Source organism: Dactylosporangium sp. CA-139066, assembly GCF_050936175.1.
GTDB lineage: Bacteria > Actinomycetota > Actinomycetes > Mycobacteriales > Micromonosporaceae > Dactylosporangium.
In genome coordinates this window covers 1,865,791-2,092,282 of sequence record NZ_JBNJNH010000001.1, presented here as the reverse complement: position 1 = coordinate 2,092,282, position 226,492 = coordinate 1,865,791, and the positions used below count along the sequence as shown (strand labels likewise).

Here is a 226,492-nt window from a genome sequence, read left to right as displayed (position 1 = left end):
AAGTATGGTTCTTTGCAAAGTACTTTGCAAGGAGGACGCCGATGACCGTGCTGCCCATCCGCCTGTTCGGGGATCCCGTGCTCACCACGCCGGCCGAGGAGGTGACGGCGTTCGACGCGGAGCTGCGCGGGCTGGTGCGCGATCTGACCGACACGCTGCGCGACCAGCAGGGCGCCGGGCTGGCCGCGCCGCAGCTCGGGGTCGGGCTGCGGGCGTTCGTGTTCCACGTCGACGGCGTCGAGGGCCACCTGGTCAACCCGGTGCTGAGCTTCCCGGACGAGCAGCTGCAGGACGGGCCGGAGGGCTGCCTGTCGATGCCCGGGCTCTACTTCGACACGGTCCGCCGCCGGCACGTGGTCGCGAAGGGCTACACGGACCGCGGCGACCCGGTGCAGGTGGTCGGCGACGGGGAGCTGTCCCGCTGCCTGCAGCACGAGACCGACCACCTCGACGGCGTGCTGTTCATCGACCGCATGGACGCCGAGCGCCGCCGCGCCGCGATGCGCACGATCCGCACCGCCACCTGGTTCACGGGCATCGCGGCGAAGGTGAAGGTGAGCCCGCACCCGCTCTTTCGCCGGTGACCTCAGACGAGGCGGACCGGGGTGTGGCGTAGCCAGAGGTCCAGGCTCAGGGCCTGCTCGATCGCGCGGCGGGAGACGCCGAAGCCGTCGTGCTCGTACGGGGACTGGACGAGCTCCGAGACACGCCGCGGGTCCAGCAGCGGGGCGGCCGGGGAGTCGGCGGCCACGCGGGCCAGGGTGTCGCGCAGCACCCGTTCGTAGAGCGGGTCCTGCGTCGCCGGATACGGGCTCTTGGTCCGGGCCAGGACCGACTCGGGCAGGACGTCGGCGACGGCCGCGCGCAGCAGGCTCTTCTCCCGGCCGTCGAAGGTCTTCATCGCCCAGGGCGTGTTGTAGACGTACTGCACCAGCCGGTCGTCGCAGAACGGCACCCGCACCTCGAGGCCGTGGGCCATGCTCATGCGGTCCTTGCGGTCGAGCAGGATGCGCACGAAGCGGGTCAGGTGCAGGTAGCTGATCTCGCGCATGCGCCGGTTGTCCGGGTCCGGGTCGTCGCCGTGGTCGACCTCGGCCAGCGCCGCGCGGTAGGCGTCGGCCTGGTAGTCGCGCAGGCGCAGCGACTCGCGCAGGCCGGGGTCCAGGGCGCTGTCGCCGGGTGCGACGGTGACCAGCCACGGGAACTGCTCGGCCCGCACGACCTCGGGCTGGTGGAACCACAGGTAGCCGCCGAACACCTCGTCGGCCGCCTCGCCGGACAGCGCCACCGTCGAGTGCCCGCGCACGGCCCGGAAGAGCAGGTACAGCGACGTGTAGATGTCGCCGCCGAACGTCGGCTGGTCGGCCGCGGCCACCACCGCGGAGCGGGCGAGCGGGTCGATCAGCGACGCGGCGTCGAGCACGATGTCCTCGTGGTCGACGCCGACGTGCTTGACGACGTCGTGCACGAACGGGGTGTCGGGGGTGCCGCGCAGCGCGTCGGGGCGGAAGTGCTCGGTCTGGCCGACGAAGTCGACGGCGAACGAGCGCAGCGGGCCCTCGTGGCGGCGATGCATCGCGGTGTACGACAGCGCGGTGATCGCCGAGGAGTCCAGGCCCCCGGACAGCAGCGCGCACATCGGCACGTCGGCGACGGTCTGCCGGTCCACGATGTCGTCGAGCAGCTCGCGCACGGTGCGCACGGTGGTCTGGACGTCGTCGGTGTGCTCGACGTACTCGGGGCGCCAGTACCGCCGCCGGTGCAGCCCGTCGCGGTCGAAGCGGACCAGCTCGCCCGGGACGACCTCGTGCAGGTCGCGGTACACGCCGTGGCCGGGCGTCTTGACCAGCGCCAGCAGCTCGCGCAGGCCGTCGAGGTCGACGACGGCCTCGGCCAGCGGATGGGCGAAGATCGCCTTGGGCTCGGAGCCGAAGAGCACCGCGCCGGGGATGCCGGTGTAGTGGAACAGCGGCTTGACCCCCATCCGGTCGCGCACCAGCAGCAGCTGTTCGCGGCGCACGTCCCAGATCCCGAAGGCGTACATCCCGTTCAGCCGGTCGACGAAGTCCTCGCCCCACTCGACGTACGCCCGCAGCACGACCTCCGTGTCGCTGAACGTGCGGAACCGGTGCCCCTGCGCGACGAGCTCGGCGCGCAGCTCGCGGTAGTTGTAGACCTCCCCGCTGTAGGTCAGCGCGGCGATCTCCCGGCCGTCCTCCTCGGCGACCATCGGCTGCTCGCCGCCCTCGATGTCGATGATCGCGAGCCGGCGGTGGCCGAACGCCACGTGCTCGCGCACCCACAGGCCTTCAGCGTCCGGGCCCCGCAGCACCATCGTCCCCGTCATCGCCCGCGCCGCGGCCCGCTCCTCGCGCAGGTCCCGGCCGAAGTCCGCCCAACCGGCGATTCCGCACATGTGACCCACCTCCAGCCGCAGCCCTTCCCAGATGTCGGACGGGTAACCGGCCCGCGTCCTGCGTAACACGGCCGAAACTTGCCCGAACCTCGGGCGAAATCGCCACCCGGCACGCTGACCTCCGCCTATAGAGGGGGTACCGCATGCCGGAGGGCTTCAGCGCCGGGGACACCGCGTGGCTGCTCGTCAGCGCCGCACTGGTCCTGCTGATGGTGCCCGGCCTCGCGCTGTTCTACGGCGGCATGGTCCGCGTGAAGAGCGCCCTCAACATGCTCATGATGTCGTTCGCCTGCCTGGCCGTGGTCACGGTGGTGTGGGTCGTCGCCGGGTACTCCCTCGCGTTCGGCCCGGACGCCGGCCTCGGCCTCATCGGCGACCTGAGCCACGCGGGCATGGCCGGCGTCGGCGTACACGACCTGACCGGCTCGGTGCCCACCGCCGCGTTCGCCTCGTTCCAGCTCATGTTCGCGATCATCACCGCGGCGCTGCTCAGCGGCGCGATCGCCGACCGGGCCCGGTTCGGCGCGTGGATCGGCTTCGTGGTCGTGTGGGTGCTCGCCGTGTACGTGCCGATCGCCCACTGGGTCTTCGGCGGCGGCTGGATCGCCAGCCACCTGCACATCCTCGACCTCGCCGGCGGCACCGTCGTCGAGATCAACTCGGGCGCCTCGGGCCTGGCCCTCGCGCTCGTGCTCGGCCCGCGCCTGGGCTTCCGCGCCGACCCGATGCGCCCGCACAGCCTGCCGCTGGTGGTGCTCGGCGCCGGCCTGCTGTGGTTCGGCTGGTTCGGCTTCAACGCCGGCTCCGCGCTCACCGCCGGCGGCGCCGCCTCCGTGGCGTTCCTCAACACCCAGGCCGCCGGGGCGGCCGCGGTCTGCGGCTGGCTGCTCGTCGAGCGCTTCCGCGACGGGCACCCGACGACCCTCGGCGCCGCGTCGGGTGCGGTGGCCGGCCTGGTCGCGATCACGCCGGCGTGCGGGTCGGTGAGCCCGCTCGGCGCGCTCGTGGTCGGGGCCGTGGCCGGCGTGGCGTGCGCCTACGCGGTCGGGCTGAAGTACCGGCTGGGCTACGACGACTCGCTCGACGTGGCCGGCGTGCACGGCGTCGGCGGGCTCATCGGCACGCTGCTCATCGGCCTGCTCGCCACCCGGGCGGTCACCGGCGGCGACCGCGGGCTGTTCCTCGGCGGCGGCCTCGACCTGCTGGGCCGCCAGGCCCTCGCGGCCGTGGTCGTCGGCGTCTACGCCTTCGGCGTCACCTGGCTGCTGGCCAAGACCGTGGACCGGGCGGTCGGTTTCCGGGTGAAGCCCGAGGACGAACGGGCCGGCCTCGACCTGGTCGTGCACGCCGAGAGCGCCTACGAGCTGCACGTGACGGGCGGCCGGGTCAGCCACCTGACCGGCGTGACCGCGAAGGAGCCGGCCGCCGACGCGCCGGCGAAGGAACCCGTCGCCGACTGAGGTGCCCCGCCGGTCGGGGCCGCGTGGAGTTCGGTCCCGACCGGCGAGGACGCGCCAAGCGTACCCACGTCTCAGCCGGCCTCGCGCCAGGCGCGGCGGACGGTCAGCCGGACGCGGTCCACGGCCAGCAGCGGGCCGGCCGCGGCGCGGGCGCGGCGCCGGGCGTCCGCGGGCAGGTTGACCGGCGAGCCGGGCGCGAGCGGCAGCACGTGCAGGGTCACGTCGTCACCGGGCGCGTAGCCGGCGTCGCGCAGGCTCACGACCCAGCGCGAGCCGTCCCAGAAGCGGTCGGTGACGGCCCGGCCCCCGATCCGCAGCTCGGCGACGTCGCCGGCCCAGTCGATCCACAGCAGCGCGTCGGCCTCCACCGCCGGGAGGTCGAGCGCGTAGACGGCGGCGAGCTCGTCGAACACGGCCGGCGACGGGGCCGACGGCCGCCCGGCGAACGACCCGTACCCGGCGGGAATGTCCGCGGCGGCCGGCTGCCGCAGCCGCACGGCGACGTCGACCGGCTTCGCGGGCTCGACGGGGCCCTCCAGGGCGAGGGCCCGGAAGGCGCGCCGCGAGGGGTCGTACACCTGAACGTCCGGCCCGGTGGCGACGACCCGGCCGTCGGCGCCCCACCGCAGGTCGGCGCCGGACAGTAGCAGCCGCCGGTCGCCGGTCACCCAGGCGGTCGCGGCGTCGGACGGTGGCAGCACGAGCACGTCGAGGCGGCCGTCCAGCCGCACCGGGGACCGCCCGGGCTCGACGGCGCGGACCGCTCCCCCGGCGGCGATCTCCACCGGGATGCCCTCCTCGGCGCAGAGCACGAGCGTCGGGCCGGGCAGGACGGTGAGCGCGGAGGCGGTCGCCCAGTCCACGCGCACCCCGTGCACGTCCAGCCCGACCGGCCACGCGGCCAGGGTGCCCGGCGGGATGTCGAGCGGGCGCGACGGCAGCACGGCGTCGTCGACGCGGAACCGGGCGCCACGGTACGCCGGCAGCCCCACGTGCGGCTGATGCCAGGCGATGAACAGGAAGGGGCCGCGCACCGCCCAGCGCAGGGTCTCGCCGTCGCCGACTCCGGCCGGCAGCGCGTCGGGCCGGCCGGCCGGCTCGCGGGCGAGGTCCGCGCCGAACGCGGCCAGGAACGCGTGCTGGCGGCGCAGCTCGGCGTGCGCCGGCGCGAGCACGCCGGCCTCGCCGATCGGGGCGTGGAAGTCGTACCCGAGCCGGGGCACGTCGTTGGGGTAGCCGGTGGCGTGCGACTCCTGCGTGCCGCCGGGGCCCGGCGGGTTGGTGCCCCCGCAGTACATGTAGAACCCCTGCCAGACCGATCCGCTGCCGATCTTGCACAGGGCGACCGCGGCGACGTCCCGGCCGCTCGGGCGCGGCCGGCGGTGGTACGCGGTGGCCATCCCGCCGCCGAGCTCGCACGTGGCCGGCGGGAACGGGCCCGGCCGCGGCGGTCGGCGGGGCGGGTCCCAGGCGTCGGAGAAGAAGAAGTGGGCCCGGAACGCGGGGTCCCAGGGCGCGTCGGCGTCGGTCCAGAAGCCGTCGGCGTAGCCGCTGTACACCGGCATGACCGCGCCGGGCGGCAGCCGGGCCCCGTCCCACGCGGTCGCCGTCCACAGCGGCGCCGCCAGCCCGCTCGCGCGGGCCAGCCCCTTGAGCGTCACGAGGTGCCCGGGCGCGTCGAGCAGCTCGTTCTCCAGCTGGATGGCGAGCAGCTCGCGCCCGCCGACGGCGGCGCCGATCCGTGCGAACCAGGCGCGGACGAGCTCGACGTACGCCGGGTCGTCCGTCCGATGCCGCACCGGCGCCCGTTGCACCCAGTCGGGAAAGCCGCCGTTGCGCAGCTCGCCGTGCACCCACGGCCCGATGCGCAGCACCACCTCGAGCCCCGCGTCCCGCCCGGCGTCGATGAACGCGCCGACGTCGAGCCCGCCGTCGAAGCGCACCTCGCCCCGCCGCGGCTCGTGGTGGTTCCACGGGACGTACGTCGACACGACCGTCACCCCGCCGGCGCGCATGAGCTCGAGCCGCTCGCGCCAGCGCCCGCGCGGCACCCGGCTGTAATGCAGCTCCCCCGACACCGGGATCCACGGCCGCCCGTCGCGCAGCAGATGCCGGTCGGTCAGCGCGAGCCCGGCCCGGGCCTCCTGCGCCTCCGGCATCGGCGCCGCGACCGCCGGCCCCGGCCAGCCGCGCCGCCGCACGCGAAGCATGAACGGCTCCCCCTGAAGAAGTTCGCATCCCTACCGGAAGATCACACGCTACCCGTCCGTCAGAACCAACCATGAGCACGCCGCCGGCCGACCTCGGGATGTCGCACCTCGATCGCTACTCGCAGACAGGAAACCGCGCGGACCTCGACGCCGCCATCGAATACCTCATCGCGGCGCACGCCGCGGATCCCGGCCATCCCGACGCCGCGGACTGGCAGGTAACCCTGGGTCGGCTCTACGCCCACCGCGCCGACGACCTGCCGCCCGGCCACGCCCGCCGCGACTGGGTCGTCGACCTCATGGACGACGCGTGGAGCCGCTCCTGGATGTTTCGCTACAACCGTCCCGAGCCCGACGAGGAGGCGCGGGCCGACGCCGAGCGGCTCGTCACGACCCTCGAGGCATTTCACCTCAACGGCCTCTACCCGCCGGCCCAGGCATATGCGCGGCTGCTCACCGGCGCGGCCCACTTCGAGGCCTACACCTACGACCACGCGGCCCGCGCCCACCTCGACGCCGGCCTGGCCGCCGCCGGTCCGGCCCTGACCGAGCTGCTGGCCATCCGCGACGCCAGCCCGGCGATCGTCGACGAGCTGGCCCCGGACAGCCGGCTGGCGCTGCTGGCCGGGATGGTCTCGTTCGGCTTCGAACAGCGCGGCGGCCCCGATGACCTCGACCGGGCCGTCTGGGCCGCGCAGACGGCCGAGAGCCTGTACCGCGCCGCCGAGCCGGACGCGCCACTGCCCGACATCCTGCTGGAGTACCTCGCCGAGGCCCACCGGACCCGCTGTCTCGCCGGCGCCGACCCCGGCGATCTCGATGCGGCGATCGCGGCCCGGACCCAGCTGCTGGACCGCGGATGGGACCCGTGGTGCGCCGTCCTGCTGGGGGAGTTGCTGGCCGTGCGGGCCGACGAGCGCCGAAGCGCGCCGGACGCCCGGCGCGCGATCGAGCTGCTCGGCCGGCTGGCGCGGGAGAGCACCGACCCCGACCCGTGGCCGGAACTCCAGGCACTGGCCCGCGTCGAGGCGCTCGCCGCCGAGCTCGAGGGCGACCAGGCCACCCTGCGCGCGGCGGCCGGTCACCTCGACGCCGCCCTCGCCTGTGACATCCCGGACCACGACGAGCTGCTGCAGATCATGGTGCAGCGCATCGCGGTGCAGGCCGCGTTCGGCCACGACACCGCGCGGGCCGAGGTCGCCGCGCAGTACCGGGAGCTGGTCGAGCGCGCCCATGGCGTCCTGCGTGGCGCGGTCCGGGCCGACGCCCAGCAGCGGGCGGCCTTCTGCGGCGTCCTCGGCTACGTCGAGATGACGATCGCCGCCCACGGCCTCGAGCCGGCCGACAGCGAGCGGATCCGGGGGCTGTTCGCCGTCGCCGCCACGGCGCGGGACCTGGGCCCGGAATGGGAGTCGTATGTGGCCGTGGGGCTGGGGGCGCTCGAGTACCTCGAATACGGGGCCGATCCGCGGGCATCGTCGGACGCCGGGCTGAACCGTCTGGCCCAGGCGGCCGCCGTGAGCACCACGGAGCTCGTCGGCGCCATGCTGCGAATCGTCGTGGATGTCCGCAGCGGCTGGACCGGGTTCCGGCGGGCCGGCGCGTCGCCCTCGGCACCGTCGATCGACGCGTCGCTCGACGCCTATCACGAATTCATTGAGCTGAACGCACGGGGCGACCGCGACGGCCTGCGGCAGCTGGCCGACCGGTATGCCCCGATCCTGGCCGGGGAGCGGGCGCCGGACGCGAGCTACGTCTACGTCGGGCGGCTGCTGGAGATGGCGGATCGCTTCGCCGATCCGGCCGCGGCGCCGCTCGTCGAGCTGCGCCCGCTACAGCTCCCGGCCGACGTAGCCGGGGACGCGGAGCTGGCCCACGATCTCGCCCTGTGCAGCGTGCTGTTCGAGCAGGGCCGGGCCCGCCGCGACGCGGACATCGTGCGGCGGGCGGCCGAGTATGCGGAGAAGGCGCTGACGTTCATTCGTCCCGGACACCCGCAGCTGACGCTGGCCGCCCGCCTCGCCGCCGGGGCCGCGCGGCTGGAGCTCGCGCACCTGGGCGAGGGCGCCGGTCAGGCCCGGCTCGCCGAGGGTCACTATGCCGAGGCGATGCGGGTCGCCGGCGATCATGAGCACCCGATGTGGTGGTCGCTCGCCCTCCGGCGGGCGGAGGCGGTCCGGATGGGCGGCGGTCCCGCGGCGGCGTCGCGGGAGCTCGGGCTGTCGGCGCTGCGCGGCTTCGCCTGGCAGGTGGCGGCGAAGGCCGGCACCGAGTACGCGATCGTCTCGGCCCGCGACGCCGGAGCCGCCGCCCGGGTCGTGGCGGGCTGGTGCCTGGCCGACCGGGACCGCGGGGAGGACGTGGACGAGCAGCTCATCGCCGCCCTCGACGCCGGGCGGGCGCTGGTGCTGCAGGCGGCGTCGAGCGCGCGGCAGATCCCCGGACGACTCGAACGCGCCGGCCAGGCCGCCCTCGCCAGGATCTGGGAGGCAACGGACGGCGAGGGCGAGCACCCGGCGACCGACGAGCTGCCGCTGCGAGCGCTGCGCACGCTCACCGGCGACGGCTCGGCGGTCGCCGGGTTCGAAGCGGTCACGACCGCCGAGATCAGGGCGGCGCTGGCCACGCTCGGCGCGGACGCGCTCGTGTATCTGCGGGCGGGCGGGGAGGACGAAGCGGGCGCCGCCGTCATCGTGCCGGCGCGCGGCCCGGCCACGGTGCTGCCGATGCCCGGCCTCCACCCGCCGGTCCCGGCCCATTCCCGGTGGCCGATGACGGCGCGAGAGGTCGTCGCCCGGACGGACGTGGGCGACGGGCTCGACGAGGTGTGCGCGTGGGCCTGGCGGGCCGCGATCGGCGGACTGCTCGACGAGGTCGGCGCCTGGGGGCTGGGGCGCCCGGCCCGGCTCGTGCTCGTGCCCCTGGGGGTGCTCGGGGCCGTGCCGTGGCACGCCGCGCGCGGCCCGCGCCACGCCGTGGAGGCGGCGGTGTTCTCGTACACACCGTCGGCGCGCCACCTGTGCGCGAGCGCGGCCGCCGGACCGGCAGCCGGGGTCGGCGCCGCGCTCGTCGTCGGGGACCCCGGCGGCGACCTGCCGTTCGCGGGGGCCGAGGCCGCCGCGATCCATCGGGAGTTCTACCCGGGCGGCACGTACCTCGGCGGCGGGGCCGGGTCGGCCCAGGCGGTGCTCGGCTGGATCGACGCGGCGCCGGCCGGGCCGCTGATGCTGCACTTCGCGTGCCACGGGGCGATCGACCCCGAGCGGCCGGCCGACGCGCACCTCGTGCTGGCCGGCGGGGCGCCGCTGCCGGCCGACGTACTGCTGGAGCGGGCCCGCCGCAAGGCGCTCGACCTGGGGGAGGTCTTCCTCGCCGCCTGCACGACCGGGGTCACCGGCGAGGATCACGACGAGGTGCTCAGCCTCGCGACGTCGTTTCTCGCGGCGGGGGCGCGCACGGTGTTCGGGTCGATGTGGCCGGTGCCCGACGGCGACACGTCCGTGCTGATGTACATGGTGCATCACTTCCTGCGCGTGGAAGGGCTCCCGGCCGCCGACGCGCTGCACCGGGCGCAGCGGTGGATGCTCGATCCCGCGCGGGTGGTGCCGGAGCGGATGCCGGCCGAGCTGCGGCGGCACTGCGCCGCGGGGACGGTCTTCGGCCCGGCGTCGTGGGCCGGCTTCACGCACGTAGGCCGGTGACCGCCTCGGCGTTGCGGCGGGCGCCCGCCACCAGCATCAGGCGCCACACGACCAGCTGCACGACCGAGGCGTCGTGGGCCGGCTTCACGCACGTAGGCCGGTGACCGCCTCGGCGTTGCGGCGGGCGCCCGCCACCAGCATCAGGCGCCACACGACCAGCTGCACGACCGACAGGACCAGGGCGAAGGGCATGAGCGTCCAGATGCCGACGTGCTGGGCGAGCCAGCCGGCCAGCCACGGCAGGCCCGCGCCGCCGACGACCGAGACGCCGTTCATGACCCCCATCGCGGTGGCGACCAGGCGCGGCTCGACGACGTCCGGGACGACCGCGATCGCGGTCGGGAACAGCGGGGCGAGGAAGAAGCCCAGCAGCACGAAGCCCGCGGTGGCCACGGCGGCGGCCGGCGAGGCCCAGATGAGCGCCGCGCCGCCGGTGACGCCGGCCAGGCACGCGGTGGCCATCGCGGCCGCCGACATCCCGGCGCGGGTGGCGGCGGGGCTGATGAGGAACCGGCCCAGGGTCAGGCCGAGCCAATAACCGCTGATGGTGTACCCCGCGACGAGCGACGGTTCGCCGTGCTCCTGCACCAGGTAGGTGAAGCCCCAGTTGCCGACGCCGATCTCGAGGCCGACGTAGACGGTCAGGAAGATCGACGCCAGCAGGATCGCGGGCCGGCGCAGCGCCTCGCCGAAGCGCGGGGGCGGGGCGGCGGACTCCTCGGCCGGCGGGCCCGTGCGGGGGTACGCGAGCAGGAAACCGGCGGCCAGCGGCACCGCGACGGCGCCGAGCACGAGCCAGACGGCGGTCCACGGCAGGTACTGCAGCAGCCACGCCGCCAGCAGCGGCCCGAGCAGCGCGCCGACGCCGAAGAACGCGTGCAGCCGGTTGAGCAGCGTGGTCGCCCGCGGCAGCCCGGCAAGGTACACGTTGAGGACCGACTCGAGGATGCCGGTGCCGTAGCCGGCGAGCAGCTGCACGGCGACGAGCGCCCAGAACGGCGGCCGGGCGGCCATCGCGAACGCGGCGAAGATGTAGGCCAGAGCGCCGATGGTCAGCGCGACGCGCACGCTGACCCGGTGCAGCAGCGCCCCGGAGGTGGCCCCGGCGACCAGGAACCCGGCCGAGGACGTGAAGAACGTGATGCCGATGGTGGCCTCGTCGACGCCGTAGTCGGCGATCTGGGCCGGGATCAGGATGCCGCCGACGCCGGCGCCGAGGCCGACGAGTACGAATGCGGCGTACGACAGCAAAACCGGCGCCCGGTCCGGGCGGCGCGTAAGGCTCACCGCCCGATAGTAAGGGGCGGTAAGCCTCACGGGCCGTTTCGAAAGTCAGTTCTTCGGCACGGCGCCGATCATCGCCCCGGCGAAGGCGACCATGTTGGTGCGCATGGTGTCGGCGTTCCACGGCTCGTTGCCGCCGGCGTTGAAGCGCACCTCGACGTACAGGTTCGCCTCCGAGCAGACCAGCAGCGCCTCGATGCGCTTGTCGCCGTAGCTCAGGCGCTTGGCGAAGAAGGCCTGGGCGCCGCAGCCGGAGACCTTGTCGCCGCTGAAGCCGGCGATCCCGGGATACAGGTCGGAGGCCTGCTTGAAGCGCGCGGCGGTCTTGTCGTCGGCCACGGCGAACGCCTTGACCTCCTGGGCGCCGTCCGCGGCGGCGAGGTAGTAGTCGCAGCCGGGCAGCGGCAGGTCGCCCTTCTCCTCGGTCGGCTCGCCCTTGCCGTCGCCGGTGCGCGGGCCGAGCAGCTTCAGGTCGCCCAGCGCGCACGGGTCGCCGGGCTGCTTGTACTTCGCGGCGGCGCCCGCCGCGGGAGCGGTCGTGGCCCCCGCGCCGGCGGCCGTGGCCGGGGCGTGGGGCGTCTTGTCGGACTGGACGGACAGGGCCGCGACGAACCCGCCGGCGCAGCAGAGGACGAGCACCCCGCCCACGATGCCGAGGATCAGGCCGAGGCGGGACTTCTTCTTCGGTACCGAACTATTGGGAACGCCCGCGAAGGGCGGATAGGGCGTGGTCATGGTCGCCCAGTCTCGTCGTGCGGGGCCGCTCGCGCCGTCGGCGTTGCGACCCATTCAAGTCGCCGCCGCGACTGTCGTGTTCACGATCGGGCCGGCCGACGAGGCGATGCAGCACCTCGTGGGTCGTCATCAGCCGTCGGCGGTGGTGACCGGGCCGATGTGGGCCAGGCCGACGCCCTTGGCCGAGCAGACCTGGCGCTGCGCGGCGACGAACACGGCGCCGGTCTCGTCCGGCGGGTACACCCGCAGGCCGGCGATGTCCTTCGGCGCGCAGGTGTCGGGGAAGTCCATCGGCTGCGGCGACTGCAGCGTCGCGTGCGCCGAACCGCCCGCCTTGAGCGTCACCCGGGCCGGGGCGTTGCCGCTCATCCGCTGCGCCGGGTCGTTCACCTGCTGCCCGTCGGCGCCGGTCACCCACGAGACGCCCGGGAAGCCGTGCATCGTGCACGTCCGTTGCGACCCGTTGGTGAACACCAGCCACTCGTAGACGCTGCCGGCCGCACCCCCGCCCGGCGCCGCCTTGACGCTCACCTGCAGCTCACCCGTGTGGCACCGGCCGGACGTGTCGCTGTTCGTCTCGCTCGGCGCGAGGGAAGCACGGGAAGCGGAAGGCTCCGGTGACGCCGCGGTGACCGTGGAATCCATGCTGTCGCAGCCGCCCATCAGCAGCACCAGCGTGAGTATCGCCCTGTTCGCGTTCATGAAAAGCACCCCCGCATCGGGTTACCCCGGCCCCGGGAGCCCGGAACATCTGCCCGGCTCAGAGGGCGTCGAAGAACGCGGCGATCGCGGCCCGCACGCCCGGGCTCGTCCAGGCGGCGAGGACCGACTCGTCGTCGGCCCGCCCGTCGTCCATCCGGGCGACGGCGTCGCGGCGCAGCTGCCGCTTGGTGAGCGCGAACGTGCCTGACGGGATGCGCGCGAGCCGCTCGGCCTCCGCCAGCGCCCGCTCCAGCAGCTCGTCGGGCGCCACGACCGCGTCGACGAGCCCGAGGCGCCGCGCCTCCTGCGGCGGCATGGTGCGGGCCGACAGGGCGAGGTCGGCCGCGGCCGGCCCGGCGGCGGACCGGAGGACCTGCATGGGCGCCGACGGATACGGCACGCCGACCGCGAGCTCGGTCACCCCGATCGTCCCGCCGGCCATGAACCGCCGGTCGGCGGCGAGGGCGAGGATGCACCCGCCGGCGATGGCGTGGCCGTTGACGGCGGCGACGACCGGGCGCGGATGCTCGAACACGGCCCGGCAGGCGGCGTTGAGCGCCGGCAGGAACGCGGCGGCGTAGTCGGGCCCGCCGTCCAGGACGCGGCGCAGGTCGACGCCGGCGCTGAAGCAGCGCCCGGCGCCGGTGAGCACGACGGCGGCGGCGGGCCTCGTCGCGAAGGCGTCGCGCAGCGCCAGCAGCAGCTCCAGGTCGAGCGCGTTGACCTTGCCGTGGGCCATCCGCACGACGTGCACGGCGCCGTGCTCATCGACCTCAATCATCCCCCGACGGTACGCGACCGCGCGAGCCGGCATTGCCGCTACGCTTCTTCCGCCTTCCCGGCGTCGGCGTGGACGGGGGATGTTCGACGGGTCGCGAGGGAGGGGCGTATGGCCAGACGTGCGGGAGCGACGGTGCAGGACCGCATCGTCGAGCTGATCCACGACCGTGAGCTGCCGCCGGGCGCGCCGATGCCGACCGAGCCGCAGCTGATGGACGCCCTCGGGGCCAGCCGCAACAGCGTCCGCGAGGCGATCCGGGCGCTGCAGGCGCTGGGCATCGTGGAGATCCGCCACGGCCACGGCACGTTCGTCGGCCGCGCCTCGATCGACGTGCTGACCCCCTCGCTGACGTTCCGGGTGCGCACGGACGGCGGGATCCGCGCGCTGCGCGACCTCGTCGAGGTGCGCGAGCTGCTGGAGACCGGGCTCATCGGCAGCGTCGTCGGCACCGTGAGCGACGCCCGCTTCGCCGCCCTCGACGCGCTGGTCAACGGCATCGCGCACGACGCGGGCGCGGACCGGGCGTTCCACGCACTGCTGTACGAGGGCTGCGGCAACGAGCTGGTCCTGCAGCTCATCGCCGTGTTCTGGGACGTGTACCACGAGGTCGGCGACCGGCTGCCCCCGCCGGACCACCAGGCGGCGCAGACGGTCGCGAACCACCGCCGCATCGTCGACGCGCTGCGGGCCCGCGACCCCGAAGCCGCCCGCGAGGCGATGCGCCGCCACTTCGGCGAGGTGAAGGAGCGCATCGCCCGCGAGCTGTCCTAGCGGTCCTTGCTCACCCGGAACATCGCCGCCCCGTGCGCCGGCACCTCGGCCGAGACCGTGCCGCCCGTGGCGGTCGTCGTTCCCGTCCAGAGATCCTTCATGGTGTACGTCCCGTGCCCCACGCTCGTCGAGATCCGCGCCGCGGCGCCGGTCTCGTTGAACAGCACCACGGCCACGTCGCCGTTCGCGAGCGGCCGCCGCAGCACGTCCAGCCCGCCGGCCGCGGACACGAGCCCGGCCGGCCGCCCGAGCGGGTCCTGGTCGACGGCGACGACGTCCCGGTTGGCGAGGTCGGCGATGGTCCGCGGGCTCGCCTTCGACGAGCCGGTCGGCCGCCGCCCGTATCACGTCCTCGGTGACGTCGAGCCCGTAGGCGTTGTAGTCGTTCCACCCCATCGGCGGCGTGCGGGCCAGCCCGTTGCCGAGGCGGGGCTGCGGCTCCTGCGCTCCCGCGAGGAGCCCCAGCACGGCCAGGAGCACCAGTACGACCCGCATGTCTGCGGACCGTACCGGCGCACCCTGGCAGTTCCCTGCCTGCCCCCTGTGCCCTTGACCCTCGCGCTACGGTGTTTCCGGGTTTCAGCCGGCTGCGGCGTATGCGGCGAACTGGTCCACGAGCCCCTGCGGCGCGTCGTCCCGGAAGCACAGCTCAAGGTTGGCCGCGGCCTCGGCCGCGGCTCGCTCGCTGCGCACGAACATGGCGTCCTCGTACTCCCGCAGCGCCCCCTCGACGTCCCCCGGGTGCGCCACAATCGACTTGCCGAGCTCGGCCCCGTCGTACATCGCGAGGTTGGCCCCCTCCCCCGCGAACGGCGACATGAGATGCGCCGCGTCCCCGACCAGCGTCACGCCCGGCACCCGGTCCCACCGGAGCCCGACCGGCAGCACGTTGATCGCCCGCGGCACGAGCGCCCCGTCGGCCTCGAGAATCAGCCGGACGAGCTCCGGCGCCCACCCGGAGAACCGCTCGGCCAGGGTGGCCTTCGCGTCGCCGACCGCGTCGTCGAGCGCCCCTTCGGCGGCCCGCAGCGCGACGTACACGTGGAGGCTCCCATCGGTCTCCCGGTGCGCCAGGAACCCCTGGCCGGGCCCGAGCGCGAACAGCATCCCTTCCCCCACCACGGCCGCCGCCTCCGGATGCCGCCGATCGGCGTCGTGGAGGTCGACCTCGAAGAAGGTGATCCCCGCGTACGCCGGCTTCGCCTCGCTCACCAGCCCACGCACCCGCGACCAGGCCCCGTCGGCCCCCACCACCAGTCCGGCGCCGACGACCTCCCCGCCCCCGAGCGTGATCTCATGACGCCCACCCCCGACGGCCCGCACGCCGGACACCTTGGCCCCCCACCGGATCGTCCCGTCGGGCAGCGAGTCGAGCAGCATGCGCCGCAGATGCCCCCGGTCGACCTCGGGCCGCCCACCGGTGCCGTCGTCGCGCTCCTCCATGAGCACGTTCCCGTGCCGGTCGAGCACGCGCATGGCTTCCCCACCGGGATGCACGATGCGCCGGAACTCTTCGTACAGCCCGGCATCGCGCAGCGCGACCTGCCCGTTGTAGTCATGGATGTCGAGCATGCCGCCCTGCTGCCGGCTCTCGGCGGACGCATCAAGTTCGTACACGGTCGCCGCAATACCGTGGACGTGCAGCACCCGGGCGAGCGTGAGCCCACCAAGCCCCCCACCCACGATCGCAATCTCACTCTGGTTCTTCATTGGCGTGTCGCTCCTTTCATGAATGATCTTCAGCTTAACGAACTCGTTCGTAACGAACGCGTTCTTCAATCGCGCACTGCACCCCCTTGGCCGGCGCCGCCACCCCCTCTACCCCGTCGCACCGCGCCTTCGGCCGACCTCTACCCGTCGCACCGCGAACACCGCGCCCGCCCTATCTACCGGCCGCGCCATCTCCCGGGCGCCATCCACCGGTGGCTCACCGCGCCATCTCCCCGGGCGCCATCCACTGGTGCCTCACCGCGCCATCTCCCGGGCGCCATCCACCCGGGGCCTTATCCCTCGGGCGTCATCCGCCCAGGCGTCGCAATGGCGCCAATGCCTTCGATGATCGCGGCGAACGCCCACCGCATCCGCTGCTCCCCCACCCCGGAAAACAGCTCATGTCGCACCCGCCCGATGTACGGATAGTCCGCCGGATCCGCCATCTGAACGGCGACGGCCTGCAACTGCGGCCCATGCTCGGGATCGACCTCCTCCCCCCGGGTCCCCTGCTCGGCCGCGATAGCGGTCGCATGCTGCAGCAGAAGATCGACCCCCCAGGCGGCTTGACGCTCGCGCACTCCCCCAGAAAGCAGCAGCTCAAGCATGATGTCGATCAGCCGCAGGTAGTTGCCCCCGGAGGGCCGCAGCGTCAACACGGACCGAGCCAGACTCGGATACCGCAACAGCAGCGTCGTGTAACTTTCGAGCAACTCCCCAAGCGACTCCCGCCACCGCACGGCCGGCACCGGGGCAGGCAGCTCAAGCCCGGACAGCAACTGATCAAGCAACGCCCCGTGCAGCTCAGCAGTGTTACGGATGTACACATAGAGCGAGGCCGGCCCGGTATCCAACTCATTGGCCAGCCGCCGCATGGTGACCCGCTCAAGCCCTTCTTCCTGCATGATCGCAAACGCCACCGCAACGAGCCCTTCCCTGCTCAGCGGCGGTTTAGCCGGCCGATCACGCCGACTCACAGGTACCCGACGACCACTCATGAACACGATCGTAACGAACGCGTTCGTTAACGCCTACCCCTCACCCACTGTGTCCACGATCGCATTCGTCACGAACGCGTTCGTCACGACCACGTTCGTAAGCGCCAGGCCCGCGCAAGCCGCCACACCTCACGGCATCTCCGAGCACGTTCGTCACGAACGCGTTCTCCCAACCCCGGCGCCGCACCCAACCCCACGCCCCGCCGACCGCACGGGCCACGTTCGTCACGAACACGTTCGCCCGACCCGCGCGCGGCACCAACGCCACGCCGACGCCGAGCACGCCGGCCACGTTTGTCACGAACGCGTTCGTCACGACCAAGTTCGCCCAAGCCGACGCGCGCCCCCGGCACAACCCGCGCGCCGCACCCACGCCCCGCCGAGCGCACATGCCCCGTTCGTCACGAACGCGTTCGTCACGACCAAGTTCGCCCAAGCCGACGCGCGCCCCCGGCACAACCCGCGCGCCGCACCCACGCCCCGCCGAGCGCACATGCCCCGTTCGTCACGAACGCGTTCGTCACGACCAAGTTCGCCCAAGCCGGCGCGCGCCCCCGGCACAACCCGCGCGCCGCACCCACGCCCCGCCGAGCGCACATGCCCCGTTCGTCACGAACGCGTTCGTCACGACCAAGTTCGCCGGTCGCGCATTCCCCCCCGGCCACGTTCGTCACGAACGCGTTCGCCCGAACCGCGCGGGGCAACATGCCGGCGCCGAGTGCGGGCCGCGTTCGTCACGAACGCGTTCGTCACGGCCAAATTCGGCCAAGCCGCCGCGCACCATGGCATTACCTCAACCGCGTTCGTCACGAACACGTTCGCCCAACCCTCGGCGTCGGCGGCACCCACGCGCCGCGGAGCACGCAGGCCGCGTTCGTCGCGAACATGTTCGCCCAACCCTCGGCGTCGGCGGCACCCACGCGCCACGGAGCACGCAGGCCGCGTTCGTCGCGAACATGTTCGCCCAACCCTCGGCGTCGGCGGCACCCACGCGCCGCGGAGCACGCAGGCCGCGTTCGTCGCGAACATGTTCGCCCCGGTCCGAGGCCACGCCGGGCGACCGTCGCGCGCGCGGCGTCAGGCGGCGGGGGCGCGGCGCAGCAGCGAGCGGGAGATGCCGCGAGCGGCGGCCACGACGGCGGGGATCAGCGTCGCCGGCTGCGGGCCATCGACCGGGACGATCACCGACAACGCCGCCGTCACGCGGCCCTCGGCGTCGCGGACGGGGGCGGCCACCGACACCGCATCCATCTGCACCTGCCGGTCGCTCACCGCATGGCCGGCGCGGCGAACCTTGTCCAGCGTCGCCCGCAGAAGTGCCGGCTCGGCGATGGTGAGCGGGGTGAAGGCGACCAGCGGCCGCGACAGGTACTGCTCGAGCACGTCCGGCGCGCAGTGGGCCAGCAGCACGAGACCCACGCCGGTCGTGTGGGCCGGCAGGCGCCCGCCCACGCGGCTGCGGACGACCAGGGCGCCGCGGGCCGAGAGCCGCTCGACGTACACGACGTCGACGCCGTCCAGGACCGCGAGCTGCACGTGCTGGTGGGTCGCCTCGTAGAGGTCCTCAAGGTACGGGATCGCGGCCTCGCGCAGGCCCAGGCCGCGCGGGGCGAGCGCGGCGACCTCCCACAGGTGCAGGCCGATCTGGTACCGGCCGGCGGCGTCGCGCTCCAGTGCGCCCCACGCGGCGAGCTCGCCGACGAGGCGGTGTGCGGTGGCGAGGGGCATGCCGGTGCGGCGGCTGATCTGCGAGAGGGTCAGATGGCGGTGCTCGCCGTTGAATGCGTCGAGGACGCTGAGCACCCGGCTGGTTACGGTCCGGGCGGCGTTTCCGGTGGTCATGGCGGCGTCCCCCCGACCGTTTCCCCAACGTTAGGCACGCCCGCGCGAGAGCGTCAAGAGCCATGGACGCGCGGCGATGGCAACGGAAGAAGCGCGACGTCCCTACCCTGGTCGGCATGACCACTCCCCCGCAGCCGGGCCTCGCGTGCGTCACCAGCCTGCGCGCGCTGTACGAGTCGGACCTGCGCGACCTCGCCGCCGCCGTGCTGTACATCGGGTGCGCCGGGACGTTTCAGCGCTCGCCGTCGCTGTTGTCGGTGGATCAGGTGTACCGCCAGATCTCGCAGGGCATTCCCGAGCTGCAGCGGGTGTCGATGCTGCAGGCGTCGCCGCACGCCGCGCCGGTGCGCGAGATCCTCTACGAGGCGGTCCAGGTGCTCGAACACAACCGGCTGGTGCTGTGGCGGTACGCCGGAGCCGAGCACGTGCGCGAGGAGATCACGCTGACCCGGCGCGGGCGGGCGGCGCTGATGAGCCCGGACAGTCGCGCCTACCTGACCCGGTGAGGGCCGCGCGGAGCCGTCGCCCGTCCCGTGGCCGGCGAGATCATGCCGGGCTGCAGGCCCCGGGCGCGCAGCGCGGCGACGATTCGCGGGACGGCCTCCAGCGTCGCGGCGTAGCCGTCGTGCATCAGCAGGATCTGGCCGTCCTGCAACGCCTCCGCCGCGGCGACGATGTCGTCCGGGCCGGCGCCGGCCCAGTCGCGGGTGTCCACGTCCCACAGCACCTCCGTCAGGCCCAGGCGCCTCGCCAGCGCCCGGACCGCGGGGTTCGTGTCGCCGTACGGCGGGCGGAACAGGCGCGGCGCGGCGCCGGTGATCCGGCGTAGCACCCGGGCCGTGCGGCGCAGCTCGTCCTCGGCCTCCTGCTCCGGCAGCGCGGTGAGGTGCGGGTGGCTCCAGCTGTGGTTGCCCAGCCACATGCCGGCGGCCCGCTGGGCGAGGACCAGGCCGGGCTCGTCCCGCGCGTTGCGGCCGATGTTGAACAGCGTCGCCCGCGCGCCGCAGGAGCGCAGCGCGTCGAGCAGCGCGAGCGTGTGCGCGGGCGTCGGGCCGTCGTCGAACGTCAGCGCCACGTGGCCGGGCGTCACGGCGCCGCCGCGAGCTCGGCGCAGGTCTCGGCGGGCAGGTCGCCGTCGGCGACGATGACGGCGTAGCGCAACCGGAGCTCCTCGTCGGGGCCCAAACGGTACACCTGCCGCGCAAACGGTGCCGGGCACACCACCGCGTAGACCTCGCTGCGCACGAACCAGCTCGTCGGGTAGCCGGCGTTGGCCGGGTCGTCGACGAACAGGATCGTCGAGGCGCTGCCGTCGCCGTCGTGGCGGCCGACGAACGCCAGCCACGGGGCGCGGGCGTTGTTCAGGTCGTCGGCACCGGTGGTGCCGGGGATGCGCACCGTGCCGCCGCTGAAGCTGCGCGGGCCGCGCCAGAACAGTCCACTGTAGGCGGCGCCCTCGCGGCCCTCGGTCTGCGGGCTGCCGAACTCGACCGGGTCGCCGCCACGGTTGCGCAGCTCGGTCGCGAAGTCCAGGCGCCAGGCGGAGCGGTGCGGCAGCATCGTCACCGTCATCGACCGGCGCTCCGTGAACGCCTCGCGGCCGTCCTGGGCGTCCCAGCGCAGGCGCTGCACGCATCGCAGCGAGCGGTCGCCGGCGTTGAGCACCTCGAAGCGCTCGTGCCGCTGGGAGCCGTTGTTGGGCAGCTGCGCGTACCCGCCGAGCGAGCGCAGGTAGGTCGGGCCGCCCCAGAAGTTGTCCGGGCCGGCGTTGCTCAGGGCCAGCGAGAGGCCCTTGTGCCACACGTGGTCGTGCGGGCGGTAAATGGTCACCAGGCGCCCGCCGATGGTGCGGACCGGGTGGAGGTACGGCCGGGGAGACTCCACCTGGGACTCCCGCGGGCGGTAGACGTAGCGGAACAGCTCGCGGCCCCGCCAGGTCACGCGCAGCGAGGAGTCCTGCTGCAGCGCGAAGTCGAGGCCGGCGGGCGCGGTGACGGGCGCGTTGGTCATGCCATCTCCCAAGGCGGGCCGGAGCCCTGCATGCTGTGATAGAACGGCCCGAGGTCCCCCGGGCCGACCGGGCGGCCGGTGAACGCCGAGGCGTAGATCCCGGCGACGAGTGCGAGGGTGCGGCGGGCCTCGGCGACCTCGACGGGCGGCGGGGCGCCGCGGGCGACGGCGGCGAGGACCTCGTCGAACTGGGCGCGGTGGCCGCTCGACACGCCGGACGCGCCCGACTTCCAGGCCAGGGCCACGCGCTCCTCGTGGCCCGGGGCGGGGGCGATGCGCCAGTTGTCGTCGCTGTACCCGTACAAATGCGTCACCTCGACCGTCGCGTGCTCGAAGTCGAAGCGCAGCCGGCTCTCCTCACGCGGCGAGACGACGCTGTTCACGACCGTGGCCACGGCGCCGCTGTCGAAGACGACGTGGGCCAGCGAGACGTCCTCGGTGTCGACGCGGCGGGCCTGCCGGCGGGCGACCGCGCACACCTCGGTCCAGTCGCCGAGCACGGCCAGCAGCAGGTCCATCTGGTGGATGCCGTGTCCCATCGTGGGACCGCCGCCCTCCGTCTCCCAGCGGCCGCGCCACGGCACGTCGTAGTACTCCTGCGGGCGGTACCAGCTGGTCTCGCACACGGCCAGCAGCGGGCGGCCGAGCACCCCGGCGTCGAGCAGCGACCGCAGGCGGCGGGCGCCGGAGCCGAAGCGGTGCTGGAACACGGTGCCGAACGGGCCGGCGGCGGCGAGGGCGTCGAACTCGGCCAGGCTCAGCGCCGGCGGCTTCTCGACGAGGACCTGCGCGCCGGCCGCGAGGGCCACCCGGGCCGGGCCCGCGTGCGCGCCCGGCGGGGTGCACACGTGGACCAGGTCCGGCTGCGTCTCGGCGATCGCGCGCGCCAGGTCGGTGCCGGCGTGCGCGATGCCGTGGCGGCTGGCGAACGACCGGGCGCGGTCTCCGTCGATGTCGACGGCCGCCACGACCAGCGCCCGGTCGTTCAGCTCGCGCAGCGCCTCGAGGTGGATGCGGGCGATACCGCCGGTGCCGACGATCGCCACCCGGACCGGACCGCTCACTTGACACCGAGCTTCTGCAGCTGCTCGGTGAAGTCCTTGCGGACGGTCTCGCCACCCTGAGCGCGCCAGTTCTTGATGATCTCGTCCAGATAGGACAGTGGCTGGCGGCCGGCGATGATGTCGTTCTGGCCGTTGCTGACCAGCGCGCCCAGCACCGGCTGCTTGCGCGACCACTCGTCGGAGAACAGCCCGTTGGCCACGACCGGGTCGGGCACCGACGTGCCGATAATGTCCTTCTGGTAGTTGTACGACAGCTTCGTCGCGTCCGGCTTGCCGGGGATGAAGATGGCGTCGGGGGCGTCCACGATGTACCGGATGCCGAGCGCGGTCTGCGCCGCGCCCGCCTGCGTGTACACGGGGCCGCCGTTCTGCATCGTGTAGTGCTGGCCGGGCAGGCCGTAGCGGCGGAACAGCCACTCGGCCGTGCCGAAGGGGGCCGCCAGGTAGTTGCACAGCGTCAGCAGCTGCTTGATGCGGGCCTTGTCGGCCTTCTTGAAGACGGTGAAGTTGTTGATGGCGCCCGCGTTGGACTGCCACGTCGCCGCGAACCCGCCGCCGTCGTACTTGGGCGGGCGTATCCCGCTGATCGCAAACGCGGCCCCGGCGACGTTCTCGGCGAAGTACTGGGGCCAGGCCGTGTAGCGATCGGCGGTCAGCACCGCCTCGCCGGCGTTGAACCAGCGCTTCACCGGCGCGTTGCTGGCGAAGCTGTCCGGGTGCACGACGCCGTCCTTGTACATGGCGACCACATCGGACAGTGCCTTGCGGAACTCGTCGGTCTCGACCTGGTTGACGAGCTTGTTGCCGTCCCAGCGCCAGCCGTTGGGGGCGCCGAGCATCTGCTGCACGAAGAACATCAGCCCGCCGGCGTTGACGATGGCCCAGCGGTTCGCCTTCGCGTCGGTCACCTTGCGGCACAGGTCGCGGAACTCGGCGAAGCTCTTCGGGTTCGGGTCGACGCCCAGCTGCGTGAGGAGGTCGTCGCGGCGGAACATGAGCGTGCCCGCGACGCCGCGGGGCACCGGGACGCCATAGATGCCGCCGTTGTACACGCACTGCTTCCACGCCGCCGAGGAGATCGCGGCCAGGTTGGGGTACTCCTTGACGGCATCCCCGCCGAGGAACTCGGTCAGGTCGGTGCACTTGGTGGCCATCCACTGTGGAAGGTTCCCGATCCCGGCCGGCACCCCGTTGGGCAGGTACAGCGCGGGCACGATGAGGTCCGGCAGGTCGTCGCCGGCGATGAGGCTCGAGAACTTCGTGGCCATCTCGGCGCTGGGCGTGATGGTGAGCTTCAGCTCGCAGCCGAGCAGCTTGTCCAGCTCCTGCCAGAACGGGTTGTTGTCCTTGGGCGGCGGCACCGGCGAGCCGGTGAGCACGAACGCCGACACGGTGCCGCCGGCCATCGGCGGGGCGGTGAACTGCTGCACCGGCGGGTCGGGGTAGGACAGGAACGCGTCCAGCAGCCCGTCGGCGTTGCCGGGCAGGTCGGCCTTGACCACTGTGGACGGCACGTAGGCGGGCAGCTTGACGCCCTGGTTGCGCTCGGTCGAGTTGTCGTTCCTGCCGGCGCCGCCGTCGCCGCAGGCGGCCAGCATGGAACCGCCCGCGGCGGTGAGCGCCGCGGCGAGAAACGTGCGACGGGTGAGCATGAAAATCCTCCGTGGGGTTCAGCCCTTGACGGCGCCCGCGAGGACGCCCTTGGTGAAGTGGCGTTGCACGAACGGGTACACGAGCAGGATCGGCACGATGGAGATGACGAGGATCGCCATCTGCAGCGCCTCCTGCGGGGGCAGGTCGCCCGAGCCGATCTGGTCGACCCCGAGCTGCTGCTGGTTGACGACGTAGGTGCGCAGGACGAGCTGGATCGGCCACTTGGCCGTGTCGTTGAGGTACAGCAGCGCCGTGAAGAACGCGTTCCAGTAACCGACGGCGTAGAACAGCCCGATCACCGACAGCACCGCCCGGGACAGCGGCAGGACGATGCGGACGAGGATCTGCCCGTCGCCGGCGCCGTCCATGCGGGCGCTCTCAATCAGCTCCGCCGGGATCTCCATGAAGAACGCGCGCAGGATGACGACGTTGAACGCGCTGATCGCCACGGGCAGGATCAGCGCCCAGTAGGAGTCGAGCAGGCCGAGGGCGTCGACGGTGAGGTACCCCGGAATGATGCCCGGCGTGAAGAGCAGCGCCCCGACGACGAGCAGCAGGATCGGGCGGTGCCCGAACGATCGGGGCCGGCTCAGTCCGTAGGCGAGCAACGCCGTCGTGGTGAGGCTGAGCGCGGTGCCGGCGGCGGTGATGAGCACGCTCACCCCGACCGCGCGGGGCACGACGCCGCCGGTGAACAGGGCGCGGTACGCGGCGAACGTGACCCCGTCGGGAATCAGCACGAACCCGCCGTTGCGCACGATGTCCTCGCGGGTGGCGAGGCTGGTCGAGACGATGCCGACGAACGGCACGACCACCAGCGCGCAGCAGAGCGTGAGCAGCACGGCCTTCAGGAACTTCACGCCGGCCCCCGCTGGTACAGGCCGGGCTCGCCGAACGCGTGCGCCAGCCGGTTCGCGCCGAGCACGAGCACCACGCCGACGAGGCCCTTCACGAGCCCGACGGCGGCGCTCACGCCCCAGGAGCCCATGACGACCCCGTGGTTGTACACGTACGTGTCCAGCACCTCGCTGGCGTCCACGCCCACGGCCTGCTGCTGCAGCAGGATCTGCTCGAAGCCCACGGTGAGCGCGTCGCCCAGGCGCAGGATGAGCAGCAGCACGATCACGCTGCGCAGGCCCGGCAGGGTCACGTGCCACAGCTGGCGGACCCGGCCGGCGCCGTCCACCGCCGCCGCCTCGTACAGCTCCTGGTCGATGCGCGACAGCGCGGCCAGGAACAGGATCATCGCCCAGCCGGCCTCCTTCCACAGCACCTGGCCGGTGACGAGCTCCTTGAACACCTCGGCATTGCCGACGACGTCGATCGTGCCGAGGTCGTGGCGGCGCAGGAACGTGTTGAGCGGGCCGCTGCCGCCGAGCAGCTCGTTGAAGATCGACACGACGATGACCCAGGACAGGAAGTGCGGCAGGTACAGCACCGTCTGCACGAGCCGCTTGAGCCGCTCGGAGATCATGCCGTCCAGCAGCAGCGCCAGGCCGATCGGCACCGTGAACACGATCCCGATCTGCAGCAGCATCACGACCAGGGTGTTGCGCAGCGCGGTGACGAACTGCGGGTCGGCGCCGGTGAGGATCGAGAAGTTCGCGAAGCCGGTCCACGGGCTGTCGGCCAGGCCGAGGTACGGCTGATAGTCCTTGAACGCGATCACGTTGCCCAGCAGCGGCAGGTAGTGGAACGTCAGCAGCAGCGCCACCCCGGGCAGCGCGACGAGCAGCAGGAATCGGTCGCGGGCGAGCCGCTGCCGGCGGCCGGCGCGGCGGGCGGCGGCCGCGCTCGCGGGCGGCGGGCGGCGAGTCTGCGTCTGCGTCATGGCACTCCTCGAGGTCTGGCGGAGACCGTTCGGGCATGCGGCAATGTTTCGAAACTTTCCGGATCGGCCCGGAAATGTTTCCTCACGCTACGAGCGCCACCGAAGTTCGTCAATGCCCGATCGGCAAGGCGGTCGATGGCCGTTCGACGATCGTTGCCGCCGCGCGGATCTGCCTAGAATGCGCTGGTGACCGATGCGAAACCGGAGGAGAAGCCGGGCCGGCGACCCCGCGGGACCATGACGGTGGCGGCCATCGCGCAGCTCGCCGGGGTGTCGCCGCCGACCGTCTCGAAAGTTCTGAACGGCCGGTCCGGCATCGCGGTCGACACGCGCGAGCGGGTCGAGGCGCTGCTGCGCGAGCACGGGTACCGCCGCACCGACGCGACCAGCGCCATGCCGATCGTCGAGGTCGCGTTCTCCGGCCTGGAGAGCCACCTCGCGATCGAGATCATGCGCGGGGTCGAGGAGGTCGTGCGCGACCGCGGCCTGACCGTCGGCTTCACCGACCTGCAGGGCCGCGCGCCGCGGGCCGGGCGGCGCACCGCCGACCTGCTGCTCAGCCGCCGCCCGACCGGCGTGATCGCGGTCCACTCCGCCTACCGGGGCACGTACTACCAGCAGCTCACGGCCAGCGGCGTACCCCTCGTCGTGCTCGACCCGACCGGTGAGCCCGTGCACGACACCCCGTCGGTCGGCACCACCAACTGGAGCGGCGGGATCGCCGCCGCCCGCCACCTGCTCGAGCTCGGCCACCGCCGGATCGGCATCATCACCGGACCGGCCGGCTACATGTGCGCCCGCGCCCGCCTGGAGGCGGCCCGCGCGGCCCTCGAGACCGCGGGCCTGGCCCTCGACCCGGAGCTGGTGCGCAGCGGCGCGTTCGTCTTCGAGGACGGCCTTGAGCTGGGCGGGCAGCTCCTCGCGCGGCCGCGGCGCCCGACCGCCGTGCTGTGCGGCGACGACCTGCAGGCCCTCGGCGTGTACGAGGCCGCGCGCCGGGCCGGCCTGCGCATCCCCGACGACCTCAGCGTCGTCGGCTTCGACGACATCGAGCTCGCGCGCTGGTGCGGGCCGCCGCTGACCACGGTGCGCCAGCCGTTCGCCGGCATGGGCAACGCCGCGGCCGAGATGGTGCTCGCCCTGGCCGCGGGCCAGACCGTGGACCCGGCCCGGGTCGAGCTGGCCACGTCGCTCGTCATCCGGGAGAGCACCGCGCCGCCGCCGGCGTGAAAGTTCCACGCTTGGAATTGTTTTCGGTGCATCGACCGAAACATTTGTCACGGGTACCGTGTCGGCATCCACGGCGGGGCGGGAGGTGACCCATGGCCGGCGTCGCCTCCGTTGGCGCCAAGCGGGGTGAGAACTACGGCGGGCAGTCCCGGCAGGAGCGCGCGGCCGGCCGCCGGGACCGCCTGGTCGCCGCGGCCGTGCAGCTCTTCGCCGCCCGCAGCTACGACGACGTCACCGTGTCCGACGTGTGCGCGCTGGCCCGGGTCTCGAAGCGGTACTTCTACGACCACTTCACCGACCGCGAGGCCCTGCTGCTGTCGGTGCACCGCGAGGTCAACGACTGGCTCCTCGCGGGCCTCGCCGCCGCCGCGCCCCGCGACCCCGCCGGCGTCGAGGAACTGCTGCGCCCGATGCTCGGCGCGCTGGTCCGGCTGCTCGCCGAGCACCCGCAGCGGGCGCGGGTCATCTACATCAACGCCCCGCGGATGGAGCTGCGCCGCCGCGGCGTGCTGCGCCACGACGCGGACGTGGTGGCGCGGCTCGTCGGGCCGGTGGTGGGCCCCCCGCGCGACCCGGTGCGCTACGAGCGGACGCTGCTGACCCTGGTCGCCGGCATCACGCAGGTGGTCATCGACTGGGTCTGGCGCGACATGACCGACCCGCCGGAGCCGCTCGTGGACCACCTGACCACGCTCGCCACGGCGATCCTGCTGAGCCTCGGCCCCGCGGACGGTGCGCCCCCCGAACGTTAGCCGCCCCAACGGCCGCCGCCGTCAGGTTGCCGAACGTTCGGCATCCGTACGGTCGGGCGGGCGGACGATGGCGGCCTCGAAGGCGTAGCGGTCCCCGCGGTACACCGAGATCGCACGCTCGACGGCCCGGTCGCGCTGGTCGAACGCCGTGCGCTCCACCAGCAGGGCCGGGCTGAACGCGGGCGCCTCCAGCAGCGCCGCGGCCTCCCGGTCGAGCACCGTGGCCCGGATGGACTGCTCCGCCCGCATCATCCGGATGTGGTACCGCAGGTGCAGCGCCTCGTACAGCGACCCGTCCAACGCCCCGTCGAGCAGCCCCGGCACTGCCGCGGCCGGCAGGAAGACGTCCTCCAGGCACATCGGGACCCCATCCGCGGTGCGCACCCGCGCGACGTGAAACACCTCGTCCCCTGGGCTCAGCCCGAGCGCGAACCCGACCTCGGCCCCGGCCGCCACCGCCTCGGCCGCCCGCAGCCGCGACCCGGGCCGCAGCCCGCGCCGGCGCATGTCCTCGCTGAACGAGGTGAGCTCGATCCCTTTGGTGATCGCCGGCCGGGCGACGAAGGTGCCGGCGCCGCGCACCCGGTACACCCGCCGCTCCCGCTCGAGCCGGTCCAGCGCCTGCCGGACGGTCATCCGGCTCACGCCGAACTGCAGCGCGAGGTCCCGCTCGGCCGGCAGCCGCTCGTGCGGCCCGAGCTCGGCGTCGATGAGCCCCTCGAGGTGCGCGCGCAGCATCTCGTGCTTCGTGGCGGTCATGGTGTCAACGGGCTCCTGCCGTGGTCCGGACCGCTCGATGCTAGCGCCGACCAACCGGGCAGGCTACGCTGCCGGGGTCGATAATTGGACTAGACCAATTGCGGGCGGAGGCTGAGCGTGGGATCGGTTGTGGAGGCGACGGCGGGCGGGCTCGTGGTGTCGTGCCAGGCCCCCGAGGGCCACCCGCTGCGCTCGCCGGCGCTCATCGCGCGGCTCGCCGAGTGCGCCGCGCTCGGCGGTGCCGTCGCGGTGCGGGTCAACTCCCCCGAGGACGTGCGCGCGGCCAAGGACGCGGTGGACGTGCCGGTCATCGGGCTGCACAAGGTGCGCGCCGCCGACCGGTACCTCATCACGCCGTCCTGGGACCTGGCCGCCGCCCTGGCCGAGGCGGGTGCCGACGTCATCGCCGCCGAGGCCACCGGCCGCGGCGAGCTTCCGATCGCCGAGCTCGCCCGCCGCGTGCGCGAGGAGCTCGGCCTGCCGCTGATGGCCGACGTCGCGACGTTCGAGCAGGGCCGCGCGGCGTGGGCGGCGGGAGCCGAGCTGGTGGCCACGACCCTGTCGGGATACACGGTGGACAGTCCACAGGGGACCGAACCGGACCTGGACCTGGTGGCCCGCCTGGCCGCCGCCGGCGTGCGCACGGTCGCCGAGGGACGGCTGGCCACGGCGGAGCACGTGCGGGGCGCGTTCGCGGCGGGCGCCCATGCCGTCGTGGTCGGCACGGCCATCACCGACCCCCTCGCCCTGACCCGGCGCCTCACCGCCGCCACCCCGGCCGCCGCCCGATGACCACCACCACGATCGGTGTCGACATCGGCGGCACGAAGATCGCCGCCGCGCTCGTCGGCGCCGGCGGCGAGCTGCGCGGGCCGGTTCTGCGCGCCCCGACACCGGCCGCCGAAGGCCCGGTCGCGGTCCTGCACGCCGCCGCCGACCTGGCCCGGCGCGCGGCCGCGGCCGGCCGGGACGACCGCGGCGAGGCGCCCGTCGCCTGCGGCGTGGGCACCGCGGGCGCGGTCGACGCCGACGGCCGGATCACCCACGCCACCGGATCGCTGCCCGGCTGGCGGGGCACCGACGTCCGCACGGCGCTCGAGGCCGCGCTCGGCCTGCCGGTCACCGTCCACAACGACGTGCACGCGATGGCGGTCGCCGAGGCCCGCCGCGGCGCCGCCGCAACGGCCCGGGACGCGCTCGTCGTCGCCGCCGGCACCGGCATCGGCGGCGCCGTGATCACGTCCGGCGCCCTCGTCCGCGGCCGCCACGGCCTGGCCGGCAGCATCGGGCACCTGCCGGCGACGGTGCGCACCGGGCGGCCCTGCGGATGCGGCGGCACCGACCATGTCGAGTCCTACGCCGCCGGTCCCGCGATCGCGGCGCTGTATGCGCAACGGGCGGGGCTCGCGGCCGTACCGGCGCTGGAGGAGGTGGCCGCCGCGGACCGCCCGGAAGCCTCGGAGGCGATCGCGCTCGCCGCCCGGGTGCTCGGCGCGGGCCTGGCCGCGGCCGCGACGCTGCTCGACCCGGACGTCGTCGTCCTCGGCGGCGGCGTGCTCGGCCTCGGCGAGCCGTTCGTCGCGGCGGTCGCCGAGGCGATGCGCGCCGCGGCGGCCCTGCCGGGACCGGCCGGCGTGCCGCTGCGGGTCGCCGCCTTCGGCCCGGCCGCCGTGCTGACCGGCGCCGCCCTCCTCGCCACCTGACCCCCCGGCCGCCACGTGCCCACTCAGGCGCGCGACGGCGGCGGACGAGCCGGGCGGGCCGCCGGCTACCGGGGCCGCGGCGGACGGGTCGCCGCCGCAGCCGGCGAGCAGCTTCGGCCGACGCGGATCCCAGGCGCCGCAGCGGCCACCCTAGACTCCGCCGCCGGAACCCCCGCAGGCGGCGCGATGACGGCGATCGCGGCGCAGAGTGCGCCGGGGGCGGCGGCTCATGGGGCCTTCCTCCAGTTCCGGCCGTCGTCGGAGAGGTACCAGACGGCCTTGGTGGTCACCAGCGCGAACGCGCCGCCGTGGCCGTCGGCGGTCACCTGCGGCGGTCCGCAGGCGCCGGGCCGGCAGCCGGTGAGGCCGGGCAGGACGGCGAGGGTCCAGCTCGCCCCGGCGTCGGTGCTGCGGGCCACTGCCGGGCGCCCGGTGGCGTCGCCGTGACGCTGGGCGGGTCGGCCGGCGGCCGGGGCGCCGGGCCGGGGCGCGACGCGGCGAGCGCGACGCCGGCCGCGGCCAGCACGGCCAGGGCGGCCGCGGCGGATCGCGCGAGCACCGTGCGGCGGTGGCGGCGCCCGGCGTCGAACAGCGCATCGGCGCCGAGCCCGGCCGGCGGCGCGGAGGCCTCGGCCAGTTCGGCGAGAAGATCATCGAGGTCGCTCACGCAGCACTCCCCCCCAGGGCCGGCTCGGTCAGCTGTTCGCGAAGGGCGGCGAGGCCACGGGCGGTCTGGCTCTTGACCGTGCCCTCGGAGCAGCCGAGGGCGGCGGCCGTCTCCAGGACGTCGAGGCCCTGGTGGTACCGCAGCACGATGACCGCCCGCTGGCGCGAGCCGAGCCGGGCCAGCGCCGCGGCCAGCGTGAGCCGGCGGGCGACCGCCTCGGCGTCGTCGCCGCCATCGGGGCCGTCGGGCGGGTCGGCGTAGGCGCGCGCTCGGCGCGACGATGGCCGTGCGGCACCTCGTCTCCCTCGGCCACCGCCGGGTCGGCGCGGCGCTCGCCGAGCACAGCCCGACCCGCCCGCACGTGCACCGCGGCTGGCTCGAGGCGGTCGCCGAGTGCGGGCTGGACCCCGCCGCCACGCTCGACGTCCGGGTCCCCGGCGCGCGCTCCCCGAGGGCAACGCCGCGCTCGACGCCGGGCTCGAGCGGTGCCTGGCCGCCGGGACCACGCCGCTGCTCGTGCACGCCGACGCCGAGGCGATCGCCCTGGTGCAGCGCTGCCAGGAGCGCTGCCTGCCCGTGCCCGGCGACCTGTCGTGGCCGCCTACGACGACGAGGTCGCGGGGCTGTTCAGCCCGGCCCTGCGGGTGCGGGGGTCGTCGGCGGCGCCGCGCGGTTGACGACCCATCGTCGTCCGCCTATGTTAACGGGCACGAAACATCGGGGTGATCGGGACTGCCCATGACGCGGCGGCTGTTCGGCGTGCAGCGGCACGAGCGCGTGCTGAGCGAGCTGCGCCGCTCCGGCTCGGTGCGGGTCCGGGACCTCGCCCGCGAGCTGGGCGTGAGCGAGCTGACCATCCGCCGCGACATCGCCGCCCTCGCGGAGCGCAACCTCGTCACCCGCGTGCACGGCGGCGCCACGCTGCCCACCCAGGGCGCGCCGCCGCGGCGGCCGGCGACGCGGCTCACGATCGGCATCGTCGTGCCGTCGCTGGACTTCTACTGGCCGCCGATCGTCGCCGGCGCCCGGGCCGCCGCGGCCGCGCTCGGCGTCGCGCTGCAGCTGCGCGGCTCCTCCTACGACCCCGACGAGGACCGCCGCCAGATCGGCCGGCTCGTCGAGGCCAACCAGGTCCAGGGCCTGCTGCTGGCGCCGAACCTCGACGGCGAGCGGGGCGCCGAGATGATCGACTGGATCGGCCGGCTGCCGGTGCCGACGATCCTCGTGGAGCGCCAGCCGCCGCGGTGGACCGCCGCGCCGCGGCCGATCGAGTGGGTGCGCAGCGACCACGCGCTCGGCTGCGAGATCGCCGTGCACCACCTGCACCAGCAGGGCCACCGGCGCATCGGGCTGGTGCTCTCCCACGGCAGCCCGACCTCGGCCCACCTGCTGCAGGGCTGGCGCGCAGCCTGCGCCGAGCTGGACATCCCCGATGCGACCGTGGTGCGCGAGTCGGTCGCCCTGGAGGCCCGCGGGCACCGCCGGATCATGCGCGACGTCCTCGCCGAGTGCCGCCGCTCGGCGATCACCGCGCTCATCGTGCACAGCGACCCCGACGCGATGTCGGTCGCCCAGTTCTGCGCCGAGCACGGCGTTTCGGTCCCCGACGACCTGGCCCTGGTCTCCTACGACGACGAGGTCGCCCACCTCGCCGAGCCGGCGCTGACCGCGGTGCGCCCGCCGAAGCACCACGTCGGCCGGCTCGCGGTCGAGCTCATGGTCTCCCGGCTGATCGACGGCGACCGCCGCCCGTCGCAGCGGGTCCTCGTCGCCCCCGAGCTGATCGTGCGCCGCTCGTCGATGTCACTGGTCCGCCGCCCGGGGATGTTCGAGTCTGTACGTTTCTGAACTTCTCGGTTCGCATCGTGGCGGCCCCGGCGGCCCGTCGTCTGCCATTGGGGGGCAAGCCAGCCGTACAGAAAGGGCGAACCCTATGCTCAGACCACGCCGCACGCTCACCGCCACCCTGGCTGCGGCCCTGCTCACCGCCGGCCTGGCGCCGCTGTCCACGCCCGCCCACGCGGCCACGAGCGGCTTCCGCGGGGTCAACTGGGCCGACCAGCGCGACAACTTCGTCGACGACACGCTGGTGCTCGGCGGACTGTCCACGTCGGACAGCTACGCCACCACGCAGGCCAAGGCCGACCGCATCCTGTCGGGCTTCCAGACCAACCTCGAGGCCAACACCGTGCGCCTGCCGGTGAACTACCCAACGGTCTCGGGCTCGTACTGGAACTCGTACACGGCCGTCATCGACACCGCCGCGAGCAAGGGGATGAAGGTCATCCTCAGCTACTGGGAGGCCAACAGCTCCCGGGACGGGCTCATCGACAACACGAGCCAGTTCTGGTCCATGTGGGGCACGATCGTGGCCAAGTACCAGGGCAACGCCAACGTGTACTTCGAGCCGATGAACGAGCCGCACGGGTACAGCGACACCGACTGGAAGAACGTCGCCGCCCAGTGGCTGTCGAACTACCCCGGCGTGCCCCGCGGCCGGATCATCGTCAGCGGCGCCGGGTACAACCAGCGCATCACCACCATCGGCGACGACAGCCGCTTCGCCGGCACGCTCATCTCCCGCCACATCTACCAGTTCTTCGACACGTCCCGGCTCACCGAGGACTCCTGGCGCGAGGGCCTGCGCACGAGCATCGGCGCCTACGCCGGCCGCACGCTGATCACCGAGTTCGGCGCGCCGATGACCGACGGGCGCAACTACGATGCACCGTCCACTTCGGACAGCTTCGTGGCGTTCATCCGCGGCGTGTCGGCCGAGGCGCGCGCCGAGGGCCTCGGCACCGTGTACTGGCCGGGGGTGCGGGTGGCGGACCCGTACCGCCTCCAGGAGATCTCCGGCAGCGGCACCAACCTGAGCCTGTCCACGACCAGCGCCTCGGGCCGCGACCGGCTGCGGTACTCGTGGGGCCTGTCCGGCGGCGCCAACGCCACGCTCACCCACTACCGGGTGACGAACCGCAACAGCGGCCGCGTGATGGACGTCGTGGGCTCGTCGATCGCCAGTACACCTGCAACGGCGGCACCAACCAGCAATGGTCGCGGGCCGCCGCCTGAGCTCTTGACAGCGTCGATGTGAGCGATAACATCGCTCACATCGACGCTCCCGACCCGCCAGTTGTGAGCGATAACAATCCCCGAGGTGACCTCTCTTGAAGCGTCGCACTCTCCTGTCCGCGGTCGGCGCGGCCGGCGTGGGGGCCGCGCTGATCCGGCCCGGATCGGCCGCCGCCGCCACCTACGCCGGCTACGCGATGGCGTACTTCACCGAGTCCCCGACCATGACCGCCGCCAACTACGGCCTCCACCTCGCCGTCAGCGCCGACGGGCTGAACTGGACCCCGCTCAACCAGAACAACCCGGTCGCCACGCCCACGCTGGGCAGCAAGGGCCTGCGCGACCCGTTCATCCTGCGCAAGCAGTCCGGCGGCTTCGTCGTCCTGGCCACCGACCTCAACGGCACGGACTGGTCGTACCAGAGCCAGTACATCCACGTCTGGGACTCCGCGGACCTGCGCACGTTCACGGGGTACCGCCTGCTGAAGGTCCACTCCCTGGCGACGCACGCGTGGGCCCCGGAGGCCTACTGGGACGCCTCCCGCGGCCAGTACGCGGTCGTCTACTCGGCCGTCACCGGCGGCCACAACGTCCTGATGGTGAACTACACCAGCGACTTCGTGACCGCCTCGGCCCCGTCGGTGTTCTTCGACCCCGGCTACGACGCCATCGACGGCGACTTCGTCAGCGTCAACGGCGTCAACTACATGTACTTCAAGAACAACACCAACAGCACCCTGCTCGGCACCCGGTCGAGCACGCTGAACCCCGGCAGCTTCGCGATCTACACCTCGGCGATCGGCCCCGGCCGCGGCGCCGAGGCACCGCAGATCGTCAAGGCCAACGCGGCCGGCACGTGGTACATGTGGGGCGACACCTGGAGCCCGAACGGCCGCTTCTTCTGCTGGCAGACCGCGGACGTCGCCGCCGGCTCGTGGACGCTGCTGAACGACCGCGCCTACACGCAGCCGCTCAACTCGAAGCACCCCGGCATCACCCCGATCACGTCGGCGGAGCAGTCGGCCCTGACGTCGGCGTGGGGCGCCCCGAAGTGGAACCGCGTGAAGTCGTACAACTTCCCGGACCGCTACGTGCGCCACTCCGACAACGTCGGCCGCATCGACGTGTACCCGTTCGACCCCTACCAGGACCAGCTGTGGACGCTGGTCCCCGGCCTGGCAGACGCGACGGGCGTGTCGTTCCGCTCGGTGAACTACCCGGACCGCTACCTGCGCCATTCGAACTACGCCCTGGTCCTGAACGCCAACGACGGCACGAGCACCTTCGCCGCGGACGCCACGTTCTACAAGACGGCCGGCTTCGCCGACTCGACGTGGACGTCCTTCCGCTCGTACAACTACCCGACCCGCTACCTGCGCCACTACAACTACGTGCTGCGCATCGACCCGATCACGAGCACGTCGTCGACCACGGACAAGCAGGACGCCACATTCCGCATCGGCTACTGAAGCCCATGGTCCCGGATGACCAACGGCCGTCCGGGACCAGCGAGGTGGTGTTGCGGTCAGGGGGCCCATATCGCGCGGACCGCGGCGGCCATGGCCTCGCCCTGGCGCAGCCCCGCGTCGACCGCGATCCCGCGCCGCGACGGGTCCAGCACGTTCGGGCCGATCGCCTCGGCGGCGGCCTCGTCCGGCTCGATCAGCAGGCTGCGGGTCGCGCCGGTGGCGGCGATCTCGCGTTCGATCAGCGGGCGGGCCAGCGCGCCCATCGGGGCGATCACCAGAATCGCCGTGGCGCCGGTGGCGAGGTTGGCGTTGGTGCCGGAGCGCACGCCGCCGTCCATGAACCGGCGGCCGTCGATGGTCACCGGCGGGAAGACGCACGGCACGGCGCAGCTCGCGGCGACGGCCAGTGGCAGCGGCACGCCGTCGGCGCGCGAGAACACCGCCGGGGCGCCGTCCGCTGTGTCGACGGCGGTGATGCGCAGATCGCCGTCCGGCCACTCGGTGACCGGCAGCTGGGCGGCGATCCGGTCGACGTGGGTCTGCTCGTCGAGCGTCTCGGCGGCCAGGGCCATCTTCCCGATGCGGGCCATCGCCTCGGAACGGGTGATCGAGCGGTCGGCCAGCAGCGCGAACGCGGGCAGGGCCGGGGTCACGTCGACCGCGGGGCCGGCGGCGATGGCGACCACCCGCTGGTAGGCGACCGCCTCGACGAGGTCGTGGCCGGCGGCAAGGACCGTGCCGACCACCGAGCCGGCCGAGGTGCCGACGATCGTGTCGGCGTCGGCCACCGTCACACCGGCCCGCGCCAGGCCGCCAAGAATCCCGAACTCCCAGGCAATGCCGGTCATCCCGCCACCGCCGAGCACCAACGCTCGCGTCATCACTGGAAAGTAGCCCATGCCCGCGGCCAAGGTCACCCGGGGCGGGCCAGGCGGGGCGCTCCGGGCCCGGGCACCGTGGAGGCATGCCGAGGCGTCGGACCGTCGGCGCGCTCGCCCTGATCGCGGCCGCCCTGGTCGCCGGGGCGCTGGCCCTGCACCACGGCCAGGAGAACGACCACGGGCGGCGCTGCAACGTCAGCGGGGCGACGGACCTGGGCGGGCAGACGGTGACCGCGATCGACCTCGACGGCAAGCCGATGCGCTGCGTCAACCTCGAGCGGTCCACAGTGGACGGTCCGGTCGGCGCGGCCAACCTCAGCGGGGCCAACCTGCACCGGGCCGTCCTGCGCGACTCGGCGCTGACCGACGTCGACCTCAGCGGCGCCGATCTCACCCTGACGACCGCCCACGAGGCGGAGTTCACCGGGGTGAAGCTGGTGCGGGCCGATCTCGGCGGGGCCGACCTGCGCGGCAGCACGCTCACCGACGTCGGGCTGCAGCAGGCCCGGCTCAGGGACACCAACCTGCACGCGGTGTCGTTCGTGCGGGCCGATCTGCACGGCGCCGACGCGCGCGGCGCGGACCTGTCGAACGCCACGCTGACCGACTCCAACCTGCGCGGGGCCCGGCTCAAGGACGCCAACCTGAGCGGGACCAGCTGGGTCAACGTCGTGTGCCCGGACGGGGTGAAGTCCACGGCCGGCTCTTGTGTCGGACATGTGTGACACAAGGCTTGAATCCGTACAGGAGCCCCGGGTAGCGTCACAGCCCGTGAGCGTCCTCGAACGCAACAACGTCCGGTTGCTCGGGCCCGAGCGGGCCCCCGCCATGATGTTCGCGCACGGCTTCGGGTGCGACCAGAACATGTGGCGGTTCGTGGCGCCCCGCTTCGCGCAGACCCACCGCGTCGTGCTCTTCGACCATGTCGGGGCCGGTGGGTCCGATCTTTCGGCGTACTCGTCGCAGCGCCACGGCTCGCTCGGGGGCTACGCCGACGACGCCCTGGAGATCCTCCGCGAGCTCGACCTGCGCGACGTGACCTTCGTGGGACACTCGGTGTCGTCCATGATCGGCGTGCTGGCCGCGATCGCCGAGCCCGGCCGCGTGTCGCGGCTCGTGCTGGTCGGGCCCTCGCCGCGGTACATCGACGACGACGGCTACCGCGGCGGCTTCAGCCGGTCCGAGATCGACGAGCTGCTCGAGTCGCTGGACAGCAACTACCTGGGCTGGTCCGGCGCGATCAGCCCGGTGATCATGGGCAACGCGCAGCGGCCGGAGCTCGCCGACGAGCTCACCAACAGCTTCTCCCGCACCGACCCGGCCATCGCCCGGCAGTTCGCGGCCGTGACCTTCCGCTCGGACAACCGCGCCGACCTGGGCCACGTCGGCGTACCGACGCTGATTCTGCAGTGCTCCGAGGACGTGATCGCGCCGTACGAGGTCGGCGAGTACGTCCGCGACCACATCCCCGGCAGCGAGCTCGTCCTGCTCAAGGCGACCGGCCACTGCCCCAACCTCAGCGCCCCGGACGAGACGTTCGAGGCCATCAGCCGCTTCCTGCGGGACGGCTGATGGCGCAGGAACCCGAGGAGAGCGCGGAGGACCTCTACGACAGCGCGCCGTGCGGGTACCTCACGCTGCGGCCCGACGGCACGATCGTGCGGGTCAACCGGACGTTCCTGGACTGGATGGGGTACGGCCGCGAGGAGCTCACCGGCCGGCGGGTGCAGGAGATCTACGCCGCCGGGAGCCGGATCTTCCACGAGACCCACCTGGCGCCGCTGCTGCACATCCAGGGCGAGGTCCGCGAGATCGCCGCCGAGTTCCGCCGCGCCGACGGCACCCGGCTCGACGCGCTCGTCAACGCGCTGCTGCGGGAGGGCCCGGCGGGCGGCCCGGCGACGGTGCGCATGACGGTGTTCGACGCGACGACCCGCCGCACGTACGAGCGGGAGCTGCTGGCCGAGCGGCGCCTCGCCGAGCGCAACGCCACCCGGGTCCGGCTGCTGCAGGAGCTGGTGGTGCGGTGCGCGGCGATCGAGCGGGCCGAGCAGATCGCCGGGCCGATCGTGCAGATCGGCGCCGAGGCGTTCACCGCCGACCGGACGCGGGTGTGGCTGCTGGACCCGGCCGAGGCGGCGCTGCGCCCGATCGGCGACGGGCCGCTGGTGTCGCTCGACGATCCCGGGCCGGAGGCGCGGGCGGCGGCGCAGCTCGACATCGCGCGGCACACGGACGTGGACGGCACGCGGATCATCGCGCCGCTGCTCGCGGACCTGCGGGTACTGGGGGTCGTGTCGTTCATGTTCGCCGCGCCCGAGCCGGCCTTCGACGACGAAGCGGTCGAGCTGATGCGCACCATCGGCCGGCAGGCCGGCCAGGCCCTCGACCGCATCCGGCTGCTGGAGGAGACCACCCGGCGGGCGTGGCAGTCCGGCTTCCTGGCCCGGCTGAGCCGCGACCTCGACGAGACCGTCGGCTGCACGGGGCGGGCGCGGCGGCTCGTGGAGCTGCTGGTGCCCGACGTCGCGGAGTACGCCCAGATCGACCTCGCCCCGGCCGACGAGCCCGCCTGGCGGGCCGCCGCGCCCGAGGACGGCCGGGACGCGGCCGGCTGGACGATCCCCAACGACGTCCTCGCCGCCGTGCACGCCGCCGGCCGCGGCGGGGTGATGGCCGCCGTGCCGCTGATCTCCACCGACGGGCGCCGGGCCCTGGTGCTGCCGCTGCGGGCCCGCAACACCGTGCACGGCACGCTGCTGCTGGCCGTCGGCGACGTGGCCGCCGCCGGCCACGTCGGGCCCGAGTTCCTCGCCGACCTCGCCGACCGGGCCGGGCTGTCGCTGGACAACGCGCGGCTGGCCGAGCGCGACCGCGAGGTGGCGCACACCCTGCAGCGCAGCCTGCTCGCCGGCGAGTGGCCGAAGGACGCGCGCTACCGGGTGGTCACCGCCTACCGCCCGGCGGTGCACACGCTGGAGGTGGGCGGGGACTGGTACGACGTCTTCGCCACCTCGGCCGAGAGCATCGGCATCGTCGTCGGCGACGTCGTGGGCCGGGGCCTGCGCGCCGCGAGCGCCATGGGCCAGCTGCGCAGCGCGGTGCGCGCCCTCGCCACCGCCAACGACGGGCCGGCCGACGTCCTGCGGCACATGGACGACTTCGTCGCGTCGTTCTCGGCCGGGCAGATGACGACGCTCGCGTACGCCGAGCTGGCCCTCGACAGCGGCCGGCTGCGCTACGCGTGCGCCGGCCACCCGCCGCCGCTGCTGGTGGAGCCCGGCGGCGTGCCCAGCTTCCTGTGGGGTGCGCGCTCCGGCCCGCTCGGCGCTATGGCCGCCGGGCGCGCGCGCAGCGAGGCCGCGCTGACCGTGCCCCGCGGTTCGAGACTGGTGCTGTACACCGACGGCCTGGTCGAGCGCCGCGGCGAGCCCACGCGGCAGCGCCTCGACCGCCTCGCCGGCCTGGCCGCCGCGCACTGGCAGGAGCCGCTGAGCACGCTGGCCGGCCGGCTCAGCGACGGCATGCTGCCCGGCGAGGGCGGCCACGACGACATGTGCCTGCTCGCCCTCGACTACACCGACGCGCCCCCGTTCCGCGCCGAGGTGCCGGCCCGCATGTCGGAGCTGGCCGGGATGCGCGCCGCGCTGGACCGCTGGCTCGGCGCGCAGGGCATCGGCGACTACGACCGGTTCGGCATCGTGCTGGCCACCGCCGAGGCGGTCGCCAACGCGATCGAGCACGGCTACGCCCTCGACGCGAGCCGGAAGGTGAGCGTGCTGGCCCAGGTCGACGGCGACGTCGTGGCGATCCGCGTCGCCGACGCCGGCCAGTGGCGCCCGCCCCGCTCGGCGCTGCAGCGCGGCCGCGGCCTGGCCCTGATCGGCCGCCTGATGGAGGACCTGGTGATCGATCGCGGCTCGGGCACCACGGTGCTCATGCGCCGCCGGGCCGGCGACCCGTCCAGGAGGCGGTTGACATGAACGGCGAGCGTCAGATCCGGGTGTACTCCACCGGCGGCTGCGAGATCGTGCAGCTCCTCGGCGACATCGACCACGCCACCGCGTCCCTCGTCGAGCGCGACGTGCTCGTCAGCGTGCGCGCGACGACCGGCGTCGTCGTCGACCTCACCGAGACCACGTTCCTGGACAGCGCCGGGCTGCTGTGCCTCGACCGGGTGGTGACCGCGTTCAGCGACCGCGGGGCCCCCGTGCGGGTCGCCGCCCCGCCGGACGGCATGGTGCGGTACACCCTCGATCTCATCGGTTTTCTGCCCGACCTGCTGGCCGAGGACGTCGACTCGGCGGTGGCCGCGATGGCGTTCTGAGGGATCAGCCGACCCGCCACGAGACGCCGCCGCGCATCTCGTGGGTGGAGTAGTAGATCTCGCCGCCGCGGGCGTCGCGGCCGAAGAACACCGTGCCGCTGACCTTGTCGCCGGTGGCCAGCGTGCGGTTCGGCAGGGAGCTGCCGCAGTCCTCGCCGAGCGGGCCGACGGCGGCGCTCATGCTGTGCGACGCGCCGTCGCGCGGGCCGTCGTACATGAAGTCGTCGGCCGACACCGGCCACGCCCCCATCACCACCTCGACGCTGACGTCGGCGACGAGGTACACCTTCGCGGGCGCCGGCCGGACGTGGTCGCACCCGGTGCGGCGGGCGGTCGCCGCGCGCAGCGTCACCCGCGCGAAGCCGGTATTGGTGCGCACCGCCGCGGTCGTGCCCAGCGCCAGCGGCGCATCCGGCGGCGCCTCCGGGCGGTTGGCCACCGCGTAGGCGGCGGCGCCGGCGAGCAGCACCACCACGGCCGTCGATACGATCACCATCAGACGCCGGGGCACCGGCGCATTCTAAGCCAATCCGGCCGGGCGGATCGGCCCTCCGTGGTCCGCGGGCGCGGCCGTACGATCGTCGGGTGGCGATGCGGGGCGGCCCGGTCGCCGTCTTGGAGGACGCGTGAACCGCACCGCCCGATTCCACGCCGCCGGGGACGTCCGGCTGGCCGACGAACCCGCGCCCGAGCCGGCCGCGGGCGAGAGCCTCGTCGAGGTGACCGCGGTCGGCCTCTGCGGATCCGACCTGCACTGGTACGCCGAGGGCGGCATCGGCGACGCCCGCATCGACCGCCCGATCGTCGGCGGCCACGAGATGGCCGGCATCGTGCGCGGCGGCGCCCTCGACGGCGTGCGCGTCGCCATCGACCCGGCGATCCCCTGCCACGCCTGCGACCTGTGCCGCGCCGGCCACCCGAACCTGTGCCGCGACATCGTCTTCGCCGGCCACGGCCTTCGCGACGGCGGCCTGCAGCGCTACCTGGCGTGGCCCACCGATCGCCTGTTCCCGCTGCCCGAGGCCCTCAGCGACGCCGACGGCGCGATGCTCGAGCCGCTCGGCGTCGCCGTCCACGCCGTCGACCTCGGCCACGTGCCGCTCGGCGCCGACGTCGCGGTCCTCGGCGCCGGCCCGATCGGCCTGCTGCTCATCCAGGTCGCGCGGGCCGCCGGCGCCGCCCGCGTGCTGGCCGCCGACCCGCTGGCGCACCGCCGCGCGGCCGCCGCGGGCTACGGCGCCGACGCGGTCCTGGACCCCGCCGACCCCGGCTACGCCGCCGCGCTGGCCCGGTTCACCGGCGGGCGCGGCGTCGACGTGGCGTTCGAGATCGCCGGCACCGACGCGGCGATCGAGGCCGCCTGCGTCGCCGCCCGCCCCGGCGGCCGCGTGGTCCTGGGCGGCATCCCCAGCACCGGCACCTCCGCGTTCCCCGCCGCGACGGCCCGGCGCAAGGGGCTGACGTTCGCGATGGTGCGGCGGATGAAGGACGTGTACCCCAGGGCCTGCGCCCTCGTCACCACCGGCCGGGCCGACGTCCGCTCGCTCGTGAGCCACGCCTACCCGCTCGAGGACGTCCGCACCGCCTTCGAGACCGCCGTCGCCCGCACCGGGCTGAAGGTGGTCGTCAACCCCTGATCTGCGCCCGCGCGGCGGGCGGCGCCGGGCCGGGCTGCGGCGCCGGGAGGGACGGCAGGAGCATCGGCGCGAGGACGATCAGCACGCCGGCGACCGCGATGGCGCCGCGCAGGCCCGTGACGCCGGCGAGGAGGCCGCCGAGCGCGGTGCAGGCCGCGACGGCCAGGCCGCTGCCGATGGACCAGGCCGACAGGGTGCGGGCGACGCGCTCCGGCGGGGTCTGTTCCAGCCGGTAGGTGGCGAGCACCGGGGTGTACAGACTCATGCTGGTGATGATCGCGAGCTCGACGGCGATGACCGTCGCCAGGCCGATGAGGCCGGGGCGGACGAGGACCAGGCCGATCAGCCAGGCGCCGCGCAGCGGGCCGAGCGTGCGCAGCACCCGGATGGCGCCGAAGCGGGCGACGACGCGGCGGGCCAGGCGCGAGCCGATCAGGCCGCCGAGGCAGGGCGCGGCGAAGGCGAGGCCGTACTGCCACGGGGGAAACCCGAGCCGGCGCAGCAGGAGCACGGCCAGCAGCGGCTCGGTGGCCATGATGAGGCCGGAGACGAGCAGGTTGTTGAGGTACAGGGTGCGCAGGCCGGGATGGCCGAAGATGTGCCGCCAGCCGTCGAGCAGCTCGGCCGGGCGCAGGGCGGGGCCGCCGGCCCGCCGGGGGCGCTCCTCGCGGCCGCCGATCGAGACGATCCCGAGCGCCGACAGCAGGTAGCTGGCGGCGTCGGCGATCACGGTGGTGACCGGCCCGAAGAACCCGATCGCCGCCCCGCCCAGCGGCGGGCCGACCGCGATGGAGCTCCACAGCGTCGACTCGAACCGGGCGTTCGCCGCGAGCAGCTCGCCGGGGCCGGCGACCGCCTTCAGGTAGGCCCCGCTCGCCGCGTTGAACGCGATCTTCGCGGCCGCGATGACCGCCGACACGACCAGGAGCTGGACGAAGGTGAGGCGGCCGATGGCGTACGCCACCGGAACCGTCATCATCGCGGCGAACCGGGCCAGGTCCATGCCGATCATCACCGGCCGCTTGCGCCGGAACTCCACCCACGGCCCGAGCGGCACCGCGATCAGCGCCCCGACGGCCGGCCCGACCGCGGACAGCACCGCCACCTGATCCGCTCCGGCGTGCAGCACGAGCACGGCGATGAGCGGGAACGCGCCGAAGCCGAGGCCGGAGCCGTAGGCACTGATCGCGTACGACGCCCACAGCCGGCCGATTTCCCGTTTCACGCCCGCAGATACAAGCAGCGCGACGCTTCGCGGGCAAACAACGCCGCCGGCGGCGCGCCACAACCGCCGGTTGTGGCGCTAGGGTGCGCTACGTGGACCTCGACGCCGTGCGCACCTTCGTCGCCGTCGCCGAGACCGGCCAGTTCCAGCAGGCCGCCGCCGCGCTGGCCGTGACGCAGCAGGCGGTCTCCAAGCGCATCGCCGCGCTGGAGAAGGGCCTCGCCGTGCGCCTGTTCACGCGCACACCCCGCGGCGCCCAGCTCACCATCGACGGCCAGGCGTTCCTGCCGCACGCCCGCGAGCTGCTGCGCGTCGCCGAGCGCGCCGACGCCTCGGTGCGCCCGGGCCGGCGCGCCCTGCGCGTGGACGTGCTCAGCCGGCGCGTCGCCCCGGCGGTACTGCTGCAGGACTTCTATCGCGCGCACCCGGGCGTCGACCTGGACGTGGTCACGTACGTCGCCGACGTCGACGGCGCGATCGCTGCGATCGAGGCCGGCTCCATCGACGCGACCTTCCACGCCGTGCCGGCGCCGGCCCGGCGCCTGCCGGACGCGCTGCGGGCGGCCCCGGTCATCGACGAGCGGCACGAGCTGCTCGTCGGCCCCCGCCACCCGCTGGCCGGCGCGGCGTCGGTCACGCCCGCCCAGCTCGCCGGCCACCGCATCTGGATGCCCGGCGTGGTCCCCGGCACCGAGTGGTCCGACTACTACATCGAGCTGGCCGCCGCGTTCGGCCTGACGATCGACGTGCTCGGCCCGGTCTTCGGCTACGAGGCCCAGCTGGCCGAGCTCGCCGGCTCCGCCGAGCTGGCGACGCTGGTGGGCGAGCGGTCGCGGTACCTGTGGCCGGACAGCTACGACCTGCGCCGCATCCCGGTGCGCGACCCGGCCCCGATCTATCCGATGTCCATCATCTGGCGCGCCGACAACCCGCACCCGGAGCTGGCCCGCCTCCTCGCCTACCTGCAGGCGCGCCGCACCCCGCCGCCCGCGGCCGGCATCTGGCTTCCGGCCTGGGCCTCAGCCGGTGATGAACCGGCGCTCGTGGTAGATCAGGTGGCCGTCCGGCGGGGCGACCGTGGCCCCGGTCACCTCGGCGACGATGACCGTTGAGGCGCCGACCGGCACGCGGTGCAGCGGGACGCAGCGCAGGGCCGCCTGGGCCGTGTCCAGCACCGGCTCGCCCGTCGGCAGGATCGTCCAGCCCTGCTCCGGCGTGAACCGCGGCGCCCCGGGCCGGGCGAAGTCGCGGGCCAGGTCGGCGTGCGAGGCGCCGAGGAGGTTCACCACGAGGCGGTCGGCGCCGGCGATCAGGCGCGCCGACGGGGAGTCCATCACCGAGAACGACAGCGCGGGCGGGGCGAGCGACACCGAGGCCACGCTGGAGGCGGTCAGCCCGGCCGGACCCTCGGGCCCCATCACCGTGATGATCGCCACTCCGGTCGGGTACCCCCGGAAGGCGGCCTTGAACTGCTCCACCACGAAGGTGCCGATCTCCACGCTCACCGCCTGAACGGTAGAACCTCAACCTGGGTTGAGGTCAAGGGGGTCAGTCCGGTGTGAAAAGTCCCTGCAGCCCGACCAGGATCGCGATGATCCCGAAGACGGCCAGCAGCAGCGCCGCCCCGGCCGGCGCGTCCGTCCCCTCGGCCGCGGGCACCCGCCGCCCGGTGAGCCGCTCCCACAGCAGCGCCACGCCGACCCCGATGCCGACGATTTCGAAGTGGTACACCCGGCCGCTGGACAGCAGGTGCATGAGCAGGTACGCCCCGCCCGCGGCCAGCGCGACGATGCCGACGATCCACCCGAACGGCGCGGCCCGCTCGGCGAAGCGCCCCAGGTCGTCCCCGACCCGGGGCAGCCGCCGCAGCAGGGCGATCGCGAGCAGGAACCCGCCGGCGATGTTGGCCAGGTCGAGCAGCAGCGCCAGGATCACGGTCGGCAGCGTAGCCGAGCCCGCTCGGGCCCGCCTCTCGGCGTGAAATTTACGCGGCCTCATGGCCCTGCAGCGTGCACCGCCGCCGCGCCGCGCGGCGCTATGCTTGGACCGACCTTGCCGTCGTCGATGGCTCGCGTGCGCCGACAAGCACGCCCCTCGTGAACGAGCACTCCCACGCGGTCAGCCCGGCCATCCGGGTCCGGACCCGCCGTGAGCTGAAGACCGCCCGCCGTCCCCGCCGGCATCGATGCTGGGGGCATCTCATCGCCGCGCCGCTGTGGCCGCTGCACGGCGCCAACCTCGGAACGCTGCTGCGCACCTGCGACGCCGTCGGGGCGTGCCTCGCGGCGCCGCCGTTCCCGTGGGTCGACGAGGCCCTCGCCCGGGGCAACACGCTGCGCCGGCCCGCCTGCGTGCACCGCACCGGCGACCCGCTGCGGTGGCTGGCGGCCGAGCGCGCCGCCGGGGCGCGGGTCCTCGGGGTGGAGCTGGCCGACGAGGCCGTGCGCCTCGCCGACCTTCCCGCCGCCCGCCGCCGCACCGTCGTCGTCCTCGGCCACGAGCAGACCGGCATCCCGCCCGAGGCGCTCGACCTGCTCGACGGCGCCGTCGAGATCCCCATGGTCGGCACCGGGATGAGCCTCAACGTGGCGGTGGCGGGCTCGCTGGTGCTGTACAAGCTGGCGGGGCTGCTGTGACGTGCGGGGCGAGCGCGTCCAGGAACTCCCGGGCGTCGAACATCGCGCCGGCCGACGCCACACCGGCGGTCTTCGTGCGGCCGGCGAGGATCCGGTCGACGGCCTCGACGGCGAGGGGCGCGCTGACCGCATAGATGTCGCGGCCGTACGCCACCTGCTGCCGCCGCTCGGCTCCCCGATGGACGACGACGTGGACGGCCCACGCCTGGGCCGAGCGCCCGCGCCCGTCGGCCGGGGCCGGCGGCGGCGTCTCCGGCGAGGCCAGGTCCGCGGCCGCCTCGACCGTCATGTGCGAGCGCACCTCGGCGACCTCCAGGTGGCTCGGCAGGGTCACGATGTCGGCCATCGAGAACTCGGCGATGACGTCGCGCCCGCCGATCGGGGCCGGGAAGTCCCACCGGCGGCGGGGCGGGGCGTCGTCGCGGTACTCCAGGCGGCCGTCGACGAAGCGGACCCGGCGCCCGTCCCGGCGCTCGCGGGAGACCCGCCCGGCGGCGCGGGTGCCGGCCGTCGGGTGCCAGCTGTCGAGCCCGTACGCCACGTCGACCCGATCGGCGCCGGCCCAGTCGCCCATCGCCGCGGTCGCCAGCAGGTCCGCGAGCCCGCCGAAGAACGCCATCGCCGGTACCACCACGGCCCCTTCGGCCCGGGCCCGCTCGCCGTAGCGGCGGAACGTGTCGGCGTTCGCCTCGATCTCGGCGGCCAGGTCCACGTAGGGGATCCCGGCGCGCAGCGCGGCCTCGATGACCGGCCCCGCCGTCGTGGCGAAGGGCCCGGCGCAGTTGATGACGGCGGCGGACCCCTCGAGCGCCCGGTCCAGCGCCGCCGGGTCGTCGACCGACGCCGCCCGCCCGTCCCCGCCGAGCTTCCCGGGGTCCCGCCCGGCGCGCACGGCCGTGTACCCGCGCTCGAGAAGCTCCGCCACGACGAACCGCCCCGTGTGCCCGTACGCCCCGTAGACCGTCACCTGTTCGCTCACGCACTCATCGTGGCCGCGGCCGCTTGTTCGGGTAAGGGTCGGAAACGACAGGCTCCGTACAATTTCGGACGTGAGCACAGTGGCGGTGGCCGTCGCCGACGGGATCCTCAACTTCGAGCTGGCGCTGGCCTACGAGCTGTTCAGCTCCGCGCCGCCGGCCCCGGTCGCCGACTGGTACGACGTCGTCGTCTGCGGCGCCGGCCCGGTCCGCGCCGACGGACGCTTCCTGCTCGAGCCCGACTGCGGCCTCGACCGCCTGGCGACGGCCGGCACGGTCATCGTCCCCGGCTGGGCCGACGTCGATGCCGACCCGCCGCCCGGCCTGGTCGCCGCGGTGCGCGCCGCCCACGAGGCCGGCGCGCGGGTGGCGTCGCTGTGCACGGGCGCGTTCGTGCTCGCCGCCGCCGGTCTGCTGGACGGCCGCCGCGCCACCACGCACTGGCTGCACGCCGAGGCCCTGGCCGCCCGCTACCCGTCGGTCGAGGTCGACCCGGACGTGCTCTACGTCGACAACGGCAGCGTGCTCACCTCGGCCGGCAAGGCGGCGGCGCTCGACCTGTGCCTGCACCTGGTCCGCCGCGACCACGGCTCGGCGGTCGCCAACGCGGTCGCCCGCCGCCTCGTCGTGCCGCCGCACCGCGCCGGCGGCCAGGCCCAGTTCGTCGCCACGCCGGTCGCCGAGCCGCGCGAGCGCCCGCTGAGCGAGATCCTGGCCTGGGCGGCCGCCCGCCTGGACCGGCCGCTGACGGTCGAGGACCTGGCCCGCCGCGCGAACGTGAGCTCCCGCCACCTGACCCGGCAGTTCCGCGCGGCGATGGGCACGACCCCGCTGCAGTGGCTGCTGACCCAGCGCATCCGGCGGGCCCAGGAGCTCCTCGAGAGCACGGACGAGCCCGTCGACGCCATCGCCGCGGCCACGGGCATGGGCACGGCGACAACGCTGCGCCGCCACTTCGGCCGCACGGTAGGCGTCTCCCCCGCCGAGTACCGCCGCACGTTCCGCATCGCCCGCCCGGACGGCGCATAACCGATAAATCCGACATGTCCGTCACGAAGTGGCGGACATGTCGGCTCACATCACGGCGGCACACGGCACATACCTGCTCGCGCTTCACACCGCGGCGGCACACGACGCGGGGCCGCCCTCCGCGACGCGGCTCAGCCTGCATCACGACGCGGCGGCGTGCGACACGGACCGGCCCGCTACGACGCGGCGGACATACCGCATCACGACGGGGCGGTGTGCGGCGCGACGAAGGGGGCGCACATCGTGCGCCCCCTTCTCTGACGATCCGATCAGCCCGCCGGCGGGTAACCCTGCGGCGCGGGCGGGGCGTAACCGGGCTGGACCGGCGGGGCGTAACCCTGCTGCGGAGCCGGCGGCGCCGACTGCGGCGCGGGGTAGCCACCCTGGGCGGGCGGCGCCGACTGCGGCGCGGGGTAACCGCCCTGGGCCGGCGGCGCGTACCCGGCCGGCGAGCCCGGGTAGGCCGGCTGCGCCGGCGCACCGTAACCCGGCGCCGGGTAACCACCCTGCGGCTGCGGCGCATAACCGGGTTGAGCCTGCGGAGCCGGGTAGCCACCCTGCATCGGCGGCGCGGACTGCGGGGCCGGGTAACCACCCTGCGCGGCCGGTGCGGGGTAGCCGCCCTGCACGGGCGGCGCGGACTGCGGCGCCGGGTAACCACCCTGCGCAGGCTGCGCCGGGTAACCACCCTGCGCGGGCTGCGCCGGGTAACCGCCCTGCGGCGCGGGCGGGAAGCCCTGAGGCGGCGGCGGGAACCCCTGCTGCCCGAACGCCGCCTGCCCCGGAGCGCCCGCGCCCTGGAACTGCGGCTGCGTGGAGTCATTGCGCTTCTTCACCGCGTCGCGAATGCCGCGGATGATGAGCAGCACCGGCATGGCGAGGATCTTGAAGCTGATGATGATCCAGCCGCCGAACATGAGCACGTACGCGGCCCAGACGGTCATGACGGCGCCGGCGATGATGCTGAAGATTCGCCAGCCCTTCGAGCTGCCGGGCAGCAGGCCGCTGCCTATGGTGGCGAGGCCGCCTACTATGTAGAATAGGAGTACTACATCGCCGCCCGTGCCGTTGAGATTCACGCCGCTCTTCCTCCCCTGGGGTTCCTGCGACGTGACAGCGTACGCGGTCAGGCCGCTTCTGGCTGTCCCGATACCGGGGCGATTCCCATCGACCGGCGGGCCGACCTGACGACCGGGACGGCCGACGCGACCAGCAGGGCGGCCACGCCCAGCGTCGACAGGAAGCGCACGCCGTAGAAGAGGTAGTCGCCCCACAGCGCCGGCGGGGTGATCGTGTCCGGGAGCGCCAGCGGGGCGTAGAGCAGGCTGCCCGTGGTCAGGATCGTGCCGGGCAGCCCAGCCAGGCGCCGAGCGCGGCCAGCAGCGGCGCCACCGTGAGGGCGCCGACGATCCGAGCGAACAGCGCCATCGGCGGCCTCCCCCGAAGCAGCGGCCGGCACCGGAGCCCGGTGCCGGCCGCGGATCATCGATGGGTCAGGAGCTTAGCCGGAAGTAGTCGAGGTTGAAGCCCCCGGTTTCGCAGTACACCGTGACGAGCTGGTCGCCGGCCGGCAGCGTCACCGTGGCGTGCACCGACTGGTACGCGCCCCAGCCGCCCGTGTCCGGCACCGACGCCGTGGCCAGGACCTGGCCCGACGGGTCGCGCAGCGAGACCGCGTTCGCCGCGACCGCGCCCGTGCCGTTGGCCACCCGCAGCTCCAGGTCGTAGGTGCCGGCCTGGGCCACGTCGAGGCGGTACTGCAGCCAGTTCCCCGCCGCCGTCCAGCCCACATTCCTGCCGCCGCTGGCCGCCGGGTTGTTCTCGATGAAGTTCGCGCCGCCGTCGGTCCAGCCGTGCTCGGCGACGTACGCCTCCGCCTCCACCTTCTCACCGACCGGCGCCCCGTGCGGGTTGACGGTGACGTGCACGGAGACCTCGTCGCTCGCCGCGCCGTCGGTCACCCGGAACTTGAGGTCCAGGTTGCCGGGGACCGTCGGGTGCAGGCTGACCTGGCCGGTCGCCGCGTCGACGGTCACGCCGTCGGGCAGATCCACGGCGTAGTACGCGAGCGCGTCGCGGTCCCGGTCGATCGCCGAGAGCTGGAACGTCGTCGTCGTGTACTGGTCCGCGGTCACGGCCGGCACCGCGGCCAGCTTCGGCGCGTGGTTGCGGTGGTCGCGCGGCAGGTCGGCGTGCCAGCGCAGCGTCGCGTACGCGCCGGCCGGAATGCTCTGCACGAACTGCCGGCCGGCCAGCACGACCCGCACCTTCTTCGCGGTCGCGTTGGCGTTGCCGACCACGGCGACGAAGTCGTCGCCGTCGCGGAACACCACGTTGCTCACCCCGCCCGACGTCGCGCTGGACTCGACGCGGGTGTGGCGCGGCGTGAGGTACTTCGCGAACTGCCCCATCGGGTAGAGCTCGTCGCGCACCGAGAAGGTGCGGGCGTTGGTGTCCACCTTGACGAGCCGGTCGGGCCACTTGGTGGTGGCCGCGATCTGGTCCCAGTCGACGTTGTTGTCCCGCAGCGGCGTCCAGTGCAGGGTGCCGCCGTCCTGGTCGGTGGTCTGCGCCCACATGACGTACGAGGACGCGTCCAGGCGGAAGTACGACAGGATCGTGGCCGGCGACAGGTCGCTGGTCTCGGTCATGTGCACGGGCTTGCCGTACTGCTCGTAGGCGTCCCGCATGACCGTGGGGTCGCCCCAGTACGGGTGGAACGCGATCGCGTCGGCCGCCTTGTTCGCCGCCGGGTCGTTCAGGATGCGGTAGTAGTTCTTCGTCGCCGTGCTGTTCGGGTCCCTCCAGTCCCAGAAGTTGAAGTCGTGGACGTAGACGTCGACGTCGCGCGGCAGGTAGCGGGCCATGGCGACGGCGAGCTTCTGCTGCTGCTCGACGCTGATGTCCATGGCCGGGTACACCACGTCCATGCCCGGCTCGTTGAGCAGCGTCAGCGCGTCGACGCGGATCCCCTTGCGGGCGTACGCCTCGACGTACTTGGCGTAGTAGCGGGCGAAGACGTCGATGCAGTCGTCGCGCAGCTTGCCGACCTGGTAGTAGTCGGTGCTGCTGCCGGGCTTCAGGGCGACCTCGCCGAGGAACTTGTTGTTCGTCTTCATCCACGCCGGCGCGCTCCAGGCGGAAGCGAAGAACGTGGCGTTCGGGTTGTACTTCTGGATCAGCTTGATGGTGTCGACGATGTGCAGGTCGATGTCGCGCTGGATGGAGAAGTACTTCAGCCCGAAGTCGTCGGCCACGCCGGGCGGCAGGTCGTCCTCGGACCAGAACGGCAGGTGCTCGATGAGGTCGGGGCTGCCGATGGTGAGCCGGAAGCGGCTCAGCCCGGCCCCCGTGCGCGGGTCGACGAGCCGCCGGATCGCGTCCTCGCGCTGCTGGGGCGTGAGCTTCCACAGATTCGACACGCTGGTCTCGTCCAGCGAGAAGCCGATCCCGGAGTACCGCTGCCGGGCCTGGCTCGGGTCGACGACCACGGTGGCGTCGGCCGCGGACCCGGGGTTGTCACCGACCCGGACCGACGGCAGCGGCTGCCAGGCCGCCGCCGCGCCGGTCGAGTAGGTGCCCGTGACGACCTCGCCGCGGTGGTGCTCCGGCGCCGCGGTGGCCTGGTCCAAACCAACAGGCGAAACAGAACCGACCACAAGGGACAGTGCCGCGGTCGATGCGATGGTCATGATGCGTCGCATGTTCCCTCCCCCGGTCACGGGCCGCTGACCAGGTACTCGACCTGGTGGCCGCTGTTGACGGCCGCGCCCGTGTTGTTGATGACGTGCGAGATGGTGCCGGTGCCGCCGAGCGAGACGGTCACCATGTCGTGGAACTTGACGCCGGACTTCACCGGCACCTCGAAGGCGTGCGCGTTGACGACCGACGAGTTGACGTTGAAGTAGCAGTAGCTGCCCAGGCCCCAGGCCTCGTGGCTGGTGACCGAGTCGGCGACCTTGTAGGCGGCCCAGCCCTGCGTGGAGCCGTTCATGTAGGCGGCCTGGTTCGGCGGGTCGTAGGGCATCTCGTTCTGGTAGAAGTACGTGCGCCCGTTGTTGCCGTTCCAGATGGTCTGGTACTGCTGGAAGTGCTCGACGAACAGGCCGTAGAACGTCACGTTGCCGCCGTTGACGATGAGCCCGTTCTGCGCGGTGTTCGTGGTCCAGCCGACGCCGGAGCCGTGGTCGGCCCGCCAGATCCACGAGTGGTCGCCGATGACGTCGTTGCTGTTGATCCGCAGGCTCACGGTGGCCTTGCCGACGCCGGCGCCGCCGATGCGGAAGAACACGTCGGACAGCGAGGTCGGGTTGCCGGCGTGGCTGGCGCTCGAGCCCGACGGCCCGATCTCGGCCAGGACCGCCGAGTTGGTGGTGCCGGCGTCGAACAGCAGGCCGGCGATCTTGATCCCGTCGACGTCGGCGGTCGTGAGCGCGGTGATGCCGCCGTCGGGCACCAGGGTGGCCAGGCCGAGGCCGAGCACCACGGTGTCGGCGCGGGTCACGTTCAGCGTCTGGTTGAGGTGGTACACCCCGGGCGTGACGAGCAGGTTCTTGCCCGCGGCCAGGGCGGCGTTCATCGTCGCGGCGGTGTCGCCGGGCTTGATGACCGCGAACTGGCTGATCGGCAGGCTCGTGCCGGCCGGCGAGCCGCTCGCCCAGCTGGTGCCGGACGAGTTGGTCCGCAGCGCCGGGACGAAGACCTGGTAGGCGCCGGCGGAGTCGACGTAGAGGAACGGCTTCTCGCGCACGACGGGCGAGGCGCCGACGGTGGTGTACGGCGGCGACGGGAAGCTGTTGCCCGGGGCGCCGGTGTCGCCGACGAAGACCTGGTTCCAGTTCGAGCCGGTCCAGCTGCCCATGGCCGAGTTGCGGGTGAGCCACTGCTGCTGGGTGCCCGACTGGATCTGCCCGTCGATCTTGCTGTCGGCGATGAAGCCGCCGGAGGACCAGCCGCCGTCGGACAGCGCCAGGTTGCCGCGCACGTGCATGCGGCGGTACGGCGCGGCCTGCGACACCGCCCACCTGTCGGTGCCGCCGCTCGGGGTGACCGACAGATTTTCCGCTGAGCGCCAGAAGTTCTGGGTCGCGTTCTGCGTGCCGTCCGGCCACCAGTCGGCCTCGGCGTGCACGGCACCGTTGATGACGACCGCGTCCGGGGTCAGGCCGAGCCCGGCGACCTGGGTGTAGAAGCCGACGTTGGCGTCGACGTTGTACGTGCCCGGCTTGAACAGCAGCGCGTAGCGCTGGCTGCCGAACTGGTTGCTCACCTGGCCGTTGAAGACGGAGTTGAGCTTGTTCTGGATGGTGGCCTGCGACATCGACGGGTCGAAGACCGTCACGTTCGGGCCGAGGTCGGGGTTGTTCGGGTTGTTCGGCACGCCGGTGGCGGTCGCGGTGGGCTGGCTGGTCGCGCCGCTGAAGTTCCACTTCTGGTTGGCGGTGCCGGCGCAGGTCCAGATCTGCAGCTTGGCGCCGTCGGCGAGGTTGTTGTCCTTGATGTCCAGGCACTTGCCGGACTTGGTGTTGACCAGGTCGTGGCTGGCGTTGAGCGTCCACTTCTGACTGGCGACCGAGTCGTAGCAGGTCCACAGGTGCACGACCGCGCCGTCGTTGGTGGCGCCGTTGACGACGTCGAGGCACTTGCCGAGGCCCTGCACCGACCCGTTGTCGGCCAGCGTCCACGTCTGGTTGGCGCTGCCGGCGTAGCAGGTCCACATCTGCGGCTGGTTGCCGTCGGCGGTGGAGCCGTTGGTGACGTCGAGGCACTTGTTGTTGGCGAAGCTCGTGATCTGGCCGCTGCTCGCGGCCGAGGCGGCGTGCATCGCGACGACGCCCACCGTGCCCACGACGGCGGCCGTGACCGCGGTCGAGAGCAGGGCGAAGCGCCGGACGCGTCGTCCGGTTCTGGGCATTGGGATCCTGTCCGGTTCCACTGGCGGGTGGTGGGGGTACCGCCAGAAAACACGCCACGGACCCGGCATGTCAATGAATCGCTGTAACTTTCTTCAACTCTTGGCCGAAGTGTTTATGAAACACGCGTCAAGCCGGCCCCGTCGATCCGCGAATCACCAGCTCGGTGGCCAGCTCGACGTGCAGGGCGTCCAGCTCGTGCCCGGTGAGCATCCGCTGCAGCAGGCTCACCGCCATCCGCCCCATCTCCCCCAGCGGCTGGCGCACGGTGGTCAGCTGCGGATGCGTCGCCCGGCTCACGTCGATGTCGTCGAAGCCGGCCACCGACAGGTCCTCGGGCACCCGCAGCCCCCGCTCGGCCGCGGCCTGCAGCGCGCCGACGGCCATCTTGTCGTTGAACGCGACCAGCGCGGTCGGGCGCTCGGCCAGGTCGAGCAGCTCGCCCGCGGTGGCCCGGCCGGCCTCCACCGTCGGGTCGGTGACCGTGCGCAGCAGCTCCGGCGCCGGGTACACCCCCACGGCGACCAGCGGCGCGGTGTACCCGGCCATGCGGTCGCTCATCGCCGTCCAGTCCGGCGGCCCGCCCAGCACCCCGACGCGGCGGTGCCCGAGCTCGACCAGGTGCGCCATGAGCCGCCGGGCGCCGGCGAAGTTGGCCGCCGACACGGCCGCGATGTTGCGCGGCGGCGCGGTGCGCGGGTCGACCACGACGAACGGGAACCCCTGGTCGCGCAGCCGCTCCAGGTCGGCCTCGGGCTCCGGGGGCAGGATGAGGATCGCGCCGGTGACCTGCGGCCAGCCGGTGAGCGTCGGCAGCACCTCGGTGCGCCGCCAGGCCGACTCGCCGGCGTCGACGACCGCGTGCATGCCGTGCAGGTCCAGGGACTCGGTGATCGCCGAGACGATGAGCCCGAAGTAGTCGGTGAGGACATACGGGCAGCGCACGTACACCCCGTTGTCCGCCTTCGGCACCCCGGCCCCGCGGCGGCGGGGCGCGCGCCGGCCGAGCCCGCCCATCGCCTGCAGGACCCGGTCGCGGGTCTCCGGCGCGACGTTGGCCCGCCCGTTGAGCACCCTCGACACGGTGGCGATCGACAACCCCGTCTGGGCGGCCACGTCCCGGATGGTGACCCGCGCGTCCTGCTCTGTTTCACTCCCCTGTTTCATCGCCTGACAGCCTAACCCGCGCATGCCGTTGAACCGTTCCGCCGTTTTGGCAGTACATAGGGGTGTGACCGCGACACACGCCGAGGCCGTCCGCCGCTACTACGACCGCAACACCGCCGCGTTCGACCGGCTGGGCCAGGGCGGGGCGTCGATCCACCGGGCCGTGTGGGGCCCGGGCGTGACGACCCGCGCCGAGGCGTTCCACCACGTCGACGAGCTGATCCTGGCCGCGCTGCCCAAGGGCGTGCCGGACCCGACCGTCGTCGACCTGGGCTGCGGGCTGGGGGCCAGCCTGATGTACCTGGCCGGGCGGGCGCCGATCCGGGGCGAGGGGCTCACGATCAGCCCCCGCCAGGCCGAGGGCGCGACGCGGCTGCTCGCCGGCGCCGGGCTCGCCGGCCGGGTCCGCTGCCGGGAAGGCAACTACCTGGCGGTCCCCGGCGACCTCGCCGCCGTCGCCGACGTGACCTTCTCGATCGAGGCGTTCCTGCACAGCCCGGACGCCGGCGGGTACTTCCGCGAGGCCGCCCGCACGCTGCGCCCCGGCGGCCGGCTGCTGGTCTGCGACGACTTCCTCACCCCGGCGGCCGCCGCCCCCGGCCTCGCGCCGCGGCGGGCCCGCCGCCTGGCCGAGTTCCGCGACGGCTGGCGGGTCGGCTCGCTGCTGAGCGTCGAGCAGGTCGCCGCGGCCGCGGCCGAGCACGGCCTGGTGCTCGAGGACGACCTCGACCTCACCCCGCATCTGGAGCTGCGCCGCCCGCGGGACCGGTTCATCGCCGCCCTCGTCGCCGCCGGCCGCCCGCTGCCGCTGCGCGGGGAGTACTGGCGGATGCTGTCCGGCGGCGACGCCCTGCAGTGGTGCCTGCTCAACGGCCTGCTCAACTACCGGGTGCTGCGGTTCAGGACGCGGTCGTGATCCGGCGCGGCGACCCGCGTCCGGTCCGCACCGCCTGACCGATCGGGTGGCCCCCCGATCGAGCCACGGGTAGGCGTACGGGCACCCACCGTGTCGTCTCGGCCGATAGCACACCGGCTACGGCGGGAATACGGTGCGTGAGACCCCGACGAGGGAGGGCCGCGATGCGCCCGCTCAACGCGACCGACCCGCAGTACATCGCCGACCACCGCCTGCTGCGCCGCCTCGACCCGGGCGAGACCTTCCTCGCCCAGGCCCCCGGCGGCTCGATCGTCGTCGTCAGGGCCGCCCGCGTGGCCGAGGCGGCGGCCCGGGTCCGCGGCCGGTACGTCGCCCAGATCCGCGGCCAGGACCCGCACGCCTCCCCGCCGTGGCTGGCCACCGACTACCACCCCGGCCCGGCGCTGCTGCACGCCGTCGCCGGCACCGGCCCGCTGCCGCCGGCGTCGGTCCTCGCGCTGGCCGCCGGACTGTGCCACGCCCTGCTGGCGATCCACCGCGCCGGCCTCGCGCACGGCGACCTCAACCCGGCCAACGTGCTGCTGCTCGCCGACGGCCCGCGGGTGACCGGCTACGGCTTCGCCGGCAGCCCCGCGGCCGACGTGCACGACCTCGGCGCCGTGCTGTACTTCGCCCTCACCGGCGCCGCCCCGGGCACCGCGGTCGACGCCGCCGCGCTGGCCCACGTCCCGGAGCCGCTGCGCGGGATCGTGCTGGCCTGCACCGACGCCGACCCGGACCGGCGGCCGTCGCCGGAGGGCCTGCTCGAGGTGCTGCTGCCGCACGGCCGCCCGGTGCAGAGCGTTTACGGCCCGGGATGGCTGCCGGCCGACGTGCTCGCCGGGATCGCGTTCGGCACGGCCGAGCTGACCCGCCTGGCCGCCGACCCGGCCCCGCACGTGCTGCTCCCGCCGCCCCTGCCGCCCCCGCCGCCGCCGGTGCGCATCCCCTCGCTGAGCCCGGCCGGCCGGATCGCCCTGGTGGTGTCGGTGATCGCCGCCGTGGTCGCCGTCGGCACGGTCGCCGCGCTCGGCGACACGTTCTCGTCCCGGCCGGCCGCCACGGCAACCGCCGGCCCCGCCCGCCCCGCGGCGGCCCGGTCCGTGACGCCGGCGGCCGACACCCCCGGCGCCGACACCCCGGGCGCCCTCGCCACCGGCCCCGGCGACGGTGTCGTGGGGCACGACCGCGACCAGGCCCCGTGCGCGTGGACCGATCGGCCGGCCGGCAAGCGGGGGCTGCCGTACCGCTGCCCGCTGCTCTGGGACGCCCCGCGCACCGCCGGCCTGGACCAGATCCCGGTGTTCGCGACGTTCACCTCGCAGGGGCTGACGCCCGACGCCGCCGTGAACCACCTCTACCGCTCGGCCGGCGCGCAGTACTTCAGGTGCCACGTCCAGGGGGCCGGCTACGACTTCGTCCCGCAGTACAACTGGCCGCGGGCTCATCATGTGTGGTGGGCGCTCACCCAGGGCGACGAGCACCCCGGCGGGTGGGGTTTCGTGCCCGAGGTGTACTTCCTGGGCGGACCCGATGACGAACCGGACCCCGGTCTGACCGTGTGCAGCGACGCGGACCTTGCTCTCGCGATATAGAGAAGGCATGCGACTTTCGATCTGGCCCGGCGCGGTGCAGCCCTACGACGACATCCTCGAGGTGGCCCGGCACGCGGAGGCGACCGGGTGGGACGGCGTCTACGTCGCCGACCACTTCATGCCCAACGCCACCCCCGGCCGCGACCCGTCCGGCCCGATGCTCGAGTGCGGCACCCTCATCGCCGCGCTCGGCGCCGCCGTGCCCCGGGTGCGCTTCGGCACGCTGGTGTACGGCAACACGTACCGCCACCCGGCGGTGCTGGCCAACATGGCGGCGACCGCCGACCACGTGACCGGCGGCCGGTTCACCCTCGGCATCGGCGCCGGCTGGCAGGTCAACGAGCACGAGCAGTACGGCATCGAGCTGCCCCCGGTGAAGCAGCGCCTGGACCGCTTCGTCGAGGCCCTCGAGGTGCTGCACGGCCTGCTGCGCCGCCCGACCACGACGTTCGACGGCGAGTACTACCGCCTGACCGGCGCCTGGTGCGAGCCCAAGCCGGTGCAGGACCCCCTGCCGATCCTCATCGGCGGCGGGGGCGAGCGGCGCATGCTCGGCATCGTCGCCCGCTACGCCGACGCGTGGAACACCTGGGGCCACCCGGACCTCATCGCCCGCAAGTCGGCGATCCTCGACGACTTCTGCGCCGCACAGGGCCGCGACCCGAAGGCGATCGCCCGCACCGCCCAGTCCCTGGTCGTCGTCGACGGCCCGCTGCCGCAGGACGCCCCCATGCCGGTCATCGGCGGCTCGCCGGAGCGGCTGGCCGACACGATCGCGCAGTACCGCGAGATCGGCCTCGACGAGCTCATCGTCCCCGACCGCCTGCTCGGCCGCGGCGCCGACCGCCTCAAGGCCATGGACACCGTCCGGTCGCTGGTCTCCGGCTAGTGCTGTGACCACTGACGTTCGCCGGGTGGGGCGGATGTTGGTGGTTCCTCGCCGCGTGGTTGCGGTCGAGCGACTCCCCATCGTGGTGGTGGGGCGGGCCTCAGCCGGCCATCCGACCCTCCACCGCCCACGCCAGCCTTCATCCCCGCCGTGGTTGGTGGGGGTGGTGGTTGGTGTGGTCGGCGTGGGTCACGCCGGGACGGTCCGGCACCGGGCAGGTGCCGTCCCGCTCGACGGTGCGTGACCACACACGGCAGCACCGCCGCCGTCATGGTGTTCCCGCCAGCCGCCCCGTGCGGGGTGCGGGTGGCGATGGTGGCCGCCGCGAACAGGTCACGGTGCCCGACAATCCGGCATGCGGTGCAGGTCATCGTGCGGCCCGCCGGTTTGCCGATCCGCCGCCGGCAGACCGGGCAGGTTGACGACGTGCCCCGCTCGTCGACCAGGTGCAGGGTGATCCCGGCGAGTTCGGCCTTGTCCCGCAGCACTGCGATGGCCCGGCCGAGCTGCCATTGCCGCAGTCGTAGGTTGTGCCGCCGCCCGGCCTGCACGGCGAGGACGCCGCGTGGGTCGCCGACGGTGAGGGGTACCGATGCGGTGCTGGACCGCCCAGGCGATCACGGTCTTCGCGGCTTCGTGCTGGGCTTGACGGATGCGGCGGCGGTGCCGGCCCTCCACCAGCCGGGCCCGGCGCCGGCACTTGCGCCAACGCCGGGAGCCGCGCTGCCCCGGCTTCGGCGCGTGCGCGGCGACGGCCCGGCGACGGGCTTTGGTGTCGGCCAGGTGCATGCGATGTTCGGCGCGGACCGCCCGTGCGGACACCAACAGCCCGTGTCCGTCCGGGCCGGCGACCGCGTACGGGTGGATGACGCCGACATCCACGCCGGCGGCCCGGTCGGGGTCCGGGCCGGTCCCGCCGGGATAGACGGTGACCGGCACTTCGGCGGTGACCTCGACCCACAACCGGCCACCCTCGGCCAGCAGCGTCACCGACCGCACCTGACCGGCCGGATACGGCACCGACCGGTCCAGACGCAGCCACAACGGCGGCGCACCGGCCGCGGTCGGGAGCCGTAGCCGCCGCTGGTCCAGCGCGAAGGTGCCGTGATACCAGCGCACCGGCACCAGCGCACGCCGCCGCCGCGGGAACCGGGCCGTGGTCTCGCCGGCCTTGCGGCGTTTCGCCGCCGCGAACCACGCATCCGCGTAGCGGCGCAGCACCGACCGGGCCCCGGTGGTGTCCAGATCGCCGAAGGTGCCGGGACCGGACGCGGCCAATTCGCGGCACAACGCCTGGTACGACACCAGCGGGCTGTCCCGCCGCTGCCGCCGCCACGCATTGATCTCCAGCACACACGACCACACATCCCCGGCCGAACGCAGCAACCCGAAACAGCGGCCCCGCTGGGCCCGGGTCAGGCGCAGCCCGACCCGGGCGGTGCGATGCACCACCCGCGGCGCATCCGGGTCACGACGGCGAGGCACACCGATGGTTTAGCACACAGGTACGACAACAATCTGCCCCAACGCCGACCCGGCGAACGTTAGGGGTCACCGCGCTAGTGGCTCAGCGGGTCAGAAGGTGTAGCGGTTCTGCGAGTACGGGTCCTTGCCGAAGGCGTAGACCACGCGCGGGGCCACGCGGTACACGTCCGCGCGGCCCCCGTGGTGGTGGAACGCCCCGTCGCGGACCTCGAACCGCCACGCCTCGCCGTACTTGCCCAGCCACGCCGCGGCCGCCCGGGCCAGCGCCTCCTCGTCGCGCACGACGACCGCGTCGCCCTCCACGACGAGGTCGATGCCCCGGTCGAGCGCGTCGTTGCCGGTCGTCAGCGCGACGGCCGGATGGGCGGCGAGGTTGCGCGCCTTCTGCTCGCCCGCGCCGGTGCAGAACCACATCGCGTCGTCGAGCCAGACCCCGATGAGCGGCGTCACGTGCGGCCGGTTGTCCGCCCGCACGGTCGTGAGCCAGTAGACCCCGGCCCGCTCGAGCCCTTCCGCGACCACGCCCCAGGGGACGGCTTCGGCGGCGGGGTCGCTGTACCGTGGGTCGAGCACGCTGTCCGGCACGAGGGCCTCCTCAAAGGTGGTGTACGCCCGATGCTCGCACGTTCGCCCCGAATCCTCTCGATATCGTGGGGCACGATCGAGGTCGAAGCCCTGGGCGAGATGAAGGACGCGAAGTGCTGGCCCGGCGGCGCCCGCGAGTGGGACTGGTCCGAGACCGGCACCCGCCACTCCCCCGGCATCCAGCCCGCCGACGTCGAGGAGCTGCTGGACGCCGGCGCCACGACGCTGGTGCTCTCGCGCGGCATGGAGGAGCGCCTCGGCGTGGCCGAGGAGACCCTCGCGATGCTGCGCGAGCGCGGCATCGAGGTCCACACCGCCGAGACCGGGGAGGCCATGGACCTCTACAACGAGCTGGCGGCCACCACCCCGGTCGGCGGCCTGTTCCACTCCACCTGCTGACCGCAGCCGGTCCTTCCCCGGGCCCCCGGGCGGCGCTCAGCCGGGCTTGCCGCCGCCGACGATCGTCCGGGCCAGGTCGGCGATGGCCGCCTCCCGCTCGGTCCGGCCGGTGATCTCGTTCAGCAGCAGCCGGGCGGAGAGAATCCGCGACAGCTCGAACGGCTCGGCGAAGTACGCCTGCAGGCGCGCGGACGTGCTCTCCTGCGCGCTCACGAACGTCCGCCCGATGTATGCGGCCAGCACGCTGCCGGTGATCCCGAGTGAGCCGGCGGCGATGGCACCGGTCGTCGAGTGGGTGAACACGGCGGCGACGGTGGCGATACAGAGGACCGCGAATCCGGCGGCCGTCGCCATCTGCGCGTTTCTGAAGCTGACCCGCGCCTGGTCGGTGGCGATCTGGTGGTAGCGCTCGATGCGCGTCTGGGTGCTCCGGTAGAGCTGACGCAGCTCGTACGTCACCGGCAGCTGCTCGGCCTCAGTCTTGATCGACTTCTGCCGCGGCACCCGCACCGGGCCGTCGCCGCCGCGCGGCGCGCTCCCGCCGTCGCCCGCGCCCGGCGCGCTCGCGCCGGCGCGGTGGGCCGCACCGTCCGGCGCGGCCGCGGGCGGGCGCTGCCCGTCGATGAACCGGCAGAAGAACAGGCGGCGCCGGCCCCGGGCCACCCGGGTCATGAGCCAGCCGGTCGCCAGGGCGAGCACACCGACGGACCACACCACCAGGGCGCGGCCCATGCCCGGGGTGATCGTCAGCTCGGAGGTCACCCGCACCGGCGTCAGCGACACGCTGACCCAGACGAGGGCGGACACCAGCGCGGCGAGATTGATCACGACCGAGACGACGATCCAGCCGATCAGCCGGGTGCGCTCACGCGACGAGTGCCAGGCGAGCTCCTCGCGGATCCGATCGCGGATCGGCAGCCCGTCCGCGACGGCGGAGGGGTCGTACAGCGGCGGCGTCCATCCGCCCGATGCGCCGCCGGCGGGATCGGCGTAGGGGTCGGCGTACGGGCTGGCGTAGCCGTAGGGCGGCCCATACGGGTCGGCGTACGCCGCCGGCGAGGGCTGGTATCCCCCGGGCGGATACGGCGCCCCCGGCGGACCCTCCCCGGTGATCAGTTCACCGTCCTCGATCAGTTGGGCATCGCCCGGATCCGCGCCACCGACCGGCTCGTGTTCGCGGCTCGTCGATATGCCTTCGCCGGATGCTCCGACACTCACGTGCGCTCCCGAATCCGATCGATCGGCGGCGCGTTCCGCGCTGTCACATATTCACGGACGCGCCTGGCTCCGCCGGCATTCCTACCACACGGCGTCCGGGTCGGCGGGCGCAACCGCGGTCTCCAGGACGTCGAGCAGGCGGCGCTCCTCAAACCGGAAGTGCGACTCCATGATCGCCGCGATGCCGTCCAGGTGCCGCGCCAGGTGCTCGGGCGGCGCCGCCGGCAGCTCGGCGAGCAGGCGCGCGATCATCGCGTGGTCCTCGCGCAGGGCGCGCAGCGTGTCGCGCAGCTCCGGGTGGCGCTCGGCGATGCGCGGGAACACGTCGCGGTCCTCGCCCTCGTGATGCTCGCTCAGCGCGGCGCAGAACCCGTGACAGAACAGCCGGAGGTCGTCGGCGGACGACCGCCCCTGCCGGGCTTCGGTCAATGCCTGGCGCAGGCGCTGGTGCACGCCGCGCAGTTCTCTGGTCCAGGCCGCGAGCCTGGCCCGCTCGCCCTCACCCACGGGTGACGGGCGAAGGGACGACGATCATCATCGTCGCGCTCCCCTCGGTCCGGCGCCTCCATGCCTGACACGACCTGCCACCGGCACGCGACGCTGGCGCCCACCCTACCGCCTCCGCGGCGAAGGCCCCCGGACCCGCGGTCCGAGGGCCTTGCGCGTCAGTTGCCGAGGGCCCGGTACCGGCGGGCGGCGAGCGGCAGGAAGACGACCGTGAGCACGGCGGGCCAGATCAGGGCGAGCATGATCGAGTGCTGTCCGGCCCAGTCGCCGGCGTTCCAGCCCGGGTTGCCGAACAGCTCCCGGATCGCGGCGGCCGTGGCCGAGAGCGGGTTCCAGGTGCCGATGGCGTCGAGCCAGCCGGGCATGGTGTCGGGTGACACGAACGCGCTCGAGAGGAACCCGACCGGCCAGACCACGACCTGGACAGCGACCGCCGACTCCGGTGTCCTCAGCAGGAGCCCGAGGTAGATGCCGACCCAGGTGAAGGCGAACCGCAGCCACAGGAGCAGCCCGACGGCGGCCAGGGCCGGGGCGGGCCCGCGGTTGGGCGCCCAGCCGACCAGCAGGCCGGTGGCAACCATGATCGCCAGGCCGGCCACGCCGTTGAGCATGTCGGCGCCGCTGCGCCCGGCGAGCACGGGCGCGGTGCCGATCGGCATGGAGCGAATGCGTTCGGTGATGCCCTTGGCGGTGTCGTTCGTGACCGACACGACCAGGGATTCGAGGCCGAACAGCATGGTCATGGCGAGCATGCCCGGGATGAGGTAGTCCATGTACTCGCCGCCCGGCAGGGCCATCGCCCCGCCGAAGAGGTAGCCGAACATCAGCACCATGAGGACCGGGAAGAGCAAGCCGAGCAGGATCGACACGGGGCGTTGCCGCCAGTGCGTCAGGATGCGGCCCGCCAGCGTGGCGGCGTCCCGCAGGGCGATGGTCGCGCTCATGCCGCGGGCTCCTTGCGTTGGGTGGTCGTGGTGGTCGCGCGGTGCCCGGTGAGGGAGAGGAACACCTCGTCGAGGGTGGGTTTGCGCACGACGGTCTCGATCCGGTCGGGACCCACTCGCGCCTTCAGCTCGTCCGGGGTCCCCTCGGCGACGACGCGGCCGGCGTCGATGAGGGCGATGTGATCGGCCAGCTGGTCGGCCTCCTCCAGGTACTGGGTGGTGAGCAGCGCGGTGGTGCCGGTTGCCACGACCGCCTTGATCATGGCCCAGACCTCGCTGCGAGCCCTCGGGTCCAGCCCGGTGGTCGGCTCGTCCAGGAAGAGCACCGGCGGCGAGAGGATGAGACTGGCGGCGAGGTCGAGCCGGCGCCGCATTCCGCCGGAGTAGCCGGCCACCGGCCGGTTCGCGGCCTCCGTCAGCTCGAACCGTTCGAGCAGCCGGTCGGCCCGCCGCCGCGAGTCCGCGGCCGTCAGGTGGTAGAGCTTCCCGAGCATGACCAGGTTCTGCCGCCCGGTGAGGACCTCGTCCACCGAGGTGTTCTGACCGACCAGCCCGATCCGGTAGCGCGCCCGGCGGGGATCGGCGCGGACATCGCATCCGCCGACCCGGACCGCACCGGCGTCGGGCCGCAGCAGGGTGGTGAGGATGCGCACGGCCGTGGTCTTGCCCGCCCCGTTGGGCCCGAGGAGCCCGCACACCGTGCCCGCGCGGACGCGCAGGCCGAAGTCGTCCAGCGCCGTCTTCTCGCCGAAGCGCTTCCGGACACCGGCCGCCTCGATCGCCCAGCCGTCCGGCGGCGACACCGCCCTCGATTCTCCGTATGCCATACGGAGAAAGATAGCACAACATCGTACGCCGTACGGAGCGGATGGTAGGCTCCGGTCATGGCCCCGGCCGAGGACAAGGGGGCGGCGGACCCCGCCCGGACAATCGCCGCCCTTTGGGGCACCCAGCCGCCACCGCGGCGCGGTCCCCGGCACACCCTGACCACCGCGCAGGTCGTCGCGGCCGCGATCGAGATCGCCGACCGCGACCAGGACCTCGACTCGCTGTCGATGCGACGCGTCGCCGAGGCGCTCGGGGTGGGCACGATGTCGCTGTACACCTACATCGCGTCCCGCGACGAACTGCTCGAGGTCATGCTCGACGCCGTCTACGCCGAGGCGGTGAACGAGCTGCGGACCCGCCCGGACGCCGAGGACTGGCAGGACGGCCTGCGCCGCGTGGCGCGGGTGAACTGGGAGCTTGTGCTGCGCCATCCCTGGATGCTGCAGGTCTTCACCGGCCGGCCCCCGCTGGGGCCCAACACCGTCGCGAAGTACGACCTCGAGCTCAGCGTCATCGACGGCATCGGCCTCGGCGACGTCGAGATGGACGCGGTGATCACGCTGGTGCAGACCCACGTCGAGGGGCTCGCGCGCCGGCGGGTCGAGGCGGACCGGACCGTGCGGCGCACCGGCCTCACCGACGAGCAGTGGTGGGAGCTCGCCGCGCCGCCGCTCTCCGAGGTCCTCGATCCTTCCCGGTTCCCGATCGGCGCACGGGTCGGCCAGGCCGCCGGGGAGGCCCACCAATCCGCACACAACCCCGAGCACGCCTACGCGTTCGGGCTCGAGCGACTGATCGCCGGCATCGCCGTGCTCGTCGCCGGCCGCGGCCGGGCGACCGCGTAGAGCGTCCTGGCCCCCGCTAGGCGGAGGCGCGCAGGACCAGCTCCGGGTTGAAGATGACCGAGCGGGGCGAGCGCCCGGGCTCGCGGATGCGGGTCAGCAGCAGTTCGGCCATCTCGCCGGCCATCTCCTCGACCGGCTGGCGGACCGTCGACAGCGGCGGGTGGCACTCCAGCGCCGCCGTGCTGTCGTCGAAGCCGATCACCGCGATGTCGTCCGGCACGCGCCGGCCCGCCTCCTGCAGCACGCGCAGGGCGCCGTCGGCCATGAGGTCGTTGGCGACGAAGACGCCGTCGACTTCGGGGAGCTCGGTGAGCAGGCGGGCCGCCGCGCGCTCGCCGCCGTTGCGGGTGAAGTCGCCCTCCACATGGGACGGGGTCAGGCCGTGGGCGCGGGCGGCCTCCTCGAAGGCGGCCAGGCGGTCCTGGGCGGCCGGCATGTCGAGCGGGCCGGTGATGGTGGCGATGGACCGGCGGCCCAGGGCGGCCAGGCGGTCGACGGCCAGGCGCACGCCGGCGCGCTGGTCGACGTCAACGTAGCTGATCGTGACCGGGTGGCCGGGGCGGCAGGACAGCACGACCGGCACGCCCAGCTCGACGAGCTGCGCCGGGAGCGGGTCGTCGACGTGCGAGGAGATCAGCAGGGCGCCGTCGACGTGGCCCTGCCTGAGGTACCGCAGCAGATGCGGCCGCGCGGGCGGGTCGGCCAGGAAGATGACCAGGTGGATGCCGAGCGGGCGGAGGACCTCCTGCGCGCCGGCGGTCACGCGGCCCAGGAACGGGTCGGTGAACATGCGGGTCAGGAACGGCGTGGAGTAGCCGCGGTTCTCCGGCTCCGACACCACGAGCGCGATCGAGTCGGTGCGCCGCGTGACCAGGGAGCGGGCGGCCAGGTTCGGCACGTATCCGGTCGCGGCGATGGCGCGCTCCACCGTGCGGCGGAGCTCCGGATCCACGGTCTGCACGCCGTTGATGACCCTGGAGACCGTGGCCCGGGACACCCCGGCGTAGTTGGCGACCTGCTCGAGGGTGGGCGGTCGCGAGTCGCTGCCCGTCATGGATGCCACGGTAGATCGTGCCCCGATGCGATGAGGAGCCGCGGGTGGACGGAATCGGCGTGTCACGTCCACCCGCGGCTGGATCAGAGGGTTTTTCCGGCTACTTGCTACTTGCAGACCCGGATTACTTGTAGACCCGGACGTAGTCGACGTACATCCGCGACGGGAACGGCGTGGAGGCGTCGATCGGGCCGGGGAAGTCACCGCCCACGGCCAGGTTGAGGATGATGTAGAACTGGTGGTCGTACACCCACGGGCCCCTGGTCGTCTCCACGGTGTCCTTGTTGGCCACGAGGATCACCTGGTTGTCGACGCGGAACGTCATGTGCTTGCTGTCCCACTCGACCGAGTACACGTGGTAGTCCTGCGACAGGTCGACGGTCGTGAGCTTCTGGCCGTAGCCGCCGCCGCCGTTGTACGCGGGGGCGTGCAGCGTGGAGTACACATCCGTCGTGCTCTTGCCGAGGATCTCCATGATGTCGATCTCGCCGTTGTACGGCCACGGGCGGCCCTGCAGGAAGTCGGCGCCCATCATCCAGAACGCGGGCCAGAGGCCGTTGCCCTTGGGCACCTTGATCCGGGCCTCGACCCGGCCGTACTGCGTGGTGAAGCTCGTGCTGGTGTTGATGCGGCCCGAGGTGTAGTCGCGGCCGCCGGCCGTCTCCTTGCGGGCCTCGATGACCAGCGAGCCACCCTGGATGCTGGTGTTGGCGAGGTTGCTGTAGTACTGGATCTCGCCGTTCTGGCCCGTGCCCGGGTCGACGTGCCACTTGGACGTGTCGACGTTGGTGCCGGTGTTGAACTCGTCGCTCCAGACCAGGTTGGTGGCCGGGAAGATCGGGTCGGCCGGCGGGGCCGGGGGCTGCACCGGGTTGCCGCCGGTGCCGTACACCTTGAACTCCCACAGCGAGTAGCCGTAGCCGTTGGAGCGCTGGGTGCCGTACATCCGCACGTAGCGGCCGTTGCCGTTGACGTTCAGGGTCTCCTTGAAGCCCTTGCCCGTCGTGGTCGAGTAGATGCTCGTCCAGTTGGTGGCGTCGTTGGAGGTCTGGATCTGGTACGCCACGGCGTAGGCCGGGTCCCACTGCAGGATCACCTGGGTGATGTGGGCCTGGGCGCCGAGGTCGACGTAGATCCAGCCCGGGTCGACCCAGCCGTTGGTCGGGCTGGTCGCCCAGCGGCTGGCCGGGTCGTTGTCGAAGGCCTTGTCCGCCGTGCACGGGTTGCAGTTCGAGTCGTTCTGGAACGTCGAGGCGACGGCCGGCTTGTTGTACGACAGCAGCACCGCGTTGCCGGGGTTGGACGGCGACTGGCTCGGGCTGCTCGGGGTGTCGTTGGTGGTCGACGGCACGCCGGTGACGCGGACCTGGAACTCCCACAGCGAGTAGCCCCACTGCGTGGCCCGGGCGGTGCCGTTCATCCGCACGTAGCGGCCGTTGCCGGTCACGTTGAGGTTCTGCGTGCCGCCGGTGCCGGCGGCCGTCGTGTAGATCGTCGCCCAGTTGGTGCCGTCGGTCGACGTCTGGATCGAGAAGGCCGTCGCGTAGGCGGCCTCCCAGTTCAGCGTCACGCCGCAGATGGTCTGCACCGACTGCAGGTCGACCTGCAGCCACTGCGGGTCACTGGCCGCGCTGGACCAGCGGGTGCCGTTGTTGCCGTCGAACGCCGAGGACGCCGGGGTGCCCGCGTTCTCGGTCGAGGAGGCGCTGGCCGGCTTGCCCTGGGCGGCGTTGGCGGTGCCGCAGCTGCCGGGCGTGGTCGGGCTGCCGCCGAAGACCTGGAACTCCCACAGCGAGATGCCGTACTGCGTGGCCTTCGCCGTGGCGTTGAGCCGCACGTAACGGCCGTTGCCGGTGACGCTGAGGCTGACGTTGCCGCCCGCGCCCGACGTCGTGGAGTAGATGCTGGTCCAGTTGGCGGCGTCGTTGGACGTCTGGATGGTGAAGGCGGTCGCGTACGCGGCCTCCCAGTTCAGCGCGACCCGGGAGATCTGCTGGGCGGAGCCGAGGTCGACCTGCAGCCACTGCGGCACCGCGAAGGCGCTCGACCAGCGGGTGCCGGTGTTGCCGTCCGTGGCGCTCGAGGCGGGGGTGGCCGCGCTCTCGGCCGACGAGGCGGTCGTCGGTTTGCCCTGCGACAGCAGGGTCTCGGCGGCGTTGGCGCGGGTCACGACCGTGACGATGTACGCCAGCAGCATGGCGGCCACCGCGAGCGCGATGATGCCGTAGCGGAAGGTGCGGCGACTCGTCAGGGATCTGGTGGATCGATGGCCGGGGGCGGAGACCGACCAGTCCATTGGATGACTCCTTCGTGGCGGGGGTGTTACGGCGGTGTGAGAGAGCGCTCTCTCAGAAAGCCACAATGAGCCCTTGGTCAGACCCTGTCAATGCCAGTCAACAAATTGGAGAGCGCTCTCCAAGGCTGGGGAGCGCTCTCCGTCACGAGTTACGAGCAGCTGAGCGACGGCACCGGGTTGGATCCGGAGTACGTCGCCTGGAAGCCGAACGTCGTCGATCCACCCGGCGGGATGGTGCCGTTGTACGACAGGTTCTTCGCGGTGACGCCGGTGCCCGACTGGGTCACGGCGGCGCTCCACGAGTTCGTGATGTGCTGGTTACCGGAGAAGTTCCACGCGACCGTCCACGCGCTCAGCGCCGACGAGCCGGTGTTGGTGACCTTCACGTCGGCGGTGAAGCCGTTGCCCCAGTCGTTCTTGGTGTACGTGACGCTGCACTTGCCGACGCCCCCGCCACCGGGAGTCGACGGGCTCGTGGAGACCGGGGGCGTCGAGACGGGCGGCTGCCCGCCGGTGGTGACGCTGAAGTTGTTGACGGCCAGGCCCTGACCGCCGGTCCAGGGCTCGAAGCCGGCCTGGATGCTGGTGAGGTACCAACTCGTCTGCGCGTAACCGCGGGACACCGCGTCGTTGAAGAACGACGCCGGCGCGAAGCTCACCGAGCTCGTGCCCGGGTTGCGCACGTAGGAGATGACGTTCCAGCCGATGTTGCCCTCCCACACGTCCCAGGTACCGCCGGCGATGTTCGCCGTGCCGACCTTGGACCCGACCGGCTGGGGCGCGCCGGCGTGGTTGACCCACACCATGATCTCCGCGCCGGTGTTCTGCCCGTCGGTGCGGGCCGTGGGGTCGAACCAGATGTCGTACGCCGCGTCCCACTGCCCCGAGCCCGGGAAGCTCATGCTGACCGAGGTCTGGATCCCGGCGAACCGCGAGTCGCTGACCCGCAGCGGCAGGATGCTGCCGGTGCTGCAGTTGGCGTAGTGGCAGCCGTAGTACACCGCCGGGTACGACGCCGGCGCCCCGTTGGTCGGCACGTTGTGGTTGGCCTGCGAGATGCTGAATCCGGTGCTCGTGACGTTGATGCACTGCGGCTGGTCGGTGCCCCAGACGTTGTTCATCACGACGTACCGTCCACCCTGGATGGTCGTCGACCCGTACTTCTCGCAGATCTGGGTGTCGGCGTGCGCCGAACCCGTGGTGAGCACGATGGCGGCACCGGTCGCCACCATCAGCCCGGCGGCGGCCAGCGCGGCCCTGACTCTTCCTCGCATAGGTTGTCTCCCTTCCATCGAGCACCATGAGCGCCGATGGCAGGGATGGCGCGGGACGCCGCCGATTTGGAGGGTTTTGTACGGTAAGAACCCGGAAACTTACAGCGATGGATACACTGCGCGCACGCCCGTCGACGCAGCACAGGTGCGGATCGAGGCGGCCCTGGCCCGGGTCCTGCCCGCGTCCCTGGAGCGCCTGGCGCCCCCGGCCGGCGCGGCCGCCGTCGAGGCGCCGGCGTTGCACCCCCTCGAGGTGGCCGCGGTCGCGGCCCCGGAAGGGGGTCAACATCTCGCACAGACGCGAGGCGGCGCTATGGCGCGGCCGGTGGGCGGCTGGAGAGCGCCAGCTGGAGCGCCACCTCGCGGCTGTCGGCCGCCGGGGCCGGGACGTCCGGGCGGACGCCGGTGCCTTCCCAGTTGTCGCCGGAGAGGTGGCTGACGCCGCGGGCGACCGGGATGGTCGCTTCCAGGTTCGGGTGGACCCGGAAGCCTTCGCGGGGGTGAGCGCCGCCGCCGGTGCGCTCGCCGACGATCGTGGCCCGCCCCAGCTGCTGCAGCGCATAGCTCAGGGATTCGCCGCCGGAGAATGTGGCCGGGCCGGTCAGCACGTACAGCGGCTTGTCCGGGCCGAAGCGCGGGCCGGGCACGTACGGGAGGGTCCAGTACTGGCGGACGTCGCCGTCGCGGGTGACGAAGTCCTCGACGTGGACCGGCTCGTCGCCCAGCAGGTAGGTGCACACCAGCATCACCATGTCCGGCGCGCCGCCGCGGCACTCGCGCAGGTCGATGATCAGGGTGTCCGCGTCGGCGACGAGGCGCAGGGCGGCGACCATCGCGTCGCCGGCGATCTGGGGCGGGTACAGCAGCGGGCGCACACACAGCAGCGCAACGTTGCCGGGCAGGCGCTCGACCCGCGCGATGCCGGACCCGTTCGCGATCGCGTCCCGGGCGAACCGGGCCAGCTGCGCCTCATCGGTGTCGGCGGGCACGTCGTCGGCGCTGTACAGCAGCCGCAGGTGCCTGTCCCCGTTGGCTGACTGGAGATCCTCGGTCACCAGCGCGGCCAGCGCCGGAGCCTCGTCCGCGCGGTCGTAGCGGCCGTCAGCGGCCCGCCCGGCCAGCAACCGGGCCAGGTCGGCGCCGACCTCGGCGAAGACGTAGTGCTCGGCGACGAGCCGCCCGACGTGCGCGACGATCGAGCGTGCGGTGGCGGGATCCATGGCGGCCAGTAGATCAGCGGGTGGACAAAGCGTCAAGCATCCTTGACGCTTGACTGGTGTCCGTACCCGACGCACCGCCCCCCGACGAGGTCATGCGAGTCGCCACGCCCGAGCAGTTCAAGGCGATGGCCCATCCGCTGCGCCAGCGGCTGCTGTTCGCGCTGATCCACCCCGCGACCATCAGTCAGCTCGCGACGGCCGTCGGCAGCCGGAAGGGCAACATCGCCCATCACTTGAAGGTGTTGCGCGAGGCGGGCATGGTGCGGGTGGTGGCGACCCGGACGGTCCGGGGCGGCACCGAGCAGTACTACCAGCGCACCGTGCACCGCTACGAACTCGGCGGGGAGCAGGCCACGGCCCATACGCCGCTGCTCGTGCGGGCGGTCGCCGACGAACTGGCGGACGCGGCACCCGAGCCGTTTCTGGTGCTGCGCAACGTCCGGTTGACCGCCGACCAGGTCGCGCGCCTGACCGACGAGCTCACCAGGCTCAGCACGGAGCTGACCGACGCCGGACCCGGCGAGCACCGCTACGGGCTCCTGCTCACCCTCTACCGGCCCGCTCAGCCCGAACCTAGCTCTGCTGGTAGTTGACCGCCGCGAAACCGCACGGCGCGTGCAGGTGGATGTAGTAGGCGCCCTCGCCGTACTCGTCGAGGTCGGCGCCGCCGATCAGCCCGACGTAGTCCATCGCCCGCCCGCACTCCGGGCAGTCGGGGTGCTCGGCGTCCTGGATCCAGTCGGGATGCCCGCCGAGCGTGGAGCCGCCCGTGCCCCAGGCGCTGGCCTGGTACGGCCCGGGCCGCCTCGGCCCCGCAACGGCGACACGGTTCGGCGGCTCCTCGGCCTCGCCGTCACCGAGATAATCCGGCCGCGCGTTCCCGTCCCACCAGGCCGCCCCGCCGTCGGGCTGCACGCGGCTGTACAGCGTGGTGTAGCACGAGCAGAACGCGCAGGTCTCGACCGTGAGCCGCCCGCTCCACCCGGTGTGGCGCAGTGCGTCGGTCTCCCCGGCGTCGAGCTCGGCCGCGCGCCACAGCGGCGACCGGCACCACGGGCAGCCCGGCCGGTCGGCCCGCGGCGCGGCATCGCGGATCAGCCACTCGTACGCCACGCCGGCACACAGCTCCCGCCGCCGCCCGTCGGCGTCCACGCTCCACCCGCCTTCGCGCGCGTACGCGAGCGGCCCGACGTGCAGCGCCTCGAACCCGGGCGCCGGCGCCTCGGCCCACCGCCGCAGCGCCCCCTCGGCCAGCGGGTGCCCGCTGTGCGCGAGGACGAGCAGCAGATGGTTGAGCCGCCCGAGCTCCTGCCCCGCCTCGACCTGCGCGATGACGTCGCTGACGACGCCTTCGCCGGCCCCGCGGTACAGCTTGCCCGGCCAGAGCACGTCGAGCTGGAGCATTCTTGCGTGGTACTGCCCCAGCCGCCCCGGCTCGGAGTCCGCAATCGCGACGAGCTCCTCGATCGCGTCCTCGTCGTCCCCGCCCGCCCGCTCGACCAGCCCCTCAATCACGGCCGCGATGATACTGGCCCGCAATCGGTACATCTGCATCAATGGGATGGACCTGGTTCGCGATCACGAGCCCGTCCTTACGCCGGGGGCTGGGCGAGCCGGCGCAGGACCTGTTCGGTGGCGTTGCGCAGGGCCCGGCGCCCGGCGATGACCAGCAGGACCGACACCAGGCGCCCGCGCAGCGTCGCCGGGCGGCGGTCGACCGTCACGCGGATGCGGCTGCCGGTGCCGGCCGGTTCCACGCGGTACAGCCACGAGCTCCCCGGCCGCCACGTGTTGGAGTCCGTGGTCTCGACGCGGACCGTGCCCGGCGTCGACCAGTCGTAGCGGTTGCGCTCCCACACGCCGCCGGCGAACGACGAGCCCTCGGTGACGTCCGCCCAGTCCGGGCCGGCGTCGTGGACCTTCAGGTGCTGCTCGTCCACGTTGGGCCAGACCTCGGCGCGCGACGGGGAGAAGTCGGTCAGGGCCTCGACGAACCGGGCCGGGGGCACCGACGTTGTGAGATCGAACTCGATTCGCGGCATGACCGATCGTGCGCGCCGGCACGGCCCGCGCGCAAGAATGGCAATGTGAGCGATTGGAATGACAAGATCATCGAAGAGTTCCGCGCCAACGAGGGCAAGGTCGGCGGGCCGTTCGAGGGGGCGCCGCTGCTCCTGCTGCACACCGTCGGCGCCCGCAGCGGGCAGAACCGCGTCAACCCGATGATGTACCAGGCGGTCGAGGGCGGCTACGCCGTGTTCGCCTCCAAGGGCGGCGCGCCGACCAACCCCGACTGGTACCACAACCTGCTGGCCAACCCGCGGGCCCGCGCCGAGATCGGGACCGGCGAGGTCGACGTCGTCGCGCGGGTGGCCGAGGGCGACGAGCGGGAGCGGATCTGGAGCGCGCAGAAGGCGGCCTACCCGGGCTTCGCCGACTACGAGAGCAAGACGACCCGCCAGATTCCGGTCGTCATCCTGCAGCCGGCCTAGCGAGGACGCACGGGGTGCCGGCGCCGATCCCGTCGCCGGCCCGCGTGCGCGGTTGCCTCCCGCGGCTACTGTGACGCCGACGGCGGGAGGTTGCCCGTGATGCGGATTGCCCGCAACTGGTGGAGCCGGCTGCGTGGATGGTGGCTCCTGACCGTTGCCGCCGGTGGGATGGCCGCTCTCGCGGCGGCGGGCCGCATTTACACCGGGACGGTGGCGGTGGTCGGACCGGGAGCTCGAGCGGGCCGGCCGGCTCGCGCACGACATCCGCATCGCGCACGCTCTGCGCAGCGCCGACACCCACGGCCTGGCCGAGGTCATGGCGGCCGGGCCGCAGCTGCTGACCGATTGGCAGGACGCCTTCTCGGCCGGCCCCCGCACGCCCGGCCCGGACCGGCGAGGTCCGGGCCGGACGGCGAGGGCTACAGCAGGCCGCCCATCAGGGGGTCGCTGATCGAGGGCGATCCGTCCTCGAGGTGGCCGGCGTACTCCACGGCGAAGCGGTCGTCGCCCGCAAGGGTGAGCGTCACGCCGTACCATCCATGGCTCTTGGCAAGCGGGAAGCCCACCGGGTGCGTCTGCCCCGGGCGCAGGGCGACGTGCGAAGTGCGGCCGGAGTAGCGGTCGGCGATCGTGAGCTCGGCGCGGGCCCGGCCGCGGTTGGTGAGCTCCAGCGTCAGCGACGCATGGTCGTAGCCGGCGTGCACGATCACGCCCGGGTCGGCGGGGCCGGCGGCGAAGCGGCGGTAGAAGCCGTTCGGGCCGTGCACGGACAGGTCGTAGCCCTGGTCGGCCGGCCACACGTCGGTGACCTGCTTCGCCGGCTCGACCGTGTAGGAGCGCGGGGGCTGGGCGGGGTCGGCCGAGCGGACGTGGAAGACGCCCGTCGCCGCGCCGGAGTTGCGCAGGTCCAGGGCCAGGGCGCCGGCCGACGGGCGGGCGTCGGTGTGCAAGGTGTACGGCAGCGCGCGGGCCGGGCGCACCCCGCGCTCCTGGACGGGAAGCCGGCCCTCGGCCGGCGGGACGGGGACCTGGTCCGGCTGCCGGGTGAGATCGGCCGGTTTGAGGTCGCCGGTGCCGGGCAGGTCGACGCGGCGGGAGGCGTTCGGGGTCTTGAAGTCGAACGCCGAGGTCAGGTCGCCGACGACGGCGCGGCGCCACGGGGTGATGTTCGACTCGACGAGGTCGGCGCGGCCGTGGGCGAAGCGGCGCTCGAGGAAGCGGATGAGCGAGGTGTGGTCGAACAGCTCCGAGTTGACCCAGCCGCCGCGGGTCCACGGGGACACGATGATCATCGGTACGCGGACGCCCAGGCCGTAGGGGCCGGCGGGGTGGTCGGCGGAGCCGGGGTAGATCTCGTTCGTCACCGGGACCGTCGACAGGCCCTCGGCCCGGGTCGCGGGCGGGGTCGGCGGCACGAGGTGGTCGAAGAAGCCGCCCTCCTCGTCGTACGTGACGAACAACGCCATCCTGCTCCACACCTGCGGGTTGGCGGCGAGGATGTCGATGACCTGGGACACGTACCAGGTGCCGTAGTCGGGCTCCCAGTTCGGGTGCTCGGTGTAGGCCTCGGGGGCGACGATCCACGACACCTGCGGCAGGCGGCCGGCGCGCACGTCGGCGCGGAAGTCGGCGAGCAGCCGGTCGGGGCTGCGGTCCTGCTTGTTGATCTCGGTGCCGAGCTTCGCCTTCGCCAGCGGCGAACCGGCGGCGGCGTTCTGGTACTGGTGGAAGTACAGCAGCGAATTGTCGCCGTAGTTGCCGATGAACGGGTCCGCGGTCCAGCCCCAGTAGCCCTCGGCGGTGAGGCCGAGGCCCACGTCCTGGTACACCTTCCAGGAGATCCCGGCCCGCTCGAGCCGCTCCGGGTAGGTCGACCAGTCGTAGCCCGCCTCGGCGTTGGTGATCACCGGGCCGCCCGCCCGGCCGTCGTTGCCGACCCATCCGGTCCACATGTGGTACCGGTTGGGGTCCGTCGGCCCGAGCAGCGAACAGTGGTAGTTGTCGCAGACCGTGAACGCGTCGGCGAGGGCGTGCTGGTAGGGCAGGTCGGCCCGGGTGTGGTGGGTCATCGTGGTGACGCCCTTGTTCGGCACCCAGCCGTCGTAGCGCCCGCCGTTCCAGGCCGCGTGGGTGTCGTTCCAGCCGTGCGGCGGGTCGGGCAGAAACGTCTTGCCCATGTCGCGCACCTCGGGCCGGAACGGCATGACCTCGCCGGCGCCGCCGGGCTGGTGGAACACGCTCTTGCCGGACGGCAGCCGCACCGGGTGCGGGTCGGCGTAGCCGCGCACGCCGCGCATGGTCCCGAAGTAGTGGTCGAAGGAGCGGTTCTCCTGCATCAGGAAGATGACGTGCTCGACGTCCTCGATCGACCCGTGCTTGTCGTGTGCGGGAATCGACAGCGCCTGCTCGAAGGAGAGGGGGACGGCGGCGGCCGCCGCCATCTGCAGAAATGTACGACGATCGACGTTGGCCATGCCCCGGGACGCTAGGGGCGCAAGGTGTACAGAGGGCGCCCACCCGGGGCGCCCTTGTCATGCGATGCGAAAACTGTGAGGTGTGCTACCGCCCGATGGAACGGCGCCCCCAGAAGCCCGCGACGGCCCACACGCCGACCGCGGCGAGCACCACCTGGATGAGCAGCTGGAGCCAGCTGAAACCGGAAGTGGACACACCGACCGCGCGGGCGATCGCGGTGCCGATGAGGGCCGCGATGATACCGATCACGATGGTGAGCCAGATGGGGATGTGCTGCTTGCCGGGCACGACGAGCCGTCCGAGCGCGCCGATGATGAGCCCGACCACGATCGCGGAGATGATGCCACCGACGGTCACCTTGGACCTCCTGCGGATGAGAACGTGGGGACACCCCGCCACTGCCCAGATCGGCGCAGCTCAAAACCCGCAGCCGTCACCTGGATGACGCCACCCGGCCATCGCGCGCGGCAGGCTGCGCAGATGGATCGCCGTCGACTGCTGATCAGCGCCGCCCGGGCCGGCGCCGCGGCCGGGATCGCCGGTGGGGCCGTCGTGCTCGACGCCGCCGGCGCGGGCGACCGGGCGTGGTCCCGCCTGGTACCGCGGCGACATGCACCTGCACACCGTGCAGGCCGACGGCCGCCGCGAGCCGGCCGGGCTCGCCGCCGCCGCGCGCGCCGCGAAGCTCGGCTTCATCGTCTCCACCGAGCACAACACGTCCAGTGCGGCCGGCGTCCGGGGCCGGTTCGCCGGTCCGGACCTGCTCATGGCGCTACCGCGCGGTCGACGGCGCCCTGGCCCGGTTGCTAGGCGCCTTCCCACTCGCTGCGCAGGAGCGCGGCCGCGCCGTAGATGTCGGCGTCGGCGCCGAGCTCGCCGACCAGCACGGTGGCCGTCGCCGACATCGCGGGGCTGGCGTGGCGCTCGATGGTCTCGGCGAGGCCGTGCACGATGTGCGCGCCCGCCGGGCCGACCGAGCCGTCGAGCACCACGGCGTCGGGGTTGAGCATCGTGCACAGGTCGGCCAGGGGCCGCCCGGCGATCCGCCCCACGTCGGTGAGCAGGCGCTGCAGCCCGATGTCGCCGGCCGCGGCCAGCCGCAGGACGGTGGCGAACGTGAGCCGCTCGTCGTAGGCGGGCTGGGCCAGCTCGAGCAGCTCGGTGGAGATGGTGTGCCGCAGGCAGCCGCGGCCGCCGCACGAGCAGATCGGGCCGTCGGGGCGGACCTGGACGTGGGCGAGCTCGCCGGCCAGGCCGGTGCTGCCGCGCACGAGCCGGCCGCCGAGGATCAGGCCGGCGCCGAGGGCCTGCTGGCCGAGCTTGAGGTACACGACGTCGGTGCGCCCGCGGGCGGCGCCGAAGCGGTGCTCGCCGAGGGCGGCGAGGTTGGCGTCGTTCTCCACGAACGTGTCCACGCCGGTGCGCTCGCGCACGGCGGTGGCGAGGCCGCCGTCGAGCCAGGCCGGGATCCAGTCCCAGCGGCGGGCGGCGGCCGGTGGGAGCGCGCCGGCGGGCGGGACGGGCGCGCCGACGCCGAGGACGAGCGCCGCCAGGCCGCGCCCGCCCGCCGCCCGCTCGACGAGCCGCCCGGCGACGTCGACGGCCTCGCCCGGCTCGGCCGTGGGTGCGAGGGGCGCGTCGGCGTCGGCGAGCACCTCGCCGCCGAGCGTGGCGACGCGGGCCCGCAGCCGCCCGCCGGCGGCGGTGAGCACGCCCATGGCGGCCGCCGGCCCCTCGAGCGCGACGACCCGGGCCGGGCGGCCGGCGCCCTGCTCGCCGGTGCGGCGCGGCGCTCGCTCGACGACGAGGCCGAGGTCGGCGAGCCCGGTGACGAGCCCCGCCGCGGTGGCCTTGGGCAGCCCGAGCGCGGCGGCGAGCTCCGCGCGGCTGCTCTCCCCCGCGCGGCCCAGATAGGCGAGCACGCGCCGCTGTGCCGGTTTCAGCATGCCCCCACGCTATCAATTCGATCGAATCGAGCCAAATAAAGGGTCTGCTATCGTCATCCCCCGTGGCAAGTACCGTTAATTCGATCGGATCCGCTCAAAAGCCGGACGGCAACCGGCTCGTCCGGGCGTTCGAGTCGCTGCGCGATCCGCGGTACCGCTGGTGGTTCTTCGCCCAGGTCTTCTCCGCCTCCGGCACGATGACGTCCGGGGTCGCCCAGGCCTGGCTGGTGCTGAGGATGACCGGCAGCGCGATCGACATCGCCCTCATCACGGCCCTGATGTTCCTGCCGACCCTGCTCGGCGGCGCGTGGGCGGGCTCCCTGGTCGACCGGATCGACGTGCGGCGGCTCCTGATCGCCACCAACGCCGCGTTCGCCGTGCTGGCCGGCGCCCAGGCCGCGCTCATCGGGGCCGGCGGCATCCGGCTCTGGATGCTGTTCGCCTTCGCCGCGCTCAACGGCGCCGTCTTCGCCATCGACCAGCCGGCGCGGCAGGTGTACGTCTTCGAGCTCGTCGGCCCGGCCCGGCTGACCAGCGCCGTCGGCCTGTACGAGGTCATCCTCAACGCCTCGCGGGCGCTCGGCCCGGCGGTCGGCGGGGTGCTGCTGGCCACCACCGGCATCGCGTCCTGCCTGGTGTTCAACGGGCTCACGTACCTGCCGACCATCGCGCTGCTGCTGCGGCTGCGCCCGGTGGCCGCCGCGCCGCCGGCCCCGCCCGCCCGCGCGCCGGGCCGCATCCGCGCCGGCCTGGCGGTCGTGCGCCGCGACCCGGTGATCGTGTCGTGCGTCGCGCTGGCCGCCGTGAGCGGCATGGTGTTCAACCTGGCCACCACCACGCCGCTGTTCGCCACGCGGGTGCTGCACCTGGGCGGCGGCGGGTACGGCGCGCTCACCGCCTGCTTCGGCGTCGGCGCCCTGCCGGGCGCGTTCATGGCCGCGAGCACCCACGGCGCTCCCGGCCCGCGCCTGGTCCGCAACCTGGCCCTGGCGACGTCGCTGTCGGTCCTGGCGACGTGCCTGACGCCGATCGCCGCGGGCGCGTTCGCCGGCCTGGTCGCCGTCGGCTTCTGCTCGATCTGGCTGGTCGCGACCGCGAACACCCTCGTCCAGCTGGCCGCCCCCGCGGGCATGCGCGGCCTGATCATGGGCATCTGGGCGATGGCGCTGCCCGGCTCCAACCCGGTGACGGGCCTGCTGGCGGGCGCCGCGGCCGAGCTCTCGCCGCGGGCCGGCGTCGGCCTGAGCGGCGCGCTGATGCTCGTGGTGGTCGCCGCGACCTGGCCTGCGCTCAGCCGGCGACCAGCCGCAGCGGCGGCCGCGGCGGCGCCGTGAGCCGGGCCAGGGCGTCCTCGGTGGCCGCGTCGGCCGGGAGGTACACGACGAGGCGCTGGTCGTCGTCGGCCGGCAGGTCCAGGGTCTCGTAGGCCAGCCGCAGCCCGCCCGCGCCCGGGTGGGCCAGGCGCAGCACGCCGGAGGCGCGGGGCAGCCCCGGCACCGCCTCGACGCGGCGGGTGAAGTCCGGCCCGGCGATTACGGTCAGCTCGTCGGCGAGCGCGGCGACCTGCGGGTCGGCGCGGAACGGCCCGTGCTTGAGCGCCGCGACCTGCTCGTCGGCGACGTGGTCCCAGTCGGGGAACGCCTCCCGCGCGCGGGCGTCGGCCAGGACGAACCGCAGCAGGTTGGGCCGCGCCGCGTCGAGCAGCCCGAGCGGCCGGACGAGCACCTCGAACGCGGCCGTGGCCGCGACGACGTCGCCGAGGCGGTTGAGGACCGCGGCCGGGGTCGCCCCGAGCCGGTCGAGCAGCGCGCGCACCGTCGGCCGGACCGTGCGCGGCACCTCGGCGCCCGGCCCGCGGCAGGTGAAGCCGGGGTCGGCGCCCTTGGCCAGGCGGTACAGGTACACCCGCTGCGACGTCGTCAGGCGCAGCGCGTCGGCGAGGGCGGACAGCACCTGCGCCGACGGGTGCCGGTCGCGCCCCTGCTCGAGCCGGGTCACGTACTCGATGCTCACCCCGGACAGCCCGGCCAGCTCCGAGCGGCGCAGCCCCGGCGTGCGGCGGCGCGGCCCGGCCGCCAGGCCCACCTCGGCCGGCGTGACCGCCTCGCGGCGCGTACGCAGGAACAGCCCCAGCTCGCTCACGACCCGACCGTAACAGGGTCGCGAGGCTTGCCCCTCACGCGACGTGAGGTCGTAGCGTCAACCGCGTGAACGACGGCAAGACCTGGCGGGTCGGCGAACTCGCCGGCAGCACCGGGCTCACGGTCCGCGCGCTGCACCACTACGACGAGATCGGCCTGCTGCGGCCGTCGTCGCGCAACGCCTCCGGGCACCGGCGGTACACCGCGGACGACGTGCGGCGGCTGCACCGCATCCTCGCGCTGCGCGGCTTCGGCATGTCGCTGGGCGAGATCGCCGCGGTGCTCGACGGCGGCGGCGGCGACCCGCGGGAGGTGGTCCGCCGCCAGCTCGTCCAGGTCGCCGAGCGCATCGCGGTGGCCGAGCGGCTGCAGCGGGACCTGGGCGAAGTGCTGCGGGCGCTGGACCGCTCCGCCGAGCCGTCGGCCGCGACGCTCATCGACGTCATCGAAGGGATGGTCACCATGAACAGTCCGCTCACCCCCGAACAGCTGGAGCAGATGAACGAGCACCGCCGCCGGATGACGGAGGGGCTCACGCCCGAGCAGCTGGAGGAGATGAACGAGCGGCGCCGCCAGGCCATGGCGGCGCTCACCCCCGAGGAGCGGGCGGAGATGCAACGCAGGCGCGCCGCGATGCTCCCCGCCGGCTCCTGACCGTCAGCCCTGCAGGGCCCGCTCGAGCTCGGCCTTGGTCATGCTCGAGCGGCCCTTGATCTTGCGGGACTTGGCCTCGTTGTACAGCTGCGACTTGGACTTGGCCTTGTCCGACGACTTCCTGCCGGCGGAGGGCTTGCCCAGGTCCTGCCAGCGGTCCGCGGTCATCTCGACGCCGTAGCGGCCCGCGGCCCGCCGGATGCGCCGGAACGCCTCACGCCGCTCCTCGTCGGAGACGTCGCGCACCTGGTCGAAGCGCGCGATGGCGTTGCGGACGTGCGACGCGTCGTTGAGCGGCTCCTTGCGCACCCGCGGGAACGCATACTCGCGCTCCGGCATCGCGTTGCGCTCGGCCGCATCCAGCTCGTTCGAACTTCGTCGTGTTCTGCCTGCCATACAGCAGGGTTACCCGGCCGAACGCGGCCCAACCGCCGGCTGCACGCCGCCGCCGACCGGCAGGACGGTGCCGGCCACGTAGGCGTTGGTGGCCAGCGCGGCGATCGCGTCGGCGACCTCCCCGGGCGCCCGGCCCGGCCCGTGGGTACCGGCGGCTCACCGAGGGGCTCTTACTTCAGATCGAAAAATAACGTTGCGGTCGCGATCCCCCTTTGCCAGGCTCGGCCCGATGGCACTGGTGGAGGCACGAGAACTGACCAAGGTCTTCCGCAGGCCGGACAAGGATCCGGGGCTTGGGGGGGCCGTCAAACATCTGTTCACCCGCCGCTTCACCGACAAGGTGGCGGTGGACAACGTGAACCTGTCGATCGAGGCCGGCGAGGCCGTGGCCTATGTGGGGCCCAACGGCGCCGGCAAGTCAACGACCGTCAAGCTGCTCAGCGGCATCCTGGTACCCACCTCCGGCGAGGTGCGCATCGACGGGCTGTCGCCGCGCAAGGACCGCATCGCCGTGTCGCACCGCATCGGCGTGCTCTTCGGGCAGCGCACGCAGCTGTGGTGGGACCTGCCGGTGTCGGAGTCGCTCGCGGTGCTGCGCGACGTCTACGGCATCGACCACGGCACCTACCGGCGACGCCTGGCCCGCTTCGACGAGGTGCTCGACCTCGGCGACGTGCTGCCGGTGCTCGGGCGCAAGCTGTCGCTGGGCCAGCGCATGCGCGCCGACCTCGCGGCCGCGCTGCTGCACGCGCCGCCCGTGGTGTACCTCGACGAGCCGACCATCGGCCTGGACCTCGCCGTGAAGGACCGGGTGCGCGAGTTCTTCCGGACCGTGCGCGACGAGGGCACGACGGTGATGCTCACCAGCCACGACCTCGGCGACATCGAGGGCTTCTGCCGGCGGCTGGTCATCATCGACTCCGGCCGCATCATCTTCGACGGCGACCTCGAGGCCGTGAAGGACGCCTTCGCGCGCGAGCGGATCCTCAACATCGAGACCGAGTCCGCGGTACCGCTGGATCGGCTGCGGGAGGCCCTGCCCGGCGCCGCCGTCGAGCCCGGCGAGGACCCGACCCGCTTCGCGGTGCGCTTCGACCGTTTCGCGATGACGGCCGGGCAGGCGGTGACGGCGCTCGCCCCGCTGACGAACCTCGTCGACTTCCACGTCGACGAGCCGTCCATCGAGGACGTGATCCGCCGGGTGTACTCCGGGGAACTCGAACTGGACGCGGTATGAGGGCGTATCGCGCGTACGCCCGGGCCACCGCGCTGTCGGCCCTGGCCTACCGCGGCAACTTCCTGCTGTCCATCGGCGGCACGGCGTTCCAGCTCGTCGCGATGCTCGCGGTCTGGCGGGTGCTGCTCGGCGGCGGCGCGACCCAGGTCGGCGGCTTCGACTGGCCGCACATGCGCAGCTACCTGCTCGTCGCGTTCGCCTCCGGCGCGCTCGTCGGCTCGTTCGTCGACTTCCGCATGTCGCATCGCATCCGCTCCGGGCTCGTCGCGCTCGACCTGGTCAAGCCGGTGGACTTCCAGCGGGCCCGGCTGTGGGAGACGATCGGCGGCGTCTGGATCGAGGTCGCCGTGATCGTGCTCGTGGGCGGGGTCGCCGCGCTCGTCTCCGGCCCGCCGGACCTTCCGGCCGGCCCCGAGCTCGCGCTGTTCGGGCTGTCGATGGTGCTGCTGGTGCCGCTCAAGTTCGTGGTGTCGTACGTCAGCACGCTCGCCTGCTTCTGGACCGAGAACTTCATCGGGGTGCTGTGGGCCCGCCAGGCGCTCACCGGCCTGCTCTCCGGCGCGCTGGTGCCGCTGGCGTTCTTCCCGGGCTGGCTCGCCACCGCGGCCGAGTGGTCGCCGTTCGCGGGCCTCACGTCCACGCCGGCGCTCATCTTCGTCGGCCAGGCCACCGGCCGGCACGCGCTGCTGCTCGTCGCGGTCCAGCTCGGCTGGCTCGCGCTGCTGTGGTTCGCGGCGCGCGCACTGTTCGGCCGGGCGCTGCGCCGGCTCACCGTCCACGGGGGATGAATACGATGCGGTTGCTGCGGCTCTACGTCCGCCTGCTCGGGGCGCACCTGCGCTCGCTGCTGGAGTACGAGGGCGACTTCTGGGTCATGATGATCGGCACGATCCTCATGCAGGTCGTCAACGTCGTCTTCCTGGCCGCCCTGTTCGCCAAGGTGCCGGCCATCAACGGCTGGTCGTTCTGGGCGGTGGTGGCCATGTTCGCGATGGTCGCCGTCGCCGAGGGCGTCGGCTCGCTGTTCTTCGAGGGCATGTGGAACATCGCCTGGCTGATCAACCAGGCCGACCTCGACTACATGCTCGTGCGCCCGTACCCGGTGGTGCTGCAGGTCAGCAGCATCACCATCGGCATCAACGGCCTGTCCAACATCCTCACCGGCGGCATCATGCTCGGCGCCGCACTGTCCCATGTGGACGTGAACTGGACGCCCGCCCGGGTGCTGCTCGGCATCGTGGTGCTGCTGTCGGCGATCGTCATCAAGGTCGCCATCAACCTCGCCACCAACGCGGCGTCCTTCTGGATGCAAAGCCCGAGCCCGATGTTCGCCTTTGCGGTACACCAGGCCGGCGACCTGGCCCGCTTCCCCCTCTCCGTCTACCCGCTCGCACTGAAGGCGGCCCTGGGCTTCGTCCTGCCGTTCGCGTTCGTGAGCTTCTTCCCGGTGAGCTTCGTGCTGGGCCACGGCAGCGCCTGGGTGGGCCTGCTGACGCCGCTCGTCGCGGTGTACTGCGTGGCGATCGCCGCCTGGGTCTTCTCCCGCGGCCTGCGCCGCTACGAGAGCGCCGGGAGCTGAGCTGTTCGCCGGCCCCTTCGCCCGGGCCCGGTGTCACGGCGCCCTACACGTCGTGGCACTGGACGGCCCGGGCATCGCCGCGGCAATCGGCGCCACCGCCGCCGGGGCGGTCGCTGCGCTCCGGTGATACCGAACGGACGCGAAGGGACGCGCAGGCATTCATCGCCCGAACAGCAGGTCGAACAGAGCCCGCGTGACGCCGCTGACCACGCCGGATATCGCGGCAACGGCCACTCGCCCCGCGGCCGGACGGACAATGTCGCGCCGATTCCGTCGGGCCGGCCGAGTGCCAGAAGTCCCTCGCTTACGCTGTCGGTCTCCGCTCAACGCAATCGCCTCCCTAGAACACTTTCGCACCATTCGATTCGTGCGCGAAATCCTTGACATAAGGAAGCCGGATCGCACGGATGTCCGGTAGCCACCCGGACGAGTTATGCGAAAGACGGCTTGTCCGCCGACGATCGAGGCGCCGGTCGGCGACAGATCCGCGGCCGGCCCGCCCCTCCGTTGACGCAACACCTCCTGCCGTCGGACACTGTCTGCCAATGTCTGCCAATGTCGGACGATCCAGGACGGCCCGTGAGCCCAGACGACGATCTCAGTTCCGTGGAGACGATCGAGCAGTTCGCCCAACTGCTCAACCGGCTCCACGTCCGGTCAGGCAAGAAGTCGTATCGAGACCTCGAACGGTGGGCCGACGCGCAGCGGCGAGCCGGCAAAGAGACAGCACCGCTCAGCCGATCCACGATCACCGACGCCCTGCGCGGCACCCGAATGCCGAAGAAGGACTTCCTGCGCGCATTCATCGAGGCCTGCGACGTTCCGGAGGTGGATCGGCCGGCCTGGATCAGCACCTGGGAACGGCTGGCCGAACGTCGGCACGTCGCCCCGGTCGACGATGCAACCAAGGGCCGCGCTACATCAGACGAGTCGGCCGAGATCGCCGAACTCCGGGAGCAGGTCCGTCGGTTGACGGAGACCGTGCAGGGCTTGTCAGCCGACCTGTCGCGGCTCAGTGCCGCCTTCAACGCCGGACGGCCGACACTCCAGCCTGCTCAAAGCCGCCCCAAGACGGCCGCCGTCACATCGACCAGCTTTTCTCAGGGGCAACGGAAACTGACCCTCGCCATGATCCACGCACTAGATAATTGCCAATTCATTCACATCCTCACCAGCAGAGATCTTTTTATGGAAATACTGGCGCAACGACTAGGTCCGGGTGTCCAGTTGCGTGAGCACAAGATGCTTCGACCTCAGCTGGTGGAGTTGGTTACCAAGTGCTCGTCTATCGACGGGGCTATTCTCGCGATTGCCGAGCTGGTTGAACTACTGGAACCAGGCTCGTCGGGCACCCGGGACGTTTACCTGGTTGCGAATGAGTGGGCGGCCCAGCAGTTGAGTCGCGGGCACAACCTCGAGAACGTTCGGGCGATTCTGCAGCGCACGGACGTCCCTCACGACAGGAGGGTGTTGGAAAGCCCGGACCAGCGAGCACCGTGGTACTGCAGTTCCGGGTGGGAAATATTCTGTTTCCTCGCCACGCTCCCCGCGGACGTGGACGGGCCCCCGACTGCCCTCGCGTTCTTGGCCAGGACCGCCTCGACCGTATCAGCGGCGGAACGGAAACAGCTTTCCGAGTTCATGGCGCCCTTTGACGTACCAGCACCAACGGACGAACCAACATGAAGTCCCGATCGTGCCGCAGCCGTCGCGGGAGCCTCCGCCGCTATGTGAGCGCCGGGAGCTGACCGGCCGGGTGCGGTCCGGCCGGGCTGCCCATGCGCCGCGGCGACCTCGTCGGGGCGCGCCCCGCGGAAGGCATTGACGCGCACCGCGTCGCCCGCGGCGAGGGGGTCGCGAAGCCGGTCGACGGTGGCGGCGTTGCCGGCCGGCGCCTTCGCCCGCTCCCCCGCGCCGGCCGCGATATGTGCCCGCCGCCCACATATCGCCGGCGTATCCAAAAGCGGATACGGGTCGGCAACACCGTGCTGGCTTGACTTGCGAGCATGACCAACAGCGAAACGGCACGATCGCCGGCGTCGCCGACGCTTCCGGCCGGCCCGGCGACGGGCGTCACCATCTACGGATGCGGCCGGGACGAGGCCGCCCTGTTCCGCGAGATGGCGCCTCGCTTCGGCGTGCGGCCGACGATCACCGAGGCGGCGGTGGCCGACGCCAACGTCGGGCTGGCATCCGGCAACCGGTGCATCAGCGTCAGCCACAAGGCCCGCGTCACGAATGCCACGCTCCTGGCGCTCGGCCGGGCCGGCGTCGAGTACATCTCCACCAGAAGCGTCGGATACAACCACATCGACGTCGAATATGCGCGGAGCATCGGCATCCACGTGGGAAACGTCGCCTATTCGCCCGACAGCGTCGCCGACTTCACGCTGATGCTGATGCTGATGGCGCTGCGCGACGCGAAGTCCATCGTCCGCCGTACCGACGCCCACGACTACCGGCTGAGCGATGCACGCGGCAAGGAGCTGCGCGACCTGACCGTCGGGGTGGTCGGGACGGGGCGCATCGGCACGGCGGTGATGCAGCGGCTGCGCGGCTTCGGCGGCCGGGTCCTGGCCCACGACAACCGGCCCGCGGCGGCGGCCGAATACGTTGCGCTCGACGAGCTGATCCGGCGCAGCGACATCGTCACGCTGCACACCCCGCTCAACGCGGACACGCACCATCTGCTGAGTCGTGAACGGATCGCGCGGATGAAACTCGGTGCGTTCGTCATCAACACCGGGCGCGGTGCGCTGCTCGACACCGAGGCCCTCGTGCCCGCGTTGGAAAGCGGCCGGCTGGGCGGCGCGGCGCTGGACGTCGTCGAGGGCGAGGAGGGCATCTTCTACGCCGACCGCGGCCGCCGGCCCGTCGCCGGCGAACTGCTGGCGCGCCTGCAGCGACTGCCGAACGTGCTCATCAGTCCGCACACGGCCTACTACACCGAGCACGCCCTGAGCGACACCGTCGCCAACAGTCTCCTCAACTGCGTGAACTTCGAAGGCGGGAAGCGGCATGGATAGGTTGAAGGTCGGGATCGTGTTCGGGGGCGCCTCCGAGGAGCACCCCGTCTCCGTCAAGTCCGCGCGAGAGGTCGCCAGGAACCTCGATCCCGGCAAGTACGAACCGTTCTGGATCGGGATCACCACGAGCGGGGCGTGGATGCTGTGCGACGGCCCGGACGCGGACTGGGAGCGCGGCGGTTGCCGACCGGCCGTGCTGTCACCGGACAGCAGCGTCCGCGGGTTGCTCGTGCTGGAGCGGGGGCGGTACGAGACGATCGGCCTGGACCTCGTGCTGCCGGTGCTGCACGGCAAGCTCGGCGAGGACGGCGCGATGCAGGGCCTGCTGGAGCTTTCGGGCATCCCCTACGTCGGCTGCGACATCCAGAGCTCCGCGCTGTGCATGGACAAGTCCCTCGCCTACATCGTCGCCGGCAGCGCGGGCATCGCCACCCCGAACTTCCGGGTCGTCGCCGCCGACGAGCGGCTCGATCCCGGCGAGCTCGTCTACCCCGTCTTCGTGAAGCCGGCCCGTTCGGGTTCGTCGTTCGGCGTCAGCAAGGTGTCGGGCAGCGACGAACTTCCGGACGCGATGCGGACCGCGGGACGCTACGACTCGAAGGTGCTGATCGAAGAGGCCGTCGCCGGCCGCGAGGTCGGCTGCGCCGTGCTGGGCAACGGCCCCGACCTCGTGGTCGGCGAGGTGGATCGGATCGCCCTGTCCCACGGCTTCTTCCGCATTCATCAGGAGAGCGCGCCCGAGAGCGGTTCCGAGAACTCGACGCCGATCGTGCCGGCCGACATCCCGGCGGCTTCGCGCTCGCTCGTACAGGAGACGGCGAAGGCCGTATATCGCGCCCTGGGATGCCGGGGACTGGCGCGGGTGGACCTGTTCCTGCAGGAGGACGGAACCGTGGTCCTCAACGAGGTCAACACGCTGCCCGGCCTGACCTCGTACAGCCGCTACCCGAGGATGATGGCGGCCGCCGGGCTGCCGCTCGCCGAGGTGATCGACCGGATCGTGTCGCTGGCGCTGACGGGGACCGCCCGATGAACGACGGGTTCGTCTTCGTCGACGAGCTCGTGCGCGGGGTCCGCTGGGATGCCAAGTACGCCACCTGGGACAACTTCACCGGCAAGCCGGTGGACGGGTACCAGGCGAACCGCATCGTCGGCACGAGGGCCCTGTGCGCGGCCCTGGCCAGGGCGCGGGAGCGGGCGGCGTCCCTCGGCTTCGGGCTGCTGCTCTGGGACGGCTACCGCCCGCAGCGCGCCGTGGACTGCTTTCTGCGCTGGTCGCAACAGCCGGAGGACGGCCGGACGAAGCCGCGGCACTACCCGAACATCGAGCGGCCCGAGATGTTCGAGCGGGGGTACGTGGCCGCCCGGTCCGGCCACAGCCGGGGCAGCACCGTCGACCTGACGCTCTATCACCTGGCCACCGGTGAGCTCGCGGCCATGGGCGGCAACCACGACCTGATGGATCCGGTCTCGCACCACGGCGCCGGTGGCATCACGCCGGTCGCGGCGCGCAACCGCCAGTACCTGTGCTCCATCATGGAGGACTGCGGCTTCGACCGGTACGACTGCGAGTGGTGGCACTACACGCTGCACGGCGAGCCCTACCCGGACACCTACTTCGACTTCCCCATCATGTAGGCGGGCAGCCGCACCACGACGCGGAGCCCGCCGGCGGGCCGGGGCGTGAGCGTGAGGGTCCCGTCGTGCGCTTCGGTGATGCTCTTGACGATGGCGAGCCCGAGGCCGACACCCGCATGGTCGGTGTGGATGCGTTCGGTGCCCCGCTGGAACGGTTCGGTGAGGGTCGCGACCAGCTGTGCGCTCAGCTCGCCGCCGGTGTTCTCGACCGTGAGCAGGACGGACCCGGGGCGCACGGCGGTGCTGACCTGCACGGTGCCGCGTCCCGGGAGGTTGTGGACGATGGCGTTGTGCACGAGGTTCATGGTCATCTGGAGCAGGAGCGCGCGTGAGCCGACGGTGGGGGTGACGTCCCCGGCGGTCTCGACGGTGACGCCGTACTTCCCGGCGAGGGGCACGAGCGTTTCGGCGGCCTCCTCGGCCAGGAGCGACAGGTCGACGCGTTCCCGGCGGAAGGAGCGCCGGCCGGAGCGGCTGAGCAGGAGCAGCGCTTCGGTGAGTTCGATCGCCCGGGCGTTGATCGCGTGGAGGCGCCGGTTGAGCTCCCCGGTGTCGCGGTCCGGATCGTTGCGGGCGGCGTCGAGCAATGTCTGCGTGATCGCCAGCGGGGTGCGCAGCTCGTGAGAGGCGTTCGCCGCGAACCGGCGCTGTTCGGCGTCGTGCGCCTCGAGCCGGGCGAGCATGGCGTCGAAGCTGTCGGCGAGCTCACGGAACTCGTCGCGCCGGCCCGGCAGCCGGATCCGGTGGGAGAGCGACCCGTTCGCGACCATGCGGGTGGCGTCGGTGATCCGGCCCAGGGGTGCGAGCATGCGCCCGGCGAGGATCCAGCCGCCCAGCAGGCCGAACATGAGCAGGAACGCCAGCACCCCGACCGCCCGCGGAGCGAACACGCGCAGGAGGTTGGACCGCACGGGAAACACCCCGGGCGTGGAGGGGTCGGCGGAGACCATGAGCGCCCGGTCGGGGACGTAGCGCAGCAGGAACACCCACACGGCACCGAGCAGCAGGGCACCGGCGAGCATCAGGAACGCGGCGTAGCTGAGGGTGAGCTTGAGGCGAACGCTCAACCCGGGACCCCGGTGTCGATGCGGTAGCCGACGCCGGCCACCGTGGCGATCAGCCACGGCGTCCCGAGCCGTTTACGCAGGGCCGAGACCGTGATGCGCACGGCGTTGGTCAGCGGGTCGGCGTTCTCGTCCCAGGCCCGTTCCAGCAGCTCCTCGGCGCTGATGACGCCCCCCTCGGCGGCGACGAGGACCTCGAGGACCGCGAACTGCTTCCTGGTCAGCGCGACGTACCGGCCCTCGCGGTAGACCTCGCGGCGGAACGGGTCCAGGCGCAGGCCCGCGATCTCCCGCACGGGCGGCCGGTTGTGTGCGCGCCGGCGGTCGAGCGCCCTGAGCCGCAGCACGAGCTCCTGCAGCTCGAACGGCTTGGTGAGGTAGTCGTCGGCGCCGAGCTCGAACCCCGAGGCCTTGTCGTCGAGCCGGTCGGCGGCGGTGAGCATCAGGATCGGCATGCCGCTGCCGGAGGCGACGATGCTCTCGGCGACCTCGTCACCGGAGGGCCCGGGAATGTCGCGGTCGAGGACGGCGATGTCGTAGGCGTTGATGCTCAGCAGCTCCAGCGCGGTGTCGCCGTCACCGGCGATGTCGGCCGCGATCGCTTCGAGGCGCAGCCCGTCCCGGATGGCCTGCGCCATGTAGGGCTCGTCCTCGACCACCAGCACACGCATGCGCCCGATGCTAGGAGCGGGCACATATGGGCGGCGTAGGGAAAAGCCGCATTCGGGGCGGCGCGGCGCGGCGAACCGGGCAGTCGGAGCGCGGGGACCGTCCGCGGTCGATGCGTGAACGTTCGGGTGAGATCGGGCAAACCGGCGGCGGGTTATTGTCGGGCGGTGACGCGGGAGGCGCTGCACCCGACGGGGAACCCCGCGGTCGACAGGCCTGCCCGGCGCTACGTGCTGGGCACCGTGGCGGTCACCGGGCTCGGCGTGGCCTGGTGGGTGGGCTACCTGGTCACCGGGGTCGGGGGCGAGGCCTTCGCCTACACGTTCGTCCCGGTCGCCGGGGTCATCGCCACCGCGGCCGTCTTGCACATGTACCGCACCAGCGACCTCGAACCGGTCGCCCGGCGGTTCTGGCGGGCGATGATCGTCTCGCCCGGGCTCATGACCGCCGGGTACGCGTGGCTGGCGGTCGACATGCTCGCCCACGCCGCCGAGGCGCACAACCGCACCATGCCGGTGCCGGCCGCCGGGCTGGTGGCGGCCGGGTTCGTGATCGCCATCTGGGCCGTGGGGCGGGTCCCCGTCGTGGCGGCCGGCGGCATCGAGTGGTGGCGGATGCTGCTGGACCGCACGATCGCGTTCCTCGGCTGCGCGGCCGTGCTGTGGTACGCCGGCCTGGCCCCCATGCTCTCCGCGGCCGAGCCGTGGAGCCGCCAGGCGATGGTGCTCGTCGGGCTCGCGTTCCTGGTCGCGGTCGGTGCCGCGACCAAGGTGTCCTACGTGGCCGGCGGGCCGGTCGACCGGGCCGCGATCCGGCTCATCGCGGCGGCCGGCGGCGTCACCGCGGGGCTGGTCGCCGTGCTCGCCGTGCGGTTCGGGTTCGCGGCCACCGTGCCGGTCCAGGCGTTCGTGATGCCGCTGGCGCCGGTGCTGACCTCCTTCGGCGTCGCCGCGCAGTGGCGGGCGAGCGCCGGGCCGCGCGGGAGCTCCGGGCGCGCCGGGGTGCTGCTGCCCTACCTGGCCGTGGCGGCGGTCGACGGGCCGCTCATCGCGCTCGCGTTCGGGGCGCCGCTGCGCTGGCCGGCGCGGATCGTGCTCATCGCCGCCGTGGTGGTGACCGGGCTCGTCACGGCGCGGCAGTACCTCGCGTTCCGGGAGAACGCGCGGCTGCTGCGCAACACGCGCGAGCAGGAGGAGCGGCTGCAGTACGAGGTCAGCCACGACGGGCTCACCGGGCTGGCCAACCGGGCGCTGTTTCGCGACCGGCTCGCGGCGGCGCTGAGCGGGCCCGAGAAGGCCGCGGTGCTGCTCGTCGACCTCGACGACTTCAAGGCCGTCAACGACCTGCTCGGGCACGCCGTCGGCGACCAGCTCCTCGTCGCCGCGGCGCGGCTGCTGCGGGCCGAGGTCGGCGACGCCGGGCTGCCGGTGCGGATCGGCGGAGACGAGTTCGCGGTGCTCCTCACGGGGCCCGGTACCGAACCGGAGGAGCTCGCCGGGCGGCTCCTCGCCGCGCTGGACCGGCCGATCAGCGAGCACCGGCTGCTGGTCGGGGCCAGCATCGGCATCGCCGACGCCGGGCCGGGCGCGAGCGTCGACTCGGTGCTGCGCGACGCGGACGTCGCGATGTACACGGCCAAGCAGCGCGGCAAGGCGGGCTTCGTGCGCTACGTCGACGGCATGGGCGAGCCGGTGCTCGCGCACATGCAGCTCGGCGGCGAGCTGCGCCGGGCGCTGGACGGCGACGAGCTGCGGGTGGTGTACCAGCCGATCGTGCGCCTCGCCGACGGCCTCGCGATCGGGGTCGAGGCCCTGGTCCGCTGGCACCATCCGGTCCGCGGCGTCGTGTCGCCGGCCGAGTTCATCCCGGCCGCCGAGCAGACCGGGCTCATCGTGCCGCTGGGCCGGTTCGTGCTGCGCGAGACGTGCCGCCAGGCCGCCGCGTGGCTGGCCGAGTTCGGCCCGGACGCGCTGCTGGAGGCCGGGCTGAACGTGTCCGCGCGCCAGCTGCACGACCCCGACTTCGTCTCCGACGTGACCGCCGCGCTCGCCGACAGCGGGCTGCCGTGCGAGCGGCTCGTGCTCGAGGTGACCGAGTCGGCGGTGCTGCGCGGGCAGCAGGTGTCGCGGGCGCTGTACGAGCTGAACCGCATGGGCATCCGCCTGGCGCTGGACGACTTCGGCACCGGCGAGTCCTCGCTGAGCCTGCTGCGCGCGTTCCCGGCGGCGATCGTCAAGCTCGACCGCTCCTTCGTCGAGGGCATCGAGATCGACGACGGGATGCCGGCCGCGGCCGACGCCCGGCAGGCGGTGGCCCGGGCCGTGATCCAGCTGGCCAACGCGCTCGACCTGGACACCGTGGCCGAGGGCGTGGAGAGCGCCGAGCAGGCGGCGGTGCTGCGCGAGCTGGGGTACACCCGCGGCCAGGGCTACCACCTCGCCCGGCCGATGACCGCCGACGCCGTGTCCGTGCTGCTGGCCGGCCAGCAGCGGCCTCACGACCGGGCGCTCGGCCGGATGTTGTGATTGAGGTGGAAGACGTTCCCGGGGTCGTAGACGTCCTTCACCGCGGTTAGCCGGGCCAGCTGGGCGGCCGGGTAGGCCCGGCGCACGCCGGCCTCGCCCTCGTCGTTGAGCATGTTGACGTAGACGCCGCCGGCGAACGGGGCCAGGGCCGCGGCCGTCGCGCGGGCGTCCGCCATGCGCTCGGCGTCCTGCGCCGGGTCGGTCCAGCGCATCCCGGTGGTGAACTCGAAGCGCGTGTCGCGGTGGGCGAACGCCGTGTCCTCCGGGGCCACGTCGGCGATCGCGCCGCCGTACGCCTGCAGGCTGCGCGAACCGGCGCTCGGGGCCAGGAACGCCTCGATGGCGGCATCGGGCAGGGCCCGCAGGTAGTGGCCCTTGGAGTAGCGGCGGTACGTGTGGCCGCCCGTCGTGTCGTCGCGGGTCTGCAGGGCGAGATACGACATCCGCCGCACCCGCGGCCGGGGCAGCTCGGCCAGCAGGCGGGCCGGGTCGCCGGCGCCGACCCACACGAAGCCCAGCTTCACCGAGCCGTCGCCGGGCGAGGACGCCTCGAAGGTGGCCTGGCGCGGCGCGGCGGCGGCGAGGTCGCGCCAGTGGCGCAGGGCGGCGGGCGCGTGGGCGGCGTCGGCCTCGTACTCGGCGACCAGCGCCCGCGTGCCGGCCTCGTGCAGCCGGAACTCGAACTCGGTGACCACGCCGAAGTTCCCGCCGCCGCCGCGCAGGGCCCAGAACAGGTCCGGGTGCTCGGCGGCGGTCGCGCTCAGCACGTCGCCGTCCGCCGTGACGATCCGGTAGGCGGTCACGTTGTCGCAGGCCAGGCCGTACTGGCGGGCGAGCCAGCCCATGCCGCCGCCGAGGGTGAGCCCGCCGACGCCGGTGTGCGAGACGTTGCCGGCGGTGGTGGCCAGGCCGTGGCGCTGGGCCGCGGCGTCGAGCGCGCCGAGCAGCGCCCCGCCCTGCACCCACGCGGTGCGCCGGCCCGGGGCGACGCGCACGGCGCCCATCGGGGTCAGGTCGATCATGAGGCCGCCGTCGGGGACCGCGAAGCCGGCCGCGTTGTGCCCGCCGCACCGCACGCCGATCTCCAGGCCGCGCTCCCGGGCCAGGCGCACCGCCGCGACCACGTCGTGGGTGCCCGTCGCGCGCACGATCGCCTCGGGCCGGCGGTCCACCATCGCGTTCCAGACCGTGCGGGCCTCGTCGTAGCCGGGGTCGCCCGCGCGCAACAGGTTGAGGTTCTGCGCCGTCGTCGTCATAGTCAAAGCATCATTGGATTTGGTACTGCATGAGAGGTCCGATTCCGTGCCCAAGGTAAGGACCAATCCGGGCGGGGCGGCGACCGACCTGCACCTCGGCGCGCTCGACCGGGAGGCCGGCGGCCCCCTGCACCGCCAGATCGAGCGCTCGATCCGGGCCGCCGTGCGCGAGGGCCGCCTGGCCGTGGGCAGCTCCCTGCCGCCGAGCCGGGTCCTCGCCGCCTCGCTCGGGGTGTCGCGGGGCGTGGTCGTGGCCGCCTACGAGCAGCTCGTCGCCGAGGGGTACCTGACCAGCCAGGCCGGCGGGTACACGCGGGTGAGCGCCGGCCCGCAGGCCGCCCCGGCCGCGGCGCCGGCCCCGCCGCCGCGGCGCCCGGCGGCCGTCGTGGACTTCGGCTACGGGCGCACCGACGTGTCGCAGTTCCCGCGGGCGGCCTGGCTGCGCTCCCTGCGCAGGGTGCTCACCGAGGCGCCGTCGGAGCACCTGGGGTACACCAGCGGCCAGGGCGACCCACGGCTGCGCGCGGCGCTCGCCGCGTACCTCAACCGGGTCCGCGGCACGGTTGCCGACCCCGACGACATCGTGGTCTGCGCCGGGTACGCGCAGGCGGTCAACCTGATCATCAGCGTCCTCGCCGCCGATCCCGGCCCCCGCCGCCCGATCGCCGTCGAGGACCCCTCCGGCAACGACGACGTGTGGCCCCTGGCCCGCGCGGCCGGGTTCGCCCTGGCCGGCGTCCCCGTCGGCGAGCACGGCATCGACGTGCCGGCGCTCGGCACCCTGGACGCCGAGGCGCTCGTGCTCACTCCTTCCCATCAGTGGCCGACCGGCGGCGTGCTGTCGGCCGAGGCCCGGGCCGCCGTCGTCCGCTGGGCGCAGCGCACCGCGGCGCTGGTCGTCGAGGACGACTACGACGCCGAGTACCGCTACGACCGCGCCGCGATCGGGGCGATGCAGGGCCTGGCGCCGGACCGGGTGGCGTACCTGGGCTCGGCCAGCAAGACCCTGGCGCCCGGCCTGCGGCTGGGCTGGATGCTGCTGCCGCGGCGCCTGGTCGCCCCGGTCACCGCCGCGAAGGTGCTCGCCGACCGCGGCTCCCCCGCGATCGACCAGCTCGCCCTCGCCGACTTCCTGGACGCCGGCGAGCTCGACCGGCACCTGCGGCGGATGCGCCCGCTGTACCGCCGCCGGCGCGACGCCCTGCTCTCGGCGCTCGCCCGCCACCTTCCCGACTTCCGTCCGGCGGGCGTGGCCGCCGGGCAGCACCTCGTCGCCTGGCTCCCGCCCGGCCTGACCGAGGAGGCGGCGGAGCGGGCCGCCGCGCGGGTGGGGGTCGGGGTGTACGGCATCCGGCAGTACCGCCTGAACGCCCCCGGCCCGCAGGGCCTGATCTTCGGCTACGCCTCGCTGAGCGAGCGCACGATCGCCGAGGGCGTGGCCCTGCTGGCCGGCGCGCTGCCGTAGGGTTCCGGGTATGGCCAGCATCTTCTCGAAGATCCTCGCGGGTGAGCTCCCGGCCCGCTTCGTGTGGCAGGACGAGCAGGTGGCGGCGTTCCTGAGCATCGCGCCGCTGCGCCCCGGCCACACCCTGGTCGTGCCGCGCCAGGAGGTCGACCAGTGGACGGCCGCGGAGGACGGCCTGTTCACCCGCTGCATGACGGTCGCCCAGCACGTGGGCCGCGCCGTCCAGCGCGCGTGGGACGCCCCGCGGGTGGGCCTGGTGCTCGCCGGTTTCGAGGTGCCCCACCTGCACATCCACGTCTTCCCGACGTGGGGCATGGACGACTTCGACTTCGCCCGCGCCGACCACCACCCGGACCCGGCGGCCCTCGACGACGCCGCGTCCCGCATCCGCGCGGCCCTGGACGGCCAGGACAGCGCCTGATTCCTCCAACCTCGGCAGCAGGTGTGGATGCGTTGCCCACGGTCGGGTCCGTGGCACCTGGCCGGCATAGCCGGACACGCCGATAGCCGTCGATCTGCTAGACCAGCTCGCCGACGCGCTGGGCGGTGTCGAAGTTCTGGGTCTGGAGGTTCTTGGCCACCGCCACCGCCGTGGCCGTGCCGCGGTCGGCCCAGGCCCAGGTGCCGCCGGAGCCGGCCAGGCCGAACGAGCCGGGGGTGTCCGCGCCGGGCCGGCCGGCGGCGAAGCCCAGGCACCAGCTCGCGTCGTTGCCCATCACCTCGTCGCGGGCGGTCAGCGCGACCGCGCTCACCTCGTCCAGCTGGGCCGGCGGGAGCAGGGTGCCGTCGATGAGCGCCGAGTACAGCGCGGCGAGCGCCCGGGCCGTGTTCTTGCCCTCGGACGGGATGTCGGCGGCGAGGACGGGGGCGCCGTCGCGGTACACGGCCACCTGCACCGCCCGCTCGGCGCCCGACGCCGTCAGCTCGTCGAGCCGGCCCTGAATGTCCTCGATGCCCACGGTTGCGAGCATAGGTTCAGTTGATGACCCACGCCGGGTGGCGATCGGCGAACTCGGCCAGCCGGTCGGCGCGGGCCGCGGCGAAGAGCTCGCCGGTGGCGTCGTCGAGGTTCTCGTAGTCGCGGCCGTCGCGCTGCTCGGTGTGGAACTGCCCGCCGTTGGTGCGCAGCAGCGTAAGGTCGGACGGGCCGATCGCCCGCAGCCGGACGAGCCAGTCGGTCAGCGAGGCGCCGTTGCCGTCGAACGTGAGGGAGTCGCCGACCGCGCGCAGCGCGCGGTCGAGGGCGATCGGGTTGGCCAGCACGCCGAGCGACGTGATCTTCTCGGCCAGCGCGCGCAGGAGCTGCTGCTGGTGGCGCTGCCGGCCGTAGTCGCCATCGGGGATGAGCTCGCGCTGGCGTACGTAGTCGAGGGCCTCCCAGCCGGCGAAGTGCCGGCAGCCGACGTGGTACACCTGCGCCCGCACCCCGCCGATCTTCTCCGGCCGGAACGAGGGCGGGATCAGCCTGTACGGCGGGGTCTCGCGCCCGCTCGCGTCCCAGCCCACGTGCACCGAGGTGGTCTCCTCGTCGACGCACAGCTGCACCCCGCCGACCGCGTCGACGACCTTGCGCAGGCCCGCGAAGTCGATGATCGCGCCCGCGTCGAACACGAGGCCGGTGACCTGCTGCACGGTGCGGGCGAGCAGCTCGAACCCGCCGAGGGCGTACGCGGCGTTGAGCTTGTCCGTGCCGTGCCCGGGTATCGCGACGCGGGTGTCGCGGGGCAGCGAGATGAGGTACGCCCGGTCGCCCGCCTCGGTCAGATGCACGACGATCACGGTGTCGGCGCGGGCGGTGGCCCGGTCCTCCTCGGGCCGGGCGTCGAGCCCGGCGAGCAGGATGTTGCGCCCCGGCTCGGCGTCGAGCGCGACGCCGGGCACCCGCGGCAGGCCGGCGCTGGGCACGGCCCCGCCGCCGGACGGGCGCGGCGCGGTCTCGATCGTGATCTGCCGGGGGGCGCCGATCCGGTCGCGGCCGGCGTCGCCGAGCAGGTCCTCCTGGTCGACCGCGCCGACGTAGTGATGCCAGGCCAGCGTGGCGCCGAGGGCGACGGACAGCACGACGGCGGCCGCGATGAGCCACGCCTTCACACCGGTCACATCGGCGGTTCCCGGCGGCGCTTTAGCCGTCTTTGTACCCGTCCCGGTGCCGCAGCGCAGCGGTGACCGCGCCGGTGAGGTACCGGTGGCGGGTCGCCATCCCGGTGGTCCAGCACCGCCGGTTCCGCAGCAGCCCGCGCTCCCACAGGAACTTGATCTCCCCGACGCCGACCAGCCCCGGCACCCGGTCGAGCAGGCTCTCGGCCAGCGTCCTGCCGCTGCGCCCCCAGCCGGCCAGGTACAAGACGCGGGTGCCGAGGTCGGGGGCGCTTCGCAACGTTCCCCTAACGTGCGACATGTCCGATTAGTTCCTGATATTTCCTGGTCAGCGCGATCCACAACACATGTGTTCTGCAAAGTTCGACATAGAAGTGGACCGCGCGCGGGCGGATGATCGAGGTTCGCAACGCAGTCCCCGGCCGGCGGGACGGCCCCATCCGCCAAGACCGAGCCGCCCCGCTGCTCCCGACCGCGCTGAGCGTCAGTGAGGAGCCCGTCCATCATGTCGCATGAAACGCTCGTCAGGTCCGTCGTTTTCGCCGTGGTCCTGGGCGCGCTGTTCGTCGGGCACTCGCTCGGCGACCACATCGCCCAGACCGACCACCAGGCGGGCCTGAAGGCCGCCCCGGGCGCCGCCGCGTGGCGGGCCCTGGGCGGGCACCTGCTCACCTATCACCTCACCCTGGCCGCCGTGCTCCTGGTCACCGCGCTGGCCCTGCGGCTGCCGCTCTCCCCGCTGGGCGTGTGCGCCGGCCTGGCGTTCTCGGCGGTGACCCACGGCCTGCTGGACCGCCGATGGCCGGTGCGGGCGGTGCTGCGCGCCACCCGCTCTCCCGAGTTCGCCGAGACGACCACCCCGGTCAACGGCATGTACGTCGCCGACCAGGCCCTGCACCACCTGGCCCTGCTCGGCACGGCCCTGCTCATCGCCGCCCTCTAGCTCGTCCCCGGGATACGTTGAGGGGGTGCGGATCTGGACCGTCGGGCACGGGGCGCGGGCGATCGAGGCGTTCCTCGGGATCCTGACCGACGCCGGGGTCGGCACCCTCGTCGACGTGCGGCGGTTCCCCGGGTCGCGGCGGCATCCGCAGTTCGGGCGGGAGGCGCTCGCCGAGGCGGTGCGTGCGGCCGGCATCGAGTACAGCTGGCAGGGCGAAACCCTCGGCGGCCGGCGGCACGGGCGCCCCGGCTCCCGGCACACCGAGCTGCGCACCGCCGCCTTCGCCGCCTACGCCGACCACATGGACACCCCGCAGTTCCGGGCCGCCGCCGACGAGCTGATCGAGCGGGCCGCGACCGGGCGGCCGGCCGTGATGTGTGCCGAGACGCTGTGGTGGCACTGCCACCGGATGCTGATCGCCGACGCGTTGACGATGCGCGGCGCGGCGGTCGAGCACCTGCTCGACGCCGGCTCCCGCCAGCCGCACCGGCTCACCACCGGGGTACGGCGGGGTGAGGACGGCTGGCCCGTGTACGACGCCCAGCCGGTGCTGCCCGGGCTCTGAATGTTTGACGCATCACCCGGAGCGGGTAATGCGCCGCGCATGGGAATCGATCTGCTGGGCTCCGGCCCGGATCGGCCAGGCCGTCTGGTCAACAAACCGGTCGTCGATCTTGTCGGGCTGCCCATCGGCACGGTCGACGGCGTGGAGACCGCGCCCGGCCGCGACGGGGCGCCCGAGATCGTGGCGCTGCTCGTCGAGCCCAAGCGGTGGTTCGGGCGAGGACACAAGGAGCAGCTGCGCATCTCCTGGGACCTGGTCGCCTTCTGCGACCGGACCATCACCCTCATGGTACGGAAGTACCGCGTCTGCCCATCCTGATGGCTGGAACCGCCCGCATGCGCGGTGCGGTGGCGGGACAGTAGGCGGGTAGCCTGGTCCGACGCGCGCTTCGCACCGTGGTCACGAGGTCGTGGCCGTCGGTCCGGAGCGGATCAAGCGCGACTGGGATCAGCTCGACTGGATGAGGTGCATCGCTGATGTCCGACCTGGCGCAGATCGGCGTGACCGGCCTGGCCGTGATGGGTCGCAACCTGGCCCGCAACCTGGCCCGTAACGGTTACACCGTCGCCGTGCACAACCGCTCGTACGAGCGCACCCGCCGCCTCGTTGACGAGTTCGGGCACGAGGGCACGTTCGTGCCCAGCGAGGCCATGGCCGACTTCGTCGCCTCGCTGGCCCGCCCGCGGGCCGTCATCATCATGGTCAAGGCCGGCGCCCCGACCGACGCCGTCATCGACGAGCTCGTGCCCCTCCTGGAGGAGGGCGACATCGTCATCGACGCCGGCAACGCGCACTTCGCCGACACCCGCCGCCGCGAGCAGGCGCTGCGCGAGCAGGGGCTGCACTTCGTCGGCACCGGCGTGTCCGGCGGCGAGGAGGGCGCGCTGCTCGGGCCGAGCATCATGCCGGGCGGGTCCAAGGAGTCGTACCAGACCCTCGGCCCCATGTTCGAGAAGATCTCGGCGAAGGTCGACGGCACCCCGTGCTGCACGCACATCGGCCCCGACGGCGCCGGGCACTTCGTCAAGATGGTCCACAACGGCATCGAGTACGCCGACATGCAGCTCATCGCCGAGGCGTACGACCTGCTGCGGGCCGGCCTCGGCGCCACCCCGGCCGAGATCGCCGACATCTTCCGCACCTGGAACACCGGCGACCTCGAGTCGTTCCTCATCGAGATCACCGCCGACGTCCTCGCGCACATCGACGGCGACACCGGCAAGGCGTTCGTCGACATCGTGCTGGACCAGGCCGAGCAGAAGGGCACCGGCCGCTGGACGGTGCAGAGCGCCCTCGACCTGGGCGTGCCGATCACCGGCATCGCCGAGGCCACGTTCGCCCGCTCGCTGTCCGGCCACGCCGACCAGCGCGAGGCGGCCCGCGAGGCGTTCGGCACCGAGGTCGCCGCCCTGGACGTGCCCGACCGCGACCGGTTCATCGAGGACGTGCGCGCCGCGCTGTACGCCTCGAAGATCGTCGCCTACGCGCAGGGCTTCGACCACATCCAGGCCGGCAGCGAGGAGTTCGGCTGGGACATCGACCGCGGCCGGGTCTCCACGATCTGGCGCGGCGGCTGCATCATCCGGGCCCGGTTCCTCAACCGCATCCGCGAGGCCTACGACGAGAACCCGGGCCTCAAGAGCCTCATGGTGGCCCCGTACTTCGCCGAGGCCGTCAACGCCGGCGTCCCCAGCTGGCGGCGGGTCGTCGCGGCGGCCGCCGCGGCCGGCATCCCGACCCCGGCGTTCTCGTCGTCGCTGGCGTACTTCGACGGCCTGCGCGCCGAGCGCCTGCCCGCGTCGCTGATCCAGGGCCTGCGCGACAACTTCGGCGCCCACACCTACAAGCGGATCGACCGCGACGGCACCTTCCACGTGGAGTGGGCCGGCGACAAGAAGGAGCACACCGCCTAATCCCCGGCCGGCCGCCGGAGCGCGACGAGTGCTCCGGCGGCCGCCGCGGCGGCGGTGGCCCAGAACGCCGGCCCGTACGCGCCGTGCCGCAGCGGCAGCGTGAGCGCGGCGACCGCGACGGCCCCGGCGAGGTACTGCGCCGTCGTCATCACCGCCCCGGCCGAGGACTGCTGCGCCGCCGGCACATCCCGCGACCCGACGTTGAACATCGACGTGTAGACGATCCCGTGCGCCAGCCCGCTGATGAGCAGCGCCGGCTGCGCCGTGACGGCCAGCCACGCGAGCCCGAGCGCGGCCAGCGCGAACCCGCCGGCGAGCGTGCGCGGCGCGCCGAAGCGCCGCACGAGCCGGCCGGTGAGCGAGCTGCCGAGCGTGACCATCGCGGCCAGGGGCACGAACGCCAGGCCGGCGCGCAGCGGGGAGTACCCGTCGCGGTCCTGCAGCATGAGCGTGACCACGTAGAACTCCGAGCCGACGCTGGCCATGTAGAGCGCCGCGGCGGCCGCCCCGACGCGCAGCGAGCGCGGGCCCGGCGGCCGGGTCAGCGCCAGCAGCACCGCGGCGAGCGCGACCAGGGCCCAGCCGGGCGGGCCGCCCAGCGTCAGGCCGAGCGAGGCGCCGAGGGCCGCGCCGGTGCCGAGCAGCGCGGGCGCGAGCGGGCCGGGTTCGGCGCGCCCGGCCCGGGTCGCGGACAGCAGCCAGGCGGCGGCGCCGGCCGTGCAGGCCAGCGTCACCGGGACGTTCACGAGGAAGGTCCAGCGCCAGGTGTACCGCGTGAGGACCCCGCCCAGGATCACGCCCGCCGCCAGCCCAGACGCCCCGACCGCGCCCCACACCGACAGCGCCCGCGTGCGGGCCGGGCCGGCCGGGAACCGCGACCCGAGCAGCCCGAGGATCGCCGGCTGCAGCAGCGCCGCCGCCACACCCTGGACGCCCCGGGCGGCGAGGAGGACGGCGCCGCCGGCGGCCAGGCCGCCGGCCGCGCTCGCGGCGCCGAAGAGCAGGGTCGCGCCGAGGAACAGCCGCCCCGGGCCGAGCCGGTCGGCCAGGCGCCCGCCGAGCAGCAGGAAGCCGGCGAAGGGCACCGCGTAGGCGCTGACCACCCACTGCGCGGCGGCGAGGTCCAGGTCGAGGTCGCGCGCGATGCCGGGCAGCGCGACGTACACGATCGAATAGTCCAGGGCGAGCAGGAACTGCGCCGCGGACAGCAGGGTGAGGATCACCTCGCCATGCTCCGACCCTCACACTAGTGTGAAGGTCAATGCGAATCGGGCAACTCTCGGCGCGGACCGGCATCCCGGCCCGCCTGTTGCGCTACTACGAGGAGCAGGGCCTGCTGACCCCGGCCCGGCTCGCCAACGGCTACCGCGACTACGGCGAGCACCTCGTCGACCGCGTGCAGCAGATCCGCGGGCTGCTCGAGGCCGGCCTGCCCACCCGGCTCATCAAAAACGTGCTGCCCTGCCTGGACAGCCCTTGTAGCATCACGATCTCCGAACCCGGGCCCGACGTCGTCGCGCAGCTGCGCCACGAGCGCGACCGCATGGACGCCCGGATCGCATGCCTGTCCCGCAACCGCGACGCCATCGATGCGTACCTGTCGAAAGTGACCAGCGCCGTGCCAGAGATTGCCGTGGCCACCCCGGCCGACCGCGCCGCCGCCGTGGCCACCTTCGTGGCCGCGTTCGCCAAGGACCCGGCCGTGCGGTGGTTCCTGCCCGACGACGCGGCCTACCCGGCCGACGCGGCCGCGATGGCCGGCAGCCTGTTCGACGCGCGGGTCGGGCATGGCACGGTCTGGATTGCCGACGGCGGCGCCGCGATCGCGATGTGGGACCCGCCGCGCTCCCCGGCCGGCGACGGCGTCGAGCACGCGCCGCAGACCGGGCGGTTCGCCCGCTACCAGGCCGTCGTGCACGGCAGGATGCCGAAGATCCCGCATTGGTACCTCGGGGTGCTCGCGACCCATCCCGACCACTGGGGCCGGCGCCTGGGCCGGTCCGTCATGGCCGCCGGCCTGCAGCGCGCGGCGGCCGACGGCCTGCCCGCCTACCTGGAGACGTCGAACCCGAACAACGTCGACGTGTACCGCTCGGCGGGCTTCGACGTGGCCGAGCACCTCATGGTCGACGAGCTGCCCGTCTGGATCATGACTACCGGCCCCCGTTGAGCAGGTCCTCGAACGACGCGGAGGGGGCGAACGGGTCCGGCACCACGATCGGTGCGCGGGCCGCGACCAGCGCCGCGAAGTCGGCCCCCGCGCGCTCGATCCGCTCGCCGTTCCCGCCGGCCGCCCAGTCCTCCGTCGCCGCGAAGACGGCGGTCGGCGCGACCACGGCGTGCAGGTAGACGAACATCGGCCGCAGCGAGTGCTCCAGGGCGAGCGAGTGCCGCGCCGTGCCGCCGGTCGCGCCGAGCAGGACCGGCTTGTCGCGCAGCACGTCGTCGCCGAGGACGTCGAAGAACGACTTGAACAGGCCGCTGTAGGACGCGTTGAAGATCGGCGACACGGCGATCAGCCCGTCGGCCCGCTCCACGGCGTCCACGACCTCCTTGAGCGCCGGCGACGGGAAGCCCGTCAGCAGGTTGTCGGTGATGTCGTGGGCCACGTCGCGCAGCTCGAAGGTCCGCGCCTCGGCGTCGAGCTTCTCGAGGGTGGCGGCGACCAGCCGGTCGGCCAGCAGCCGGGTGGACGACGGCTGGCTCAGCCCGGCCGAGATCGCCACGATGGAGCGGGTCATCAGGCCTCCACCTTCTCCTCTTCCTGGGCCGCCTTCAGCTCCTGGGCGGCCTTCAGCTCCTGGGCCGCCTTCAGCGACTCGTGGGTCGGGGCGTCCGGCACGTGCGCCGGCCGGCCGATCGCGAACTCCCTGCGCAGCACCGGCACGACCTCCTCGCCGAGGATGTCGAGCTGCTCCAGCACCGTCTTGAGCGGCAGGCCCGCGTGGTCGACGAGGAACAGCTGGCGCTGGTAGTCCCCGACGTACTCCCGGAAGCCCAGCGTCCGGTCGATGACCTCCTGCGGGCTGCCCACGGTCAGCGGGGTCTGCGCGCTGAAGTCCTCCAGCGAGGGGCCGTGCCCGTAGACGGGCGCGTTGTCGAAGTACGGCCGGAACTCGCTCTTCGCGTCCTGCGAGTTCTTGCGCATGAACACCTGCCCGCCGAGGCCCACGATGGCCTGGTCGGCGGAGCCGTGCCCGTAGCGCTCGAACAGCCGGCGGTACAGGTCGACCATCCGCTGGGTGTGCTCCTTGGGCCAGAAGATGTGGTTGGCGAAGAAGCCGTCGCCGTAGTACGCGGCCTGCTGCGCGATCTCCGGCGTGCGGATCGACCCGTGCCAGACGAACGGGGGCACCCCGTCCAGCGGCCGCGGCGTCGCCGTGAAGCCCTGCAGCGGCGTGCGGAACTGCCCCTCCCAGTCCACGACGTCCTCGCGCCACAGCCGGCGCAGCAATGCGTAGTTCTCCACGGCCAGCGCCAGCCCGTTGCGGATGTCCTGCCCGAACCACGGGTACACCGGCCCGGTGTTGCCCCGCCCGAGCATGAGGTCCACCCGCCCGTCGGCCAGGTGCTGCAGCATCGCGTAGTCCTCGGCGATCTTCACCGGGTCGTTGGTGGTGATCAGCGTGGTCGCGGTGGACAGCAGCAGCCGGCTGGTCTTCGCCGCGATCCACCCGAGCATGGTGGTCGGCGACGAGGGCACGAACGGCGGGTTGTGGTGCTCGCCCATCGCGAAGACGTCGAGCCCGACCTCTTCGGCCTTGAGCGCGATGGCCGTCATCGCCTTCACGCGCTCGGCATCGGTCGGCACCTTGCCGTTCGTCGGGTCCTGCGTGACATCCCCGACGGTGAAGATTCCGAACTGCATCTCAAACGCCTCGCCTTGCCCGTCCCGGATCCCTGCTGGATCCGGCGTCTTCGCGGCGTACAACATAGCTGACGCCTCAAACATTCCGCCAGTGAACGGTCACTATTCATTACTAATGCGGGTCTATAGTCAGGGCATGATGACGCTGCGGCGATTCCGGGACGGCGATGCGCCGACGCTGTGGGCACTCAACGCGCTGCCGAACACCGGCGCCACCGCCGACCCGACGGTGCCGCTGCCCCTGCCGCCCGGCGACCGGCCGCCCGCGGGCTTCCCCGACCTCGCCGACGTGCGGGCCGGCTTCCTGGAGGCCGGCGGCGAGTTCCTGGTGATCGAGCTCGACTCGCACCTCGTCGGCATGGGCGGCATCCGCCCCGACGAGCACGGCCGCGCCAACGTCCTGCGCGTGCGCGTGCACCCCGCCACGCGCCGGCGCGGGATCGGCCGGGCGCTCATGGGCGCGCTCGAGCAGCGCGCCTGGGACCTCGGCCTGCGCACCATGTTCCTGGACACCGCCACCAACCAGCCGGAGGCGATGGCGTTCTACGAGGCCCTGCACTACGAGGAGATCGGCCGCGAGACCCGCCCCGAATGGACCTGGACCCTGGTGTACTACGCCAAGTCCCTCTGATCAGGACCACCAGTGGGCGTCGCCGAGGGGCTCGAAGCCCAGCGACTCGTACAGCGGCCGCCCCAGCCGCGACGCGGTGAGCGTGACCGGCCGGTCGCCGAACCGGCGCAGCAGCGCGTGCATGAGCGCCCGGCCCATGCCCCGCGACCGGAACCGCGGCATGGTGGTCACCCAGTACACGCCGACGACCTCGTCCTCGGGCACCGCCCCCCGAACGCGTCCTCGACGACGAACCGGCCGGAATGTGGCCGCGTTCCCGGCCGCGAGCGCAAGGGCGTCCATGGCCCGAGCCTAAGAACAAGGCCGCGGTGGTACCACCCTGGGCCCGGCCTCCCGGCCGGCGCTCCCGCGCGGCAGCGTTGCGGGCATGACCGACACCGTGCTCTTCGGGCTGGGCCTGCCCGAGACGACGGCCCTGCTCCCGCTCGCCGAACGGGCCGACCGCGACGGGCTCGACCTGGTGACCGTCTCCGACCACCCGTACCTGGCGGGCCACCTCGACGCGTACGCCACCCTGGGCGTCGTCCTCGGCCGCACCCGGCGCGTCTCGGTCGCCGCCAACGTCACCAACCTGCCGGTCCGGCCCGCTCCGATGCTCGCCCGCACCGTCGCCGGCCTGTCCGCGCTCTCCGGCGGCCGCATCGTGCTCGGCGTCGGCGCCGGCGGGCGCTGGGCCGACATCGTCCGGCTCGGCGTCGCCCCGCGCACCCCGGCCGAGGCGGTCCGCGCGATGGAGGAGGGCATCGTGGTGATCCGCGCGCTGTTCGGCGGCGGCCCGCCGGTGACCTTCGAGGGCGAGTTCCACCGTGTCGACGCCCTGGAGCCGGCGCCCGTACCGGCCCCGCCGATCTGGACCGGCGCCAACGGCCCGAAGTCCCTGGCGGTGACCGGCCGGCGGGCCGACGGCTGGATTCCCGGGCACGCCGCGGACTGGCTCAGCCGGCGGTACGGCGAGTCCCGCCCGATCATCGACGCGGCCGCGGTCTCGGCGGGCCGCGACCCGTCCGCGGTCGCCACCGTGTACAACTTCCCGGGCCGCATCAGCGCCGCCCCCGCGCGCCGCCCGCGCGACGAGGCCGGCCGCTGGATCGGCGGCTCCGCCGGGCAGTGGGTCGAGGAGCTCACGGGAGCCGTCGTGGAGCACGGCGCCGCCGGGTTCATCCTGTTCCCGGCGGACGACGCGACGATCGCCCGCTGGTCGGCGGAGGTCGTCCCGGCGGTCCGGGAGGCCCTGCTAAACTGGAGGAGTACCTCCGATTCCAACCCAGGGTGATACAGCAGGATGCAGACCCAGCCGGGCGTGCGCCGGCCGCAGCGGGCCGACGCGAGGCGCAACTTCGACGCGCTGCTCGCGGCCGCGCGCGACGCGTTCGCCGAGCACGGCTCCGGCGCGTCCCTGGAGGACATCGCCCGCCGGGCCGGGGTCGGCATCGGCACGCTGTACCGCAACTTCCCCACCCGCCAGGACCTCTTCGACGCGGTGTACCTCGAGGAGATCGAGGCCCTGTGCCGCACCGCCGACGAGGCCGCCGGCCTCGACCCGTGGGACGCCCTCGCGACCTGGCTGCGCCGCTTCGTCGGCTACACCGCGACGAAGCGCGCCATCTACGAGGAGATCAACCGCGACTCGGAGATGATGCGCGGCGCGCGCGAGGCCATCTACGCCGCCGCCGAGCCGCTGCTCACCCGCGCCCAGCAGTCGGGGGCGGCCCGCGCGGACATGAGCAGCGACGACCTGCTGCGCCTGGTGTCGGGCCTGACCGCGGCCGGCTACGTCGATGACGCCCAGCGCGAGCGCGTCCTGGCCATCGCCCTGGACGGCGTCCGCGCCCGCTGACCCCGCCCCCGGCCGGGAACGCGGCAGGCTGCTGGAAATACGGTGCAGCGATCCGGCACGCTGGCGCGTGACATGGACATGCCGGAGCCACCGTTCACCGAGTTCTACGGGGCGCACTTCCAGCGCATCGCCGTGCAGCTCTACGCATACCTCGGCGACCACGCCGAGGCGCAGGACCTCGCACAGGAGGCGTTCTGCCGGGCCCTGCAGCAGTGGCCACGGATCTCGCGGTACGACGACCCCTCCGCCTGGGTGCGCCGCGTCGCCTGGAACCTCGCCACCAGCCGGCTGCGGCGGCTGCAGACCGCGCTCGGGTTCCTGGCCCGGCAGCGGGAGCAGCACGTCGAGGGGCCGGGGCCGGACCGGGTCGCGCTCGTGGCCGCGCTCGGCACGCTCCCGGCGAACCAGCGGCGGGCGCTCGTGCTGCACCACCTGGCGGAGCTCGGGGTGGCCGAGATCGCCCGGCAGGAGGGGGTCGCCGAGGGAACGGTGCGCTCCTGGCTCGCCCGCGGCCGCGCGAAGCTCGCCGCCCAGCTGACCCCGGAGGTGTGGCATGCCTGACACGATCGTCGAGGACGAGTTCGCGCGCTTCGCCGAGGAGTACACCGGCAGCTTCCGGCCCGTGCCCGTCGAGGCCATGCCGCGGTGGCGGCGGGCGCGGCGGCGCGGGGCGCTGTGGGCGGGCGGGCTCCTCGCCGCGCTGGTCGCGGCCCTCACCGCCAACGCGCTGCAGCCCGCCGCGCCCGGGCCGGCCGACCAGGTGACCGAGCGCACCGTCCGGCTCGCCGGGGCCCGCGGGACGATGAGCCTCGACTTCACCGACGCGGCGCACGGGTGGGTGATGTTCAGCGACTGCCCGGCCGGGCAGCGCTGCGCCGTGACGCTCGGGCGCACCACCGACGGCGGCCGGAGCTGGGAGCGGATCGCCACCCCGGACCTGCCCGAGGGTCAGCCGGCGGGGATGATCGTCACCGGGGCGAAGTCGGCGCTGGTCGGGACCATGACCGACCCGCGCTGGTTCGAGACCGATGACGGCGGGCGATCGTTCCGGGCCGTGACGTCCGACCAGGCGCAGGCCATCATCGACGCCTACGTCGCCCGGCGCTTCGTGCCCGGCCCGGCCCCGAGCGGGGAGACGGTGGTCCCGGGTGCGTACCCGCAACGGTGGAAGGTCGTCCACGAGGGTCTGACCACCCGCGTCTCCTACTCCCCCGACGGCGGCACGTGGCGGGAGCTGCCCGCCGAGCTGCCGGCCGGCGCGGAGCTCAAGGTGTCCGGCGACGGGCGCGACGCGTGGCTGGTCGCCGAGATGCCGAACCGGCTGTGGCGGCTCACCCCGGGCGACGCCGTCGAGGTGCCGGACTTCCCGCCCGGCACGCCGATCCGGGCGGCGCAGGCGATCGGCGGCGACGGGCTGCTCATCACCGTGCCGGGCGAGGGCGCCGGCGTGTGGCGCGAGGGGCGGTTCACCCCGTTCCCGGGCCCGATGGCGCGGGCCTTGGGCGGGTTGGTGCTCGGCGACGGGACGCTCTCGCTGTACCTGCAGCAGGAGGGCGTCATCCTCGGGCGCGAGGGCGGCTCCTGGACGTGGTACCGGCCGCCGCCGGCGTGAGCGGGCGCACAGTTGAACGTGTTCAGATCGAGGGTTACCTTGTTGTTGAACACGTTCAACCGGCGCTCTCTCCCGGAGGCGGAGATGGACCTCAAGCTCGGCACCTACCTGGTGTACCTGGCGGTCAGCATCGTGCTGACCGTCTGGGTCGCCCGGACCCTCCTGCGCAACGGCCAGGTGTTCCTCGACGACGCGTTCGAGGACGGGCGCCTCGCCCACTCGGTGAACCACCTGCTGGTCGTCGGGTTCTACCTGCTCAACCTCGGCTACGTCGCGGTCGCGCTGAAGATCAGCGGGCAGATCCTGGACGGCAGCGGGGCGATGGAGGCCCTCGCGATGAAGCTGGGCCTCGTCCTGCTGGTGCTCGGCGGCCTGCACTTCTTCAACCTGTTCGTGCTCAGCCGCTTCCGCCGGCGGCGGATGCTGGAGCGCTCGGCCCCGCCCGTCTCGCCCGCGCGGCTGATGGCGCCCGCCGGCCTGCCGCTGATGCAGCCCATTCCCGTGCCGCCGTTCCCGCCGGCGCCGCCGCGCGGACCGGTGCCTCCGGCTTATCGGCCCCCCGCCACGGCCGACCCGGAGGCCGAGGGACCGATTCCCCCGCGATGATCACGCGGCTGACCGTGCTGTACGACGCGAGCTGTGGACTGTGCCGCACGGCGCGGTCCTGGCTCGCGGGCCGGTCCCAGCTCGTCCCGCTGGAGTTCGTGGCGGCGGGTTCGGACGAGGCGCGCCGCCGGTATCCGGCGCTCGAGGTGGAGCAGACCCTGGCCGACATCACGGTGGTCGCCGACGACGGGGGCGTCTACACCGGCGACGCGGCCTGGATCATGTGCCTCTGGGCGCTGGAGGGATATCGGGGGCTGGCGGCGCGCCTCGCCCAGCCGCACCTGCGACCGCTCGCGAGGCAGGTGGCCCGGTCCGCCGGCTCCCTGCGCGAGGCCCTGAAACGGCGGGACGGATATGGTCGGGACTGTGGCGGAACCTGCGACATCTGAGACGGGCCGGGGCGAGCAGACCAAGCGGCTCATCGTGCAGACGGCCGTGCGGCTGTTCCGCGACCAGGGGTACGACAAGACCACCATGCGCGGCATCGCCCAGGCCGCCGGGCTGTCGGTCGGCAACGCCTACTACTACTTCCCCTCCAAGGATCACCTCGTCCAGGAGTTCTACGGCACGATCCAGGAGGAGGCCGTCGCGGCGTGCGCCGACCGGCTCGCCGCGGCGGGGCCGTTCGACGAGCGGCTCCGGGTGGCGTGGACGTCGCTGGTGCAGGTCATGCGGCCGTACCACGCCTTCGCCGGGAGGTTCATCAAGACGGCGGTGGAGCCCGGCTCGCCGCTCAGCCCGTTCAGCGCCGAGTCGGCGCCGGCCCGGGAGCGGGCGATGGGCATCCTGCGCGACGTGGTGGAGGGCTCCACCACGAAGATCGACCCCGAGCTGCGGGTGGACCTGCCGGAGCTGCTGTGGCTGTGCCAGATGGGGCTGACGCTGTACTGGGTGCATGACATGTCCCCCGATCAGGCGAAGACCGACCTGCTCGTCGACCGGGCCGTGCCCCTCATCGACCGGCTGGTCGCACTGGCCAGGGTGCCCGGTCTGCGCTCGGTGAACCGCGAGGCGCTGAAGCTGTACCGCATGCTCCGGTAGCGCGCGCCGTAGCCGTACGGTAATCATTTGTTCAATCTCTGCGTTCGCCGATCCCCGATTCCCGGGGTAGCGTCGGGTCGCATGGCGACCTTGCAGGGTATCCGCACGGCCGCCGACCACGACGCGGTCATCACCGAGATCGAGCAGGCCGAGGGCTATATTGCATCGATCTGCTTCAAAACCGGGCCTCCCGCGGCGGTCGGTGTAGAACTCGAGTTCACGGTTCATCAACGCGACGATCCCGCAGCATTTCTGGATCGCGATCGGCTCTGCCGGGCGCTCGGTGACCACGCACCGGTGACCCTGCGGGCCGACAGTCCCGCGCTCCCGCTGCGCCACGGCGGCAGCGTCACCCTCGAACCCGGCGGCCAGGTGGAGATCTCCAGCCGGCCGCACGCATCTCTGGCCGAGCTCCACGCGGCCGTCAGCGCCGAGATCGAGCAGCTCACCGCCCTTCTGGCGGCGCACGGGCTGGTCCTCGGCGAGACCGGCGTCGACCCGCATCGATCGCCGCGGCGGCTGCTCTCCACCCCCCGGTACGACGCCATGGAGGCGGCCTTCGACCGCCGGGGCAGGTCCGGAAAAATCATGATGTGCTCGACGGCGGGCCTGCAGGTCTGCCTCGACCCCGGCCCCGCGCCCGAGCTCGCCGAGCGCTGGGCCGCGGTGCACGCCCTCGGGCCGCCGCTGCTGGCGCTGTTCGCCAACTCGGGGCGGTTCGCCGGGCACGAGACCGGCTGGGTCTCCGCCCGTCAGCAGGCCTGGCGCGGCATCGACCCGTCCCGCACCCGCCAGGTCGGCACGGGCGCCGAGCCGGCCGCCGAGTGGGCCCGCTACGCGCTCGAGGCGGCCCTGCTCTGCGTCCGCCGGCCCGGCGGCGCCTGGCACGTCCCCACCGGGGTGACGTTCGCGGACTGGATCCGCGGCGCCCTGGGGCCGCCGCCGACGTACGGCGACCTCGACTACCACCTCAGCACGCTGTTCCCGCCGGTGCGCCCGCGCGGGTACCTCGAGATCCGCTACCTCGACACCCAGCCCGGGCGCGCCTGGTTCGCGCCCGCCGCGCTGCTGACCGCCCTGCTCGCCGACCCCGGCACCGTGTCGCAGGTCCTCGAGCTGTGCGAGCCGGCGGCCGGGCGCTGGGTGGCGGCGGCCCGCCACGGCATGGCCGACCCGGTCCTGGCCGGCGCCGCCCGGGCCGTGCGCGAGCTCGCCCTGGCGCGGCTGGACCTGCCGCCGCACCTGCTCGACGACGTCATCGAAGGGAGCACAAGGAATGACTGATCCGACGAGTCGTGGCACGGTGTGGCCGATCGACCTGAGAGACCGCGTCGCGCGGGAATTGGAACGCACGCGGCGGCGCTCCGCGGTGCTGACCGAGGCCGTCGACGACGACGACCTGGTGCGGCAGCACTCGCCGCTCATGTCGCCGCTGGTGTGGGACCTCGCCCACATCGGCAACCAGGAGGAGCTGTGGCTGGTGCGCGACGTCGGCGGCCGCGAGCCGGTCCGCGCCGACATCGACCACCTCTACGACGCCTTCAAGCACGCGCGCCGGGACCGGCCGGCGCTGCCGCTGCTCGGGCCGAAGGAGGCCCGCGCCTACGTGGCGGCCGTGCGCGACAAGGCGCTCGACGTGCTGGATCGCGTACCGCTGGAGGGAAGAAGGCTCACCGAGGACGGCTTCGCCTTCGGGATGATCCTGCAGCACGAGCAGCAGCACGACGAGACCATGCTGGCCACGCACCAGCTGCGCGCGGGCGGGCCGGTGCTCTCCGCGCCGCCGCCCCCGCCGTCCACTGTGGAGGTCCGCGGCGAGGTGCTGGTGCCGGCCGGCCCGTTCACCATGGGCACGTCGACCGAGGCCTGGGCGCTGGACAACGAGCGGCCGGCGCACGTGGTCGACGTCCCGGCGTACTTCATCGACGCCGCCCCGGTCACGAACGCCCAGTACGCCGAGTTCGTCGACGCCGGCGGCGCCCCGCCGCTGCACTGGTCCCGCGACCCCGGCGGCTGGCTGGCCACCGAGTTCGGCCGCACCGCGCCGATCGTGCCCGATGCGCCGGTCGTGCACGTGTCGTTCCACGAGGCGAGCGCCTACGCCGCGTGGGCCGGCCGGCGCCTGCCGAGCGAGGCGGAGTGGGAGAAGGCGGCGCGGTGGGACCCGGCGACGGGCCGCTCGCGGCGCTACCCGTGGGGCGACGAGGACCCGGGCCCGCAGCACGCCAACCTCGGCCAGCGCCACCTCACGCCGGCCCCGGTCGGCGCCTACCCGGCGGGCGCGTCCCCGCTGGGCGTGCACCAGCTCATCGGCGACGTGTGGGAGTGGGTCGGCAGCGACTTCGCCGGCTACCCCGGGTTCACCGCGTTCCCGTACCGGGAGTACTCCGAGGTGTTCTTCGGCCCGGAGTACAAGGTGCTGCGCGGCGGCTCGTTCGGCACCGACGCGTCGGCCTGCCGGGGGACGTTCCGCAACTGGGACTATCCGATCCGGCGGCAGATCTTCAGCGGGTTCCGCACCGCTCGCGACGCGCAGGCCGAGGGGTCACAGTCCTGGGAAACCGCCTAGTGTGCCGACATCTGGCGTACCTGGGGCCGCCGATCCTCCTGGCGGACCTGCTGTTCGCGCCGCCGCACTCGCTGAGCCGCCAGTCCTGGGCGCCCGGCGACATGCGCGGCGGCGGGACCATCAACGCCGACGGCTTCGGCGTCGGGTGGTTCGACGGGCCGCCGGAGCCCATACGGTACCGCCGAAGCTGTCCACTGTGGAGCGACGCCGGGCTGCCGGCGCTGGCCGCGGCGACCCGCTCCGGCGCGATCCTGGCCGCGGTGCGCTCGGCGACGGAGGGGATGCCGGTCACCGAGACGGCGGCCGCCCCGTTCGGCGAGGGCCGCTGGCTGTTCAGCCACAACGGCCGGGTGGCCGGCTGGCCCGACAGCGTCACCGTCGCCGCCGGCACCCTGCCGGTGCGCGACCTGCTGACGCTGGACGCGCCGACCGACAGCGCCCTGCTGTGGGCGCTGACCCGGGCCCGCCTGCGCGCCGGCGAGCCCCCGGGCGCGGCGCTGGCCGCGGTCGTGGCGCAGGTCGCCGCGGCCGCGCCCGGCTCCCGCCTCAACCTGCTGCTCACCGACGGCGAGAGCATCGCCGCGACGGCGTGCGGCCACTCCCTGTCCGTCCGCGCGGCGCCGGGCGAGAGCGTGCTCGTCGCCTCGGAGCCGCTCGGCCCCGACCCCGGCTGGATCCCCGTCCCCGACCGCTCCCTGCTCGTCGCCACCCCGCAGACGGCGACGATCACCGCGCTGGAAGGTGCTGCATCGTGACTGTGCCGGATCTCGACCTCGACGTATATCTGACCGACGAAGACCTCGCCGCCGCCCTGCGCGCCGACGCCCGGGCCGGCCTGACCGCCTCGCCGAAGTGGCTCCCCCCGAAGTACTTCTACGACGCCCGCGGCAGCGCCCTGTTCGAGGAGATCACGCGCCTGCCCGAGTACTACCCGACCCGCGCCGAGCGGGAGATCCTCGCCGAGCGCGCCGGCGCCATCGCGCGCATCACCGGCGCCAAGGTGCTGGTCGAGCTCGGCTCGGGCTCGTCGGAGAAGACCCGCCTGCTGCTGGACGCCCTGCGCGACCACGGCACGCTCGGCTCCTTCATCCCGCTCGACGTCTCCGGCGCGGCCCTGCGCGACGCCCTGTCCGCGCTGCGCCGCGACTACCCCGACCTGCACCTGCACGGCATCGTCGCCGACTTCGTCAACCACCTGGAGGTCCTGCCGGAGTCCGGCACCCGCCTGGTGGCGTTCCTGGGCGGCACGATCGGCAACTTCACCCCGGCGGAGCGGGCCCCGTTCCTGTCCGCGCTGCGCCACCGCCTCGCCCCCGGCGAGTGGCTGCTGCTGGGCGCGGACCTGGTGAAGGACGAGCGCGTGCTCGTCCCCGCCTACGACGACCGCGCCGGCGTCACCGCCGAGTTCAACCGCAACGTCCTGCACGTGCTCAACCGCGAGCTGCACGCGAACTTCGACCCGTCGGCGTTCGAGCACGTGGCACTGTGGGATCCCGGCAACGAGTGGATCGAGATGCGCCTGCGCGCGCAGCGCCCGATGACGGTGCGGGTGCGGGACCTGTCCCTGGACGTGACCTTCGCCGCCGGCGAGGAGCTGCGCACGGAGGTCTCGGCGAAGTTCCGCCCGGCGCGCCTGGACGAGGAGCTGTCGGCGGCGGGCTTCTCGGTACGCTCGCGCTGGCTGGACAGCGGTTCCCGCTTCTCCTTGACGCTGGCGTCGGCGGCGTGACTGCAGCGGGCGGCGGCGCACCCGCGTCGCCGCCCCGTTGCACGGATAAATCCGGACGCTGGCGCGTCCAGATTTATCCGATATTTCGTGTTATTGCGCGAACCTCAGCGGCGAGTATCGATCGGCGCCCGCCCGAGCCGTAAGCCGGTTTCAGGCCCGCGTCAGCGCCACCGGCCATGGTGTACCTCAGCGGACCGTTCCAACCCCAAGCACACGGCCGCGCGATACAGAGACCACGAGAGGATGTACGAACCATGCGCAACGCCTGGGCCGGCCCGACCCGCGGCTGACGACGTCAGGCCGGCGGCTCGACCGGGCGGCGGTGCCGGGCTGCCACCGGCGGCGCCGCCTCGGGCACGTCCAGCTCGCGGCGCGAGTGGGCAAGGAACGCGGCGGCCTCGCGGCGCGACGGCACGAACCCGGGATCGGCCGAGTACTCGTAGTGCACATTGGCGTAACCCGACTGGTACTGCCGCGGCACCGACGGCCCGTAGGCGTACGCCTGCGGCAGGTGCGGCTGGTAGGAGCCGAGCTGGCGCGCCGCCGGGTGCGGGCGGTTGACCCGGGCCGGCGGCCGGTTGACGATGCTGCGCACCATGCCGGCGCCGCCCCAGATGAGCAGCACGACCGGGCCGAGCAGGACCAGGGCGTTGACGAAGATCAGGCCGCCGAACATCATGACCTTGGTCGCCCACGCCGCCATCACCGCGCCCAGCATCAGGCAGATCACGCGGTACAGCGGCATGTTCCCCGGCAGGAACGCCGCCGCGAACGTGGCGATGCCGGCGATCAGGTAGGCGACGAGGAGTACCTCCGCGCTCTCACCGTCAACGAACATCAAGCTGTGCAACACCTGGTTCCTCCGCTTACGCAACCGAACTGCAACCACGGTATGCGCGCGGATCGTCGCCCTTTGTCATGAGATCGGGCGGATCGGCGGCACGAGCGGGGGACGCGTCGGATTTCTGTCGCGCGCCTCACCACGGCGTGGGCCATGCGTGGCGAGCGAAGGCATCGGGTACACAATGGTGCATGCCCGAGGCGCCCCCCGTCATCGCCGATCGCTACCGCCTGCTCGAGCCCCTGGGCGTCGGCGGCATGGGTCGGGTGTGGCGCGCCCGAGACGAGACGCTGCACCGCGACGTCGCCGTCAAGCAGATCGTCCTCCCGCCCGAGCTGCTCGACAGCGCCCGGGACGTGGCCATGGAGCGGACCCTGCGCGAGGCCCGCGCCGCGGCCCGGCTGAGCCACCCCAACGTCGTGCGCGTCTACGACGTCCTGGCGGCCGAGGGGTCGCCGTGGCTCGTGATGGAGTACGTCCCGTCGCGCTCCCTCGACCAGGTGATGCGCCAGGACGGCCCGCTCGAGCCGCGCCGGGTCGCGGAGATCGGCCTGGCGGTCCTCGACGCCCTGCGCGCCGCCCACCGGGCCGGCGTCGACCACCGCGACATCAAGCCCGGCAACGTCCTGCTCGCCGACGACGGCCGGGTCGTGCTCACCGACTTCGGCATCGCCCGCGTCGAGGGCGAGGGCCACGTCACGCGGACCGGCCTGGTGCTCGGCTCGCCGGAGTTCATCGCCCCGGAGCGCGCCCGCGAGGGCATCGCCGGGCCGGCGAGCGATCTGTGGTCGCTCGGCGCCACCCTGTACGCCGCCGTCGAGGGCCGCTCCCCCTTCGGGCGCGGCTCGGCCATCGAGACGCTGACGGCCCTGGCCACGGACGAGGCCGACCCGCCGCAGCGGGCGGGGGCGCTCGCTCCCGTGCTGCGCGCGCTGCTGCGCAAGGATCCGCGCTCGCGGGCCAACTTCGCGCAGACCGAGGAGCTGCTGCGCAAGGCGCTGCTGCAACGCGACCCGCCGAAGCGGAAGCGGTCGTGGCTGAGCGGCTGGGGCCGCGGCGGGGCGGAGGCGGTGACGCCGGTGCTGCCCGCGCAGCGCACTCCCCCGGCACGCCCGCAGCGGGCCGCCGCGACCACGCCGCCGGCCGCAGCGCCCGCTTCGCCGCCCGCCGCAGCGCCCGCCGCCGCATCGCCCGCTTCGCCGCCCGCCGCAGCGGGCGCGGCCGGGGCGGCTCTGGCCGGAGCGGCCGCGGCCGACGAGGTCGCCGAGGCGTCGACGCCGCGGGTCGATCCCCCGACGGCCATCGTGCCCGCCCAGGCGGCCGAGCCCCCGACGACCGTCGTGCCATCGATTCCGGCCGATGACGAAATGTCCGTTGAATCGGACATGAGCTGGACGCTGGCTCCGGAGCCTGAACCCGAGCCTGACCCCGAGCCCGAAACCGCGCCGGACGAGCCAGAGCCCAAGGCGACGGTCGAGGAAGAGCCCGAGCCCGAGCCCGAGCCCGAGCCCGAGCCGGAACCGGAACCGGAACCGGAACCGGAGCCGGAGCCGGAGCCGGAGCCTGAGGCGGAGCCGGAGCCTGAGGCGGAGCCGGAGCCTGAGGCGGAGCCGGAGCCGGAACCTGAGGCGACGGTCGAGGAGGAGTCAGGGGCGCAAGCAGCTGCCGAACCGGCCGGCGCACACGACGAGCGCGAAGCAGAGCGCGCCGCGGCGGCGACCGCCGTCGTGGCGAGGCCGCTCGCCGCTGCGCCGCGGCCCGACGTCATCGAGTCGGCGCCGCCCGGTGAAGGCGGCGGGCGCAACCGGACCGGGCTGCTCGTCGGCGCAGTGGCCGCGGCCCTCGTCGTCGCGCTGCTCGTCTGGCTCGCCGTGAGCTCCGACGACCGGGACGAACCGAAGCCGCCGCAGGCCGGCCCCGCGCAGACGACCGCGGCCGCGGCCGTGCCGCCGCCCTCGAGCGCCGCCGCGGCACCGTCCAGCGCGGCGCCGAGCTCCCCCTCCGGCGGCGGGGCGGCCAGCCCGTCGGCGCCGCAGACGCAGGGGTCGCTGCCGCCGCTGCCGGAAGGGTGGATCGACTACCACGATCCGAGCGGGTTCTCCGTGTACGTGCCGGCGGGGTGGCGGCAGTCCAAGGAGGACGGGATCGTGTACTTCCGCGGCGACGGGCGCACGCTCGGCATCGACCAGTCCGACGACCCGCGGCCCGACCCGGTCGCGGACTGGACGGCCCAGGAGCAGTCGCGGGTCAGCAGCGGCGACTTCCGCAACTACCACCGGGTCCGGCTCGAGCCCGCCGACTACTTCATCAAGGCGGCCGACTGGGAGTTCACGTTCGACGGCAGCTCGACCCGCCAGCACGTGAACAACCGGGGCGTGGTCGCGACGCCGAAGAAGGCGTACGGGTTCTGGTGGCAGACCGCGGACTCCGACTGGGACAAGGCGAAGCCGGATCTCGAGCTGGTGTTCGCCAGCTTCAGGCCGAAGCAGTAACCGACGCCGCCGGGCCCAGCAGCGACGGCTGGAGGCGGCGGGCCGCGTCCAGGTGGCCGCCCGTCCACACCAGGCGGGGTGTCGCCCCGGGCGGGTCCGCCGGCGCGGTGTCCGGGGGCAGCGGGTCCGGGACCGCCGAGGTGCCGGTGAGGGCGGCGGCGAGGGCGTCGTACCAGCCGGCGACCTCCGAGCCGGTCTCGCGCAGGCGGGCGCGGTCCTCGGCCTGGGCGGCGGCGCCGTCGCGGGCGCCGTCGGCGCGCGACCACAGGTCGACGATCGCGTCGGCGGCCAGGCGCAGGCCGACCACCCCGCCGACCAGGCGGCTCACGTCGGTCATCGGGACGGGCTTGGCGCCGCGCTCGCCGAGGTACGTGCGGAAGGCGTCGTCCATGCGCCGCCCGGCCGCGGCGGCGCGCACCGCGGACGGGCGCGGGGGCGGCCCCCCGGCGACGCCGTAGTCCACGGCGGCGCGCAGGTAGTCGGCGCTGCCGGCGTACGCCTCGGCGAGGGCGACGTTGAGGGCCCGGCCGGCGCCGCGCGGCCACAGCAGCAGGCCGACGGCGAGGCTGACGGCGCAGCCGAGGGCGACGTCCTCGAGCCTGACGAGGCCGACCCGCCAGCCGGTCGGGTCGATGAGGTTGAACAGCACGAACAGCACGACGGTGAACGCAGCCTGGCCGGCGGCGAAGGAGACGACCGCGGGCGCGAGGCCGGCCAGGAGGATCGCCGGGGGCAGCAGGGCCCAGGCGATGAGGCGGTTGGGGCCCATCACTGCGATGAGCGCGCCGCCGGCGATGATGCCGGCGAACGTGCCGAGCACGGCCCGCAGCACGGTCTGGCCGGTGTTGAGGGCGTTGGAGCGCAGCACGGCGAGGGCGCCGAGCACGACCCAGAACGCGTGCTCGACGCCGGTGAGCCGGGCGGCGAGCACGGCCAGGGCGAGGCCGGCGGCGGCGCGGATGCTGTTGTGCAGCCAGACCGAGTGGGCCTCGAGGTGGGCGGCGGCGCGCTCGCGGGCGGCGGCGAGCGGGCCGCCGATGCCGCTGGGCTGCCATCCGAGGAGCCGCTGCGGCAGGGTGCGCCGCTCGGCCAGCGCGGCCACCTCGATGTTCGCGGCGATCGCCCCCGCCGCGAAGCCGATCTCCTGGGCCCGGAAGCCGGCCCGGACGCCGCCGTCGGAGACCGTGCCGTCCTCCACCGCGTGCGCCTCCGCGCGCAGAGACTCCAGGGCGGCGTGCAGCGTGGCCGGGTCGCCGGAACGGGACTCCAGCAGCTCCGCGCCCTCGCGCAGGGCCAACGCGGCGCCGAAGCGGACCCGGCACGGGCCGGTCGGGCCGGGGGCGCCGCCGGCCGCGATGACCGCGGACAGCCAGGTGAGCTCGTCGACCAGGCGGACCAGGGCGCGGTCGCCGGTGCTGAGGCCGGTCGGGCGGTACGGGGAGCCGTAGAAGTCGTGCTTCAGCGCGGCGATCACCGAGGCGGCCCGCGCGCAGGCGGCGTCCACCTCGTCCGGTGTGCCGCCGGGCAGGTCCAGCGCCGCGGCCACCTCGTTGCGCAGCCGGTCGGCCAGGGCGTGGCAGGCCTCGACGATCCGGGCCCGCAGCGGCGAGCGCACCGGCGCCGGCCAGAGCACCAGGATCGCCACGATGCTGGCCGCGGTGGCCAGGCCCCAGCCGGCCAGGCGCGTCGGGATCGCCGACGGCGGGGCGGGCAGGGAGGAGGACAGGATGAAGGGCAGCAGGAGGGCGGTCGTGGCGCCGGCCAGCACCGAGCTCACGACGCCGGCGAAGAAGACGGCGAAGGCCAGCACCGCGGTGGTGAGGGCGGCCAGCCAGGTGATCGGGGCGACCAGCGTGCCCAGGGCGATGAAGGCCGCGCCGGCGACGCCGAGGCCGGCCTGGGCCCGGACGCGGTCGGCCATCGGGCCGGTGAAGTCGGCGAACAGCAGCAGGGCGAAGCAGCCGAAGGCGGCGTACGTGGCCACCGTCGGGTTGCCGATCACCCCGATGGCCACCCCGAAGACGACGGGGGTGACGACGGCCGTGCGGGCCGCGCGGCGCAGGACGGTCAGGCCGGCGTCGCGGCGCCGGAGCCATTCGAGGGGAGCCACCGCTGCATCCGATCACGCCGGGCGGCCGGCCGCATCGCTATCGTGATCGGATGTGGAATGCCGACGAGCCCGGCGTGCTGCGGCTGCCGTCCGGACGCCTCATCCGCGGTCGCGGCCTGCGTAACCCGCCGCCGGACACGGACCCGCAGTTCGGCCTGTACCTGCTGGGCCGGGACCGGGCCTTCGAGTGGCCCTCCCGGTGGGTGCGCTGGCCCGACTTCTGGCTGCCGGCCGACAAGGCGGCGGCCGCCGCGGCGTTCGCCGAGGCGCTGCGGCGGGCCGGGGACGAGCGGGTGGAGGTGGCCTGCGGCGGGGGCCGGGGCCGCACGGGCACGGCCCTGGCCTGCATCGCCGTGCTCGACGGCGTGCGGGCGGGCGAGGCGGTCGCGTACGTGCGCCGGCACTACCACCCGCACGCCGTCGAGACGCCGTGGCAACGGCGCTACGTCGAACGGTTCAGTTCGCGGCCTTGATCAGCTCGGCGAGGGCGTCGGGGCCGAACGCCTCGCCCGCGAAGGCGATCACCCGCTCCAGCGGCATGCTCGCCATGAGGCTGAACATCGACGGGTCGACGACCGTGCGGGCCATGACGCCGCCGTCCCCGCCGGAGCCGGCGAGCGCGGCGAACGCCTCGGTCAGCACCTGCGAGCCGCGCGGGTCGGCGAACCACTCCGCGATCGTGGACTCGGCGGTGAGGGCCCGGCGCTCGTCGTCGCCGGCGACGGCGACCGTCGCCGTCGCCCGGATGTCGCGCGAGGAGGCGCCGACGGCGACCGTGTACTCGCCGGCCTCGACGACCCAGCGCCTCAGCTCGATGTCCCAGTACGCCAGGTCGCCGTCCTCGACGCGCAGCACCACCTCGGCCGAGGCGCCCGCGGCGACCGGCACGCTCGCGAACGCCTTGAGCTCCCGCGGTGCGCGGCGCACCCGCGAGACGGGCAGGGCGGTGTACACCTGCACGACCTCGCGACCGTCCCGCGCACCGGTGTTGGTCACGGTGACCCGCACCTCGAGCCCGCCGTCCACGGTGGACACCGCGAGGCCGGAGTACTCGAACGTGGTGTACGACAGCCCGAACCCGAACGGGTAGGCCACGTCCTGCTCCCGGGCGTCGAAGCCGCGGTACCCCACGTGGATCCCCTCCCCGTAGCGCACGTGCCCCTGCTCGCCCGGGAAGTCCAGGTGCGACGGGTGGTCGGCGAGGCGCAGCGGGATCGTCTCGGCCAGCCGCCCCGACGGGTTCACGACGCCGAAGAGCACGTCGGCGATCGCCCCGCCGCCGGCCTGGCCGAGCAGCCAGCCCTCGACGAGCGCGGGCACGGCCGCGTCCCACGGGCCGGTGCGCACGACCGCGCCGTTGGACAGCACGACGACGGTGCGCGGATTCGCCGCCGCGACCCGCTCGATCAGCGCGAGGTGGGCCGCCGGCAGCTCCAGGCCGGTGCGGTCCGAGCCCTCGGTCTCCTCCTCGGAGCCGGCGAACACGATCGCCACCGAGCACGCGCGGGCCAGCGTCGCGGCCGCCTCGGGGTCGTCGTATCCGGGCGCGAAGCGCACGTCGCCGCGGGCGAGGGCGGTGATCTCGTCGAGCGCGTTGTCCAGCTTCGTGGGGTTGATGAGCGAAGAGCCGCCGCCCTGGTACCGCGGGTTGCGCGCCTGCTCGCCGATGACCGCGACGGCGGGCTCGTCCGGCGACAGCGGGAGCAGCCCGCCCTCGTTCTTCAGCAGCACGATCCCCCGCCCGGCCGCCTCGCGGGCGAGCGCGTGGTGGGCCTCGACGTCGTAGGTGGCGCCCGGCGTCGCCGCGGTCACGGCCCGGCGTACCAGGGACGCCACGCGAGCGGCGGCGGTCTGCAGCGCCGGCGCGGGCAGCGACCCGTCACGGACGGCGGCGGCCAGCGCCCGGTCCCCGGGGTCGTCCGGTCCCGGCATCGTCAGGTCGAGCCCGGCCCGCACCGCCTCGACGCGGTCGACCACGGCGCCCCAGTCGGACACGAGCACGCCCTCGTAGCCCCACTCGCCGCGCAGCACCTCGGTGAGCAGCCAGTGGTGCTGGCTGGCGTACACCCCGTTGATCCGGTTGTACGAGCACATGACCGTCCACGGCCGCGCCCGCTGCACGACCCGCTGGAACGCGCGCAGGTACAGCTCCCGCAGCGTGCGCTCGTCGACGTCGGCGCTGACCCGCATGCGGTCGGTCTCCTGGCTGTTGATCGCGAAGTGCTTGAGCGACGCGCCCACGCCGCGGCTCTGCAGGCCGGCGACCCACTCGGTGGCCAGCACGCCGGTGAGGATCGGGTCCTCGGAGAAGTACTCGAAGTTGCGCCCGCCCAGCGGGGTGCGCTTGAGGTTGATGCCGGGGCCGAGCAGCACGGCGACGTCCATCGCCCGGCACTCCTCGCCCAGCGCCTCGCCGACGCGCCGCAGGAGGTCCGGGTCCCAGGTCGAGCCCATCGCGACCGCCGGCGGGAAGCAGGTGGACGGCTCGCTGTCCAGCAGGCCGTGGCCCTCGCCGGCGACCTGCTTGCGCACGCCGTGCGGGCCGTCGGTGACCATCACCGCGGGCACGTCGCCGACGGCCCGGGTGTGCCAGAAGTCGGCGCCGCTGGTGAGCGCGGCCTGCTCCTCGATGTCCATCGCACGGCCCCTTACTGAGTACCTAGTAAGTAATAGATAGCCGGTAACATAGACCCGCCCGCGTCGGGGCGACAAGGGGAAGGGGCGCGGATGGCACGGCGCGAACGCTCGCGGCTGCCGGCCGAGCAACGGCGCCGGCAGATCATCGAGGCCGCCACCGCCCTGGTCGCCGAGCGCGGCTTCTGGGGCCTGTCGATGCAGGACGTCGCCGACGCGTGCGGGCTGACCGTGCCGGGGCTGCTGCACCACGTCGGCTCCAAGGACGGGCTGCTCATCGCCGTGCTCGAGCACCGCGACGCGGAGGACCGCCGGGCGGTCGGCGACCCGCCGCCGGCGGACGTGCGGGCGCTGTGCGCGGCCCTGGTGCGCCGCAACGCCACCCAGCCGGAGATCGTGCGCCTGTTCGCGGTGCTCGCCGCGGAGTCGCTCGCGCCCGACCACCCGGCCCACGACTACTTCGCGCGGCGGCAGCGGACGGTGCTCGAGTCGCTGACCGAGCTGGCCCGGCCCGTCGCCGCGCGCCCGGAGGCGCTCGCCCGGCAGATCGTCGCCACGATGGACGGGCTGCAGCTGCAGTGGCTGCGCGCCCCGGACGAGACCGACCTCGTCGCTATGTGGGAGGCGGCGGCGGAGTCGCTCTTCGGCGCAGCGGGGTGAACAGGGCGGCCAGCGCCGTCGCGGTGATGATCGCGCCGGCCACGGCGAGCGTGTCGCGCACGCCGGCGTGCTTGGCGGCGAACGTCAGCACCGTGTCGCCGGCCGGGGCGAGCACGAGCTGCAGCGTCCAGAACGCCGCGGTGACCCGGCCGAGCAGGTGCGCGGGCGTCACCTCCTGGCGCAGCGACATCGAGGCGATGCCGGCGACGCCGGTGCACAGCGTGACCCCGGCGGCGAGCGCGGCGACGGCCGGCACGTGGGTCGCCAGGCCGATGCCGGCGACGATGCACCCGCACAGCGTGTAGGCGCCGATCCAGGTCGCGCCGAAGCCGACGCGGCGGCGCAGCGGGGCGACGGCGGCCGCGGCGACGGTACTGCCGACCACGCCGGCGGTGAGGACGAGGCCGATGACCGAGTCCGGCTGCCGCAGGCCGTAGATGAGGTGGTACACGATCACGTCGTTCAGGCTCGACGTGAAGAAGATCAGGATGGCGAGCAGCACCGTCAGCGTGAGGATCACCGGGTGCCCGCGGATGAAGCGCACGCCGGCGCCCAGGCCCCGCTCGACGCCGCCGGGCGGGTTGCGCAGGCGCACGAGGTACAGGCCGATGGCGGAGAACGCGAAGGACACCGCGTCGATGCCGATGGCCGCGGCGGGGCCGGCGGCCTGCGAGATGAACCCGGCGAGGGCCGGTCCGGCCAGCCACGCGACGGAGTAGGTGCCGTAGAGCAGGCCGTTGGCGTCGTTGATGCGGTCCTTCGGCACGAGCGCGGGCACCACGGTGACGTAGGTGACCTGGAAGACCATGGAGAACACGGCGGCGGCGGGCAGCACGACGTACAGCAGCCAGGGCTGCGGCCCGGCCAGCCACGCCAGCGGCACGGAGCCGAGCAGCACGAACCGCGCGGCGTCGCAGATGCGCAGCACGGTGCGCCGGTCGAAGCGGTCGGCGATCATCCCCGCGGCGATCCCGGTCAGCAGCGTCGCGATCGCCTCGAGCGCGCGGATCCAGCCCACGCCGGTGATGGAGATCGCGCCGGTACGCATGATCAGCGGCACGGCGGCGAAGGTGCACGCGTCGCCGAACGCCGACAGCGTCTGCACGCCGAGGAAGATCGCAACGTCGCGGTCGCGCCAGAGCGCCTTCCGCTTCGGCGTCTCGCTCACGCGTTCAGCAGGCGGGCGATCGCGTGGCGGGGCAGGTCGATGAGGCGGGCCTGGGCGTGGTCGGACCCGGTGAGGGCGGCCGCGCGGGCCTCGGCCTCGTCGCGCGACAGCCCCGGATCGGCCTGCTGCAGTGCTCCCCGTAGCACGTTGGCGACCTTACCGTGGGCGTGCGTCAGGAGCCACCCCGCGACGTCGGGCCGCTCGGGGGCGCGCAGGGTCGCCTCGACGGTCGCCCGGGTTGGGCCGGGGGTGCTTCGGCGCAGGCGGAGGTCGTACTTCGCGCCGACGAGCGCCCGCAGCGCGCGCTGGGACTGCTCGTCGCGCAGGTCGGGGTGGTTGTTCGGCACGAGCAGCGTCGCCCTCGGCACGTTGAGCGCGAGCAGCACCCGGGCCAGCCACGGGCCCGGGTCGGCGCCGAGGTCGACGGTGACCTCGTCGGCGCGCAGCGGCCCGCCGCCGAGGATGCGGGCCGGGCCCCGGACGGATTCCATTGCTTTGGGGTCAGCCTCCAGGGACTGCTCGCCGTGGGTGTAGATGTTGGCCGAGCCGGCCAGGCGGTCGAGGCGGCGGTCCAGGACCTGCCAGGTGTGCGGGGTGGGGCGGCAGACGTAGAGGTCGCTGGCGCTGCCGACGGCCTGGGCGCCGTGGTAGCGGTTGAACGCCGGCAGCATCGCCTCGATGACCAGGTCGAGGTCGAGCACGGCCCGCTGCACCTTCAGGCCGAGGGCCGGGGCCAGGGGGCTGAAGCCGTACGCCATGACCAGCCGCCCGTTGCCGCGGTCGCGCAGCGCCTGGGCGCCCCGGCCGAGGAACAGCTGCACGCCCTCGGGGGTGTAGGGCGGGTCGGTGAAGACGAGGTCGCCGCTGCCTGCGACCACCGGGGGCAGGCCGAAGCGCAGGTCCGCGTGGTAGCAGGCGATGCCGGCCCGCTGGTCGTCGATGTAGGCGAGCAGCCGCTCGTCGACGTCGACGACGGTGATCGCGACGTCGGGGCTGGCCTTGCGCACGGCGAGCGAGGTCAGGTCGTGGTCGCCGATGCAGATCAGCCGGGCGCCGGCGAGGTCGTACGTGCCGGCCAGCCACTGGGCGCGGCGGCGGGCGGTGCCGGCGGTCGCCGAGACGTGGTCGAGGGAGCGGTCGGCGGCGGGGGCGGCCGCGATGAGCTCGGCCATGCCGTCGACCGCGGGCACGTCGTGGAGGCGGTGCAGGGCGAAGCGTTCGGCGTACCGCGGCCGGACCGGCTCCGCCAGCACGAGCCCGCCGGCGCCGGAGGCGAGATCGGGCCCGGCGGCGCGCAGGAGCGCCTCGACGGTGCGGCGCGGGACGGCGAAGTCGCGGACGAGGTCGTCCAGGGTTGCCGGGGACTCGCTCAGGCGGGCGATCATCTCGCGCAGCCGGCGGCCGGCGATCCCGGAATCCGAGACGACGCCGGCGACCGCATCGATCGGCTCGGGATCCACCCCGGAACCCTAACATCAGTTAAAAGTTAACGAGGAGTAGCGGTACTCCTGGAGATCCGCTACTGAGCGCAAGATTTCCGGGTTGTTTCGCACCCCGAAGTACAGGGTGGGAGCGAGGGTGGGCGTAGGGCATCGACTCTTGTCCAACTCTCGCCGGATGTGTGATCGTCCTGACATCGCTGCAAGTCGATGAGGACGGCAGGCCGGCGCAAGTGACGCGCACCCCGGCCATCCAGACGCCTCGACGTGCGCGTGTCTCTCCATTGGTTCCGGCACACCCCGTCAACATTCCCCGGTGGGGTGGTCGTTGCTGAAAGAAGGCACCCTTGAAGCTCTCACCACGGTTCGCTACAGCGGCCGGAGTGTTCGCGGTGGCGCTGGTAACAACCGGCACCGCCGTGGCCGTGCAAGCCTCGCCCCCATCGCCGTCCGCCGAAGGCGTTGAGGTCTCCAACGCCGCCGCCGCCCAGTCCGTCGACTCGTTCGTCAAGAGCAAGCCGAGCGTCCTGCAGCCCAGCACCGACGACGCCTACGTGCAGAGGTCGGTCACGGCGTCGGGCAACGCCAAGTACATCGCGTACGACCGGACCTACAAGGGCCTGCGCGTCGTGGGCGGCGACTTCGTCGTCGTCACCGACAAGAGCGGCGCGACGCAGTACACGTCGGTCGCGCAGACCAAGGCGATCGGCAACCTCTCCACGACTGCGAAGATCAGCGCCAAGGACGCCGAGGCCGTCGCCCGCAAGCAGCTCACGACGGTGAACAACGTCGAGGGCACCTCGCTCGTGGTCTACGCCCTCGACGGCGCCGCCAAGCTCGCGTACGAGACCACGCTGTCGGGCACCGGCGCCGAGGGCGCCAGCCGGCTCAGCGTGGACGTCGACGCGGCCACCGGCGCGGTCCTGAACTCCACCGAGCACGTGATGAAGGGCACCGGCACGGGCTGGATCAACGGCTCGGTGACGATCAACACCACGCTGTCGGGCAGCACGTACAGCATGAAGGACCCGTCCATCACGAGCCTGGCCTGCCAGGACGCGGCGAACAACACCACGTTCACCAAGTCCAGCGACGTGTGGGGCAACGGGGTCGGCACCAACCGGGAGACCGGCTGCGTCGACGCGCTCTACGTTGCGCAGAAGGAAGCCCAGATGCTCTCGCAGTGGCTGGGCCGCAACGGCATGGACGGCGCCGGCGGTGCGTGGCCGATCCGGGTCGGCCTGAACGACCAGAACGCCTACTACGACGGCACCCAGGTCCAGATCGGCAAGAACACCGCCGGTCAGTGGATCAGCTCGGCCGACGTCGTCGGCCACGAGATGGGCCACGGCATCGACGACCACACGCCGGGCGGCATCTCCAAGAGCGGCACCCAGGAGTTCGTCGCGGACACGTTCGGCGCGGCCACCGAGTGGTTCGCCAACAACCCGAACGACCCGCCGGACTACCTGGTCGGCGAGGAGATCAACCTGGTCGGCAGCGGCCCGATCCGCAACATGTACAACCCGTCGGCCGTGGGTGACTCGAACTGCTACTCCAGCAGCACGCCGTCGCAGGAGGTCCACGCGGCCGCCGGCCCCGGCAACCACTGGTTCTACCTGATGGCCCAGGGCTCCGCCGGCAACGGCCAGCCCGCCAGCCCGACCTGCAACAGCTCGACGGTCAGCAACCCGCTGGGCATCCAGAACGCCATCAAGGTCATGTACAACGCGATGTTGATGAAGACCTCGTCGTCGTCGTACCTGAAGTACCGCACCTGGACGCTGACCGCGGCCAAGAACCTGTTCCCGGGCAGCTGCACCCAGTTCAACACGGTCAAGGCCGCCTGGGACGCGGTGTCCGTCCCGGCGCAGTCCGGCGACCCGACCTGCACCGGCGGCACCACGCCGCCGCCCACCTCGACCCCGCCGTCGTCGCCGCCGCCCACCGGTGGCTGCTCCGGCCAGAAGCTGGCCAACCCCGGCTTCGAGTCCGGCGCGACGTCGTGGTCCGGAACGACCGGCTCCATCGGCCAGTGGGCCAGCTCCGGCCAGGCCGCGCACGGCGGCACCTGGAGCTCGTGGCTCGACGGCTACGGCTCGACCCACACCGAGGCGATCCAGCAATCGGTGACCATCCCGGCCGGATGCACGGCGACACTCACGTTCTACGTGCACATCGACTCGGCCGAGACGACCACCACGACCCAGTACGACAAGCTGACCATCTCGGCGAACTCGACCACGCTGGGCACGCTGTCCAACCTCAACAAGGCCTCGGGCTACGCGCTCAAGTCCTTCAGCCTGAACTCGTTCGCGGGTCAGACGGTGACCATCAAGTTCAGCGGCACCGAGGACTCCTCGCTTCAGACGTCGTTCGTCATCGACGACACGGCCGTCACGCTGAGCTAGCTCGTTCACGCTGAGATCGGGGCCCGGGCCGCGCGTCGCCCGGGCCCCTTTCTCATGCGCTCAGGTGGCTCATGCCGGCGCTCAGGCCAGCTTGATCGCGATGCCGATGGCCGGCGGCCGGCGCAGGCGCAGCAGGCGCTGGAAGAAGAAGCCGATCCGCGCGGTCACGTACTTGCGCCGCAGCTGGGCCCGGGCCGTCTCGGTGCCGGCCGCGTCGAGCAGCCGCGCGGTGCCCTCGGCGGTGACCGCCCCCGGCTTGATGCGCCCGCGGATGTCGCACACCGTCACCGTCACCCGCGGGTTGTTGCGGATGCGCTTGACCTTCCAGGCCCGCTCCTCCGACACGGTCACGACCTCGCCGTCGTACACCACGTGCCACACCGGCGTGGCGCGCGGCGTGCCGTCGCGGCGGAACGAGACGAGGCTGATGTACTGGCCGCGGGCGATGTCCTCGAGGACGCTCATACCGACAGCGTACGGACCTCGGCCCTTTCGGCCGACTCCAGCGGTTGACGCGCCGCCTTAGGCTCGTCGCGGCGCCGACTACGCGGCCCGGTCGAGCGGTGGGGAGGGTCCGGCATCCTGCAGTTCCGCATCCTCGGCCCCCTCGAGGCGACCGGCCCGGACGGCCCCGTCGACACCGGCACGCCGAAGCAGCGGGCCGTGCTCGCCATGCTCGCCACCCAGCCCGGCCGGATCGTCTCCGTGCAGCGGCTCATCGACGAGCTGTGGGCCGACGAGCCGCCGGAGCGGGCGATCTCGTCGCTGCAGGCCTACGTCTCGCGCCTGCGCCGCGCCCTGGAGCCCGGCCGCACCGCGCGGGACCGCTCGGCCGTCCTGGTCAGCCGCGCGCCCGGCTACCTGCTGCAGGTCCCGCCCGAGTCCGTCGACGCGGCCGTGTTCGCCGCCGCCGTCGAGCGCTCCTCCGCCCTGCCCCCCGCGGCCGCCCTGGACACCCTGGCCTCGGCGCTCGAGCTCTGGCGCGGCGACCCGCTGCCGGAGCTCGGCGAGTCGGCCCTGGCCCGGGCCGAGCGGGCCCGGCTGGTCGAGCTGCGCCTGACCGCGGTCGAGCAGCACTCGGAGGCGCTGCTGGCCCTCGGCCGGGATTCCGAGGTGGTGTACCGCAGCGAGCGCGCCCTCGCCGAGGCCCCCTACCGGGAGCGGCTGTGGGGTCAGCTCATGCTCGCCCTGTACCGCGGCGGCCGCCAGGCCGACGCCATGGCCGCCTACTCGCGGGCGCGCGCGGGGCTGATCGAGGAGCTGGGCATCGAGCCCGGCCCGGCGCTGCAGCAGCTCGCCCAGGACATCCTGCGCCAGTCACCGAGCCTGGGATCGCCGCCGGCCGCGGACACCGCGAAGGCGTCCACCGCACCGTCGCCTGGGCCCACCACGACGACCTCGCCGTCGTCCGCCACGGCCTCGCCCGCGTCCGCCACGGCCTCGCCCGCGTCCGCCACGGCCTCGCCGGGGCCTGCCGCGGTCTCGGCGGCGGCCGCAAGCTCCGCGGTCCCCTTCGCTTCCGGGGCCGGCTTCGCCGCAGCGCCCACCTCGGCCGACATTTCCGAAATTTCGGAAATGTCCGGCGCGGCCGCCCCCGAACAGGACGACGCGCTCGTGGGGCGCGACGACGAGCTGCGGACCGTCGACCGGCTGCTCGCCGAGGCCGCCGCGGGTCGCGGGCGGCTGCTGCTCGTGTCCGGCAGCCCCGGGATCGGCAAGTCGGCGCTGCTGCGCGAGGTCGCCGCCCGCGCCCGCGGGCTCGTCGGGACCGGGACCGGGGTCGACGGGGAGGCGCCGCCGGTCTTCCTGCCGTGGGCGCAGATCCTGCGCGAGATCGCCACCGCCGACGCCGGGGCGGCGGCCGCGCTCACCGCGGCGTTCGCGCCCTACGGCAACCTGCCGGCCGTGCTCGACCCGACGCTCGGCGAGGTGCTCACGCTGCCGGCCGCCGAGCGGATGGCCGATCCCGAGATGGCGCGGTCCCGGCTGTACCAGGGGATCGTCGACGGGCTCGGGCGCCTCGCCGCGCACGCGCCGCTCGTGCTCGTCGTCGACGACGCGCACTGGCTCGACGCGCCCTCGACCGTGCTGCTGACGATGTTCGCGCGGGCGCTGCGGCGCAGCCGGGTGCTGCTCGCCGTCGGGTACCGCGAGGCCGAGCTCGCCCCCGACGCGCCCCTGGCCGGCGTGCTCGCCGAGCTCGTCGCCGATCCGGCCGCGGTACGGCTGCCGCTGCACGGGCTCGAGCCCGCCGCCATCGCCGCTCTCGCCCGGTCGGTCACCGGCGACGACGTGCCGCCCGCGACGGTGGCGATGCTGGCCGACCGCACCGGCGGCAACCCGTTCTTCGTCGTCGAGCTGCTGCGCGTGCTCGTCGCCGAGCACACCCTGTCCCCCGAGCACGTGCCGGTCCGCGTCCAGGAGGTCGTACGCCGGCGCCTGGCCAAGCTCCCCGGGCAGGTCAACGCGGTGCTCGCGGTCGCCTCGGTGCTGGGGCGCGACGTCGCCGTACCGGTGCTGCGCGAGGTCGTGCAGATCGACGAGCTGGCGCTGTTCGACACGCTGGACACCGCCGTGGTCGCCGGGCTGCTCACCGCCACCGACGACCCCGGGCTGCTGCGCTTCTCGCACGACCTGGTGCGCCAGACCGCGTACCAGGACCAGGGGCCGCTGCGGCGGGCCCGGCTGCACGCGCGGGCCGCGCAGGCGCTGCGCGACATCGGGCTGGGCACGCGGGCGCAGCTGGCCGGCCACCTGCGCGAGGCGCTGCCGGTCCTCACCCCGTACGACGTGGTGCCGGCGCTGGCCGAGGCGGCCGGCGAGGCGTACGAGCGGACCGCGCACGAGCAGGCCTCGGCGCTGCTGCGGGAGGCCCTGGCGATCCTGCACCGGGCGCCGGCGAGCGAGCGGCGCGACGTCGCCGAGCTCGACCTGCGGATCCGCATCGCGTACATGCACCAGGCGAGCGAGGGCTATCTGGCGCCGGTCGTCGCCGAGGAGTACGCCGCCATGGAGCCCCTGCTGCTGCGCCTGCGCGGCCGGCCGGTGCTCGACGTGCTGCCCGCGCTGTGGGGGTACGCCTCGTTCCACACGGCCGCCGGCGACGTGCAACGGGCCGTCTCCATCGCCCGGTACCCGGCCGAGCAGGGCGGCGACGACCCGTGGGCGGCGCTGGTCGCCGAGGTCCACGCGGGCCACGCCGCCTTCTCCGAGCTCGACCTGCCCCGCGCGCACCGGTCCCTCACCACCGCGCTGGCCGCGCTGCCCAACGGCGACCTGCCCGTCTTCCCGATCGTCAACTGGGACCCGATCGTCGGCGCGCACGCGCCGGCGGCGATCGCCTGCGGGCTGCTCGGCGACCACGACGCCGCCCAGGCCCACCTGCGCACGGCGCGCGCCCGCGCGGCCCGGGTCGGCGAGCTGTTCCTGGACATGTACGTCGCGCACTACGTCGCCGTCGTCGCCGCCGACCGCGACGACCCGGCCGCGGCCCTCATCGCCGCCCGCGAGACGCTGGCGCTGGCGGAGCGGGGCGGGCACCCGGAGTACCGAAGCCTGGCGGGTCTGGTTCTGGGCTGGGCGGAGGTGCGCACGGGCGCCGCGGACGGCCTGGCCCGGATGGCCGCCGCCCGCCAGCACCTGGGCGAGGCGATGCGGCGGTTCGGCCGCCTCGAGGCGCTCTACGCCGAGGCGCTGCTCACGCTGGGGCGCCGGGCCGAGGCCGCCGAGGTGGCCGGCGCGGCGCTGGAGCGCGGGCTGCCCGGCCAGAGCGGCTTCGCGGAGCCCGACCTGCGCCGCATCCGCGCCCTGGCCGGCTCCGACGCGGCCGGCGCCCGCGACGCCCTGAAGCTGGCCCGGGAGCTGGGCCACGCCCCCGCCGCCGCCCGCGCGGAGGCGGCCCTCAGCGCGCTGGAGTGAGCACGCGCTCGTAGCAGACCGAGAGCTGCGAGCCGGCATAGACGCCGAAGAGCGGGATCTGGCGGTACCCCTCCCGCTCGTAGAACCGCCGGGCGTCGGGCTGCTCGGTGCCGGTCTCGAGGCGCACCAGCGGCCAGCCGCGCCCGGCCGCGGCCGCCTCGAGCGCGCGCAGCACGGCGGTGGCGACGCCGGTGCCGCGCCGGGCCGGCACCACGTACATCCGCTTGATCTCCGCCGACGCCACGTCGAGCCGCCGCAGGGCGCCGCAGCCGACCGGCTCGCCGTCGAGCGTGGCCACCAGGAACAGGTCCACGTCGCCGGCGGACGGCGCGGCGCCGGGCTCGTGGTCGTCGGTGCCGTACCGCGCGTCGAGCTCGGCCCGCTGGGCCGCCCGCAGCGCCGCCCCCTCCGGGTCGTCCCACGACCGCTCCTCGATCCTCAGCCCCATGCGCCCTCCCGTACTTCCCTCGTAACAAGCGTTACCGTAACATCTGTTACGTGAGACGCAACGAGGACCACGGGGAGCGGCTGTCGCGGGCGGTCTGGGACGTGCTGGCCCGCGACGGCCTCGAACGGCTCACCATCCGGGCGGTGGCCGCGGCCGCCGGCTGCACCACGGGCCTGGTCATGCACCGCTTCCCCAACCGCGCGGCGCTGCTGGCCCACGCCCGGCAGCTGCTGCACGAGGTGACCGGCGCCCGCGTCGAGGCGCTGGAGGCGGTCGCCGGCTCGCCGCGGGCGGCGCTGCGCGACGTGCTGCACCAGGGCCTCGCCCTCGACGCCCAGCGCGCCGCCGAGAGCCGGGTCTGGCTGGGGTTCCTGGCCGCCGCGTTCACCGACGACGACCTCATCGGCATGCACCGCGCCAACAACCGGGCCTGGCGCACGCGGATCGAGCGGCTCGTCGCCGCCGCCGCGCCGCAGTGGCCGGCGCCGCGGGTGCAGGCCGCCGCGCTGGGGCTGCTGGCGATGGCGGAGGGCGCGGCGGCGCTGGCCGCGGCCGATCCGCAGGCGTATCCGCCGGCCGCGCAGGAGGCGATGCTCGACCTGGCGATGGAGGCGTACGGGCTCGGAATCTCCACCCCGTGATGGAGCCGTTTCCACCCGTGGGTGGCGGTGCCGAGGGCCGCCGGTCCATAGCGTCTACGGCATGAACCCGACCACCCTGCTGATCGCCGTCGCCGTCATCGCCCTGCTCATGGTCCGCCGGTTCATGGGCGAGCCGCTCGAGGCCCGCCGCCTGGTGGTGCCGCCGCTGATCCTCATCGTCATGGGCGGATACGCACTGTCGAAGGTCGACTTCGCCGCCACCGTGCACCACGCGATGCTGGACGGGGCCGTCCTCGGCGCCGGGGCCGTCGTCGCGGTGCTGGGCGGGGTGCTGCGCGGCCTGACCGTGCGGGTCTACGTGCGGAACGGCCATGTGTGGTACCGCTACACGCTCGTCACCATCGCCGTCTGGGCCGGCCTGATCGTGCTGCGGCTCGGGCAGTCCTTCGCCGGCCACGCGCTCGGCGCCGACCAGGGCATCCTGACCGCCGGCCTGCTGCTGGTACTCGGGCTGAGCTTCCTCGGCGAGGCCGCGATCGTCGCCCGCCGGGCGATCGCCACCGGCGCGCCGTTCGCCCCGCGGGGCGCGCGCCGGGCCGCCCGCTCGGGCTCCGGTCTCCTGCGGTGAACCCGGTCCCAGCCGCCGGGCCCTCGGGCCCGGCGGCCGCCTGTCCGGTGCGGCCCGCCGGAACGGCCGCGAAGGGCTGGGTGGAGCAGACTGATGCCGTGCTCAACGTCACCGACCGTCACATCGCGCGCTGGCGACAGATCCGCAGCCTGATCTTCCTGGTGCTGCTGACCGTCGCCATGTTCCAGGACGACGTCCGCCCGGGGATCACCGGCCGGGCCCTGGTCGTGACGCTCGGCGTGGTCGTGGGCGGGCTGACCTGGATCGCGATGACGTTCCGGGCCGGCGGCGAGCGGCTCCAGCCGTACACCATCGGCATCTGCATGGCGACGGGCATCGTGCTGACCGCGGTCCGCCCCGGCGACTTCGGCCCCTGCTACAGCATCGCCGCCGTGACCTTCGCCGCCACCACGCTGCCGCTGGTCCGGGCCGCGATCATGTCCGGCGCCACGGCCGCGGTCATCGCGGCGGTGCACCTCGCCGTCGGCGCATCGATCGAGTCGACCACGATCTGGGCCGGCGCCATGGTGGTCGTGCTGCTACTCGGCATCGTGCGGCGCGAGCGCGAGGCCCGCGCCGAGCAGGACGAGCAGCTGGCCGGCGAGCAGGCCCGCAACGCGGCGCTGGCCGAGCGGGCCCGGCTGGCCCGCGAGATCCACGACGTGCTCGCTCACTCATTGTCGGCGCTGTCGCTGCAGCTGGAGACCGCGGCGGCGCTGCTGGAGCGCGACCGCGCGGCGGACGCCGCCGTGATCGTCGACCGGGCCGGCCGCCTGGCCCGCGACGGGCTCACCGAGACCCGCCGGGCGGTCAGCGCGCTGCGCGGCGACCCGGTGCCGCTGCCGGAGCTGGTCCGGGAGCTCGCCGCCGGCGACGGCGCCTCGTTCACGCTGGAGGGCGAGCCGCGCGACCTGAGCCCGGAGACCGGCCTGGCGCTGTTCCGCGGCGCGCAGGAGGCTTTGACGAACGTGCGCAAGCACGCGCCCGGCAGCACCGTGTCGATCCGCCTGGCGTACCTCGACGACGCCGTCCGCCTGACCGTGCACAACCGCGACCCGGCCGGCCCGCCGGTGACCGGCCTGTCCCCCGGCTACGGCCTGACCGGCCTGCGCGAGCGCGCCGAGCTGGCCGGCGGCACCCTGGAGGCCGGGCCGGGCGACGGCGGGTGGGTCGTGGATGTGAAGATGCCTGGATGAGCGGTTCGGAGCGAAGCGGAGAGGCCGCTCTGCATAGGCACGATTGCATCCGCGTGGTCGTGGCCGATGACCAGACGGCGGTGCGCGAGGGCCTCGCCGTCATGCTGGGCCTCCTCGACGACGTCGAGGTGGTCGGCGAGGCGGCCGACGGCGAGCAGGCGATCGAGCTCGTCGAGCGGCACCGCCCGGACGTGGTGCTCATGGACCTGCGCATGCCGCGCCGCGACGGCGTCGAGGCGACCGGCGTCATCCGCGCGAAGCACCCGGAGACCCGGGTCGTGGTGCTCACCACGTTCGCCGACGACGAGCACATCCTGGCGGCGCTGCAGGCGGGCGCGCTGGGCTACCTGACGAAGGACGCCGGCCGCGTCCAGATCGCCCAGGCGGTCCGGGCCGCCGCGGCCGGCCAGTCGGTGCTCGACCCGCACGTGCAGCAGCGGCTGCTGGCCGCCGCCGTGCAGGGCGGCCGCCCGCCGTCCACGGTGGACGCGCCGGCCGCGCCCCGGACCGGCCCGCTGCCCGACGGCCTGACCGCCCGCGAGGCGGAGGTGCTGGGCCTGATCGCCGCGGGCCTGTCCAACCGCGAGATCGCCGAGCGCCTCTACGTCACCGAGGTGACGGTCAAGTCGCACGTCAACCGCCTGTTCGCCAAGGCCGGCGTCCGCGACCGCGCGCAGGCCGTCCGCTACGCCTACGAGCACGGCCTCGCGTCCTAGCCCTAGGCTTGGCCGCCCCGCCTTTTAAGCCTTCGCCGCCAGGCCGGCCAGGGCGGCCCGGGCCGCGCCCGGCCGGGCGTGCCGGAACCGCTTGCCCGCCCACAGGTTGACCCGCTCGACGTCCCCCGCCGCCGCGGCCGCCCGGCGCAGCGGCGTGGTGAGGTGGTGTACCGCCGGATAGCCCAGCGGCGCCAGCCCGTCGAAGCGCTCCACGAACCCGTTGCGCAGCGCCCGCGCCGGCCGCCCGCTGAACGCCCGCGTCACCACGGTCTCCACATTGGACAGCTCGACGAGGGCGGCCTTGTGTACCGCCGAGGCCCCGCTCTCGTCCGTGCGCAGCAGCGCGGTGCCGGCCATCGCCGCCTCGGCCCCGGCCCCGAGCACGGCCACGACGTCGTCCGGGGTCGCCACCCCGCCGGCCCCGACGAGCGGCAGCCGCACGGCCGCCCGCACCGCCCGCAGGAGCTCCGGCAGCGGTACGTCATCCGGCAACACGCCGGGCGTGAAGGTCCCCGAGTGCGCCCCGGCCGCGGCGGCCTGCACGACGAGCCCGTCCACCCCGATCTCCTCGGCCGCCCGCGCCTCCGCCACGGAGGTGACGGTCTGCAGCACCACCACACCGGCCCGCCGCAGCGCCAGAAGATCCGCGCGCGGCGGCAGCCCGAACGTGAACGACACCACCGGCACGGGATCCGCGACGAGCAGCGCGATCTTGTCGCCCCAGTGGTCGTCGTTCTCGACCGCGGCCCCCTCGGCCAGCCGCAGCCCGTACACGTCCCCGTCGCTCTGCAGCGCCTCCGCATAGGCCCGGAACTCCCCCGGATCGACCGGGACGGGGTTGGGCGCGAACACGTTGACCCCGAACGCCCCGGTCCCGGCCCTGCGCACCGCCCCGATCTGCGCGGAGACGTCCTCCGGCGTCCGGTACCCGGCGGCGAGGAACCCGAGCGCCCCCGCCCGCCCGGCCGCGGCGACAAGGGCCGGCGTGGTGGGCCCCCCGGCCATGGGCGCCGCGACCACGGGCGAGCTGACCCCGAGCCCGTCGAACAGTCCACTCATGCGTCCGATCCTCCCTCGCCGCCGCGGGTCTCACGATAAGTCGGGCGCTGCGCGCCACGACTTATCGGATTTATACCCTGACCGGCGGAAAGTCCGATTCAGCGCGTCAGCCGGCGCGCAGGGCCTCCTCGACGCCGGTCTCGTGCTGGCCCAGGTAGATGGGGTCGCGGCCGGAGACGACGTCGTACGCGGCCTTGTCGGCGGCCCCGAACTCGCGGACCTCGCCGGTGATCCACGGCTTGTGGAACTGCGACATCGTGTGGTCGCCCACCCCGTCGGCGTCGAGGCCGAGGCGGCGGCAGAGGGCGACCGCGCGCGGGATGTGGTACGCCTGCGTGACCACGATCGCCCGCGTCACCCCGAACACGCGCACCGCCCGCGCGCACGAGTCGTAGGTGTCGAAGCCGGCGTAGTCGCGCACGATCTTCACCGGCGGGACGCCGTGGTCGATCAGCCATTGGCGCATCGCGGAGGGCTCGTCGTACTCGTGCCGGCTGTTGTCGCCGGAGACCAGGATCGCCCGGACCTTGCCCGACTCGTAGAGGCGCCGGGCGATCTCCAGGCGGGCGGCCAGGAACGGCGACGGGGAGGCGTCGGCGTACACCTGGGCGCCCAGCACCAGCGCGACCGGCGCCGCCGGGACGTCCTGCTCGGTGAAGACGTGGCCGCGCGCGCAGAAACGCAGCCACTCGACGGCGCCGAGCGTCCCGACGCTCACGAGGAACACCGCGACGCAGAACAGCATGGCCGCGCGGCGCACCAGGCCGGGCCACCGCGGTGCGAACCACCGGGCCGCGCGGATCATCGGATCGACGAGCTTCGGCATACCTGAAGAGGATGGGGCCGCCCGGCACCGGCGCAACGCATCGGCGCCAAGCCGACAGTTGCGGTCAGGCGCCGACCGCGGCCGCCCAGGTGGCCCGCACCCGGTCGACGCCGGCGGCGAGCTCGTCCTCGGTGATGAGCTCCTCGTGGGTGCCGTGCGCGCCGCACGCGAAGGCGCCGGACACCGCCCCCGCCAGGGCGCACTCCGGCAGCGGCGCGCCGCGCAGCCAGCGGCTCATGAACGCGGTGCTGTACGCGTCGCCGGCGCCGTTGCTGTCCACCACCGGGCGCTGCGGCCGGGCCACCGGGAAGCGCAGCACCTCGCCGGACTCGCGGTCCAGCACGCGGCTGCCGGACGCGCCCTCGGTCGCGACGACGAGCTGCGCGCGGCCCTCGGCCCGGATGCGGCGCATGATGACCTCGATGCGGTCCGGCGCCGCGGCCGAGGAGAGGAAGACGATGTCGGCCTCCCGGGCCATCGACGCGCCCCACGGGTCGGCGCCGTCCCAGGCGTGGATGTCGGTCGAGGTGGTGGCGCCGCGCTCCCGGGCGGCGGCCCACACGGCCGGCGTGTACGAGGTGGCGACGTGCACGTGGGCGGCCCGCTCGACCAGCGGCAGGTAGAACTCCTCCGGCAGCACGGTGCCGGGCGGGTGACGGCCGTCGAAGAACGAGAAGCGGCGGCCCTCGGCGTCGACGAGGTTGACGCTGCGCGGCGTGCCGTTCGGCGCCGGGTGCCCGCTGTAGTCGAGGCCGACGGCGGCGTAGCGGGCCCGGATCAGCTCGCCCATCGGGTCGTCGCCGGCGAAGTCGGCGAACCTGGTGCGCAGGCCCAGCGCGTGGAAGCCGAGCGCCACGCCGTTGCCCGAATGGGCGACGTAGTCCCGGACGGGCGGCACCGTCAGGAAGTCGCCCGGCGGCACGCTCAGCTCGGGCACCCGCACGATCGTGTCGATGCCGGCTCCACAGAGGACCAGCGCGTCGAGGTCGGCCATGGGCGCTTAGCTTAGACGGCGGAACTGGACATTGAGGGGCATGATAAGAAGGGACATCCAACCGCCAGGGGGTGCGCCGCCGGCATGGCTGAATCGGGGGACAACGGGAACGGCCGGAAATCCGCGCGGTCGCTCGTCTCGACGCTCGTGGCCATCTTCACCGCGCTCGGCATCGCCCTGGAGCAGCTGTCGACCGGGCAACCGGCGTCGCTCGCGCGCTGGGTCATGCTCGGCGTCGGCGCGGGCATCGGCGGCATCGGCGGGCTGATCGCCGCCGGCCGCTTCGAGGGCGCGCTGCAGTGGTCGGGCAGCGCGGTGTCGCGGCTGCTCTGGCTGCTGCGGCCGCGGGTGCTCACGCTGGTCGGCGGGTTCTGCATCGTCGCCCTCGCCGCCGGATACACCGTGCCCACCGCGATCGACGCCGTGCGGCGCTGGCGCGACGGCTGCCCGCGGCCGGCGGCGGTGCGGGTGCTGACGTCGGCCGAGCAGCTCGGCGCGGCCCGCCAGCTGGCCGACGACTACGAGGCCTTCACCGCCGCCGCGCACCACGGCTGCCCCACTTCCGAGTTGTACGTCTACCCGTCCCGCCCCGCCGACGCCCGCGACGCGATCGGCAGCGGCTGGACCAACGACGCGCTGCGGCGCATCGGCCCGCGGCCCGACGTGTGGCTGCCCGACTCCACCGCCGACGTCGACGGCGCCCGCGACGCCGCCGCACGCTTCGCCGTGGCCGTGCCCTTCGCCGACCAGCGCTCGCTCGGCGCGTCCCCGATCGTGCTGGGCGTGCCGGCGATCGCCGTGCCGCCGGACCTCGCCGACCGCACCCGCGAGCTCACGTGGGCCCAGCTGTGGGACGAGGTCGGCCGCCGCGGGTGGGACGTGCTGCGCCCGGACCCGGCGGTGTCGGGCGCGGGGTCGCTGGCCACCATCGCGCTGTACAACGGCATCCACGCCGACCCGGCCGGCGCCCGCGCGGCCGAGCAGCGCCTCGAGCGTTCTCTCGACGCCGGCGGGTTCCCGCTCGCCGACGCCGCCGAGCTGCTGTGCCGCAAGCGGATCGGCGACCCGCACCGGGCCGCGGTCATCGCCACCGAGCAGGCGCTGGTGCGGTTCAACCAGGGCCTCGGCTGCGGCCTGGACCAGGGCCCGCCCGACTCGGAACAGACCCTCGTCGCCTTCTACCCGACCGACACCATCGGCGCCGACCACCCCTTCGTGCGCATCGGCTGGGACGGTACCGCGGCCACGACGACGGCCGCCGCCAAGGACTTCGGCGCGTGGCTCGGCGGCGACGACGGCAAGCGCGCGCTGGTTCGCACCGCGCTGCGGCCGCCGCCGCTGTTCGAGGTGGCCGACCCGCTGACCGAGCGCTTCGGCGCGCACGCCGGCATCGCATTCGACCGCCGCCCGCCGGCCCGCGACGCCGTCGCCGCCGCGCTGAAGCGCTACGGCGAGGCCCGCCGCCCCGGCCGGATCCTGCTGGCGCTGGACGCCTCCGGCTCGATGCAGACCGCGGTCGACCACACGGGCACCACCCGCTTCCAGCTCGCCTCGACCGGCGTGGGCAAGGCGCTGGAGCTCATGAGCGGCCGCGACGAGTTCGGGCTGCGGGTGTTCCCGGCCGACGGCCGCGGCGCCGGCGCCCGCGAGATCGTGCCGCTGGGCAAGGCCGACGTGCCGATCGGCGGCGTGCCGCGGGCCAGGGCGGCCACCGACGGGCTGGCCCGGGTGCGCCCGGCCGGCAGCACGCCGCTGCTGCAGACCATCGCCGACGGCGTGCGCGACGCCGGCGCCGGCGGCACGCCGGACGAGCGCATCGCGAGCCTCGTGGTGCTCACCGACGGCAACGACACCACCGGCCGCCCGCCGTCCGAAGTGGACACCGAGGTACGCGGCAAGGGCGTGCGGGTGTTCGTCATCGCCGTCGGCGAGGCGAGCTGCGGCACGTTCGGCCTGCGCGACATCGCCACGCACACCGGCGGCGCCTGCTACGACGCCGCCCCCGGCTCCATCGGCGACGTCCTGCAGGACCTGTTCGCGCTGTTGTGGGGAGGCGAGGCCTAGCCATGCGGATACCGACGCCCAAGCTGCGCCCGTGGCAGTGGTGCCTGCTCGCCGGCCTCGCCGCCGGCGTCGCGCTGACCCTGCTGAGCGAGCGCCTGGTGCTGCCGCTGTTCGCCGGCGACGGCGGCCCCGAGCCCGGCGAGCTGGTCATCCTGAGCGGGCGCGACGACGGGTACGGCAACCAGCGCCAGGCCCTCGTCGACCAGTGGAACGCGCTGCACCCGCGCAACCCCGCCCGCATCGAGGAGATCGCCGCCGTCGCCGACGCCCAGCGCAGCGAGATGGTCGCCCGGGCGCAGGGCAAGGGCCAGGGCGACGCCGACATCTACAACCTCGACGTCACCTGGACCGCGGAGTTCGCTTCCCAGGGGTACATCCGCGAGCTGGACGGCGCCGAGACCTCCGGCTTCCTGCCGGCCCCGCTGCAGACCTGCCGCTACGGCGGGCACCTGTGGGCGCTGCCGTTCAACACGGACGCCGGCCTGCTGTATTACCGCGAGAAGGTCGTCGGCGACCGCGCCCCGACGAGCTGGCCCCAGCTGGTCGCCGCCGTACAGAAGGCGGACGGCGCCACCGCCGGCTACGCGGGCCAGCTCGCCGACTACGAGGGCCTCACGGTCAACGCCCTGGAGGCGATCTGGGCGGCGGGCGGCGATGTCGTGGACGGCGAAGGCCACGTCGTCATCGACTCCCCCGAGGCCCAGCGCGGCCTGACCAACCTCGCCACCGGCCTGCAGCCCGGCCCGCCGCAGGTGATCCTCCCCGACTCGCTGAACTTCGACGAGCAGGCCGCGACGCAGGCGTTCGCCGAGGGCAAGGTGCTGTTCATGCGCAACTGGCCGGTCGCCCACCGCACCCTCGACCCCCCGGCGAGCGCCGACAGCACGGCCGTGCTCGACTTCGCGGTCGCCCGCCTCCCCGGCCCGAGCGCGCTGGGCGGCCAGAACCTCGCCATCTCGGCCCACAGCAAGCGCCCGCGGGCGGCGCGCGAGCTCATCGAGTTCCTCACGTCGGAGCGCAGCCAGCAGATCCTGTTCGAGCGCGGCGGCTTCGCGGCCACCCGCGAGATCGTCTACCGCGACGCGGCGGTCACGTCGCGGTACCGCTACGCCCCCACGCTGCTGGAGTCCATCCGTTCCGCCCGGACCCGCCCGGTGACCCCGCACTATGCCCAGTTCTCGGAGACGTTCCGCGCCGTCGTACGCCAGGCCCTGTCCGACGGCGGCCGCCTCCCCGCCGACGCGAAGCCCCGCCTGGAGGCCGCGCTGAAGGGTTACAAGCGCTGAGCGATCGGCACCATGCCCAGTTCTCGGAGACGTACGCCAGGCCCTGTCCGACGGCGGCCGCCTCCCCGCGGACGCGAAGCCCCGCCTGGAGGCCGCGCTGAAGGGTTACAAACGCTGAGCGAGCGGCACCATGCCCAGTTCTCGGAGACGTACGCCAGGCCCTGTCCGACGGCGGCCGCCTCCCCGCGGACTGCGCTCCGTCCGACGGCGGCCGCCTCCCCGCGGACCGCGCCGAAGGGTTACAAGCGCTGAGCGAGCGGCACGTTTCCGAGGGCGATGTCGGCGATGGCGGCGAGGCTCTGGGTCCCCGGAACGAAGTACCCGTCGTGCCCCTCGACCCCGCCCACGGGCAGCGGTTCCGCCCCGAACGACGGCTCGTACGGGTGCACCCCGTGCCCCGCCCCGACGATCTGCACCCCCGGGATGCGCCGCGTCCAGTCGCCGGCCGCGGTACCGGCCCACACGTGCGCGGCGGTGTGCAGCTCCCGGGCCGAGTCCACTCCCATCCCCGGGCTGCCGAGCGCGACGATGTCGGTGACGCGCTTGTCGAGCTTCGGCGCCGCCAGCCCCGCCACCGTCGACCCGTAGCTGTGCCCGACCACGACGATGCGCTGCCCGGGAAGCCGCGAGACGAACTCGCGCAGGGCTGCGGCCCCCGCCGAGGCGAGGTCCTCGCGGGCGGCATCGATCCCGACGCCGTGCGGTGTGCGATACCCCAGCCACGCGACCACGGCGACGTCGCCGTTCGGGTCGCGGGCGGCGATCTCGTCGGCCAGCCGGTGCGCCTGCCAGGCGGGCGCCCGTCGCTCGACCCCGCCCAACCCTCGGTCAAAGTTGCCGGCGGTGGTGTCGACCCCCGGCACGAGCACGACGATCGTTCGGGCCGCGAACGGATCGCCTACGACTTCGAGCGCCCGCCCGTCGTCGTACCGTGCGCTGTGGATCGCGAGCGGCGCTTCGACGACGGCCGGGTGGGTGGGCCCGAAGAGGGTGAGGGCGGCAGCGGCGAGGGGAACGAGCAGCAGGCTTCGCATGCCGTGGAAGCTAGGAACGAGCCGGTCCCTCACTCGTCATACCGCAGAGCGGTCATTGCCCTACCTCCCCGGTATCCCACGCCGCGCTCCCGTCACCTCTCGCTTCGCGTTGTAAGTATGTGTGCACTCACTTACAACACCCGCTGCGCGGGCCGCTCAACAATGACACCTGGGGCCGCGAGCCCCCTGACCAGGCATTCGCCGCCCGCAGGTTTGTTTGTGTGCACTCACTTACAAGCCGCGCGCGCAGCAACCGGCGACGTCGGCCGCCGCCCCGACCGCTGCGGCGACCACCATAAGGACAGCCGCACGGCCGCCAGCCGCTAGTTTGTTTGTGCGCACTCACTTACAAGCCGCCGCCGCGACAAAGACAACGGCGGCCGCCGCCGCCGCGACTGATGCGGCGATCGTCATGAGGACAGCTGCGTGATTGCCGGGCGGCGGTTTTGTTTGTGTGCACTCACTTACAAGCCGCCACGGCAAAGACAACGGCGGCCGCCGTCACCGCGACCGCTGCGGCGCCCAACGACGACGCCGCCCTGCCGCGACTGCTGCGGCGACCGCCATGAGGAAGCTGCGTGATTGCCGGGCGCTGGTTAGTTTGTGCGCACTCACTTACAAGCCGCACGCCCGCGGCAAACGACAACGACGGCGCTGCCAGCGGCCGGCCGCCGTAGCGACCGTCGCGGCGGCCGCCGTCAGAACAGCTGTGAGGCTTCCGGCCGGTGGTTTGTTTGTGGGGACTCACTTACAAGCCGCACGTCCGCGGCGAACCACGACAGCGGGGGCGGGCGCCGCGGTCGCTGCGGCGGGCGCCATGAAGGAGCTGCGTGGTCGGCGGCCGACGAGTTTGTTTGTGGGGACTTACTTACAACTGGTCCAAGGCGAAGAAGGCCATCGGGTCGTGGGCGCCGTTGTGGACGGGGGCCGAGATGTGCAGGCGGCGCTTGACGCTCAGCAGGTGGTCGCGCAGGTCCGGGTCGGCGTTGCGCGCGGCTGTCAGGTAGCGCAGGCCGCGCGAGCGGAGCCAGCGCAGCAGCACCGTGCCCTCGCTGTTGGGCCATGGGCGCCGGGCGTGGAAGACGTCGTGGACCGCCACGGCGGTGGCGGGCTTCAGGCGGTCCAGGATCGCGGAGGTGTACCAGCGGGCGAAGCCGGCCGTGTGGCGGGCGTCGATCAGGACGAAGCCGGCGTTGTCCGGGAGTTCGGCGTCGCGGACGTCGCCGTGGGTGAAGTGCCACCGGGTGCGGGTCAGGGCGTCGGGCAGGTTGCGGCGGGCGTGGTCGATCCGGTCGTACGTGTGCAGGACGCCGTCGCCGTTGTCGCGCAGTGCGCGCAGGAGCCAGGACGTGGACCAGCCGTGGAACGAGCCGATCTCGATGACCGTGTGGGGGCGCAGAGCGCGCAGCGACAGGTAGCAGATCTCGGCCTCGATGTCGTCCAGCTTCGGGCGCATGGCGCGCTGGGCCAGCAGTTCTCGCTGCTCCTCGCGAGCCACGCGCAGATCGGGGGCGTACTCGCGGTACCAGTCGATGAGCGTGTCCACGGTGTACATGGGCGCGAAGCTAGGTTGGCGCCCGGCGCGGGCACGTCACTCCGGAGAGCCATGCCGATGTCGTACCGCGGTACTACTCCCCCGCAGTGACCACGCCCGTCTCGTAGGCGAAGACGACGGCCTGGGCGCGGTCGCGCAGGTCGAGCTTCTGCAGGACGCGGCTCACGTGGGTCTTCACCGTCTGCTCGGCCACGACCAGGGACTCGGCGATCTCGGCGTTGGACTGGCCGCGCGCGATCAGGCGCAGTACCTCGACCTCGCGCGGGGTCAGGTCGCGCAGGCGGTCGGGGCGGTGCGCGACGGCGCGCGGGCGGGCGGCGAACTGCTCGATGAGCTTGCGGGTGATCGACGGGGCCAGCAGGCCCTCGCCCGCCGCCACGACCCGCACGGCGTTGACGAGCTCGGCGGCGGGGGCGTCCTTGAGCAGGAAGCCCGAGGCGCCGGCCCGCAGGGCCTCGAACACGTAGTCGTCGAGGTCGAACGTTGTGAGCATGAGCACGCGCGGGCGGTACAGGCCGGGCGCGACGTCGAGGAGGCGGCGGGTCGCCTGCAGGCCGTCCAGGACCGGCATGCGGATGTCCATGAGGACCACGTCGGGCGCGCGCTCGCGGGCCAGCGACACGCCCTGCTCGCCGTCGGCGGCGTCGCCGACGACGGTGAAGTCGGGCTGGGCGGCCAGCAGGGCGGCGAAGCCCTGGCGGACCATCGCCTGGTCGTCGACGATCAGGACCTTGATCATGCGTCTCCGTTCCGCGGGGGCGGGTCGCCGGCGATCGGCAGCAGGGCCTCGACGTCGTAGCCGCCGTCGGCGGACGGGCCGGTGCGCAGGGTGCCGCCGAGGGCGGCGGCGCGTTCGCGCATGCCGAGCAGGCCGTGGCCCTTGCCCTCGGGCGCGGGCGGGGCGCCCGTCGGCTCGTTGCGCACGAAGATGCGCAGCTGCGACTCGTCGCGGGAGATGGCGATGGCGACCGGCGCGCCGGCGGCGTGACGGCGGGCGTTGGACAGCGCCTCCTGCACGATGCGGAACGCGGCCAGGCCGACGCCGTCGGGGACCTCGGCGCCCGGCAGCGGGGAGTACTCGATGCGCACCCCGGCCTCGCGCGCCTCGCGCACCAGGCCGGACAGGTCGTCGAGGGTCGGCTGGGGCTCGGTCAGCGGTACGGAGTCGTTGCGCAGCACGCCGAGGAGGCGCCGCATCTCGGTGAGCGCCTCTCGTGAGGTACCGGCGATGGCTTGAAGCTCTTCGGCAACGGCCGGCGGCACGCCCTCGATGCGGTAGACGGCCGTCTCGGCCCGCACCGCGATGAGCGACATGTGGTGGGCGACGACGTCGTGCATCTCGCGGGCGATCCGGTTGCGCTCCTCGGCGATGGCCCGGCGGGCCTGCGCGAGCTCGGAGCGCTCCTCCTCCTCGGCCAGCGCGCGCTGGACCTCGCGGCGGCGGCGGATCTGGTCGCCGATGACCAGGACGGCCGCCACGAGCAGCAGGAGCCCGGGGACGTTGGGCGGCTGGACGTACGCCACGATGAGCAGGAACGCCGACAGGCCGGTCCAGACGACCACCCCGCGGGGATGGCGGATCGCCACGACGGCGAGGATCACCGGGTAGCTGAGGATCTGCACCGGCTGGAACGGCCACGGCGTGCCCTGGTTGATGTGCAGGCGCATGCTCGTGAGGATCGCCGTGAGGAATGCGACCCGCCAGGCCAGCAGCGGCCGGGTGGGGATCAGCGCGATCGTGCCGCCGATGAGGATCGAGCCGATGGTGACCGGCAGCCAGTTCCAGCCGGCGACGTTGCCCAGGTAGTACTGGTAGGCCATCAGGCCGCAGAGGAAGCCGAGCACGACGCCGATGAGCGGCAGCGCCCGGCCCAGGCGCGTCCTGGGGTGGACCGCCGGATCACGGCCGAAGAGAAACCGGCCCAGGTCCTTGGCGATCCACCCCACGACGGCCATGTTATGCCAGCTGCGGTACCACCTCGTCGAGCGCCTTGTCGACGGTCGCGACCGTGATCCCCTTCTGCTGGATCAGCTTCAGCTCGGCCTCGAGGTTGGCCGGCGTGACGGCGTAGGTCGGGTCCTCGGCGGTCGCGGACACCTCGTGGTACACCAGGACGAGCCAGCTCTTGTCCCGGATCGCCTGGTCGATCCACTGGCCGACCTGCGCCGGCGTCGTGGTGTCGAGGATGTTCTGCACCTTGATGTTGTTCACATCGGTGCTGTCCTTGGTGTTGTACCCCTCGTCGGTGGACCGGTGCGAGCGGTAGTACTTCTTGCTCGTGCTCAGGACGGTGGCGTTGTACTCGCCGTACGGGGTGGCGAAGTTCTTGGCCACGCCCGCGCCGTACCACTGCCGAAGCGTGGCCTGGCTGTCCTTGAGCTCGCTGTCGATCTGCGCCGCGCTCAGCGTCGGCAGGTGCGGGTGGTCGACGGTGTGCGAGGCGATCTCGACGCCGTGGGCGGCCAGGTCGCCCATCTGGGCCTTGGTCATGTAGTCCGGGTAGTCGATGGTGCTGGTGAGCAGGTAGTACGTCGCCGGCATGTGGTACTTGTCGAGCAGCGGAAGCCCGGCCGTGTACTGCGAACGCCATCCGTCGTCGAACGTGAGGCTGACCAGTGCGCGGTTGAACTGCGCCGGGGTGTACTCCGACAGCGAGAAGTCGTCGGTGGTGACCCAGCCGACCTTGGCGAGCACCTGGAAGACGGTGATCTTCGTGGCGCCGGTCGGGGCGATGTACTGCGCGGAGACCTTCGCCCACGCCGAGGACGCCGGCGCGGTGGCGAGGTAGGCGTACTGCTGCGAGCCGTCGGCCATCGTGACCTCGACGTCGATCTCGCTGTCGACATTGGACTGGTACCAGTTGGCGTACTGGTAGGTCTTGCCGGGCGTGACGGACACCGCGGACGGGCTCCACTTGGCGTCGCCGCTGGTGTACTTCGAGATCTGCGTCTTCACGCTGCGGCTGCCGGTGCGCCCGGTCGTGAGGTAACTGAACGCGGTGGTGTTGGTGCCCCAGCTCGAACTGCTCCAGCCGGCCGGCGCGCTGCCCGAGGCGGTCTCCACCGACGGGTTCGCGATCAGGTTGCCCGGCGTGGCCGGGGGCGGGGGCGGCGGCGTGGTCGTGGTGTTGTTGACCGTCACCGTGACCTTGGTCGTCGCCGCCGTGGCGCTGGTGGCGGTACGGGCGGTGGCCGTCACGGTGTGCGCGGCGTTGGTCGCCTTCGTGGTGTCCCAGCTCGCGGTGAACGGCGCCGTGGTGTCCTCGGCGCCGAGGTCGACCCCGTCGACGGCGAACTTCACGCCGACGACGTCGGCGCTCGCGGTGGCGGCGATCTGCTGCGTGCCGGACACGGTCGCCCCGTTGGCCGGCGAGGTGAGCGTCACCGAGGCCGGCGTCGGCGTCGGGTCCGGCGCGCCGGACTCGGCCAGGAAGTACAGGTCGGTCTGCAGGCTGCCCTTCTTGGCCAGCACGTGGTACACCGACGCCTTCACCACGTTCGCGGGCGTGGTGAACTCGATGGACAGCTGCTTCCACGAGGCCGACGCGGCCGCGTCGGTCAGCCAGGTGAAGGTCTGCTTGCCCGCGGCGTCGGTGTAGACGACCTCGAGGCTGGTCTGGACGTCGCTGATGTACCAGTCGGAGACGACGTACTTCGTCTTCGGCTTCACCGTGACGGGCGCGGCCATCCACTTGGCGTCGCCGGACGTGCGCGCGGTCATGGTGACGGCGAGGCTCTTCTGCCCGTCCTTGCCGCCGGCCTTCCAGCTCGACGTCGCCGTGTTGGTGCCCCACTTGTCGAACGTCCAGCTGGCCGGCGCGGACCCGGCCGCGGTCTCGGCCGACGGGTTGCCGATGAGGTTGGCCCCGATCGCGTACGCCGTCACGCTGGGTAGCAGCGTTGAGATCAGGGCCGCCAGAACCCCGCCGATGAGCAATTTGAACAGGCGCACGTGTCGGTACCCCTTCGTCACCGTGACCAACTTGAGGACGGGGTATCAGACCAATCCGCCATATATCGCGTCAACGCAACGTAAGGACGTCGTCACGACAGTTGCTGGCTCGTTCCCCCCGACCTGGGATTATTCCGCGATCCGGGACGATTTCGTGCACGTTTGGACTAACTCCCACGCGCCGGTGGTGTTACGTCGCATCACCCGCACGAGGGCGTGTCCGCAAAAGTCGCTCGTCAATGACTCTGTGTGACCGCCTGATGACGTTAGGCAATCATCGGCGCCGCTTCGTTGCCGGCGACGCACCGCCCGCTTGTAAGTGAGTCCACACATACAAACTCGGCCGGGACCCGGGGCGGCCGACGCCATGGGGTGGTTTGTCAGTCCGCACTCACAAACAAGCGCCGCCGCCCCGCCGCGCGCCACAGACGACGGCCCGGCACGGTTTGTCAGTCCACACTTACAAACAAACGGCCGCCGCCCCCAGCACGCCGCGCACGACGGGCCGGCACGGTTTGCCAGTCCACACTCACAAACAAACGGCCGCCGCCCGCAGCACGCCGCGCACGACGGGGCGGCATGGTTTGTCAGTCCACACTTACAAACAAACGGCCGCTGCCCGCGGCACGCCGCGCACGACGGGCCGGCACGGTTTGTCAGTCCACACTTACAAACAAACGGCCGCCGCGCGCAATGTGCGGCAGACGACGGGGCGGCGCGGTTTGTCAGGCCGGGGCTCACAAACACAAAGGCGACGCGGCGGGCTTCGTCGGCGCGCTCGCGGGCGTCACGGGCGGCGCTCGACCGGCAGCCGCGCGCGCGTGAACAAGGCGCCCGCCGCCACCGCGATCAACGGCACCGCCAGCAACGCGATCCCGATGCTCGTCCACGGCACGGCAATCGGCGCCGGCGGCGACGACGGCCACGTCATAACGCTGCGGCGGTTAAGGCGGCGATGAGAGCGGCCCCGGCGCCGAACCCACCCGCGACGCCGAGCACAGAGCCCAGCCCGGCGACCAGCCCGGCCCGGCTGAGGGCAAGGCGCCGCCGCAGCCCGGGCGACGCCCCGATCGCCCCGAGCGTGGCGTGGTCGGGCCGGCTGTCCACGGCGGACAACGCGGTGGCGATGGCGGCCGCCCCGAGCGCCACGGCCCCGGCGGCGAGGGCGAGCACCAGCGAGATGAGCCCGCTGTTGTAGTGGTACGGCGTCGCCACCTCGCCGCCGTAGCCGTGGCCGAGCCGGGCCAGGGACTCGTAGTAGGCGTCCCGCTCGGCGATCGTCGGGGGACGGGTTGTGGCGACGACCAGGCCGATGACCGCGCTGTCGTACCCGGCCCGGCGCACCGCGTCCGGCGAGATCGCCCAGAACTCGGCGCTGTAGGCGGTCGCGGCGTAGTAGCCGGGGACGCTCAGCGGCGAGTCGTCGGGGCGGGTGCCGGTACGCCGCAGCAGGACCCGGCCGTCGTGGACGAGCAGCGGGTCGGCGACGACGGCGCCGCCGGCCTGCAGGGTGGCGCGGGCGCGGTCGAGGTCGGCGCCGGACAGGCCGCCGATCGGGGCGAGCGCGGCGCCGTCGTCGACGATGTGCAGTACCGTCGCGTCGCCGAGCATGATGTGGTCCAGCTCGTCGCAGCGCGGGTCGGCGGCCGCGGCGCGCTGCTGGGGCGGGGTGAGGGTGCCCGCGACGTACGGGCACGACTGCTCGCGCGCCCGCGTCGGCTCCAGGCCGCAGCCGGTCGCCCGGTCGGCGCAGACGACGGCGCGAACCTCGGTCGACTCGCGCACCGGCAGCGGGGACAGCGCCGCGCGCAGCTGCTCGGTCGGCAGCCGCGGCGGCGGCTCGTCCGTGTGCGGCGAGGGCTGGTAGACGCTGGCGTACCCGGGCGGCAGCGTCGGCACCGCCATCCGCTCGGCGCGGGCGTCGATGCTGGTGCCGTACACGCCGACGGTGATGCTGCCGATGACCGCGGCCATCACGGCGCAGACGGCGGGCGCGGCGGCGGTGCGGTTGCGGGCGGCGTCGCGCAGCGCGATCCGGGGTGCGAGCGGGAGGCCGCCGCCGAGGCGGGCGAGGAGGGCCAGCAGCGCGGGCGTGGACAGCACCAGGCCGGCCTCGGCGACGAGCACGCCGGCCAGCACGACCCGGCTGTTGAAGCCGGCGACGCCCCACGCCGCGACCGCCGCGCCGAGGCCGACGGCGGCGAGCCCGGTCACCGCCAGGCGCCGGCCGGTCCGGGCGGCGGGGCGGCGGCCGGTGAGCCCGGCCAGCACCTCCGCGCGCCCGGCCGCGATCGCCGGCGCCAGGGCCGCGGCCGCGCCGGTCACGACCGCCAGCGCGGCCAGGCCGGCGAGGGCCGGGAGATTGATGCGGTACGCCCCGGCCCGCGCCGCCAGCACGTGCGCCTCGACCAGGGGGCGCGCGAGCATGGCCGCGGCGACGCCGAGCGCGACGCCCGCGACCGCGGCCGCCGCCCCGAGCACGACGCCGTCGGCGAGCACGATGCGGCGCAGGTGCGCGGGCGTCGCGCCGTTCGCGGCGACGAGGGCGAGCTCGCGGCGACGGCGGCGGGCGCCGACGGCGAAGGCGGGGCCGGCCAGGAGTACCACTTCCAGGAATGCCATGCCGAGCAGCAGGGGCGCCAGCTCGCGCCGCCGGTCCGGGGTCGGGTCGGTGAGGGCCGGCAGCATCCCGGCGCGGTCCGGGCCGAGCCGCAGTTCGCGGGCGGAGGCGGCCATGCCGCGCGCGTTGAGCGCCTGCACCTGGGGCCAGGTCAGGGGCTGGGGCGTGTCGGCGTACCAGGTGCCGGGGCGCGGCGGCAGCGCGCCCGGGCGCAGCACGAGCGCCGCACCCAGGTCGCCCGGGCGCTCGAACTCGCCGACGACGGTGAGCGTGCGGCCGGTGTCGGGCAGGATGAGCGCCCCGCCGATGCGCGTGCCCGTGCGGGCGAGGGCGGCCGCGTCGAGCGCCACCTCGTCGTCCGCGCCCGGCGCGCGGCCGCGCACGAGGCCGATGTGGCCGCGGTACCGCGAGTCCGCCAGGTCCAGCAGCAGCGCCGGCAAAACGGTGCGCCCGGCCGGCGTGCGCACGGCGACGAGGTGGTCCTCCTCGGCGCGCGTGACGGTGCTGCCCGGCGGCAGCGCGGCGAGCACGGCCCGCTCGGCGTCGGCGGCGTCACCGGCCGGCGCCGGCAGCGGCTTCCCGTCGCGCGGCACCACCTGCCCGCCCTCGCGGTCCTGGAGCACCGGCCCGTCGTACGGCCAGACCACCGTCGCGTCGAACCGCCCCAGGTCCCGGTCGGCGCGTTCGGCCGGGGTGAGCGTGAACATGGCGTCGGTCGCGGCGAGGAACGCGAGCGCCACCACGGGCAGGGCGATGAGCGCGACGACGAGCGCGGTACGCCCCCGCGCCCGCGCCGCCTCACGCCGCGCGATGCGCAGGGCATTGCCCCACAGGCGCAGCGCGGTCATCGGGCCGCGCCGTGAAGGAGCGTGAACACGGCGTCGGTCGTGGCAGCAAACGCGAGCGTCACCACCAGCAGCGCGATCAGCGCGATGCGCAGGGCATTGCCCCACAGCCGCAGCGCGGTCATCGGGTGGCGCCGTCGAGGAGCTGCTCGGCCGTCGCGAGGGGGCCGGAAGCGTCGACGACGAGGCCGTCGCGCAGGAACACCACGCGGTCGGCCCAGGCGGCGTGGCGGTGCTCGTGCGTCACCAGCACGGCGGCCGCGCCCGCGTCGACCTTGGCCCGCATGAGGCGCAGCACCGCCTCGCCGGTCAGCGAGTCCAGCGCCCCGGTCGGCTCGTCGGCGAGCAGCAGCCGGCGCCGCCCGACGAGGGCCCGCGCGATCGCCACCCGCTGCTGCTGGCCGCCCGACAGCTCGTCGGGGAACCGCCGGGCGCAGCCGTCCAGCTCCACGTCCGCGAGCGCGGCCAGGGCGTCGCGGCGGGCCTTGCGCAGCGGTACGCCGTCCAGCTCCAGCGGCAGCGCCACGTTCTCGGCCGCGGTGAGGGCCGGCAGGAGGTTGAGGTCCTGGAAGACGTACCCGATGGACCGCCGCCGCAGCGCCGCCAGCTCGCGCCGGCTCAGCGTCTCCAGCCGCCGCCCCTCGACGGCGACCCCGCCGGCGGTCGGCCGGTCCAGTCCGCCGGCGAGGTTCAGCAGCGTCGACTTGCCCGAGCCCGACGGCCCCATCACCGCCACCAGCTCCCCCGCCGCCACGGCCAGCGACACGCCGCGCAGCGCCGGCACCGCGGTCTCCCCCGCGCCGTGCGTGCGGCACACGTCGAACAGCTCAAGCACACTCACGCGCCACCTCCGGAGTCGCCGGAGCGACGGCGAGGGAACCGGCCGCGTGGCGCAACAGCGTGGGCTCACAGTGGTCGAGCCAGCGCAGCGCCGGCACCGCGGTCTCCCCCGCGCCGTGCGTGCGGCACGCGTCGAACAGCTCAAGCACGCTCACGCGCCACCTCCGGAGTCGCCGGGGCGACGGCGAGGGAACCGGCCGCGTGGCGCAACAGCGTGGGCTCACAGTGGTCGAGCCAGCGCAGCGCCGGCACCGCGGTCTCCCCCGCGCCGTGCGTGCGGCACACGTCGAACAGCTCAAGCACGCTCACGCGCCACCTCCGGAGTCGCCGGGGCGACGGCGAGGGAACCGGCCGCGTGGCGCAGCAGCGTGGACTCGCAGTGGTCGAGCCAGCGCAGCTCCGCCTCGGCCTGGAACACCATCGCGTCCAGCACGAGCCGCCACGGCAGCTCGCCGTCCGCGCCGCGCTTCAGCCGGGTGTACTCCTGCATCGCCCGCATCGTCGCCGTCCGCTGGCCCTGCACCACGGCCGCGACGTCGACGCCGGGCGTGGTGATCGCGAGCGCCAGCTTCACCGCGAGCTCGTCACGGGGCCGCTCGCCGCGCTCGACCGGGGTGGCGAACCACGCGCCGACCTCGGCCCGCCCGGCCTCGGTGATCTCGTACGGGCGCTGGCCCTCGGACTCGGGCAGCGCCCGCACGAGCGCGTCGCGCTCCAGCCTCGTCAGCGTCGTGTAGACTTGGCCGATGTTGAGCGGCCAGGTTCCCCCGGTCGACGCCACGAAGGTGGCGCGCAGCTGGTAACCGTGCATCGGCCCGCGCTGCAGCAGCGCGAGCAGTCCATGCCTGATCGACATGCATACCAAGTATGCATACCGAGTATCTACGTGTAAAGCGCCAGCGCGGCCGAGATCGCCGCGGGGTCGCCGCCGTCGAGGCCGAGCGCGCGGCGGCGCGGATACGGCCGGACCGTGGCCCCGGCGCCCTCCAGCGCGATGATCAGGCCGAGCACGCGCCCCTCGAGGTCGTTGCCGGACAGCGGCACCAGGCGATCGTGCCGCGCGGGGGCCGGGCGGCCGTGCAGCGCGTCGTCGACGAGGCGGGCGGTGGAGCGGGTCATCGTGCGGGTGGTGTTCACGCCGGGCGGCGTCGGCGAGTACACCGGCCAGTAGGCGTGCCGGTCCCCGGAGCGCGGGCGGCGCGGGTGCCCGGCGCAGTGGCGCAGGAAGCCGTCGAGGTCCGCCGCGTTGTGCCGCAGGGCCTCGGCCGCGAGGACCGCCCACGTGAACCCGCCGACCAGGCCCCAGGCGGCGCCGTCGAGCTCCCGCTCGCGCGACCACGCGCGGACCTGGGCGAGCAGGGCCCGCAGCGCGGCCGGGTCGAGGCCCTCCAGCAGCGCGTCGGCGTCGCGCACCGCGAGCACCGCGCGCCGGCCGGCGTCGTCGAGGCCGGGGTCGCCCGGGTCCAGGCGGTCCACGTCGGCGACGGCCACGTGCTGCACGTCGACGCTGACCCCGGCCACGCTCGCGCGCAACACCGGCACGATCGCGCCGGCCCGCCGCGCGCCCTCCAGCTGCCCGGCCAGCTCGCCGAGCGGGTCGCCGCCGCCACCGGCCCGAGGCGTGGCCCAGACCAGGTCGAGGTCGGTGGACGGGGTGGCGACGCCGAGGCGTACCGAACCCACCACATGCACGCGGGAACCGGGCCGCAGCGCGGCGCACGCCTCCTCCACCAGCCCGCGGGCGACGTCGTGGCCGGACGCGAACGGCACGCTCGCGCGCACCGCGAACGGCTCGTCGCCGCGGCGGGCGATGAGATCGACGGCGGTCGCGGTGAACTCGACCGGGCACCAGTCGCGCTGCAGCGCGGCGAACCGCTCGGCGACCCGCTCCGGCGGGCCGGTGAGCTTCGCGACCGTGAGGTGCGGCGTGAAGCCGCCCGCGCCGCGGGTGTCCTGCTCCGTGCAGCCGGGGAAGCGGGCGGCGAGCGCGGCCTGCAGGCGGCGCAGCGCATCGGGCGGCGAGGGCTCCGGCTCGGCCCACACCGTGGTGCTGCCGCGGTGGTCGAAGCGCCGCAGCCGGGCCAGCCGCACCCGGATCGGGCCGGCGCCGCCGGCCGACGCCACCACCCGGGCGGCGGCGTCGAAGTCGGCCTCGGGCACGAAGCCGTAGAGGAGGTTGATGTGCGGCATCCAGCGGCGGTACGCCGGGTCGTGCCCGGCCCGCACCGCCTGGATCTGCGCCCACACCCGTTCGGGCGGGCGGATCACGAGTGCGGAGGTGTGCACCGACGCCGAGCCGAGGGTCTCGGGCACCGGCTGCAGCAGCGCGGTGACGCCGAAGTGGTCCGAGGTGTACCGCGGGACGCCGTCCGCCACCGCGAACGGCCGGTCGCCGAAGCGCTCGGCCACGACCGGCGTGAGCGGGCCCCGCACGAGGATGCGGTCCAGCCGGGCGGCGCGCCCGGTGCGGGAGGCGACGGCGGCGAGCGGGTTGACGGCCGGGTCGAAGGTGAACCCGGCGTCGTGCGGGCGCAGCGCCCGCCACGCGTCGACGTAGCCGGCCACGGCCGGCGCGGCGTCGTCGCCGGCGTTGAGGTCGGCGAGCACCACGGCGGCGTCGAGGTCGCCGCGGCCGAGCCGCTCGGCGAGGACCCGCAGCTGGTGCTCCCGCCGCTGCTCCGCCCCCTCGGTGTGGTCGCTGGTGAGGTGGGCGGCGACGAAGCCGGTCGGGCGGCCGTTGAGCTCGGTGCGCCCCAGGATCAGCCGCTTGTACGCCGAGAGGCGGTGCACCTCCAGCGCCAGCGGCCAGCGCGCGATGAGTGTGGTGCCGTAGCCGGTCTCGGGGTCCGGCCCGGCGGAGACGCAGTACCCCTGCCGCAGCCACGGCGCCGCGAGCAGGGCCGCCCAGAGCTCGTGCGTCACCTCGTGCAGCGCGACCACGTCGGCGCCGAGCCCCTCGAGCAGCTCGACGCAGGCCGGCACCCGCAGCTCGGGGTAGGTGAGCTCCCGGTCGTAGGCGTCGGAGAGCACGTTGTACGTGGCCACCTGCACCGCGTCGGCGGACACCGGTCCGGGCGGCCCGGCCGGCACCCACTGCCCCGCCGCCGGGTCGAAGCGCAGGCACGCCGCCTCGTCGAAGGCGGACAGGGCGCGGGTCGCGGGGCGGCCCGGCCGTTCGGGGCGGGGCGGCGGCGCGGCGAGGGCGGCCAGGTCGGCGGGCGGGCCGTCGCCGGAGCCGAACACGAGGTCGACGCGGGCCTGCCGGTCCCACACGGTGCGGGCGCCGGCCTTGACGTACCGGACCCGGTGCCACGGCACGTCGCCGCCGCTGACGAACGCGAGCAGCGGCGTCTCGCGGACGCCGGCCCCGCGCTCCTCGTAGCCGACGACGAACCGGGACGCGTCGAGCGTGGCGTCGTAGCGGATGCGGGCGACGACGTCCTGGACGGGCCGCAGCCCGCCGCCTCGCGCCTTCGCCATGCCAGCAGCGTAGGTGCGCGCGGACGGGCCCGGCGAACGATTTCCTGGCGCCCACCCGCCGGGGCGGACGGGCGCCAGGACACCCCCGGGTCAGGACCAGTGCACGTCCGTGTCCGGGTTGTACAGGCAGTTGGTGCTGTCGGGGCCGCTGCCCACGTGGGTGGGCTCGCTGCCCTTCGGCACCCCGTTGTACTTGTCGCAGATGATCGTCTTGTGCGACGAGTCGCCGATCACGGTGATGTTGCTGAACGTCGCCGTGTCGCCCCAGTTGACGTTGATGCCGGCGACGACCTTGGTGGAGGTCACCCGGACGTTGTCGACGGTGACGTGGCGGGTGTAGCTGGTGCTGCAGTTGCCGCAGGCGCGGTACAGCTTGCCGGCGTCCTCGGCGTAGAAATTGCTGATGTGCACGGTGCCGGGGCCGTTGTGCTGGAAGATCTTGTCGCTGGCGTGGCGGGCGCCGCCGCCCTGGACGTAGTAGTTGGAGCCCACACTCGTTGATGAACTTTCGAAGGTGGCGGCATCCTCGCCGACGTCCTCCCACCACACGTTGATCAGGTGGCAGTCGCCGGTGCAGTGCACGCCGTCACCGGCCGGCGCGCCGAGGATGACGTTCTGCAGGGTGGCGCCGGGCGCCAGCTCGAACGCCGGGTCCTGGCTCTCGCTCTGGCCGCCGTCGCCGATGCAGCAGTACCGCTTCATCCCCCCGTCGAACGTGCCGGAGACCTTGACCGTGCCGCTGAGCGAGGCCTGCCCGGTCGGCGTCGGCCAGCCGGAGGAGCCGCCCGTCGGGGTCGGCGTCGGCGACTTCGTGGGGGTCGGCGACCTGGTCGGGGTCGGGCCCGTGGTGGTCGGGCCGGGCCCGGCCGCGTCGCTGACCGTGACGTCGTCGAACTCGGCGCCGGCGTACAGGGTCTGCACGCCGATGCGCCCGGTCCCGGCCACCGAGGAGCTGGCGGAGCCGACCGAGGCCCCGTCCACCGAGCCGGAGACCGTGCTGCCGGAGACGGTGAGGCCGAGGGTGTACCACGTGCCGGTGCTCACCGACCGCGAGGCCGACGCCAGCACGGTGACCGAGCCGCTGCTGACGGCCTGCAGCTGGACGGCGCCGGGCAGCAGGGCCAGCCGGTAGAACGTGGTCGAGGTCTTGGCCCGGGCCAGCAGCGCGGCCTGCCCGCCGCTGCCGAACGACAGCGGCTTGACCCGGGCGGTCACGGTGTAGTTCGTCCAGCCGCTGTCGCCGGCGAACTCGCGGGCGTTCTCGCTGCCCGCGTTGCTCTGCTGCAGCACCTTCGAGCCGTCGCTGACGACGGCCCACGTGCCGCCCGACTTCGACCAGCCGCTGGTGTCGCCGTCCTCGAAGTTGTCGCTGTAGAGGGTGGCCGCGAACGCGATCTGGGCGGAGATCGCGGCGGCGGCGGTGAAGGCGACGGCGCCGGCGGCCACGATGGGCCATCTGCGCCGCCGTTGGCGGGTTGCCATGCTTCCTCCGGGAGGGGGATGGAAGAGGGCGCATGGGGTGTGCGGCCGGAGACTGGGCGGGTCTGCCGCATGCGGTGAGGAAAGCGGTTTCCTCAGGTGCAAACTAGACCGATGTCGATCCGCCGTCAATCAGCTCGCCGGCGACAGGTGCATCCAGGTGAAGACCAGCGGCACGTCGCCGTCGCTGACGAGATGGTGGTTCTCGCCGGGTTCGATGACCAGGATGTCACCGGCGGCGAAGCGCGGGCCCGCGACGCCGTCGAGCTCCAGCACCCCGGCGCCCTGCACGATCGTGAAAATTTCGGGGACGTCGTGGACGTGGTGGTCGCTCTCGGGGTGGGTGCGGTGCCCCGGGGCGTCGTAGCGGCTGATCCCGCCGCGCTGCACCGGCCCCCAGCCGGCGCCGATCGCGGCGAGGGTGGCCGGGGTGCCGCCGTCGGGCAGGTCGGCCACTGAAAGTTTCCTCATTGGAAGGCTCCGATCTCGCGGAAGTGGGCGCGCCCGGCCGCGGCGCGGCGCACCAGGCCGGCGGCGCCGGGGATCTCGACGCCGTCGTCGCGCGCGGCCAGCCGGTCCGCGGCGAGCAGCGCGGGCGGGGCCTCGGCGAGGATCGCCTCGGCCAGAACGGTGAAGGGCTCGGTCCGCGACAGCGGCACGAGCAGGTCGGTGCCGCGGTCGCGGTGGTCGAGCAGGTTCTCCAGCAGGCCGATGCGCCCCGGCAGGACCTCCCCGTCGAGGCGGTCCTGGGCGTAGCCGACCTCGCAGGCGCCCTGCGTGCCGGTGACCGTGATGTCGCCGGGCACGAACTCGGTCGAGCACAGGGTGACGGCGACGAAGACGGACCGGCCGTCGGGGACCTCGAGGCGCAGCGTGGCCGTGTCCTCGACCTCGACGGTGGGGCGGGTGCGGTACCGGTCGAGGCTGAGCGTCCATGGTGGACGGATGCCGGTGATGGCCAGGGCCTGCATGAGCGCGTGGGCGAACGCGTTGACGAGCGCACCGTCCCGACCGCGCCGGCCGGACCAGGACGAGCGCGTCCAGTAGGTGTCCGGCCGCCACCAGGCCCCGGCGACCGAGGCCGACACGGCCTCGCCCACCAGCCCCGGCAGGCGGCCCATCGTCGGCGAGCCGAGCGCCTGGAAGCCGACCTGCAGCGCCCGGCCGGCGGCCGCGGCGGCGAGCGTGCGGTGGTCGGCCAGCGACAGCACCGGCGGCTTCTCCAGGAGCAGGTCGGCGCCGGCCGCGAGCGCGTCGAGGGCGATCGGCAGATGGGTGTGCGGCGGGGTGCAGACCACGACGACCTCGGGCCGCCGCTCGCGCAGCATGAGCCGGTGGTCGGTGTAGTCGTAGCCGGGCTGGACGTCGCAGGTGGCGACCAGCCGGGCCCGCGGGCCGAGCGCCTCGATGGCGCGCAGGTGCCAGGCGCCGTGGCCGGCGGCGCCGACCAGCGCGACCGTCGTGCCGGTCACGGCAGCGCCGCCAGGGTGCCGGCGACGCCGTGGCGCTCCAGCGCGCGGGACCACCCGTCGAGCTCGGCGCGCAGCTCGGCGTCCTCGGCGAAGCCGGGCGGGAACACGGCGCCGAGGCGCAGCAGGTCGGGCGCCGCGCGGAGCCGGTCGGCGAGGGGGTCGTCCAGCGGCAGCGGGGTGCCGTCGTCGGCCGTGCCGCGCACGAAGCGCATCCAGGCGGCGAGCACGAGGGCGGCGTAGCGCGGGGTCGCGCCGGCCGCCCGCCGGTCGGCGATCGTGCCGAGCAGCCGCTGCGGGAGCTTCTGCGATCCGTCCATCGCCACCTGCAGGGTGCGGTGGCGAAGGGCCGGGTTCCCGATGCGTTCGAGGACGCTCTCGCCGTACACCTGGAGGGAAAGCCCCTCGGGCGGGCGCAGCGTCGGCGCGATGTCCGTGGCGATGAGGCGCTCCATGGCCGCCCGCATGCCGGGCAGCGCGAGGGCCCGGTCGATGGTGGGGGCGCCGGCCAGCGCGCCGAGGTACGCCAGCGCCGAGTGCACGCCGTTGAGCATCCGCAGCTTCAGCCGCTCCCACGGCGCCACGTCGTCGGTGAGGATCGCGCCGGCGAGGTCCCACGCCGGCCGGCCGCCGGGGAAGTCGTCCTCGATGACCCACTGGTTGAACGGCTCGGCGGCGACGGCGGCGCGGTCGACCACGCCGAGCGCGGCCTGCGCCATGGCGTACGTGGCCTCGGTGCTCGCCGGCACGATCCGGTCGACCATCGAGCACGGGAACGCCACACAGTCCTCGATGGACTCCCCCAGCTCGGCGACGACCAGCTCGCGCAGGTGGCGTCCGTTGGACGGGAGGTTGTCACAGCTGAGCAGGGTCAGCGGGGCGCCGCCGCGGGCCCGCAGCCCGCGGATGAGCAGCTGGAAGATGGCGGAGTCGCGGCTGTACGCCTTCTCGGTCACGGTGAGCGTGACGACCCGCACGGCCGGGTCGGCCAGGCGGGCCGCGACGGCGTCCGGGGCGCTCGCGGCGTGCAGGGCCTCGGCGTGCACGCCGAGGACCCGTGGCGTGACCCGCTCGGCGTCCAGCGTCAGCACGCTGTAGCGCAGGTCCTGCTCCAGCATCGGGTCGAGAACGGACCGGGACCGGGGCGCGACCGCGGCGATGGCCCAGTCGCCGCCGCCCTTGACGATCGCGTCCTCGGTGAAGACGGCCTGGTGGGCCCGGTGGAAGGCGCCGAGTCCAAGGTGGACGATGCCGACGCCGGCGTCGATCGTGGCCGGGTGGGTCGCGCGGCTCAGGCGGTCCATGCGGGCCCCGCCGGGAAGCCGTAGTGGGCGATCGACTCGGGCTTGAGCTCGACGCTGTAGCCGGGCCGCTCGGGCAGCAGATAGCGGCCGCCGGCGACCCGGACCGGGTCGGTGAAGTGCTCGTGCAGGTGGTCCACGTACTCGATCATCCGCCCCTCCATCGATCGCCCGACGCGAAGGTAGTCGAAGAAGGACAGGTGCTGCACGTACTCGCACAGCCCCACCCCGCCCGCGTGCGGGCACACGGTGACCCCGAAGCGGGCGGCCAGCAGCAGCTCGGCGAGCACCTCGCCGACGCCGGCGACCCGGCACGCGTCGACCTGCATGATGCCGATCGCGCCGGCCTGCAGCAGCTGCTTGAAGATGACCCGGTTGGCGCCGACCTCGCCGGTGGCGACCTTGCACCGCTCGCCGAGCGCCCGCTGGATCGCGGCGTGGCCGAGCACGTCGTCGGCGTGCGTGGGCTCCTCGATCCAGTACGGCTCGAAGGCGACGAGCCGCTCCATGTTGGCGATCGCCTCGCCGACGTCCCAGACCTGGTTGGCGTCCATCATGAGCAGCGCGCCGGGGCCGATCTCGGCCCGGATGATGCCCGCGCGGCGCACGTCGTCCTCGATCGGGCCGCCGACCTTCATCTTCACCGCGGTCCAGCCGTCCTTGACGGCCCGGCGGGTGAGCGAGCGGACCTTCTCGTCGTCGTAGCCCAGCCAGCCGACGGAGGTGGTGTACGCCGGGAAGCCGTCCGCCCGCGCGATCGCGAGCCGCTCGGCGTAGCCGTCGAGGCCGGCGTCGAGCAGGGCGGCCGCCTCGGCGGGCGTGATGGCGTCGCTGATGTGCCGGAAGTCCACGGCGGCGACGAGGTCCGCGGTCGGCAGCTCGGCCAGCAGCCGCCACATCGGCGCGCCGGCGAGCCGGGCCCGCAGGTCCCACACGGCGTTGAGCAGTGCGCCGGCCGCCATGTGGATGACGCCCTTCTCGGGGCCGAGCCAGCGCAGCTGCACGTCGGCGGTCAGGGTGCGGGCGCCCTCGGCGGTGCACAGCGCCTCCACGTCGTGGCCGACCACGTGGTGGCCGAGCGCCTCGACGGCGGCGCAGGTGAGCTCGTTGCCACGGCCGTTGGTGAACGTCAACCCGAACCCGGGCACTCCCTCCGCGGTTTCCAGGACCACGTAGGTGGCCGAGTAGTCGCCGCGGTTGATGGCGTCGGAGCCGTCGCCGGCCGCTGCGGTCGGGAACCGCACGTCGTGCACGGTGAGGCCGGTGATCACGGTCACGAGTTCGCTCCAGTGCGTTGGTAGACCCGCTTGGGCAGGTGGTAGGCCAGGTCGGCGATGGTCTCGGCCGCCTCGTCGAGCGGGAGGCGGTGCTCGGCGACGAGGCGGGCGAGAAAGCCGGCGTCGACGCGGCGGGCCACGTCGTGGCGGACCGGGATCGAGCAGAACGCCCGGGTGTCGTCGACGAAGCCGGCGGTGTTGTAGAAGCCGGCGGTCTCGGTGACGGCCTCACGGTAGCGCCGCAGCCCCTCCGGGCTGTCCAGGAACCACCAGGGCGCGCCGAGGAAGACGGCCGGGTAGCCGCCGGCGAGCGGGGCCAGCTCGCGGGTGAACACGGTCTCGTCGAGGGTGTAGAGCACGATCCGGAACCGCGGGTCGGTGCCGAACGCGTCGAGCAGCGGCTTGAGCGCCCGCACGTACTCGGTCGGGGCCGGGATGTCGCCGCCGACGTCGCGGCCGTGCCGGGCGTGCAGCGCGGTGTCGTGGTTGCGCACGGCGCCCGGGTGCAGCTGCATGACGAGCCCGTCGTCGACGGACATGCGGGCGAACTCGACGAGCATGTGGGCCCGGAACCGCTCGGCGTCGCCCGGCTCCGCCCGGCCGCGCCGCGCCCGGTCGAACAGCGCGGCGGCCTCGTCCGGCGGCAGCGCGAGGGTGGCGGCGGTCGGGTGGCCGTGGTCGCTGGACGTGGCGCCGGCGGCGATGAACGCGGCGCGGCGCTCCCGCAGCCGGTCCAGGAACCCGGCGAACGTCTCGGCGCCGAGCCGCTCGACCCGCCCGGCCCAGCCGGGCCAGTCGAGGTCGACGACGTCGTCGGGCCGGAACGTGGTGACCACCCGGCCGCCGGGGCCGCCCCAGCCGTCGGCCGCGAGCTTGGCGTGTGCGGCCAGGTCGTCCAGCGGGGACTCGGTGGTGGCCAGGACCTCGAGGTTGAACCGCTCGAACAGGGCCCGCGGCCGGAACCCGGGGTCGGCCAGGCGGGCGGCGATCGCGTCGTAGACCTCGTCGGCGGTCTCCTTGCGCAGCGCCGTCGGCACGCCGAACACTTCGTGCAGGACGCGCTCGGTCCACAGCCGCGACGGGGTACCGCGGAACAGGTGCCAGTTGCTCGCCAGCAGCCGCCAGATGGCGCGGCCGTCGGTCTCGGTCGGCGAACCGTCCACTGTGGGCACACCGAGCGCGGTCTGCGGGATGCCCTGGCTGGCCAGCATCCGGGTGACGTAGTGGTCCGGCACCACGATGAGCCGGGCGGGGTCGGGAAACGGCCGGTCGTCGGCGAGGATCGCCGGGTCGACGTGGCCGTGCGGGCTGATCAGCGGCAGGTCCTTCGCGTGCCGGTAGAGCTCGCGCGCGATGGCGCGGACCCCCGGCTCGGCGGGCAGCAACTGGTCCTCATGCATGGGCGATCCCGGATTCGAGCTCGGCGGTGCGGACGGGCCGACCGGTGGCGACGGACTCGTTGGCGGCCAGGCCGACGAGCAGCGCGCGGGCGCCGTCCTCGGCGTCGGCGCCGCGGCCCAGGGGGTCGGGACGGCCCAAAGCATCAGGCCCAGCGGGGTCCAGCAGCGCGGCGAGCATGCGCCCGTCGGCGCCGCCGTGGCCCTTGCGCTCGTAGCCGCTCACCTCGACGTCGCGCGGCCTCGCCCAGTAGGGGTGGACGCGCAGCGAGACCATGCCCTGCTCGACCGGCGTGCCGAAGCCCTTCACCGCCGCGGCGGAGACCGGCGCGACGTGGTCGCTCTCCACGACCTCCAGCTCCAGGCGGCCGCGGCTGCCGTTGAACATGACGCGGTACCCCTCCCAGGGCGCATAGGCCGTGAGGTGGTACGTCATCGTGGCGCCCCGGGCGTAGCGCACCAGCACCGCGATGTCGTCCTCGATGGTCACGCCGGGGGCGAAGACGTCCTGGTCGCGCCGGTAGCCGTCGACCTGCACGGCGGCCGGGCCGTAGAGCGCGCCGAGCTCGGGATCGTCCATGTCGACGGCGAACCTGCCGGCGCCGTGCCCGGCGCCGTCGGTGCCGTAGAAGAAGAGCCGGCCGTCGGCGTACACCCGCTCGGGCTCGTCGGCCAGCCACCAGTTGACCAGGTCGAAGTGGTGGCCCGACTTGTGCACGAGCAGCCCGCCGGAGTCGGCCTTGTCGCGGTGCCAGCGGCGGAAGTAGTCCGCGCCGTGGCGCACGTCGAGCAGCCACTCGAAGTGCACCGAGCCGACCTCGCCGATCTCGCCGGATGCGAGGATGCGCTTCACCTCCTCGTGCAGCGGGTTGTAGCGGTAGTTGAAGGTGACCCGGACCCGGCGGCCGGTGCGGCGCACGGCGTCGAGGATCCGCGCGCAGCGCCGCGCGTCGATGGTCATCGGCTTCTCGGTGAGCACGTCGCACCCGGCCTCGAGCGCGGCGACGATGTACTCGTCGTGGTAGCGGTCCACGGTGCACACGACCACCGTGCCGACCCGTTCGCGCTCGATCATGGCGGTGAACTCGGCGGCCGGGTAGGCAGGCACGGGCGTTGGGAGCCGGGCGTTGTGCACGGCGATGCGGACCGGGTTGGGATCGGCCAGGGCGACCAGCTCGCAGGTGTCGCGGTGCTCGACGGTGAGCGCGCGCACGAACATGGCCGCCCGCGATCCCGTGCCGACGATCGCGTAGCGGGTTCTCAAAGATCCCCCTCGGGCGGAGGCTGCAAAGGTTTGCAGAAAACTATGCGCAAGACCCCCTGGTCCGGTCAATACCGCCAGGAAATCCCATCGAGGACCGTTGACAGGGGGAACAACCGTTTGCATCATTGGCTGCACCCAAGCACGGCCCGCCGAGAGGATCACCCAGTGCCCGCCACGATCCGGGATGTCGCCCGCGCCTCCGGCGTTCATGTCTCCACCGTGTCCCGCACCTTCTCGGCGCCGCACCTGGTCAACCCCGACACGCGCAGCCGGGTGCTGTCCACCGCGGAGAGCCTCGGCTACCGCCCCAACCGCGCGGCCCGCGCCCTCATCACCGGCCGGACGCACAACATCGGCCTGATCGTCGCGGACATCGCCAACCCGTTCTTCCCGCCGCTGATCAAGGCGGCGGAGTCACAGTCGCGCCAGCGCGACTACCACCTCTTCGTGGCCGACACCAACGAGGACCCCGTGGTCGAGGAGCAGCTGGTCTACGCCCTCGCCAAGCAGGTCGACGGCGTGCTGCTGTGCAGCCCGCGCATGAGCAACGACCTCATCGAGAAGCTCCGCAAGGAGGTGCCCCTGGTTGTGGTCAACCGGCCCGTCGAGGGGCTCCCCGCGGTCGTCATGGACGTCGCCAGCGGCGCCCGGGCCGCGATCGAACACCTGGTGGGCCTCGGCCACCGCGGCATCGCCCTGCTGGGCGGGCCGCGCGGGTCGTGGACCAACCGGGAGATCCGCCGCTCCGCCACCGCCGCGGCCAGGGCGGCGGGCGCCACACTGACGGTCCTCGGCCCGTTCCAGCCCACCGAGCAGGCCGGCTGGTCCGCCTGCGACGCGGTGCTGGCCACCGGGGCCACGGCCGTGCTCGCCTACAACGACCTCATGGCGATCGGCCTGCTCGAAGGCCTGCACGAGCGCAACGTGGACGTGCCGGGGGACATCAGCGTCGTCGGCATCGACGACATCATGCTCAGCCGGCTCGTGCGCCCGAAGCTGACCACCGTGGCGACACCGACCGCGGCCGCCGGCCGTGCGGCCGTGGACATGCTGCTGCAACACGACGAAGCACACCGCGCCACCGCTCTCGTCACGCTCCAGACCCAACTGGTCATCCGCGACTCCACCGGCCCCGCGCCGGTGTCACCCCATCCGGTCGCGGCCAATGCCTAGGAGTGACATCCATGTCCGGAATCTCCCGCCGCGGTCTGCTGCTCGGCGCAGCCGCCGCGGCCGCTTCGATCCCCCTCGCCGCATGCGGTGACGACGGCGGGTCCAGCCCGTCCGCGGACTCCACGAAGCCGGTCGAGCTGAGCTTCTTCTGGTGGGGCGGCGACGCCCGGGCCAAGCTCACCGAGGACGCGCTGAAGCTCTACACGGCCAAGCACCCCAACGTCACGTTCAAGACGACGTGGCAGGCCAACCAGGGGTACTTCGACAAGCTCGCGACCCTCACCGCCGGCAACGCGGCCCCCGACATCTTCCAGATCGACGACAACTACCTGACCGAGTACGCGTCGCGCAACGTCACGCTCGACCTGACGTCGTACCAGAAGTCGGGCAGGCTCGACACGACGAAGTTCCCCGAGAGCCTGTGGAAGTACGGCGTCGTGGACGGCAAGCTCGCCGGCCTCGCGTTCGGCGAGAACACGCAGGGCCTGGTGTACAACCAGACGAAAATCAAGGCTGCTGGATTGGAGCCGCCGAAGGCCGGCATGAGCTGGGAGCAGTTCATCAGCTGGGCCACGGCGGCCGGCACCGCCGCCAAGGTGCCCGGCACGCAGGACCCGAGCGCCGACTACAAGGCGTTCTGGATCTGGCTGCGCCAGCAGAGCAAGGACCTGTACAAGGGCAAGGAGCTCGGCTTCGCCCCGCAGGACGTGACGGCGTGGTTCGACCTGTGGAAGGGCGCGCGGGCGGCCGCCGGCACCACGCCCACGCCGGACGTCATCCGCGAGGGCAACCAGACCGACATCACCAAGCAGCTCGTGGTGACGGGCAAGGCGCTCACCTCGTGGGTGTGGGTCAACCAGCTGCCCGAGCTGCAGAAGAACACCAAGGACGAGCTCGGCGTCATGCCGTACCCCGGCGACCCGAAGGCCCAGTGGGCGCGCGCCGCGCTGTACTTCTCCGTCTACCGCGGCAGCGACAAGAAGGACGTCGCCGTCGACGTCATCAACTTCCTGGCCAACGACCCGGAGGCCGGCAAGGTCCTCGGCACCGACCGCGGCCTGCCGTCCAACCTGGACATCCGCTCGCAGGTCGAGTCGTCCGTCACCGACCCCGCGATGAAGACCTCCATCGACGTGGAGACCACGCTCGGCAAGACCTTCGGCCCGCCGCCGCAGGTGCCCCTCAAGGGCCACAGCACGCTGCGCTCGGAGCTCATCAAGGCCGCCGAGTCGGTCCAGGCGGGCAAGGCGAGCTCCGCACAGGCCGCCGACACCTTCATCGCCGCCGTGAAGACGGCCATCTCCAAGTAGGGAAACCCTTCCAGTGGCGCTCACGACCACGGAACGGCCAACGCGACACTCCGCCCGGGTCCCCTCGCGACCCGGGCGGGGGGTCCGCCGCGAGGGCCGCGCCGGCTACCTCTTCCTCTCACCCTGGCTGCTCGGCTTCGCGGGCTTCACCGCCCTGCCGATGCTGGGCTCGCTCCTGCTGAGCTTCACCGACTACGACATCCTGTCCGACTGGTCGCAGCTGCACTTCGTCGGGTTCGACAACTACCGGCGCATGTTCACCGAGGACCCCGCGTTCTGGCACGCGGTGCGGGTGACGGTGCTCTTCGGCGTCATCGCCGTGCCGCTGAAGCTCGCCGCCGCGCTCGGGGTGGCCCTGCTGCTCAACCGCGAGACGCGCGGCGTCGGGTTCTTCCGCAGCCTGTTCTACCTGCCGTCGCTGCTCGGCGGCAGCGTGGCGCTGGGCTACGTGTGGTACTCGATGTTCAACCGCGACGGCTCGTTCAACCAGCTGCTGGGGCTGTTCGGCGTCAAGGGCGAGGGCTGGGTCAACGACCCGGACTGGGCCCTCGGCACGCTGATCCTGCTGGCCGTGTGGCAGTTCGGCGCGCCGATGGTCATCTTCCTGGCCGGGCTCAAGCAGGTGCCGGCGGAGCTCTACGAGGCCGCCGAGGTCGACGGCGCGGGCGCGTGGCGCAAGTTCCGGTCGGTGACGATGCCCATGATGTCGCCGGTCATCTTCTTCAACCTGGTGCTGGAGACCATCCACGGCTTCCAGGGCTTCACGGGCGCGTTCGTCATCTCCGGCGGCACCGGCGGCCCGGTCGACTCCACCCTCATGTACACGCTGTACCTGTACATCAAGGCCTTCACCGACTACGAGATGGGCTACGCCTCGGCGCTGGCCTGGGTGTTCCTCGCCGCCGTCGGTGTGCTCACGGTCGTGCTGTTCAGCACCGGCCGGTTCTGGGTGCATTACTCCGACGGGGAGGACCGATGAAGTGGGTTCGGCTCGCCGTCGTGCTGGCGGTGCTGGCGATCATCCTGTACCCGCTCGTGTGGCTGCTCGGCACCTCGTTCAAGAGCCGGCCGGAGATCCTCAACAACGCCTCGATCTGGCCCGAGCAGTGGACGCCGTCCAACTACCCCGACGGCTGGACGCATTTCAATGAGGCCACCTTCACCCGGTTCTTCCTCAACAGCATCCTCGTCGCCGGGCTGGTCGTGATCGGCAACGCGCTGTCGTGCCTGCTGGCCGCCTACGCCTTCGCGCGGCTGCGCTTCCGCGGGCGGAAGCTGTTCTTCGCCGTCATGATCGGCACGCTGCTGCTGCCCGGCCACGTGCTCATCGTCCCGCAGTTCATCCTGTTCCGGCAGCTGGGCCTGGTTGGCGGCGACTTCCCGTACCTGCCGCTGGTCGTGCCGCACTTCCTGGCCACCGAGGCGTTCTTCGTCTTCCTCATGGTCCAGTTCATGCGCGGCATCCCGCGCGAGCTGGACGAGGCGGCCAAGATCGACGGCTGCTCGCCGATCGGGGTGTTCCGCAGCGTCATCTTCCCGCTGAGCCGCCCGGCGCTGGTCACCACCGCGATCTTCTCGTTCATCTGGACCTGGAACGACTTCTTCCGGCAGCTGGTGTACGTGTCGGAGACCGAGAAGAACACGGTCCCGGTCGCCCTGCGGGCCTTCATCGACTCCTCGGGGCAGGCCACCGTCGGGCCGATGTTCGCCATGTCCGTGCTGTCGCTGGTGCCGGTCTTCCTGTTCTTCCTCGCCTTCCAGCGGATGCTCGTGCAGGGCATCAACACGTCGGGGCTGAAGGGATGAAACGCGACTGGCGGGACACGTTCTCGGTCGCGGCGGACGTGGCCCTCGTCGGCATCGTCGTCACCGCCGCATCGGTACCCCTCGTCACGGCCGGCGCCGCCCTGCGCACCGGCTCGGCGGCGATCCGCGCGATCGTCGACGGCGAGGGGGTGGACGCCGGCGCGATGTGGCGGCTGTTCCGCGCCTCGATCCTCAAGGGCGCCGTGGCCGTGGCGGTCGCCGCGGCGTGCGGGCTGCTGCTGGTGTTCAACGTCGGCGTCGTCGCCTCCGGCCGGGTCCCGGGCGGGTCACCCGCGCTGGCCGGCACCGGCGTCGTCGCCGCCGCGCTGCTCGCGGTCGCCGGGCTGGGCATCGTGCGGCTGGGCCGGGACACGTCCCGGTCCGGCTGGCTCGACGCGCTGCGCTGGGCCGGCCGCACGGCGTGGCGGCAACCGGGTGCGGCGGCGGCGGTGGCCGGGGTGTCGGCCGTCGCCGCCGCGCTCGCGGTGTTCGTACCGCTGACCGCTCCCCTGATGGTCGGCTACGCCCTCTACGGCGCGCACGCCGTCACGGCCCGGCTGGTCGGCCCGGCCGTCACGCCCGCTGCGCCCCCGCCGGCCAAATGACGATCGTCTCCACGCCCCGGCGGCGGGCGTGGAGCACCACCTCCGCCGTGCCGCCCGGGTGGTCGCGCTCCTCGCCGTCCCACACGGCGATGAGCCGGTCCACCCGGTCGAGCATGATGCGGTTGGCCGCGACGTAGGCCCGCACGCCGGCGGCCGGCTCGCCGGTCGGCACGACGGCGCGGGCGCCGGCCAGCAGCTCGTCGAAGTCGGCGCGGCGCTCGGCGGCGAGCACGTCGCGGTAGTCCGGCGCCGGCAGCACGACCTCGTAGGCGCCGCCGACCTCCCGCACCGCGTGGGCGAAGAGCTGGTCGGCGCCGTCGGCCAGGCAGGTGACGCCGACGATCCCGGCCCCGTCGAGGGCGCGCAGGAACTGCACCAGCGCCCGGTAGATGACCTCGGCCGCTCCCTCGGTGAGATTGGTGTGCCCCGTGATGCCGATGCGCATGAGGTCCCCCGGGGGTCGACTAGACGGCGGTCGCGCCGATCGGTTCTTCGTTCAGCCGCACGATCGTAAAGCCCTCGTCGGCCAGCATCTCGGACATGTAGCGCACGGCGTCGCGCGCCTTGTCCCGGCTCGCCTCGCCGAGCTCGGACCAGTCCACCAGGTCGGGGTGGGTCCGGCGGCGGTCGTCGCGCCGCTCGCCGTGGCGCCAGCCCCGGCCGCGCCGCTCCGCGCACCAGCGGCGGTGCTCGAGCTCGGCCAGCAGCTCCAGCTCCCGCTCGGTGATCAGCCCGTCCTCGCCGTTGCGGACCGCGATGACGCAGCCGAGCGCCTGCATCTTGGCCGCGATCCCCTGGACCTGGGCGCGGTTGGCGTTGCGCATCGACTCCGGCAGCTGCGACCAGGCGACCCCGCTGACCGAGCCGGGCGCGGCCGGCACGACGTCGAGGTAGCGCTGATGGAAGCGGCGGGCGAGCCGCTCGGTGAGGTCGTCGGCGATGAGGTTGGCGTCGCACGCGCGGGTGATGATGGGGTACATCACCAGCTTCCCGCCCACCTCGTCGAGCAGGTCGTTGTGCTCGCCGCCGTGGAACGCCTCGGCCAGCGCCGAGGCCTGGTAGGTCGCGACGAAGACGGCCTCGCCGACCGCCTGCCACAGCTGCGGGCTCTCCAGCGCCAGGTCCAGCATCCGCTGCTCGTCGCGGTGGCACAGGTAGATGCGCTCGTACCGCGCCGGCCGGGTGATGCGCGGCAGCCACGTGTCGAGCAGCTCGTTGTGGGCGCGCACCCGGCACGCCGACTCCAGGAACGGGAAGCGCGCCTGCAGCGTGGCCACGGTGCGCCCGGCGTCGGCGCCGATGACGTCCACGTGCAGCTGGTCGCGGGCGCCGCCGACCGCTCGCCAGTACCGCGCCGTCTCCACCAGCAGCACCCGCGCGAACGAGCCCTCGCCGCTGATGAGCAGCCGCACGGGGGCGGCGCCGCTCGACGGCGGATCGAGCGGGTGGCGCAGGTAGAGCGTCCGCGCGGCGATGTCGTCGACGTGGAAGTAGTCGAGCCGGAACCGGTTGGTGCCGGCCGCGCCGAGCCGGCGGGCCTGCAGCGAGTGGCACGTCTGCTGCCGGTTGAGCTGCACGTAGATGCGCGGCGAGGAGCGGCGCAGCTGCAGCTCGGTGCCGGCGGTGACCGAGACGCGGTGGTTGACCTGGTCGTCGTCGCCGCAGACGTACAGGTATCGCGCCCTTCGCAGGCCCGCCGCCCGCAGCACCGCGGCCGTGCGGGCGTCCCCGGCCACGCCGAGCAGGCGGCGGTGGCGCAGCTCGAGCGGCCCGAACGGCGCCGAGCGCACCACCACGACCCGGTGGCCGGTGGCGAAGAGCTGGTCGGCGAGCGCCTGCGCGAACGGGGTGTCGCCGCAGACGACGGCGTGGCGCCGGGCGGTGCGCGAGCGGAACTTGCGCAGCTCCCCGGCGAGCAGCAGGCGGCCGGTCTCCACGACGGTGGCGAGGGTGAACAGCGGCGCCATGAACCGGGCCGCCTGCAGCGGCGCGGAGACCTCCCCGTGCGGCGGTTGCAGCGGGTCGGAGCCCAGCACGTACAGCTGCAGGGTGTAGTAGATCGTGTCGCCCCAGCTGCCCGCGGCGTCGTCGAGGCGGCGCAGGCCGACGAGGCCGAGCACGAAGGCGACGACGCCCATCACGCCGAACAACGTGCGCAGGATGGTCCAGCCCGACCGCGAACCACCCGGCTCCGCCATCGCCACGATCCGCACCCCCGGAAAAACGGCTGGATTTCCAGTGTGCGGTAACCGAAGCGTTACTGACAGGTGCCAATGCCCGATATTTTTCGCCGATCGCTTTGGCGGCCCGCGCTTCTTCGGGGACGATCGATGGGTGCCGCAGCCAGGTGAGGGACGCATCGTCACGTTTCACTCTTTCGCCGGCGGAACCGGGCGCACGATGGCGATCGCCAACGTGGCGTGGATCCTCGCCGCGGCCGGGCGCCGGGTGCTCGTGGCCGACTGGGATCTCGAGTCGCCGGGCCTGCATCGGTACGTCCACCCGTTCCTCGACGCCGCCGAGCTGGAGAAGTCCGGCGGCGTCACCGACCTGCTGCGCCGCTTCGAGCAGGCCACCGGCGACCCGTTCGCGATCACCCCGCCGGTGCGCGTGCAGTGGGGCCACTTCCCGGGCGGTCGCATCGACTACCTGCCGGCCGGGCGCCAGGAGGAGTCCTACGCGGCGGCGCTGGCCGGCCGGGACTGGGACGAGTTCTACGACGCCGGCGGCGGCGCCTTCCTCGACGGGCTGCGCCGCGCGATGCGCGCCGGCTACGACTACACGCTCGTGGACAGCCCGCCCGGCCTCGGCGACCTGGCCCAGATCTGCCTGGCCCACCTGCCCGACGTCGTGCTGGCCTGCTTCACGCTGAGCGCCAAGAGCATCGAGGGTGCGGCCCGGGCCGCGGCGGCCACCCGCGACGCCGAGCACTCTCCCCGCGTGCTGCCGGTGCCGATGCGGGTCGACCCGGCCGACGGCGCGCGGGTCGAGGCCGGCCGCCGCGTGGCCCGGGAGCGCCTGGCCGGGCTGCCCGCCGGAATGCGCGACGACGAGCTGGCCGTCTACTGGCGCGACGTGCTGGTGCCGTACCAGTCGGCCTACGCCTACGAGGAGATCCTGGCGACGCTGACCGACCTGCCGGGGCAGCCGGACTCGCTGCTGTCGGCGTACGAGCGCCTGGCCTGGTACATCACCGACGGCGCCGTGAAGTCCCTGCCGCCGCTGGAGGACGGGCTGCGGTACCGGGCGGCCGGGAAGTTCCTGCGCCTGACCGCCGCCCGCGAGGACCGGGTGCTGCTGCGCCACGCCGCCGAGGACCGGGTGTGGGCCGAGTGGATCGCCGCGACGCTCGCCGCCGCCCAGGTGACGGTCGTCGACGGCGGCCTCACCGGCCCCGCGCCGGGCCCGGCGATCACCGCGGCCCGCGAGCTGAACGTCATCTCGGCCGGGCGGGCCGCCGCCGAGGCCCAGCAGCGCCCGGCGAGCCCCGACGGCCGGCCGCCGCTGGCCGTCTACACCGACCCGATCCCCGCGGTGCCGGCCTATCCCGAGCGGTCCTCGGCCCGGCTGCACGGCTTGGACGAGACCGAGGCCGCGCGGGCGCTGCTGCGCCTCGTCGGGCACGCCGAGGAGCCCCGCCCGCCGGGCACGCTGCGCTACCCCGGCGTGGAGCCGGCCTGCTTCCGCGCCCCGCCCCGCCCGGCCGGGTTCATCGGGCGGGAAGCCGACCTGGTCCGGCTGCGCGCGCGGCTGCGCCCGGAGGAGCACGCCGGCCCACGCTCGGCCGCCCCGCCGGTGGTGCTGCACGGGCTGGGCGGGGCCGGGAAGTCGGCCCTCGCCGCCGAGTACGCCCACCGCTTCGGCGCCGCCTACGACCTCGTGTGGTGGCTGGACTGCGGCGCGCTGGACGAGGGCATCGCGGCGCTGGCGGCGGCGCTGGGGCTTGCCGCCCGGTCCTCGGCCCGCGAGACGGCCGGGGCCGTGCTCGGTGCGCTGCGCCGGGGCGAGCCGCACCGCCGCTGGCTCATCGTGCTCGACGACGCCGACGAGTACGAGCAGGTGCGCCACTTCCTGCCGCAGGGCGCCGGGCAGGTGCTCATCACGTCGCGGAACCTGTCGTGGGGCGGCGGGTTCGCCTCGCTGCCGGTCGGGGTCTTCGGGCGCGACGAGAGCATCGTGTACCTCCGCCGGCACGTGCCGGGCCTGCGCACCGCGGACGCCGACGCCGTCGCCGAGGCCCTCGGCGACCTGCCGCTGGCCGTGGCCGAGGCGGCCGTGACCCTGCAGCGCTCGGGCGTGGCGGCGCCCGAGTTCCTGGCCGCGCTGGAGCGGGACCGCCGCGAGCTGCCCGCGGTCGAGGAGGTGTGGGACCGCTCGCTCGCCCGGCTGCGGACCCAGTCCCCGGGGGCCTACCGCCTGCTGCAGCTCTTCTCGGTGCTGGCCCACGACACCGCGACCGACGTGGTGTACAGCGACGTGATGGCCGAGGTCCTCAAGCCCTACGACGAGTCGGTCGCCGACCGGCTCATGCCGGCCACGCTGGTGCAGCAGATCAGCCGGCTCGGCCTGCTGCGCCCCGACCTGCCCGGCGGCCGGGTCCACGTCCACCCGCTGCTGCAGCGGGTCGTGCGGGAGCGGATGACCGCCGAGGACCGGCGCGAGGCCCGCCACCAGGTGCACCTTGTGCTCGCCGGCCTCGCGAAGGGCCACGACGTCGACGACCCCCGCTCCTGGCCGCAGTTCGACCTGGTCTGGCCGCACCTGGCGGTGTCCGGCGCCGAACAGTGCCGGGAGGAGGCGGTGCGGGCGCTCGTCGTCGACCGCGCCCGCCGCCTGCGCCACGCCGGCGCCGGGGCCGAAGGGGAGCGGCTGGCCCTGGGCGCCGAGGCGGAGTGGGCCGGCCGCGCGACCCATCGGGGGCAGCTGCTGCAGCTGCGCGGGGTGCGCGCGGCGATCCTGCGCGACCAGGGCCGCTACGGCGAGGCGATGCGCCTCGACGAGGAGATCCGGGCCGAGCAGGAGCAGCTGCTGGGCCGCCACCACCCGGCCACGCTGGCCACCCGGGACCGGCAGGCGGCCGACCTGCGGGCGCTCGGGCGTTACGAGGACGCGCTGCGGCTGGCCCGCTCGACGTACCGGGCGTGGGCCCGGGTCGTCGGCGCCGAGCACGCCCAGACCCTCAACGCGCTGAGCGGGCTCGCCACCACCTACCGGGCGGCCGGGCACTACCGGGCGGCGCTGCGCTGCGACGAGCGGGTGCGCGGGTTCCGGCCCTTCCCGGGCCCGGACCGGCACCCGGCCGTGCTGCGCGCCGCCGCCAACCTGGGCCGCGACCTGCGCGACGCCGGCCGCTACGCGGACTCCGCCGAGCTGCTGCGCCGGCTCGAGCCCGCCGTCGCCGAGGCGTTCGGCGCCGCGTCCCGGGCCGCGCTGGGCGTGCGGACCAGCCTCGCGGTGTCGCTGCGGCTGGCCGGGCGGGCGGGCGAGTCGGCGCCGCTGCTGGAGCAGGCCTACGAGCAGCTCGCCGGCGCGTGCGGCCCGGCCGGCCCGGACACCCTGGCCTGCCGGCACAGCTGGGCCCTCACCCTCCTGGCGACCGGGCACGTCGAGCGGGCCCGGGCCGAGCTGACCGGGGTGGAGCTGCGCTACGGCGACCTGCTCGGCGCCGGGCACCCGCGCACGATCGTGGTCGGCGCCAACCTCGCGCTGGTCGCGTGGGCCGCGGGTGAGCGCGAGCCGGCGCACCGCCTCGCCGCGCAGACGTCGCAGCGGCTGGCCGCCGCGCTGCCCCCGCACCACCCGCTCGCCCTGACGGCGGAGGTGAACCTGGCGCTGCTCGACGCCGGGCGCAACGACCGCGACGCCGCCGCCCGGCGCCTGGCCGAGCTCGCCGACGAGCTGCGCCGGGTGCTCGGCGAGGACCACCCGGAGACCCTGCGCGCGGAGGCGGGCCCATCCGATGTCGTATATCCGACATCGGATGCACTGCGGTCGATCGACCCCTACTGAGGCGCTCAGGCCGCCGCGCTGGGCGGCTCGCGGTCGGCGAGCCAGCGGATCATCCGGGGCATCACCCGCAGCGCGCCGAAGTGGGCCGCCCCGTGCTCGACCTCGACCTGGGCGCCGGGGATGTGCTCGGCCAGCCAGCGGGTGTGGCTCACCGGGGCGAACCGGTCGTCGGCGCCGTGCCAGAGCCGCACCGGCGCGGTGATGGCGTCGAGGCGGAAGCCCCAGTCGGCGCGCAGGGCGAGGAGGTCGTCGATCCAGCCGTACGGCCCGTCGCCGAGCCCCAGCGCGTAGGTGCGCAGCAGCAGCCGCTCGATGGCGATGTCCTCGACCACGCGCAGGTCCGCCGGCGGCATCTCCTCGCGCAGCGTGCGCAGCAGGTGGGCGGGGTCGGCGCGGACCCGGTCGGCCCGCAGCCGCAGCTGCTCGGTGATCAGCTCCTCGTCGATCGCCGCCGCGCGGTAGGCGCGCTGGTTGGACGGGACCATGTCGTTGTACCAGTCCAGGCCGATCGCGTCGTGCGGGGCGAGGCTGACCAGGGCGGCGACCCGAGTGACCCGGCCGGGCAGCAGCGCGGCGCAGGCCAGCGCGTGCGGTCCGCCGCCGGAGCGGCCGAGCACCGCGAACGTGTCCAGGCCGAGGGCGTCGGCCAGGGCCTCGACGTCGCGGACCGCGTCGGCGACGGTCCGGCCGCGGCGGCGGGTGCTGCCGCCGTAGCCCGGGCGGCAGTACGAGATGAGCCGCACGCCGTGCCGGTACAGCATCGAGTGGCGCGGCTTCGGGCCGTCGCCGCTGCCCGGCGTGCCGTGGTGCAGGAACACCGGGCGGCCGCCGCGCTTGCCCGAGTCCTCGTAGACGATGCGCCGGCCGCCGGGCAGGTCGAGCACCTCGAGCAAGGCCGCCTCCCCGTCTTGCATCACTGCCGGATCGTCAGAATACGAGCCGCCCGGGCCGCGGCGCATCACGCGAACTCGCCACTGTTCCCCCGGTCCTGATATGGAGGAGTAACCTGAATGGATCCGCTGGACAACCCGATGCGCCAGCTCCAAGATTGGTGCCCGTGGGCACGCCGATGCGCCAGATAGTTCTCAAGATTCACAGTCGATGCAATCTCAGCTGCGATTACTGCTACGTCTACGAAAGCATCGACCAGAGCTGGCGCACCCAGCCGACGACGATGACCATGGCGACGCTCGAGCGGGTCGCCCATCGCATTGACGAGCATGCGCGCGATCATGAAATGCGCGAGCTGCGCGTCGTGCTGCACGGCGGCGAGCCGCTGCTGGCCGGCCACGACGGCGTGGAGGCCGCGCTGCGGATCATCAAGGGCGCCTTTCCGGCGACGCGTTTCTCGATCCAGACCAACGGCATCCTGATCGACGACAGGTTCCTGGAGCTCTTCCACGAGTACGGCGTCAGCGTCGGGGTGAGCGTCGACGGCGGCGCCGCGGAGACCGACCGGCACCGCCGCTACGCCAGCGGCCGCGGCTCGTACGACCGCATCGCCGCCGGGATCGCCCGGCTCATGCGGCCCGAGCACGCCGCCGTCTACGGCGGCCTGCTGTGCACGATCGACGTCGACAACGACCCCGACGAGGTGTACGACTCCCTCCTGGCCTTCCGCCCGCCGCGGGTGGACCTGCTGCTGCCGCACGGCAACTGGACCACGCCGCCGCCGCATCGCGACCGCCCGCTGGCCTACGCCGACTGGCTGATCCGCGTCTTCGACCGCTGGTACGAGCACCGCCCCGTCGAGTCCGGCACCCGCATCCGGCTGTTCGAGTCGATCATCGCGCGGCTCTTCGGCCTGCCGAGCGAGACCGAGACGATCGGCGGCGAGGCGCCCGGCATCGTCACCGTGGAGACCGACGGCTCCTACGAGCAGTCCGACGCGCTCAAGACGACGGCGGAGGGCGGTCCGGCCACCGGCCTGAGCCTCGCCGACCACGCCTTCGCCGATGTGCTGTCGCACCTGGCCGTCACCGCGCCGTACAAACTCGGCTCGAAATGCCTTTCCTGCCCGGTCGTCAAGGTCTGCGGCGGCGGCCTGCGGGCCCACCGCTACGACGCCGCCAACGGCTTCGAAAACCCGTCGGCCTACTGCGACGACCTGTTCGCCCTCATCAACCACATCGGCGACCGCGTGCGCGCCGACCTCACCCAGCCAGCGGTGGTCACGCAGTGAGCAATGAACGGATGCTGCTCAGCGCCGAGCAGTTCTCGGGGGTCGCCGCCGGCTACGGCGACGCGGGGGCGATGGCCGTGCTCGCCGCCGGCCAGCTCGCCAAGCGCCGGACCCTCATCACCATGGTCGTCCACGCCGTGCGCGGCACCCCGTTCGCGGCCCCGGTGGTGGCCGCGGCGCAGCTCATCGCCCGGGCCGAGGCCGCCGGCGGTCCCGCGGTCGCCGAGGTCCTGTCCCACCCCCACCTGGACGCCTGGGCCAATGCCGCCCTGCACCGACTCACCGACTACGCCGAGACCGGCGACGCCCCAGGCGTGCCGGAGGTGCTCGGGCACCTCGCCTCCTACGCCGGCGCCGCGGCGATCGCCGCCGGGCTGCCGTTCGCCGTCGAGGTGCCCACCGTCGACGGCGTCGCCGGCCTGCCCGGCCTCGGCACCGCCCACGGCCTCGGCGCCGGGTGGGCGCGCGTCGACGGCGACGGCTCCGCCGTGCGCGTCACGGGCGCCGGCGGGACGGTGGTCGAGCTCGGCGGCCCCGGCTGGCAGCCGCGCCGCACGGTCGCCCTCGGCGGCTTCCGGCTGGCGATCGAGGACCAGGACCCGTACCGCCACTGCTACAACTGGCGGCCGCTGCCGGCGCTGAGCGAGTCCCGGGCCGGCCACCTCGCCAAGCTGCTCGCCGACGCGTGGCAGCTCATCGAGCAGGACCACCCCGCCCACGCGGTGGGCCTGCGGCACAGCCTGCGCTCGCTGGTGCCCCTGGCCACGCCGGACACCGGCGTCATGATCAGCGCGGCGTCGCGCCGGGCCTGCGGCTCGATCGCCGTCTCGATCCCCGACAGCGCCGCGGACCTGGCCCTGCTGCTCATCCACGAGTACATGCACGCGAAGCTCGGCGCGCTGCTGGACCTCTGCGAGCTGCACACCCCGGCGGGCCCGGCCCGCCTGCAGGCACCCTGGCGGCTCGACCCCCGCCCGGCCGGCGCGCTGCTGCAGGGCATCTACGCCCACACCGGCGTCACCGACTACTGGCGCCGGCGCCGGCACAGTCCTGATGCCGACACGCGCCGGGCGGCCGCCCAGTTCGCGTACTGGCGGGCGATGAATCGCATCGCGATCGAGGACCTGATCAATAGCGGTGAAATGACCCCATTGGGCGACCATTTCGCGAGGGTCCTTCGAGCCACTCTCGAGCGCTGGGAGACCGAGGACATCCCGTCCGACATCGTTGCCCGGACACAATTGTTCGTGACGGCACAAACGGTGCGCTGGCTGTTACTCAACGCGCACGCGGACGCCCTCGAGACTGAACGACTATTCAACTCGCTGCGTTTCGGCACGCCGGTGGGAACCATCGCCGAACGCGGCATGATCGACGGCGGCGCCCCCGCCGCCCCGGCCGACGCCCCCGGCCTGCTCGCCGAGCTGCACCGCTGGCTCGACGGCCACACCGAGCCGGTTCGGCCGTCTGGCCCTGACCCGCTCACAACAGGGGCGATGCTGCTCGCCGACGACGCCGAGGGCGCCCAGCGGGCCGCGCTGGCGCGCCTGGACGCCGACGCCCGCGACGACGAGGCCTGGATCGCCCTGGCCGTGGCGAGGGGCCTCCAGGCGCCTCCGGCCACTCGTTCGGACCCAACCGAGGCGCTGGTACATCGGCTGCTCTTGACCCGGCCTGAGTTGCTCCGCGAGGCCGTATCAAAACTGCAATCCACGGGTCATCCAAGAGCCGCTTCTGAGCTGCTGAAACTCGAGAGTGCGCAGGTCGGCAACGGATAACGCCACGGGAGTGTTTGTGTAATACTCCTGGCGGGGGTCTTTGCGTGTCGACGCCCGCCCGGCGCCGGTCCTCAGGAGCCACATGCTTATCATCCTTGCTGGCTCTTTCATCCGGTGCCGGTGAGGTCCGTGAGCTTGCATCTAGGTCATCTTGAAGAGAACTTCACACGCCGTGTGGAGACTCAGAGAGGGGGCCACAGCACCATCCTTTCTGTCACTCGATCACTTAGGTGGAAGCATGGACAAGCCACGCGAGAGCGTCGCGGCCGACGAGGTCCAGGACGGGTTACTCGATCTTGCACACGTGAGGCTGCAGGCGCTGCTCTTCGAGCCCGACGCGGAAACGACCTCGACCCTGGACAGCGTGATGAAGCGGCTCTTCGACCCTCGCGAGCGCGACCTGCTCACCGTCTCGGCCTTTTCGTCCGCGCTGTAACCTCTCCGACCCTCTGTCGCCCGGCGAGCGCTCCAGGAGCGCATCCGCCGGGCGTCGGTCTTTTCCGGGGCATTGATCACCATCACGATCCCTGCGCCGAATATTCAGCCAGTCGACAGAAATTGACAGTCGTCACTGTCAAAAGATCATCCTACAACCGGTATTGCGGCTGTCACCCAACGCTCGCATCGGCACTCTAAAGGCTGAACGAATCCTCAGCCCCTTGCGTTTCGGCGCCCGCCGTCATGGGCCCAGAAGGCTGAACCTGCTGGTCAGCCCGTCCCGAACCGTTCGGGGACGCTGTTTTCAAACTGCAACCTGGCGGCTATCCGAATGCCGCTTCTGAGCTACTGAAACCCCACTGCACACAGGCCGACAACAGATAACGTCGGCGCGGCGGTTGTGCAATACTCCAGCCGTGGCTTTCAGTGTTGCCGCGTCTCCCTCGTTCTATTCGCCGCCGCGCCGGCGTGCTTCATTGATCACTTAGGTCCACGCGGGCTTCTGCAAAATGCGGGCCGCCGGTCTTGCCCACCGACGGCCCGCCACAGAGTCCACATCAAGCTGCGACTGCCAGAAAGAGGTCTCTGCCAGTGACAAACTTACAGGGTGGCGATGCCGCCACCGACGAGCCCGCCCCCTCCCAACCCGGAAAAACGCCGGGCGGCAAGGACTCGGGGCGCACGACGGCGCTGGTCGCCGTCCTTGCCTTCATCCTCCTGATCGCCCTGATCGTGGTGCTGCTCTTCGCCGGCGGCGCCATCAACAACCTCACCGCGGCGCTCATCGGCCTAGCCTCGGTCATTGCCGCCCTGCCGCCGCTGATCCGGGCGATCAACCACCGCAACCGAAACTCGTAGCATCGAGGCCCGGCCAACGGCCGGCGAACGAGGGCCCGGGGCGGCGACGCCCCGGGCCCTCGCCGTGCACGGCTACGTCGGGGGCGGGGAGATGTCGCAGTTGAGGCGGCGGCCCTCCTTCAGGGCCAGCGTGTTCGGGTGGCTCTCCCCCAGCGTGCGGCGGCTGCGCTCCAGCGTGAGCATGTACAGCTCCTCCGCCCCCGCCGCATCCTGGGTCGCCCGCCGGCTCACCACCAGGTTGGCCGCCGCCGCGAGGGTGTCCGGGTTCTCGTCGCCCAGCACCTTCTCCAGCGCCGTGCGCACGCTCTCGTCGATCTCGCGGGCGCCGTGGACGTCGCCGTCGTCGAACATCACGTTCGCCAGGTTGATGCGGCTGGACAGGGTGTACGGGTGCTCGGGGCCGAGGGCCTGCTCGAAGCGGTCGCACGCCTGCTGGGAGAAGGCGCGGGCGTCCTGTGTGCGGCCGTTGAGGCGGGCGAAGATCGCGAGGTTGTTCAGGGCGGCCAGGCGGAACGGGTGCTTCTCGTCGTACAGGCTCTCGTAGCCCGACAGCACCTGCCGGGCGATGCGCTCGGCGGCCTCGTTGTTGCCCAGCGCCGACTCCTCGAACGCCGCGTTCATGAGGCACGACAGGGTGTCCGGGTGTTCCTCGCCGTGCAGGTCGCGGTACCGCTGCAGGGTGTCGTTCGTGAGCTGCCGGGCGGCCCGGATGTCGCCGAGCTTGCGCAGGGTCACGGCCATGTTCTTGGCCGCGCGCAGGATGGCGGGGGCGGAGGCGCTGTCGAGCACGCCGCGGTAGGTCTGCAGCGTCGACTCCAGCAGTTCCCGCGACTCCTCGAACCGGCCGATGGCCCGCAGGTCGTGCGCGTAGTTGTTGGCCGCCAGCAGCGTCTCGAGGTTGCGCTCGCCGAAGATGCGGCGGCGGCGCTCGAGGGTGTCCTCGTCGTAGCTCGCGGCGCCCTTGAAGTCGCCGACCAGGCGCAGGGACACGGCCACGTTGTTAGCCGCCTTGAGGGTGCGGTCGTGATCCTCGCCGAAGGTCCGCTGCGCGCGGGCGTAGACGTCCTCGGCCAGCGCCCGGGCCTCCTCGAACCGGCCGAGGGCGCGCAGGTCCGCGGCCACGCCGCCGGCGGTCATGACGATGTAGGGGTCGTCCTCCTCGTCGACTGTCTCGCGCAGGCGCTCCAGGGCCAGCTGGTCGATCTCCAGCGCGCGGTCGAAGATCGCCTGCGAGCGCAGGGCGTTGCCGAGGTGGAAGTCGAGCAGGAGCGTGACCGGGTCCTCGCCGATGCGGGGGTCGGCGCGCCAGAGCTCGACCGTCTCCTCGGCCAGCTCCTGGGAGCTCGAGAAGTCGCCCCGCGACCAGAGGTACCGCACGACGTCCACGACGAAGAGGCGCACCTGCATGTCGGAGGAGTGGTTGGCCTTGGAGCCGCGCACGTGCGGCAGCAGCCGGGCGTACGCCGGCCAGCTCTGCACCTCGTCGGGGTCGGACCGCTCGGCCGTGGCCAGCACCTGGTACACGTGCTTGCGGTTCTCCTCCCGCTCCTGCGGCGAGAGGCTGTCCTGGATGACGGCCTGGACCAGGCGGTGGATCTGCATCATGGTCTGGCCGGTGTCGATCGAGGCGAGCGCGTACCGGCCGATCTGGCGCATCAGCCGGCCCTGGCGGATGGGGTCGTGCAGCGCCGGGTCGTACTCCAGCAGCGGCTGGGTGAAGCGCGGGGTGTACAGCAGCCGCGTCGGAATCGGCTCGGGGGCGAAGAACGCGCAGATCTCCAGCAGCTTGGCCGCGGCCGGGGACTGCCGGCGCAGCTGGGCCAGCGACAGCTGCCAGGTCGCGGCGGTGGAGCGGTCGTAGCCGATCGGCGCGTTCTCGTCGAGGATGCGCAGCGGCTGGGTGTCGAGCAGCTCGAGGTACCGGCTCACGGGCATGCCGGTCTCCGACAGCCAGGCCGCGGCCTGCTCGATCGCCAGCGGCAGGTCGCCGAGGCGGTTGGCCACCGCGTCGGCGTCGGCGAGCGCGAGGCCGGTGACGCGGCGGGTCAGGAACGTGACGCTCTCCGCGCGGCTGAACGTGTTGATCTCGACGACCTCGGCGTCCTGCGACCATTCCTGGTTGCGCGAGGTGAGCAGCACGTGGCCCGGGCCCTGCGGGATGAACTCGCGGATGGACTCCGGCTCGCCGACGTTGTCGAAGATCAGGAGCCAGCGTCGGTACGGCCTGCCCTGCCGCAGTGCGTCACGGACCATCCGCACGCTCTCGCCCAGGGACTCCGCCTCCTGCAGCTTGAGCTCCCGGGCCAGCTCGCCCAGGGCCGAGCGGACCTGGGAGACCTGCTCGGCGGAGATCCACCACACGAGGTCGTAGTCGGCGGCGAAGCGGTGGGCGTACTCGATGGCCACCTGGGTCTTGCCGACGCCGCCCAGGCCGTAGAGGGCCTGCGGGGACACGACGTTGGCGCTGGCCGACAGGCGGTCGCGCAGCTGCTCGAGGGTGTCGCGGCGGCCCGTGAAGGCCGGGTTGCGCTGCGGGACGTTCCACACCGGCGGCGGCGCGCCCGGGAAGCGCGGGCCCTCGTCGTCGGGCTCCTGGGCGGCGGTGTGCAGCGGGGCGCCCAGCGCGGCCAGCAGCGCCTCGTGGGCGCGCTCGCGGGGCTGGTTGGCGAGGTCGGCCGGCAGCCGCTCGGTGAACGGCGGGGTGATGCGCGTGGTGTCGAGCCGGATCGGCACGACGGCCGCCGCGCCCGCCGAGGTGCGGCTGTCCAGCAGCTGCCACAGCGGCGCCGCCTGCGGCGAGGACACGTAGTCCTTGCTCAGCAGCACGAGCGTGCGCCCGACGGTGGCGAGGCGCCGCTCGATCTCGGTGACGAAGTGCGGGCCGGTGACGGAGTCGATGTCGAGCAGCGCCACCCGCATGTCGATGTCGACCAGCCGCTGCTTGATCCACTCGGCCCACATGCGGTCGACGGCGGCGTAGCTGATGAGCACGTCGGAGGCGCTGGTCGGGCGGGGGCGCTCGAACTCGTACAGCCACCGCCGCCGCTCGGACTCGTCCATGGCCGGCATCTCGCGCACGGCGCCCTCGGTGAGCACGCCGACGAGCCGCTCGAACGCGGCCAGCAGCGAGGTCTCCAGGCGCGGCCGCTCGGCGAAGGTCGCGAGGATCTCCTCGTAGGCGAAGTACGGCTTGTACGGCACCTCGACGTCGCCCCAGTACCGGTTGGCCTCGTCGGGGCTGGCGTGGTCCAGGAACGGCCGGAAGCGGCGCCGGGCGTGGTCGCGGCCGATCTCGAGCTTGACCTGCTCGGCGTCCTCGACCCGCATGAGCACCGGCAGGAAGCGCAGCGCCCTGCCGCGGCGCTGGTGGCGGATCGACTCGCTGACCGCGACGGCGCCGTCGACGCTCTGGATGCTCAGGGTGAAGCAGTTCACGACGACGTCGGGCAGCAGGACGGTGCACACGCCGGCGGCGTCGCTCAGGCCGGTGCGGCTGTCGACGAGCACGTAGTCGTAGTGCTGGCGCATGTTGCGCGCGAGCGCGTCGATGAAGGCCGCGCCGGGGAGCCGGTCGTAGAACTTCGGCCAGTCGAAGGTGCTGACGGCGGCGGCGTACGAGCGGGTCTGCCGGCCCGAGGGCAGCAGGTCGACGCCGCCGTTGCCGGGGAAGCGCCACTCCAGCGACACGGCGTGGTCGAGGACCTGGGCCTGCGCGTCGATCCAGCCGAGGTCGTCGTCGCGGTCGGGCTGCAGCGCGGCGGTGACGAAGTCGGTGAGCATCTCGATGACGCCCGGGGAGTTGCGCAGCTCCTTGTCCAGCAGGAACGGGTGGAAGTACCGGTGCAGGCCGGGCGACTCCAGGTCCCAGTCGACGACGAGCACGCGGTAGCCGTTGCTGGCGAGGATCCAGGCCACGTTGGCCATGGTCATCGTGCGGCCGGAGCCGCCCTTGTACGAGTAGAAGGTCACGATCCGGCCGGGCGCCGACGGTGCCTCGTCTGTCGCGGTCATCGTGCCTCCTACGGTCCTTCGAGAATGGGGCGCGGGGCGTAGTCGCCGGGGGGCGGCCGGCGGAAGACCCGGCCGTCGGCGACGAGGCGGTTGCGCGCCTCGGCCAGCACGACGGCCAGGTCGGCCTCGAACGAGGGCCAGGTGATGACGCTGCGGCGCAGCATCACCTCGTCGAGGCGGCGCTCGCTGTTGCCGAGCGTGTGGTGCATGAGCTCGGCCAGGCGGGCGCTGTGGGCCTGGGTCTGCGCGTCGCCGGCGCTCATCACGACGAGCATCGCGGAGACGTGGTCGCGATGATGGTCGTACTCCAGCAGCCGCTCCCGGTAGGCGTCGACGTCGGCGCTCCAGGGGTCCACGAGCAGGATGACGATGTGGTTGTACTGCTGGGCGAGCTTGACCCGGTCGGCCAGCCGGTCGAGCCCGGTGAACAGCGACTCGAACCCGAAGTCGGAGGCGACCTTCTGGGCGTACTCCCGCAGTGGCCGTGGTCGTTCGGGCGCGAACGGTGCCCACTGCAGGGCGTCGGCACCGTAGTAGTCGGCGTCGCGGCGGATGCCGTCGGCCTCGTCGCGGGTCGGCGCGGCGACGACGAAGTGGATGGTCTGCCCGGTGCCGAAGCGGGCCGGCAGCTCGCTGCCGTCCTCGGGCCCCGCCTTGACCGGGTGGAAGGCGCTCTCCACCTGGTCGAAGTCGAGGTCGGTCGGGCCGTGCGGCGGCGGGGTGCGCGCCGCGGAGACGATGTGCTCGGCCATGGTGGCCAGGAAGTCGATGTAGGCGTCGTGCATGCGCTGTAATCGCAGCAGCTGCCGCAGCCCGCGCCGCCGGTAGTCGTCCTCCTCGACGTCGAGGTCGTAGTGCACGGACCTCGCCACCTCGGGCAGCTCGCGAGGCGGGAGCCACACGATCGGGATCAGGCCGGGGATCGGAGTGCTGTCATCGCGGGCCGCGGGTCGCGAGCGCAGCTCGAACAGCTTCCATTCCTTGCCGCAGGGGCGGCTCAGGAAGTATGCCGGTGAATAGAGCGCCAGAAAACACGAGCATTCGGCGATCGCATTGACCAGGGCCTGCGGCCAGTGCTGACCGGGCTCGATGTTGTGATTGTCGAGGAAGCCGACCTCGTCGTCGTGACCGGCACCGGCGTGCGCGCGGACCTCGCTGCAGAGGTCGTTGTAGAACTTGCGCACGAACAGGTCGTCGGGCCCACGGGCGTAGCTGAGAAAAAAGTACAGCATACGTCCTCCGCGGGCATGACGGATTCGACCCCCAAGGCACTCATTATATAGATCAACATGCAACGGCAGCACCCCCGCCGAATCGAATCCGGCGGGGGTGCCGCGTCAATCGTCCTAACCGACGAGCCGTTCCGGCCACGTCGAGGGGTTTCGCCCGTCGCCCCGCATGCTCAGCCCGTGGCCGACGGACAGTGTCAGTTCGCGGCCGTAGCCCTTCGAGATGCCGTCCACGTTGTAGCCGTCGACGTTGAACGTATGGTGGTAGTCCGCGAGGTCGTCGGTCGGCAGGACGGTGACGCCCGGCGGCAGCTGCGGAAGGCTCTTCGGGCCGCCGGCCGGCAGCGACGGCGTTTCCCGGTCCTCCCGTTCCGGCCCCGCCGGAACCGCCGCCAGGAAATCGAAGACGGCCCATTTGGCGCCGTCGGCGATGGTGATCTGCGCCCGGTTGACGCGGTTCGGCCGCCGCTGCGAGTCGTTCCCGTCGTAGCCGCGCAGGACCAGCAGGCAGCCGGTCACGTGCGAGCCGGCCGGCAGGCTCTTGAGGTGCAGCGGCAGCACGCACCGGTAGGCCGTGTCGTAACGCACCCCGGCCGCGACCCGGGCGGCGCCGGCCGCGTCGGGATGCTGGCCGGAGCCGATCACCTGCGCCCACAGGCCGTCGACAGGCTGCCAGCGCAGTTGGATGAGCGACCCGAGCACGCTCAGGGTGGCGGGGCGCCCGGCCACGGTCGTGGCCGAGACGGCGGCCTTCGACCAGTCCTTCGTCACGCCGAGATCGGAGTCGCGCACGGTGTCGAGAACCGTGGCGGACTGGGCGAAACTGACCTCGTACGACGAGTCCTCGGCGTCTGTCAGCTGCACGCCCTCGGCGCCGTCGCCGGTCTACCACAGCATGAACGCGGTCCGGGTGAGCGCCGGGTCGAGGCCGAAGTGGAACACCTCCGGGTCGCCAGCGACCGCTCCCGGGTCGGCGATCCGTCCACCAACAGACGCCGCGAGGGCCGCGATGTGTTCTGGTCTTTTCGGGGTACCGGCTAGGCCTGGTCGGCGGCGGCGAACGGCACCGTGTCGATGCCGAGGGCCAGGGCCACGGCGCCGAGCGACGCGGCGCGCAGCGACAGGGCGCTCTGGGCCACGTCGACGGCCTCGGCGGCGGCCGCGAGGGCCGTCTCGGCGAGGCCGCGCTGCAGCGGCTCGCGCAGCAGGTCGGTGGCGGCACCGAGCTCGTCGCCGAGCAGCACCCGCTGCGGGTTGATGATGTTGACGAGGTTGCCCAGCGCGTACCCCAGCTGCGTGCCCGCGTCGATGATGAGCCGCCGGCAGCCGGGGTCGCCGGCGTGCGCGTACTCGATGAGGCCCTTCAGGTCGTGCAGCTCGGGGTGGGTCTGGCGGGCGTGGGCGAGCAGGGCGCGGCCGCCGACGGCGAGCTCGACGCAGCCGCGGTTGCCGCAGCGGCACACCGCGCCGCGGGCGTCGAGCGTGACGTGGCCGATCTCGCCCGCGGTGCCGGCGGCGCCGCGGTAGAGCCGGCCGTCCATGACGATGCCGGCGCCGATCCCGGTGGCGAGCTTGACGTAGACGAGGTCGGTGCAGCCGCGGCCGGCGCCCCAGACGTACTCGCCCAGCGCCGCCAGGTTGGCGTCGTTGTCGACCCGGACCGGCAGCCCGAGGCGGGCGTTGAGCTCGTCGGCCGGGCGCAGGTCGGCCCAGCCGGGCAGCATCGGCGGCGAGCCGATGCGCCAGTCGCGGGTGATCGGGGCGGGCACGCCGAGCCCGACGCCGACGACCTCGTCGCGGGTGGCGCCGATGTCGCCCAGCGCGGCGTCGACGAGGCCGACGGCGAGCTCGAGGGCGTCCTGCGGCCGGTCGTCGATGTCGAAGTCGGTGCGCGCCTCGCGCTCGGCGATCACGGCGTGGCCGAGGTCGGCGACGGCGACGCGCACGTGCCGGCGGCCGATGTCGGCGCCGACGGCGATGCCGGCCCGGCGGGTCAGCTGGACCACGGAGGCGGGGCGGCCCCCGACGGGGCGGGCGGCGGCGCCGACCTTCTCGCTCACGAGCCCGGCGCCGCCGAGGTCGGTGAGCACGGCCGAGACGGTGGGCCGCGAAAGGCCGCTGAGCGTGACCAGCTCGGCGCGGGTGCGGGGGCCGTACAGGCGCAAGGTCTCCGCGACCCGCCTGGCGGTCCCGCCCAGATCGCGGCGCCACAGGTCGCGGGGATGCGTCTGCTGCGCCGCCACGGCGCGTAATCTTCCTGGCTGCAAATGGGTTATGTCAAGTCCTGACCGAACCCCTGCCCGCACCGGGTGACCCCGGTGCGGGCAGAGAGGCCGGGAACTAGACGTTCCAGACCTGGAACTCGGACAGCTGACCGGCCGGCCAGCCGCTGTTCGCCGTGAAGTTCAGCCGGAAGTACCGCTGGCTGGTCGCGGTGAACGTGATGGTGACGGTGTTGTTGGACCCGGGCGCGAAGGTGTAGTCGGCCGCGGCCTTGACCTCGGTGAACGACGACCCGGTGGTGCTGCCCTGGACCTGGATGTGCTGGACGCGCTGGCCCCAGCCGGCGGGCAGCTGCAGCACGATGCGCGACGCGCTCTGCGTGGAGCCGAGGTCGACCTGGACCCACTGCGGGAAGGCGTTGTTGGCGCTCTCCCAGTAGGTGGCCTGGTTGTTGTCGGTCACGTTGCCGGAGCCGTACGTCTGCGTGTGGCTCGACTCGGACGTGGGCTTGCCGGCGGCCAGGTTGGTCGACGTCGTGCCCTGCCCGGTGCCGCTCAGCGCGACCGTGGTCGGGCTGTTGTTGGCGTTGCTGGTGACGGTGAGCGTGCCGGTGCGGCTGCCGGACGCCGTCGGCCGGAACGTCACGTTGACCGCGCACGAGGCGCCGACCGCGATCGAGCCGCAGTTGTTGGTCTGGGCGAAGTCGCCCGTGACGCTGACGCCGGAGACGGTGGCCGCCGCGGTGCCGGTGTTGGTGATGGTGACCGCCTGCGACGCGCTGGTGGTGTTGAGCGCCTGCGAGGCGAAGGTGAGCGAGGACGGGCTGGCGCTGAGCACCGGCGCGTTCGGGGTGCCGCCGCCGCTGGGGTACACCTCGAGCTCGGCCACCTGGGCGGCCGGCCAGCCGGTGTTGGCGGTGACGTTGATCCGGACGTACCGGACGTTGCTCGCCGGCACCGTGATCGCCACGGTGTTGCCGGTCGCCGGGTTGAAGGTGCGCCCGGCCGAGGCCGACAGGGTGGTGTTGAAGTTGGTGCCGTCGGTGCTGCCGAGGACGGACAGCGTCTGCGTGCGGGTCGCCCACGCGGAGTCCGGCGGGAGCTTCAGCGTGACCTTGCCGATGCTGGTGACCGCGCCCAGGTCGACCTGGATCCACTGCGGGAAGGCGTTGTTGGCGCTCTCCCAGTAGGTGGCGGCGTTGCCGTCGGTCGCGGTGGCCGGGGCCTGCGTGCCGTTGACCGAGCTGCTGGCGGTGACCGTCTTGTTGAGCGCGATGTTCGTGTCGGTGCCGATGCCGCTGCCGGTGAGGCCGACCACGGTCGGGCTGTTGTTGGCGTTGCTGGTGACCGTCAGCGAGCCGGTGCGCGAGCCCGAGGCCGTCGGGGTGAACGTCACCGTGACGGTGCAGGAGGCGCCGACGGCGATGCTGCTGCCGCAGGTGTTGGTCTGGCTGAAGTCACCCGACGCCGCGATGCTCGACACGGTGGCGGCGGTGGTGCCCGAGTTGTTCAGCGTGACCGTCTGGGTGGCCGCGGAGGTCCCGACGACGGTACCGCCGAAGCTCAGGCTGCCCGGGTTGGCGTTCACGATCGGGCCGGGAGCCACGCCGGTGCCGGACAGCGGCACGGTGTTGGTGATGCCCGAGGCGGTGACCGTGAGGGTACCCGTGCGGGAACCCGCCGCCGTGGGGCGGAACGTCACGCTGATCGTGCACGACGCGCCGGCGGCGATGCTGCTGCCGCAGGTGTTGGTCTGGGCGAAGTCGCCCGTGACCGCGATCGTGCCGACCGGTGCGGCGCCGGTGCCGGAGTTGGTGACCGTGACCGCCTGGGCGGCGCTGGTCGAGCCGGTGACGACCGAGCCGAAGCCGAGCGCGCTCGGGCTGATGTTGATGCTCGAGCCGTTGTCCGGCAGGTACGGCGGGAACGTGGGGTTCTGGATGTTCGAGCAGGCCGTACCGGACAGGCCGCTGTTGCCGCCGCCGTCGGTGAGCGTGAACCCGACGCCGCAGTTGTAGATCGCGGCCGGGGCCTGCACGCCGGTGGCGGTGGAGTTGCTGATCGTCGCGGCGCCGCCGACCTGCTCCTGGATCGCCCAGGTGCCGGTGTTCTGGATCGTCGCGTTGTTGATCTTCACGTTGGAGATGTTCGAGCCGGAGACGAACTGGATGGCCTCGAACGGGCTCTGCTGGATCAGGATGTTGTCGACGTTGGTCAGGCCGGTCATGCCGCCGTCACGGGCGTCGAACCACAGCGCGCCGACGCCGAACTGCCAGTTCGGGTCGAGGCTGCCGGAGCGGATGATGGTGTTGCGCAGCACGTCGGTGCGGCCCAGCGTCGTGGAGGCGAAGCGCTGCGCGACGTGGATGCCGCCGCCCTGGCTGAGGCCCGCGTCGATGACCCGGTTGTCGGTCACGAAGTTGTCGTGCCCGCCGTAGATCGCGATGCCGTTGGCCAGGATCGGGTACTGCACCGTGTTGTGGTCGAAGGAGTCGTTGGCGTCCGCGTTCTGGTCCGACCACGTGGCCAGGCCGTCGTCGCCGGCGTTGCGGATGTCGCTGTTGGTGACCTTCGAGTTGGTGACGCCGTTGTGGAAGTTGACGCCGTCGGCGGTGAAGTTGCGCAGCCGCATCTGGCTGAAGACCAGGTTGTTCATCGGCCCGTCCATCCAGGCGCCGACCTTGGTGTGCTCGATCCACACCCGGTCCACGGTGGAGTTGCTCAGCGAGCCGCCGATGCCGTTGACCTGGTCACCGTCGTTGCGCTCCTGGACGTTGCCGAAGATCGCGAAGTCGGAGAGGTGGACGTTGCTGCCACCGTTGGGCGCCCACCCGCCGTAGAGGCCGGGCGCATTGCCGACGATCCGCGAGCGCCACATGCCGGCGCCCTTGATGGTGACGTTGTTCAGGATGATGTGGCTGCACCCCATGCCACAGCCGGGGTTGCTGCCGGGGATCCGGAAGGTGCCCTCCGGGATCCACACGGTGCCACCGGCACCCGCGGCGGCGATCGCCGAGTTGAACGCGGCCGTCGAGTCGGCCACACCGGACGGGTCGGCACCCGTGCTGGTCACCGAGACCGAGCCGCTGGGCTGCGACAGCGCCGGCCCGACGGTCTCGAAGTCGGCGAAGTCGATCGTGTACGACGACGCGGTCGAGTCCGAGTCGACCTGCAGCTTGAACTTCGTCCCGGCCGGGTACGTGGTCGGGAAGAGCCGGTTGACCTCGTCGTAGAAGTGGTGGGGGTTGCTGCCCGGCGAGTTGGTGAAGGGGTACCCGCCGTAGTACCAGCTGTACGCGTTGGTCAGCGTGAAGTTGGTACTGCGCGTGCCGTTGATGTACAGCGACAGCGGCGCGGTGTACACCGAGCCGTTCCCGGTGTCCGGGATGCTGTAGCGGAACACGAGGGAGTTCGTCGCCACCGGGGTGGTGAACTCGACGTACTTGCCGGACCCCTGCAGCGTCACCGCCTTGCGGTAGGACGCCTCGGACGGCAGGGTGTTGTAGGCCGCGCTGGGCCCGATGACGGTGCCGTTGGTGGCCGAGTTCTCGGCCTGGACCTCGGCGTAGGGCAGGGTCGCACCGACGCCGCCGCTCGCGGCCGCGAGGGCCGGTGTCGCCACGGCGACGATGACGCCGGCCGCGGCCAGCGTCGCGCCGGCGACGAGGGCGGCGGTTCGCGCCCGAGGTCGCTTCGTTCGGATGTGCCGGAGCATCGTTGGGTTGCTCGCTTTCGACGTGCCGGGCACGCGACCCATCGCCCCGGCACCCCCGCAGTCGGCGGTTTGCGGGTTGCCTTGCGTTTGGGGCCCACAGGGTCGGTACGGCGGGGTGAGAGCCTCTGTCGCGGTCGACATCGGCCGTTTGGGGGAGCACCGGTCGGCGGATGGTCGGTGCAAGAGGGACGGTAACGCCGCCGACACCGGGGCGCAATATCCAGACGCATCCCTGTTTGATTCTTGCTCCGTTTCGCAAGAGCATGACGACGCGCCGCCATCGCCCCCGTCACGGTCCGCAGCGCACGGGTTTATGGTGTTTCGGTGAGACTCGTGCCGGTGGTGGAGATGGCGACGTCCCAGCCGTCGCTGCTCAACGTCGAGCACGCGACGCTGATCGCGCCGATCCACCTGGACACGAAGTCCCGCCTGCTGCGCAAGGACCAACAGACGTGGGCGGTGACGTTCGTGGTCACGGTCGGCGACTCGGCCACGGTCTACGCGACGCGGCGCTCCTTCGCCGGCGAGCAGGAGGCCCTGGCCTGGATAGCATCGTTCGCCGACGTCGTGGCCTGACCTCCTTTCCCCGTCGCGGGGTTGTCCGGCCAGCCTCGACGTAGTTGATCTGCGGCGCAAGACCTCCCCGGCCCCCGGCTCGCCCCCGACCGGCAGCCCAACTTCCCCCGCGCGTCCACTGCCGCACGACACCCCGTTTTCAGGATTCGGGCCGGACGAGCCCCGTGCCGTGGTCTGCCGCCACGCGCCCCTGCCGACGAGGGCCGCCGTCGGCCATCCGCCCGTCGGCCGCGGCCACGCCGGGCTCGGCCCGCAGCGCGTCCACCGTGGACGGCGCGATCCGGGCGCCCCCGCGCGCGGTGAGCGCGACGCCGACGTTGCGGGCGCCGCGGGCGTACTCGTCGTAGAGCGCGGCCTCGGCCGTGTCGCGATAGATGAGCGTGCCGGCGACGAACGCGACGGCGAGCACCACGGCGACGAGGGTCGGCCCGAGGCGGCGCCGGCGCAGCCCGGCCAGCGCGATACGCAGGTTCGTCACGCTGAGCGACGCTATGGCCGAGCGCCGCCGCCGTCGTCCGCGCCGGGTCGTACTACCTGGGTAGGAGGTCCGCGACCGCGGACGGGGACGGCATCGCGGCGATCTCGGCGGCCAGCGCGGCGGCGCGGGCGCGGTAGCCGTCGTCGGAGAGCAGCTTCGCGGCCTCGATGCGCACCGCCGCGGCCGAGCGCTCCGCGAACGGCACGCTGCGCGCGGCGCCGGCCTCGCTCAGGCGGGCGGCGATCGCGAACTGGTCGCACATCTGCGGCATGAGCAGCTGCGGGCGGCCGATCGTCAGGGCCGCCATGGAGCTGCCGGAGCCGCCGTGGTGCACGAACAGCGCGCAGCCGGGCAGGACCTGGTTGTGCGGGATCCAGCCGATGCGGCGCACGTCCGGCGGAAGGTCAGCCAGGCCGTGCACGCCGGCGCCGGAGACCACGATCTCCACGTCGAGGTCGCGCAGCCCGTGCACGGCGGCGGTCAGGCCGTCGACGCCCTCCGGGATCGGCACGGTGCCCATCGAGACGCACACCCGGGGCCGGTCCGGTGGCTCCAGCAACCAGTCGGGGATGGTGCAGGCGGCGTTGTACGGGACGTACCGCATCGGGGTGCCCCCGGGCAGGGAGCCCAGGCTCGGCGGGCAGGTGTCGATCGTGAGCGCCGGCGGGTCGACGTCCGTCCCGCCGTACAGCTGCGAAAGGCGCCCGGCGACGCGGTCCAGCGCCCGCCGGTGGACCGGCTCGGGGACCGGCAGGCCCCAGTGCTGCAGCACCCACGGGATGCCGGCGCGGGTGGCGGCGAGCGGGCCGGAGTACTCGACGGGCTCGGTGACGACGAGGTCCGGCCGCCACGCCCGCACGAGCGCGGCCACGTCGTCGCGGGTGCGCTCGGACAGGGCGACGAACACGTCGAGGTCGAGCTCCTCGTTGCCGCCGAGGCCGACGCCGGCCGGCCACAGCTCGAAGAACGACGCGTCGCCGCCGACGACGGCCGCGGTCAGGCCGGCCCGGCGGACCTGCTGGTGCAGCGGCTGCGGTACCGCCACCAGCACCTGGTCGCCGCGCAGGTGCAGCGCCCAGGCCAGCGGCACCATCGAGAACAGGTGGCCGGGGGCCGGGTTCATGGTGAAGAGCACGCGCACGGTCAGGCTCCCAGGGCGACGGGCAGGTCCTCGATGCCGCGCAGCATGGTGCCGGGGCCGCGCAAGCGCACGGGGCCGGCGATGCGCAGCGTCGGGAACCGGCGCAGCAGGCGGGGGAAGAGCACCTGGGCGTGCATGCGGGCCAGCGCCGCGCCCGGGCAGAAGTGCCGGCCGGCGCCGAAGCTCAGCGACGGCCGGACCGGCCGCCGGAGCACGTCGAAGCGCTCCGGATCGGCCGTGTACGCCGGGTCGCGGTTCGCCGCCGCGACCAGCCCGAGCACGGCCATCCCGGGCTCGACGGGCACGTCGCCGAAGCGCGCCGGCACCGTGGCGATGCGCACCGCGACCTGCACCGGCGGCTCGTACCGCAGGATCTCCTCGACGAAGGGGGCGCCGGAGCTCACCAGCAGCGCCTGGTCGGGATGCGACAGCAGCAGCCGCGCGCCGAGCGTCACGAGGCTCGCCGGCGAGTCGTACGCGGCGCCGAAGAGCAGGGCGAGGTCGCCGAGGTACTGCTCCCCGAGGTCGGGCCGCAGCCCCCGCACGACGCCGAACAGCCCGTCGGGCCGGTCGGCGGCCAGGGCCTCGAGCGCGTCGAGGATCTCGTCGCCGGCGGTGGCCATCGCGGCCCGCTGCCGGGTGGTCATGAACGGCTCGAACGCCGCCGAGGCGACCCGGGCCGCCTCGCCCAGGCGCAGCGCGTCGGCGTCGGGCAGGTCGAGGAGCCGGCCGACGACCAGCGACGCGAACGGCACGGCGAGGACCTCGGCGAGGTTCACCGGTTCGCCGCCGGCCAGCCGGGCGCCGAAGCGGTCCAGGCACTCCTCGGCCGTGGCCTCGGTGCTCGCGCGCAGCTGCTCGGCCCGCCGCGGCACGAGCCGGCGCGCGAGGGCGGCGCGCAGCTCGGTGTGCGCGGTGCCCTCGCGCCAGCCGAACGACTGGTAGAGGCAGCGCACGATCCGCACGTCGCGCCAGTTGGCGGTGAGGCGGGCCGGGTCCTCCCCCGGGCTGACGAACCCGGGCTCCTGCAGCAGCCGGGCCACGTCGGCGTGGCGGCTGAGCACGACCGCGGCCGCCTTGCCGGGCAGCTCGATGCGCAGGACCGGGGTGCGCTCGCGCAGCGCGCGGTAGGACGCGTACGGGTCGCTCAGCGCCCGGGGCCGCAGCAGGTCGAGGAAGATCCGCTCGGCCTGGCGCCGTTCGGCGGCGGCGCAGAAGCGCAGCAGCGCGGCGACCGTGCGCTCGGGCTGCTCGAGGTTGGGGCTGTGCGACGCGTCCGGGATGATCTCGAGCTCGGCGCCGAGCCGGTCGGCGTAGGCCGCGAAGTCCCGGGCCGACCACAGGCGCTGGTCGCGGTGGCCGTGCATGAGCAGCACAGGCAGGCGGGTGGCCCGAAGGTCGGCGCCGCGGTCGCCCTCGGCGGTGAGCGAGCGCAGGGCCCCGTGCAGGAACGCCAGGCGCATCCCGTCGAGGCGGCGGCGCCAGAACTCGCGGCGGTCGACGTCGCGCTCGGGCACGAGCCGGCGCACCACGGGCCACATCACGTCGGGGCCCTGGCGGGCGAGGGTGGCGTCGAAGCCCGTGAGCAGCGTGCGGTGCTTGACGCCGTCCATGCCCGGCCCGGCGCCGATGAGCGTCACCGACAACAGCAGGTCGGGGCGGGCGAGGGCGGCCGCGCGGGCGACGAAGCCGCCGTAGGAGTGCCCGACGAGGTGCGCCGGGCGGCCGGCGGCGGCCAGGACGGCGACGAGGTCCTCGGCGTGGCGGGCGATGGTGTGCCGGTCCGGGGACTCGCCGGGCAGTTCGGCGTAGTGGCCGTGGTAGTCGTATGCGTACGCGTGGTATCCGGCCTCCGCCAGGCCGGGCAGCACGGCCTCGAAGTCCTCCTTGGACCCGATCACGCCGGCGCAGAACACGACGGCGACCCCGCGGTCCGCCTCGGCGGGCGGCCGGGCCCGCAGCGCGGCGACGGGCCCGCGGGCGGTGTCAAGCAGGAGCATTCGGCCATATTAGTCCGATTTAGACGGTTTATTAGCCTTGGTACCGCAAGTGTCGCTCCACGGCGACACGGACGTACCCGCCGGCGCCGTCCAGGGCCGCCCGCGCCGCCCCGGCCGGCGCCCCGGTCAGCAGCATCACGAGCGCGGTCTTCAGCTCACCCCCGGCCTCGGCGAGGGCGGCCGCGCACTCCCCGGGCGCGGCGCCGCTCGCCTCGGCCAGCATCGCCAGGCTCCGGCCGCGCAGCTTCGCGTTGGTCGCCCGCAGGCCGATCATGAGGTTCGAGTAGGTGTGGCCGAGCCGGACCGCCACCGCCGTCGAGAACGTGTGCAGCACCAGCTTCTGTGCGGTGCCGGCCTTGAGCCGCGTCGAGCCCGTCAGCACCTCCGGCCCGGTGTCGGCGACGATGACCACGTCTCGCCCGGCGGCCAGCGGCGCGGCCGGGTTGGAGGTGACGAGCACGGTCGCGGCGCCGAGCTCCACCGCCGCGGCGAACGCCCCGGCCAGGTACGGCGTGCGCCCGCTCGCGGCCAGCCCCAGCAGCAGGTCACCGGCCGCGAGGGCGGCGGCGAACTCGGCCCGGGCGGCGGCCTCGTCGTCCTCGACGGACTCGAGGGCCCGGCGCAGCGCCGCCTCCCCGCCGGCGATGTGGGCCACGAACCGGTCGTCCGGCACGCCGAACGTCGGCGGGATCTCGGCCGCGTCCAGCACGGCCAGGCGCCCCGACGAGCCCGCGCCCGCGTAGTGGACCCGCCGCCCGGCCCGCAGCGCGGCCACGGCAAGGTCGACGGCCCGCGCGATGTCCGGCAGCGCGGCGGCGACCGCGCCGGGCACGGTGGCGTCCGCGGCGTGGATGCGGGCCACCAGGGCGGGCGTGTCGAGCAGGTCCAGGTCCGCGTTCCTCGGATCCCGCGCCTCAGTGGGCAAGCTCATGCCGGCACCTCCGCTTCGCTCCGGCGCCCGCATGAGTTGAGCAGTCCATGATGAGCGGCCACTCCGCTTCGCTCCGTACCGCTCATGCGCCGAGGAGCTTCCAGGCGCGGGAGCCGCCGAGGACGCCGGCGGTGTTGGGCACGATCGTGACGTCCTCGCCGAGCCGCGCGACCGACTCGGCGTCGATGAGCGCGGAGTTCCCGCCGCCGATGTAGAGCCGGTCCCAGCGGAACACCGGCCGCAGCCCGTCGACCACCCGCCGCACCCGCCGCGACCAGCGCGCGTTGCCGACCTCGCGGCGCTGGATCTCGCCGATGTACGTGTCGTAGGTGCGCTTGCGCCGGACGGGCCCGTGCGACAGCTCGAGGTGCGGGGCGAGCACGCCGTCGTCGAACAATGCGCTGCCCAGGCCCGTGCCGAGGGTGAGGACGAGCTCGAGGCCGGTGCCGACGACGAGGGCGGCGCCGTGCACCTCGGCGTCGTTGAGCACCAGCGTGGGGCGGCCGAAGGCGCGGTTGAGCGCGGCCCGGGCGTCGTAGCCGGTCCACGCCCGGTACAGCGCCGGGTCGACGGCGGTGTGCGGGCCCGCCTTCGTCACGTAGTGCGGGGTGGCGACGACGACGCCGTGGCGGATCATGCCGGGCAGGCCGATCGTGGCGCGGTCGGCGGCGGGCAGGTCGGCGGCGATGTCCTGCATGGCGCGCACGAAGCGCTCGGGCGGGAACGGGTAGGGCGTCGGGACCCGGATCGGCCCGCCGGCCAACGCGTCGGAGTCGTCGACCACGGCCGCCTTCAGGCCGCCGCCGCCACAGTCGATCGTCAGCGTGTACACCACCCGCTGGATTGTGCGCCAACCGGCCGCCGAACGGCCAACCAGCACACAAAAAACCACTCGGCGCACGGTCGGGGGCGCTCGCCGCGCCGCGCGGTCCGCCCGGCTGCCAGCCCCGATGACATCGCCCAGAATCGATGCCGCCGGCAGCCTCGAACAGCTCCTGCGCGCCGCCCCCGCCAGGGCGGCGCGCAGGTCGACCACGGGAGGACCGACATATGCGTTCCATCGTGCGCCGGCTCGCCGCCGGCGCCCTCGGCGTGGCCCTGGCCGCCGGCTTCACGCTGGCCCTGCAGGCCCCGGCCAGCGCCGAGTCGAACGGGGGCGTGAAGATCATGCCGCTGGGCGACTCCATCACCGACGGCTACAACGTGCCCGGCGGCTACCGCATCCAGCTGTGGCAGCGCCTGGCCGCCGGCGGCTACCTCACCGACTTCGTCGGCTCCGGCTCCAACGGCCCGTCGAACCTCGGCGACCACGACCACGAGGGCCACTCCGGCTGGCGCATCGACCAGATCGACGCCAACATCGTCGGCTGGCTGCAGGCGTACGCCCCGCGCACCATCCTGCTGCACATCGGCACCAACGACATGAACCAGAACTACGACATCGCCAACGCCCCCGCGCGGCTGTCGGCGCTGATCGACAAGATCCGCGCGAACGACCCGACGGTCGAGCTGTTCGTCGCCCAGATCACCCCGGAGAGCGACCCGACGCTGGAGTCGCGCGTCCAGGCGTACAACGCGGCGATCCCCGGCATCGTGGCCCAGAAGGGCTCGCACACCCACCTGGTCGACATGCACTCGGCGATCACCACCGCCGACCTGGCCGACGGCGTGCACCCGAACGCGGGCGGCTACAACAAGATGGGCGACCGCTGGTTCTCCGCCCTGCAGTCGTTCCCGGCCAGCCTCGCCTACGTGGGTGTACCCCCGGTGGGCTCCGGCGTCGGCGTCGTGAACCCGCAGTCGGGCCGCTGCCTGGACGTCTACGGCGCGGGCACCGCCGCCGGCACGCAGATCATCATCTGGGACTGTCACGGCGGGGCCAACCAGACGTGGACCCGCACGGCCGCGGGCGAGCTGCGCGTCTACGGCAGCATGTGCCTGGACATCAACGGCAACGGCACCGCCAACGGCACGAAGGTGCAGATCTGGGGCTGCAACGGCACGAGCGCCCAGAAGTTCACCTTCAACGCCGACGGCAGCATCGTCGGCGCCGGCTCGGGCAAGTGCGTGGACGTGACGTCGAGCGGCACCGCGAACGGCACGATCGTGCAGCTGTACCAGTGCAACGGCACCGGCGCCCAGAAGTGGACGACGCGCTAGCCGAGCAGGCCACGCAGGAGGCCCCTGATCGTCCGGGCGAACAGGTCGGACACGCGGTCGGGGGCCACCTGTGCGCCGGACGCCGCCGTGGCCAGGGCGGCGGCCAGGTTCGGGTAGGCGGACCAGTCGATGCCCGCGAACGCGAGCCCGCCCGGCTGCGGCCGGGCCCAGACCGAGGCGATGCCCGGCAGCATCGTGATCACGTCGAGCTTGACCAGCGCCGGGGCCGGCAGGGAGGCCATCGCGGCGAGGCAGCGCTCGAAGTAGCCCAGGCCGTTGGGCCCGAAGTTGTTGATGTTCTGGGCCGCCTCGATCAGCCAGGTGTGCCGCTTGAACAGCAGCCGCAGGCTCTCGGCGATCTCCACGAGCGCGTCGAACGGGTCGCCGGGGCGGGTCACGGCCGGCAGCTCGCCGATGACCGCGTCCGCCATGAGGTTGAGCAGGTCGGCGCGGGAGTCGAGGTAGCGGTACAGCGACGCGGCGGCGGTGCCGAGCCGGGTGGCGACCGCGCGCATGGAGACGGCGGCCAGCCCCTCCGCGTCGGCGATCGCGACCGCGGCCGCGACGATCTCGTCCCGCGTGTGCGCGGGCGCCGGCCCGCGCCGCCCCGACCGCTGGTGCTGCGCCACCCGGCTACTCTAAACTGCTAACGCCGTTCGCAGTTAATCGCGGCCGGTACAACGGGGGCCGACGGGTCCGGCGAGGGCCGGACCCGTCGGGGGCGTCAGCGCGTCCAGCGCTGGTTCGCCCCGCCGTTGCACGTCCAGATCTCGACCAGCGTGCCGTTGGCCGTGCCCTGGCCGGTCACGTCCAGGCAGAGCCCGGACTGCACGCCGACGACCGTGCCGTCGGAGTTGACCCGCCACTGCTGGTTGGTCCCGCCGTTGCAGTCCCAGATCGCAACCGGCGAGCCCGCGGCCGTGGCGTTGTTGAGCACGTCGAGGCACTTGTTGGTGTACACCCGCAATGCCCCGTTCGACAGCTGCGTCCACTGCTGGTTGCCGCCGCCGTTGCAGTCCCAGATCTCGACCTGGGTGCCGTTGGTCTGCGCCTGGCCGGGCACGTCGAGGCAGCGGCCCGACTGCGCCGACACCAGCGGCCCGCTCACCGGCGGGGGCGGGCCGGCGACCGCGGTCACCGACAGGTTGTCGAACTCGGCGGTCTCGCCCTGGCTGGTGCCGATGCCGACCTGCCCGGTGCTCCAGGTCGAGTCGCTCAGCGTCGCCACCGTCGCGCCGTCGATCTGGGCGGTGAGGTTGGTGCCCGAGAACGTCAGCGCGATGTTGTGCCAGGTGCCGGTCCCGGGCGCGGCCACGGTGCCGCTGCGCAGCGCCGTCATGGCGTTGCCGGTGTCGTTGCGCAGCAGCGTCCACGCCCCGGTGTTCGACAGCCGCAGGTAGTACGCGTTGAGCCCGGCCGGGCCGAACGCGTGCTGGGTGCCGGCCCGGCCGATCACCTCGGCGTAGCCGGCCTGCTCGAGCAGCACGTCGGTGGCGACCTTGTAGTTGGACCACCCCAGGTCGCCCAGGAGCGCATAGGGGTCGCTGAGGTCGTCCCAGGTGATCGGGGCCCGCGGCGACATCTGCCGCACGCACTTCGTCCCGCCGCACTGGGCGATCTCGAACGCGCCCTGCATGTCGGCGAGGTACTTCGCCTCCCGCCCGATCGTGTAGCCGTTGAAGTCGTCGGTGTAGGGCAGCGCGAGGCTGCCGGCCGCCGGCGAGGCCGCGGTGCCCTTGCCCTGGCCGGTGGTGGTGCTCAGGGTGTACACCCGGCCGGGCTGCAGCGTGACGGTGTAGGCGCCGCCGGACGGGGTGACGTCGGCGGTGTGCGCGAAGTAGTCCCCGGCCGCCGACGAGCTCAGCAGCGACGACCACACGTGCACGGCGCCGGTGGACAGCCCGCCGGTGACGGTCGCGGTGAACGTCTGCGCGGCGGTCGCGTCCATCGTCTCGATGACGACGCTGTAGTTGCCGCTGTTCGGGTCGCGCAGGGTGACGTAGCTGCCGTTGTTCCGGTTGCCGCCGAGGAACCCCGACGCCGAGTCGAGGTAGCGCCAGCCGGGGGCGGTGAACTGCGTCGTGTGCGCCATCACCCAGGCGTTCTTGCCGACCGAGTAGCTGCCCGACCACGGCTGCGCGGCCAGCGCGACGCCCATCGTCGGGAACGGGATGTTGGGGGTGATGGCGGCGATGACGGGCCAGTTGATGTACGCGGTCATCTTGCCGTCGATGTAGCCGCGGTTGATGCCGCGGGCCAGCGCGACGGCGCCGAGGTTGTAGTCGTCGGAGCCGTTCTCGCTGGCCCAGACCTTCTTGCCCGAGTTGATCGCGTTGGTACTGCTGGGGCAGGTCGACTGCGAACCGCGGTACCCGCAGACGTAGTGCGAGCCGAGCACGTCCACGGCCGCCGCGAACGCCGGGTCGCTGACCACGTCGTTGGCCGGGTCGAAGCTGGTGTCGTCGGCGACGACCTGCACGTTGCCGTAGCCGTGGCTGCCCAGCGCGGACTTGAGCTGCTCGTACCAGCCCTTGTTGTAGCCGCGCTCGTTCCAGCCGCCGATGTAGTCGAACGTGAGCCCGTGGCTGTTCTTCGCGCAGTCCAGGAAGCTCAAGTAGTAGTTGACCATGTCGGTCGACCAGAAGTTGCCGTTGCCGATCCAGCCCGGGGCGCCCCAGGCCAGGGCGTAGAGCTTGATCTGCGGGTTGCGGGCGCGGGCCTGCTCGGCGAGCCACCACTCGTAGCCGCGGTTGCAGTTGAGGTCGGTCGCGGTGTGCTGGTGGCTGGGCTCGGCGCCGCTGGTCGAGTTGGTGTCGCCGCCGACCTCGACCTTGAGCATCTGCATCGCCGCGCCGTAGCCCGGCTTGAACAGGTAGTCGAGGATCTGGCTGCGCTGCGGCTCCGGGTAGTCGTACAGCAGGCGGCTGTTCCCGCCGCCCCCGGAGATCGCGCCGACGCCGTCGAAGGTGCGCCCGGCGGCGGTGCCGTTGATCGTGACGGTCGTCGCCGCGGCGGCGGGCCGGACCGCGACCAGCATCGCGGCGACGAGACAGAGGATGGCGGACACGGCCAAACGAAGTTTCATGTGCGGTCCTCCCTGGCGGTGGTGTGAACCACGACCAGATTCGCACAGGAATCGACAAAGTTCTACACGCTACTGTGCGGCGGTGTGGAAACGTTGGCGATCGACATCGGCGGCACGTGGACCCGCGTCGCGACCGCGAGGTTTGCGACCGACCCGGTCTACGAGCGGCAGATAGAACGGGTCATCGAGGCAGCGCCGCCCGGCGACGGCCCGGCCGGGGTGTCCTTCGGCGGCCGGGTGACCCCCGAGGGCGCGGTGCGGGTCGCCCTCAACCTTCGTGCCTACGAGGGCCGGCCGCTGGGCGCCGACCTGGCCGCGGCGCTGGGCCGCCCGGTGCGGGTCGCCCACGACGCGACCTGCGGCCTGCTCGGCGAGGCGACCGCGGGCGCCCTGCGCGGCTACGACCGCTGCGGCTACCTGACCCTGTCCACGGGCGTCGGCGCCGCCGTGCGCCTCGGCGAAACCTTCCTCACGACCGAGGCCGGCCATCAGCTCGTCGCCGGCAACGAGCTGCCCTGCGACTGCGGCCAGACCGGCTGCCTGCAGACGCTGACCGGCGGCGCGGCGCTGTCCCGGCGCCTGGGCCGGCCGCTGGAATCCGTGGACGATCCGGCGTTCTGGCGCCGGTACGCCGCGGACCTGGCCCTCGGCGTCGCCAACTTCGCCCTGGCGGCCGGCCTGTCTGCGGTGGCCGTCGGCGGCTCGATCGCGCTGCGCCGGGCCGAGCTGTGGCCGTCGCTGCGGGCGGCGCTGGCGCGGATCCTCACCTACCAGCCCGTGGCGGTCCTCCCGGCCGCGCTGGGCGAGTCGGCCCCGCTCATCGGCGCCGCGGCCCTGCCGGCCGCGACCGTCCTGCACTAGCTGGTAGTGCCGGCGTTACCCCGGGACTCAATCCTGCGCCATGGCCCGCCCGGTCCGCGGGCCCTTAGCGTCGGCGCATGAAACGCACCGCCCTCGCCGTGGCCCTCGTCGTCGCCTTCTTCTTCGCTCCGAACCTCCTCGCCGGCGGCGGCTACGGCGACGCCGACCGCCTCGGCGCGGCCGTGCGCGGCGCCTTCGTCGGCTACTGGGGCTCCGGCGAGCGGGACCTGTCCCCCGAGATGCAGCGGCTCGTCGACTACTGGTTCCGCTACCACCTGGCCAAGGGCGCCATCGCCGGGCTGCTGCTGGTCGTCCTCGCGGCGCTCGGCATCAGCGCCTGGCGGGCCTACGCGCGCACCGGCCGGCTCCGGCACGCGGGCGCGGGCACCGCGGCCACGGCGCTCGGGCTGCTGGCGCTGGCCACGGTGATGGCCAACGCCCAGGGCGCGGTGGCCCCGTTCGCCTCACTGCTGCCCATGCTCGTGGACGGGCCCGCCGACGCCTCCCTGGCCGGCGCGCTGGGCCAGGTCCGGCAGCGGCTCGGCGCCGGCGAGCACACCCCGGCGATCGACGCGATGATCGGGGACTTCGCCCGCTACCACGAGGCCATGGTCGTGATCGCCACCGTCGTCGCGGCCGGGCTCGTCGCGGCGAGCGTGCTGCTGTGGCGGCGGTTCGCGGCCGCCGGCCCGGCCGGGCGCCGGGCGCGGGCCGTGCTGGCGTCGTTCGGGGGGCTGACGGCGGCCCTCGCCCTGGCCGTCGGCGCCGTGGTGGTGGCCAACACGACCGTCGCCGCCGACCCGGCCCCGGCGCTGCTCGCCTTCTTCAACGGCGGCTGGTGAGCCCTACTCGACGCAGAACTCGTTGCCCTCGGGGTCGGCCATGACGGTCAGGTCGTCCCCGCGGCGCAGCACCGAGGCGCCGAGCGCCTCCAGCCGCGCGACCTCCGCGGCGACGGTGCCCGGGGCCCGCAGGTCGAAGTGCATGCGGTTCTTCGCGGTCTTCGGCTCGGGCACCCGGGCGAACCAGATGTTGGGCCCGCCCCAGCCGGCCGCCTCGACGAACGCCTTGTCCGGCGTGGAGTCCTCGTCGAGGTCGGAGCCGAGGGCGGCGGCCCAGAAGCGGCCGAGGACGAGGGCGTCGGCGCAGTCGAAGGTGACGCTCTTGATGTAGGCACCCGTCATGGGGCCACCGTATCGGCCGCCGCGATGAGCCGCCGCCCCAGCGCGGCGACCTCGGCCCGCAGCGCGTCGGGGCGCACGACGTCGAAGTCCCAGCCGAGTCCGGCGAGCATCTGGGCCATGCCGTCGAGGCGCTCGGCCCGGCAGGTGAGCGTCGCGCCCCAGCCCTCGGCATCCCCGGGCCGCACCGCGCCGGCGGCGGGCGGCACCCGGCGGCGCACCTCCTCGGGCGTGGCGCGGAGGCGGACCTCGACCTCGTGGTGGTACGGCACCGCGGCGAGGGCGTCGACGACGTGCCCGACCGGGTCGAACTCCTGCGGCGGCGGCTCGAACCGCTCGTCGGTCGCCACGGCGGCGCCGATGCGGTCCAGCCGCAGCGTGCGGTGCTCGCCGCTGCGGTGGTCCAGGCCGGTGGTGTACCAGCGGCCGGCGTGGAAGACGACGCCGTACGGGTCGAAGGCCCGCTCGGTCTCCTCGCCGCGCCACGAGCGGTAGGCGAGCCTGACCCGGCGGCGGTCCCGCGCGGCCTCGCCGATGGTGAGCAGGTGCCGGGCGTCGAAGGCGGCCGCGGGCTCGCGGGCCGGCCCGGTGAACCCGAGCGTCTCGCGCACGGCCCGGACCCGCTCGCGCAGCGCCGGCGGCAGCACCCGCTCGATCTTCGCCAGCGCCGACTCGCGGGCGGCGACCCCGACGCCGAGCCCGAGCCGGGCCGCGGCGAGCAGGCCGAGCACGACCGCGACGGCCTCGTCGTCGCCGAGCATGAGCGGCGGCAGCCGGTAGCCGGGCGCGAGGCTGTAGCCGCCGTACCGACCCCGCCCGGCCCGCACCGGCAGGCCGAGGTCCGCCAGCCCGGCCGCGTAGCGGCGCACGGTGCGCTCGTCGACGCCGAGCCGCTCGGCGAGCTGCGGGCCGGTCAGCCCGGGCCGCGCCTGCAGTACCTCCAGCAGGGCCAGGATCTTGCCGGTGGACTGTGACACAGGCCACTCTCCTTATCAGGGCGGGATCCGCCCGGATTCGACCATAGCGTTCCCGGCATGACGAACTTCATCCTGGTTCCCGGCATGTGGCTCGGCGCGTGGGCGTGGGACGCGGTGGCGCAGGTGCTGCGCCGCGACGGCCACACGGTGCGGGCGGTGACGCTCGGCGGGGTGGCCGAGCGGGCCGCCGAGGCGGCCGCGGCGACCCTCGAGTCGCACATCGCGGACATCGTGGCCGCCATGAACGACCTCGACGACCTCGACGACCTCGGCGACGTGGTGCTGGTCGGGCACAGCTACGGCGGGCTGCCGGTGCGCGGCGCCGTCGAGCGGCTGGACGGCCGGGTGCGCCGCGCGGTGTACGTCGACAGCGGCCCCGTCCCCGACGGCGTCGCCCAGGCCGACTTCACCCCCGGCCCGCCCGGCACCGGGGACGTGCCGCCGCCGTCGTTCGACCCGGCCGACGACCCGGCGCTGTTCGCCGGCCTGGAGGGGCGCTCGGCGTGGATCCGCGAGCGGGCCACCGCGCACCCGATCGGCTCGGTCGTGCAGCCGCTGCGGCTGCGCTCGACCGGGCAGCCGCCGACGGACCTGATCTGCAGCACGCTCGCCAAGGCCGACGTCGAGGGCATGATCGCGGCCGGGCACCCGTTCTTCGCCGGCCTGGACCGCCGCGACTACCGGGTGCTGGAGCTGCCGACGGGCCACTGGCCGATGTTCAGCCGCCCCGCCGACCTGGCCGCGCTGCTCGCCGGGGCGTGAAAGGTTCACCCGGGCGCCCAGGTGGCATGCCCCGGGACAGCGATCCACATTGCTGCCGACGGGCCACTGGCCGATGTTCAGCCGCCCCCTCGACCCGGCGGCGCTGCTCGCCGCCGATCAGCAGCCGGCCGTGTGAACCGCCGCCTGCACACGGTTGGCGGCGCTGGGCCGGCGGCGCCGCTCGCCGCCGATCAGCGGCCGGTGGCGTAGACGGCCAGCTGCACACGGTTGGCGGCGCCGGTCTTGCTCATCAGGTTGGCCACGTGGGTCTTCACCGTCGTGACGCCGACCTGCAGCCGGGCGGCGATCTCCGGGTTGGACAGGCCCGCGCCGACCAGCGCGAGGATCTCGGCCTCGCGCGCGGTCAGCCCGGGCGGAGGCGCCGGCGGCGGCCCGGCCGGGCGCCGGGCCCGCACTGCCTGATCCACCAGCCGGCGCAGCACGGCCGGGCTGAACGGGCTGTCGCCGGCCGCGGCCCGGCGCACGCCGTCGAGCAGCTCGGCGGGGGTCGCGTCCTTGACCAGGAAGCCGCACGCGCCGGCGTCGAGCGCCGGATACAGGTGCTCGTCGTCGTCGAACGTGGTCAGCACGACGACGCGGATCGCGGGCCGGCGGGCGAGGATGCGCGCGGTCGCGGCGGTGCCGTCGACGCCGGGCATCCGCAGGTCCATGAGCACGACGTCGGGGTGCAGTTGCTCGGCGAGGCGGACCGCGGCGGCGCCGTCGTGCGCCTCGCCCACGACCTGCATGTCGGGCGCGGACTCGCACAGCATGCGCAGCCCGGCCCGCACGAGCCGCTGGTCGTCCACGAGCAGGACCCGGATCATGCCGCCCCCTCGCCCAGGCGCCGGCCGGGCTCGTCCGGCGCGGACTCGCGCAGCAGGCGCGGTCCGGCCCGCGATGGCCGCCGGTCTTGGACGGGCAGGGTGCGGATCATGTCGGCTCCTTCTCCAGCGGTACCGTGGCGCTCAGGCGCCAGCCGTGCTCGTCCGGGCCGGCGGCGAGCGTGCCGCCCAGCACGTCGACGCGCTCCCGCAGGCCGATCAGGCCCACCCCGGAGCCGGCCACCAGGCGGGCCGGCGCGCGCCGGCCGGCCGAGCGCAGGTCGAACTCCAGCCGGTCCCCCGTCACGCGGACGGTCAGGGCCGCGCGGGCGTCCGCCCCGGCGTGCCGGGCGGCGTTGGCGAGGCCCTCCTGGGTCAGGCGCAGCACCGCGAGCGCCGTGCGGGCGTCGAGCGTCGCGACGGCCGGGTCGACGTCGGCCTCGACGGCCAGCCCGACCTGCCGGCCGCGGTCGACCGCGGCGGCGATCGCGGTCGGCAGCCCGGCCGGGTCGGCCAGCGCGGCCTGCTGCGCGCCGTCCGGGTCGCGCAGGAGCGCGACGAGCCGGCGCAGGTCGGCCAGGGCGCCGGCGCCGGTGGCGTGCACGTCGTCGAGGACCTGGCGGACCCGCGGGTCGGCCAGCGGCAGCACGTTGCGGGCCACCCCGACCCGCAGCACGATCGAGGCGACGTGATGGGCGACGAGGTCGTGCAGCTCGCGGGCGATCGCGGTGCGCTCCTCGGCCCGCACCCGGGCGACGTCCTGCGCGGCGGCCCGCCGGCCGAGCTCGCCGACCGCCCGCACGTGCACGCCGAGCAGCAGCGCCGCCCCGGTCACGGTGAGTGCGCCGAACAGGACCATGACCGGGTCGGCGAGCAGGTCGCCGACGTCGGACAGCACCGTCCCGGCGAGGCCCGCGGCGAACCCGGCCGGCACCTGCGGGCCGTGGCGGCGGGCGCCGAGCTCAAACAGCGCCCACGCCTGCCCGACGGTGGGCACGGCGTCGTTGTCGGCGCCGATGAGGTAGCCGGCGGCGCACAACACCGCGATCCCGGTGGCGGCCGCGAACGGCCACCGCACCCCCACGAAGCCCCATGCCATCACGCCCGCCGACAGCCAGTGGTCCACGTTGGACATCGAGCGCCCCTCGGGCACCAGGGTGAGGTAGCCGACCCCGGCCAGGGTGACGACGAGGAGGCGCACCGCGGTGTACCGCTCCTCGAACAGCCGCCCGACCCACAGCATCCCGGTCAGCCTAGAGACGGCGTCAACGCCGGGACGCGGCGCCACACGAGCACGACGGCGGCCGCGGCCCCGGCGACCAGCACCGCGAGGGCGCTGAGGGTGACGGCGTCGGGCCGCAGCAGCGGCTGGCCGCGCAGCGCCTGCCAGGTGACGAGCGCGACCAGCCCCGTGTACGTCCCGGCGAACACGAAGACCAGCCGGAGCCGCCGCGCGGCGTCGCCGACCAGCCAGCCGGCCAGCATCGCGAACAGCAGCGTGGCCTGCAGCCCGTGCATGCCGGTGAAGTGCCCGATGCGCAGGTCGCCGCCGGTGGTGCTCCATCCGGTCAGCGGCAGGCCCGGGCCGCCGTCGGGCACCCCGACGGCGTGGGCGCCGAGCAGGGTGTCGGCACCGCGCTCGTCGAGCGCCTGCTGGGCCGCGGTCGGCACCACCATGAGGAAGCCCTCGAGCAGCCCGAGCAGCAGGATCACCAGGCCGAGGCGGGCGCTCCAGAGCAGCGCGCGGTCGCCGAACCCGCGGTCGCGCCACAGCAGGACCGTGATGAGCAGGGTGCCCGCCCACAGCACCATGATGAGCCCGCCCATCGAGCGCCACAGCCACTCGTCCAGCGGGGTGGCGGAGTTGAAGTGGCTGGGCCGCCCGCGCGCGGCCTGCAGCGCGATGATGCCGATCTCGAGCGCGGAGACGACGGCGATGACGGCCGCCGCGGCCCGGGCCGCCCGCCACCCGCGGCGCAGCCGGCCGAGCAGCCAGGCGAGGGTGAGGCCGTAGACGACGAAGGACAGGGCGAACTTCGCGGGCTTGAGCCAGGTCGGCTGGCCGAGCACGGTGCGATCGTCGGCGACGAGCCCGACGACGCAGACGGCAAGCAGGACGACCATGGTCCCGGCGAGCGCGGTGAGTGGCGCGCTGCCGCGCCAGGCGTCCCGCAGCGGCGGGACGGCGATCGATCGAATCGCGTTCATGCCCCCGACAATCCCGCCGCGGCGCGGGCCGCACCTCCTGCCACCGGCCGCGGCCGCCTCCTGCCATCGCAGGAGGCACCGGCCGCTCAGGCGTCGCACGAATGCCATCGCAGGAGGCACCGGCCCGCTCAGGCGTCGCGCGAATGCCATCGCAGGAGGCACCGGCCCGCTCAGGCGTCGCGCGAATGCCACCGTAGGAGGCACCGGCCCGCTCAGGCGTCGCGCGAATGCCACCGTAGGAGGCCGCAGCGCTCAGGCGTCGCTGAGCGCGAAGGCCCCGCGGGCCAGCAGCGCCTCGAACGCCTCGGCCGGCACGGCCCGCGAGAAGTGGAAGCCCTGCCCGGTCGGGCAGCCGAGGCGCCGCAGCTCGCGGGCCTGGCCGGCGTCCTCGATGCCCTCGGCGACGACCTGCAGGTCCAGCGCCTGGGCGAGGTCGAGGATCGCGCGGGCCAGGGCCGAGTGCTCGGGGCCGCGGGCCACGCCGTCGACGAACGGCTTCGGGATCTTCAGGATGTCGATCGGGAACGCGTGCAGGCGCGACAGCGACGAGTATCCGGTGCCGAAGTCGTCGACGGCCAGGCGTACACCCAGGGCCTTGAGCTCGGCGAGGCGGCTCGCGGCGACCTCGGCGTCCTCGCTGAGCAGCGACTCGGTGATCTCCAGGGTCAGCCGGTGCGGCGCCAGGCCGCTGTGCAGCAGGGTCTGCTGCACGTAGAGGATGACGGCCGGGTCTTGGACCTGCCGGGGCGACAGGTTGACGCTGATGCGCGGCTCGCCCGGCCACGACGCGGCCGCGCGGCAGGCGGCGCCGAGGACTTCGTAGCCCAGCGGCAGGATCAGGCCGGTCTCCTCGGCGAGCGGAATGAACCGGTCCGGCGGGATCGGGCCGCGCCGCGGGTGCATCCAGCGCACGAGGGCCTCGGCGCCGACGACCGCGCCGTCGCGCAGGTCGACGAACGGCTGGTAGTGCACGACGAGCTCGTGGCGCTCGACGGCGCCGCGCAGGTCCTCCGCGAGGTCGAGCTTCTCCAGCAGGCCGGCGTGCATGCTCGGGGCGAAGTAGGCGTACCGGTTGCGGCCCTGGCGCTTGGCCATGTGCATGGCGACGTCGGCGTCGCGCAGCAGCTCGTCGGCGTCGGCCGGGCGGTCCGGGTCGGGCAGCGCGATGCCGACGCTGGCCTGGGGCTGGATCTCGCGGCCGCCGACGGTGAGCGGGCGGCGCACACTGGCCAGGACGCGCTCGGCGATGCGGGCGGCCTCGGCGGCGTCGTCGAGGTGCTCCAGCAGCATCGCGAACTCGTCGCCGCCGAGGCGGGCGGCGGTGTCGGCGGAGCGCAGGCAGGAGCGCAGCCGGTCGGCGGTGGCGCGCAGCAGGGCGTCGCCGGCCGCCCGGCCCAGCGAGTCGTTGACCGTCTTGAAGTCGTCGAGGTCCACGATGAGCAGGGCGATGTGGCGGTACGGCGTGCCGCGCCGCTCGAGCGCGTGGTGCACCCGGTCGGCGAGCAGGGCCCGGTTGGCCAGGCCCGTGAGCTCGTCGTGGAACACCTGGTGGGTGAGCTGCTCCTCCAGCGCCTTGCGTTCGGTGATGTCGCGGGTGGTGAACAGGTAGCCGCTGACGTCGGCGTCGTCGACGGCCCGCCCGATGGTCTCGGTGACGACGTAGGCGCCGTCGATGCGCCGCAGCCGGCACTCGACCGGCCCGACGAGCCCGCCCTCCTCCTGCGTGCCCAGCAGGACGGCGACGCGGTCGCGGTCGTCGGGGTGTACCAGATCGGTGATGGAACGGCCGAGCACGGCGGCGGGCGGGACGCCGAGCAGGGACTCGACGGACGGCGTCACGTACTCGATGACGCCGTCGCGCCGGCAGATCGACAGCAGGTCGGTGACCTGGCCGGTGAGGCGCTGGAAGCGGTCCTCGGCGCGGTGGCGCTGGACCTCGCGCAGCACGTTGACGACGTCGGCGAGGCGCACGAGGACGAGCACGAACAGCACGCAGGAGGCGGTCAGGAACACCGCGAGCTCGGTGGCGGCGGCCGACTTCACGGTGATGACGACGGGGATGAGCAGCGCGGCGACGGCCAGCAGCACGGCGACGCGGCCGCTGGACAGCCGGGGCGCGGCCGCCGGGAGCCGCTCGTCGACGGCCCGCATGCCGGGGTGCAGCGCGGCGCCGCCGATGCACAGGTAGAACGCGATCCAGCCGACGTCGACCCAGCTGCCGGCGTGGAAGGAGCCGTGCAGCGACTGCCAGGTGTAGACGGCGTCGGTGGCGAGCAGGCAGCCGAGGCCGGCGAACAGCAGCCGCAGCGGGACGCCCCGCGCGCTGCGCCCGCCCCCGAGCCGGGCCAGGACCGCGAGCACGAGCACGTCGCCGAAAGGGTAGCTGATCGCCGTGATGCGCTCGGCGGCGGAGATGGTCGAGCGGGTGAGGTACGGCTCGATGAGGAACACCCACGTCAGCAGGGCGCCGCCGACCGTGACGATGGTGCCGTCCAGCAGCGCCGCCCGGTCGCCGCCGGGGCTCTGCCGGCGCACGACGACGGCGAGGGCGACGGCCAGGCACGGGTACATCGCCAGGTAGAACACGTCGGCGAGGCCCGGCGTCGGCGGCTCCCGGCCGTCGACGAGCTGCGGCCAGTAGAACAGCCCCTCGCCGACCGTGTACGAGGCGAGCCCGGCCGCGGCGATCAGCCACGGCAGCGGCCGGGCGGGCCGGTGCACGGCGACGCCGACGCCGATCGCGGCCACGGACGACGCCGCGATCGCGATCCACAGGAGGGTCCGCAGCGGCGAGTCGGGCGTCAGGTAGTACACGACGCTCAGCGCCACGCCCGCGACGACGTACGCCCGCACCAGCAACGAGACCCCCTTCGACAAACCCGGGAGCCCCATCGGCCGCCAACGGCCTCGGTTTAACCCTTTGCCCCTTTTGCGATCACTCCCGGACGGCGGCCATCCGGGCGGCCGGCGTGCGCAGGGCGAGGGCGGCCGGGACCAGCGCGGCGACGAGGGCGACGGCGGCGCAGATGCCGGCGACGCCGAGCACCCGGTCCCACGGGACCACGATGTGCGGCGCGGCCCCGGCGGCCCGCAGGCCCGGCAGCAGGCCGAGCAGCATGCCGCCGGCGACCGCCCACGCGAGGACGATCCCGGCCGCGGCGGCCAGCAGCGCCTCGAGGCCGACGATGGCCAGCACGCGCCGCGGGGTGGTGCCGGCGAGCCGGAGCACGGCGAGGTCCCGGGACCGGTCCGCGGTCGCCATGACGAGCGTGTTGGCGATGCCGATGGTGGTGTACACCAACGCCATGCCCAGCACCGCCAGCAGCGCGAAGTCGTTCTCCCGGCGCTGGCCGGCGTCGAGGGCGGCGAAGTACTGCTCGGGGGTCAGCACGGTGCCGGGCGGGTTCGCGACGGGCGCGGTGAGGTAGACGGCGTCGGGCGTGCCGGGGCCGAGCGCCCAGGGCAGCAGGACGCTGTCGTCCAGGTCGGCGGACGGGTCGAGGACGGCGGCGACGCGCAGGTGCACCGGCGTGGAGTCGTCGAGCCAGAAGTCGGCGGTGCCGCCCGGCTCCCAGCGCATCGACGCGGCGAGGTCGTGCCCGACGACGACGGTGCCGTCGGCCGGCTCGGCGGGCACCCGCATGACCCGGGCGAGGCCGGGGCCGGCGAAGACGGCGTCGAACTCCTCGGGGTAGTCGGACTGGTTGACGTACACCACGGAATGGGCGACCGGGACGCCACCGTCCGGGACCGCGGACGGCGAGGTGACGATCGCCGCGGCGGTGACCCGGGCGGCGGCCGCGCTCTCCTGGGCGTGCCACAGGGTGGCGGTGCCGGCGAACGTGGACGCGGCGATGCCGGCGGTGACGAGGATCGGCGCGACGGTCGACGCGGTGCGGCGCACGGAGGTGCGGGCGCCGTCGCGGGCCAGGGCCGCGGTGACGCCGGGGATGAGCCGCCCGGCGAGCCAGGCCGTGCCGGGCGCCAGCAGCGGGGCGAAGAGGGCGACGGCGGTGATGGCCAGCTGCGCCTCCAGCAGCACCAGGGCCATGGCCTCGGCACCCTGCATCGGCACGGCGAGGATCATGGCGATCGCGCCGCCGAGGAAGAGCAGCCCGAACACCCACCGCCCGGCGGTCATGACCCGCCGCTCCAGCGACGCCTCACGCAGCGCCTCGACGGGCCGGACCTTCCCGGCCCGGCGGGCGGCGACGGCGGCGCCGGACAGCGCCACGAGCAGCCCGGCCCCGAACGCGGCCAGCAGCGGCCACAGCACGAACCCGGCGGTGAAGCCGGGCGGGGCGAACCCGGCGCGGGCGAGCCCGTGCGCGAACGGCGGCGCGGCGAGCAGCCCGGCGCCGCACCCGGCGAGCCCGGCCAGGACGCCGACGACGACGGCCTCGCCGAGCACGAGCCGGCGCACCTGCGCGGGCGTGGCCCCGGCCGCGCGCAGCAGGGCGAGCTCGCGGCGGCGCTGCGCCACCGCGAAGGCGAACGTGCCGGCGACGACGAACACGGCGACGAACGCGGCCAGCCCCGCCGTGGTCCCCATGAGCGAGGCGGCGACGGCGAGCAGCTCGCCGTCGTTGTCGGGCTCGGCGTCGGCGCGGGCGTCGCCGGTGAGCACCCGCGGCCCGTCGCCGACCGCGGCCCGCACCTGCTCGGCGCTCATCCCGTCGACCGCCAGGGCGTCGATGCGCCCGCCGCCGAGCTCGGCGGCGGCGCGGTCGGTGAGGTAGACGGCGTCGGGCCCGCCGACGATCCCGGCGACGGTGAACGTCCGCCCGGCGATCTCGATCCGCTCGCCGGCCGCGTGCCCGCGCCCGGCGACGACGGCCTGGTCGTCGCTTGCCGGGCCGGCGCCGGGCGGCAGCCCGTGCAGCGCGGCGGCCGACCACGGGTGGGCGCCGCCGGGCAGCCACCGGTCGACGACGGCCCCGGGCAGCCTCCCGGCGAGCTCCGCGGGCAGCGAGCGGGCGCGCCGGGTGGTGGTGCTGCTGGTGTACTCCTCCTCGCTGCCCGCATCGACGACGACCGTGACACTGTTCTGCCCGGCGACGACGACGTCGGCGCGGTCGTACCAGACGGGCTTGCGGTGCCCGCCGACGCTGGAGGCCAGGGTGAGCCCGGTGGTGGCCAGCAGGCACACGCCGAGCCCGAGCGCGATGAACACCCCGGCGAAGGAGGCCCAGCGGGCCCGGACGGTCTGCAGCGCGATGCCGGTCATCATCGCGGCACCCCCGCCGACTCCAGCCCGGTCATGCGCTCGGCGACGCCCTGCGGGGTGGGCGCGGCCATCTCCCCCGCGACCCGCCCGTCGGCGAGGAACACGACGCGGTCGGCGTGCGCCGCGGCGAACGGGTCGTGGGTCACCATCACGATCGTCTGCCCCTGACCGTCCACCATGGAGCGCAGCAGCGCGAGCACCTCGCGCCCCGTCGTGGAGTCGAGCGCCCCCGTTGGCTCGTCGGCGAAGAGCACGTCGGGCCGCGTGATGATGGCCCGCGCGATCGCGACCCGCTGCTGCTGCCCGCCGGAGAGCTCGGCGGGCCGGTGCCGCGCCCGGTCGGCCAGCCCCACGGCGGCCAGCACCGCCCGGACCTCCCGGCGCGCCGGCCGCCGCCCGGCCAGCCGCAGCGGCAGCGCGACGTTCTGCTCGGCGCTGAGCGACGACAGCAGGTTGAAGGACTGGAACACGAACCCGATCCGCTCGCGCCGCAGCAGCGTCAGCCGGGTCTCGCTGAGCGTGCCGAGGTCGGTCCCGGCGATGCGGACGGTGCCGGCGGTGGGCCGCTCGAGCCCGGCCGCGGCCTGCAACAGCGTGGACTTGCCGGACCCGGAGGGCCCCATCACCGCGGTGAACGTCCCCCGCGCGAACCCCAGCGTCACCGCGTCGAGCGCGGTGACGCTGCCGAACCGCTTCTGCACACGGTCGAGCTCGACGACGTCTTCGGTCATGCCCCGATACAACCGCCCGCCGGGGGTCGCCCACACGCCCGCACACCGGTCTCATCGAGGTAGGGCTGTCCCTACCGCCCCTCGCTCGCGCCGGGCAGCCGGGCTCGGTGTACTGGCGGCTAGGGCAGGGCGATGCTGACCTCGGTCGACTTCACCAGCGCGGTCACCTCGGCGCCGGCGGCCAGGCCGAGGTCGTCGGCGGCGTCCTTGGTGATGGCCGCGGTGAGGGTGTCGCCGCTGTCGATCGCGACCCGCACGGTCGTCATCACGGCGCCGTGCTCGACGTCGGTGACCCGCCCCGGGAGCCGGTTGCGGATGCTCATCCGCGGCACCTCGCCGGTGCCCAGGGCGACCTCGGTCGACTTCACCAGGGCGACGACGACGCTGCCGGGCGCGAGGCCCAGGTCGCGCACGGCGTCGAGAGTGATGGCGGCGGTCACCTCCAGCTCGCCGGAGAGCCGGACCCGCACCGTGCTCATGACCTCGCCGGTCTCGACGGCGACGACCTCGCCGGCCAGCCGGTTGCGAATGCTCAGTGGCACACCACCGACCCTACGCCGGGTACACCTTCCACGGCTGGGTCTTCAGGCCACCGCGGCCGTCGATTCCGGTCTTGAGCCGCTCGCCGGTCTCGTGGGAGATGCCCGGCGACTCCCACGTCGGCACCTCGACGGCCGAGGCGCGGAAGTTCTTGTCGTCGGTGCCGTCGTAGTCCACCCGGACCACGGCCGGGCCGGTGGAGGTCTCCAGCAGCAGGAACACGTGCCCGGCGGCCGGCAGCGGCGGGGTGCGCCGGCCCAGGTCGATGCAGCTGGTCACCTCGCCGAACGGGGACTGGCGGGCGACCAGCCCGCAGGCCTTCGGCTCCTGGCCGGCCAGGAACGCCGAGCGCTGCGGGAACGTCACCGCGAACGGCCCGCCGCCGCAGACCAGCAAGACCGCTGCCGCGGCGCCGAGCGTCACCCCGAGACGATTCATGCGGACATTGTTAGCAGAAGCGCGCCGATCACCAATATCCCGGGCGCCGTGACGGCCTGGGAGGAGCTCACGTTCGAAACCCCCATGCTGTCCTGGTTGCCGTCGCGCTGAGGTCAGGGTGCGGGCAGCAGGCCCCCCGTCGGGTCGGCGGCGCCCAGGAGCACCTCGACGGGGACCTCGAGGTCGCCGGCGGCCTCGATGGTGGCCAGGATGGCGCCCACGACCCGGGGGTCGAGCCGGGTGGCGCCGCGCAGGTCGATGACGATCGGGTCGGGCCGGTGGTCCAGGAGCGCTTCGACGAGGCGGTGCTGGGCCTGGCTCGCCCACGATGCATCGATCTCGCCGCTGAACTGGATCTCTACGGGGCTGCTCGGGTCGTGCAGCAGGGTGACTGCTCCGGGCACGCTCGCCTCCGAGGTGTCGGTGGATGGAGCACCGCGGTCACCGTAACCAATGGGACACCGGGATGTGAACAGCTCATCTCCGATCGGCGGGTCGCTCTTGGCCCAACGGCCGATCACCGGACGTCACCAATGGGAGCGTTACCGGGAGATAAGGTCTGACAACACGCGCCGCTACGCTTCCATTACGCCGTGATGGAAGGTCCCCCATTCGGAGGATGTAAGTGACCGATCGACGCTGGGTAACGACCTAAGGTTCAATCACCAACCGGTATGTGCACGCAATACGGTCCCAAGCACGACATGCGCGCGCCGCCCCGCCGGATGGAGAGTTGGAGTCGCCGCCGCGTCCTGCCCCTGGAGGATTGGCGTGTGGAAAGGCCGCTTGGCGATCGTGGCGATCCTGGTCGTCTCCGTGCTCGCCGGGTTGTCGATGTTCACCGTGCGTGGCGCGAGCAACGACCAGCTCGAGGTGTACTCGTGGTGGACCGGCCCCGGTGAGGAGGAGGGCCTGGCCGCCATGGCCAAGTCCTACGAGGGCGCCAACCCCGGCGTGCGGTTCGTCAACGCGGCCGTCTCCGGCGGCGCCGGCTCCAACGCCAAGGCGATCCTCGCCAGCCGGCTGCTGGCCAACGACCCGCCCGACTCCTACCAGCGCCACGCCGGGCTCGAGCTGCTCGACGACGTGCGCTCGGGCAAGGTCCAGGACCTCTCCGACCTGTACCGGCAGCAGGACTGGGCCAAGGTGTTCCCGAAGGGCCTGGTCAACGACCTGACCATCGACGGCAAGATCTACGCGGTGCCGGTCAACATCCACCGGGCCAACCTCATGTGGTACTCCCCCAAGGCCCTGCGCGAGCTCGGCCTGGCCGCGCCGCCGAAGACCTGGGAGGAGTTCCTGCAGCAGGCCGAGGTGATCAAGGCCAAGGGGAGGACCCCGCTCGCCGTCGGGCCGGAGTGGACCCAGAAGCACCTGCTGGAGACGGTACTGCTGGGCGAGCTCGGCGCCGACAAGTACGAGCGCCTCTTCGCCGGCGGCATCAGCTGGCTCTCCCCCGACGTCACCTCCGCGCTGGAGACCTACGCCAAGGTCCTCGCCGTGTCCGACGTCAAGTCCGCCGCGGGCGACTGGCAGCCGCAGCTGGACAAGGTGTTCTCCGGTTCGGCCGTGTACGCCGTGATGGGCGACTGGTCGTCGTCCTACCTCGAGCAGACGAAGAAGCTCGCGTACAAGAGCGACTACGACGTGGTCGCCTCGCCCGGCTCCAACGGGGTGTACGACTTCCTGTCGGACTCCTTCACGCTGCCGACCGGCGCCCGCCGCCCGGACCTGGCCCGCAAGTGGCTCGTCGAGTGCGGCTCGACCGCCGGGCAGAACCTGTTCAACCCGCTGAAGGGCTCGATTCCGGCGCGCACCGACGCCGACGCGGCCCTCTACCATGGGTACCTCGAGTGGGCGCTGCAACAGTGGCGCGACCCGAAGATGCGCATCGTCGGCTCGCTGACCCACGGGGTGGTGGCGAACAACGCGTACAACGCGGAGATCGACTCGGCGCTCGGCCTGTTCGTACAGCACGGTGACCAGGGCAAGTTCGCCCGGACCGTCGAGCAGCAGTTCCGGGAGACACAGTGAGCGGTCCGCAGCGAAGCGGAGGTGCCGGCGTGAGCGCGCTCGATCAGCAAGGCGGCCCCACACACGTGGCGCGACACTCCTCCGAGCCGGCCCGGCCGAATTTCGCGATGCCGCGACGGCGGCCCCGCCGCCAGCGCGGCCCCCGCTGGCTGCCGGGCCTCGTGCTGGTGTCGCCGTCGCTGATCCTCATCGGGGTCTTCGTCTACGGCTTCCTCGGCTGGAACGTGCGCGTGTCGTTCACGAACTGGCGCGGGCTCTCCCCGAAGTACCACTTCGTCGGCCTCGACAACTACACCTCGCTGCTGAAGGACGAGCGGTTCCGCGCCGACGTGCGCAACCTGATCATCTTCACCGTCGTGTTCGTCGCCGGCGCGCTGCTGCTCGGGTTCTTCATGGCGATGCTGCTGGACCGGGGCGTGCGCGGCGAGGGCTTCCTGCGCGGCGTGTTCCTGTTCCCGATGGCCATCTCGTTCATCGCCACCGCGATCGTGTGGCGCTGGCTGCTGGACAACGGCGAGGGCGCCGACACGGCCGGCATCAACAAGCTGCTCGCCGGCGTCGGGCTTGACTTCCTGCGCAGCGACTGGCACAAGTCGGACTCGATCTGGGCCATCGCCGCGGTCGCGCTGCCGGCCGGGTGGGCGCTGTCGGGGTACGTGATGGCGCTGTTCCTGGCCGGGATGCGCGGCGTGAACGAGACGCTGCGGGAGTCCGCGCGCATGGACGGCGCCAGCGAGACGCAGATCTTCTGGCACGTGGTGCGGCCCGCGCTGCGCCCGGTCACGTTCAGCGCGCTGCTCATCATGGTGCACATCTCGCTCAAGACGTTCGACCTGCTGTACGCGCTCGACCAGGGCAACCTGCGCATCGACACGCCGTCGCTGTACATGTGGTTCACCACGTTCGACGGCGGCTTCTACGACCGCGGCGCCACCATCGCCACGGTCCTGCTCCTCGGGGTGGCCATCGTCGTCGGCCCCTACGTCTGGTACAGCCTGCGCACGGAACGGCGGTGAGTCGTCAGATGGTCCGCGCAACCGCCCCGGTCGTACCGCGGCAGCCGGCCCCGCAACAACGGCCGGGTGCGTTGCCGACGCCGCCGCCGTCGAACCCGAGCGAGGTGCCGCGCTGGCAGCGCCCGAGCCCGCTGCGCACCACGATGCGGTACCTCATCCTGTGGGCCCTCGCGGCGTTCTTCCTCATGCCGGTGTACGTGCTCATCGTGACGTCGTTCAAGAACCCGGCCGATGTCAGCGTGACCCGCATCTGGGAGCTGCCGACCAGCCTGTCCTTCGAGAACTTCGCGGCGGTGCTGCCGAAGCTGTCGTCGGGCTTCCGCAACTCCCTGGCGCTGTCGATCCCGGCGAGCCTCATCTCCGCGCTGCTGGGCTGCGCCAACGGGTTCGTGCTGTCGAAGTTCCGCTTCCCGTTCTCCAACATCGTGTTCCCGCTGATCCTGTTCGGGATCTTCGTGCCGTACCAGGCCGTCATCATCCCGGTCTCGCAGACGATGACCGCCGTCGGCCTGCGCGGCAGCGGCGACGCGACCGGCGGCCTGCTCGGCCTGATGCTCATCCACATCATCTACGGCCTGCCGATCACGACCCTGATCTTCCGCAACCACTTCGTGTCGATGCCCGATGCGCTGCTGGAGTCGGCCCGCCTCGACGGCGCGGGCGTGCTGCGAACGTGGGTGGACCTGGCGGTACCCCTGTCGAAGCCCGCCTTCGCCGTGGCCGTGATCTGGCAGTTCACGTCGTCGTGGAACGACTTCATGTTCGGCGCGATGATGACCAGCCGCGACTCGTGGCCGGTGACGATCGCCCTGAACAACGTCGCCGGCGGCCAGTCGGTCCCGTTCGGCCAGGCCATGGCCGGCGCCCTGCTGGTCAGCCTGCCGACGCTGGTGATCTACGTGCTGCTGGGCCGCTTCTTCATGCGGGGCCTGCTCGCCGGCACCCTGCAGGAGCACTAGGGTTTCGTCGGGTCGCCGTAGCCGACGTCGTTGGTCGCCTCGAACGGCCCGGCGACGATGCCGCGCTGGAACCGCCCGCCGCCCGGCAGCGTCGCCAGGTCCGGCCGCCCGCTCGCGCCACACGGTAGCGGTCCGCGCTATGTCGTGCGCCCCCGCGCCACCTCGGCCGGCGGCCGGTACGACTCCCCGTGCGAGTCCGCGCAGTGCTCGTCGCCCCGCTCCCGGGCGTGGTCGACCTGCAGCGTGCTGTGCGTGATCCGGTACTCCAGCCGCAGCAGCCCTTCGATCGCCCGGCGCACTCCGTGGCAGTCCCGCCCCTCGGCCACGAGCACGTGCGCAGACAGCGCCGGCTCCCCCGAGGTGATCTGCCAGACGTGCAGGTCGTGCACCTCGACGACGTCCGCCACCCCCGCCAGCCGGGACCCGAGCGCCGGCGGGTCGATCCCGCTGGGCGCCGCCTCGAGAAAGATGCGCCCGGACGCCCGCACCAGCCCGACCCCCGCCCGCACCATCAACACCACGACCAGCAGCGTCGCGATCGCGTCGGCCCGGGTGAACCCGGTGAGGATCATGACCAGCCCCGCGGCCGCCGTGGCGATGAACGCGAACAGGTCGTTGAGAATGTGCAGGAACGCCCCCTGCACGTTGAGACTCGTCCGGTTGGCCCGGCTGAGCGCCCACGCCGCCGCCAGGTTGACGGCGATCCCCGCCAGCGCGGTGACGAGCACCGGCCCTCCGACCACGTGGCCCGGCTCGACCAGCCGCCGGATCGCCTCCACGGCCAGCACACCCCCCAGGATCAGCATGGTGATCCCGTTGGCCTGCGCCGAGAGGATTTCCGCCCGCTTCAGCCCGAAGGTGTACCCCCCTTTCGGCGGCCGCGCCGCCAGCCGCATGGCGAACAGCGCCAGCACGATGGCCCCGGCGTCGGTGAGCATGTGCGCGGCGTCGGAGATCAGCGCCAGCGACCCGGCGAAAACCCCGACGACGACCTCGCCGGCCATGTAGGCCGTGATGAGCGCGAGCGCTACCCCCAGCCACCGCCGATCGGCGTCGCGGGCAACCCCGTGCTGATGCGAGTGCCCTTCGCCGCCGTGCCCATGCCCGTGCTCTTGCTCGCGTCCGCGCCCTGGCTTGGGCCCGTGCTCGTGCTCGTGTCCGCGCCCTTGCTTGGGTCCATGCTCTTGCTCGTGTCCGTGCCCTTGCTTGGCTCCGTGCTCGTGCTCATGCCCGGTTCCGTGCTCGTGGTGCCGCTGCGCCTGGTCTTCGTCGGCGAGCTCGGTCTCTGCGTGGACGTGCGCACTGTCGTACCCATGACCAGGCCCATGACCATGCTCATGAAGGTGAGCCCGGCTGTTCCGGCGCTCGTCGTGCTGGTGCTCCGTCACAACTCAAGACTCTCCCATCCGCGCGAGACCGCAGCACTATCCGGTTGTTGCACCACCCTCGCCCCGTCACACCCGCCGCGCCTGACGGAACACGTTCCCCCCAAACATGTTCGTCACGAACACGTTCGTCGGACCGCCACAGCACAGGGCTACCCAGCAGGCCGCCGCCCCAGAGCAGGCCACAACGAACGCGTTCGTCACGAACGGCATCGCGCGGGCTCATGGGCCGCGCCCACGAACGCGTTCGTCGCGAACACGGCCGCCGCGAGCGCCGCGACGCAAACCCCACCTGGCGCATGCCACCGGACGAACACGGCCGTGACGAACGCGTTCGTCGCGAACAGGGTCGGCGCGCGGCCTCACAAACGCGGGCTTAACGAACGCGTTCGTTACGAACGTGGTTGCGAGAGCCTCGCGACGTCCGTTCTGGCGAACACGTTCGTTACGAACGGGTTCCACGGTTGTGCAGGCATCCAGACGTGGCCGGCGCACATCAGCGGGGCCGCCGCGGCCGCGTCGAGGGTGGCGGGCAACGGGTAGGCGAAGCGTTCCCGCAGCACGTACTCGCGGCTGTACCCACCCTTGGTCACGGTGCCGTCGAGGCGATCGGTCCCGCCGTACGTGCTGACGGCGCCCTGGTTAGCAGTAGTTCTCCTGGCCGGCCTCGCACATCGGGCAGGCGCCGCACGAGTCGACCAGTGTCCCGACCGCGACCCGGTCGCCCGGGGCGAGGGTCGTCACGGCGGAGCCGACCGACGTCACGGTGCCGGTGAACTCGTGGCCGGGGACCAGCGCGTCCGCGGGCTTGGCCAGCCGGCCGTGGATCGCGTGCAGGTCGCTGTGGCAGACGCCGCAGTAGTCGACGCGTACGGCGATGTCGTCGGCGCGCAGGTCGCGGCGCTCGATCGGGACTCGCTGCAGGCCAGCAGCGCCGGCGCCGTGCCGTTCGACGCCGAGGATCTGGCCGCGTGGGCCGTGGCGATGTTCGACGAGAACCTCCGCCGGCCCGACCTGGCCCGGCTCATGGGCTGGATCCGCCTGGAGCAGCGCCGGACGGGGCTGCTGTTCGACAGCCTCGATCTGCAGCCGAAGCTCGCCGCGGTCGCCGCGGCGCAGGCGGCCGGCCGGGTCCGCGCCGGCGACCCCGCCGACCTGCTGGCCCTGGTGGTCGCCATGGCCTCGGCCTGGTCCCCGACCAGCGGCGCATACGCGGCCACCGCCGACGAGCCGGCAGCCGACCACGACCGCCGCCGCACCATGCTGCGCGAATCCGTGCAACGCGCCGTGACGCCACAAGACGAGCCGACCACGACCACCGCCGCACCATACTGCGCGAATCCGTACAACGCGCCGTGACGCCATAAGACGAGCCGACCACGACCACCGCCGCACCATGCTGCGCGAATCCGTGCAACGCACCGTGAAGCCATAAGACGAGCCGACCACGACCACCGCCGCACCATGCTGCGCGAATCCGTGCAACGCACCGTGAAGCCATAAGACGAGCCGACCACGACCACCGCCGCAGCATGCTGCGCGAATCCGTACAACGCGCCGTGACGCCGTAGAAAGAACCGATGAGCCCGGGCGGCCAGCACGTCGGTACAGGAAACGGAGGAGACCGACATGTTGTTGCAGGGCAAGACGGCCGTCGTCTACGGCGGTGGCGGAGCGGTCGGCGGCGCCATCGCGAGGGCCTTCGCCCGATACGGGGCCACCGTGCACCTCGCCGGGCGGACCGAGCGGACGCTGCGGGCCGTCGCCGATGACATCGAAGCGGCCGGCGGCGCCGCCCACGTCGACGTCGTCGACGCGCTCGACGGACAGTCCGTGGACGCCCACATGGAGCGCGTCGTGCGCCGGGACGGGCGGCTCGACGCGTCCGTCAACGTCATCAGCGACCAGGACGTGCAGGGCACGCCGATGGTGGAGATGGACGTCGAGGACTACCTGCGGCCCGTCGCCACGGCCGTGCGGTCCAAGTTTCTCACCGCCCGGGCCGCGGCGCGGGTCATGGTGCCGCGGCGGCAGGGCGTCATCCTGTACTTCGGCGGCCGCTTCGACTGGACCGTCGCCCGCAAGCTCAGCGTCGGCGGGATCGGGGTGACGTTCGACGCCGTCGAGTCGATGCGGCGGCAGCTCGCCGGCGAGCTCGGGCGGCACGGGATCCGCGTGGTGACCCTGCACACGGGCGGGCTGCCGGAGACGATCCCGGCGGACTACCCGGGGCGGGACGAGATCGTCGAGCTGCTCAACGGCAACACCCTGACCGGGCAGGCGGCCACGCTGCGCGACGTCGGGGAGATGGCCGCGTTCGCCGTGTCGGACCTCGCCCGCACGGTCAGCGGGGCGTCGATCAACATGTCGGCCGGCGCCGCCGTGGACTAGTTGATCATTGCAAGATCTTGCGGGGCTTGCCGGTCAACCGTGCAGCTCAGCGGGTGTGCAGGCCCGGGAGCTGCGCGGATTCCTGCAAGAAGCTTGACAAGCTTGAATGGGTCGATCACTCTTCCCAGCACGCGTTGCAACGCCTTGTGTCTCGGATGAGAGAGCAAGGAGCACCCCGCCATGTCACGCCGACACCGCCATGTCGTCTTCATCGTCCTGTCCCTGCTCGCCGCGCTGTTGCCGGCCCGCGCGCTCGCCGCGGCCGGCAACGCGCTGACCGTGTTCTACAAGCCGCCGAGCGCCTGGAGCACGGTCAACGTGCACTGGGCGCCCACCGGGGGCGCCTGGACCGCCGTGCCCGGCGTCGCCATGTCCGCCGCGAGCTGCTCCGGGTGGTACACCAAGGTCCTCGACCTCGGCTCCGCCACCGGCGCGCAGCTCACGTTCAACAACGGCAGCGGCGTCTGGGACAACCATTCGGGCGCCAACTACTCCGTCGGCACCGGGGTCGTCGCCATCACCGGCAACGCCGTCGCCGGGACGAGCGATCCGTGTGCCACCGCGCCGCCGTCCTCGCCGCCCGGCGGCAACACCGCGACCGTCTTCTACGGCACCGCGGGCACCGGGTGGACCACCGTGAACATCCACTACGCGCCGGACGGCGAGGCGTGGACGGCGGTGCCGGGCGTGGCCATGAACGAGACCGCGTGCGCCGGCTGGGTCAAGAAGACCGTCCAGCTCGGGGCGGCCACGGGCATGCAGGCCGTGTTCAACAACGGATCCGGCGTGTGGGACAACAACCGCGGCGCCAACTACCGCATCGGGGCCGGCACCACCCGGGTCAGCGGGGGCGTCGTCACCGCCGGCGCGAGCGACCCGTGCACCGCCGTCCCGCCGGACACCACGCCGCCGACCGCGCCCGCCGGCCTCACGGCCGCCGTCGACCACGTCACCGTCACCCTCGGGTGGAGCGCGTCCAGCGACGACCGGGCCGTCACGGGGTACCAGATCACGCGGAACCCCGGCGGGAACGTCCTCACCACCGCGTACAACACCTACATCGACGGCAGCCTCGCGCCGCGCACCACGTACACGTACAGCGTCCGCGCGGTCGACGCGGCCGGGAACCTCTCGGCGGCCAGCGGGACCGTCACGGCCACGACCGGGGACGCGCCGCCGCTGCCGGCGGGCGGGGCGATGCTCGGCGGGGACCCGCGCAAGGAGAGCATCTACTTCGTGCTCACCGCGCGGTTCTACGACGGCGACACGTCCAACGACCGGGGCGGCAGCCAGAACGTGCGCTCCGGCAACGCCGCCAACAACGACCCGATGTTCCGCGGCGACTTCAAGGGGCTCGTCGACCGCCTCGACTACATCAAGGGGCTCGGGTTCTCCGCCATCTGGATCACGCCCGTGGTGCTCAACCGGTCGGACTACGACTACCACGGGTACCACGGCTGGGACTTCTACCGCGTCGACCCGCGCCTGGAGTCCCCCGGCGCGTCCTACCAGGACCTGATCAACGCCGCGCACGCCAAGGGCCTGAAGATCTACCAGGACGTCGTGTACAACCACAGCTCCCGCTGGGGCGCCAACGGCCTGTTCGTCCCGACCGTCTGGGGCGCGCGCGACGGGCAGTGGGACTGGATGTACAGCGAGAAGGTCCCCGGCGCCGTGTACGACCCGATGCAGGAGAACTCGCTCGGCCGCGCCTACAACGGCGACCTGTGGTCCACGACGGCCCCGCCCGGCAACACCTGCCCCGGCTACGGCACGCCCAACGGCCAGTTCAGCCCGGAGGGGTACACCATCCACAACTGCCAGTGGCCGAGCCCGACGGCGAAGATGTTCCCGGCGAACCTCTACCACCAGTGCTGGATCGGCAACTGGGAGGGCGAGGACTCCCGCTCCTGCTGGCTCGCCGACGACCTCGCCGACTTCAACACCGAGAACCCGGTGGTCCAGCAGTACCTCATCGGGGCGTACAACTCCTACATCGACATGGGGGTCGACGGCTTCCGGGTCGACACCGCCGTGCACATCCCCCGCGTGACGTGGAACCGCCGCTTCCTGCCCGCGCTGCAGCAGCACCTGGTGCAGAAGTACGGCGCGGACAAGGCCAAGGACTTCTACGTCTTCGGCGAGGTCGCCGCGTTCGTCAACGACAAGTGGAACCGCGGCTCGGTCAACCACTCCGCGCAGTTCTACACGTGGAAGGAGCGGCGCTCCTATGTGGACGACGACGTCCAGGCGGCGCTGGACCAGTACAACTACGAGGAGCAGCTGGGCACCGGCAACCAGCCGGCGAGCACGAACGCGTTCCTCAACGGCAACGACTACCACACCCCGGATCACTCCCAGTTCTCCGGCATGAACATCATCGACATGCGGATGCACATGAACTTCGGCGACGCCCCGAACGCGTTCCGCAACGGCGCCGACTCCGACGACTCGACCAACGACGCCACGTACAACGCCGTCTACGTCGACTCGCACGACTACGGCCCGAACAAGAGCTCGACGCGGTACGCCGGCGGCACCGACGCCTGGGCCGAGAACATGGCGCTGATGTGGACGTTCCGCGGCGTGCCGGTGCTGTACTA

The 226,492-nt window shown here is 73.5% G+C and carries 205 protein-coding genes (1 of these 205 cut by a window edge); 90 read left to right on the top strand and 115 right to left on the bottom strand.

Going from position 1 to position 226,492, the window contains the following annotated elements; translation table 11 throughout:
* The first annotated feature begins 41 nt into the window (after positions 1-41).
* Complete coding sequence (gene def, locus ACQEVU_RS09620; protein ID WP_433322246.1) at positions 42-584, top strand: peptide deformylase; 543 nt, start codon at positions 42-44, stop codon at positions 582-584.
* Positions 585-586: 2 nt separating this feature from the next.
* Here def and asnB read toward each other — a convergent pair whose 3' ends face one another.
* On the bottom strand, positions 587-2,485 hold the full coding sequence (asnB, locus tag ACQEVU_RS09615) for an asparagine synthase (glutamine-hydrolyzing) (RefSeq protein ID WP_433322244.1): 1,899 nt from the start codon (positions 2,483-2,485) through the stop codon (positions 587-589).
* 74 nt (positions 2,486-2,559) lie between these two features.
* On the opposite strand from asnB, the gene ACQEVU_RS09610 reads away from it, so the two are divergent.
* Entirely contained in the window at positions 2,560-3,876 is a 1,317-nt protein-coding gene (locus ACQEVU_RS09610) for an ammonium transporter (RefSeq protein ID WP_433322243.1), read from the top strand.
* A gap of 71 nt (positions 3,877-3,947) precedes the next feature.
* On the opposite strand, the gene ACQEVU_RS09605 is transcribed toward ACQEVU_RS09610, so the two are convergent.
* A complete protein-coding gene (locus tag ACQEVU_RS09605; RefSeq protein WP_433322242.1) occupies positions 3,948-6,086 on the bottom strand; it encodes a beta-galactosidase in 2,139 nt (712 codons plus the stop codon).
* Between the two features lie 71 nt (positions 6,087-6,157).
* Here ACQEVU_RS09605 and ACQEVU_RS09600 point away from each other — a divergent pair, with 71 nt between their 5' ends.
* On the top strand, positions 6,158-9,787 hold the full coding sequence (locus tag ACQEVU_RS09600; RefSeq protein WP_433322241.1) for a CHAT domain-containing protein: 3,630 nt from the start codon (positions 6,158-6,160) through the stop codon (positions 9,785-9,787).
* An 84-nt stretch (positions 9,788-9,871) separates the two neighbouring features.
* Here the strand turns inward: ACQEVU_RS09600 and ACQEVU_RS09595 are convergent, their stop codons facing one another.
* The 4 genes from ACQEVU_RS09595 to ACQEVU_RS09580 form a co-directional block, all read right to left on the bottom strand.
* Positions 9,872-11,074 (bottom strand): MFS transporter, encoded by a 1,203-nt coding sequence (locus tag ACQEVU_RS09595; protein ID WP_433322240.1) that lies wholly within the window; start codon positions 11,072-11,074, stop codon positions 9,872-9,874.
* Positions 11,075-11,119: 45 nt separating this feature from the next.
* The gene (locus ACQEVU_RS09590; RefSeq protein ID WP_433322239.1) at positions 11,120-11,806 is read right to left on the bottom strand and encodes a hypothetical protein; all 687 of its coding nucleotides are present in this window, start codon (positions 11,804-11,806) and stop codon (positions 11,120-11,122) included.
* Positions 11,807-11,935: 129 nt separating this feature from the next.
* Positions 11,936-12,508 (bottom strand): DUF4232 domain-containing protein, encoded by a 573-nt coding sequence (locus ACQEVU_RS09585; protein ID WP_433322238.1) that lies wholly within the window; start codon positions 12,506-12,508, stop codon positions 11,936-11,938.
* Between the two features lie 58 nt (positions 12,509-12,566).
* Positions 12,567-13,289 carry an enoyl-CoA hydratase/isomerase family protein gene (locus ACQEVU_RS09580; protein WP_433322237.1) on the bottom strand — a complete coding sequence of 241 codons (723 nt, stop codon included), beginning with the start codon at positions 13,287-13,289 and terminating at the stop codon, positions 12,567-12,569.
* 108 nt (positions 13,290-13,397) lie between these two features.
* On the opposite strand from ACQEVU_RS09580, the gene ACQEVU_RS09575 reads away from it, so the two are divergent.
* Complete coding sequence (locus ACQEVU_RS09575; RefSeq protein WP_433322236.1) at positions 13,398-14,060, top strand: FadR/GntR family transcriptional regulator; 663 nt, start codon at positions 13,398-13,400, stop codon at positions 14,058-14,060.
* On the opposite strand, the gene ACQEVU_RS09570 is transcribed toward ACQEVU_RS09575, so the two are convergent.
* The 4 genes from ACQEVU_RS09570 to ACQEVU_RS09555 form a co-directional block, all read right to left on the bottom strand.
* Positions 14,057-14,290: a hypothetical protein gene (locus ACQEVU_RS09570; protein WP_433322235.1), complete on the bottom strand. Its 234-nt coding sequence runs from the start codon at positions 14,288-14,290 to the stop codon at positions 14,057-14,059. The two genes, ACQEVU_RS09575 and ACQEVU_RS09570, sit on opposite strands and share 4 nt — an antisense overlap.
* Before the next feature lie 349 nt (positions 14,291-14,639).
* Positions 14,640-15,770 carry an FAD-dependent oxidoreductase gene (locus tag ACQEVU_RS09565; RefSeq protein WP_433322234.1) on the bottom strand — a complete coding sequence of 377 codons (1,131 nt, stop codon included), beginning with the start codon at positions 15,768-15,770 and terminating at the stop codon, positions 14,640-14,642.
* A 293-nt stretch (positions 15,771-16,063) separates the two neighbouring features.
* Complete coding sequence (locus ACQEVU_RS09560) at positions 16,064-16,690, bottom strand: TetR/AcrR family transcriptional regulator C-terminal domain-containing protein (protein WP_433322233.1); 627 nt, start codon at positions 16,688-16,690, stop codon at positions 16,064-16,066.
* Positions 16,691-17,845: 1,155 nt separating this feature from the next.
* Positions 17,846-18,610: an IclR family transcriptional regulator gene (locus ACQEVU_RS09555; RefSeq protein WP_433322232.1), complete on the bottom strand. Its 765-nt coding sequence runs from the start codon at positions 18,608-18,610 to the stop codon at positions 17,846-17,848.
* 116 nt (positions 18,611-18,726) lie between these two features.
* On the opposite strand from ACQEVU_RS09555, the gene ACQEVU_RS09550 reads away from it, so the two are divergent.
* Entirely contained in the window at positions 18,727-19,116 is a 390-nt protein-coding gene (locus ACQEVU_RS09550; RefSeq protein ID WP_433322230.1) for a hypothetical protein, read from the top strand.
* Here ACQEVU_RS09550 and ACQEVU_RS09545 read toward each other — a convergent pair.
* Genes ACQEVU_RS09545 through ACQEVU_RS09520 form a run of 6 tightly spaced genes read right to left on the bottom strand, consistent with a single transcriptional unit; the run spans position 19,101 to position 25,168 of the window.
* The gene (locus tag ACQEVU_RS09545; RefSeq protein WP_433322229.1) at positions 19,101-19,700 is read right to left on the bottom strand and encodes a polysaccharide deacetylase family protein; all 600 of its coding nucleotides are present in this window, start codon (positions 19,698-19,700) and stop codon (positions 19,101-19,103) included. The two genes, ACQEVU_RS09550 and ACQEVU_RS09545, sit on opposite strands and share 16 nt — an antisense overlap.
* A complete protein-coding gene (locus tag ACQEVU_RS09540; protein WP_433322228.1) occupies positions 19,697-20,620 on the bottom strand; it encodes a PmoA family protein in 924 nt (307 codons plus the stop codon). Before ACQEVU_RS09540 ends, ACQEVU_RS09545 begins: the two co-directional genes overlap by 4 nt.
* Complete coding sequence (locus ACQEVU_RS09535) at positions 20,617-21,684, bottom strand: Gfo/Idh/MocA family protein (RefSeq protein ID WP_433322227.1); 1,068 nt, start codon at positions 21,682-21,684, stop codon at positions 20,617-20,619. Before ACQEVU_RS09535 ends, ACQEVU_RS09540 begins: the two co-directional genes overlap by 4 nt.
* A complete protein-coding gene (locus ACQEVU_RS09530) occupies positions 21,681-23,336 on the bottom strand; it encodes a hypothetical protein (RefSeq protein ID WP_433322226.1) in 1,656 nt (551 codons plus the stop codon). The genes ACQEVU_RS09535 and ACQEVU_RS09530 overlap by 4 nt, the downstream gene beginning before the upstream one ends.
* Before the next feature lie 18 nt (positions 23,337-23,354).
* On the bottom strand, positions 23,355-24,197 hold the full coding sequence (locus ACQEVU_RS09525; RefSeq protein WP_433322225.1) for a carbohydrate ABC transporter permease: 843 nt from the start codon (positions 24,195-24,197) through the stop codon (positions 23,355-23,357).
* Positions 24,194-25,168 carry an ABC transporter permease gene (locus ACQEVU_RS09520; RefSeq protein ID WP_433322224.1) on the bottom strand — a complete coding sequence of 325 codons (975 nt, stop codon included), beginning with the start codon at positions 25,166-25,168 and terminating at the stop codon, positions 24,194-24,196. Before ACQEVU_RS09520 ends, ACQEVU_RS09525 begins: the two co-directional genes overlap by 4 nt.
* 186 nt (positions 25,169-25,354) lie before the next feature.
* Between ACQEVU_RS09520 and ACQEVU_RS09515 the strand changes: the two genes are divergently transcribed.
* Complete coding sequence (locus ACQEVU_RS09515) at positions 25,355-26,398, top strand: LacI family DNA-binding transcriptional regulator (RefSeq protein ID WP_433322223.1); 1,044 nt, start codon at positions 25,355-25,357, stop codon at positions 26,396-26,398.
* Positions 26,399-26,490: 92 nt separating this feature from the next.
* On the top strand, positions 26,491-27,150 hold the full coding sequence (locus ACQEVU_RS09510) for a TetR/AcrR family transcriptional regulator (protein ID WP_433322222.1): 660 nt from the start codon (positions 26,491-26,493) through the stop codon (positions 27,148-27,150).
* 21 nt (positions 27,151-27,171) lie between these two features.
* Here ACQEVU_RS09510 and ACQEVU_RS09505 read toward each other — a convergent pair whose 3' ends face one another.
* Positions 27,172-27,909: a GntR family transcriptional regulator gene (locus ACQEVU_RS09505; RefSeq protein ID WP_433322221.1), complete on the bottom strand. Its 738-nt coding sequence runs from the start codon at positions 27,907-27,909 to the stop codon at positions 27,172-27,174.
* Between the two features lie 117 nt (positions 27,910-28,026).
* On the opposite strand from ACQEVU_RS09505, the gene ACQEVU_RS09500 reads away from it, so the two are divergent.
* Positions 28,027-28,701 (top strand): N-acetylmannosamine-6-phosphate 2-epimerase, encoded by a 675-nt coding sequence (locus ACQEVU_RS09500; protein WP_433322220.1) that lies wholly within the window; start codon positions 28,027-28,029, stop codon positions 28,699-28,701.
* A complete protein-coding gene (locus ACQEVU_RS09495) occupies positions 28,698-29,612 on the top strand; it encodes an ROK family protein (protein ID WP_433322219.1) in 915 nt (304 codons plus the stop codon). Before ACQEVU_RS09500 ends, ACQEVU_RS09495 begins: the two co-directional genes overlap by 4 nt.
* Before the next feature lie 322 nt (positions 29,613-29,934).
* Here ACQEVU_RS09495 and ACQEVU_RS09490 read toward each other — a convergent pair whose 3' ends face one another.
* On the bottom strand, positions 29,935-30,279 hold the full coding sequence (locus tag ACQEVU_RS09490) for a hypothetical protein (protein WP_433322218.1): 345 nt from the start codon (positions 30,277-30,279) through the stop codon (positions 29,935-29,937).
* Positions 30,276-30,785: a sigma-70 family RNA polymerase sigma factor gene (locus ACQEVU_RS09485; protein ID WP_433322217.1), complete on the bottom strand. Its 510-nt coding sequence runs from the start codon at positions 30,783-30,785 to the stop codon at positions 30,276-30,278. The genes ACQEVU_RS09490 and ACQEVU_RS09485 overlap by 4 nt, the downstream gene beginning before the upstream one ends.
* A gap of 232 nt (positions 30,786-31,017) precedes the next feature.
* Here ACQEVU_RS09485 and ACQEVU_RS09480 point away from each other — a divergent pair, with 232 nt between their 5' ends.
* The 3 genes from ACQEVU_RS09480 (at position 31,018) to ACQEVU_RS09470 (ending at position 34,823) form a co-directional block, all read left to right on the top strand.
* Complete coding sequence (locus ACQEVU_RS09480) at positions 31,018-32,127, top strand: LacI family DNA-binding transcriptional regulator (protein WP_433322216.1); 1,110 nt, start codon at positions 31,018-31,020, stop codon at positions 32,125-32,127.
* 85 nt (positions 32,128-32,212) lie between these two features.
* Positions 32,213-33,376, top strand: coding sequence for a cellulase family glycosylhydrolase (locus ACQEVU_RS09475; RefSeq protein WP_433322215.1), 1,164 nt, complete (start codon positions 32,213-32,215; stop codon positions 33,374-33,376).
* Positions 33,377-33,449: 73 nt separating this feature from the next.
* The gene (locus ACQEVU_RS09470) at positions 33,450-34,823 is read left to right on the top strand and encodes a glycoside hydrolase family 43 protein (protein WP_433322213.1); all 1,374 of its coding nucleotides are present in this window, start codon (positions 33,450-33,452) and stop codon (positions 34,821-34,823) included.
* A 56-nt stretch (positions 34,824-34,879) separates the two neighbouring features.
* On the opposite strand, the gene ACQEVU_RS09465 is transcribed toward ACQEVU_RS09470, so the two are convergent.
* On the bottom strand, positions 34,880-35,704 hold the full coding sequence (locus tag ACQEVU_RS09465; RefSeq protein ID WP_433322212.1) for a patatin-like phospholipase family protein: 825 nt from the start codon (positions 35,702-35,704) through the stop codon (positions 34,880-34,882).
* Positions 35,705-35,787: 83 nt separating this feature from the next.
* On the opposite strand from ACQEVU_RS09465, the gene ACQEVU_RS09460 reads away from it, so the two are divergent.
* From ACQEVU_RS09460 to ACQEVU_RS09445, 4 genes are read left to right on the top strand one after another with little or no spacing between them, the layout of a single operon-like run.
* Positions 35,788-36,429: a pentapeptide repeat-containing protein gene (locus ACQEVU_RS09460; RefSeq protein ID WP_433322211.1), complete on the top strand. Its 642-nt coding sequence runs from the start codon at positions 35,788-35,790 to the stop codon at positions 36,427-36,429.
* 46 nt (positions 36,430-36,475) lie between these two features.
* Complete coding sequence (locus ACQEVU_RS09455) at positions 36,476-37,276, top strand: alpha/beta fold hydrolase (RefSeq protein WP_433322210.1); 801 nt, start codon at positions 36,476-36,478, stop codon at positions 37,274-37,276.
* Positions 37,276-39,687 carry a SpoIIE family protein phosphatase gene (locus ACQEVU_RS09450; protein ID WP_433322209.1) on the top strand — a complete coding sequence of 804 codons (2,412 nt, stop codon included), beginning with the start codon at positions 37,276-37,278 and terminating at the stop codon, positions 39,685-39,687. The genes ACQEVU_RS09455 and ACQEVU_RS09450 overlap by 1 nt, the downstream gene beginning before the upstream one ends.
* On the top strand, positions 39,684-40,031 hold the full coding sequence (locus tag ACQEVU_RS09445; protein ID WP_433322208.1) for an STAS domain-containing protein: 348 nt from the start codon (positions 39,684-39,686) through the stop codon (positions 40,029-40,031). The genes ACQEVU_RS09450 and ACQEVU_RS09445 overlap by 4 nt, the downstream gene beginning before the upstream one ends.
* Positions 40,032-40,035: 4 nt before the next feature.
* Here the strand turns inward: ACQEVU_RS09445 and ACQEVU_RS09440 are convergent, their stop codons facing one another.
* Positions 40,036-40,542 (bottom strand): hypothetical protein, encoded by a 507-nt coding sequence (locus tag ACQEVU_RS09440; RefSeq protein ID WP_433322206.1) that lies wholly within the window; start codon positions 40,540-40,542, stop codon positions 40,036-40,038.
* Positions 40,543-40,657: 115 nt separating this feature from the next.
* Here ACQEVU_RS09440 and ACQEVU_RS09435 point away from each other — a divergent pair, with 115 nt between their 5' ends.
* Positions 40,658-41,668 (top strand): zinc-binding dehydrogenase, encoded by a 1,011-nt coding sequence (locus ACQEVU_RS09435; protein ID WP_433322204.1) that lies wholly within the window; start codon positions 40,658-40,660, stop codon positions 41,666-41,668.
* Here ACQEVU_RS09435 and ACQEVU_RS09430 read toward each other — a convergent pair.
* Complete coding sequence (locus tag ACQEVU_RS09430; RefSeq protein ID WP_433322202.1) at positions 41,658-42,893, bottom strand: MFS transporter; 1,236 nt, start codon at positions 42,891-42,893, stop codon at positions 41,658-41,660. The genes ACQEVU_RS09435 and ACQEVU_RS09430 overlap by 11 nt on opposite strands.
* A 92-nt stretch (positions 42,894-42,985) precedes the next feature.
* Here ACQEVU_RS09430 and ACQEVU_RS09425 point away from each other — a divergent pair, with 92 nt between their 5' ends.
* The gene (locus ACQEVU_RS09425) at positions 42,986-44,005 is read left to right on the top strand and encodes a LysR family transcriptional regulator (protein WP_433322200.1); all 1,020 of its coding nucleotides are present in this window, start codon (positions 42,986-42,988) and stop codon (positions 44,003-44,005) included.
* Here ACQEVU_RS09425 and ACQEVU_RS09420 read toward each other — a convergent pair.
* Positions 43,913-44,398 (bottom strand): flavin reductase family protein, encoded by a 486-nt coding sequence (locus ACQEVU_RS09420; RefSeq protein WP_433322198.1) that lies wholly within the window; start codon positions 44,396-44,398, stop codon positions 43,913-43,915. The genes ACQEVU_RS09425 and ACQEVU_RS09420 overlap by 93 nt on opposite strands.
* 43 nt (positions 44,399-44,441) lie before the next feature.
* Positions 44,442-44,828 carry a hypothetical protein gene (locus tag ACQEVU_RS09415; RefSeq protein ID WP_433322196.1) on the bottom strand — a complete coding sequence of 129 codons (387 nt, stop codon included), beginning with the start codon at positions 44,826-44,828 and terminating at the stop codon, positions 44,442-44,444.
* 161 nt (positions 44,829-44,989) lie between these two features.
* Between ACQEVU_RS09415 and ACQEVU_RS09410 the strand changes: the two genes are divergently transcribed.
* Positions 44,990-45,529: a TrmH family RNA methyltransferase gene (locus ACQEVU_RS09410; protein WP_433322194.1), complete on the top strand. Its 540-nt coding sequence runs from the start codon at positions 44,990-44,992 to the stop codon at positions 45,527-45,529.
* On the opposite strand, the gene ACQEVU_RS09405 is transcribed toward ACQEVU_RS09410, so the two are convergent.
* The gene (locus tag ACQEVU_RS09405) at positions 45,474-46,508 is read right to left on the bottom strand and encodes a saccharopine dehydrogenase NADP-binding domain-containing protein (protein ID WP_433322192.1); all 1,035 of its coding nucleotides are present in this window, start codon (positions 46,506-46,508) and stop codon (positions 45,474-45,476) included. The two genes, ACQEVU_RS09410 and ACQEVU_RS09405, sit on opposite strands and share 56 nt — an antisense overlap.
* Before the next feature lie 70 nt (positions 46,509-46,578).
* Here ACQEVU_RS09405 and ACQEVU_RS09400 point away from each other — a divergent pair, with 70 nt between their 5' ends.
* Positions 46,579-47,535: a helix-turn-helix domain-containing protein gene (locus tag ACQEVU_RS09400; protein ID WP_433322190.1), complete on the top strand. Its 957-nt coding sequence runs from the start codon at positions 46,579-46,581 to the stop codon at positions 47,533-47,535.
* Positions 47,536-47,804: 269 nt separating this feature from the next.
* Here ACQEVU_RS09400 and ACQEVU_RS09395 read toward each other — a convergent pair whose 3' ends face one another.
* The 4 genes from ACQEVU_RS09395 to ACQEVU_RS09380 form a co-directional block, all read right to left on the bottom strand.
* On the bottom strand, positions 47,805-48,614 hold the full coding sequence (locus ACQEVU_RS09395) for a hypothetical protein (RefSeq protein WP_433322188.1): 810 nt from the start codon (positions 48,612-48,614) through the stop codon (positions 47,805-47,807).
* Positions 48,615-49,028: 414 nt separating this feature from the next.
* The gene (locus tag ACQEVU_RS09390; protein WP_433322186.1) at positions 49,029-51,239 is read right to left on the bottom strand and encodes a carbohydrate-binding protein; all 2,211 of its coding nucleotides are present in this window, start codon (positions 51,237-51,239) and stop codon (positions 49,029-49,031) included.
* A 14-nt stretch (positions 51,240-51,253) separates the two neighbouring features.
* Positions 51,254-53,449, bottom strand: a complete 2,196-nt coding sequence (locus ACQEVU_RS09385; RefSeq protein WP_433322184.1) for a ricin-type beta-trefoil lectin domain protein — start codon at positions 53,447-53,449, stop codon at positions 51,254-51,256.
* 127 nt (positions 53,450-53,576) lie between these two features.
* The gene (locus ACQEVU_RS09380; protein WP_433322182.1) at positions 53,577-54,614 is read right to left on the bottom strand and encodes a LacI family DNA-binding transcriptional regulator; all 1,038 of its coding nucleotides are present in this window, start codon (positions 54,612-54,614) and stop codon (positions 53,577-53,579) included.
* A 64-nt stretch (positions 54,615-54,678) separates the two neighbouring features.
* On the opposite strand from ACQEVU_RS09380, the gene ACQEVU_RS09375 reads away from it, so the two are divergent.
* The 3 genes from ACQEVU_RS09375 (at position 54,679) to ACQEVU_RS09365 (ending at position 58,014) form a co-directional block, all read left to right on the top strand.
* Positions 54,679-55,530, top strand: coding sequence for an SAM-dependent methyltransferase (locus ACQEVU_RS09375; protein ID WP_433322180.1), 852 nt, complete (start codon positions 54,679-54,681; stop codon positions 55,528-55,530).
* 164 nt (positions 55,531-55,694) lie between these two features.
* Positions 55,695-57,125 carry a hypothetical protein gene (locus tag ACQEVU_RS09370; protein WP_433322178.1) on the top strand — a complete coding sequence of 477 codons (1,431 nt, stop codon included), beginning with the start codon at positions 55,695-55,697 and terminating at the stop codon, positions 57,123-57,125.
* A gap of 7 nt (positions 57,126-57,132) precedes the next feature.
* Entirely contained in the window at positions 57,133-58,014 is an 882-nt protein-coding gene (locus tag ACQEVU_RS09365; RefSeq protein ID WP_433322176.1) for a TIGR03560 family F420-dependent LLM class oxidoreductase, read from the top strand.
* On the opposite strand, the gene ACQEVU_RS09360 is transcribed toward ACQEVU_RS09365, so the two are convergent.
* From ACQEVU_RS09360 to ACQEVU_RS09350, 3 genes are all read right to left on the bottom strand, one after another.
* Positions 58,011-58,460, bottom strand: a complete 450-nt coding sequence (locus ACQEVU_RS09360) for a zinc ribbon domain-containing protein (protein WP_433334870.1) — start codon at positions 58,458-58,460, stop codon at positions 58,011-58,013. The genes ACQEVU_RS09365 and ACQEVU_RS09360 overlap by 4 nt on opposite strands.
* Complete coding sequence (locus ACQEVU_RS09355) at positions 58,348-59,319, bottom strand: hypothetical protein (protein WP_433335366.1); 972 nt, start codon at positions 59,317-59,319, stop codon at positions 58,348-58,350. The genes ACQEVU_RS09360 and ACQEVU_RS09355 overlap by 113 nt, the downstream gene beginning before the upstream one ends.
* A 270-nt stretch (positions 59,320-59,589) precedes the next feature.
* Positions 59,590-60,084 (bottom strand): pyridoxamine 5'-phosphate oxidase family protein, encoded by a 495-nt coding sequence (locus ACQEVU_RS09350; RefSeq protein ID WP_433322174.1) that lies wholly within the window; start codon positions 60,082-60,084, stop codon positions 59,590-59,592.
* Positions 60,085-60,114: 30 nt separating this feature from the next.
* On the opposite strand from ACQEVU_RS09350, the gene ACQEVU_RS09345 reads away from it, so the two are divergent.
* Positions 60,115-60,483 carry an Mth938-like domain-containing protein gene (locus tag ACQEVU_RS09345; RefSeq protein ID WP_433322172.1) on the top strand — a complete coding sequence of 123 codons (369 nt, stop codon included), beginning with the start codon at positions 60,115-60,117 and terminating at the stop codon, positions 60,481-60,483.
* 36 nt (positions 60,484-60,519) lie between these two features.
* Here ACQEVU_RS09345 and ACQEVU_RS09340 read toward each other — a convergent pair whose 3' ends face one another.
* From ACQEVU_RS09340 to ACQEVU_RS09325, 4 genes are all read right to left on the bottom strand, one after another.
* Positions 60,520-61,701, bottom strand: coding sequence for a hypothetical protein (locus tag ACQEVU_RS09340; RefSeq protein ID WP_433322170.1), 1,182 nt, complete (start codon positions 61,699-61,701; stop codon positions 60,520-60,522).
* Between the two features lie 81 nt (positions 61,702-61,782).
* Positions 61,783-62,208 (bottom strand): hemerythrin domain-containing protein, encoded by a 426-nt coding sequence (locus ACQEVU_RS09335; RefSeq protein ID WP_433322168.1) that lies wholly within the window; start codon positions 62,206-62,208, stop codon positions 61,783-61,785.
* A 158-nt stretch (positions 62,209-62,366) separates the two neighbouring features.
* Positions 62,367-63,152, bottom strand: a complete 786-nt coding sequence (locus ACQEVU_RS09330) for an ABC transporter permease (RefSeq protein WP_433322166.1) — start codon at positions 63,150-63,152, stop codon at positions 62,367-62,369.
* Entirely contained in the window at positions 63,149-63,979 is an 831-nt protein-coding gene (locus ACQEVU_RS09325; protein ID WP_433322164.1) for an ABC transporter ATP-binding protein, read from the bottom strand. The genes ACQEVU_RS09330 and ACQEVU_RS09325 overlap by 4 nt, the downstream gene beginning before the upstream one ends.
* A 57-nt stretch (positions 63,980-64,036) precedes the next feature.
* Between ACQEVU_RS09325 and ACQEVU_RS09320 the strand changes: the two genes are divergently transcribed.
* Positions 64,037-64,825 carry a TetR/AcrR family transcriptional regulator gene (locus ACQEVU_RS09320; protein ID WP_433322162.1) on the top strand — a complete coding sequence of 263 codons (789 nt, stop codon included), beginning with the start codon at positions 64,037-64,039 and terminating at the stop codon, positions 64,823-64,825.
* 16 nt (positions 64,826-64,841) lie between these two features.
* On the opposite strand, the gene ACQEVU_RS09315 is transcribed toward ACQEVU_RS09320, so the two are convergent.
* From ACQEVU_RS09315 to ACQEVU_RS09300, 4 genes are all read right to left on the bottom strand, one after another.
* On the bottom strand, positions 64,842-65,879 hold the full coding sequence (locus ACQEVU_RS09315) for a LacI family DNA-binding transcriptional regulator (protein WP_433322160.1): 1,038 nt from the start codon (positions 65,877-65,879) through the stop codon (positions 64,842-64,844).
* Between the two features lie 124 nt (positions 65,880-66,003).
* Positions 66,004-68,175: a discoidin domain-containing protein gene (locus tag ACQEVU_RS09310; protein ID WP_433322158.1), complete on the bottom strand. Its 2,172-nt coding sequence runs from the start codon at positions 68,173-68,175 to the stop codon at positions 66,004-66,006.
* A gap of 149 nt (positions 68,176-68,324) precedes the next feature.
* On the bottom strand, positions 68,325-69,449 hold the full coding sequence (locus ACQEVU_RS09305) for a GH12 family glycosyl hydrolase domain-containing protein (protein ID WP_433322156.1): 1,125 nt from the start codon (positions 69,447-69,449) through the stop codon (positions 68,325-68,327).
* A 311-nt stretch (positions 69,450-69,760) separates the two neighbouring features.
* Positions 69,761-70,669 carry a S41 family peptidase gene (locus ACQEVU_RS09300; protein WP_433322154.1) on the bottom strand — a complete coding sequence of 303 codons (909 nt, stop codon included), beginning with the start codon at positions 70,667-70,669 and terminating at the stop codon, positions 69,761-69,763.
* A 56-nt stretch (positions 70,670-70,725) separates the two neighbouring features.
* On the opposite strand from ACQEVU_RS09300, the gene ACQEVU_RS09295 reads away from it, so the two are divergent.
* Entirely contained in the window at positions 70,726-71,262 is a 537-nt protein-coding gene (locus ACQEVU_RS09295) for an ArsR/SmtB family transcription factor (protein ID WP_433322152.1), read from the top strand.
* Here the strand turns inward: ACQEVU_RS09295 and ACQEVU_RS09290 are convergent.
* Positions 71,243-72,184 (bottom strand): hypothetical protein, encoded by a 942-nt coding sequence (locus ACQEVU_RS09290; RefSeq protein ID WP_433322150.1) that lies wholly within the window; start codon positions 72,182-72,184, stop codon positions 71,243-71,245. The two genes, ACQEVU_RS09295 and ACQEVU_RS09290, sit on opposite strands and share 20 nt — an antisense overlap.
* Before the next feature lie 77 nt (positions 72,185-72,261).
* A complete protein-coding gene (locus ACQEVU_RS09285) occupies positions 72,262-72,711 on the bottom strand; it encodes a hypothetical protein (protein WP_433322149.1) in 450 nt (149 codons plus the stop codon).
* A gap of 45 nt (positions 72,712-72,756) precedes the next feature.
* Here ACQEVU_RS09285 and ACQEVU_RS09280 point away from each other — a divergent pair, with 45 nt between their 5' ends.
* Complete coding sequence (locus ACQEVU_RS09280) at positions 72,757-73,161, top strand: nitroreductase family deazaflavin-dependent oxidoreductase (RefSeq protein WP_433322148.1); 405 nt, start codon at positions 72,757-72,759, stop codon at positions 73,159-73,161.
* Positions 73,162-73,324: 163 nt separating this feature from the next.
* Positions 73,325-73,612, top strand: a complete 288-nt coding sequence (locus ACQEVU_RS09275) for a hypothetical protein (protein ID WP_433322147.1) — start codon at positions 73,325-73,327, stop codon at positions 73,610-73,612.
* Here ACQEVU_RS09275 and ACQEVU_RS09270 read toward each other — a convergent pair.
* From ACQEVU_RS09270 to ACQEVU_RS09255, 4 genes are all read right to left on the bottom strand, one after another.
* Positions 73,581-75,635, bottom strand: coding sequence for a phosphocholine-specific phospholipase C (locus ACQEVU_RS09270; RefSeq protein ID WP_433322146.1), 2,055 nt, complete (start codon positions 75,633-75,635; stop codon positions 73,581-73,583). The genes ACQEVU_RS09275 and ACQEVU_RS09270 overlap by 32 nt on opposite strands.
* Positions 75,636-75,720: 85 nt before the next feature.
* A complete protein-coding gene (locus ACQEVU_RS09265) occupies positions 75,721-75,993 on the bottom strand; it encodes a GlsB/YeaQ/YmgE family stress response membrane protein (RefSeq protein WP_433322145.1) in 273 nt (90 codons plus the stop codon).
* Between the two features lie 60 nt (positions 75,994-76,053).
* Positions 76,054-76,404, bottom strand: coding sequence for a hypothetical protein (locus ACQEVU_RS09260; RefSeq protein ID WP_433322144.1), 351 nt, complete (start codon positions 76,402-76,404; stop codon positions 76,054-76,056).
* Positions 76,405-76,442: 38 nt separating this feature from the next.
* On the bottom strand, positions 76,443-77,582 hold the full coding sequence (locus ACQEVU_RS09255) for an ROK family protein (protein WP_433322143.1): 1,140 nt from the start codon (positions 77,580-77,582) through the stop codon (positions 76,443-76,445).
* A gap of 62 nt (positions 77,583-77,644) precedes the next feature.
* On the opposite strand from ACQEVU_RS09255, the gene ACQEVU_RS09250 reads away from it, so the two are divergent.
* Positions 77,645-78,916 carry an MFS transporter gene (locus ACQEVU_RS09250; protein WP_433322142.1) on the top strand — a complete coding sequence of 424 codons (1,272 nt, stop codon included), beginning with the start codon at positions 77,645-77,647 and terminating at the stop codon, positions 78,914-78,916.
* On the opposite strand, the gene ACQEVU_RS09245 is transcribed toward ACQEVU_RS09250, so the two are convergent.
* Positions 78,873-79,724 carry a helix-turn-helix domain-containing protein gene (locus tag ACQEVU_RS09245; RefSeq protein ID WP_433322141.1) on the bottom strand — a complete coding sequence of 284 codons (852 nt, stop codon included), beginning with the start codon at positions 79,722-79,724 and terminating at the stop codon, positions 78,873-78,875. The two genes, ACQEVU_RS09250 and ACQEVU_RS09245, sit on opposite strands and share 44 nt — an antisense overlap.
* Positions 79,725-79,789: 65 nt before the next feature.
* Here ACQEVU_RS09245 and ACQEVU_RS09240 point away from each other — a divergent pair, with 65 nt between their 5' ends.
* Positions 79,790-80,377: a MerR family transcriptional regulator gene (locus ACQEVU_RS09240; protein WP_433322140.1), complete on the top strand. Its 588-nt coding sequence runs from the start codon at positions 79,790-79,792 to the stop codon at positions 80,375-80,377.
* A 3-nt stretch (positions 80,378-80,380) separates the two neighbouring features.
* On the opposite strand, the gene ACQEVU_RS09235 is transcribed toward ACQEVU_RS09240, so the two are convergent.
* Positions 80,381-80,773, bottom strand: a complete 393-nt coding sequence (locus ACQEVU_RS09235) for a DUF6582 domain-containing protein (protein ID WP_433322139.1) — start codon at positions 80,771-80,773, stop codon at positions 80,381-80,383.
* 229 nt (positions 80,774-81,002) lie between these two features.
* Here ACQEVU_RS09235 and ACQEVU_RS09230 point away from each other — a divergent pair, with 229 nt between their 5' ends.
* The 7 genes from ACQEVU_RS09230 to vanX all read left to right on the top strand — a co-directional run bounded on the left by ACQEVU_RS09230 (position 81,003) and on the right by vanX (position 88,253).
* Positions 81,003-82,010 carry an ABC transporter ATP-binding protein gene (locus ACQEVU_RS09230; protein WP_433322138.1) on the top strand — a complete coding sequence of 336 codons (1,008 nt, stop codon included), beginning with the start codon at positions 81,003-81,005 and terminating at the stop codon, positions 82,008-82,010.
* Positions 82,007-82,798, top strand: a complete 792-nt coding sequence (locus ACQEVU_RS09225; RefSeq protein ID WP_433322137.1) for an ABC transporter permease — start codon at positions 82,007-82,009, stop codon at positions 82,796-82,798. The genes ACQEVU_RS09230 and ACQEVU_RS09225 overlap by 4 nt, the downstream gene beginning before the upstream one ends.
* Before the next feature lie 5 nt (positions 82,799-82,803).
* A complete protein-coding gene (locus ACQEVU_RS09220) occupies positions 82,804-83,589 on the top strand; it encodes an ABC transporter permease (RefSeq protein ID WP_433322136.1) in 786 nt (261 codons plus the stop codon).
* A 606-nt stretch (positions 83,590-84,195) separates the two neighbouring features.
* The gene (locus ACQEVU_RS09215) at positions 84,196-85,275 is read left to right on the top strand and encodes an effector-associated domain 2-containing protein (protein WP_433322135.1); all 1,080 of its coding nucleotides are present in this window, start codon (positions 84,196-84,198) and stop codon (positions 85,273-85,275) included.
* 320 nt (positions 85,276-85,595) lie between these two features.
* Positions 85,596-86,615 (top strand): D-isomer specific 2-hydroxyacid dehydrogenase family protein, encoded by a 1,020-nt coding sequence (locus tag ACQEVU_RS09210; RefSeq protein ID WP_433322134.1) that lies wholly within the window; start codon positions 85,596-85,598, stop codon positions 86,613-86,615.
* Positions 86,608-87,648, top strand: a complete 1,041-nt coding sequence (gene vanA, locus ACQEVU_RS09205) for a D-alanine--(R)-lactate ligase (RefSeq protein ID WP_433322133.1) — start codon at positions 86,608-86,610, stop codon at positions 87,646-87,648. Before ACQEVU_RS09210 ends, vanA begins: the two co-directional genes overlap by 8 nt.
* Positions 87,645-88,253, top strand: coding sequence for a D-Ala-D-Ala dipeptidase VanX (gene vanX / locus ACQEVU_RS09200; protein WP_433322131.1), 609 nt, complete (start codon positions 87,645-87,647; stop codon positions 88,251-88,253). The genes vanA and vanX overlap by 4 nt, the downstream gene beginning before the upstream one ends.
* Here the strand turns inward: vanX and ACQEVU_RS09195 are convergent.
* A complete protein-coding gene (locus tag ACQEVU_RS09195) occupies positions 88,229-89,320 on the bottom strand; it encodes a sensor histidine kinase (RefSeq protein ID WP_433322130.1) in 1,092 nt (363 codons plus the stop codon). The genes vanX and ACQEVU_RS09195 overlap by 25 nt on opposite strands.
* Positions 89,317-89,988, bottom strand: coding sequence for a response regulator transcription factor (locus ACQEVU_RS09190; protein ID WP_433322129.1), 672 nt, complete (start codon positions 89,986-89,988; stop codon positions 89,317-89,319). The genes ACQEVU_RS09195 and ACQEVU_RS09190 overlap by 4 nt, the downstream gene beginning before the upstream one ends.
* Before the next feature lie 165 nt (positions 89,989-90,153).
* On the opposite strand from ACQEVU_RS09190, the gene ACQEVU_RS09185 reads away from it, so the two are divergent.
* Positions 90,154-92,511: a putative bifunctional diguanylate cyclase/phosphodiesterase gene (locus ACQEVU_RS09185; RefSeq protein ID WP_433322128.1), complete on the top strand. Its 2,358-nt coding sequence runs from the start codon at positions 90,154-90,156 to the stop codon at positions 92,509-92,511.
* Here the strand turns inward: ACQEVU_RS09185 and ACQEVU_RS09180 are convergent.
* The gene (locus ACQEVU_RS09180; RefSeq protein ID WP_433322127.1) at positions 92,481-93,767 is read right to left on the bottom strand and encodes an FAD-binding oxidoreductase; all 1,287 of its coding nucleotides are present in this window, start codon (positions 93,765-93,767) and stop codon (positions 92,481-92,483) included. The two genes, ACQEVU_RS09185 and ACQEVU_RS09180, sit on opposite strands and share 31 nt — an antisense overlap.
* 46 nt (positions 93,768-93,813) lie before the next feature.
* On the opposite strand from ACQEVU_RS09180, the gene ACQEVU_RS09175 reads away from it, so the two are divergent.
* Positions 93,814-95,232 carry a PLP-dependent aminotransferase family protein gene (locus tag ACQEVU_RS09175; protein WP_433322126.1) on the top strand — a complete coding sequence of 473 codons (1,419 nt, stop codon included), beginning with the start codon at positions 93,814-93,816 and terminating at the stop codon, positions 95,230-95,232.
* Positions 95,233-95,242: 10 nt separating this feature from the next.
* Entirely contained in the window at positions 95,243-95,653 is a 411-nt protein-coding gene (locus ACQEVU_RS09170; RefSeq protein WP_433322125.1) for an HIT family protein, read from the top strand.
* Between the two features lie 97 nt (positions 95,654-95,750).
* Here ACQEVU_RS09170 and ACQEVU_RS09165 read toward each other — a convergent pair whose 3' ends face one another.
* The 3 genes from ACQEVU_RS09165 to ACQEVU_RS09155 are packed head-to-tail and all read right to left on the bottom strand — an operon-like array spanning position 95,751 to position 97,630.
* Positions 95,751-96,203 (bottom strand): serine hydrolase, encoded by a 453-nt coding sequence (locus ACQEVU_RS09165; RefSeq protein WP_433322124.1) that lies wholly within the window; start codon positions 96,201-96,203, stop codon positions 95,751-95,753.
* Positions 96,204-96,207: 4 nt separating this feature from the next.
* Positions 96,208-97,323 (bottom strand): LCP family protein, encoded by a 1,116-nt coding sequence (locus ACQEVU_RS09160; RefSeq protein WP_433322123.1) that lies wholly within the window; start codon positions 97,321-97,323, stop codon positions 96,208-96,210.
* A gap of 31 nt (positions 97,324-97,354) precedes the next feature.
* Complete coding sequence (locus tag ACQEVU_RS09155; protein ID WP_433322122.1) at positions 97,355-97,630, bottom strand: hypothetical protein; 276 nt, start codon at positions 97,628-97,630, stop codon at positions 97,355-97,357.
* Between the two features lie 204 nt (positions 97,631-97,834).
* On the opposite strand from ACQEVU_RS09155, the gene ACQEVU_RS09150 reads away from it, so the two are divergent.
* From ACQEVU_RS09150 to gndA, 4 genes are all read left to right on the top strand, one after another.
* Positions 97,835-98,272 carry a DUF3307 domain-containing protein gene (locus ACQEVU_RS09150; protein ID WP_433322121.1) on the top strand — a complete coding sequence of 146 codons (438 nt, stop codon included), beginning with the start codon at positions 97,835-97,837 and terminating at the stop codon, positions 98,270-98,272.
* Between the two features lie 25 nt (positions 98,273-98,297).
* On the top strand, positions 98,298-98,837 hold the full coding sequence (locus tag ACQEVU_RS09145) for a DUF488 domain-containing protein (RefSeq protein WP_433322120.1): 540 nt from the start codon (positions 98,298-98,300) through the stop codon (positions 98,835-98,837).
* A gap of 39 nt (positions 98,838-98,876) precedes the next feature.
* Positions 98,877-99,155 carry a hypothetical protein gene (locus ACQEVU_RS09140; protein ID WP_433322119.1) on the top strand — a complete coding sequence of 93 codons (279 nt, stop codon included), beginning with the start codon at positions 98,877-98,879 and terminating at the stop codon, positions 99,153-99,155.
* A 158-nt stretch (positions 99,156-99,313) separates the two neighbouring features.
* Positions 99,314-100,750 carry an NADP-dependent phosphogluconate dehydrogenase gene (gene gndA / locus ACQEVU_RS09135; protein WP_433322118.1) on the top strand — a complete coding sequence of 479 codons (1,437 nt, stop codon included), beginning with the start codon at positions 99,314-99,316 and terminating at the stop codon, positions 100,748-100,750.
* Here gndA and ACQEVU_RS09130 read toward each other — a convergent pair.
* The gene (locus tag ACQEVU_RS09130) at positions 100,747-101,973 is read right to left on the bottom strand and encodes an MFS transporter (protein WP_433322117.1); all 1,227 of its coding nucleotides are present in this window, start codon (positions 101,971-101,973) and stop codon (positions 100,747-100,749) included. The genes gndA and ACQEVU_RS09130 overlap by 4 nt on opposite strands.
* Before the next feature lie 38 nt (positions 101,974-102,011).
* Here ACQEVU_RS09130 and ACQEVU_RS09125 point away from each other — a divergent pair, with 38 nt between their 5' ends.
* Positions 102,012-102,920 carry a GNAT family N-acetyltransferase gene (locus ACQEVU_RS09125; RefSeq protein ID WP_433322116.1) on the top strand — a complete coding sequence of 303 codons (909 nt, stop codon included), beginning with the start codon at positions 102,012-102,014 and terminating at the stop codon, positions 102,918-102,920.
* Here the strand turns inward: ACQEVU_RS09125 and ACQEVU_RS09120 are convergent.
* Both ACQEVU_RS09120 and ACQEVU_RS09115 read right to left on the bottom strand, forming a co-directional pair.
* Entirely contained in the window at positions 102,904-103,491 is a 588-nt protein-coding gene (locus ACQEVU_RS09120) for an FMN reductase (RefSeq protein WP_433322115.1), read from the bottom strand. The two genes, ACQEVU_RS09125 and ACQEVU_RS09120, sit on opposite strands and share 17 nt — an antisense overlap.
* On the bottom strand, positions 103,491-104,618 hold the full coding sequence (locus ACQEVU_RS09115) for an LLM class flavin-dependent oxidoreductase (RefSeq protein ID WP_433322114.1): 1,128 nt from the start codon (positions 104,616-104,618) through the stop codon (positions 103,491-103,493). Before ACQEVU_RS09115 ends, ACQEVU_RS09120 begins: the two co-directional genes overlap by 1 nt.
* Before the next feature lie 136 nt (positions 104,619-104,754).
* Here ACQEVU_RS09115 and ACQEVU_RS09110 point away from each other — a divergent pair, with 136 nt between their 5' ends.
* On the top strand, positions 104,755-105,249 hold the full coding sequence (locus ACQEVU_RS09110; protein ID WP_433322113.1) for a GNAT family N-acetyltransferase: 495 nt from the start codon (positions 104,755-104,757) through the stop codon (positions 105,247-105,249).
* Here ACQEVU_RS09110 and ACQEVU_RS09105 read toward each other — a convergent pair whose 3' ends face one another.
* Entirely contained in the window at positions 105,250-105,531 is a 282-nt protein-coding gene (locus tag ACQEVU_RS09105; RefSeq protein WP_433322112.1) for a GNAT family N-acetyltransferase, read from the bottom strand.
* Between the two features lie 85 nt (positions 105,532-105,616).
* Between ACQEVU_RS09105 and ACQEVU_RS09100 the strand changes: the two genes are divergently transcribed.
* The 11 genes from ACQEVU_RS09100 to egtD all read left to right on the top strand — a co-directional run bounded on the left by ACQEVU_RS09100 (position 105,617) and on the right by egtD (position 114,643).
* Entirely contained in the window at positions 105,617-106,522 is a 906-nt protein-coding gene (locus ACQEVU_RS09100; protein ID WP_433322111.1) for an LLM class flavin-dependent oxidoreductase, read from the top strand.
* A 9-nt stretch (positions 106,523-106,531) separates the two neighbouring features.
* Positions 106,532-107,086, top strand: a complete 555-nt coding sequence (locus ACQEVU_RS09095) for a TetR/AcrR family transcriptional regulator (protein WP_433322110.1) — start codon at positions 106,532-106,534, stop codon at positions 107,084-107,086.
* A 72-nt stretch (positions 107,087-107,158) separates the two neighbouring features.
* Complete coding sequence (locus tag ACQEVU_RS09090) at positions 107,159-107,647, top strand: SigE family RNA polymerase sigma factor (RefSeq protein ID WP_433322109.1); 489 nt, start codon at positions 107,159-107,161, stop codon at positions 107,645-107,647.
* Positions 107,640-108,698: a hypothetical protein gene (locus tag ACQEVU_RS09085; protein WP_433322108.1), complete on the top strand. Its 1,059-nt coding sequence runs from the start codon at positions 107,640-107,642 to the stop codon at positions 108,696-108,698. Before ACQEVU_RS09090 ends, ACQEVU_RS09085 begins: the two co-directional genes overlap by 8 nt.
* Before the next feature lie 84 nt (positions 108,699-108,782).
* Positions 108,783-109,304 (top strand): hypothetical protein, encoded by a 522-nt coding sequence (locus tag ACQEVU_RS09080; RefSeq protein WP_433322107.1) that lies wholly within the window; start codon positions 108,783-108,785, stop codon positions 109,302-109,304.
* Positions 109,301-109,693, top strand: a complete 393-nt coding sequence (locus tag ACQEVU_RS09075) for a thiol-disulfide oxidoreductase DCC family protein (RefSeq protein WP_433322106.1) — start codon at positions 109,301-109,303, stop codon at positions 109,691-109,693. The genes ACQEVU_RS09080 and ACQEVU_RS09075 overlap by 4 nt, the downstream gene beginning before the upstream one ends.
* Positions 109,671-110,345 (top strand): TetR/AcrR family transcriptional regulator, encoded by a 675-nt coding sequence (locus ACQEVU_RS09070; RefSeq protein ID WP_433322105.1) that lies wholly within the window; start codon positions 109,671-109,673, stop codon positions 110,343-110,345. The genes ACQEVU_RS09075 and ACQEVU_RS09070 overlap by 23 nt, the downstream gene beginning before the upstream one ends.
* A gap of 81 nt (positions 110,346-110,426) precedes the next feature.
* Positions 110,427-111,629 carry an ergothioneine biosynthesis glutamate--cysteine ligase EgtA gene (gene egtA / locus ACQEVU_RS09065; protein WP_433322104.1) on the top strand — a complete coding sequence of 401 codons (1,203 nt, stop codon included), beginning with the start codon at positions 110,427-110,429 and terminating at the stop codon, positions 111,627-111,629.
* Positions 111,622-112,914: an ergothioneine biosynthesis protein EgtB gene (gene egtB, locus ACQEVU_RS09060; RefSeq protein ID WP_433322103.1), complete on the top strand. Its 1,293-nt coding sequence runs from the start codon at positions 111,622-111,624 to the stop codon at positions 112,912-112,914. Before egtA ends, egtB begins: the two co-directional genes overlap by 8 nt.
* Positions 112,914-113,669, top strand: a complete 756-nt coding sequence (gene egtC, locus ACQEVU_RS09055) for an ergothioneine biosynthesis protein EgtC (protein ID WP_433322102.1) — start codon at positions 112,914-112,916, stop codon at positions 113,667-113,669. Before egtB ends, egtC begins: the two co-directional genes overlap by 1 nt.
* A gap of 2 nt (positions 113,670-113,671) precedes the next feature.
* The gene (gene egtD / locus ACQEVU_RS09050; protein WP_433334868.1) at positions 113,672-114,643 is read left to right on the top strand and encodes an L-histidine N(alpha)-methyltransferase; all 972 of its coding nucleotides are present in this window, start codon (positions 113,672-113,674) and stop codon (positions 114,641-114,643) included.
* Positions 114,644-114,938: 295 nt separating this feature from the next.
* Here egtD and ACQEVU_RS09045 read toward each other — a convergent pair whose 3' ends face one another.
* Positions 114,939-115,484, bottom strand: coding sequence for a hypothetical protein (locus tag ACQEVU_RS09045; RefSeq protein ID WP_433322101.1), 546 nt, complete (start codon positions 115,482-115,484; stop codon positions 114,939-114,941).
* Between the two features lie 191 nt (positions 115,485-115,675).
* On the opposite strand from ACQEVU_RS09045, the gene ACQEVU_RS09040 reads away from it, so the two are divergent.
* The gene (locus ACQEVU_RS09040; RefSeq protein ID WP_433322100.1) at positions 115,676-117,976 is read left to right on the top strand and encodes a serine/threonine-protein kinase; all 2,301 of its coding nucleotides are present in this window, start codon (positions 115,676-115,678) and stop codon (positions 117,974-117,976) included.
* Here ACQEVU_RS09040 and ACQEVU_RS09035 read toward each other — a convergent pair.
* The gene (locus ACQEVU_RS09035) at positions 117,960-120,086 is read right to left on the bottom strand and encodes an FUSC family protein (protein ID WP_433322099.1); all 2,127 of its coding nucleotides are present in this window, start codon (positions 120,084-120,086) and stop codon (positions 117,960-117,962) included. The genes ACQEVU_RS09040 and ACQEVU_RS09035 overlap by 17 nt on opposite strands.
* 50 nt (positions 120,087-120,136) lie before the next feature.
* Between ACQEVU_RS09035 and ACQEVU_RS09030 the strand changes: the two genes are divergently transcribed.
* Complete coding sequence (locus tag ACQEVU_RS09030) at positions 120,137-120,559, top strand: phosphatase domain-containing protein (RefSeq protein WP_433322098.1); 423 nt, start codon at positions 120,137-120,139, stop codon at positions 120,557-120,559.
* Here ACQEVU_RS09030 and ACQEVU_RS09025 read toward each other — a convergent pair.
* Positions 120,543-122,723, bottom strand: coding sequence for a glycoside hydrolase family 3 C-terminal domain-containing protein (locus ACQEVU_RS09025; RefSeq protein WP_433322097.1), 2,181 nt, complete (start codon positions 122,721-122,723; stop codon positions 120,543-120,545). The two genes, ACQEVU_RS09030 and ACQEVU_RS09025, sit on opposite strands and share 17 nt — an antisense overlap.
* A 90-nt stretch (positions 122,724-122,813) precedes the next feature.
* On the opposite strand from ACQEVU_RS09025, the gene ACQEVU_RS09020 reads away from it, so the two are divergent.
* On the top strand, positions 122,814-123,380 hold the full coding sequence (locus ACQEVU_RS09020; RefSeq protein WP_433322096.1) for a TetR/AcrR family transcriptional regulator: 567 nt from the start codon (positions 122,814-122,816) through the stop codon (positions 123,378-123,380).
* On the opposite strand, the gene ACQEVU_RS09015 is transcribed toward ACQEVU_RS09020, so the two are convergent.
* On the bottom strand, positions 123,334-124,548 hold the full coding sequence (locus tag ACQEVU_RS09015) for an MFS transporter (RefSeq protein ID WP_433322095.1): 1,215 nt from the start codon (positions 124,546-124,548) through the stop codon (positions 123,334-123,336). The genes ACQEVU_RS09020 and ACQEVU_RS09015 overlap by 47 nt on opposite strands.
* Positions 124,545-126,008 (bottom strand): bis-aminopropyl spermidine synthase family protein, encoded by a 1,464-nt coding sequence (locus tag ACQEVU_RS09010; RefSeq protein WP_433322094.1) that lies wholly within the window; start codon positions 126,006-126,008, stop codon positions 124,545-124,547. The genes ACQEVU_RS09015 and ACQEVU_RS09010 overlap by 4 nt, the downstream gene beginning before the upstream one ends.
* A 371-nt stretch (positions 126,009-126,379) precedes the next feature.
* Here ACQEVU_RS09010 and ACQEVU_RS09005 point away from each other — a divergent pair, with 371 nt between their 5' ends.
* Positions 126,380-128,398, top strand: coding sequence for a M4 family metallopeptidase (locus ACQEVU_RS09005; RefSeq protein ID WP_433322093.1), 2,019 nt, complete (start codon positions 126,380-126,382; stop codon positions 128,396-128,398).
* 81 nt (positions 128,399-128,479) lie between these two features.
* Here ACQEVU_RS09005 and ACQEVU_RS09000 read toward each other — a convergent pair whose 3' ends face one another.
* Positions 128,480-128,863, bottom strand: coding sequence for a PPOX class F420-dependent oxidoreductase (locus ACQEVU_RS09000; protein WP_433322092.1), 384 nt, complete (start codon positions 128,861-128,863; stop codon positions 128,480-128,482).
* 114 nt (positions 128,864-128,977) lie between these two features.
* Here ACQEVU_RS09000 and ACQEVU_RS08995 point away from each other — a divergent pair, with 114 nt between their 5' ends.
* Positions 128,978-132,316 carry a BTAD domain-containing putative transcriptional regulator gene (locus ACQEVU_RS08995; protein WP_433334866.1) on the top strand — a complete coding sequence of 1,113 codons (3,339 nt, stop codon included), beginning with the start codon at positions 128,978-128,980 and terminating at the stop codon, positions 132,314-132,316.
* Here ACQEVU_RS08995 and ACQEVU_RS08990 read toward each other — a convergent pair.
* Positions 132,300-132,764, bottom strand: a complete 465-nt coding sequence (locus ACQEVU_RS08990) for a GNAT family N-acetyltransferase (protein ID WP_433322091.1) — start codon at positions 132,762-132,764, stop codon at positions 132,300-132,302. The genes ACQEVU_RS08995 and ACQEVU_RS08990 overlap by 17 nt on opposite strands.
* A gap of 50 nt (positions 132,765-132,814) precedes the next feature.
* On the opposite strand from ACQEVU_RS08990, the gene ACQEVU_RS08985 reads away from it, so the two are divergent.
* The 4 genes from ACQEVU_RS08985 to ACQEVU_RS08970 all read left to right on the top strand — a co-directional run bounded on the left by ACQEVU_RS08985 (position 132,815) and on the right by ACQEVU_RS08970 (position 135,906).
* A complete protein-coding gene (locus ACQEVU_RS08985; protein WP_433322090.1) occupies positions 132,815-133,405 on the top strand; it encodes a TetR family transcriptional regulator C-terminal domain-containing protein in 591 nt (196 codons plus the stop codon).
* Positions 133,406-133,466: 61 nt separating this feature from the next.
* Entirely contained in the window at positions 133,467-133,994 is a 528-nt protein-coding gene (locus ACQEVU_RS08980; RefSeq protein ID WP_433322089.1) for a hypothetical protein, read from the top strand.
* Between the two features lie 80 nt (positions 133,995-134,074).
* Positions 134,075-135,190, top strand: a complete 1,116-nt coding sequence (locus ACQEVU_RS08975) for a sensor histidine kinase (RefSeq protein ID WP_433322088.1) — start codon at positions 134,075-134,077, stop codon at positions 135,188-135,190.
* A complete protein-coding gene (locus ACQEVU_RS08970; protein WP_433322087.1) occupies positions 135,187-135,906 on the top strand; it encodes a response regulator in 720 nt (239 codons plus the stop codon). Before ACQEVU_RS08975 ends, ACQEVU_RS08970 begins: the two co-directional genes overlap by 4 nt.
* 24 nt (positions 135,907-135,930) lie before the next feature.
* Here ACQEVU_RS08970 and ACQEVU_RS08965 read toward each other — a convergent pair whose 3' ends face one another.
* The 3 genes from ACQEVU_RS08965 to ACQEVU_RS08955 form a co-directional block, all read right to left on the bottom strand.
* On the bottom strand, positions 135,931-136,965 hold the full coding sequence (locus ACQEVU_RS08965) for a nitronate monooxygenase (RefSeq protein ID WP_433322086.1): 1,035 nt from the start codon (positions 136,963-136,965) through the stop codon (positions 135,931-135,933).
* 106 nt (positions 136,966-137,071) lie between these two features.
* Entirely contained in the window at positions 137,072-137,791 is a 720-nt protein-coding gene (locus tag ACQEVU_RS08960; RefSeq protein ID WP_433322084.1) for a SanA/YdcF family protein, read from the bottom strand.
* 64 nt (positions 137,792-137,855) lie between these two features.
* Positions 137,856-138,785 (bottom strand): carbohydrate kinase family protein, encoded by a 930-nt coding sequence (locus ACQEVU_RS08955; protein ID WP_433322083.1) that lies wholly within the window; start codon positions 138,783-138,785, stop codon positions 137,856-137,858.
* A gap of 84 nt (positions 138,786-138,869) precedes the next feature.
* On the opposite strand from ACQEVU_RS08955, the gene ACQEVU_RS08950 reads away from it, so the two are divergent.
* Together ACQEVU_RS08950 and ACQEVU_RS08945 are read left to right on the top strand one after the other, a co-directional pair.
* Positions 138,870-140,849 (top strand): hypothetical protein, encoded by a 1,980-nt coding sequence (locus ACQEVU_RS08950; protein WP_433322082.1) that lies wholly within the window; start codon positions 138,870-138,872, stop codon positions 140,847-140,849.
* A gap of 2 nt (positions 140,850-140,851) precedes the next feature.
* Positions 140,852-142,135, top strand: a complete 1,284-nt coding sequence (locus ACQEVU_RS08945; RefSeq protein ID WP_433322081.1) for an extracellular solute-binding protein — start codon at positions 140,852-140,854, stop codon at positions 142,133-142,135.
* A 239-nt stretch (positions 142,136-142,374) separates the two neighbouring features.
* Here the strand turns inward: ACQEVU_RS08945 and ACQEVU_RS08940 are convergent, their stop codons facing one another.
* The 19 genes from ACQEVU_RS08940 to ACQEVU_RS08850 form a co-directional block, all read right to left on the bottom strand.
* Entirely contained in the window at positions 142,375-143,169 is a 795-nt protein-coding gene (locus ACQEVU_RS08940; protein ID WP_433322080.1) for an alpha/beta fold hydrolase, read from the bottom strand.
* An 868-nt stretch (positions 143,170-144,037) separates the two neighbouring features.
* Positions 144,038-144,724, bottom strand: a complete 687-nt coding sequence (locus ACQEVU_RS08935; protein WP_433322079.1) for a class I SAM-dependent methyltransferase — start codon at positions 144,722-144,724, stop codon at positions 144,038-144,040.
* A gap of 73 nt (positions 144,725-144,797) precedes the next feature.
* Complete coding sequence (locus tag ACQEVU_RS08930) at positions 144,798-145,463, bottom strand: response regulator (protein WP_433322078.1); 666 nt, start codon at positions 145,461-145,463, stop codon at positions 144,798-144,800.
* Positions 145,460-146,671 carry a sensor histidine kinase gene (locus ACQEVU_RS08925; RefSeq protein ID WP_433322077.1) on the bottom strand — a complete coding sequence of 404 codons (1,212 nt, stop codon included), beginning with the start codon at positions 146,669-146,671 and terminating at the stop codon, positions 145,460-145,462. The genes ACQEVU_RS08930 and ACQEVU_RS08925 overlap by 4 nt, the downstream gene beginning before the upstream one ends.
* A gap of 10 nt (positions 146,672-146,681) precedes the next feature.
* Entirely contained in the window at positions 146,682-148,676 is a 1,995-nt protein-coding gene (locus ACQEVU_RS08920; protein ID WP_433322076.1) for a polysaccharide deacetylase family protein, read from the bottom strand.
* Positions 148,677-149,603: 927 nt separating this feature from the next.
* The gene (locus tag ACQEVU_RS08915; RefSeq protein WP_433322075.1) at positions 149,604-152,144 is read right to left on the bottom strand and encodes an FtsX-like permease family protein; all 2,541 of its coding nucleotides are present in this window, start codon (positions 152,142-152,144) and stop codon (positions 149,604-149,606) included.
* On the bottom strand, positions 152,141-152,266 hold the full coding sequence (locus ACQEVU_RS08910; protein WP_433322074.1) for a hypothetical protein: 126 nt from the start codon (positions 152,264-152,266) through the stop codon (positions 152,141-152,143). Before ACQEVU_RS08910 ends, ACQEVU_RS08915 begins: the two co-directional genes overlap by 4 nt.
* The gene (locus tag ACQEVU_RS08905; protein ID WP_433322073.1) at positions 152,263-152,982 is read right to left on the bottom strand and encodes an ABC transporter ATP-binding protein; all 720 of its coding nucleotides are present in this window, start codon (positions 152,980-152,982) and stop codon (positions 152,263-152,265) included. Before ACQEVU_RS08905 ends, ACQEVU_RS08910 begins: the two co-directional genes overlap by 4 nt.
* On the bottom strand, positions 152,969-153,136 hold the full coding sequence (locus tag ACQEVU_RS08900; protein WP_433322071.1) for a hypothetical protein: 168 nt from the start codon (positions 153,134-153,136) through the stop codon (positions 152,969-152,971). Before ACQEVU_RS08900 ends, ACQEVU_RS08905 begins: the two co-directional genes overlap by 14 nt.
* Complete coding sequence (locus ACQEVU_RS08895; RefSeq protein WP_433322070.1) at positions 153,123-153,290, bottom strand: hypothetical protein; 168 nt, start codon at positions 153,288-153,290, stop codon at positions 153,123-153,125. The genes ACQEVU_RS08900 and ACQEVU_RS08895 overlap by 14 nt, the downstream gene beginning before the upstream one ends.
* Positions 153,277-153,837: a PadR family transcriptional regulator gene (locus ACQEVU_RS08890; RefSeq protein ID WP_433322069.1), complete on the bottom strand. Its 561-nt coding sequence runs from the start codon at positions 153,835-153,837 to the stop codon at positions 153,277-153,279. Before ACQEVU_RS08890 ends, ACQEVU_RS08895 begins: the two co-directional genes overlap by 14 nt.
* Positions 153,838-153,863: 26 nt before the next feature.
* Entirely contained in the window at positions 153,864-156,461 is a 2,598-nt protein-coding gene (locus ACQEVU_RS08885) for an RNA repair domain-containing protein (RefSeq protein ID WP_433322068.1), read from the bottom strand.
* A 90-nt stretch (positions 156,462-156,551) separates the two neighbouring features.
* Positions 156,552-157,943, bottom strand: coding sequence for a pectate lyase (locus ACQEVU_RS08880; protein ID WP_433322067.1), 1,392 nt, complete (start codon positions 157,941-157,943; stop codon positions 156,552-156,554).
* Positions 157,944-158,072: 129 nt separating this feature from the next.
* Positions 158,073-158,411, bottom strand: coding sequence for a cupin domain-containing protein (locus tag ACQEVU_RS08875; RefSeq protein WP_433322066.1), 339 nt, complete (start codon positions 158,409-158,411; stop codon positions 158,073-158,075).
* Positions 158,408-159,412, bottom strand: a complete 1,005-nt coding sequence (locus tag ACQEVU_RS08870; RefSeq protein ID WP_433322065.1) for a Gfo/Idh/MocA family protein — start codon at positions 159,410-159,412, stop codon at positions 158,408-158,410. The genes ACQEVU_RS08875 and ACQEVU_RS08870 overlap by 4 nt, the downstream gene beginning before the upstream one ends.
* Entirely contained in the window at positions 159,409-160,713 is a 1,305-nt protein-coding gene (locus ACQEVU_RS08865) for a mannitol dehydrogenase family protein (RefSeq protein ID WP_433322064.1), read from the bottom strand. The genes ACQEVU_RS08870 and ACQEVU_RS08865 overlap by 4 nt, the downstream gene beginning before the upstream one ends.
* Complete coding sequence (locus ACQEVU_RS08860; protein WP_433322063.1) at positions 160,701-161,987, bottom strand: enolase C-terminal domain-like protein; 1,287 nt, start codon at positions 161,985-161,987, stop codon at positions 160,701-160,703. The genes ACQEVU_RS08865 and ACQEVU_RS08860 overlap by 13 nt, the downstream gene beginning before the upstream one ends.
* Complete coding sequence (gene uxaC, locus ACQEVU_RS08855; RefSeq protein ID WP_433322062.1) at positions 161,984-163,387, bottom strand: glucuronate isomerase; 1,404 nt, start codon at positions 163,385-163,387, stop codon at positions 161,984-161,986. The genes ACQEVU_RS08860 and uxaC overlap by 4 nt, the downstream gene beginning before the upstream one ends.
* Entirely contained in the window at positions 163,380-164,648 is a 1,269-nt protein-coding gene (locus ACQEVU_RS08850; RefSeq protein ID WP_433322061.1) for a Gfo/Idh/MocA family protein, read from the bottom strand. The genes uxaC and ACQEVU_RS08850 overlap by 8 nt, the downstream gene beginning before the upstream one ends.
* Positions 164,649-164,813: 165 nt before the next feature.
* Here ACQEVU_RS08850 and ACQEVU_RS08845 point away from each other — a divergent pair, with 165 nt between their 5' ends.
* Genes ACQEVU_RS08845 through ACQEVU_RS08825 form a run of 5 tightly spaced genes read left to right on the top strand, consistent with a single transcriptional unit; the run spans position 164,814 to position 169,542 of the window.
* The gene (locus ACQEVU_RS08845; RefSeq protein ID WP_433322060.1) at positions 164,814-165,821 is read left to right on the top strand and encodes a LacI family DNA-binding transcriptional regulator; all 1,008 of its coding nucleotides are present in this window, start codon (positions 164,814-164,816) and stop codon (positions 165,819-165,821) included.
* 11 nt (positions 165,822-165,832) lie between these two features.
* A complete protein-coding gene (locus ACQEVU_RS08840; protein ID WP_433322059.1) occupies positions 165,833-167,131 on the top strand; it encodes an ABC transporter substrate-binding protein in 1,299 nt (432 codons plus the stop codon).
* A gap of 13 nt (positions 167,132-167,144) precedes the next feature.
* Positions 167,145-168,110, top strand: a complete 966-nt coding sequence (locus tag ACQEVU_RS08835; RefSeq protein ID WP_433322058.1) for a carbohydrate ABC transporter permease — start codon at positions 167,145-167,147, stop codon at positions 168,108-168,110.
* A complete protein-coding gene (locus ACQEVU_RS08830) occupies positions 168,107-168,937 on the top strand; it encodes a carbohydrate ABC transporter permease (protein WP_433322057.1) in 831 nt (276 codons plus the stop codon). Before ACQEVU_RS08835 ends, ACQEVU_RS08830 begins: the two co-directional genes overlap by 4 nt.
* Positions 168,934-169,542: a hypothetical protein gene (locus tag ACQEVU_RS08825; RefSeq protein WP_433322056.1), complete on the top strand. Its 609-nt coding sequence runs from the start codon at positions 168,934-168,936 to the stop codon at positions 169,540-169,542. The genes ACQEVU_RS08830 and ACQEVU_RS08825 overlap by 4 nt, the downstream gene beginning before the upstream one ends.
* Here ACQEVU_RS08825 and ACQEVU_RS08820 read toward each other — a convergent pair.
* Positions 169,511-169,987, bottom strand: a complete 477-nt coding sequence (locus tag ACQEVU_RS08820; RefSeq protein WP_433322055.1) for a hypothetical protein — start codon at positions 169,985-169,987, stop codon at positions 169,511-169,513. The two genes, ACQEVU_RS08825 and ACQEVU_RS08820, sit on opposite strands and share 32 nt — an antisense overlap.
* A 19-nt stretch (positions 169,988-170,006) precedes the next feature.
* Complete coding sequence (locus ACQEVU_RS08815; RefSeq protein WP_433334864.1) at positions 170,007-171,740, bottom strand: RyR domain-containing protein; 1,734 nt, start codon at positions 171,738-171,740, stop codon at positions 170,007-170,009.
* Between ACQEVU_RS08815 and fxsT (ACQEVU_RS08810) the strand changes: the two genes are divergently transcribed.
* On the top strand, positions 171,703-175,551 hold the full coding sequence (gene fxsT / locus ACQEVU_RS08810) for an FxSxx-COOH system tetratricopeptide repeat protein (RefSeq protein WP_433322054.1): 3,849 nt from the start codon (positions 171,703-171,705) through the stop codon (positions 175,549-175,551). The two genes, ACQEVU_RS08815 and fxsT (ACQEVU_RS08810), sit on opposite strands and share 38 nt — an antisense overlap.
* 5 nt (positions 175,552-175,556) lie before the next feature.
* Here fxsT (ACQEVU_RS08810) and ACQEVU_RS08805 read toward each other — a convergent pair whose 3' ends face one another.
* Positions 175,557-176,465, bottom strand: a complete 909-nt coding sequence (locus ACQEVU_RS08805) for an alpha/beta fold hydrolase (protein WP_433334862.1) — start codon at positions 176,463-176,465, stop codon at positions 175,557-175,559.
* 155 nt (positions 176,466-176,620) lie between these two features.
* On the opposite strand from ACQEVU_RS08805, the gene ACQEVU_RS08800 reads away from it, so the two are divergent.
* The 4 genes from ACQEVU_RS08800 to ACQEVU_RS08785 all read left to right on the top strand — a co-directional run bounded on the left by ACQEVU_RS08800 (position 176,621) and on the right by ACQEVU_RS08785 (position 180,807).
* Positions 176,621-177,733 (top strand): FxsB family cyclophane-forming radical SAM/SPASM peptide maturase, encoded by a 1,113-nt coding sequence (locus ACQEVU_RS08800; RefSeq protein ID WP_433334860.1) that lies wholly within the window; start codon positions 176,621-176,623, stop codon positions 177,731-177,733.
* Positions 177,730-179,511 (top strand): HEXXH motif domain-containing protein, encoded by a 1,782-nt coding sequence (locus ACQEVU_RS08795; RefSeq protein WP_433322053.1) that lies wholly within the window; start codon positions 177,730-177,732, stop codon positions 179,509-179,511. Before ACQEVU_RS08800 ends, ACQEVU_RS08795 begins: the two co-directional genes overlap by 4 nt.
* A 238-nt stretch (positions 179,512-179,749) precedes the next feature.
* Positions 179,750-179,947: a hypothetical protein gene (locus ACQEVU_RS08790; protein ID WP_433322052.1), complete on the top strand. Its 198-nt coding sequence runs from the start codon at positions 179,750-179,752 to the stop codon at positions 179,945-179,947.
* 593 nt (positions 179,948-180,540) lie between these two features.
* Positions 180,541-180,807 carry a hypothetical protein gene (locus tag ACQEVU_RS08785; RefSeq protein WP_433322051.1) on the top strand — a complete coding sequence of 89 codons (267 nt, stop codon included), beginning with the start codon at positions 180,541-180,543 and terminating at the stop codon, positions 180,805-180,807.
* Between the two features lie 72 nt (positions 180,808-180,879).
* Here the strand turns inward: ACQEVU_RS08785 and fxsT (ACQEVU_RS08780) are convergent, their stop codons facing one another.
* The 5 genes from fxsT (ACQEVU_RS08780) to ACQEVU_RS08760 all read right to left on the bottom strand — a co-directional run bounded on the left by fxsT (ACQEVU_RS08780) (position 180,880) and on the right by ACQEVU_RS08760 (position 191,984).
* Positions 180,880-184,818, bottom strand: a complete 3,939-nt coding sequence (fxsT, locus tag ACQEVU_RS08780; protein ID WP_433322050.1) for an FxSxx-COOH system tetratricopeptide repeat protein — start codon at positions 184,816-184,818, stop codon at positions 180,880-180,882.
* An 8-nt stretch (positions 184,819-184,826) separates the two neighbouring features.
* Positions 184,827-186,050 carry a TIR-like protein FxsC gene (locus tag ACQEVU_RS08775; RefSeq protein WP_433322049.1) on the bottom strand — a complete coding sequence of 408 codons (1,224 nt, stop codon included), beginning with the start codon at positions 186,048-186,050 and terminating at the stop codon, positions 184,827-184,829.
* A 114-nt stretch (positions 186,051-186,164) separates the two neighbouring features.
* The gene (locus ACQEVU_RS08770) at positions 186,165-186,911 is read right to left on the bottom strand and encodes a hypothetical protein (RefSeq protein ID WP_433322048.1); all 747 of its coding nucleotides are present in this window, start codon (positions 186,909-186,911) and stop codon (positions 186,165-186,167) included.
* Positions 186,912-187,084: 173 nt separating this feature from the next.
* Positions 187,085-188,290 carry an ROK family protein gene (locus ACQEVU_RS08765; RefSeq protein ID WP_433322047.1) on the bottom strand — a complete coding sequence of 402 codons (1,206 nt, stop codon included), beginning with the start codon at positions 188,288-188,290 and terminating at the stop codon, positions 187,085-187,087.
* 97 nt (positions 188,291-188,387) lie between these two features.
* Positions 188,388-191,984 carry a choice-of-anchor D domain-containing protein gene (locus ACQEVU_RS08760; protein WP_433322046.1) on the bottom strand — a complete coding sequence of 1,199 codons (3,597 nt, stop codon included), beginning with the start codon at positions 191,982-191,984 and terminating at the stop codon, positions 188,388-188,390.
* 324 nt (positions 191,985-192,308) lie between these two features.
* Here ACQEVU_RS08760 and ACQEVU_RS08755 point away from each other — a divergent pair, with 324 nt between their 5' ends.
* A complete protein-coding gene (locus tag ACQEVU_RS08755; RefSeq protein WP_433322044.1) occupies positions 192,309-192,560 on the top strand; it encodes a hypothetical protein in 252 nt (83 codons plus the stop codon).
* A gap of 139 nt (positions 192,561-192,699) precedes the next feature.
* Here the strand turns inward: ACQEVU_RS08755 and ACQEVU_RS08750 are convergent, their stop codons facing one another.
* From ACQEVU_RS08750 to ACQEVU_RS08730, 5 genes are all read right to left on the bottom strand, one after another.
* The gene (locus ACQEVU_RS08750; RefSeq protein WP_433322043.1) at positions 192,700-193,038 is read right to left on the bottom strand and encodes a hypothetical protein; all 339 of its coding nucleotides are present in this window, start codon (positions 193,036-193,038) and stop codon (positions 192,700-192,702) included.
* A gap of 52 nt (positions 193,039-193,090) precedes the next feature.
* Positions 193,091-194,179: a nucleotide disphospho-sugar-binding domain-containing protein gene (locus ACQEVU_RS08745; RefSeq protein WP_433322042.1), complete on the bottom strand. Its 1,089-nt coding sequence runs from the start codon at positions 194,177-194,179 to the stop codon at positions 193,091-193,093.
* A gap of 2 nt (positions 194,180-194,181) precedes the next feature.
* Positions 194,182-196,179, bottom strand: a complete 1,998-nt coding sequence (locus ACQEVU_RS08740) for an alpha/beta fold hydrolase (protein ID WP_433322041.1) — start codon at positions 196,177-196,179, stop codon at positions 194,182-194,184.
* A gap of 31 nt (positions 196,180-196,210) precedes the next feature.
* On the bottom strand, positions 196,211-197,110 hold the full coding sequence (locus ACQEVU_RS08735; RefSeq protein ID WP_433322040.1) for an N-acetylmuramic acid 6-phosphate etherase: 900 nt from the start codon (positions 197,108-197,110) through the stop codon (positions 196,211-196,213).
* A gap of 82 nt (positions 197,111-197,192) precedes the next feature.
* Positions 197,193-197,945: an ROK family protein gene (locus ACQEVU_RS08730; RefSeq protein ID WP_433322039.1), complete on the bottom strand. Its 753-nt coding sequence runs from the start codon at positions 197,943-197,945 to the stop codon at positions 197,193-197,195.
* 215 nt (positions 197,946-198,160) lie between these two features.
* Here ACQEVU_RS08730 and ACQEVU_RS08725 point away from each other — a divergent pair, with 215 nt between their 5' ends.
* A complete protein-coding gene (locus tag ACQEVU_RS08725; RefSeq protein ID WP_433322038.1) occupies positions 198,161-199,270 on the top strand; it encodes a ricin-type beta-trefoil lectin domain protein in 1,110 nt (369 codons plus the stop codon).
* Here ACQEVU_RS08725 and ACQEVU_RS08720 read toward each other — a convergent pair.
* Together ACQEVU_RS08720 and ACQEVU_RS08715 are read right to left on the bottom strand one after the other, a co-directional pair.
* Complete coding sequence (locus tag ACQEVU_RS08720; protein ID WP_433322037.1) at positions 199,267-199,899, bottom strand: TetR/AcrR family transcriptional regulator; 633 nt, start codon at positions 199,897-199,899, stop codon at positions 199,267-199,269. The two genes, ACQEVU_RS08725 and ACQEVU_RS08720, sit on opposite strands and share 4 nt — an antisense overlap.
* A 95-nt stretch (positions 199,900-199,994) precedes the next feature.
* A complete protein-coding gene (locus tag ACQEVU_RS08715) occupies positions 199,995-202,355 on the bottom strand; it encodes a ricin-type beta-trefoil lectin domain protein (RefSeq protein WP_433322036.1) in 2,361 nt (786 codons plus the stop codon).
* Positions 202,356-202,439: 84 nt separating this feature from the next.
* On the opposite strand from ACQEVU_RS08715, the gene ACQEVU_RS08710 reads away from it, so the two are divergent.
* Complete coding sequence (locus tag ACQEVU_RS08710; protein ID WP_433322035.1) at positions 202,440-203,216, top strand: ROK family protein; 777 nt, start codon at positions 202,440-202,442, stop codon at positions 203,214-203,216.
* 77 nt (positions 203,217-203,293) lie between these two features.
* Positions 203,294-204,058: a hypothetical protein gene (locus ACQEVU_RS08705; protein WP_433322034.1), complete on the top strand. Its 765-nt coding sequence runs from the start codon at positions 203,294-203,296 to the stop codon at positions 204,056-204,058.
* A gap of 3 nt (positions 204,059-204,061) precedes the next feature.
* Here ACQEVU_RS08705 and ACQEVU_RS08700 read toward each other — a convergent pair whose 3' ends face one another.
* Together ACQEVU_RS08700 and ACQEVU_RS08695 are read right to left on the bottom strand one after the other, a co-directional pair.
* The gene (locus ACQEVU_RS08700) at positions 204,062-204,400 is read right to left on the bottom strand and encodes a VOC family protein (RefSeq protein WP_433322033.1); all 339 of its coding nucleotides are present in this window, start codon (positions 204,398-204,400) and stop codon (positions 204,062-204,064) included.
* On the bottom strand, positions 204,397-205,374 hold the full coding sequence (locus tag ACQEVU_RS08695) for a helix-turn-helix transcriptional regulator (protein WP_433322032.1): 978 nt from the start codon (positions 205,372-205,374) through the stop codon (positions 204,397-204,399). The genes ACQEVU_RS08700 and ACQEVU_RS08695 overlap by 4 nt, the downstream gene beginning before the upstream one ends.
* A 57-nt stretch (positions 205,375-205,431) precedes the next feature.
* On the opposite strand from ACQEVU_RS08695, the gene ACQEVU_RS08690 reads away from it, so the two are divergent.
* Positions 205,432-206,136, top strand: coding sequence for an alpha/beta fold hydrolase (locus ACQEVU_RS08690; RefSeq protein WP_433322031.1), 705 nt, complete (start codon positions 205,432-205,434; stop codon positions 206,134-206,136).
* Between the two features lie 191 nt (positions 206,137-206,327).
* Here ACQEVU_RS08690 and ACQEVU_RS08685 read toward each other — a convergent pair whose 3' ends face one another.
* The 9 genes from ACQEVU_RS08685 to ACQEVU_RS08645 form a co-directional block, all read right to left on the bottom strand.
* A complete protein-coding gene (locus tag ACQEVU_RS08685; protein WP_433322030.1) occupies positions 206,328-206,963 on the bottom strand; it encodes a response regulator in 636 nt (211 codons plus the stop codon).
* Between the two features lie 106 nt (positions 206,964-207,069).
* Positions 207,070-208,203, bottom strand: coding sequence for a sensor histidine kinase (locus ACQEVU_RS08680; RefSeq protein WP_433322029.1), 1,134 nt, complete (start codon positions 208,201-208,203; stop codon positions 207,070-207,072).
* A gap of 5 nt (positions 208,204-208,208) precedes the next feature.
* On the bottom strand, positions 208,209-209,168 hold the full coding sequence (locus ACQEVU_RS08675) for a hypothetical protein (protein ID WP_433322028.1): 960 nt from the start codon (positions 209,166-209,168) through the stop codon (positions 208,209-208,211).
* 252 nt (positions 209,169-209,420) lie between these two features.
* Entirely contained in the window at positions 209,421-212,021 is a 2,601-nt protein-coding gene (locus ACQEVU_RS08670) for a putative bifunctional diguanylate cyclase/phosphodiesterase (protein ID WP_433334858.1), read from the bottom strand.
* 82 nt (positions 212,022-212,103) lie between these two features.
* Positions 212,104-214,398 (bottom strand): FtsX-like permease family protein, encoded by a 2,295-nt coding sequence (locus ACQEVU_RS08665; RefSeq protein WP_433322027.1) that lies wholly within the window; start codon positions 214,396-214,398, stop codon positions 212,104-212,106.
* Positions 214,395-215,126, bottom strand: coding sequence for an ABC transporter ATP-binding protein (locus tag ACQEVU_RS08660; RefSeq protein ID WP_433322026.1), 732 nt, complete (start codon positions 215,124-215,126; stop codon positions 214,395-214,397). The genes ACQEVU_RS08665 and ACQEVU_RS08660 overlap by 4 nt, the downstream gene beginning before the upstream one ends.
* A 119-nt stretch (positions 215,127-215,245) precedes the next feature.
* Positions 215,246-215,668, bottom strand: coding sequence for a TOBE domain-containing protein (locus ACQEVU_RS08655; protein ID WP_433322025.1), 423 nt, complete (start codon positions 215,666-215,668; stop codon positions 215,246-215,248).
* 10 nt (positions 215,669-215,678) lie between these two features.
* Positions 215,679-216,104 (bottom strand): hypothetical protein, encoded by a 426-nt coding sequence (locus ACQEVU_RS08650; protein ID WP_433322024.1) that lies wholly within the window; start codon positions 216,102-216,104, stop codon positions 215,679-215,681.
* A gap of 113 nt (positions 216,105-216,217) precedes the next feature.
* Entirely contained in the window at positions 216,218-216,508 is a 291-nt protein-coding gene (locus ACQEVU_RS08645; RefSeq protein ID WP_433322023.1) for an STAS domain-containing protein, read from the bottom strand.
* Positions 216,509-216,899: 391 nt separating this feature from the next.
* Here ACQEVU_RS08645 and ACQEVU_RS08640 point away from each other — a divergent pair, with 391 nt between their 5' ends.
* The 3 genes from ACQEVU_RS08640 to ACQEVU_RS08630 all read left to right on the top strand — a co-directional run bounded on the left by ACQEVU_RS08640 (position 216,900) and on the right by ACQEVU_RS08630 (position 220,113).
* Positions 216,900-218,138, top strand: a complete 1,239-nt coding sequence (locus tag ACQEVU_RS08640) for an ABC transporter substrate-binding protein (RefSeq protein ID WP_433334856.1) — start codon at positions 216,900-216,902, stop codon at positions 218,136-218,138.
* 107 nt (positions 218,139-218,245) lie between these two features.
* Positions 218,246-219,154: a carbohydrate ABC transporter permease gene (locus ACQEVU_RS08635; protein ID WP_433322022.1), complete on the top strand. Its 909-nt coding sequence runs from the start codon at positions 218,246-218,248 to the stop codon at positions 219,152-219,154.
* Positions 219,151-220,113: a carbohydrate ABC transporter permease gene (locus ACQEVU_RS08630; protein WP_433322021.1), complete on the top strand. Its 963-nt coding sequence runs from the start codon at positions 219,151-219,153 to the stop codon at positions 220,111-220,113. Before ACQEVU_RS08635 ends, ACQEVU_RS08630 begins: the two co-directional genes overlap by 4 nt.
* A 137-nt stretch (positions 220,114-220,250) precedes the next feature.
* On the opposite strand, the gene ACQEVU_RS08625 is transcribed toward ACQEVU_RS08630, so the two are convergent.
* Positions 220,251-221,150: a cation diffusion facilitator family transporter gene (locus ACQEVU_RS08625; protein ID WP_433334854.1), complete on the bottom strand. Its 900-nt coding sequence runs from the start codon at positions 221,148-221,150 to the stop codon at positions 220,251-220,253.
* Positions 221,151-221,303: 153 nt separating this feature from the next.
* Here ACQEVU_RS08625 and ACQEVU_RS08620 point away from each other — a divergent pair, with 153 nt between their 5' ends.
* Positions 221,304-222,041, top strand: coding sequence for a hypothetical protein (locus ACQEVU_RS08620; protein WP_433335364.1), 738 nt, complete (start codon positions 221,304-221,306; stop codon positions 222,039-222,041).
* Positions 222,042-222,140: 99 nt separating this feature from the next.
* Here the strand turns inward: ACQEVU_RS08620 and ACQEVU_RS08615 are convergent, their stop codons facing one another.
* Positions 222,141-222,326 (bottom strand): alcohol dehydrogenase catalytic domain-containing protein, encoded by a 186-nt coding sequence (locus tag ACQEVU_RS08615; RefSeq protein WP_433334852.1) that lies wholly within the window; start codon positions 222,324-222,326, stop codon positions 222,141-222,143.
* 3 nt (positions 222,327-222,329) lie between these two features.
* On the opposite strand from ACQEVU_RS08615, the gene ACQEVU_RS08610 reads away from it, so the two are divergent.
* The 3 genes from ACQEVU_RS08610 to ACQEVU_RS08600 form a co-directional block, all read left to right on the top strand.
* Positions 222,330-222,857: a hypothetical protein gene (locus ACQEVU_RS08610; RefSeq protein ID WP_433322019.1), complete on the top strand. Its 528-nt coding sequence runs from the start codon at positions 222,330-222,332 to the stop codon at positions 222,855-222,857.
* A gap of 270 nt (positions 222,858-223,127) precedes the next feature.
* Complete coding sequence (locus ACQEVU_RS08605; RefSeq protein ID WP_433322018.1) at positions 223,128-223,889, top strand: SDR family NAD(P)-dependent oxidoreductase; 762 nt, start codon at positions 223,128-223,130, stop codon at positions 223,887-223,889.
* Between the two features lie 180 nt (positions 223,890-224,069).
* On the top strand, positions 224,070-226,492 hold the 5' portion of the coding sequence (locus ACQEVU_RS08600) for a carbohydrate binding domain-containing protein (protein ID WP_433322017.1). The gene runs 526 nt beyond the window's last position; 2,423 of the gene's 2,949 nt are visible here — the first part of the coding sequence; its start codon is at positions 224,070-224,072; its stop codon lies beyond the right edge, outside the window.

What these genes read in the sequence shown, in the direction of transcription:
- ACQEVU_RS08800 (WP_433334860.1), top strand. Translation starts at nt 176,621, where the DNA reads ATGCGCCAGATAGTTCTCAAGATTCACAGTCGATGCAATCTCAGCTGC.
- ACQEVU_RS09380 (WP_433322182.1), bottom strand. Translation starts at nt 54,614, where the DNA reads ATGAAACAGGGGAGTGAAACAGAGCAGGACGCGCGGGTCACCATCCGG.
- egtB (WP_433322103.1), top strand. Translation starts at nt 111,622, where the DNA reads ATGACTGATCCGACGAGTCGTGGCACGGTGTGGCCGATCGACCTGAGA.
- uxaC (WP_433322062.1), bottom strand. Translation starts at nt 163,387, where the DNA reads ATGCATGAGGACCAGTTGCTGCCCGCCGAGCCGGGGGTCCGCGCCATC.
- ACQEVU_RS09140 (WP_433322119.1), top strand. Translation starts at nt 98,877, where the DNA reads ATGGGAATCGATCTGCTGGGCTCCGGCCCGGATCGGCCAGGCCGTCTG.
- ACQEVU_RS08960 (WP_433322084.1), bottom strand. Translation starts at nt 137,791, where the DNA reads ATGCCGAAGCTCGTCGATCCGATGATCCGCGCGGCCCGGTGGTTCGCA.
- ACQEVU_RS08650 (WP_433322024.1), bottom strand. Translation starts at nt 216,104, where the DNA reads ATGAATCGTCTCGGGGTGACGCTCGGCGCCGCGGCAGCGGTCTTGCTG.
- ACQEVU_RS09345 (WP_433322172.1), top strand. Translation starts at nt 60,115, where the DNA reads ATGCTCGCACGTTCGCCCCGAATCCTCTCGATATCGTGGGGCACGATC.
- ACQEVU_RS08740 (WP_433322041.1), bottom strand. Translation starts at nt 196,179, where the DNA reads ATGCTCCTGCTTGACACCGCCCGCGGGCCCGTCGCCGCGCTGCGGGCC.
- ACQEVU_RS09190 (WP_433322129.1), bottom strand. Translation starts at nt 89,988, where the DNA reads ATGCGTGTGCTGGTGGTCGAGGACGAGCCCTACATGGCGCAGGCCATC.
- ACQEVU_RS09180 (WP_433322127.1), bottom strand. Translation starts at nt 93,767, where the DNA reads ATGACGACGACGGCGCAGAACCTCAACCTGTTGCGCGCGGGCGACCCC.
- ACQEVU_RS09600 (WP_433322241.1), top strand. Translation starts at nt 6,158, where the DNA reads ATGAGCACGCCGCCGGCCGACCTCGGGATGTCGCACCTCGATCGCTAC.
- gndA (WP_433322118.1), top strand. Translation starts at nt 99,314, where the DNA reads ATGTCCGACCTGGCGCAGATCGGCGTGACCGGCCTGGCCGTGATGGGT.
- ACQEVU_RS09220 (WP_433322136.1), top strand. Translation starts at nt 82,804, where the DNA reads ATGCGGTTGCTGCGGCTCTACGTCCGCCTGCTCGGGGCGCACCTGCGC.
- ACQEVU_RS09075 (WP_433322106.1), top strand. Translation starts at nt 109,301, where the DNA reads ATGATCACGCGGCTGACCGTGCTGTACGACGCGAGCTGTGGACTGTGC.
- ACQEVU_RS09210 (WP_433322134.1), top strand. Translation starts at nt 85,596, where the DNA reads ATGACCAACAGCGAAACGGCACGATCGCCGGCGTCGCCGACGCTTCCG.
- def (WP_433322246.1), top strand. Translation starts at nt 42, where the DNA reads ATGACCGTGCTGCCCATCCGCCTGTTCGGGGATCCCGTGCTCACCACG.
- ACQEVU_RS08700 (WP_433322033.1), bottom strand. Translation starts at nt 204,400, where the DNA reads ATGACGGGTGCCTACATCAAGAGCGTCACCTTCGACTGCGCCGACGCC.
- vanX (WP_433322131.1), top strand. Translation starts at nt 87,645, where the DNA reads ATGAACGACGGGTTCGTCTTCGTCGACGAGCTCGTGCGCGGGGTCCGC.
- ACQEVU_RS09330 (WP_433322166.1), bottom strand. Translation starts at nt 63,152, where the DNA reads ATGAGCGCGACCATCGCCCTGCGGGACGCCGCCACGCTGGCGGGCCGC.
- ACQEVU_RS08935 (WP_433322079.1), bottom strand. Translation starts at nt 144,724, where the DNA reads ATGTACACCGTGGACACGCTCATCGACTGGTACCGCGAGTACGCCCCC.
- ACQEVU_RS09520 (WP_433322224.1), bottom strand. Translation starts at nt 25,168, where the DNA reads ATGACGCAGACGCAGACTCGCCGCCCGCCGCCCGCGAGCGCGGCCGCC.
- ACQEVU_RS09550 (WP_433322230.1), top strand. Translation starts at nt 18,727, where the DNA reads ATGACCACTCCCCCGCAGCCGGGCCTCGCGTGCGTCACCAGCCTGCGC.
- ACQEVU_RS08910 (WP_433322074.1), bottom strand. Translation starts at nt 152,266, where the DNA reads ATGACCGCGCTGCGGCTGTGGGGCAATGCCCTGCGCATCGCGCTGATC.
- ACQEVU_RS08940 (WP_433322080.1), bottom strand. Translation starts at nt 143,169, where the DNA reads ATGCGAAGCCTGCTGCTCGTTCCCCTCGCCGCTGCCGCCCTCACCCTC.
- ACQEVU_RS09285 (WP_433322149.1), bottom strand. Translation starts at nt 72,711, where the DNA reads ATGCCGCGAATCGAGTTCGATCTCACAACGTCGGTGCCCCCGGCCCGG.
- ACQEVU_RS09030 (WP_433322098.1), top strand. Translation starts at nt 120,137, where the DNA reads ATGTGGAATGCCGACGAGCCCGGCGTGCTGCGGCTGCCGTCCGGACGC.
- ACQEVU_RS08980 (WP_433322089.1), top strand. Translation starts at nt 133,467, where the DNA reads ATGAACCCGACCACCCTGCTGATCGCCGTCGCCGTCATCGCCCTGCTC.
- fxsT (WP_433322050.1), bottom strand. Translation starts at nt 184,818, where the DNA reads ATGACCGCGACAGACGAGGCACCGTCGGCGCCCGGCCGGATCGTGACC.
- ACQEVU_RS09325 (WP_433322164.1), bottom strand. Translation starts at nt 63,979, where the DNA reads ATGGCATACGGAGAATCGAGGGCGGTGTCGCCGCCGGACGGCTGGGCG.
- ACQEVU_RS09565 (WP_433322234.1), bottom strand. Translation starts at nt 15,770, where the DNA reads ATGAAGAACCAGAGTGAGATTGCGATCGTGGGTGGGGGGCTTGGTGGG.
- ACQEVU_RS09000 (WP_433322092.1), bottom strand. Translation starts at nt 128,863, where the DNA reads ATGAGCGTCCTCGAGGACATCGCCCGCGGCCAGTACATCAGCCTCGTC.
- ACQEVU_RS09465 (WP_433322212.1), bottom strand. Translation starts at nt 35,704, where the DNA reads ATGACGCGAGCGTTGGTGCTCGGCGGTGGCGGGATGACCGGCATTGCC.
- fxsT (WP_433322054.1), top strand. Translation starts at nt 171,703, where the DNA reads ATGGTCCAGCCCGACCGCGAACCACCCGGCTCCGCCATCGCCACGATC.
- ACQEVU_RS09235 (WP_433322139.1), bottom strand. Translation starts at nt 80,773, where the DNA reads ATGGCAGGCAGAACACGACGAAGTTCGAACGAGCTGGATGCGGCCGAG.
- ACQEVU_RS09260 (WP_433322144.1), bottom strand. Translation starts at nt 76,404, where the DNA reads ATGAGCAGGTCCGGACCGGCGAACCGGCCCCGGACGCCGGCCGCACTG.
- ACQEVU_RS08820 (WP_433322055.1), bottom strand. Translation starts at nt 169,987, where the DNA reads ATGCGCATCGGCATCACGGGGCACACCAATCTCACCGAGGGAGCGGCC.
- ACQEVU_RS09300 (WP_433322154.1), bottom strand. Translation starts at nt 70,669, where the DNA reads ATGGATCCCGCCACCGCACGCTCGATCGTCGCGCACGTCGGGCGGCTC.
- ACQEVU_RS09385 (WP_433322184.1), bottom strand. Translation starts at nt 53,449, where the DNA reads ATGCCCAGAACCGGACGACGCGTCCGGCGCTTCGCCCTGCTCTCGACC.
- ACQEVU_RS08950 (WP_433322082.1), top strand. Translation starts at nt 138,870, where the DNA reads ATGGCTGAATCGGGGGACAACGGGAACGGCCGGAAATCCGCGCGGTCG.
- ACQEVU_RS08840 (WP_433322059.1), top strand. Translation starts at nt 165,833, where the DNA reads ATGTCCGGAATCTCCCGCCGCGGTCTGCTGCTCGGCGCAGCCGCCGCG.
- ACQEVU_RS09115 (WP_433322114.1), bottom strand. Translation starts at nt 104,618, where the DNA reads ATGCAGTTCGGAATCTTCACCGTCGGGGATGTCACGCAGGACCCGACG.
- ACQEVU_RS09315 (WP_433322160.1), bottom strand. Translation starts at nt 65,879, where the DNA reads ATGACGGGCAGCGACTCGCGACCGCCCACCCTCGAGCAGGTCGCCAAC.
- ACQEVU_RS08675 (WP_433322028.1), bottom strand. Translation starts at nt 209,168, where the DNA reads ATGAACGCGATTCGATCGATCGCCGTCCCGCCGCTGCGGGACGCCTGG.
- ACQEVU_RS08605 (WP_433322018.1), top strand. Translation starts at nt 223,128, where the DNA reads ATGTTGTTGCAGGGCAAGACGGCCGTCGTCTACGGCGGTGGCGGAGCG.
- ACQEVU_RS09480 (WP_433322216.1), top strand. Translation starts at nt 31,018, where the DNA reads ATGACGCGGCGGCTGTTCGGCGTGCAGCGGCACGAGCGCGTGCTGAGC.
- ACQEVU_RS09170 (WP_433322125.1), top strand. Translation starts at nt 95,243, where the DNA reads ATGGCCAGCATCTTCTCGAAGATCCTCGCGGGTGAGCTCCCGGCCCGC.
- ACQEVU_RS08790 (WP_433322052.1), top strand. Translation starts at nt 179,750, where the DNA reads ATGGACAAGCCACGCGAGAGCGTCGCGGCCGACGAGGTCCAGGACGGG.
- ACQEVU_RS09475 (WP_433322215.1), top strand. Translation starts at nt 32,213, where the DNA reads ATGCTCAGACCACGCCGCACGCTCACCGCCACCCTGGCTGCGGCCCTG.
- ACQEVU_RS09040 (WP_433322100.1), top strand. Translation starts at nt 115,676, where the DNA reads ATGCCCGAGGCGCCCCCCGTCATCGCCGATCGCTACCGCCTGCTCGAG.
- ACQEVU_RS09505 (WP_433322221.1), bottom strand. Translation starts at nt 27,909, where the DNA reads ATGACCGCCACGAAGCACGAGATGCTGCGCGCGCACCTCGAGGGGCTC.
- ACQEVU_RS09590 (WP_433322239.1), bottom strand. Translation starts at nt 11,806, where the DNA reads ATGACCACGCCCTATCCGCCCTTCGCGGGCGTTCCCAATAGTTCGGTA.
- ACQEVU_RS09390 (WP_433322186.1), bottom strand. Translation starts at nt 51,239, where the DNA reads ATGCGACGCATCATGACCATCGCATCGACCGCGGCACTGTCCCTTGTG.
- ACQEVU_RS08665 (WP_433322027.1), bottom strand. Translation starts at nt 214,398, where the DNA reads ATGATGACCGGCATCGCGCTGCAGACCGTCCGGGCCCGCTGGGCCTCC.
- ACQEVU_RS09120 (WP_433322115.1), bottom strand. Translation starts at nt 103,491, where the DNA reads ATGACCCGCTCCATCGTGGCGATCTCGGCCGGGCTGAGCCAGCCGTCG.
- ACQEVU_RS09305 (WP_433322156.1), bottom strand. Translation starts at nt 69,449, where the DNA reads ATGCGAGGAAGAGTCAGGGCCGCGCTGGCCGCCGCCGGGCTGATGGTG.
- ACQEVU_RS08660 (WP_433322026.1), bottom strand. Translation starts at nt 215,126, where the DNA reads ATGACCGAAGACGTCGTCGAGCTCGACCGTGTGCAGAAGCGGTTCGGC.
- ACQEVU_RS08760 (WP_433322046.1), bottom strand. Translation starts at nt 191,984, where the DNA reads ATGCTCCGGCACATCCGAACGAAGCGACCTCGGGCGCGAACCGCCGCC.
- ACQEVU_RS09150 (WP_433322121.1), top strand. Translation starts at nt 97,835, where the DNA reads ATGTCGCATGAAACGCTCGTCAGGTCCGTCGTTTTCGCCGTGGTCCTG.
- ACQEVU_RS09580 (WP_433322237.1), bottom strand. Translation starts at nt 13,289, where the DNA reads ATGATTGAGGTCGATGAGCACGGCGCCGTGCACGTCGTGCGGATGGCC.
- ACQEVU_RS08635 (WP_433322022.1), top strand. Translation starts at nt 218,246, where the DNA reads ATGCCGCGACGGCGGCCCCGCCGCCAGCGCGGCCCCCGCTGGCTGCCG.
- ACQEVU_RS08680 (WP_433322029.1), bottom strand. Translation starts at nt 208,203, where the DNA reads ATGCTGTGGGTCGGGCGGCTGTTCGAGGAGCGGTACACCGCGGTGCGC.
- egtA (WP_433322104.1), top strand. Translation starts at nt 110,427, where the DNA reads ATGGCGACCTTGCAGGGTATCCGCACGGCCGCCGACCACGACGCGGTC.
- ACQEVU_RS09540 (WP_433322228.1), bottom strand. Translation starts at nt 20,620, where the DNA reads ATGACCAACGCGCCCGTCACCGCGCCCGCCGGCCTCGACTTCGCGCTG.
- ACQEVU_RS08875 (WP_433322066.1), bottom strand. Translation starts at nt 158,411, where the DNA reads ATGAGGAAACTTTCAGTGGCCGACCTGCCCGACGGCGGCACCCCGGCC.
- ACQEVU_RS09090 (WP_433322109.1), top strand. Translation starts at nt 107,159, where the DNA reads ATGGACATGCCGGAGCCACCGTTCACCGAGTTCTACGGGGCGCACTTC.
- ACQEVU_RS08865 (WP_433322064.1), bottom strand. Translation starts at nt 160,713, where the DNA reads ATGGACCGCCTGAGCCGCGCGACCCACCCGGCCACGATCGACGCCGGC.
- ACQEVU_RS09585 (WP_433322238.1), bottom strand. Translation starts at nt 12,508, where the DNA reads ATGAACGCGAACAGGGCGATACTCACGCTGGTGCTGCTGATGGGCGGC.
- ACQEVU_RS08715 (WP_433322036.1), bottom strand. Translation starts at nt 202,355, where the DNA reads ATGAAACTTCGTTTGGCCGTGTCCGCCATCCTCTGTCTCGTCGCCGCG.
- ACQEVU_RS09320 (WP_433322162.1), top strand. Translation starts at nt 64,037, where the DNA reads ATGGCCCCGGCCGAGGACAAGGGGGCGGCGGACCCCGCCCGGACAATC.
- ACQEVU_RS08955 (WP_433322083.1), bottom strand. Translation starts at nt 138,785, where the DNA reads ATGGCCGACCTCGACGCGCTGGTCCTCTGTGGAGCCGGCATCGACACG.
- ACQEVU_RS09605 (WP_433322242.1), bottom strand. Translation starts at nt 6,086, where the DNA reads ATGCTTCGCGTGCGGCGGCGCGGCTGGCCGGGGCCGGCGGTCGCGGCG.
- ACQEVU_RS09155 (WP_433322122.1), bottom strand. Translation starts at nt 97,630, where the DNA reads ATGTCGCACGTTAGGGGAACGTTGCGAAGCGCCCCCGACCTCGGCACC.
- ACQEVU_RS08705 (WP_433322034.1), top strand. Translation starts at nt 203,294, where the DNA reads ATGAAACGCACCGCCCTCGCCGTGGCCCTCGTCGTCGCCTTCTTCTTC.
- ACQEVU_RS08815 (WP_433334864.1), bottom strand. Translation starts at nt 171,740, where the DNA reads ATGGCGGAGCCGGGTGGTTCGCGGTCGGGCTGGACCATCCTGCGCACG.
- ACQEVU_RS08735 (WP_433322040.1), bottom strand. Translation starts at nt 197,110, where the DNA reads ATGAGCTTGCCCACTGAGGCGCGGGATCCGAGGAACGCGGACCTGGAC.
- ACQEVU_RS09165 (WP_433322124.1), bottom strand. Translation starts at nt 96,203, where the DNA reads ATGCTCGCAACCGTGGGCATCGAGGACATTCAGGGCCGGCTCGACGAG.
- ACQEVU_RS09225 (WP_433322137.1), top strand. Translation starts at nt 82,007, where the DNA reads ATGAGGGCGTATCGCGCGTACGCCCGGGCCACCGCGCTGTCGGCCCTG.
- ACQEVU_RS09105 (WP_433322112.1), bottom strand. Translation starts at nt 105,531, where the DNA reads ATGGACGCCCTTGCGCTCGCGGCCGGGAACGCGGCCACATTCCGGCCG.
- ACQEVU_RS09020 (WP_433322096.1), top strand. Translation starts at nt 122,814, where the DNA reads ATGGCACGGCGCGAACGCTCGCGGCTGCCGGCCGAGCAACGGCGCCGG.
- ACQEVU_RS09025 (WP_433322097.1), bottom strand. Translation starts at nt 122,723, where the DNA reads ATGGACATCGAGGAGCAGGCCGCGCTCACCAGCGGCGCCGACTTCTGG.
- ACQEVU_RS08965 (WP_433322086.1), bottom strand. Translation starts at nt 136,965, where the DNA reads ATGAGTGGACTGTTCGACGGGCTCGGGGTCAGCTCGCCCGTGGTCGCG.
- ACQEVU_RS09110 (WP_433322113.1), top strand. Translation starts at nt 104,755, where the DNA reads ATGATGACGCTGCGGCGATTCCGGGACGGCGATGCGCCGACGCTGTGG.
- ACQEVU_RS09370 (WP_433322178.1), top strand. Translation starts at nt 55,695, where the DNA reads ATGCGCCCGCTCAACGCGACCGACCCGCAGTACATCGCCGACCACCGC.
- ACQEVU_RS09080 (WP_433322107.1), top strand. Translation starts at nt 108,783, where the DNA reads ATGGACCTCAAGCTCGGCACCTACCTGGTGTACCTGGCGGTCAGCATC.
- ACQEVU_RS09495 (WP_433322219.1), top strand. Translation starts at nt 28,698, where the DNA reads ATGACCACCACCACGATCGGTGTCGACATCGGCGGCACGAAGATCGCC.
- ACQEVU_RS09460 (WP_433322211.1), top strand. Translation starts at nt 35,788, where the DNA reads ATGCCGAGGCGTCGGACCGTCGGCGCGCTCGCCCTGATCGCGGCCGCC.
- ACQEVU_RS08930 (WP_433322078.1), bottom strand. Translation starts at nt 145,463, where the DNA reads ATGATCAAGGTCCTGATCGTCGACGACCAGGCGATGGTCCGCCAGGGC.
- ACQEVU_RS08970 (WP_433322087.1), top strand. Translation starts at nt 135,187, where the DNA reads ATGAGCGGTTCGGAGCGAAGCGGAGAGGCCGCTCTGCATAGGCACGAT.
- vanA (WP_433322133.1), top strand. Translation starts at nt 86,608, where the DNA reads ATGGATAGGTTGAAGGTCGGGATCGTGTTCGGGGGCGCCTCCGAGGAG.
- ACQEVU_RS09230 (WP_433322138.1), top strand. Translation starts at nt 81,003, where the DNA reads ATGGCACTGGTGGAGGCACGAGAACTGACCAAGGTCTTCCGCAGGCCG.
- ACQEVU_RS09255 (WP_433322143.1), bottom strand. Translation starts at nt 77,582, where the DNA reads ATGCTGAAACCGGCACAGCGGCGCGTGCTCGCCTATCTGGGCCGCGCG.
- ACQEVU_RS08830 (WP_433322057.1), top strand. Translation starts at nt 168,107, where the DNA reads ATGAAGTGGGTTCGGCTCGCCGTCGTGCTGGCGGTGCTGGCGATCATC.
- ACQEVU_RS08685 (WP_433322030.1), bottom strand. Translation starts at nt 206,963, where the DNA reads ATGATCCGGGTCCTGCTCGTGGACGACCAGCGGCTCGTGCGGGCCGGG.
- ACQEVU_RS08825 (WP_433322056.1), top strand. Translation starts at nt 168,934, where the DNA reads ATGAAACGCGACTGGCGGGACACGTTCTCGGTCGCGGCGGACGTGGCC.
- ACQEVU_RS08775 (WP_433322049.1), bottom strand. Translation starts at nt 186,050, where the DNA reads ATGCTGTACTTTTTTCTCAGCTACGCCCGTGGGCCCGACGACCTGTTC.
- ACQEVU_RS09310 (WP_433322158.1), bottom strand. Translation starts at nt 68,175, where the DNA reads ATGGACTGGTCGGTCTCCGCCCCCGGCCATCGATCCACCAGATCCCTG.
- ACQEVU_RS08880 (WP_433322067.1), bottom strand. Translation starts at nt 157,943, where the DNA reads ATGGCAACCCGCCAACGGCGGCGCAGATGGCCCATCGTGGCCGCCGGC.
- ACQEVU_RS09450 (WP_433322209.1), top strand. Translation starts at nt 37,276, where the DNA reads ATGGCGCAGGAACCCGAGGAGAGCGCGGAGGACCTCTACGACAGCGCG.
- ACQEVU_RS09510 (WP_433322222.1), top strand. Translation starts at nt 26,491, where the DNA reads ATGGCCGGCGTCGCCTCCGTTGGCGCCAAGCGGGGTGAGAACTACGGC.
- ACQEVU_RS09095 (WP_433322110.1), top strand. Translation starts at nt 106,532, where the DNA reads ATGCAGACCCAGCCGGGCGTGCGCCGGCCGCAGCGGGCCGACGCGAGG.
- ACQEVU_RS09125 (WP_433322116.1), top strand. Translation starts at nt 102,012, where the DNA reads ATGCGAATCGGGCAACTCTCGGCGCGGACCGGCATCCCGGCCCGCCTG.
- ACQEVU_RS09445 (WP_433322208.1), top strand. Translation starts at nt 39,684, where the DNA reads ATGAACGGCGAGCGTCAGATCCGGGTGTACTCCACCGGCGGCTGCGAG.
- ACQEVU_RS09555 (WP_433322232.1), bottom strand. Translation starts at nt 18,610, where the DNA reads ATGACCACCGGAAACGCCGCCCGGACCGTAACCAGCCGGGTGCTCAGC.
- ACQEVU_RS09270 (WP_433322146.1), bottom strand. Translation starts at nt 75,635, where the DNA reads ATGGCCAACGTCGATCGTCGTACATTTCTGCAGATGGCGGCGGCCGCC.
- ACQEVU_RS09085 (WP_433322108.1), top strand. Translation starts at nt 107,640, where the DNA reads ATGCCTGACACGATCGTCGAGGACGAGTTCGCGCGCTTCGCCGAGGAG.
- ACQEVU_RS08885 (WP_433322068.1), bottom strand. Translation starts at nt 156,461, where the DNA reads ATGGCGAAGGCGCGAGGCGGCGGGCTGCGGCCCGTCCAGGACGTCGTC.
- ACQEVU_RS08690 (WP_433322031.1), top strand. Translation starts at nt 205,432, where the DNA reads ATGACGAACTTCATCCTGGTTCCCGGCATGTGGCTCGGCGCGTGGGCG.
- ACQEVU_RS09530 (WP_433322226.1), bottom strand. Translation starts at nt 23,336, where the DNA reads ATGCTCACCCGTCGCACGTTTCTCGCCGCGGCGCTCACCGCCGCGGGC.
- ACQEVU_RS08890 (WP_433322069.1), bottom strand. Translation starts at nt 153,837, where the DNA reads ATGTCGATCAGGCATGGACTGCTCGCGCTGCTGCAGCGCGGGCCGATG.
- ACQEVU_RS09365 (WP_433322176.1), top strand. Translation starts at nt 57,133, where the DNA reads ATGCGACTTTCGATCTGGCCCGGCGCGGTGCAGCCCTACGACGACATC.
- ACQEVU_RS08945 (WP_433322081.1), top strand. Translation starts at nt 140,852, where the DNA reads ATGCGGATACCGACGCCCAAGCTGCGCCCGTGGCAGTGGTGCCTGCTC.
- ACQEVU_RS08725 (WP_433322038.1), top strand. Translation starts at nt 198,161, where the DNA reads ATGCGTTCCATCGTGCGCCGGCTCGCCGCCGGCGCCCTCGGCGTGGCC.
- ACQEVU_RS08990 (WP_433322091.1), bottom strand. Translation starts at nt 132,764, where the DNA reads ATGGGGCTGAGGATCGAGGAGCGGTCGTGGGACGACCCGGAGGGGGCG.
- ACQEVU_RS08805 (WP_433334862.1), bottom strand. Translation starts at nt 176,465, where the DNA reads ATGCAAGACGGGGAGGCGGCCTTGCTCGAGGTGCTCGACCTGCCCGGC.
- ACQEVU_RS08915 (WP_433322075.1), bottom strand. Translation starts at nt 152,144, where the DNA reads ATGACCGCGCTGCGCCTGTGGGGCAATGCCCTGCGCATCGCGCGGCGT.
- ACQEVU_RS09610 (WP_433322243.1), top strand. Translation starts at nt 2,560, where the DNA reads ATGCCGGAGGGCTTCAGCGCCGGGGACACCGCGTGGCTGCTCGTCAGC.
- ACQEVU_RS09100 (WP_433322111.1), top strand. Translation starts at nt 105,617, where the DNA reads ATGACCGACACCGTGCTCTTCGGGCTGGGCCTGCCCGAGACGACGGCC.
- ACQEVU_RS09575 (WP_433322236.1), top strand. Translation starts at nt 13,398, where the DNA reads ATGGCCAGACGTGCGGGAGCGACGGTGCAGGACCGCATCGTCGAGCTG.